211 protein-coding genes, 4 tRNA genes, 8 pseudogenes, 1 CRISPR repeat array, 1 riboswitch and 1 other annotated feature (1 of these 226 running past the window's edge) are annotated in these 230,686 nt (G+C 36.8%); of the genes and pseudogenes, 165 read left to right on the top strand and 58 right to left on the bottom strand.

All coding sequences use genetic code 11. The features are described from left to right. Positions 1 to 279: 279 nt before the first annotated feature. A pseudogene (locus PCY10_RS09675) lies at positions 280 to 387 on the bottom strand (Rgg/GadR/MutR family transcriptional regulator); the annotation flags it as partial. A gap of 25 nt (positions 388 to 412) precedes the next feature. Here PCY10_RS09675 and PCY10_RS03605 point away from each other — a divergent pair. From PCY10_RS03605 to PCY10_RS03490, 24 genes are all read left to right on the top strand, one after another. Further along, positions 413 to 676 carry a hypothetical protein gene (locus tag PCY10_RS03605; protein ID WP_301558851.1) on the top strand — a complete coding sequence of 88 codons (264 nt, stop codon included), beginning with the start codon at positions 413 to 415 and terminating at the stop codon, positions 674 to 676. 465 nt (positions 677 to 1,141) lie between these two features. Continuing rightward, the gene (locus PCY10_RS03600) at positions 1,142 to 1,837 is read left to right on the top strand and encodes a glycosyltransferase family 2 protein (RefSeq protein WP_301558850.1); all 696 of its coding nucleotides are present in this window, start codon (positions 1,142 to 1,144) and stop codon (positions 1,835 to 1,837) included. A gap of 7 nt (positions 1,838 to 1,844) precedes the next feature. Then, positions 1,845 to 2,186, top strand: a complete 342-nt coding sequence (locus PCY10_RS03595; protein WP_003073017.1) for a DUF2304 domain-containing protein — start codon at positions 1,845 to 1,847, stop codon at positions 2,184 to 2,186. Then, entirely contained in the window at positions 2,170 to 3,453 is a 1,284-nt protein-coding gene (locus PCY10_RS03590) for a lipopolysaccharide biosynthesis protein (RefSeq protein ID WP_301558849.1), read from the top strand. The genes PCY10_RS03595 and PCY10_RS03590 overlap by 17 nt, the downstream gene beginning before the upstream one ends. After that, positions 3,443 to 4,438 carry a glycosyltransferase family 2 protein gene (locus PCY10_RS03585; RefSeq protein WP_301558848.1) on the top strand — a complete coding sequence of 332 codons (996 nt, stop codon included), beginning with the start codon at positions 3,443 to 3,445 and terminating at the stop codon, positions 4,436 to 4,438. The genes PCY10_RS03590 and PCY10_RS03585 overlap by 11 nt, the downstream gene beginning before the upstream one ends. A gap of 46 nt (positions 4,439 to 4,484) precedes the next feature. Further along, entirely contained in the window at positions 4,485 to 6,026 is a 1,542-nt protein-coding gene (locus PCY10_RS03580) for a DUF2142 domain-containing protein (protein WP_301558847.1), read from the top strand. A gap of 115 nt (positions 6,027 to 6,141) precedes the next feature. After that, entirely contained in the window at positions 6,142 to 6,702 is a 561-nt protein-coding gene (locus PCY10_RS03575; RefSeq protein ID WP_301558846.1) for an excalibur calcium-binding domain-containing protein, read from the top strand. 102 nt (positions 6,703 to 6,804) lie between these two features. Then, the gene (locus tag PCY10_RS03570) at positions 6,805 to 7,731 is read left to right on the top strand and encodes a glycosyltransferase family 2 protein (RefSeq protein ID WP_301558845.1); all 927 of its coding nucleotides are present in this window, start codon (positions 6,805 to 6,807) and stop codon (positions 7,729 to 7,731) included. Positions 7,732 to 7,804: 73 nt separating this feature from the next. Beyond that, positions 7,805 to 8,656, top strand: coding sequence for a dTDP-4-dehydrorhamnose reductase (gene rfbD / locus PCY10_RS03565; protein ID WP_301558844.1), 852 nt, complete (start codon positions 7,805 to 7,807; stop codon positions 8,654 to 8,656). A gap of 102 nt (positions 8,657 to 8,758) precedes the next feature. After that, positions 8,759 to 9,907: a beta 1-4 rhamnosyltransferase Cps2T gene (gene cps2T, locus PCY10_RS03560; protein WP_117282951.1), complete on the top strand. Its 1,149-nt coding sequence runs from the start codon at positions 8,759 to 8,761 to the stop codon at positions 9,905 to 9,907. Beyond that, positions 9,904 to 10,839 (top strand): glycosyltransferase family 2 protein, encoded by a 936-nt coding sequence (locus PCY10_RS03555; RefSeq protein ID WP_301558843.1) that lies wholly within the window; start codon positions 9,904 to 9,906, stop codon positions 10,837 to 10,839. Before cps2T ends, PCY10_RS03555 begins: the two co-directional genes overlap by 4 nt. A 2-nt stretch (positions 10,840 to 10,841) precedes the next feature. Next, entirely contained in the window at positions 10,842 to 11,648 is an 807-nt protein-coding gene (locus PCY10_RS03550) for an ABC transporter permease (protein ID WP_003073002.1), read from the top strand. Continuing rightward, the gene (locus tag PCY10_RS03545) at positions 11,648 to 12,868 is read left to right on the top strand and encodes an ABC transporter ATP-binding protein (protein WP_301558842.1); all 1,221 of its coding nucleotides are present in this window, start codon (positions 11,648 to 11,650) and stop codon (positions 12,866 to 12,868) included. Before PCY10_RS03550 ends, PCY10_RS03545 begins: the two co-directional genes overlap by 1 nt. Positions 12,869 to 12,893: 25 nt before the next feature. Then, positions 12,894 to 14,645: a glycosyltransferase family 4 protein gene (locus PCY10_RS03540; RefSeq protein ID WP_301558841.1), complete on the top strand. Its 1,752-nt coding sequence runs from the start codon at positions 12,894 to 12,896 to the stop codon at positions 14,643 to 14,645. Then, a complete protein-coding gene (locus PCY10_RS03535; protein ID WP_247937682.1) occupies positions 14,642 to 16,402 on the top strand; it encodes a rhamnan synthesis F family protein in 1,761 nt (586 codons plus the stop codon). The genes PCY10_RS03540 and PCY10_RS03535 overlap by 4 nt, the downstream gene beginning before the upstream one ends. Positions 16,403 to 16,515: 113 nt before the next feature. Next, positions 16,516 to 18,975, top strand: a complete 2,460-nt coding sequence (locus PCY10_RS03530; RefSeq protein WP_301558840.1) for an LTA synthase family protein — start codon at positions 16,516 to 16,518, stop codon at positions 18,973 to 18,975. A 180-nt stretch (positions 18,976 to 19,155) separates the two neighbouring features. Continuing rightward, positions 19,156 to 19,845 (top strand): tRNA (adenine(22)-N(1))-methyltransferase TrmK, encoded by a 690-nt coding sequence (locus PCY10_RS03525; RefSeq protein ID WP_009568484.1) that lies wholly within the window; start codon positions 19,156 to 19,158, stop codon positions 19,843 to 19,845. Then, a complete protein-coding gene (locus PCY10_RS03520; protein ID WP_301558839.1) occupies positions 19,832 to 20,629 on the top strand; it encodes a Nif3-like dinuclear metal center hexameric protein in 798 nt (265 codons plus the stop codon). The genes PCY10_RS03525 and PCY10_RS03520 overlap by 14 nt, the downstream gene beginning before the upstream one ends. 85 nt (positions 20,630 to 20,714) lie before the next feature. Next, positions 20,715 to 21,185: an 8-oxo-dGTP diphosphatase gene (locus tag PCY10_RS03515; RefSeq protein WP_102573699.1), complete on the top strand. Its 471-nt coding sequence runs from the start codon at positions 20,715 to 20,717 to the stop codon at positions 21,183 to 21,185. Positions 21,186 to 21,325: 140 nt separating this feature from the next. Next, positions 21,326 to 22,195 carry a glucose-1-phosphate thymidylyltransferase RfbA gene (gene rfbA, locus PCY10_RS03510; protein ID WP_003072993.1) on the top strand — a complete coding sequence of 290 codons (870 nt, stop codon included), beginning with the start codon at positions 21,326 to 21,328 and terminating at the stop codon, positions 22,193 to 22,195. Positions 22,196 to 22,198: 3 nt separating this feature from the next. Further along, entirely contained in the window at positions 22,199 to 22,792 is a 594-nt protein-coding gene (locus tag PCY10_RS03505) for a dTDP-4-dehydrorhamnose 3,5-epimerase family protein (RefSeq protein ID WP_301558838.1), read from the top strand. A gap of 33 nt (positions 22,793 to 22,825) precedes the next feature. Beyond that, positions 22,826 to 23,872, top strand: a complete 1,047-nt coding sequence (gene rfbB / locus PCY10_RS03500; protein ID WP_021002814.1) for a dTDP-glucose 4,6-dehydratase — start codon at positions 22,826 to 22,828, stop codon at positions 23,870 to 23,872. A 34-nt stretch (positions 23,873 to 23,906) separates the two neighbouring features. Beyond that, positions 23,907 to 24,926: a UDP-glucose 4-epimerase GalE gene (galE, locus tag PCY10_RS03495; RefSeq protein WP_301558837.1), complete on the top strand. Its 1,020-nt coding sequence runs from the start codon at positions 23,907 to 23,909 to the stop codon at positions 24,924 to 24,926. 318 nt (positions 24,927 to 25,244) lie between these two features. Next, positions 25,245 to 25,826, top strand: a complete 582-nt coding sequence (locus tag PCY10_RS03490; protein WP_009568490.1) for a class I SAM-dependent methyltransferase — start codon at positions 25,245 to 25,247, stop codon at positions 25,824 to 25,826. 266 nt (positions 25,827 to 26,092) lie between these two features. On the opposite strand, the gene PCY10_RS03485 is transcribed toward PCY10_RS03490, so the two are convergent. Further along, the gene (locus PCY10_RS03485) at positions 26,093 to 27,175 is read right to left on the bottom strand and encodes a Xaa-Pro peptidase family protein (protein ID WP_301558836.1); all 1,083 of its coding nucleotides are present in this window, start codon (positions 27,173 to 27,175) and stop codon (positions 26,093 to 26,095) included. 261 nt (positions 27,176 to 27,436) lie between these two features. Here PCY10_RS03485 and ccpA point away from each other — a divergent pair, with 261 nt between their 5' ends. The 13 genes from ccpA to ftsY all read left to right on the top strand — a co-directional run bounded on the left by ccpA (position 27,437) and on the right by ftsY (position 42,449). Continuing rightward, positions 27,437 to 28,441, top strand: coding sequence for a catabolite control protein A (ccpA, locus tag PCY10_RS03480; protein ID WP_020998737.1), 1,005 nt, complete (start codon positions 27,437 to 27,439; stop codon positions 28,439 to 28,441). A gap of 92 nt (positions 28,442 to 28,533) precedes the next feature. Beyond that, positions 28,534 to 29,532 (top strand): glycosyltransferase family 4 protein, encoded by a 999-nt coding sequence (locus PCY10_RS03475; RefSeq protein ID WP_003072984.1) that lies wholly within the window; start codon positions 28,534 to 28,536, stop codon positions 29,530 to 29,532. A 1-nt stretch (position 29,533) separates the two neighbouring features. Next, positions 29,534 to 30,847, top strand: coding sequence for a glycosyltransferase family 4 protein (locus PCY10_RS03470; protein ID WP_301558835.1), 1,314 nt, complete (start codon positions 29,534 to 29,536; stop codon positions 30,845 to 30,847). Between the two features lie 26 nt (positions 30,848 to 30,873). After that, positions 30,874 to 31,215, top strand: coding sequence for a hypothetical protein (locus tag PCY10_RS03465; RefSeq protein WP_020998735.1), 342 nt, complete (start codon positions 30,874 to 30,876; stop codon positions 31,213 to 31,215). A gap of 297 nt (positions 31,216 to 31,512) precedes the next feature. Next, on the top strand, positions 31,513 to 32,214 hold the full coding sequence (yycF, locus tag PCY10_RS03460) for a response regulator YycF (protein WP_003072980.1): 702 nt from the start codon (positions 31,513 to 31,515) through the stop codon (positions 32,212 to 32,214). Next, positions 32,207 to 33,559, top strand: a complete 1,353-nt coding sequence (vicK, locus tag PCY10_RS03455) for a cell wall metabolism sensor histidine kinase VicK (protein ID WP_247953863.1) — start codon at positions 32,207 to 32,209, stop codon at positions 33,557 to 33,559. Before yycF ends, vicK begins: the two co-directional genes overlap by 8 nt. 1 nt (position 33,560) lies before the next feature. Beyond that, positions 33,561 to 34,364 (top strand): MBL fold metallo-hydrolase, encoded by an 804-nt coding sequence (locus PCY10_RS03450; RefSeq protein ID WP_102568206.1) that lies wholly within the window; start codon positions 33,561 to 33,563, stop codon positions 34,362 to 34,364. An 8-nt stretch (positions 34,365 to 34,372) separates the two neighbouring features. Then, a complete protein-coding gene (locus tag PCY10_RS03445; RefSeq protein ID WP_003072977.1) occupies positions 34,373 to 34,732 on the top strand; it encodes a YbaN family protein in 360 nt (119 codons plus the stop codon). A gap of 389 nt (positions 34,733 to 35,121) precedes the next feature. Further along, positions 35,122 to 35,820 carry a ribonuclease III gene (gene rnc / locus PCY10_RS03440; protein WP_003072976.1) on the top strand — a complete coding sequence of 233 codons (699 nt, stop codon included), beginning with the start codon at positions 35,122 to 35,124 and terminating at the stop codon, positions 35,818 to 35,820. Beyond that, a complete protein-coding gene (gene smc, locus PCY10_RS03435; protein WP_301558834.1) occupies positions 35,811 to 39,344 on the top strand; it encodes a chromosome segregation protein SMC in 3,534 nt (1,177 codons plus the stop codon). Before rnc ends, smc begins: the two co-directional genes overlap by 10 nt. 1 nt (position 39,345) lies before the next feature. Further along, positions 39,346 to 40,140 (top strand): Cof-type HAD-IIB family hydrolase, encoded by a 795-nt coding sequence (locus PCY10_RS03430; RefSeq protein ID WP_301558833.1) that lies wholly within the window; start codon positions 39,346 to 39,348, stop codon positions 40,138 to 40,140. Continuing rightward, positions 40,140 to 40,952, top strand: coding sequence for a Cof-type HAD-IIB family hydrolase (locus tag PCY10_RS03425; RefSeq protein ID WP_020998732.1), 813 nt, complete (start codon positions 40,140 to 40,142; stop codon positions 40,950 to 40,952). Before PCY10_RS03430 ends, PCY10_RS03425 begins: the two co-directional genes overlap by 1 nt. A 12-nt stretch (positions 40,953 to 40,964) precedes the next feature. Then, on the top strand, positions 40,965 to 42,449 hold the full coding sequence (ftsY, locus tag PCY10_RS03420; RefSeq protein WP_301558832.1) for a signal recognition particle-docking protein FtsY: 1,485 nt from the start codon (positions 40,965 to 40,967) through the stop codon (positions 42,447 to 42,449). A 68-nt stretch (positions 42,450 to 42,517) separates the two neighbouring features. Here ftsY and PCY10_RS03415 read toward each other — a convergent pair whose 3' ends face one another. Both PCY10_RS03415 and ppdK read right to left on the bottom strand, forming a co-directional pair. After that, positions 42,518 to 42,949: a DUF6556 family protein gene (locus PCY10_RS03415; protein ID WP_301558831.1), complete on the bottom strand. Its 432-nt coding sequence runs from the start codon at positions 42,947 to 42,949 to the stop codon at positions 42,518 to 42,520. A 201-nt stretch (positions 42,950 to 43,150) separates the two neighbouring features. Next, positions 43,151 to 45,760: a pyruvate, phosphate dikinase gene (ppdK, locus tag PCY10_RS03410; protein WP_301558830.1), complete on the bottom strand. Its 2,610-nt coding sequence runs from the start codon at positions 45,758 to 45,760 to the stop codon at positions 43,151 to 43,153. A 180-nt stretch (positions 45,761 to 45,940) separates the two neighbouring features. Here ppdK and PCY10_RS03405 point away from each other — a divergent pair, with 180 nt between their 5' ends. The 12 genes and pseudogenes from PCY10_RS03405 to PCY10_RS03350 all read left to right on the top strand — a co-directional run bounded on the left by PCY10_RS03405 (position 45,941) and on the right by PCY10_RS03350 (position 56,058). Next, a complete protein-coding gene (locus PCY10_RS03405) occupies positions 45,941 to 46,570 on the top strand; it encodes a CBS domain-containing protein (RefSeq protein WP_020998728.1) in 630 nt (209 codons plus the stop codon). A 12-nt stretch (positions 46,571 to 46,582) separates the two neighbouring features. Next, positions 46,583 to 47,407 carry a pyruvate, water dikinase regulatory protein gene (locus PCY10_RS03400; RefSeq protein WP_003072965.1) on the top strand — a complete coding sequence of 275 codons (825 nt, stop codon included), beginning with the start codon at positions 46,583 to 46,585 and terminating at the stop codon, positions 47,405 to 47,407. A 35-nt stretch (positions 47,408 to 47,442) separates the two neighbouring features. Next, positions 47,443 to 49,365, top strand: coding sequence for a fructose-1,6-bisphosphatase (locus PCY10_RS03395; protein ID WP_301558829.1), 1,923 nt, complete (start codon positions 47,443 to 47,445; stop codon positions 49,363 to 49,365). 123 nt (positions 49,366 to 49,488) lie between these two features. Beyond that, positions 49,489 to 50,631: a cysteine desulfurase family protein gene (locus tag PCY10_RS03390; RefSeq protein ID WP_125395743.1), complete on the top strand. Its 1,143-nt coding sequence runs from the start codon at positions 49,489 to 49,491 to the stop codon at positions 50,629 to 50,631. 3 nt (positions 50,632 to 50,634) lie between these two features. Further along, a complete protein-coding gene (gene thiI, locus PCY10_RS03385) occupies positions 50,635 to 51,849 on the top strand; it encodes a tRNA uracil 4-sulfurtransferase ThiI (protein ID WP_301558828.1) in 1,215 nt (404 codons plus the stop codon). A gap of 21 nt (positions 51,850 to 51,870) precedes the next feature. Further along, positions 51,871 to 52,391 (top strand): annotated as a pseudogene (locus tag PCY10_RS03380) (isoprenylcysteine carboxylmethyltransferase family protein). A 94-nt stretch (positions 52,392 to 52,485) separates the two neighbouring features. After that, positions 52,486 to 52,575: a sequence feature (ribosomal protein L21 leader region), on the top strand. A 34-nt stretch (positions 52,576 to 52,609) separates the two neighbouring features. Then, complete coding sequence (rplU, locus tag PCY10_RS03375) at positions 52,610 to 52,924, top strand: 50S ribosomal protein L21 (RefSeq protein WP_003024987.1); 315 nt, start codon at positions 52,610 to 52,612, stop codon at positions 52,922 to 52,924. Positions 52,925 to 52,940: 16 nt separating this feature from the next. Next, on the top strand, positions 52,941 to 53,285 hold the full coding sequence (locus PCY10_RS03370; RefSeq protein ID WP_003072954.1) for a ribosomal-processing cysteine protease Prp: 345 nt from the start codon (positions 52,941 to 52,943) through the stop codon (positions 53,283 to 53,285). Positions 53,286 to 53,302: 17 nt separating this feature from the next. Continuing rightward, a complete protein-coding gene (gene rpmA / locus PCY10_RS03365) occupies positions 53,303 to 53,596 on the top strand; it encodes a 50S ribosomal protein L27 (RefSeq protein ID WP_003032879.1) in 294 nt (97 codons plus the stop codon). 270 nt (positions 53,597 to 53,866) lie between these two features. After that, positions 53,867 to 54,072, top strand: a pseudogene (locus tag PCY10_RS03360) (rhodanese-like domain-containing protein). Positions 54,073 to 54,112: 40 nt separating this feature from the next. Beyond that, a complete protein-coding gene (locus PCY10_RS03355) occupies positions 54,113 to 55,768 on the top strand; it encodes an FAD-dependent oxidoreductase (protein ID WP_301558827.1) in 1,656 nt (551 codons plus the stop codon). A gap of 11 nt (positions 55,769 to 55,779) precedes the next feature. Continuing rightward, positions 55,780 to 56,058, top strand: coding sequence for a rhodanese-like domain-containing protein (locus PCY10_RS03350; RefSeq protein WP_301558893.1), 279 nt, complete (start codon positions 55,780 to 55,782; stop codon positions 56,056 to 56,058). A 134-nt stretch (positions 56,059 to 56,192) separates the two neighbouring features. Here the strand turns inward: PCY10_RS03350 and PCY10_RS03345 are convergent, their stop codons facing one another. Together PCY10_RS03345 and PCY10_RS03340 are read right to left on the bottom strand one after the other, a co-directional pair. Continuing rightward, entirely contained in the window at positions 56,193 to 56,681 is a 489-nt protein-coding gene (locus tag PCY10_RS03345) for a prolyl-tRNA synthetase associated domain-containing protein (protein ID WP_301558826.1), read from the bottom strand. Positions 56,682 to 56,922: 241 nt separating this feature from the next. Further along, positions 56,923 to 57,141, bottom strand: a pseudogene (locus PCY10_RS03340) (metal-sensing transcriptional repressor). Between the two features lie 106 nt (positions 57,142 to 57,247). On the opposite strand from PCY10_RS03340, the gene PCY10_RS03335 reads away from it, so the two are divergent. The 20 genes from PCY10_RS03335 to PCY10_RS03240 all read left to right on the top strand — a co-directional run bounded on the left by PCY10_RS03335 (position 57,248) and on the right by PCY10_RS03240 (position 74,919). Then, the gene (locus PCY10_RS03335) at positions 57,248 to 58,171 is read left to right on the top strand and encodes a GNAT family N-acetyltransferase (protein ID WP_301558825.1); all 924 of its coding nucleotides are present in this window, start codon (positions 57,248 to 57,250) and stop codon (positions 58,169 to 58,171) included. Between the two features lie 67 nt (positions 58,172 to 58,238). Beyond that, positions 58,239 to 59,147, top strand: a complete 909-nt coding sequence (locus tag PCY10_RS03330; protein WP_301558824.1) for a LysR family transcriptional regulator — start codon at positions 58,239 to 58,241, stop codon at positions 59,145 to 59,147. Further along, on the top strand, positions 59,144 to 59,617 hold the full coding sequence (gene lspA / locus PCY10_RS03325) for a signal peptidase II (protein WP_301558823.1): 474 nt from the start codon (positions 59,144 to 59,146) through the stop codon (positions 59,615 to 59,617). Before PCY10_RS03330 ends, lspA begins: the two co-directional genes overlap by 4 nt. Further along, entirely contained in the window at positions 59,595 to 60,491 is an 897-nt protein-coding gene (locus PCY10_RS03320) for an RluA family pseudouridine synthase (protein ID WP_301558822.1), read from the top strand. The genes lspA and PCY10_RS03320 overlap by 23 nt, the downstream gene beginning before the upstream one ends. Before the next feature lie 147 nt (positions 60,492 to 60,638). Continuing rightward, entirely contained in the window at positions 60,639 to 60,980 is a 342-nt protein-coding gene (locus tag PCY10_RS03315; protein ID WP_125395756.1) for a glutamate 5-kinase, read from the top strand. Between the two features lie 44 nt (positions 60,981 to 61,024). Then, positions 61,025 to 61,993, top strand: coding sequence for an aminoglycoside phosphotransferase family protein (locus tag PCY10_RS03310; protein WP_021002796.1), 969 nt, complete (start codon positions 61,025 to 61,027; stop codon positions 61,991 to 61,993). Between the two features lie 84 nt (positions 61,994 to 62,077). Next, complete coding sequence (locus PCY10_RS03305) at positions 62,078 to 62,419, top strand: zinc ribbon domain-containing protein YjdM (protein WP_003035020.1); 342 nt, start codon at positions 62,078 to 62,080, stop codon at positions 62,417 to 62,419. A gap of 7 nt (positions 62,420 to 62,426) precedes the next feature. Then, on the top strand, positions 62,427 to 63,062 hold the full coding sequence (locus PCY10_RS03300; protein ID WP_009568529.1) for a Pr6Pr family membrane protein: 636 nt from the start codon (positions 62,427 to 62,429) through the stop codon (positions 63,060 to 63,062). Between the two features lie 197 nt (positions 63,063 to 63,259). Next, the gene (locus PCY10_RS03295) at positions 63,260 to 64,102 is read left to right on the top strand and encodes a hypothetical protein (protein ID WP_021002795.1); all 843 of its coding nucleotides are present in this window, start codon (positions 63,260 to 63,262) and stop codon (positions 64,100 to 64,102) included. A gap of 38 nt (positions 64,103 to 64,140) precedes the next feature. Then, positions 64,141 to 64,404 (top strand): chorismate mutase, encoded by a 264-nt coding sequence (locus PCY10_RS03290; protein WP_096362783.1) that lies wholly within the window; start codon positions 64,141 to 64,143, stop codon positions 64,402 to 64,404. A gap of 15 nt (positions 64,405 to 64,419) precedes the next feature. After that, positions 64,420 to 65,637, top strand: a complete 1,218-nt coding sequence (locus tag PCY10_RS03285) for a chloride channel protein (protein WP_020998713.1) — start codon at positions 64,420 to 64,422, stop codon at positions 65,635 to 65,637. Between the two features lie 92 nt (positions 65,638 to 65,729). Then, a complete protein-coding gene (locus PCY10_RS03280; RefSeq protein ID WP_125364070.1) occupies positions 65,730 to 66,569 on the top strand; it encodes a thymidylate synthase in 840 nt (279 codons plus the stop codon). Between the two features lie 285 nt (positions 66,570 to 66,854). Continuing rightward, positions 66,855 to 67,367, top strand: coding sequence for a dihydrofolate reductase (locus PCY10_RS03275; RefSeq protein WP_020998712.1), 513 nt, complete (start codon positions 66,855 to 66,857; stop codon positions 67,365 to 67,367). After that, positions 67,367 to 67,540, top strand: a complete 174-nt coding sequence (locus PCY10_RS03270; RefSeq protein WP_003024903.1) for a hypothetical protein — start codon at positions 67,367 to 67,369, stop codon at positions 67,538 to 67,540. Before PCY10_RS03275 ends, PCY10_RS03270 begins: the two co-directional genes overlap by 1 nt. Before the next feature lie 53 nt (positions 67,541 to 67,593). Next, positions 67,594 to 68,826, top strand: a complete 1,233-nt coding sequence (clpX, locus tag PCY10_RS03265) for an ATP-dependent Clp protease ATP-binding subunit ClpX (RefSeq protein WP_003072918.1) — start codon at positions 67,594 to 67,596, stop codon at positions 68,824 to 68,826. A 12-nt stretch (positions 68,827 to 68,838) separates the two neighbouring features. Further along, positions 68,839 to 69,426 (top strand): ribosome biogenesis GTP-binding protein YihA/YsxC, encoded by a 588-nt coding sequence (gene yihA, locus PCY10_RS03260; RefSeq protein ID WP_003068868.1) that lies wholly within the window; start codon positions 68,839 to 68,841, stop codon positions 69,424 to 69,426. A gap of 122 nt (positions 69,427 to 69,548) precedes the next feature. Continuing rightward, positions 69,549 to 70,256, top strand: coding sequence for a glucosaminidase domain-containing protein (locus PCY10_RS03255; protein ID WP_003077899.1), 708 nt, complete (start codon positions 69,549 to 69,551; stop codon positions 70,254 to 70,256). A 174-nt stretch (positions 70,257 to 70,430) separates the two neighbouring features. Further along, entirely contained in the window at positions 70,431 to 71,228 is a 798-nt protein-coding gene (locus PCY10_RS03250) for a formate/nitrite transporter family protein (protein WP_301558821.1), read from the top strand. A 216-nt stretch (positions 71,229 to 71,444) separates the two neighbouring features. Then, positions 71,445 to 73,181 (top strand): ABC transporter ATP-binding protein, encoded by a 1,737-nt coding sequence (locus PCY10_RS03245; RefSeq protein ID WP_125383993.1) that lies wholly within the window; start codon positions 71,445 to 71,447, stop codon positions 73,179 to 73,181. Further along, positions 73,171 to 74,919, top strand: coding sequence for an ABC transporter ATP-binding protein (locus tag PCY10_RS03240; RefSeq protein ID WP_021002790.1), 1,749 nt, complete (start codon positions 73,171 to 73,173; stop codon positions 74,917 to 74,919). The genes PCY10_RS03245 and PCY10_RS03240 overlap by 11 nt, the downstream gene beginning before the upstream one ends. Before the next feature lie 117 nt (positions 74,920 to 75,036). On the opposite strand, the gene PCY10_RS03235 is transcribed toward PCY10_RS03240, so the two are convergent. The 3 genes from PCY10_RS03235 to PCY10_RS03225 form a co-directional block, all read right to left on the bottom strand. Continuing rightward, positions 75,037 to 76,572 (bottom strand): ATP-binding cassette domain-containing protein, encoded by a 1,536-nt coding sequence (locus PCY10_RS03235; protein WP_117282930.1) that lies wholly within the window; start codon positions 76,570 to 76,572, stop codon positions 75,037 to 75,039. Between the two features lie 374 nt (positions 76,573 to 76,946). Beyond that, positions 76,947 to 77,687, bottom strand: a complete 741-nt coding sequence (locus PCY10_RS03230) for an amino acid ABC transporter ATP-binding protein (protein WP_003072905.1) — start codon at positions 77,685 to 77,687, stop codon at positions 76,947 to 76,949. Continuing rightward, on the bottom strand, positions 77,687 to 79,864 hold the full coding sequence (locus PCY10_RS03225; RefSeq protein ID WP_102568054.1) for an ABC transporter substrate-binding protein/permease: 2,178 nt from the start codon (positions 79,862 to 79,864) through the stop codon (positions 77,687 to 77,689). Before PCY10_RS03225 ends, PCY10_RS03230 begins: the two co-directional genes overlap by 1 nt. A 615-nt stretch (positions 79,865 to 80,479) precedes the next feature. Between PCY10_RS03225 and uvrB the strand changes: the two genes are divergently transcribed. The 27 genes and pseudogenes from uvrB (at position 80,480) to PCY10_RS03090 (ending at position 108,781) form a co-directional block, all read left to right on the top strand. Beyond that, positions 80,480 to 82,468, top strand: a complete 1,989-nt coding sequence (gene uvrB, locus PCY10_RS03220) for an excinuclease ABC subunit UvrB (protein WP_003077907.1) — start codon at positions 80,480 to 80,482, stop codon at positions 82,466 to 82,468. A gap of 106 nt (positions 82,469 to 82,574) precedes the next feature. Further along, positions 82,575 to 83,351 carry a hypothetical protein gene (locus tag PCY10_RS03215; protein WP_301558820.1) on the top strand — a complete coding sequence of 259 codons (777 nt, stop codon included), beginning with the start codon at positions 82,575 to 82,577 and terminating at the stop codon, positions 83,349 to 83,351. Between the two features lie 31 nt (positions 83,352 to 83,382). Further along, positions 83,383 to 83,879: pseudogene (locus PCY10_RS03210) on the top strand (N-acetyltransferase family protein). Positions 83,880 to 83,914: 35 nt separating this feature from the next. After that, on the top strand, positions 83,915 to 84,469 hold the full coding sequence (locus tag PCY10_RS03205) for a DUF1697 domain-containing protein (protein ID WP_301558819.1): 555 nt from the start codon (positions 83,915 to 83,917) through the stop codon (positions 84,467 to 84,469). A gap of 202 nt (positions 84,470 to 84,671) precedes the next feature. Then, the gene (hemW, locus tag PCY10_RS03200; RefSeq protein WP_082311566.1) at positions 84,672 to 85,802 is read left to right on the top strand and encodes a radical SAM family heme chaperone HemW; all 1,131 of its coding nucleotides are present in this window, start codon (positions 84,672 to 84,674) and stop codon (positions 85,800 to 85,802) included. Between the two features lie 3 nt (positions 85,803 to 85,805). Next, entirely contained in the window at positions 85,806 to 86,546 is a 741-nt protein-coding gene (locus tag PCY10_RS03195) for an acyl-[acyl-carrier-protein] thioesterase (RefSeq protein ID WP_117276137.1), read from the top strand. Beyond that, positions 86,533 to 87,159 (top strand): NUDIX hydrolase, encoded by a 627-nt coding sequence (locus PCY10_RS03190; RefSeq protein ID WP_096362797.1) that lies wholly within the window; start codon positions 86,533 to 86,535, stop codon positions 87,157 to 87,159. The genes PCY10_RS03195 and PCY10_RS03190 overlap by 14 nt, the downstream gene beginning before the upstream one ends. A gap of 82 nt (positions 87,160 to 87,241) precedes the next feature. Further along, on the top strand, positions 87,242 to 88,015 hold the full coding sequence (locus PCY10_RS03185; protein WP_117276138.1) for a TIGR01457 family HAD-type hydrolase: 774 nt from the start codon (positions 87,242 to 87,244) through the stop codon (positions 88,013 to 88,015). After that, positions 88,005 to 88,625 (top strand): TIGR01906 family membrane protein, encoded by a 621-nt coding sequence (locus PCY10_RS03180; protein WP_117281145.1) that lies wholly within the window; start codon positions 88,005 to 88,007, stop codon positions 88,623 to 88,625. The genes PCY10_RS03185 and PCY10_RS03180 overlap by 11 nt, the downstream gene beginning before the upstream one ends. A gap of 17 nt (positions 88,626 to 88,642) precedes the next feature. Beyond that, a complete protein-coding gene (locus tag PCY10_RS03175) occupies positions 88,643 to 89,593 on the top strand; it encodes a CPBP family intramembrane glutamic endopeptidase (RefSeq protein ID WP_301558818.1) in 951 nt (316 codons plus the stop codon). A 77-nt stretch (positions 89,594 to 89,670) separates the two neighbouring features. Further along, a complete protein-coding gene (gene ndk, locus PCY10_RS03170; protein WP_009568553.1) occupies positions 89,671 to 90,090 on the top strand; it encodes a nucleoside-diphosphate kinase in 420 nt (139 codons plus the stop codon). Positions 90,091 to 90,242: 152 nt separating this feature from the next. After that, positions 90,243 to 91,133: an RNase adapter RapZ gene (gene rapZ / locus PCY10_RS03165; protein WP_301558817.1), complete on the top strand. Its 891-nt coding sequence runs from the start codon at positions 90,243 to 90,245 to the stop codon at positions 91,131 to 91,133. After that, a complete protein-coding gene (locus PCY10_RS03160) occupies positions 91,130 to 92,110 on the top strand; it encodes a YvcK family protein (RefSeq protein WP_003072880.1) in 981 nt (326 codons plus the stop codon). Before rapZ ends, PCY10_RS03160 begins: the two co-directional genes overlap by 4 nt. Beyond that, the gene (gene whiA, locus PCY10_RS03155) at positions 92,107 to 93,018 is read left to right on the top strand and encodes a DNA-binding protein WhiA (protein WP_048786683.1); all 912 of its coding nucleotides are present in this window, start codon (positions 92,107 to 92,109) and stop codon (positions 93,016 to 93,018) included. Before PCY10_RS03160 ends, whiA begins: the two co-directional genes overlap by 4 nt. A gap of 216 nt (positions 93,019 to 93,234) precedes the next feature. Then, entirely contained in the window at positions 93,235 to 95,730 is a 2,496-nt protein-coding gene (locus tag PCY10_RS03150; RefSeq protein ID WP_301558816.1) for a pneumococcal-type histidine triad protein, read from the top strand. Between the two features lie 232 nt (positions 95,731 to 95,962). Beyond that, a complete protein-coding gene (gene pyrR / locus PCY10_RS03145; protein ID WP_003072874.1) occupies positions 95,963 to 96,484 on the top strand; it encodes a bifunctional pyr operon transcriptional regulator/uracil phosphoribosyltransferase PyrR in 522 nt (173 codons plus the stop codon). Between the two features lie 4 nt (positions 96,485 to 96,488). After that, positions 96,489 to 97,757 (top strand): solute carrier family 23 protein, encoded by a 1,269-nt coding sequence (locus tag PCY10_RS03140; protein WP_301558815.1) that lies wholly within the window; start codon positions 96,489 to 96,491, stop codon positions 97,755 to 97,757. A gap of 61 nt (positions 97,758 to 97,818) precedes the next feature. Continuing rightward, on the top strand, positions 97,819 to 98,739 hold the full coding sequence (locus PCY10_RS03135; protein ID WP_247953887.1) for an aspartate carbamoyltransferase catalytic subunit: 921 nt from the start codon (positions 97,819 to 97,821) through the stop codon (positions 98,737 to 98,739). 42 nt (positions 98,740 to 98,781) lie between these two features. Continuing rightward, complete coding sequence (locus PCY10_RS03130) at positions 98,782 to 99,870, top strand: carbamoyl phosphate synthase small subunit (RefSeq protein ID WP_003076288.1); 1,089 nt, start codon at positions 98,782 to 98,784, stop codon at positions 99,868 to 99,870. A gap of 179 nt (positions 99,871 to 100,049) precedes the next feature. Further along, complete coding sequence (gene carB / locus PCY10_RS03125; protein ID WP_301558814.1) at positions 100,050 to 103,229, top strand: carbamoyl-phosphate synthase large subunit; 3,180 nt, start codon at positions 100,050 to 100,052, stop codon at positions 103,227 to 103,229. 95 nt (positions 103,230 to 103,324) lie between these two features. Continuing rightward, entirely contained in the window at positions 103,325 to 104,284 is a 960-nt protein-coding gene (locus PCY10_RS03120) for an ROK family glucokinase (protein WP_117276144.1), read from the top strand. A 149-nt stretch (positions 104,285 to 104,433) separates the two neighbouring features. After that, positions 104,434 to 104,781, top strand: a complete 348-nt coding sequence (gene rplS / locus PCY10_RS03115; protein ID WP_003024326.1) for a 50S ribosomal protein L19 — start codon at positions 104,434 to 104,436, stop codon at positions 104,779 to 104,781. 39 nt (positions 104,782 to 104,820) lie between these two features. Further along, a tRNA-Arg gene (locus PCY10_RS03110) sits at positions 104,821 to 104,892 on the top strand. Between the two features lie 133 nt (positions 104,893 to 105,025). Further along, positions 105,026 to 105,766: an alpha/beta hydrolase gene (locus tag PCY10_RS03105; protein ID WP_021002773.1), complete on the top strand. Its 741-nt coding sequence runs from the start codon at positions 105,026 to 105,028 to the stop codon at positions 105,764 to 105,766. 299 nt (positions 105,767 to 106,065) lie between these two features. Continuing rightward, entirely contained in the window at positions 106,066 to 106,509 is a 444-nt protein-coding gene (locus PCY10_RS03100) for a hypothetical protein (RefSeq protein ID WP_020998689.1), read from the top strand. Between the two features lie 261 nt (positions 106,510 to 106,770). After that, positions 106,771 to 107,445: a response regulator transcription factor gene (locus tag PCY10_RS03095; RefSeq protein ID WP_003036714.1), complete on the top strand. Its 675-nt coding sequence runs from the start codon at positions 106,771 to 106,773 to the stop codon at positions 107,443 to 107,445. Then, positions 107,435 to 108,781 (top strand): cell wall metabolism sensor histidine kinase WalK, encoded by a 1,347-nt coding sequence (locus PCY10_RS03090; protein WP_003072859.1) that lies wholly within the window; start codon positions 107,435 to 107,437, stop codon positions 108,779 to 108,781. Before PCY10_RS03095 ends, PCY10_RS03090 begins: the two co-directional genes overlap by 11 nt. Before the next feature lie 275 nt (positions 108,782 to 109,056). Here the strand turns inward: PCY10_RS03090 and PCY10_RS03085 are convergent, their stop codons facing one another. The 4 genes from PCY10_RS03085 to coaA all read right to left on the bottom strand — a co-directional run bounded on the left by PCY10_RS03085 (position 109,057) and on the right by coaA (position 112,674). Further along, positions 109,057 to 110,505 carry an alpha-amylase gene (locus PCY10_RS03085; RefSeq protein ID WP_301558813.1) on the bottom strand — a complete coding sequence of 483 codons (1,449 nt, stop codon included), beginning with the start codon at positions 110,503 to 110,505 and terminating at the stop codon, positions 109,057 to 109,059. A 369-nt stretch (positions 110,506 to 110,874) separates the two neighbouring features. Beyond that, a complete protein-coding gene (locus PCY10_RS03080) occupies positions 110,875 to 111,384 on the bottom strand; it encodes a DNA topology modulation protein (protein ID WP_125441950.1) in 510 nt (169 codons plus the stop codon). A 64-nt stretch (positions 111,385 to 111,448) separates the two neighbouring features. After that, the gene (gene rpsT, locus PCY10_RS03075; RefSeq protein WP_003072853.1) at positions 111,449 to 111,685 is read right to left on the bottom strand and encodes a 30S ribosomal protein S20; all 237 of its coding nucleotides are present in this window, start codon (positions 111,683 to 111,685) and stop codon (positions 111,449 to 111,451) included. Between the two features lie 68 nt (positions 111,686 to 111,753). Then, on the bottom strand, positions 111,754 to 112,674 hold the full coding sequence (coaA, locus tag PCY10_RS03070) for a type I pantothenate kinase (protein WP_003072849.1): 921 nt from the start codon (positions 112,672 to 112,674) through the stop codon (positions 111,754 to 111,756). A 92-nt stretch (positions 112,675 to 112,766) separates the two neighbouring features. Between coaA and PCY10_RS03065 the strand changes: the two genes are divergently transcribed. The 8 genes from PCY10_RS03065 to PCY10_RS03030 all read left to right on the top strand — a co-directional run bounded on the left by PCY10_RS03065 (position 112,767) and on the right by PCY10_RS03030 (position 120,498). After that, a complete protein-coding gene (locus PCY10_RS03065; protein WP_102573759.1) occupies positions 112,767 to 113,360 on the top strand; it encodes a class I SAM-dependent methyltransferase in 594 nt (197 codons plus the stop codon). After that, positions 113,357 to 114,634: a pyrimidine-nucleoside phosphorylase gene (locus tag PCY10_RS03060; protein WP_301558812.1), complete on the top strand. Its 1,278-nt coding sequence runs from the start codon at positions 113,357 to 113,359 to the stop codon at positions 114,632 to 114,634. Before PCY10_RS03065 ends, PCY10_RS03060 begins: the two co-directional genes overlap by 4 nt. 18 nt (positions 114,635 to 114,652) lie before the next feature. Then, positions 114,653 to 115,315 carry a deoxyribose-phosphate aldolase gene (gene deoC / locus PCY10_RS03055; RefSeq protein ID WP_102570120.1) on the top strand — a complete coding sequence of 221 codons (663 nt, stop codon included), beginning with the start codon at positions 114,653 to 114,655 and terminating at the stop codon, positions 115,313 to 115,315. Continuing rightward, entirely contained in the window at positions 115,302 to 115,691 is a 390-nt protein-coding gene (locus PCY10_RS03050) for a cytidine deaminase (protein ID WP_003072837.1), read from the top strand. The genes deoC and PCY10_RS03050 overlap by 14 nt, the downstream gene beginning before the upstream one ends. Before the next feature lie 71 nt (positions 115,692 to 115,762). Then, a complete protein-coding gene (locus tag PCY10_RS03045) occupies positions 115,763 to 116,818 on the top strand; it encodes a BMP family protein (RefSeq protein ID WP_125455319.1) in 1,056 nt (351 codons plus the stop codon). A gap of 129 nt (positions 116,819 to 116,947) precedes the next feature. Continuing rightward, the gene (locus tag PCY10_RS03040; protein WP_117276146.1) at positions 116,948 to 118,483 is read left to right on the top strand and encodes an ABC transporter ATP-binding protein; all 1,536 of its coding nucleotides are present in this window, start codon (positions 116,948 to 116,950) and stop codon (positions 118,481 to 118,483) included. Then, a complete protein-coding gene (locus PCY10_RS03035) occupies positions 118,476 to 119,540 on the top strand; it encodes an ABC transporter permease (RefSeq protein ID WP_003076479.1) in 1,065 nt (354 codons plus the stop codon). Before PCY10_RS03040 ends, PCY10_RS03035 begins: the two co-directional genes overlap by 8 nt. 1 nt (position 119,541) lies before the next feature. Then, entirely contained in the window at positions 119,542 to 120,498 is a 957-nt protein-coding gene (locus tag PCY10_RS03030) for an ABC transporter permease (RefSeq protein WP_003072825.1), read from the top strand. Positions 120,499 to 120,611: 113 nt separating this feature from the next. Here PCY10_RS03030 and PCY10_RS03025 read toward each other — a convergent pair whose 3' ends face one another. Together PCY10_RS03025 and PCY10_RS03020 are read right to left on the bottom strand one after the other, a co-directional pair. Continuing rightward, positions 120,612 to 121,259 (bottom strand): hemolysin III family protein, encoded by a 648-nt coding sequence (locus PCY10_RS03025; protein WP_003077006.1) that lies wholly within the window; start codon positions 121,257 to 121,259, stop codon positions 120,612 to 120,614. After that, complete coding sequence (locus tag PCY10_RS03020) at positions 121,243 to 121,701, bottom strand: DUF1836 domain-containing protein (protein ID WP_003072823.1); 459 nt, start codon at positions 121,699 to 121,701, stop codon at positions 121,243 to 121,245. Before PCY10_RS03020 ends, PCY10_RS03025 begins: the two co-directional genes overlap by 17 nt. Positions 121,702 to 121,814: 113 nt before the next feature. On the opposite strand from PCY10_RS03020, the gene yaaA reads away from it, so the two are divergent. Further along, positions 121,815 to 122,540: a peroxide stress protein YaaA gene (gene yaaA / locus PCY10_RS03015; protein ID WP_301558811.1), complete on the top strand. Its 726-nt coding sequence runs from the start codon at positions 121,815 to 121,817 to the stop codon at positions 122,538 to 122,540. Between the two features lie 49 nt (positions 122,541 to 122,589). On the opposite strand, the gene PCY10_RS03010 is transcribed toward yaaA, so the two are convergent. After that, entirely contained in the window at positions 122,590 to 123,141 is a 552-nt protein-coding gene (locus PCY10_RS03010) for an NADPH-dependent FMN reductase (protein ID WP_048786661.1), read from the bottom strand. 66 nt (positions 123,142 to 123,207) lie between these two features. After that, positions 123,208 to 123,654 carry a MarR family winged helix-turn-helix transcriptional regulator gene (locus PCY10_RS03005; protein ID WP_003076805.1) on the bottom strand — a complete coding sequence of 149 codons (447 nt, stop codon included), beginning with the start codon at positions 123,652 to 123,654 and terminating at the stop codon, positions 123,208 to 123,210. Between the two features lie 84 nt (positions 123,655 to 123,738). On the opposite strand from PCY10_RS03005, the gene PCY10_RS03000 reads away from it, so the two are divergent. The 7 genes and pseudogenes from PCY10_RS03000 to PCY10_RS02970 all read left to right on the top strand — a co-directional run bounded on the left by PCY10_RS03000 (position 123,739) and on the right by PCY10_RS02970 (position 132,228). Then, on the top strand, positions 123,739 to 124,227 hold the full coding sequence (locus tag PCY10_RS03000; RefSeq protein WP_037582711.1) for a DUF5590 domain-containing protein: 489 nt from the start codon (positions 123,739 to 123,741) through the stop codon (positions 124,225 to 124,227). Beyond that, positions 124,224 to 125,402, top strand: coding sequence for a pyridoxal phosphate-dependent aminotransferase (locus PCY10_RS02995; RefSeq protein WP_301558810.1), 1,179 nt, complete (start codon positions 124,224 to 124,226; stop codon positions 125,400 to 125,402). Before PCY10_RS03000 ends, PCY10_RS02995 begins: the two co-directional genes overlap by 4 nt. Before the next feature lie 3 nt (positions 125,403 to 125,405). Then, entirely contained in the window at positions 125,406 to 125,774 is a 369-nt protein-coding gene (locus PCY10_RS02990) for a VOC family protein (protein ID WP_301558809.1), read from the top strand. Between the two features lie 19 nt (positions 125,775 to 125,793). Continuing rightward, a complete protein-coding gene (gene asnS / locus PCY10_RS02985; protein WP_301558808.1) occupies positions 125,794 to 127,140 on the top strand; it encodes an asparagine--tRNA ligase in 1,347 nt (448 codons plus the stop codon). Positions 127,141 to 127,249: 109 nt separating this feature from the next. Then, positions 127,250 to 128,449, top strand: a complete 1,200-nt coding sequence (locus PCY10_RS02980; RefSeq protein ID WP_301558807.1) for an MFS transporter — start codon at positions 127,250 to 127,252, stop codon at positions 128,447 to 128,449. A gap of 212 nt (positions 128,450 to 128,661) precedes the next feature. Then, entirely contained in the window at positions 128,662 to 130,704 is a 2,043-nt protein-coding gene (locus PCY10_RS02975; RefSeq protein WP_125455313.1) for a hypothetical protein, read from the top strand. A 795-nt stretch (positions 130,705 to 131,499) separates the two neighbouring features. Continuing rightward, a pseudogene (locus PCY10_RS02970) lies at positions 131,500 to 132,228 on the top strand (hypothetical protein). 55 nt (positions 132,229 to 132,283) lie between these two features. On the opposite strand, the gene PCY10_RS02965 reads toward PCY10_RS02970, so the two are convergent. The 3 genes from PCY10_RS02965 to PCY10_RS02955 all read right to left on the bottom strand — a co-directional run bounded on the left by PCY10_RS02965 (position 132,284) and on the right by PCY10_RS02955 (position 133,716). Then, positions 132,284 to 132,607 carry a nuclear transport factor 2 family protein gene (locus PCY10_RS02965; protein WP_125455311.1) on the bottom strand — a complete coding sequence of 108 codons (324 nt, stop codon included), beginning with the start codon at positions 132,605 to 132,607 and terminating at the stop codon, positions 132,284 to 132,286. Positions 132,608 to 132,618: 11 nt separating this feature from the next. Then, positions 132,619 to 133,071 (bottom strand): DUF1694 domain-containing protein, encoded by a 453-nt coding sequence (locus PCY10_RS02960; RefSeq protein ID WP_125455310.1) that lies wholly within the window; start codon positions 133,069 to 133,071, stop codon positions 132,619 to 132,621. 102 nt (positions 133,072 to 133,173) lie between these two features. After that, a complete protein-coding gene (locus PCY10_RS02955; RefSeq protein WP_003076714.1) occupies positions 133,174 to 133,716 on the bottom strand; it encodes a lipoprotein in 543 nt (180 codons plus the stop codon). Between the two features lie 366 nt (positions 133,717 to 134,082). On the opposite strand from PCY10_RS02955, the gene eno reads away from it, so the two are divergent. The 4 genes from eno (at position 134,083) to PCY10_RS02935 (ending at position 137,762) form a co-directional block, all read left to right on the top strand. After that, on the top strand, positions 134,083 to 135,387 hold the full coding sequence (gene eno / locus PCY10_RS02950; RefSeq protein WP_003068974.1) for a surface-displayed alpha-enolase: 1,305 nt from the start codon (positions 134,083 to 134,085) through the stop codon (positions 135,385 to 135,387). 77 nt (positions 135,388 to 135,464) lie between these two features. Beyond that, a complete protein-coding gene (locus PCY10_RS02945; protein ID WP_125455309.1) occupies positions 135,465 to 136,208 on the top strand; it encodes an NAD-dependent protein deacylase in 744 nt (247 codons plus the stop codon). Between the two features lie 152 nt (positions 136,209 to 136,360). Further along, a complete protein-coding gene (locus tag PCY10_RS02940; RefSeq protein WP_301558806.1) occupies positions 136,361 to 137,038 on the top strand; it encodes a SatD family protein in 678 nt (225 codons plus the stop codon). Continuing rightward, positions 137,031 to 137,762 carry a DUF3307 domain-containing protein gene (locus PCY10_RS02935; RefSeq protein ID WP_003072796.1) on the top strand — a complete coding sequence of 244 codons (732 nt, stop codon included), beginning with the start codon at positions 137,031 to 137,033 and terminating at the stop codon, positions 137,760 to 137,762. Before PCY10_RS02940 ends, PCY10_RS02935 begins: the two co-directional genes overlap by 8 nt. 256 nt (positions 137,763 to 138,018) lie before the next feature. Here PCY10_RS02935 and PCY10_RS02930 read toward each other — a convergent pair whose 3' ends face one another. Beyond that, a complete protein-coding gene (locus tag PCY10_RS02930; RefSeq protein ID WP_301558805.1) occupies positions 138,019 to 138,864 on the bottom strand; it encodes a DegV family protein in 846 nt (281 codons plus the stop codon). 132 nt (positions 138,865 to 138,996) lie between these two features. Here PCY10_RS02930 and PCY10_RS02925 point away from each other — a divergent pair, with 132 nt between their 5' ends. The 3 genes from PCY10_RS02925 to PCY10_RS02915 are packed head-to-tail and all read left to right on the top strand — an operon-like array spanning position 138,997 to position 140,730. Further along, complete coding sequence (locus PCY10_RS02925; RefSeq protein WP_301558804.1) at positions 138,997 to 139,581, top strand: TetR/AcrR family transcriptional regulator; 585 nt, start codon at positions 138,997 to 138,999, stop codon at positions 139,579 to 139,581. A 16-nt stretch (positions 139,582 to 139,597) separates the two neighbouring features. After that, the gene (locus PCY10_RS02920; RefSeq protein WP_301558803.1) at positions 139,598 to 140,065 is read left to right on the top strand and encodes a cytidine/deoxycytidylate deaminase family protein; all 468 of its coding nucleotides are present in this window, start codon (positions 139,598 to 139,600) and stop codon (positions 140,063 to 140,065) included. Positions 140,066 to 140,112: 47 nt separating this feature from the next. Continuing rightward, a complete protein-coding gene (locus PCY10_RS02915; protein WP_021002751.1) occupies positions 140,113 to 140,730 on the top strand; it encodes a hypothetical protein in 618 nt (205 codons plus the stop codon). A gap of 423 nt (positions 140,731 to 141,153) precedes the next feature. Here the strand turns inward: PCY10_RS02915 and plsY are convergent, their stop codons facing one another. Then, on the bottom strand, positions 141,154 to 141,801 hold the full coding sequence (plsY, locus tag PCY10_RS02910; protein WP_301558802.1) for a glycerol-3-phosphate 1-O-acyltransferase PlsY: 648 nt from the start codon (positions 141,799 to 141,801) through the stop codon (positions 141,154 to 141,156). Between the two features lie 172 nt (positions 141,802 to 141,973). Here plsY and parE point away from each other — a divergent pair, with 172 nt between their 5' ends. The 12 genes and pseudogenes from parE to PCY10_RS02850 all read left to right on the top strand — a co-directional run bounded on the left by parE (position 141,974) and on the right by PCY10_RS02850 (position 153,051). Further along, entirely contained in the window at positions 141,974 to 143,917 is a 1,944-nt protein-coding gene (gene parE / locus PCY10_RS02905; RefSeq protein ID WP_301558801.1) for a DNA topoisomerase IV subunit B, read from the top strand. 18 nt (positions 143,918 to 143,935) lie between these two features. Then, a complete protein-coding gene (locus PCY10_RS02900; protein ID WP_096362823.1) occupies positions 143,936 to 144,763 on the top strand; it encodes a hypothetical protein in 828 nt (275 codons plus the stop codon). Between the two features lie 196 nt (positions 144,764 to 144,959). Beyond that, positions 144,960 to 145,700: a DUF6261 family protein gene (locus tag PCY10_RS02895; protein WP_301558800.1), complete on the top strand. Its 741-nt coding sequence runs from the start codon at positions 144,960 to 144,962 to the stop codon at positions 145,698 to 145,700. Between the two features lie 22 nt (positions 145,701 to 145,722). Further along, positions 145,723 to 146,544, top strand: coding sequence for an aminoglycoside 6-adenylyltransferase (locus PCY10_RS02890; protein ID WP_301558799.1), 822 nt, complete (start codon positions 145,723 to 145,725; stop codon positions 146,542 to 146,544). Positions 146,545 to 146,855: 311 nt separating this feature from the next. Then, positions 146,856 to 149,312, top strand: a complete 2,457-nt coding sequence (gene parC, locus PCY10_RS02885; RefSeq protein ID WP_301558798.1) for a DNA topoisomerase IV subunit A — start codon at positions 146,856 to 146,858, stop codon at positions 149,310 to 149,312. Positions 149,313 to 149,442: 130 nt separating this feature from the next. Next, a pseudogene (locus tag PCY10_RS02880) lies at positions 149,443 to 150,474 on the top strand (branched-chain amino acid aminotransferase); the annotation flags it as partial. Positions 150,475 to 150,577: 103 nt separating this feature from the next. Further along, positions 150,578 to 150,808, top strand: a complete 231-nt coding sequence (locus PCY10_RS02875) for a DUF2969 domain-containing protein (protein WP_003072769.1) — start codon at positions 150,578 to 150,580, stop codon at positions 150,806 to 150,808. A 52-nt stretch (positions 150,809 to 150,860) separates the two neighbouring features. Then, positions 150,861 to 150,941, top strand: a tRNA-Tyr gene (locus PCY10_RS02870). Between the two features lie 42 nt (positions 150,942 to 150,983). Continuing rightward, positions 150,984 to 151,055, top strand: a tRNA-Gln gene (locus PCY10_RS02865). Positions 151,056 to 151,216: 161 nt separating this feature from the next. Then, the gene (gene rpsA / locus PCY10_RS02860; RefSeq protein WP_003072767.1) at positions 151,217 to 152,416 is read left to right on the top strand and encodes a 30S ribosomal protein S1; all 1,200 of its coding nucleotides are present in this window, start codon (positions 151,217 to 151,219) and stop codon (positions 152,414 to 152,416) included. Between the two features lie 82 nt (positions 152,417 to 152,498). After that, positions 152,499 to 152,570: transfer RNA gene (locus PCY10_RS02855), tRNA-Arg, on the top strand. A 76-nt stretch (positions 152,571 to 152,646) separates the two neighbouring features. After that, positions 152,647 to 153,051, top strand: a complete 405-nt coding sequence (locus tag PCY10_RS02850) for an NUDIX hydrolase (RefSeq protein ID WP_003072765.1) — start codon at positions 152,647 to 152,649, stop codon at positions 153,049 to 153,051. A 132-nt stretch (positions 153,052 to 153,183) separates the two neighbouring features. Here PCY10_RS02850 and PCY10_RS02845 read toward each other — a convergent pair whose 3' ends face one another. Continuing rightward, positions 153,184 to 154,167, bottom strand: coding sequence for an L-lactate dehydrogenase (locus PCY10_RS02845; protein ID WP_003030242.1), 984 nt, complete (start codon positions 154,165 to 154,167; stop codon positions 153,184 to 153,186). Positions 154,168 to 154,365: 198 nt separating this feature from the next. Between PCY10_RS02845 and gyrA the strand changes: the two genes are divergently transcribed. Together gyrA and PCY10_RS02835 are read left to right on the top strand one after the other, a co-directional pair. Further along, positions 154,366 to 156,813 (top strand): DNA gyrase subunit A, encoded by a 2,448-nt coding sequence (gene gyrA / locus PCY10_RS02840; RefSeq protein WP_301558797.1) that lies wholly within the window; start codon positions 154,366 to 154,368, stop codon positions 156,811 to 156,813. 20 nt (positions 156,814 to 156,833) lie between these two features. Beyond that, positions 156,834 to 157,577 carry a class A sortase gene (locus tag PCY10_RS02835; protein ID WP_020998659.1) on the top strand — a complete coding sequence of 248 codons (744 nt, stop codon included), beginning with the start codon at positions 156,834 to 156,836 and terminating at the stop codon, positions 157,575 to 157,577. 59 nt (positions 157,578 to 157,636) lie between these two features. Here PCY10_RS02835 and PCY10_RS02830 read toward each other — a convergent pair whose 3' ends face one another. Together PCY10_RS02830 and mscL are read right to left on the bottom strand one after the other, a co-directional pair. After that, complete coding sequence (locus PCY10_RS02830; RefSeq protein WP_301558796.1) at positions 157,637 to 158,953, bottom strand: FAD-containing oxidoreductase; 1,317 nt, start codon at positions 158,951 to 158,953, stop codon at positions 157,637 to 157,639. Between the two features lie 243 nt (positions 158,954 to 159,196). After that, positions 159,197 to 159,574, bottom strand: coding sequence for a large conductance mechanosensitive channel protein MscL (gene mscL, locus PCY10_RS02825; RefSeq protein WP_003077044.1), 378 nt, complete (start codon positions 159,572 to 159,574; stop codon positions 159,197 to 159,199). 160 nt (positions 159,575 to 159,734) lie between these two features. On the opposite strand from mscL, the gene dnaG reads away from it, so the two are divergent. The 9 genes from dnaG to PCY10_RS02780 all read left to right on the top strand — a co-directional run bounded on the left by dnaG (position 159,735) and on the right by PCY10_RS02780 (position 169,523). Further along, a complete protein-coding gene (dnaG, locus tag PCY10_RS02820; protein ID WP_301558795.1) occupies positions 159,735 to 161,510 on the top strand; it encodes a DNA primase in 1,776 nt (591 codons plus the stop codon). Between the two features lie 2 nt (positions 161,511 to 161,512). Next, a complete protein-coding gene (gene rpoD, locus PCY10_RS02815; protein ID WP_003072747.1) occupies positions 161,513 to 162,625 on the top strand; it encodes an RNA polymerase sigma factor RpoD in 1,113 nt (370 codons plus the stop codon). A gap of 17 nt (positions 162,626 to 162,642) precedes the next feature. Further along, positions 162,643 to 162,972: a metal-sulfur cluster assembly factor gene (locus PCY10_RS02810; protein WP_003072745.1), complete on the top strand. Its 330-nt coding sequence runs from the start codon at positions 162,643 to 162,645 to the stop codon at positions 162,970 to 162,972. A gap of 150 nt (positions 162,973 to 163,122) precedes the next feature. Next, positions 163,123 to 164,451: a branched-chain amino acid transport system II carrier protein gene (brnQ, locus tag PCY10_RS02805; RefSeq protein WP_301558794.1), complete on the top strand. Its 1,329-nt coding sequence runs from the start codon at positions 163,123 to 163,125 to the stop codon at positions 164,449 to 164,451. 140 nt (positions 164,452 to 164,591) lie between these two features. After that, entirely contained in the window at positions 164,592 to 165,302 is a 711-nt protein-coding gene (ccdA2, locus tag PCY10_RS02800; RefSeq protein WP_003069152.1) for a thiol-disulfide oxidoreductase-associated membrane protein CcdA2, read from the top strand. Between the two features lie 16 nt (positions 165,303 to 165,318). Next, positions 165,319 to 165,903 (top strand): redoxin family protein, encoded by a 585-nt coding sequence (locus tag PCY10_RS02795; RefSeq protein ID WP_301558793.1) that lies wholly within the window; start codon positions 165,319 to 165,321, stop codon positions 165,901 to 165,903. 12 nt (positions 165,904 to 165,915) lie between these two features. Further along, positions 165,916 to 167,025, top strand: a complete 1,110-nt coding sequence (gene msrB, locus PCY10_RS02790) for a peptide-methionine (R)-S-oxide reductase MsrB (RefSeq protein ID WP_301558792.1) — start codon at positions 165,916 to 165,918, stop codon at positions 167,023 to 167,025. A gap of 57 nt (positions 167,026 to 167,082) precedes the next feature. Next, a complete protein-coding gene (locus tag PCY10_RS02785) occupies positions 167,083 to 167,817 on the top strand; it encodes a response regulator (protein WP_003076277.1) in 735 nt (244 codons plus the stop codon). Beyond that, a complete protein-coding gene (locus tag PCY10_RS02780) occupies positions 167,814 to 169,523 on the top strand; it encodes a sensor histidine kinase (protein ID WP_301558791.1) in 1,710 nt (569 codons plus the stop codon). The genes PCY10_RS02785 and PCY10_RS02780 overlap by 4 nt, the downstream gene beginning before the upstream one ends. Positions 169,524 to 169,550: 27 nt before the next feature. Here PCY10_RS02780 and PCY10_RS02775 read toward each other — a convergent pair whose 3' ends face one another. From PCY10_RS02775 to PCY10_RS02750, 6 genes are all read right to left on the bottom strand, one after another. Further along, positions 169,551 to 170,330 carry an ABC transporter permease gene (locus PCY10_RS02775; RefSeq protein ID WP_125383965.1) on the bottom strand — a complete coding sequence of 260 codons (780 nt, stop codon included), beginning with the start codon at positions 170,328 to 170,330 and terminating at the stop codon, positions 169,551 to 169,553. Between the two features lie 2 nt (positions 170,331 to 170,332). After that, on the bottom strand, positions 170,333 to 171,112 hold the full coding sequence (locus tag PCY10_RS02770; protein ID WP_048786609.1) for an ABC-2 family transporter protein: 780 nt from the start codon (positions 171,110 to 171,112) through the stop codon (positions 170,333 to 170,335). Continuing rightward, positions 171,105 to 172,088: an ATP-binding cassette domain-containing protein gene (locus tag PCY10_RS02765; RefSeq protein ID WP_102568014.1), complete on the bottom strand. Its 984-nt coding sequence runs from the start codon at positions 172,086 to 172,088 to the stop codon at positions 171,105 to 171,107. Before PCY10_RS02765 ends, PCY10_RS02770 begins: the two co-directional genes overlap by 8 nt. 148 nt (positions 172,089 to 172,236) lie before the next feature. Beyond that, positions 172,237 to 173,481: an NAD(P)H-dependent oxidoreductase gene (locus tag PCY10_RS02760; RefSeq protein WP_125455301.1), complete on the bottom strand. Its 1,245-nt coding sequence runs from the start codon at positions 173,479 to 173,481 to the stop codon at positions 172,237 to 172,239. Positions 173,482 to 173,496: 15 nt separating this feature from the next. Then, on the bottom strand, positions 173,497 to 174,105 hold the full coding sequence (locus PCY10_RS02755) for an NADPH-dependent FMN reductase (RefSeq protein WP_117276169.1): 609 nt from the start codon (positions 174,103 to 174,105) through the stop codon (positions 173,497 to 173,499). Positions 174,106 to 174,124: 19 nt separating this feature from the next. After that, on the bottom strand, positions 174,125 to 175,054 hold the full coding sequence (locus tag PCY10_RS02750) for an FAD:protein FMN transferase (RefSeq protein ID WP_117276170.1): 930 nt from the start codon (positions 175,052 to 175,054) through the stop codon (positions 174,125 to 174,127). Positions 175,055 to 175,351: 297 nt separating this feature from the next. Between PCY10_RS02750 and nox the strand changes: the two genes are divergently transcribed. The 8 genes from nox to PCY10_RS02710 all read left to right on the top strand — a co-directional run bounded on the left by nox (position 175,352) and on the right by PCY10_RS02710 (position 185,334). Beyond that, positions 175,352 to 176,725, top strand: a complete 1,374-nt coding sequence (gene nox, locus PCY10_RS02745; protein ID WP_117282892.1) for a H2O-forming NADH oxidase — start codon at positions 175,352 to 175,354, stop codon at positions 176,723 to 176,725. A gap of 140 nt (positions 176,726 to 176,865) precedes the next feature. Next, positions 176,866 to 178,425, top strand: coding sequence for a ClC family H(+)/Cl(-) exchange transporter (locus tag PCY10_RS02740; protein ID WP_301558790.1), 1,560 nt, complete (start codon positions 176,866 to 176,868; stop codon positions 178,423 to 178,425). Between the two features lie 113 nt (positions 178,426 to 178,538). Further along, the gene (locus tag PCY10_RS02735) at positions 178,539 to 179,315 is read left to right on the top strand and encodes a hypothetical protein (RefSeq protein WP_247953914.1); all 777 of its coding nucleotides are present in this window, start codon (positions 178,539 to 178,541) and stop codon (positions 179,313 to 179,315) included. Then, a complete protein-coding gene (locus PCY10_RS02730; RefSeq protein WP_301558789.1) occupies positions 179,315 to 180,499 on the top strand; it encodes a DUF1266 domain-containing protein in 1,185 nt (394 codons plus the stop codon). Before PCY10_RS02735 ends, PCY10_RS02730 begins: the two co-directional genes overlap by 1 nt. 382 nt (positions 180,500 to 180,881) lie before the next feature. Next, a complete protein-coding gene (gene guaC, locus PCY10_RS02725; protein ID WP_301558788.1) occupies positions 180,882 to 181,865 on the top strand; it encodes a GMP reductase in 984 nt (327 codons plus the stop codon). Beyond that, a riboswitch (purine riboswitch) is annotated at positions 181,861 to 181,956 on the top strand. It overlaps the preceding gene by 5 nt. Positions 181,957 to 182,052: 96 nt before the next feature. Next, a complete protein-coding gene (locus tag PCY10_RS02720; RefSeq protein WP_021002728.1) occupies positions 182,053 to 182,634 on the top strand; it encodes a xanthine phosphoribosyltransferase in 582 nt (193 codons plus the stop codon). Next, complete coding sequence (locus tag PCY10_RS02715; protein WP_301558787.1) at positions 182,634 to 183,899, top strand: nucleobase:cation symporter-2 family protein; 1,266 nt, start codon at positions 182,634 to 182,636, stop codon at positions 183,897 to 183,899. Before PCY10_RS02720 ends, PCY10_RS02715 begins: the two co-directional genes overlap by 1 nt. Positions 183,900 to 183,996: 97 nt before the next feature. Then, positions 183,997 to 185,334, top strand: coding sequence for an MATE family efflux transporter (locus PCY10_RS02710; protein ID WP_301558786.1), 1,338 nt, complete (start codon positions 183,997 to 183,999; stop codon positions 185,332 to 185,334). A 76-nt stretch (positions 185,335 to 185,410) separates the two neighbouring features. On the opposite strand, the gene PCY10_RS02705 is transcribed toward PCY10_RS02710, so the two are convergent. Continuing rightward, positions 185,411 to 185,611 (bottom strand): 4-oxalocrotonate tautomerase, encoded by a 201-nt coding sequence (locus PCY10_RS02705; protein ID WP_225791044.1) that lies wholly within the window; start codon positions 185,609 to 185,611, stop codon positions 185,411 to 185,413. 104 nt (positions 185,612 to 185,715) lie between these two features. On the opposite strand from PCY10_RS02705, the gene PCY10_RS02700 reads away from it, so the two are divergent. The 8 genes from PCY10_RS02700 to PCY10_RS02665 all read left to right on the top strand — a co-directional run bounded on the left by PCY10_RS02700 (position 185,716) and on the right by PCY10_RS02665 (position 192,657). Further along, positions 185,716 to 186,321: a thymidine kinase gene (locus PCY10_RS02700; protein ID WP_301558785.1), complete on the top strand. Its 606-nt coding sequence runs from the start codon at positions 185,716 to 185,718 to the stop codon at positions 186,319 to 186,321. After that, positions 186,318 to 187,397: a peptide chain release factor 1 gene (prfA, locus tag PCY10_RS02695; protein ID WP_301558784.1), complete on the top strand. Its 1,080-nt coding sequence runs from the start codon at positions 186,318 to 186,320 to the stop codon at positions 187,395 to 187,397. The genes PCY10_RS02700 and prfA overlap by 4 nt, the downstream gene beginning before the upstream one ends. Continuing rightward, complete coding sequence (gene prmC / locus PCY10_RS02690; RefSeq protein ID WP_301558783.1) at positions 187,397 to 188,227, top strand: peptide chain release factor N(5)-glutamine methyltransferase; 831 nt, start codon at positions 187,397 to 187,399, stop codon at positions 188,225 to 188,227. The genes prfA and prmC overlap by 1 nt, the downstream gene beginning before the upstream one ends. Beyond that, a complete protein-coding gene (locus PCY10_RS02685) occupies positions 188,220 to 188,822 on the top strand; it encodes an L-threonylcarbamoyladenylate synthase (RefSeq protein ID WP_301558782.1) in 603 nt (200 codons plus the stop codon). The genes prmC and PCY10_RS02685 overlap by 8 nt, the downstream gene beginning before the upstream one ends. Positions 188,823 to 188,858: 36 nt before the next feature. Beyond that, a complete protein-coding gene (glyA, locus tag PCY10_RS02680) occupies positions 188,859 to 190,115 on the top strand; it encodes a serine hydroxymethyltransferase (RefSeq protein ID WP_125455293.1) in 1,257 nt (418 codons plus the stop codon). 1 nt (position 190,116) lies between these two features. Beyond that, the gene (locus PCY10_RS02675) at positions 190,117 to 191,091 is read left to right on the top strand and encodes a nucleoid-associated protein (RefSeq protein ID WP_021002721.1); all 975 of its coding nucleotides are present in this window, start codon (positions 190,117 to 190,119) and stop codon (positions 191,089 to 191,091) included. A 3-nt stretch (positions 191,092 to 191,094) separates the two neighbouring features. Further along, positions 191,095 to 191,697: a lysozyme family protein gene (locus PCY10_RS02670; protein ID WP_020998639.1), complete on the top strand. Its 603-nt coding sequence runs from the start codon at positions 191,095 to 191,097 to the stop codon at positions 191,695 to 191,697. A gap of 111 nt (positions 191,698 to 191,808) precedes the next feature. Further along, positions 191,809 to 192,657: an alpha/beta hydrolase gene (locus tag PCY10_RS02665; protein ID WP_020998637.1), complete on the top strand. Its 849-nt coding sequence runs from the start codon at positions 191,809 to 191,811 to the stop codon at positions 192,655 to 192,657. 328 nt (positions 192,658 to 192,985) lie between these two features. Here the strand turns inward: PCY10_RS02665 and guaA are convergent, their stop codons facing one another. Beyond that, positions 192,986 to 194,545 (bottom strand): glutamine-hydrolyzing GMP synthase, encoded by a 1,560-nt coding sequence (gene guaA / locus PCY10_RS02660; RefSeq protein WP_048786581.1) that lies wholly within the window; start codon positions 194,543 to 194,545, stop codon positions 192,986 to 192,988. 141 nt (positions 194,546 to 194,686) lie between these two features. Between guaA and PCY10_RS02655 the strand changes: the two genes are divergently transcribed. The 4 genes from PCY10_RS02655 (at position 194,687) to xerS (ending at position 198,735) form a co-directional block, all read left to right on the top strand. Further along, a complete protein-coding gene (locus PCY10_RS02655; RefSeq protein WP_021002719.1) occupies positions 194,687 to 195,385 on the top strand; it encodes a GntR family transcriptional regulator in 699 nt (232 codons plus the stop codon). A 115-nt stretch (positions 195,386 to 195,500) separates the two neighbouring features. Next, positions 195,501 to 195,833, top strand: a complete 333-nt coding sequence (locus PCY10_RS02650) for a putative DNA-binding protein (RefSeq protein WP_003077007.1) — start codon at positions 195,501 to 195,503, stop codon at positions 195,831 to 195,833. Positions 195,834 to 195,893: 60 nt separating this feature from the next. Continuing rightward, positions 195,894 to 197,468: a signal recognition particle protein gene (ffh, locus tag PCY10_RS02645; protein WP_301558781.1), complete on the top strand. Its 1,575-nt coding sequence runs from the start codon at positions 195,894 to 195,896 to the stop codon at positions 197,466 to 197,468. 196 nt (positions 197,469 to 197,664) lie between these two features. Beyond that, positions 197,665 to 198,735 (top strand): tyrosine recombinase XerS, encoded by a 1,071-nt coding sequence (xerS, locus tag PCY10_RS02640; RefSeq protein WP_021002717.1) that lies wholly within the window; start codon positions 197,665 to 197,667, stop codon positions 198,733 to 198,735. A gap of 471 nt (positions 198,736 to 199,206) precedes the next feature. Here the strand turns inward: xerS and PCY10_RS02635 are convergent, their stop codons facing one another. From PCY10_RS02635 to cas9, 17 genes and pseudogenes are all read right to left on the bottom strand, one after another. Next, positions 199,207 to 200,367 (bottom strand): acetyl-CoA carboxylase biotin carboxylase subunit family protein, encoded by a 1,161-nt coding sequence (locus tag PCY10_RS02635; RefSeq protein ID WP_021002716.1) that lies wholly within the window; start codon positions 200,365 to 200,367, stop codon positions 199,207 to 199,209. A gap of 27 nt (positions 200,368 to 200,394) precedes the next feature. Then, positions 200,395 to 201,135, bottom strand: coding sequence for an alpha/beta hydrolase-fold protein (locus tag PCY10_RS02630; protein WP_021002715.1), 741 nt, complete (start codon positions 201,133 to 201,135; stop codon positions 200,395 to 200,397). 18 nt (positions 201,136 to 201,153) lie between these two features. Continuing rightward, positions 201,154 to 201,978 carry an alpha/beta hydrolase gene (locus PCY10_RS02625; RefSeq protein ID WP_021002714.1) on the bottom strand — a complete coding sequence of 275 codons (825 nt, stop codon included), beginning with the start codon at positions 201,976 to 201,978 and terminating at the stop codon, positions 201,154 to 201,156. Between the two features lie 106 nt (positions 201,979 to 202,084). Further along, positions 202,085 to 203,419 carry a methylenetetrahydrofolate--tRNA-(uracil(54)-C(5))-methyltransferase (FADH(2)-oxidizing) TrmFO gene (gene trmFO / locus PCY10_RS02620; protein WP_021002713.1) on the bottom strand — a complete coding sequence of 445 codons (1,335 nt, stop codon included), beginning with the start codon at positions 203,417 to 203,419 and terminating at the stop codon, positions 202,085 to 202,087. 93 nt (positions 203,420 to 203,512) lie between these two features. Beyond that, entirely contained in the window at positions 203,513 to 204,007 is a 495-nt protein-coding gene (locus PCY10_RS02615) for a hypothetical protein (protein WP_021002712.1), read from the bottom strand. A gap of 55 nt (positions 204,008 to 204,062) precedes the next feature. Then, complete coding sequence (topA, locus tag PCY10_RS02610) at positions 204,063 to 206,156, bottom strand: type I DNA topoisomerase (RefSeq protein WP_112384696.1); 2,094 nt, start codon at positions 206,154 to 206,156, stop codon at positions 204,063 to 204,065. 85 nt (positions 206,157 to 206,241) lie between these two features. Next, positions 206,242 to 207,084, bottom strand: coding sequence for a DNA-processing protein DprA (dprA, locus tag PCY10_RS02605; RefSeq protein WP_020998618.1), 843 nt, complete (start codon positions 207,082 to 207,084; stop codon positions 206,242 to 206,244). A gap of 82 nt (positions 207,085 to 207,166) precedes the next feature. Continuing rightward, the gene (locus tag PCY10_RS02600) at positions 207,167 to 207,724 is read right to left on the bottom strand and encodes a sugar O-acetyltransferase (RefSeq protein ID WP_021002710.1); all 558 of its coding nucleotides are present in this window, start codon (positions 207,722 to 207,724) and stop codon (positions 207,167 to 207,169) included. 88 nt (positions 207,725 to 207,812) lie between these two features. After that, positions 207,813 to 208,589 carry a ribonuclease HII gene (locus tag PCY10_RS02595; RefSeq protein WP_021002709.1) on the bottom strand — a complete coding sequence of 259 codons (777 nt, stop codon included), beginning with the start codon at positions 208,587 to 208,589 and terminating at the stop codon, positions 207,813 to 207,815. Then, positions 208,576 to 209,427 (bottom strand): ribosome biogenesis GTPase YlqF, encoded by an 852-nt coding sequence (gene ylqF, locus PCY10_RS02590; protein WP_021002708.1) that lies wholly within the window; start codon positions 209,425 to 209,427, stop codon positions 208,576 to 208,578. Before ylqF ends, PCY10_RS02595 begins: the two co-directional genes overlap by 14 nt. A 404-nt stretch (positions 209,428 to 209,831) precedes the next feature. Continuing rightward, on the bottom strand, positions 209,832 to 210,008 hold the full coding sequence (gene rpsU / locus PCY10_RS02585) for a 30S ribosomal protein S21 (protein WP_000048054.1): 177 nt from the start codon (positions 210,006 to 210,008) through the stop codon (positions 209,832 to 209,834). A gap of 148 nt (positions 210,009 to 210,156) precedes the next feature. Then, entirely contained in the window at positions 210,157 to 210,495 is a 339-nt protein-coding gene (locus tag PCY10_RS02580) for an ATP cone domain-containing protein (RefSeq protein ID WP_003072637.1), read from the bottom strand. A gap of 248 nt (positions 210,496 to 210,743) precedes the next feature. Continuing rightward, positions 210,744 to 213,032 carry a CAP domain-containing protein gene (locus PCY10_RS02575; RefSeq protein WP_301558780.1) on the bottom strand — a complete coding sequence of 763 codons (2,289 nt, stop codon included), beginning with the start codon at positions 213,030 to 213,032 and terminating at the stop codon, positions 210,744 to 210,746. A gap of 149 nt (positions 213,033 to 213,181) precedes the next feature. Beyond that, positions 213,182 to 214,009: direct repeats of the CRISPR family, unit length 36 nt; unit sequence GTTTTGCAGTTACTTAAATCTTGAGAGTACAAAAAC. Positions 214,010 to 214,081: 72 nt separating this feature from the next. Then, positions 214,082 to 215,125 carry a CRISPR-associated protein Csn2-St gene (csn2-St, locus tag PCY10_RS02570; protein WP_021002706.1) on the bottom strand — a complete coding sequence of 348 codons (1,044 nt, stop codon included), beginning with the start codon at positions 215,123 to 215,125 and terminating at the stop codon, positions 214,082 to 214,084. Beyond that, positions 215,122 to 215,445 (bottom strand): CRISPR-associated endonuclease Cas2, encoded by a 324-nt coding sequence (gene cas2 / locus PCY10_RS02565; protein WP_037590192.1) that lies wholly within the window; start codon positions 215,443 to 215,445, stop codon positions 215,122 to 215,124. The genes csn2-St and cas2 overlap by 4 nt, the downstream gene beginning before the upstream one ends. Further along, entirely contained in the window at positions 215,445 to 216,356 is a 912-nt protein-coding gene (cas1, locus tag PCY10_RS02560) for a type II CRISPR-associated endonuclease Cas1 (RefSeq protein ID WP_021002705.1), read from the bottom strand. The genes cas2 and cas1 overlap by 1 nt, the downstream gene beginning before the upstream one ends. Before the next feature lie 160 nt (positions 216,357 to 216,516). Next, a pseudogene (gene cas9, locus PCY10_RS02555) lies at positions 216,517 to 219,893 on the bottom strand (type II CRISPR RNA-guided endonuclease Cas9). 211 nt (positions 219,894 to 220,104) lie between these two features. On the opposite strand from cas9, the gene PCY10_RS02550 reads away from it, so the two are divergent. Then, entirely contained in the window at positions 220,105 to 221,376 is a 1,272-nt protein-coding gene (locus PCY10_RS02550) for a PLP-dependent aminotransferase family protein (protein WP_021002703.1), read from the top strand. A 30-nt stretch (positions 221,377 to 221,406) separates the two neighbouring features. Here PCY10_RS02550 and PCY10_RS02545 read toward each other — a convergent pair whose 3' ends face one another. The 5 genes from PCY10_RS02545 to PCY10_RS02525 all read right to left on the bottom strand — a co-directional run bounded on the left by PCY10_RS02545 (position 221,407) and on the right by PCY10_RS02525 (position 227,222). Continuing rightward, complete coding sequence (locus tag PCY10_RS02545; protein WP_021002702.1) at positions 221,407 to 223,149, bottom strand: ABC transporter ATP-binding protein; 1,743 nt, start codon at positions 223,147 to 223,149, stop codon at positions 221,407 to 221,409. Beyond that, positions 223,149 to 224,891, bottom strand: a complete 1,743-nt coding sequence (locus PCY10_RS02540; protein ID WP_021002701.1) for an ABC transporter transmembrane domain-containing protein — start codon at positions 224,889 to 224,891, stop codon at positions 223,149 to 223,151. The genes PCY10_RS02545 and PCY10_RS02540 overlap by 1 nt, the downstream gene beginning before the upstream one ends. 95 nt (positions 224,892 to 224,986) lie before the next feature. Then, a complete protein-coding gene (locus tag PCY10_RS02535; RefSeq protein WP_021002700.1) occupies positions 224,987 to 225,658 on the bottom strand; it encodes an MmcQ/YjbR family DNA-binding protein in 672 nt (223 codons plus the stop codon). A 12-nt stretch (positions 225,659 to 225,670) separates the two neighbouring features. Further along, the gene (locus tag PCY10_RS02530) at positions 225,671 to 226,303 is read right to left on the bottom strand and encodes a copper homeostasis protein CutC (RefSeq protein WP_021002699.1); all 633 of its coding nucleotides are present in this window, start codon (positions 226,301 to 226,303) and stop codon (positions 225,671 to 225,673) included. A 55-nt stretch (positions 226,304 to 226,358) separates the two neighbouring features. Then, positions 226,359 to 227,222, bottom strand: coding sequence for a GNAT family N-acetyltransferase (locus tag PCY10_RS02525; protein ID WP_021002698.1), 864 nt, complete (start codon positions 227,220 to 227,222; stop codon positions 226,359 to 226,361). 143 nt (positions 227,223 to 227,365) lie between these two features. Between PCY10_RS02525 and PCY10_RS02520 the strand changes: the two genes are divergently transcribed. Together PCY10_RS02520 and PCY10_RS02515 are read left to right on the top strand one after the other, a co-directional pair. Continuing rightward, a complete protein-coding gene (locus PCY10_RS02520; protein ID WP_021002697.1) occupies positions 227,366 to 227,890 on the top strand; it encodes an ECF transporter S component in 525 nt (174 codons plus the stop codon). A gap of 38 nt (positions 227,891 to 227,928) precedes the next feature. Further along, on the top strand, positions 227,929 to 228,438 hold the full coding sequence (locus tag PCY10_RS02515; protein WP_003072627.1) for a transcription repressor NadR: 510 nt from the start codon (positions 227,929 to 227,931) through the stop codon (positions 228,436 to 228,438). A gap of 59 nt (positions 228,439 to 228,497) precedes the next feature. Here PCY10_RS02515 and kphA read toward each other — a convergent pair whose 3' ends face one another. The 3 genes from kphA to pulA all read right to left on the bottom strand — a co-directional run. Continuing rightward, the gene (gene kphA, locus PCY10_RS02510) at positions 228,498 to 228,737 is read right to left on the bottom strand and encodes an RNA-binding protein KphA (protein WP_003072626.1); all 240 of its coding nucleotides are present in this window, start codon (positions 228,735 to 228,737) and stop codon (positions 228,498 to 228,500) included. 19 nt (positions 228,738 to 228,756) lie between these two features. Continuing rightward, positions 228,757 to 229,029, bottom strand: a complete 273-nt coding sequence (rpsP, locus tag PCY10_RS02505; RefSeq protein WP_003076473.1) for a 30S ribosomal protein S16 — start codon at positions 229,027 to 229,029, stop codon at positions 228,757 to 228,759. A gap of 116 nt (positions 229,030 to 229,145) precedes the next feature. Next, on the bottom strand, positions 229,146 to 230,686 hold the 3' portion of the coding sequence (pulA, locus tag PCY10_RS02500; protein ID WP_021002696.1) for a type I pullulanase. 760 nt of this gene lie beyond the right edge of the window; 1,541 of the gene's 2,301 nt are visible here — the last part of the coding sequence; its start codon lies off the right edge, out of view; the stop codon is at positions 229,146 to 229,148.

Here is a 230,686-nt window from a genome sequence, read left to right as displayed (position 1 = left end):
TTGCTCTGCTCGTGAGAGCTTAGAAAACCCCTTTAGCGAAAGACTTTTCAAGTCACTGGAAACAGTGGCTTTTTACTTTTAGTGGGAATGTATTAAAGTAACTGCTTAAGTTAAAATAGTTGAAGTGATATTGATTGATTCGAGTAAGTTGAAGTTCTTTATTTCTATAGACGAGTGATAGGGATATAAATACCAATCAATTTTTGAGATATTTCTAACTAATTTTCAATAAGACTACAAAGATTTTGGTATGTTTTAAAACTCATTGTAAGAAAGGATTTAAATTTTCTTCACATTTTTAGAATAATGTTCAGTATATTGAGCTTTTAGATTATTCTCTCCTAAAATTTCAAATACTTGGATAGCATTTTTCATTTTTTCTATACCTAAGTTTGAAAATATGATTTCATTCATGCTAAAGCAAGAGCGTTTTTCAGCACTTCAAATTGTAAATAGAGAAGAAGCAGAGAAATTGTACCAGCTAACTGTTGCTCAAGCTAGAAAAAGATTTTTAAACTACGCCAAACTTTCGGGGGATTATGATAGCTTTTTAGATAAAGAGAGTAAGAATAAAAAGTTTTATAAAGATACAGAGATAATACAAAGTGAGCCAGTCTCTAAAATGAATCCAAAGAAAGATGATATTGCTGAAATTCTGAAAAAACTGGACATTTGACAGCCTTTGACAAGTGAGGTTGCTGAATATATAAATCGGAAACTACTGAAACATAATCTATGGTTAGCTTCCTCATCTATTTTGCTATAGTCTCCAGAAATTATAGCGTCTTAAATACTCACAGTTTTAGGCTTTTGTATTAGAATTTAATAACCTTACGTTTAATGATTCTCTAAATGAGAATCATTAAACGTTTCATAGCATAGGAAAATACCTCCAAGTACGTGAAGTGCATTGGTAAATATCATCGTTAAATAAAATAAGGCTGTGAAAAATGTGTTAAAATATTCAACTAAAATTTAGTGATTATAACATTCTTTCTCCAATACTGAATCATTGGTATAAAATAAAAGTATTTAAATCTATCCCATTGAGGATTTTTTGCTTCTTTTATGGAAATAGTAGAAAATGGAGCGTAGATGTAGTATAATATGGTTATATAATTTTGAAGGAGAATGAGATTAAGTGAAATCTTCGGATTTATTGATTATTATCCCTGCCTACAATGAAGAAGGCACTATTGAAAATGTTGTAAAAAATATTATCACGAATTATTCGCAATATGATTATGTGATTATCAACGATGGATCAAAGGATAAAACATCAGCTATTTGCCATAATAATGGTTATAATATTGTTGATTTACCAGTTAATTTAGGTTTGGCAGGAGCTTTTCAGACAGGACTTAGATACGCTCATGAGCAAGGGTATAAAAAAGCAGTACAGTTTGATGCGGATGGTCAACATTTGCCTGAATACATCTCAGGTTTGGAAGAAAAAATGGACGAAGGTTATGAAGTGGTTATCGGATCTCGTTTTGTGACGAAAAAGCGAGAAACGTCTCTGCGGATGATGGGAAATATTCTCATTAGTGCAGCTATTAAATTAACTACAGGAAAAACAATCAACGATCCTACTTCTGGTATGCGGATGTTTTCTGAAGGACTTATCAAAGAATTTGCACTCAATATCAATTATAGACCAGAACCCGATACAGTTTCATACCTAATTCGTCATGGTGTAAAAGTAGCAGAAGCTCAAGTTCAAATGGAAGAACGACAAGCTGGTGAAAGTTATTTGACGCTTTCTCGTTCTATTCAATATATGACGCATATGTTTGTGTCTATCTTGATTATTCAAAATTTCAGAAAGAGAGGGTAAACATTAAATGACTATTTGGTTTCAGATTGTATTAATTTTTGTCTCCATTATGACTTGTGTCTTTATTTTACGTAGTATTCGCAAATCACAAGTTCAAATCAATGATGCTATTTTTTGGGTATTCTTCTCTTTAATTTTATTGGTATTTAGTATTTTTCCGAGTTTAGCAGAAGCAATTGCAAGTGCATTAGGAATTGTATCAGCAGTCAATTTTATCTTTTTATTTGTCATTTTTTTATTGCTCATCAATCAATTTCAACTTACTCTTAAATTATCAAAACTAGATACGAAATTTAAAAACTTAGTCCAAACAATAGCATTGAGGGATAAAGATGAAAATAAAAACTAATCCTTCTGCTAAAGAGATTTATTTTTGGAACTTATTAGGAAATTTAGCAGCGTCAGGAGTTTCAGTTCTTTATCTACTGATTGTAACAAGATTAACTTCTGCGAAAGTAGCTGATCAGTTTAGTTTGGCTAACTCTATTGGTACTCTTTGGATTGTTATTGGATTGTTTCAAGTAAGAAATTATCAAGGGACGGATGTGAATCAAAAGTATTCTTTTATAGGATATTTTCAAACTAGGATGGTAACAATTCTAGTAATGTTAATCACGTTATACCCTTATTTATATATTGTAAGTGAAGGTCATTATTCTTTTGAAACGATTTTCTTGACATTTTTAATGGTTCTTTATCGTATGTGGGATGCAGTATCTGATTTGTTTCAAGGTTTATTTCAGCAAAGAGAGCGTATGGATATTGCTGGAAAAACAATGTTTTACCGCTATTCCACTAGTGTAATTATTTTATTTCTTAGCCTTTTGGCATCCAAATCTGTGATTGTAGGTTTATTTTCTCTCGTTTTTTGGAATGGTTTGGTTATTGTTTTTTATGAAATTAGTTTTCTTAAGTATTTTGAAACGATTCATTGGAGAGAGATCTTCTCTTGTAATTACAAAAAAGATATAAAAGATATTTTTTTGGCTTGTTGGCCATTATTTGTAAATGGTTTTATTTTATTGTATATTTTTAATGAACCTAAAATCATTATTGAAAAAGGGTTAAATCAAGAAGTTTTGTCGACAGGGATGCAACGTGATTTTAATATTCTTTTTATGCCTGTTTTTTTTATGAGTCTCATTATTTTAATGGTGAGACCCTTAATAACCCAAATGGCTATTTTGTGGAATCGAGAAAAATATAAGGAATTTTCTCTAATTGTGAAAAGACTTTTATTCTATTTACTTATAGGGGGGGTAACTGTTACGATAGTGGCTTATTTCATAGGTACTCCAATTCTTAGTTTGGTATTTGGAATTACATTATCACAATACACCCTTCCTTTTACAATTTTAATCTTTGCAGGAGTTTTATATGCTTTAGCCATTATTTTTGAAAATATTCTAACCATTATTCGAAAACAACACTTATTAGTAGGCTTATATATTGTTTTATTAGTTATCACTAAATTCATAACAGAACCATTTATTTATCGTTATCATATGTTAGGTGCAGCACTCAGTTTTTTGATTGTTATGATTGCTTATTTAGCTGGTATTTTTGCTATTTATATGGTAGTTGGGAGAAGAAAAGGAAAAAAGAATGAAGTATGATTTAACTGTCATTATTCCTGTTTATAATACAGAAAAATATTTAAGAAGATGCTTAGATAGTATTGTTCATCAAGATAATTTAAAAGATTGCTCTTTACGCGTTATTTGTGTCAATGATGGGAGTACTGATTGTTCGGAAGAAATTATTAAGGAGTATGCTGCAAAATATCCATTTATCGAATTGTTTTCAAAGGAAAATGGAGGACTTGCAGATGTTCGTAATTTTGGTCTTGCTCACATTGAAGATAGTTTGTATACTGTTTCACTCGATTCAGATGATTTTTGGGAAGAATCATTTATTACAGAATTTTTAAAGGTTAAAGAACAAGGGGCGGATATAATATTTTTTGATATTAATTTAGTAGATTTTCAAGGAAAATTTATCAATGTTTTAAAAGTTCATCCTTACTCTGAGAAATATAGAAAAAAAGAGGATTACATGGTCGTAAAGCATGCTGCTTGGTCTAAAATTTGTAAAACAAGCTTGTATAATGGGATACAGTTTCCGAAAGGAAAATTATATGAAGATTTGGCAGTAATGCCATACTTAACGTCAAAATCAACTGATATTGCATATATAAAAAAACCACTAATTAATTATGTCATTAATACTCCAGGCTCAATCATGAATTCAAGCAAGTCAAATATTTTTGATATCTATGATGCGTTGAAATATTTATTTACTTTATTTGGTGATGATTTTGATAAATATAAAAAAGAATTGCAATATTTAGCCTTGGAGCATCTATGCATTGGTCATACCTACAGATTATTAAAATATCCGGCAGTGAAAAAGCAAGATTTCAAAGATATTATTCTCTTTATGGAAAAGTATTTTGGAAAAAACTGGGAGAAGAATAAATATATAAAACAAGGTGTACAAAAAGTGAACATTCACTCTAAATTAGCCTACATTGTCCCACTGTTTTTAAAAGTGTTGAAGAATGAATGGTTTCGATTGTTATTGCTAGTTAGGAAAAACTAATACTCTATATAAAAACAAAAGAAGATTGGAGAAATAAGTCATTGTGATGGAGAAGTCTATTAATTGGTCATTTATATTCAATGCAAAAGACTGGTTTTATTCTTTTGCATTGAATATAACAAAACGATGGAAATATTTAGTTGGATTATGGGTGTTGTTATTACTTACTTATTTCTATTTAGGTGGCTCAACGACTACCGTTCCAAGAACTTTATTGCTTATAACCGGCTTAGTTTTTAGTATAACTATTTGTTTACCTGGAAAATTATATAATAAGGTATTTTTGAGCATTCTTTTTTCAGGAAGTCTTTTTGTTATTTTAACTCCTGTTTTAGATGCCCCCGATGAAACAGCCCATTATTCAAGAGCTTTATATATATCAGAGGCACATCTCTACCTACCCCAAAAAGCTTCAGAGTTTAGAGTTTCTAAGGATGTCATAGAAGCTGAAAAAGTATTTAAAAAACCATTGATACATTCAGATTTAGATAAGGTTAAAACTTCTTCAAAGACTGCACGTTATCCTAAATTTTTAGCAACGAATGCTTCATCGTTTATCCCTTATCTACCTCAAGTATTGGGTTTGATAATTTCTAAGACTTTAGGATTGAGTGTTCTATCCTCAATTATTTTAGGTCGTTTATGTAATCTTCTTGTTTATGCATTTTTAATTAAGGTGGCTATAAAAAAAGCTAAGGGGAAAGAATTATTGTTCGCAAGTCTAGGGATGTTGCCAATGAGTGTATATTTAGCATCTTCTTTTAGCACAGATGGCATGGTGAATGGGCTTCTCTTTCTAATTATTGCTTTATTTTGTGAGTATATTCAAAAAGATAAGGTTTCCTTATCAAATATCCTTTTATTTGCAATATTGTGTTTAATAATGGCTACCATGAAATTGCCTTATGTATTATTGGTAGGACTGTTATTATTTATACCAAAAAAGAAATTACCAGATAAGTATGCTTATATATTTATTATTGGATTAATCTTGTTAGTAGGAATTTTAAGTTTCTTTTGGTTACGTTTATCTAGTAATATTAATATGAATCAGGTAACTTCTAATGTAAATCCAGTTGAAAAGATTAAATACACATTAGAGCATATGAGTGAATTTACAAGAATGATTGTGCAAGAGTGGGTGAATTTAATTCCAAATAAAATTCCCTCCCTATTTACATTTGGTTGGTTAACCTATGGTTTAGGAAATTTACTATGGTTCTATTTAATATTTATCAGTTGTGTCATATTTATGATACCTCAATATAATCCTTTGCCTAAAATTAGTAAATATGGAACTTTTTTAGTCGGTATTGGAGTTACGTTTGGCATTTTAATGACAGCTTATTTAATGTGGGGAAAAGTTAATGAAATTGCTATTCAAGGTGTTCAAGGTAGATATTTTACTGGGGTTATTTTACTTTTAGGTTTAACATTTAATAGTATTAAACTATTTGTACCAGTATATCCGACACTCTCTTCAGAAGAAGAGGAAAAAAGAGATACCTTTATTTTATTTATTGCCTTGGTCTTTATAATGATGTCTGTCGTATTAACAGTACTTCAATATTATGGTTTTAAAATTTAATAGTTAAAGATAGGAATGATTTTAAATGAAAAAAGCACTAAGCAGTTTTGTTTTCTTAACATTAATAATGTTGTTGGGAATTGAAAAGGCAAAGGCTGATAATGAGGGTTTCGAAATGTACCGTTTGTATAATCCAAATAGTGGCGAACATTTTTATACAGCGAATTGGAATGAAAAAGAAATGCTTTCAAGAGTTGGCTGGCGTTATGAGGGGAGAGGCTGGATTGCTTCCTTAAAAGGACAGGATGTATATAGAATGTACAACCCTAATGCTGGCGATCATCATTATACTTTGAATGCTAATGAAAGAGATTTCCTTATTAAGTCTGGCTGGAGATATGAAGGAGTGGCTTGGAAATCCTCTGGTCAGTATCCATTGTATAGACTTTATAATCCAAATGCTAGAGCAGGTAGTCATCATTACACATTATCTGAAGTAGAAAAAGTGCATTTAACTCACGTTGGTTGGCGTTATGAAGGCATTAGTTGGTATGCTGTTGGGTTAGGGGCTCCAATTTCTCATCGATCGTCTTCTAATTCAGGAAATATAGTGAATCCGGAAATATATCCAAATTGTGAAGCTGCCCGAAGAGCCGGTGTAACTCCTATTTATCGTGGACAGCCTGGTTATAGTAGTAAATTGGATAGAGACGGAGATGGGGTTGCTTGTGAATAGTTAGCAAATCATTTATTTTAAATATCCCTTGTAAAGTTGGGCCTTGTTCCTAACTTTTTTATTTTTATGTTAGAATATATTTAACGACATAAGGAGGCTAAAATGACAATCTCAATCATCATTCCTTGTTTTAACGAGGAAGAGTCGCTTCCATTATTTTATACAGAAATGGAAAAAATAAAACAGCAGATAAAGGAAGGGTTTGAATATATCTTTGTGAATGATGGTTCAAAAGATAGGACGTTGCAAGTTCTACGTGATTTGAATCAAACAGATAGAAATGTTCATTATCTCTCTTTTTCGCGAAATTTTGGGAAAGAAGCAGCTCTTTATGCTGGTTTGCAGCATGCAACGGGTGACTATGTAACTGTTATGGATGCGGATTTGCAAGATCCACCTGCATTATTGATTCAAATGAAAAATATGCTAGATGAAAATGCTGAATTGGATTGCGTAGGAACGCGTCGTACAACACGCGAGGGAGAACCTCTGATTCGTAGTTTTTTTGCGAAGATGTTTTATAAATTGATTAATAAAATTAGCCAGGTTGAGATGGTAGATGGAGCGCGTGATTTTCGTCTTATGCGCAGACAGATGGTGGATGCCGTTTTAGAGGTTTCTGAGTATAATCGTTTTTCAAAAGGGATTTTTGCTTGGGTTGGTTTTAAGACAGAATATTTAGAATACAAAAACGTGGAGCGCGTAGCAGGTCAGACGAGCTGGAATTTTTGGCAGTTGTTTAATTATTCCTTAGAAGGAATTATCAATTTTTCAGATGCTCCATTGACAATAGCTTTTGTGGGAGGAGTTGTTGCCTGCTTATTGGCATTTTTCCTTATCATTATTGTCATTATTCGTACCTTGATTTTTGGGGATCCTACATCTGGCTGGCCTTCGATGATTTCAATTATTCTCTTTCTAGGCGGTTTCCAATTATTGACGATTGGCATTTTAGGGAAATATATGGGTAAAATATTCATGGAAACCAAAAAAAGGCCAGTTTATATCATTAAAGAGAAGAGTGAGTAGAAACCAGATTTTTTCTACTTTTTTTGGTATAATTAAGTTCATTGAATGTTTATTATTCAGAAAGGAATGTCAAATGATTTTAATTACAGGTGCTAATGGACAACTTGGGACAGAACTTCGTTATCTTTTAGATGAACGCAACGAAGAGTATGTGGCAGTTGACGTGGCAGAAATGGATATTACCAATGCCGAAATGGTTGAGAAGGTCTTTTCCGAAGTGAAGCCAAGTCTAGTCTATCACTGTGCTGCCTATACAGCAGTTGATGCGGCGGAAGATGAAGGAAAAGAATTGGACTATGCAATCAATGTTACAGGAACTGAGAATGTTGCTAAAGCAGCAGAAAAGTATGGTGCAACACTTGTTTATATATCTACTGACTATGTTTTTGCTGGAGATAGGCCAGTTGGTCAGGAGTGGGAGGTAGATGATCAACCAGACCCTCAGACAGAATATGGTCGCACGAAGCGTATGGGAGAAGAACTTGTTGAGAAATATTCTAGTCGTTTCTATATTATTCGCACTGCTTGGGTCTTTGGAAATTATGGAAAGAACTTCGTTTTTACCATGCAGAATTTAGCCAAAACACATAAAACCCTAACAGTTGTTAATGATCAGCATGGTCGTCCAACTTGGACACGTACGTTAGCCGAATTCATGACTTACTTAGCAGAAAATCAAAAAGAATTTGGTTATTATCATCTGTCAAATGATGCTACAGAGGATACGACTTGGTATGATTTTGCAGTAGAAATCTTAAAGAATACAGATGTCGAAGTTTTGCCAGTAGACTCTAGTAAGTTTCCAGCGAAAGCGAAACGTCCATTGAATTCGACCATGAGTTTAGCTAAAGCTAAGGCAACCGGCTTTGTCATTCCAACGTGGCAAGATGCTTTGCAAGAATTTTATAGGCAAGGAAAGAAATAAGGTATAAGCAGCCGAAAGGTTGCTTTTCTCTTTTATGTTACACAAACTGTTCATAAAGTGGTATAATAGTATGGATTGTAAAATCTTGAAGTGAGGAAAATCATGCAGCATGTATTCATTATTGGAAGTCGTGGTCTTCCTGCAAAATATGGTGGATTTGAAACTTTTGTAGAAAATTTGGTTGGACACCAGGTTTCACCACAGATTCAGTATCATGTGGCTTGCTTGTCAGATAAAGAAGCCTATCATCATTTTGACTACAAAGGCGTAGATTGTTTTACGATTCAAGCACCAAAATTTGGTCCAGCTCGTGTTATTGCCTATGATATGATGGCAATCAACTACGCTTTGAAGTTAGTGAAAGAGCAAGAAATAGTTCAACCAGTTTTTTATATTTTAGGAAATACAATCGGAGCTTTTATTGCACCTTTTGCTCGAAAAATTCACCATGCCGGTGGTATATTTTACATCAATCCTGATGGTCTGGAATGGAAGCGTGCAAAGTGGGCAAAACCAGTTCAAGCTTATCTCAAGTATTCTGAAAAGTTGATGACTAAACATGCAGATTTGGTAATTTCAGATAATCAAGGAATTGAAATGTACATCAACAAGATCTATCCTTGGTCTAAAACGACTTTTATCGCTTATGGAACAGATTTAAATTTATCTTCTTTGACAGATCAGACTACGAAAGTGCGTGATTTTTTTAACCAATGGCAGAGTAAAGAAAAAAATTATTATTTGATTGTTGGACGTTTTGTTCCAGAAAATAACTATGAAAGTATCATTCGTGAGTTTATGAAGTCGCAGACGCAACGAGATTTACTGATTGTCTGCAATTATCAAGGGAATGTTTATTTTGACGAGTTGCGAAATAAAACAGGTTTTGACCAAGATAAGCGGATTAAGTTTGTTGGAACGGTTTATGATCAGGAATTATTGAAGTACATTCGTAATCAAGCCTTTGCTTATATTCATGGTCACGAAGTCGGTGGAACCAATCCTGGCTTGCTGGAGGCGTTGGCGCAAACGGATTTGAACTTGGTTTTAGATGTCGATTTTAATCATCAAGTTGCAAAGGAAACTGCTTTCTACTGGCAGAAAGCAGATGCATCTTTAGTAGCATTGATTGACCAAGTAGATATGAAAGCTGATTTCTCCCAATTAGGGCAAGCTGCCAAAGAAAATATGAAAGAAAACTACACCTGGGAAAAAATTGTGGGTGAATACGAGGAATTATTTTTATCATGAAAGTGACGATTCTCATGTCCACCTACAATGGTGAGCGATTTTTAGCAGAACAAATTGAGAGCATTAGGCAGCAGACCTATACAGACTGGCAGCTGTTAATTCGAGATGACGGATCTAAAGACAGGACGCGTGAGATTATTCAAGATTTTTGTCAAAAAGATAATCGCATTCGTTTTGTGAATCCTGATAGTGTCGAGAATGTTGGGGTTATTAAAAGTTTCTTTCATCTTTTGAAATATCAAACGTCAGATTTCTATCTATTTAGCGATCAGGATGACGTTTGGCTGCCTGAAAAAATAGAGCTGCAGCTGAAAGAAGCAGAAAAATATGATAATACGCTACCTTTACTTGTTTATATGGATTTAAAAGTAGTAGATCAGGAACTCAATGTTGTTCATGAAAGTATGATTCAAACACAATCGGATCATGCCAATACAGAATTGCTCCAAGAATTAACAGAAAATACTGTGACTGGTGGCGTTTCGATGATTAATCAAGCTCTGGCTGACTTATGGACTGGGCAGGAGGAGTATGACTTACTCATGCACGACTGGTATCTAGCTCTATTAGCTACAGCTTTTGGCAAGCTGGTTTATATTGATAAGCAGGGAGAATTGTATCGGCAACATTCGAATAATGTTTTAGGTGCAAGAACATTCAGAAAAAGAATGCAAAATTGGATTCGCCCGCATATTCTCTTTGCAAAATATTGGAATCTCATCCAAGCGAGTCAAAAACAAGCAAAGAATTTATTAGCTTTGCCTCTGACTACTCAAAATAAAGAAATGATTGAAAATTTTGTGACAATCATGGAAGTACCTTTGACAGAACGATATAAGCGTCTACGGAAATATGGTTTCCGAAAAAATCGCACCTTCCATACTTTGGTCTTTACCACTCTAATTCTTACAAAATTTGCTTATAAGGAGTAATGATGGACTTATTTAGTCGAAAAAATATGATTCTCTTACGCGAGATGATTAAAACGGATTTTAAATTACGGTATCAAGGAAGTTTAATTGGCCATCTATGGTCCATTTTGAAACCTTTACTTTTGTTTACGATTATGTATTTAGTTTTTGTGCGATTTTTAAGATTCGATGATGGAACACCACACTATGCTATTGGTCTTTTAGTTGGTATGGTAACTTGGAATTTCTTTTCAGAAGCTACAAATATGGGGATGATGTCTATTGTTGCTCGTGGTGATTTGCTTCGAAAACTTAACTTTTCCAAAGAGATCATTGTTATTTCTTCAGTTGTTGGTGCAGCAATTAACTACTCTATTAATTTATTGGTTGTTTTCATCTTTGCTATAGTTAATGGAGTAGCAGTATCCATGGGCTGGTTTACAGTTATTCCGTTATTTGTTGAATTGATTTTATTTTCAACAGGAATTGCTTTTATATTAGCGACGTTATTTGTTAAATATAGAGATATTGGTCCGATTTGGGAAGTAGTGATGCAAGCAGGAATGTATGCGACACCTATTATCTACTCTCTTACCTTTATTTTGCAACGTGGTCAAGTGACAATTGCAAAACTCATGATGTTAAATCCTTTGGCACAGATCATTCAAGATTTGCGGCACTATATTGTTTTTTCAGGAAGCATGCGTGGCTGGGATTTAATTGGTCATAAAGGTGTTGCTATAGTGCCCTACATTCTTCCTTTCTTCATCTTTGGAATTGGGTATTATATTTTCCATAAAAATGCTAAGAGATTCGCGGAGATTTTATAATGTCAGATAAAAAAATTGCAGTAAAAGTTGATCATGTCAGTAAGTATTTTAAACTTCCTACTGAAGCAACGCAAAGTTTACGTACCAATTTAGTCAATTATTTTAAGGGGATTAAAGGCTATACGGAACAAGATGTTTTAAAAGATATTAACTTTGAGGTTGAGGAAGGTGATTTCTTTGGGATTGTGGGCCGTAATGGTTCAGGAAAGTCTACTCTTTTAAAAATCATTTCGCAAATTTATGTTCCTGAGAAAGGGAAAGTCACAGTCAATGGGAAAATGGTTTCCTTTATTGAACTTGGTGTTGGTTTTAACCCAGAATTGACTGGACGTGAAAATGTCTATATGAATGGTGCTATGCTTGGTTTTACAACAGAAGAAATTGATGCCATGTACAATGACATTGTTGATTTTGCCGAATTACATGAATTCATGAATCAAAAATTGAAGAATTATTCAAGCGGAATGCAGGTTCGTTTGGCATTTTCGGTCGCGATTAAAGCACAAGGTGATGTTCTCATTCTTGATGAAGTTCTTGCAGTCGGTGATGAAGCTTTCCAGAGAAAATGTAACGATTATTTTTTAGAACGAAAAAAATCTGGGAAAACAACTATTCTTGTTACGCACGATATGGGTGCTGTTAAAAAATATTGCAATAAAGCTGTTTTGATTGAGGATGGGTTGATTAAGGCGATTGGAAATCCTGATGATGTTGCGAATCAGTATAGCTTTGATAATGCTATTCAACCAACGCAAGAGAAAGATACTTCTTCAGAGAATAAAATGAAACAAGTTGCATTAGTTGAGAACTTTGAAGTAAAATTGTTATCTCCAAATCAAGTCACGCCAGATGATGAGTTGAAATTTGAATTTACCTTTAAACAACTCCAAAACATTGAAACCCATATTGCTATGTCATTTGTTGATATTAACACTAATTATGGGTATTATAATGATAATTCTATGGATTTAAAAATCGGTGGTACAGGCGAAAAGAAAGTCACTTATACATGTAAGCTTCCTTATTTAAACCGTGCTCGTTTAAGATTAGAAGCAACAGTTCGTGATACTGACAAGCGTGTTTTAGCTTTTGCAGTATCTTCAAAAGCTCCAATCGTCTTTATTGAACGGAATGATATTCCAGAGGATGATAAATCTGCATTAGATTCTGCAACGGGCTTACTTGTTAGAAATGGAAGTTGGCAAGAATCGGACATATAAAACTTTACAAAACGAGGGCTGAATTATGGTAAAGCGTATTTTATTTATCTCTCCAACTGGGACATTAGACAATGGAGCTGAAAAATCAATAACGAATTTAATGGTTTATTTATCTAAAATCGGCTATGATATTTACAACGTCTATCCTGAAAATGGGCACCCGACTCATACAAGTTATAAAAGCAAGCTGTCTAATGCCAATGTTCACTTGTTTCCACTATCTACGATAAAATGGTGGTGGGAAGAAGCACCTGGTGAATTACTATTTTCTAGAGAAGAACGTATTGCTTTTTATCAAAAGAATATTAAAGAAATACGAGATATTATTATTGAGCAAGATATTGATTTAGTTATTTCTAACACGGCAAATGTTTTTCAAGGAGCTGTAGCAGCAGCTTGTGAGAATATCCCACATTTTTGGCTTATCCATGAATTTCCAGAGAGAGAATTTGAATATTATGCCAAAAAAATGAAGTTTATTTTTGATAGTTCGGATAAAGTTTTTTCTGTACGGGGAAATCTAGCCCAAAAATTGGCTGAGTTAAATAATAATCCTGTTAATTTAGAAACATTTATTCCTTATACACAATTTACAACTGAAGCTTTGGCAGAGTCCAATCAAAGAAGAATCGTTTCAATTGGTGTAATAAATGAAAATAAAAATCAAATTGAGCTTCTTAAAGCATATAAAAAACTTGGGAGCAATGATATTCCCTTAATTTTCATTGGTGGCTGGCAAAAAGAGGCGAAAGAGGAGTGCGATGCTTTTATTGAGAAATATGAATTAACTAACGTCCAATTTTGGGGTTATAATGACCAACCGTGGAAAAAAGTGACAGATTCAGATATTTGTATATACACTTCTAAATCCGAAGCCTTTCCTCTCGTTTTTATTGAATCTATTTTGAGGGGAGTTCCTACAATAGTTTCGAATAATAATGGCTATAAATCAGTGAAAGAGTATTTTGGTGTGGGTACGACATATCAGTTGGGAAATATTGACTCATTGGTTGATAAGATGGCAGATTTTCTTGAAAATTTCGATATATATAAGAATAATGCAGTTCTTGCAAGAGATAGAGCTAAACAGCTTTATACACTTGATAAGTGTTATGATAGTTTACTTGCAAATATAGCATCCCTTTCAACAAGAACAGAGAAAACCCTACAAGCTCTTAGCCCCTTGTTAGGAGAAATATTGCCAAATCATTCCATATTGAATATAAAGAAGCAGCTTATTACGATTTTTTACGCACGAGCAGATGAAGAATTTTCGGAAACAAATAGTCTGAAATTTCCATTACAGTATGCAGATGAACTTTATTTTAAGATTCCATATGAAGCGGCTAGGTTGAGAATTGATTTATCTGAGGTTCCTAATTATTATAAAAATGTTAGCCTAAAAACTTACCATAAGCAGACAGAAGTGGAAGTTACTTTTACAAATGGACTTTTGCTTTCTAATGAATTACTTTTCGGGAAAAATGATCCTCAGCTTCACTATCAGATTGATACTGTTGGTGATTCAGAATTTCTTTTTTCGTATGAAATGAAAGATATTTTTGACCCTATGAAAGAAGGTTCGGTTTTGACTGAATTATCAGAGGCGAATGGACTTAACCAGAAATTGTTGGGGAACATTACGGATTTAGAAGGACAGATTCAACAGTTAGAATGTGACTATCAAAAATTAGTTCATGAACACAATGCGGTTATAGGAAGCAGACGCTGGATCATTCCAACTAAAATTATTAACTTCTTTAGGAGAAGACAATGAAACGATTATTAATTTATGTTCATTTTAATAAATACGATCATATCAGTCGACATGTATTTTACCAAATTGAACATATGCGGCCTTTATTTGAAAAACTTGTTTTTATTTCAAATAGCAAGTTAAGTCTATCTGAAGTAGAAAAACTTCGTGAAAAAAAGTTAATTGACGAATTTATTCAACGTGAAAATACTGGTTATGATTTTGGAGCATGGCATGATGGTATGGCTTTAGTTGGTTTTGACAAGTTGAAAGAATACGATTCAATTACTGTGATGAACGATACTTGTTTTGGTCCACTTTGGGATATGAAACCTATTTATCAAAAATATGAGTCTAATTCAGAAGTAGACTTTTGGGGAATGACGAATCATCAGGAAGTTAAACAAAGAAATCTGTTCATTAATGAACATCTTCAATCTTATTTTATTTCTTTTAAAAATAGACTAGTTCAGTCAACCGTATTTCAAAATTTCTGGCAATCAGTTGAAAATTATATAGATGTACAAAAGGTTATTGATAATTATGAGACCCAGTACACCAAGAAATTTGTAGATGCAGGTTTTAAATATCAGACAATTTTGAATACGATTCCTTTAAAAGATGACTTTTTCCATAGTAACTTCACAATTCATTATCCGCATGTTTTATTGGAAAATCATGTTCCTTTTATTAAGATAAAAACATTTGATTTGACTCAACATTTATCTCCTTACTTACTGAAGGCAATTGAACAGGAATCAGATTATCCGACAGAATTTATTTTATCTCATATGTCTGATATGAGTTTACCAACACCTCCATATTTGCTTGATAGAAAAGTATTAAAAGATAATCAATTTCAGTATTCAAATCAAAAGAAAGTTGCGGTGCATCTCCATACTTATTATGTGGATCTTTTGGAAGAATTTTTAATAGCTTTTGAAGGTTTTCATTTTAATTACGATTTATTTTTGACAACAGATTCTGAGAAAAAGAAAGCGGAAATTGAAAAGATTTTAACAAAATATGGTAAGGTAGGTAAAGTTTATATTACTGGAAATCGGGGTCGTGATGTTATTCCGATGTTGAAACTTAAAAAAGAACTGTCAAAATATGATTATATCGGTCATTTTCATACGAAAAAATCTCCAGAGTATCCGCATTGGGTAGGAGATTCATGGAGAAATGAACTTTTTGATATGTTAATCAAACCGGCAGATAAAGTTATAGCTAGTTTGGAAAATGATGAACGGTTAGGTTTAGTTATTGCTGATATTCCATCTTTTTTCCGTTATACAAAGATTGTTGATCCGTGGAATGAAAATAAATTCGCAGATGATATGAACCTGCTCTGGGAACGAATGAATATTAAACGGTCTATAGATTTCAATCAATTAAATACATTTGTCATGAGTTATGGAACCTTTATTTGGTTTAAATATGCTGCCCTGAAACCGTTATTTGATTTGAATCTGCAAGATGAAGATATTCCATCAGAACCACTACCACAGCATACCATTTTACATTCTATTGAACGAATTTTGGTTTATTTAGCATGGTCTCAACGTTATGACTACGCAATCTCTAAAAATGAGATTTATATTACTCCTTTTGTGGATAATATCGTTTTAAATATTCGTCCAGATACCTTACCAAACACCTATATAAATTTCGATAATATTGGTGGTATTAAAGGTGCTCTGAAATATATTTATCGTGGACCAGGGAGTGCAATTAAGTATTTGCTGAAAAGATTAAAACGAAAATTTACTTCGTGAAGTTTTTAAAATTCATTTTATCTTATTAATGAGCATTGATTAATCTTTCTATCAAAGATTATCAAGGCTTGTTTTTTAGTAATTTAAACAATGAATTTTATTGGATGATAATTATGAAAATATTAAATAAATATTATAGACAATTTAGTATATTGTTAATCAGCTTTTTATTTTTTAATGTAATAGGAGTTTGTTTAAAATTTATAGAAGAAAATGAAAGCAAAACAATCACTTCCTATATGCTATTTGGTTTACTATGTGTATTGTTAATTGCAGTATGTTTAGGGTATGTTATATCAAAGGTTTTAAATAAAAGATTCTATTTTTATACATTATTAATTTATATGGAATATTTATTTTTCTCTTATTTGCTAGAAATGTCTATACATTTAACTGTACCTTCTTATGATTTGTGGGATTTTAAAGCTAACCATTTATTTCAGCTAAACTCTTTGATTTTTATTATTCCAACATTATTGTTAGCAATTGTTTTTAAATATACTCCCAAATTAAATAATATAAAGTTTTTAGATAGTTTGATAATCAATGAAGAAAATTGTGATATTTTAAAAACATTCTTTTTATCACAGGTATTATTAAATTTTATATTATTGGATAGTAAGACTTTAGAGTTTCTCAAGCAAACCAGTTTTTTAAAAAAATTTATCGTTAATAATAAATTTCAAATAACTGATTACTTCGCCTTCTCTTTAATAGGTTTGCTTGTTTATTTAACTATTTTACTTGCCACTCCTAGTTTTTTCTCGGTAAAAGCAATAAAAGATATTTGTAAGAATAAGGCTAGTTTTTCAGTTGCTAGTTTGTTTAGTTTATTATTTGCTATTATTTTTAATTTTACGATACAAAATAGTATAAGAGGAGATACCGAATTTCGTCTTTCAACAGGAGCAACCTCGTTTCAAATTATTATTTTCTTTGCTATTTTTTTGGTTATGTATCTCATATTTAATCGTTTTTTAATTTCTACTATATTTATTTCACTAATTATTAGTGGGGTAACTATAGCGAGTAGCCTTAAATTTCAATTCCGTCAAGAACCGATATTACCTAGTGATATTGTTTGGTTAAAGGAGCCTAAATTATTATTAGAATTCGTGAATGGATTTGCATGTATAGTATATATTTTATTGGGGCTTTTTATTATAGTAAGTTTGTATATTTTTTTCAGAAAAAAAATATTGGCAAATAAGATTATACCAAATTATAAATATCGCTTATCTATTTTGATACTAACTGCAGTATTGTTAATGTCAATTGTGGGAATATTTACAAATAAAAAAGATGGTAAAATCCAAGAGAATATACCTATAATTTCTGTTCTTAATAATTATGAAGATTTGAATTGGTATGGAAACACGATAAATGCTCGCTCACGTTCACTTGTATTTGTATGGTTATCACAGCTGTCAGATAGTACAATGTATAAACCTCAGAAGTATAGTGCCGAAAAAATTAAAGCAATTGAGCAAAAATATCAAAAAGCTTCTCAAATTTTAAATAAAGAACGAACAAATAAAATAGAAGAACAAACGGTTATTTACATATTAAGTGAAAGTTTTTCTGATCCTACTCGTGTTGAAGGGGTTAAGCTTTCTAAAAATCCTATTTCAAATATTCAAACAATTAAGGAGCAGAATACGAGTGGTTTAATGAAATCGGATGGCTATGGTGGTGGGACAGCCAACATGGAGTTTCAATCTTTAACCGGTCTACCATTCTATAATTTATCACCCAGTATTTCTGTTGCTTATACAGAAGTTGTTCCTAAAATGAATAAATTTCCTGTCATTAGTAACCAGTTTGAAGCCAAGAATCGGGTTGCTGTTCATTTAGCTGCGCCAACAAATTACTCTAGAAATGTTATTTATAAATCTTTAGGTTATTCTAAATTTATTAGTTTATTAACAAAAGGACTGGATGTTCATTATCAGGGAGTAAATTATAGTGATAGTTCCACTTATCAATTAATTATTGATAACATGAAAGATAATCAGAATTATTTTTTCTCTGTTATGACGATGCAAAATCATTCTCCTTGGAAAGAAGAAGAACCAAACAATATTGAAGCTTCTAATTCAAATTTTTCTAGTGATGTAAATGAACAATTGACCAACTACACGCGCCTATTGCACCACACAGATATCGCCACAAAAGATTTTCTTGATCGGCTTTCGAAAATCAATAAGAAAGTTACGGTTGTTTTCTATGGAGATCATTTACCAGGATTATATCCTCAATCGGCTTTTAAGAATAATCCAGAGAGTCAATATTTAACAGATTATTTTGTGTGGAGTAATTATGAAACCCCGAAATTGAACTATCCAATTGTAAATTCAAGTGATTTCACAGCTTTATTATTAGAACAGACCAATTCAAAAGTGTCCCCTTATTATGCTTTATTAACAGAAGTTTTACATAAGGCAAGTGTTGGTAAAAAAAATTTGGATGCAGAAGGAAGGCAAATTGCAGAAGATCTGAAGCTAATCCAGTATGATATAGTGGCTGGGAAAGGCTATTTGACAAAAGATTTTTTCAAAGTACAGAGTGAATAAAAAATTGTAATGTACATGTCCATAACTTCCATATTTAGTATGATATAGATATAATCGTAATATTTTCCCCTGCTTAGCTTGACAAGTGGGGGTTATTTATTTCTCTGGGAGTAGGCTCTTTTTTAAGTTCTTTAAAAATGATATACTAAAATAAAACGATTATTTTAGAAATGAGTTATTATGCAAGTAAAGAATATCTCAAAACGATTGGAGAAAGTGGCTAGTTTTGTTCCACAGGGGGATAAAATCTTGGATGTGGGGAGTGATCACGCCTATTTACCCATTTATTTAATACAGCAAGGGCGTATTGTGTCGGCTGTTGCTGGAGAAGTTGTTGAAGGACCATATCAGTCTGCGGTTGCGAATGTGAGGGATAATGGTTTATCTGATAAAATTTCTGTTCGTTTAGCAAATGGTTTGGCAGCTTTTGATGTGGGAGATCAGATTGATGATATCGTTATTGCAGGGATGGGAGGAAGGCTAATTGCAGATATTTTAGAACGTGGTAGTACTAAATTGGCATCTGTTAGGCGTTTGATTCTTCAGCCCAACAATCGAGAAGATGAACTTCGCAGGTGGTTGTGTGGTCATGATTTTCAAATTATTAAGGAAGCTCTTGTGGAAGAAAATGGGAAATTCTACGAGATTATAATAGCTGAGCAGGGGAAGCAAGTGTTGAATGCTGATCAAGAACGCTTTGGACCTTATCTGATGAGAGAACAATCGACAATTTTTCGAGATAGATGGCGCTGGGAAGCAGATAAGTTGGAAAAAGCACTGGCTAAAATTCCAGAGAAAAATCTAGCGGAACGCTCAGCTATGTCCCAAAAAATCAAGCAAATCAAGGAGGTACTCCATGCTAGCGAGTGATTTTATTAATCGTTATGAAGCGTACTGCCCTCAGGACTTATCCGAGGAGGGAGATGTTCGAGGACTGCAAATTGGAACTCTAAATAAGGAAGTTAAGCGTGTGCTGGTGGCTTTGGATATCCGCGAGCAGACAGTTGCAGAGGCGATTGAAAAGGGAGTGGATTTGATTTTGGTTAAGCATGCTCCAATTTTTCGTCCTATTAAAGATTTGGTGGCGGAGCGATTTCAGAATCAAATTTACATCGATCTAATTAAGCATGATATTGCAGTTTATGTCAGCCATACCAATATTGATATTGTAGATGATGGTCTTAATGACTGGTTCTGTGATCTACTGGAAATCACCGATACGGATTATCTTAGCGAAACGGCTCCCGGGTACGGTATTGGGCGTATTGGCAAGATCGTGCCTCAGACTTTTGGAGAATTTGCAATCAAGGTTAAGGAAAAATTTGGTCTGGATAGTCTGCGTTTGGTGAGTTATATGGCTACGGATCTGGAGCGAATGGTTGAGAAAGTAGCGATTTGTGGTGGCAGTGGTCAATCCTTGTACAAAGAGGCGCTTGCTAAGGGAGCACAAGTTTATATTACGGGCGATATTTACTACCATACAGCACAAGATATGCTAAGTGAGGGTCTTCTAGCTTTGGATCCGGGTCATCATATAGAAGTGCTTTTTGTAGAAAAATTAGTTGAAAAGTTTCAAGACTGGAAAGTAGAAGAGGGCTGGGAAGTTAAATTTTTAGCCAGTCAGGTTTCTACAAATCCGTTTAAATATAAATAAATAGCCATTATTGGGGCAGAAAATAAGCGGTAGCTGAAGTCTAGTTGCTTATTCTTCTAAAAGATCGATTAAGAAAGAGAAGTAGATGACAGAGAATATTTTAAATTGGGTTAATATTTGTGTAAAAAAGGGGAATCAGATTCTCTTACTCAATCGGCAACACGATGATTTTAAAGGCTGGATTCAACCAGGTGGGAAAGTTGAGTTTCCAGAATCTTTTTTTGAAGCAGCTGTGCGAGAGTTGAAAGAGGAAACAGGATTGACAGCTCTTAATTTAGTTTTAAAGGGAATTTCTGGTTTTACAAATCCTGACAAACAGGAGCGTTATGTTTACTATGATTTTCTCTGTACTGAGTTTACAGGTCAAGTTCATGGAACTAGTCGGGAAGGGGAACCCAAATGGTGGAAGATTTCAGAGCTTGAGCAATTGGATATGCAGGATGACATTAGGACTAGGCTTCCTTTATATTGGCGACGAGGTTCTTTTGAGCGCATTCACTATTGGGATGAAGAGCATCATTGTGTCAAAGAAACCAAGACGATTTTATATGATTGAGTCAACAATGATTTCTGGTTGAATAGAAATATCAAAACAGTTACAGGAGTTTGCTTTAAATTTTGGTTGTTAAGTAATAAGTGACATCCGCTTTCAAAAATGGTAAAATGAAGAGAATACATTAAGAGAGGAAACTCATTATGAAAGGTATTATCCTTGCAGGTGGCTCGGGTACACGTTTATATCCTTTAACTAGAGCCGCGTCTAAACAACTCATGCCGGTTTATGATAAACCCATGATTTATTATCCGTTATCAACCCTTATGTTGGCTGGTATCAAAGATATCTTGATTATTTCAACTCCGACAGATCTCCCTCGTTTTGAGGATTTGTTGGGTGATGGCTCAGAATTTGGTATTAAACTTTCTTATGCGGAGCAACCAAGTCCAGATGGTTTGGCTCAAGCCTTTATTATTGGTGCCGACTTTATCGGCGATGATCATGTGGCTTTGATTTTAGGTGATAATATTTATCATGGACCAGGCCTTAGCAAAATGCTTCAAAAAGCTGCTTCGAAGGAAAAAGGAGCGACTGTTTTTGGTTACCAAGTGAAAGATCCAGAACGTTTTGGTGTGGTTGAATTTGATGACAATATGAATGCAATCTCTATTGAAGAAAAACCAGAACAACCACGTTCTAATTATGCAGTTACAGGACTTTATTTCTATGATAACGATGTTGTAGAAATTGCTAAGAAGATCAAGCCAAGTGCACGTGGAGAGTTAGAAATTACTGATGTCAACAAGGCATACTTAGAACGTGGTGATTTGTCTGTTGAGCTGATGGGACGTGGTTTTGCTTGGTTGGATACAGGCACTCACGAAAGCTTATTGGAAGCAGCTCAATATATCGAAACAGTTCAGCGTATGCAGAATGTTCAAGTGGCAAATCTGGAAGAAATTGCTTATCGTATGGGTTATATTACCAAAGAGCAGGTTCATGATTTGGCTCAATCTTTAAAGAAAAATGAATATGGTCACTATTTACTACGTTTGATTGGAGAAGAATAAGACATGTCGGAACAATTTTTTGAAAAAAAATTAGCAGCCCGCAAGATTGAGACTATTCCCGGTATGTTGGAATTTGATATCCCAGTTCATGGAGACAATCGTGGCTGGTTCAAGGAAAACTTTCAAAAAGAAAAAATGCTTCCACTAGGTTTCCCAGAGAGTTTTTTTGTTGAAGGTAAGCTCCAAAACAATGTCAGCTTTTCCCGTAAAAATGTACTTCGTGGTCTTCATGCAGAGCCTTGGGATAAATACATATCTGTCGCAGATGGTGGGAAAGTTCTCGGATCTTGGGTTGACTTGCGTGAAGGGGAAACATTCGGAAATACCTACCAAACGGTTATTGATGCCAGCAAGGGAATTTTCGTTCCTCGCGGTGTAGCAAATGGCTTTCAAGTATTGTCAGATACGGTTTCTTATAGTTATTTGGTCAATGATTACTGGGCCTTGGAATTAAAACCTAAGTATGCCTTTGTCAACTATGCAGACCCAGCTCTAGGCATCAAGTGGGAAAATCTTGACCAGGCAGAAGTTTCTGAAGCGGATAAGCATCATCCTTTCCTCAAAGATGTTAAGCCTTTGACAAAAGATATGTTATAAGACATCAAGACAAGAATAGGAGAAAATCTTTTCATGACTGAATATAAAAATATTGTAGTAACAGGTGGAGCAGGATTTATCGGTTCTAACTTTGTTCATTATGTGTACAATAACTTCCCAGATGTGCACATCACGGTTCTGGATAAGCTAACTTATGCTGGTAATCGAGCTAACATTGAAGAAATTCTAGGCGATCGAGTGGAGTTAGTTGTAGGAGACATTGCAGATGCAGAGATTGTTGACCAAGTAGCTAAGAATGCGGATGCTATTGTTCACTATGCAGCAGAAAGTCATAATGACAATTCGCTAAATGATCCTCGTCCATTTATCGATACGAACTTTGTTGGAACTTATACGCTTCTTGAAGCAGCTCGTAAATACAACATTCGTTTCCACCATGTGTCGACTGACGAAGTTTACGGAGATCTTCCTCTTCGTGAAGATCTTCCAGGGCACGGTGAAGGACCGGGTGAAAAATTCACCCCAGAAACGAAATACAATCCTAGTTCGCCTTATTCATCTACCAAGGCAGCTTCAGACTTGATTGTTAAAGCTTGGGTGCGGTCATTTGGCGTGAAAGCGACTATTTCTAACTGTTCAAACAACTATGGTCCTTACCAGCATATCGAGAAGTTCATTCCACGTCAAATTACTAATATTCTGAGTGGTATCAAGCCAAAACTCTACGGTGAAGGAAAGAATGTTCGTGACTGGATTCATACAAATGATCATTCATCAGGTGTTTGGACGATTCTGACCAAGGGACAAATCGGTGAAACTTACTTGATTGGTGCTGACGGTGAGAAGAACAATAAGGAAGTACTGGAGCTCATTCTCAAAGAAATGGGACAGCCTGCTGATGCTTATGATCATGTGACAGATCGTGCTGGTCACGACCTTCGCTATGCGATTGATGCTAGCAAGTTGCGAGATGAACTGGGCTGGAAACCAGAATTCACTAACTTTGAAGCTGGATTGAAAGAAACAATCAAGTGGTACACAGATCACCAGAATTGGTGGAAAGCTGAAAAAGAAGCTGTCGAAGCCAATTATGCTAAGACTCAAAAAGTGTTGAAATAAACTATTATTGAAGCTTTGTCTTTAAAGGAGAATCATGAAACATAAAATTTTAGTAACAGGTGGGGCTGGCTTTATCGGAACTCATACTGTTATTGAGTTAATCAGCGCCGGACATGAAGTTGTTATTGTTGATAATTTAGTGAATAGCAGTAAAAAAAGTATAGAAGTTGTGGAACGAATTGTTGATCAAAAAATTCCATTTTACCAAGTAGACATTCGTGACAAGAAGGCTTTACTTGAAATTTTTAAAGACGAACAACCGACAGGCGTTATTCATTTTGCGGCGTTAAAAGCAGTCGGTGAATCAACTCAGATTCCACTAACATATTACGAAAATAATATTACAGGGACCTTGACATTGTTGCGTGTCATGGAAGAAGTCAATTGTAAAAATATCATTTTTAGCTCTTCTGCAACTGTCTATGGTGACCCTCAGACTGTTCCAATTTTAGAGGATTTTCCTCTCTCAGCCACCAATCCTTACGGGCGCACCAAGTTAATGATTGAAGAAGTGCTGGCAGATATCCATAAAGCGGATTCAGATTGGAATGTTGTTTTGCTTCGCTACTTTAATCCAATCGGTGCTCATGAAAGTGGTGATTTGGGTGAAAACCCAAATGGTATTCCAAATAATCTCTTGCCATATGTGACACAGGTTGCTGTTGGGAAATTAAAAGAGGTTCAAGTATTTGGTAATGACTATCCAACAGTTGATGGAACAGGTATTCGCGATTATATTCACGTTGTTGATTTAGCAAAAGGACATGTCGCAGCTCTTTCAAAGTTTGAAGGAGATGCAGGATTGAATATCTACAATCTCGGTACTGGCAAAGGATATTCTGTATTGGAAATCATTCAAAATATGGAAAAAGCAGCGGGCAAACCAATTCCTTACAAAATTGTTGACCGCCGTCCTGGTGATATTGCCATTTGCTATGCTGATTCTACAAAAGCAAAAGAAGAATTAGGCTGGGAAGCACAGTTTGATATTACACGTATGTGCCAAGATGCTTGGCATTGGCAAAGTAAGCACCCAAATGGATTTGCGGAGTAAATGAGGGGATATATTAAAAGTAGATGAGGCTGAGATACTATTATCTTAGCCTTATTTTTAATAAAATAATCTGATACAGTAACTGATTATTCAAAATATTATATTGAGATTGTGGCAGCTCTTGCGAGGTAAATTTGTCTACTTTCAAATCTGGAAGAATGCTCTACTCAAACTTGTGGAATTGGAGGGGCTTAGTTACTCTGAGGATTCTTGTATCGATGATAACCTGCTGGCAATTTCTAAGTGGGGTTATTGAAAATTAGAAAACCAGTTAAGTTTTTTCTGGAAAAATAACTTACTTTTTGTTAAACTTAAAGCATGGAACATCATTTTAATCATAAGGCAGAATCATTTGATTCTCCCAAGAATAAATTTCTTGCCGATCTCATTCGTCAAGAAGTCAAAAATCAAGTTGTAGACTTTTCTGATAAGCATATCTTAGATTTCGGGGGCGGTACAGGCTTAGTGTCATTACCATTAGCAAAACAGTCAGGCTCAGTAACACTAGTAGATATTTCTGAAAAAATGCTTGAACAGGCTCATTTGAAAGTGGAGAAGCAAGGCATTGAGAATGTTCAGTTATTGGAACGGGATTTGTTACTGAATCCTTTAAATCAATTATTTGATATCATCGTGGTTAGCCGCGTTCTTCATCATGTACCAAATGTTGAGGAGACTTTAGCCATGTTTAGAAATCATCTTGTTGAGGATGGCCGACTTTTTATCGCTGATTTTGTTAAAACAGATATAAATCAGCATGGTTTTAAGCTTGATGATTTGGAAGAGAAATTATTTCAAACTGGATTCTTATCAGTCAAATCTCGAGTTATTTATAGTGCAGAGGAACTCTTTTTAGGAAATCATGCAGAATTATTCTTGTCTTCAGCACAAAAAACGTAAAGAGTGAACAAAAATCTATCTCTGAAAATGTTGATTTTTTCATTTGCCGAGTTCAGTATAAAAAATACTCTGAGATTTTATAATAGTAACTTAACTGACGCTATAAACTGAGTAAAATAAAGTGCGCTCCCATAATTTGAGAGCGCATTTTATCTATATTTCTAAAATTGAATCTGATAACTGTTAGATGAAAGCTTTGTCAAATATTTTCTTGACAGCCTATATTCTCGCTTCCACTTTCTGATAGTAAGTCTAATTTCAGTCTTTTAATCAAAATAGAGCAAATCTTTGCTTGTACTTGTAAAGATTTCAAAGCCATCTTTGGTGACGTGGCCGCAATCTTCGATACGAACACCAACTTTTCCTGGAATATAAATTCCAGGTTCGACAGAGAAGCACATGCCTTCTTCGATAACCATGTCGTTACCTTCCATGATAGATGGAAATTCGTGAACACTCATACCAATACCATGTCCTAAGCGATGATTGAAATATTCTCCATAACCGGCTTTTTCAATGACCGTGCGAGCAGCACGATCGACTTCATGAGCGGTTACACCTGGTTTGATAAAGTCTAGAGCAGCCCGTTGAGCTTCCAAGGTCAGATTGTAAATGTCTTTTTTAAATTGATCTGGTTTCCCAACTGCAACTGTCCGTGTCATATCACTAGCATAACCATTTACCATGCAGCCAAGATCAAATAGAAGCAAGGCATTGTTTTCAATTCTGTTGGCGCCTGGGATACCATGTGGATTAGCAGCATTATCACCTGTCAAAACCATCGTTTCAAAACTCATCTCAAAGCCAAGTTGTTTGATACCGAAATCAATTTGAGCAATGATATCTGTTTCTGTCTTATCGAGAGAAATAGTATCAAAACCAATGCTGACAGCTTTATCCGCGTATTCTCCTGCGACAAACATTTTCTTAATTTCATCGGCTGATTTGATGAGACGCATACGATTGATGTAAGGCGTTAAATTGGTAAATTCAGCTTGTTCAAAAACAGTGCGTAAACCATTGTATTTGGTCAAAATCAAATTATCAAACTCAACTGTAATTTTACGGAAACTGCCAGCAGGTAAGTTTTCTTTGATTTTTTTCCAAGGATTTTCAGAGTCAACATAACCCACAACTCTGAAATCAACAATCGCACTAGCTCTCTCTCCTTCAAGAGCTGGAACAAAGAGCAGTGGTTCATGGTTTGTGAAAATAAAAAGAAACATCTGACGTTCATGAGGATCACTATAAAATCCTGTTAAGTAATTGATCGTGATAGGATCAGAAATCACAGCAACGTCTGTTTTTTCTGTTTCTAGATAAGAAATAATTTGATTTATTTTTGTCATTCTATTACCTTCTTTCTATGCTCTATTTTTGCAAAAAAACGAGTAAAAATCAAGGAAACGATAAAATTTTTTTTGACTTCAGAAATTACAACAACTAGATAAATTTTTCTTGTAAAGTAATTGATAAAATTGTTAATATGTTGCTTAAAAAACAATATTTTTCAAAAAGTTATCAAAATGCTTGAAAGTGTTTCCAATAAGTGATAAAATGATTTTGGTAGGAATGTGAAAACGATATTTTCAATATAGAAAGGATTATTTATGAACACAGACGATACTGTAACAATTTATGATGTCGCCCGTGAAGCGGGAGTTTCAATGGCGACCGTTAGCCGTGTAGTAAACGGTAATAAAAATGTAAAGGAAAACACAAGAAAAAAAGTCTTAGAAGTCATTGACCGCCTTGACTATCGACCAAATGCGGTAGCACGTGGACTTGCCAGCAAGAAAACGACTACAGTAGGAGTTGTCATTCCAAACATCACTAGCAGTTATTTTGCAACACTTGCGAAAGGAATTGATGATATTGCAGAGATGTATAAGTATAATATTGTCCTAGCTAATAGTGATGAAGATGATGACAAGGAAGTCTCTGTTGTTAATACGCTGTTTTCAAAGCAAGTAGATGGTATTATCTTTATGGGTTATCATCTGACAGAAAAAATTCGTTCTGAGTTTTCTCGTTCAAGGACGCCAGTTGTGCTTGCAGGAACAGTTGACGTTGAACATCAATTGCCAAGTGTTAATATTGATTACAAACAAGCAACTATGGATGCGGTAGAATGTCTTGCAAAAGGCAACCGAAAAATTGCTTTTGTAAGTGGACCTTTGGTAGATGATATTAATGGTAAGATTCGCTTGGCTGGCTACAAAGAAGCTTTGAAAAAAGCAAAATGTTCTTATAGCGAAGGGTTAGTCTTTGAGTCTAAATATAGTTATGATGATGGTTATCAATTAGCAGAACGCGTTATTGCTTCTAAAGCAACAGCAGCTTTTGTGACTGGTGATGAGCTGGCAGCTGGACTGTTGAATGGCTTATCAGATAAAGGTGTGAATGTACCAGAAGATTTTGAAATCATTACCAGTGATGATTCTCAGGTAGCACGTTTTACTCGCCCAAATTTGACAACTATTGGTCAGCCTTTGTATGACCTTGGTGCAATTAGTATGCGTATGTTGACAAAGATTATGCACAAAGAAGAATTAGAAGAACGCGAAGTGGTATTGGCACATGGTCTGATTGAGCGTTGTTCAACAAGGAAATAAAGAAGAGGCCGTCAGGCCTTTTTTCTTTTGCTTTTACAATGGGATACCCTTCTTGGTTTTAATTTTTCCATCTTTTGGGTATAATAGAAGACATGAAAGTATTACTTTATTTAGAGGGCAAAGCAGTTTTGGAAAAGTCAGGTATCGGACGCGCCTTGCAACATCAAATGAAAGCTCTAGATTTGGCTGGAATTCCATACACAACAGACCCTTCAGGAGATTATGATGTAGTGCACATCAATACCTATGGACCTAGGAGTTTGCGCCTTTTGCATAAAGCTAAAAAGCAAGGGAAAAAGGTGATTATGCATGGGCACTCGACTAAGGAAGATTTTCGTAATTCTTTTATTGGGTCAAATCTTTTTGCCTCTGCTTTTGGTAAGTATCTAGCTCATATGTATCAAATGGCAGATTTTATCATTACACCATCTGAGTATTCCAAAAAATTGATTCAGGGTTATGGTGTGACAACACCAATTGTGGCTGTTTCTAATGGAATTGACCTTCAGAAATATAAAAAGAATCCACATAAAGAAGAAGTGTTTAGGAATCATTTTCATATTCAAGAAGGAGATAAGGTAGTTGTTTGTGCAGGACTTTATTTCAGGCGCAAGGGCATTGAAGATTTTGTAGAAGTGGCACGCAGAATGCCAGATGTTCGCTTTATTTGGCTGGGTAGTATTAATAAATGGATTATTCCACGGAAAATTAGAAATCTTGTCCTTTTTAATCATCCTAAAAATGTTGAATTTCCGGGTTATTTCAAAGGTGCTGTTTTTGAAGGAGCTATGAGTGGTAGCAGTCTTTTCTTTTTCCCAAGCTATGAAGAAACGGAAGGGATTGTTGTGTTAGAAGCTTTAGCTAGTTGTCAACATGTAGTTTTGCGAGATATTCCTGTATATGAAGGCTGGATTGATGAGCAATCAGCTGAATTGGGACACAATGTAGATGAATTTGTAGACTCTATCCAAAAGATTTTGGATGGAAAGGTGGATAAGAGAGAAGCTGGCTATAAAGTGGCTCAGAGTCGTTCCATTGATGACGTTGCTTATAAGCTAGTGGAAGCCTATCAAAAAGTATTGGAGATGTAGCATGCGAATTGGTCTTTTTACGGATACCTATTTTCCTCAGGTTTCAGGAGTGGCAACCAGTATCCGGACATTAAAAACAGAATTAGAAAAGCTTGGTCATACTGTTTTTATTTTTACAACAACAGACAAGGATGTCAATCGTTATGAAGATTGGCAAATTATTCGAATTCCAAGTGTACCGTTCTTTGCTTTTAAAGATCGACGAATTGCTTATCGAGGTTTTTCAACAGCTTTAGAAATTGCACGTCAATATCAATTAGATATTATCCATACTCAAACCGAATTTTCTTTGGGTTTATTAGGGGTTTGGATTGCTAAGGAGTTGCGAATCCCTGTTGTTCATACCTATCATACGCAATATGAAGACTATGTACGGTATATTGCTAAAGGTATGGTCATTCGCCCTAGTATGGTCAAATATATTGTTCGCGGATTCATGAGTGATTTGGATGGTGTGATTTGCCCAAGTGAGATTGTCTATGACCTACTCATGAAATACAAGGTGAAAGTAGAAAAGCGCGTTATTCCGACTGGAATTGAACTGGCCAAGTTTGAACGCCCAGAACTTACTAAAGAGAATGTTGCTGATTTGCGTGAAAAATTAGGTATTTCGAACCAAGAAACCATGCTGCTGAGTTTGTCACGTGTTTCATATGAAAAAAACATTCAAGCGGTTTTAGCTGCTCTGCCGAAGGTTTTAGAAGAAAATCCAAATGTGAAGCTGGTAGTAGCAGGAGATGGACCTTATTTGTCGGACTTAAAGGCACAAGCCAAACGGTTGAACGTCACAGATATGGTTATTTTTACAGGCATGATTGCGCCGAGTGAAACTGCTTTGTATTATAAAGCTGCTGATTTCTTTATTTCAGCTTCAACCAGTGAAACGCAGGGATTGACATATTTAGAAAGTCTAGCTAGTGGTACTCCGATAATTGCGCATGGAAATCCTTATTTAGACAATGTTATCAATGATAAAATGTTTGGAACACTTTATTATGAAGAACGTGACTTGGCGGGAGCGATTTTGGAAGCTGTTATTGCAACACCAGATTTGGATGAAAAGAGTCTCGCTACAAAATTATACGAAATCTCTGCTGAAAACTTTGGGCGTCGTGTATATGAATTCTACTTGGATTTGATTATTTCAAAAGATTTTGCCAATGATTTGCATCCGGAGGAAACTGTTAGTAAGCGATTAGCGAAATCGGTTATCTATCTTCCTAAAAAAGCGATTGCTCTCCCTGTAAATGGTTCGGCACGAATGTTTAAAGCTTCAAAACGACAAATCAAAAATATACAGAAATACCTGAAATAGAAGTCCTAAATAAGTGAGGTAAGAAAATGAAACGTACTCTTCCTTTTTTAGCTGTACTATTCTTTTTCTATTTATTATTTTATGAAATTGTCCAAGTGATACCGATGAAGGAATTGTTACGAAAGGGGTTGATGATTCAAAATATTTTTGTTTATTCACCCCTCATAACAGTCCTTGTGGCAGCTATCTATACGGGTTTGTACGGTTTTTCTCATCGTTTCTTGCTTCTAGTGACACTCATGTTTTTTGTGACCATTCTGACCTTTGGCGAATGGATTTTACTATATCATGCGATTTATTTTATATGTGTATTAGTAGGTACAGGTTTAGGTTATAGAGTGTTTCGTTGGAGAAGGGGAACTCAATAAAAATCCAGTAGTTCAGATGTTTGCTGTATTAGGGGCATCCTAAAGTAGCAGTAAAAAAACTAGAACAATTGTAGTGCGTTTTGGAATGTTTTTCGAAACAGTTTATGAATGGGGGATGACTGTTGTCTCAACCCTTTTTTAATACTCATGGAAGAAATACCTTCACAAAGACGAAGTGTTACCTATTTAACATATTTGTTCTAAAATTGTAAAGTAAAGAAATACTGTTTTATGAGTTGAATTGGTGAATTTTAAGGAAATTTTGGTATAATAAAAAGATAGAAAAAGGTGAATAAGATGAAAAAAATATTAGTTGTAGATGATGAAAAACCAATCTCAGATATCATAAAATTTAACATGGTAAAAGAAGGTTATGAGGTAGTGACAGCCTTCGATGGTCGTGAAGCGTTAGAGCTGTTTGAAGCAGAACGTCCAGATATTTTGATTTTGGATTTGATGTTGCCTGAAATAGATGGCTTAGAGGTAGCGCGAACGATTCGGAAAACGAGCAATGTACCAATCATCGTTCTGTCTGCTAAAGATAGCGAATTTGATAAAGTCATTGGTCTCGAAATCGGCGCAGATGACTATATGACAAAGCCGTTTTCTAATCGTGAATTACAGGCGCGTGTCAAAGCTATTTTACGTCGTACAGATTTGACAATTGAAAATCAAGAAGCAGAAGCTGCTCCAACAGAAATTGTGATTGGAGATTTGCAGATTTTGACGGATGCTTTTGTTGTGAAAAAGCATGGTGAAGAATTGGATTTAACACACCGTGAATTTGAATTACTACACCACCTAGCTACACATATTGGTCAAGTGATGACGCGTGAACACCTACTAGAAACAGTATGGGGTTATGATTATTTTGGAGATGTGCGGACTGTTGATGTAACGATTCGCCGTTTGAGGGAAAAAATTGAAGATATTCCTAGCCGCCCAGAGTATATTTTAACACGGCGTGGTGTTGGATATTATATGAGAAACAATGATTGATAATATAAGACAATTTGTTGTATCAAAAGATTTTGTATTTGTCCTACTCATTTTAGGATTTATTTTGGTCATTACGTTGCTGTCCTTGGAAAATCGACGTGATAATGTTCGTATTCGCCAATTGAATCAAAAAGTGAAAGACTTAATTGCGGGAGATTATTCAGAAGTTTTAGATATGCAAGGTGGTCCAGAAATCACTGACATTACCAATAGTATCAATGATTTATCTGAAGTGATTCGCTTAACGCATGAAAATTTAGAACAAGAAACTAAGAGGTTATCAAGTATCTTGTCCTACATGACGGACGGTGTCCTTGCGACCAATCGTCGTGGGCAAATTATCATGATCAATGATATGGCGACCAAGCAGTTGGGAGTCAAGGAATCTGATGCACGAAAGATGAATATCTTAAAACTGTTGGGGATTGAAGATGAATATGATTTACGGGACTTGATTACGAAAGTTCCAGAGCTGACCATTGATTCACAGGATGAAAATGGGGAATTTTTAAGCCTGCGTGTTCGCTTTGCCTTGATTCGTCGAGAGTCAGGCTTTATTTCTGGGTTGGTTGCGGTGCTGCATGATACAACGGAGCAGGAAAAAGAGGAACGTGAGCGGAGACTATTTGTTTCTAATGTCAGTCATGAATTGCGTACTCCCTTGACCAGTGTCAAGTCTTATCTAGAAGCATTAGATGAAGGCGCTTTGTCTGAGCCAGTTGCGCCAGATTTTATCAAGGTTTCGTTAGATGAAACCAATCGGATGATGCGAATGGTTTCGGACTTACTGAGTTTGTCGCGGATTGATAATGCGACTAGCCATTTGGATATTGAACTGACAAATTTTACAGCTTTCATCACATTTATTTTGAATCGTTTTGACAAGATTAGAAGTCAGAACGATGATAAAAAGTACGAAATTATCCGAGATTATCCAATTAATTCTACTTGGGTCGAAATTGATACAGATAAAATGACACAAGTTATTGATAATATTATCAATAATGCCATTAAATATTCTCCTGATGGTGGTAAGATTACGGTGAGTATGAAAACAACTGAGACTCAAATGATTTTATCTATATCAGATGAAGGTTTAGGAATTCCCAAAAAAGATTTACCAAAAATTTTTGATCGATTTTATCGTGTAGACAAAGCGAGAAGTCGTGCACAAGGTGGATCGGGACTGGGCTTGGCCATTGCTAAAGAAATTATCAAGCAGCATAACGGTTTTATCTGGGCGAAGAGTGAATATGGTAAAGGATCGATATTTACAATCGTTCTGCCTTATGACAAAGAAGCCGTCAAAGATGATGATTGGGAAGAAGATGGATTAGAAGGATAGCATGAACGAGAAAGGATTTAAGTACAGTATTTTAGCGTCGGGTTCTACTGGTAATTGTTTCTATTTAGAAACCCCGAAGAGAAAATTGTTGATTGATGCAGGTTTATCCGGAAAGAAAATTACTAGTTTGTTGAGCGAAATTGATCGTAAGCCAGAGGATTTGGATGCTATTTTGGTGACGCATGAACATAAAGACCATATTCATGGTGTGGGTGTTTTAGCACGGAAATATCATTTAGATATTTATGCTAATCAAGATACTTGGAATGCCATGGAATCAGCACTTGGAAAGATTGATGTCAGTCAGAAGCATATTTTTGAAATGGGAAAAACGAAAACATTTGGTGATATTGATATTGAAAGTTTTGGGGTCAGTCATGATGCGGTTGCACCACAATTCTATCGATTGATGAAAGATGACAAAAGTTTTGTTTTGCTGACGGACACTGGTTATGTCAGCGATCGGATGGCAGGAATCATTGAAAATGCAGATGGCTATTTGATTGAATCAAATCATGATATTGAAATCCTGCGCAGTGGTGCTTATCCTTGGAGTTTAAAGCAGCGAATTTTGTCTGATCAAGGGCATTTGTCGAATGATGATGGTGCTGAAACTATGATTCGCACTCTTGGGATTCGGACAAAGAAAATCTATCTAGGACATCTCAGCAAGGAAAATAATACTAAAGAATTGGCTCATATTACAATGGTCAATCAATTGGCACAAGCTGACTTGGCAGTGGAGCATGATTTTCATGTGTATGATACCTCACCAGATACGGCGACACCTTTAACTAATATTTAGGAGAAGTTATGCGAATTTTTTATTTGATGATTGGTTTTACTTCATTAGGATTAGCACTTTTAGGTGTTGTTTTACCATTGTTGCCAACGACTCCCTTTTTATTGTTGGCTATTGCTTGTTTTTCACGCAGTTCTAAGCGGTTTGAACAATGGTTATACCACACTAAGTTGTATCAAATCTATGTAGCAGACTTTCGCGAAACAGGTACTATTACTCGTGAACGTAAAAGAAAAATTCTTGTTTCCATTTATATTCTAATGGGAATTTCAATCTTCTTTGCACCAATTATTTGGATCAAACTTTCTTTGGTGGGACTCACTCTTTTTATAACTTACTATTTATTCAAAGTTATTCCAGATAAGGAATGAAAATTCATTTCGGTTCTAGTGAACTTTTGCTATCAAATTCTTGGTATCGTTGGAGTATCAAGGATTTTTTTGATATAATGATAGAGTGTTTGTTTACACCTATACCTTGTGGGAATTTCTTTAAACTTCGTCAGATCTCAATTCTGTGAACCACAAGATAAAGAAAATAATTTTTGTCAAATTTTCCGTTCTCTTTATTATTGACTTCATCAGTTTTGTTTGCAACTCCAAAGATTTATCCGTTTTTTGGCCTTACCAGTGAATTTTATTCTTAGATTCAACTATCTCCTAGATAACTGGGGGTGGTGGATAAAGTTCACAAAGTGAACAGCATTAAGTTGGTAATTTTCATTGAATAGTAAAAAACTTTCTTTTTGAAAGGAGAAAAAATGAGAGATTTACATAAAGTTTTAAATCAGCAATTCGGAATTGCCTTCCAAGATGAGCAATTGCTGGAAACAGCTTTTACGCATACTAGCTATGCTAACGAGCACCGCCTCTTAAACATTTCACATAATGAGCGCTTGGAATTTTTAGGAGACGCTGTTCTACAATTATTGATTTCAGAATATCTGTATAAAAAATATCCGAAGAAACCAGAAGGAGACTTATCAAAACTTCGATCGACAATTGTACGTGAAGAAAGTTTAGCTGGTTTTAGTCGAGATTGTCAGTTTGATCAATTTATCAAATTGGGTCGTGGCGAAGAAAAATCAGGTGGTCGAAATCGTGATACCATTCTCGGCGATTTATTTGAGGCCTTTTTAGGAGCACTTTTGTTAGATAAAGATGTGGAAGCTGTTCGGACTTTCCTTTATCAGATTATGATTCCAAAGGTGGAGGCTGGGGACTTTGAGCAAGTGATTGATTACAAGACAAAGCTACAAGAATTGCTCCAAGTAAATGGTGATGTCGAGATTCTCTATCAGGTCGTTTCAGAGACTGGTCCGGCACATGCCAAAGAATTTGCTGTATCTGTCTCAGTAGACGGTAGAGTGGTTGGTGACGGGAAAGGTCGTTCTAAGAAACTAGCGGAGCAGGAAGCCGCAAAAAATGCATATGAAAAGGAAAATCATTCATGTATTTAAAAGAAATTGAAATTCAAGGTTTCAAATCTTTTGCAGACAAAACTAAGATTGTTTTTGACCGAGGAGTGACTGCTGTTGTTGGTCCAAACGGATCAGGAAAATCGAATATTACAGAAAGCTTGCGCTGGGCGTTAGGAGAATCCAGTGTAAAAAGCCTTCGCAGTGGTAAAATGCCGGATGTCATTTTTGCTGGTACAGAAAGTAGAAAGCCATTAAATTATGCTTCTGTTGTTGTTGTCTTGGACAATAAAGATCGTTTCATCCAACAAGCAGCAGATGAAATTCGTGTAGAACGTCATATTTATCGCAGCGGAGACAGCGAGTATAAAATTGATGGCAAAAAAGTGCGCTTACGAGACGTTCATGACTTATTTATGGATACTGGACTGGGACGAGATAGTTTTTCTATTATTTCTCAAGGTAAAGTGGAAGAGATTTTTAATAGTAAGCCAGAGGAGCGCCGTGCCATTTTTGAAGAAGCTGCAGGTGTATTAAAATACAAGACACGGCGCAAGGAAACTGAAAGTAAATTAGCTCAAACGCAGGATAATTTAGATCGTTTAGAAGACATCATTTATGAGCTAGATAGTCAAGTGAAGCCTCTTGAAAAACAAGCTACAACAGCTAAGCAGTTTTTGAAATTAGATGAGGAGCGTCGTTCCCTCTACCTAGATGTGTTGATTGCACAAATTACAGAAAATAAAACACAATTAAATACGACGAATGAACAATTAGCAGGCATTCAACAAGATTTATCTGATTATTACAATAAACGGGATCAGTTGGAGCAAGAAAATGTTCTTCTAAAAGAAAAACGACATGTTTTGCAAAAACAAATGGCAGATGATCAAGCAAGTCTATTGGAATTAACACGTTTAATTAGTGATTTAAAACGTCAAATTGAAGTTTCAAAATTGGAGTCTAGCCAAGCTGCCAGCAGTCGGAAAGAAAATGAAGAACGTTTACAGGGACTAGAAGAAAAACGAGCTGTGGCTCAAAAAGAATGGCAGGAAAAAAATGAGCAACTGATTGGTTTTTCGAAAGAGTTAGAACAAAATCAACAGGCTATTCATAAATTGGAAGCTGAAATTGAGACTTTTTCGGATAATCCCGACCAGATGATTGAAAAATTACGCGGTAAATTTGTTCAATTGATGCAAGAAGAAGCAGATTTGTCAAATGATCTAACTGCTTTGGAAAGCCGTTTAGCCAATGAATTACAATTATCTGAAAGTAAGCAAGCAGAGTTTGCTAAGCTACAAGAGAATTTAAAAAATATACAAGCAAACGAGCAGAGTCAACTAGAAGATTTGGAAACAGCTCGACAGTTGGTTCAGCAGTTGTTAGTAGATTATCAGGAGCAGCTTAAGCGAGTTCAAAGTGTGAAAGAAGACTATCAGCAAAGTCAAGCAGCAATGTTTGATATGATGGATGATGTAAAGAATAAAAAGGCACGCATTGGTAGTTTAGAAGCTATTCTGAAAAATCATAGTCATTTCTATGCTGGAGTAAAGAGTGTTCTGCAAGAAGCAGACCGATTAGGTGGTATTATTGGTGCTGTTAGTGAGAAGTTGAATTTTGATTCGCATTATCAAACCGCACTAGAAATTGCACTTGGCGGAAGTAGCCAGCATATTATCGTTGAAGATGAGCAGTCTGCGACACAGGCAATTGAATTCTTGAAACGCAATCGAACAGGACGGGCGACTTTTTTACCGTTGACAACGATTAAAGCACGGTACCTAGCAGATTATCATCGAGCAAGTATTGAAAAAAGCACGGGTTTTCTTGGTTTGGCTTCGTCTTTGGTGCATTATGATAAGAGTTTAGAGAATATTTTCCAAAATTTACTGGGAACAACCGCTATTTTTGATACAGTAGAAAATGCGCGAGTAGCTGCTCACAAGGTTCGGTATCAAGTACGAATTGTCACACTGGATGGAACAGAATTGCGGACAGGTGGTTCTTATGCAGGCGGTACTCATCGGAATAACAGTACGATTTTCATCAAACCGGAGCTTGATGCTTTGCAAAAAGAACTTTCTGAGAAGAATGTGATTTTAGCAGAACAAGAGAAGAGAGTGGAAGATTTGCACACGCTGTCAATTCAATCCACGAATCTTTTAGAAGAAATAAAAACAGATGGCGAGGAAGCACGGTTAGCCGAACAAAAGGCTCAATTAGCTTATGAGCAAACGCACAAACAAGTTGAAGATTTATCTGAGCTTCTGACTTTGCAAGAACGCGAACTATCTCGCGAAGTGCTTCCTGACATGGCAGAACAAAAAGAAACACTAATCAGGCGCCTTGCAGAGATTGAGCAGGAAAAAACCGAAACTGAAACAGAAATCGAGCAAATTAAATCAGATAAAAATGCTATTCAAGCACGTTTAGATAAGTTAACATCACGCTTATCTGAGCTTCGTTTGACTCGTACGGAAGTGACAGGTCATCAGCGTTATGTTCAGGCAGATCTCACCCGTTTATCTAATGAACAAGCTGAATTGGATAAAGAGATTTCAACTTTGCAATTCTTGATGGAACAAAAGGAAGAAAACGTTTCGAAAGTAGATGTTTCTGTTTTAGAAGAGCAGTTAGCAAAGGCAGAACAAGAAAAAACTGATTTGAACCAAACAACTATTCGTCGGCAGTTTGAATTGGATGATTTGGAAGGTCAGACGGAAGATCTAACGAATCATCTGGAACAAGCTCGCCGACAAAATGAGGATTTGATTCGCAAACAAGCCAAAACAGAAGCTGAAAAAGATAAGATTGCAGATGTCCTTCGTCGTCTTTTGACAAATTTGACAGATGATTATCAGATGTCCTTTGATGAAGCTAGTAAACAAGCACATGCGCTAGAAAATCTGGCAATTTCTGAAGGCAAAGTTAAGGATTTGGAGAAAGCCATTCGAGCGTTGGGACCAGTCAATCTTGAGGCTGTGGATCAGTTTGAAGAAGTTAGTCAACGTCTCCATTTCCTCAATACCCAGAGAGATGATGTACTCTCTGCCAAAAATCTGCTTTTGGATACAATTGAAGAAATGAACGATGAAGTAAAAGAGCGCTTCAAATCAACTTTTGAAGCGATTCGCGAAAGCTTTAAAGTGACTTTCAAACAGATGTTTGGCGGTGGTTCAGCAGATTTGATTCTGACCGAAGGTGACCTTTTGACTGCAGGGGTTGAAATTTCTGTTCAACCACCTGGCAAGAAAATCCAATCACTCAATCTGATGAGTGGTGGCGAGAAAGCTCTGTCAGCTCTGGCTTTACTCTTCTCCATTATTCGCGTTAAGACGATTCCATTTGTCATTTTGGATGAAGTGGAAGCTGCCCTTGATGAAGCTAATGTCAAACGTTTTGGAGACTATCTCAATCGTTTTGACAAAGACAGTCAGTTTATCGTAGTGACACATCGTAAAGGCACGATGTCTGCATCAGATTCCATTTATGGAGTGACGATGCAAGAATCTGGTGTGTCAAAGATTGTCTCCGTTAAATTAAAAGATTTAGAAAGTATGTAAAATGAATATAAAATTAGTTGCAACAGATATGGACGGCACTTTTTTAGATGACAAAGGTCAGTTTGATATGGTTCGACTCAAGAACTTATTGCTTCGTTTTAAAGAAAAAGGTATCTATTTTGCAGTGGCTAGTGGACGTGGTTTGCTGTCATTAGAAAAGCTATTTGATGATGTGCGAGATGAGATTATCTTCATTGCAGAGAATGGCAGTTTAGTAGAATTCCGTGGAGAAGCTCTTTATGAGGCAACTATGTCCAAGGACTTTTACTTATCAGCTTTTGAAAAATTAAAAACATCTCCTTATGTCAACACTAATGAATTGCTTCTAACAGGAAAAAAAGGTTGTTATGTTCTAGAAACAGTTGATCCAACTTATTTAGCGTTTAGTGCTCATTATAATGAAAATATTCAAAAAGTTGCTTGTTTAGAGGATATTACAGATGAAATTTTCAAATTTACAACTAATTTTTCTGAAGAAACTCTATCTGCTGGTGAGGCTTGGGTCAATGAACATGTTCCTGGTGTTAAAGCTATGACGACGGGTTATAAGTCCATTGATATTGTCTTGGGCTATGTGGATAAAGGAGTTGCTATTGTTGAATTGGCAAGGAAGCTCAATCTTGAAATGGATCAAGTCATGGTTTTTGGAGATAATTTGAATGATCTGCATATGATGCAAGTAGCAGGTTATCCCATTGCTCCTGAAAATGCTCGTCCAGAGATTTTGGAAGTAGCCAAAGAAGTTATTGGCCACCATGCAGCACATTCAGTGATGACTTATATGGAGGGGTTATAATGGCAGATATAAAATTGATTGCTCTAGACTTAGATGGAACATTGCTAAATTCTGACAAAAAAATTTCTGATCGAAATTTAGCAACCCTCAAGCTGGCTCAAGAACAAGGAACTAAGATTGTTTTGACGACGGGGCGGCCTCTTAAAGCAATGGAATTTTTTTTAAATGAACTCGGTCTTGCGAATCAAGCGGATGAATATACTATTACTTTTAATGGTGGTTTGGTTCAACGTAACACAGGTGAAATTCTTGATAAAACAGTCTTTTCCTATGATGATGTGGCACGTATTTTTGAGGCAACAGAAAAGTTGGGCTTGCCATTGGATGCAATCTGTGACGGAACTGTTTACCAAATTCAATCGGATCATAAATCGCTTTATCAAACTTGCAATCCTGCTTTAACATTTGAATCGGTTTCCTTTGCAGATTTATCTAGCCAACAAACTTATAATAAATGTGTAACAGCATATGCACCAGATTCACTTGATCGCGGAATTGCTCAGCTCTCAGATGACTTATTTGATAAATATGAGATTTTTAAGTCACGTGATATGTTATTAGAATGGTCACCGAAGAATGTTCATAAGGCAAACGGCTTAGAAAAATTGATTGCCCACTTAGGTATTGAACAAAGCCAAGTTATGACTTGTGGAGATGAAGCTAACGATTTATCTATGATAAAATGGGCAGGCCTTGGTGTAGCAATGCAAAATGCAGTAGCAGCAGTCAAAGAGGTTGCCAATGTGGTGACACCAATGACAAATGATGAAGATGCTGTAGCTTGGGCTATAGAAAAATATGTACTGAAATAAAGGAGGAATCTGATGGGGTTATTTAATCGCCTTTTTGGTCGCCAAAAAGAAGAAAAACCAGTTGAAAATGTTCCTGAAGAACCTGTAGAAGTCGTATCGGAGGATAACCAAAGAAAGAACCTAGAAGCAGAAAAGGCTTCTATAGGGAATGTCCAATCTGAGAATCTAGATGAACAAAAGCTCCAGACAGAACTCAAAGAACGGCTTGCTGAGGATAAAACGCGTCTTGAAACCATTCAAGAAAAAGTAGGAGAAATAGATTCGGAAACAGCCGAGACAGAAGCAAGGATAGAGTCAGATGAAAGTGATTCACAAGTTCCAGAAAGCAATGCATTGCAAAGTGAAATGGCAGATTCACAACCCGTAAACAAGGAAAACGCTGTTTCTCAGACTCCAACCCAGCAAGCAGGTGCTGTTACAGTTTTACAGGAACATCCATCGGATGCTAGGCGCCTACAAACAGAACAAGAAAAACTGGGACAAATGGCCGTAGTATCCAGTTCAAAAGCATCTACTACGGTGGAGAAAGTTGGGAGTGAACCAATTGAAGGGGGAGCATCGATTCAGGAAGAAACTGTTCAGGAGAAGTATGACCGCAGTCTCAAAAAGACACGGACAGGATTTGGAGCTCGCCTTAATGCTTTCTTTGCAGCTTTCCGTTCTGTAGATGAGGAATTTTTTGAAGAGTTAGAAGAACTCTTGATTACTAGTGACGTCGGAGTGCAAGTTGCTTCCAATCTGGCTGAGGAATTACGCCAAGAAGCTCGCCTTGAAAATGCTAAAAAGCCAGACATTCTTCGTCGAGTCATCATTGAAAAGTTAGTAGACATTTATGAGAAAGATGGTCAATTTAACGAAAAAATCAATTTACAAGACGGTCTGACAGTTATGCTTTTTGTGGGTGTGAATGGAGTTGGAAAGACCACTTCCATTGGGAAATTGGCTTATAAATATAAACAAGCTGGTAAGAAAGTCATGTTGGTTGCAGCAGATACTTTCCGAGCTGGAGCTGTTGCTCAACTGGTAGAATGGGGGCGTCGAGTAGATGTTCCTGTTGTGACAGGTCCAGAAAAGAGTGATCCAGCCAGCGTTGTTTATGATGGCATGGAGCAAGCAAAGGCTGAAAATGTAGATATTCTCATGATTGATACAGCTGGACGTTTGCAAAACAAAGATAATCTCATGGCAGAGTTGGAAAAAATTGGACGAATTATTAAACGGGTGGATCCCGCTGCACCACATGAAACTTTCTTAGCTCTGGACGCTTCGACGGGACAAAATGCCCTCGTTCAGGCGAAGGAATTTTCAAAGATTACGCCAGTAACGGGGATTGTCTTGACAAAAATTGATGGAACTGCACGTGGTGGTGTCGTTCTTGCGATTCGCCAAGAACTTGATATTCCAGTTAAACTGATTGGATTCGGAGAAAAAATTGACGATATTGGAGCATTTAACTCTGAAAACTTTATGAAAGGGCTTTTGGAGGGCCTAATCTAAGAAAAAACGGAAGCTTGAACAACTTCTCGACATTGGTCTGATGGTTGTTGTTACGCTTCCGTTTTTTTTTAATTGCTAGAACTTGATGATGTTGTTGTATCCTTGCCATTACTATTATTACTTGTACTAGTTTGGCTAGAACTAGTATTACTTGATGTATTGCTGGATTGTTTAGTGTCAGAACTAGCACTACTTGTTTCTGTTTGACCTTGACTAGTCGTATTCGTGTCGTTAGCCTTCGATTTTTCGACTGTTGTCTTCTTTTGAATTTCTTTGATAATGGTTGTTTGTGTCGTCTGACTACTCTTTGGTTTATTACTAGATTTATTATTATTCATGAAAGTCATGATTGTGATTGTAGCAGTGATAATTCCAAGAATACTCCCAATTGTAGCAAGGGTCTTCTGAAAAGCAGAGAGTCCCTTTTTGATATGGTGGCGGGTAGGTGTTTTTTCTTCTTTAGTAGTCGAAATTTTATTTTTTCGAGAATAATTTTCCATGGTAAATTGATAATCTCCTTTCTCATTTTCATTATACCTTCTTTATTTAAAATTGTCTTAAAAAAATTTGAAAGGTTGAAAATTATGTGTAAAGCGTTTGAAAGCAAATGTAATTTTCTACTAGAAGGATAAAAAAATCAGCTCAATCTTTATCTGTCCTTGTTGTCAGATGAAAAGAGCTGATGTAATTATAAAGAAGGACTAGGAAATAGTTGCTTGTGCAACGGCTAATCGTGCGGCAGGTACACGATAAGGCGAACAAGAAACATAAGTAATGCCAATATTTTGGAAGAATGGAATAGAAGCAGGATCTCCTCCGACTTCACCACAAACTCCAATTGGGAGATTTGGATTCACTTGATGGGCTTTCGAAATGGCTATTTTCATGAGTTCCCCAACTCCAGTCTGGTCAATAGTTTGGAAAGGATCAAACAACATAATTTCTTTCTGTTTATAATGCTGAATAAATTTGCCAATGTCATCACGAGAAAAACCATAGGTCATCTGCGTCAAATCATTGGTACCAAAGCTAAAGAAGTCTGCTTCCTTGGCTAGCTGATCCGCTATGAAACAAGCACGTGGTAATTCAATCATTGTACCAATTTCATAAGGAAATGGCTGCATATGATGTTTCTTGAAAATACTATCAATATGTTGGCAAAGAAAGGCTTTAATTAACAGCAACTCTGACTTTTCTGCGATTAAAGGAATCATAATTTCTGGCTTAATAACCATGCCTTCTTTTACTAACTGAATGGCACTATTGAAAATAGCCTCTACTTGCATTTTATAAATTTCAGGTTGTGTAATTCCCAAACGACAGCCACGATGTCCTAACATTGGATTTGTTTCTTGCAGAGAGGCAATTTTCTGTGTTAATGTCTCAGCAGAGATTTGTAGTTTTTCAGCTAATTGCTCAATTTCCGATTTATTCTTTGGTAGAAATTCATGCATAGGAGGATCTAACAAACGGATAATCATAGCTTTATTCTGGATTGTTTGAAACATTTGATAGAAATCCTCTTCTTGGAAAGCCAAGAGTTTCTTTAAAGCGGAGTTTGTTTCTGCTTCGTCGTTTGATAAAATCAATCTGCGCATTTCTAAAATTCGTTTTTCACCAAAGAACATGTGCTCTGTGCGAGCAAGACCAATTCCTTTGGCACCAAATTGTATAGCTGTTTTTAAATCTTGAATCGTTTCTGCATTTGCTCGAACGCTCAGTTGAGCAATTTCGTCTGCCCAGGAAAGAAACAACTGTAATTCGTCATTGTTGTCAATCATAGTAGTTGAAATACTGTCCGTGTAGAGTTTGCCGGAAGTACCATCTACAGAAATGATATCCCCTTCTTTTAGGATTGTATTGGCGCATACAATTGTTTTATCGTATTCATTGATAGATAATTCACCACATCCTACGACACAACAAGTCCCCATACCACGAGCTACAACGGCAGCATGAGAAGTCATTCCGCCGTGACTAGTCACAATTGCTTGACTGACCACCATTCCTTCAATATCCTCGGGAGAAGTTTCTTGGCGAACCAAAATAACCTTTTTCCCTAGTGCATGAAGTTCTTTAGCCCGCTCGGCGGTAAAGACAATTTCTCCTGTTGCTGCGCCAGGACTAGCAGGAAGTCCTTGAGTCAAACAATGAGCTGATTTCAAAGCAGATTCTTCAAAAACAGGGTGGATTAGTTGGTTAATAGCAGAAGGACTGACTCGTAGGAGAGCTTCTTCTTTTGAAATCATTTTTTCATCGACTAAATCCAAAGCGATTTTTAAGCTTGCTTTAGCAGTACGCTTCCCATTTCGAGTCTGCAGGATGTACAGTTTCTCTTTTTCAATGGTAAATTCAATATCTTGCATATCTTTGTAATGTTGTTCAAGAACCTTGGCATAATTACAAAAGTTATCATAGGCTTGTGGTAGTATTCGCTTAAGAGCATCAATGGGTTCTGGGGTACGAATACCAGCGACGACATCTTCTCCTTGAGCATTAATCAGAAATTCACCAAATAAGTGATGCTCACCAGTGGCAGGATTTCTTGTGAAAACGACACCCGTTCCACTGTTCTGGTCGCTGTTTCCAAAAACCATACTCTGCACGTTGACTGCAGTACCTAAATCGTGTGGAATGTGGTTTAGTTCACGGTAAACTTTAGCACGTGGATTATTCCATGATTTAAACACAGCTTTAATAGCAGCATAGAGCTGTTCTTTAGGGTTTTGTGGAAAATTTTGATAGTGTTCTTGATAGACTTCTTTATACTGTTGAATCAGTGTTTGATGCTCTTCTTTTGAGAAGTTGTTGACTGTTTTATTCAATTGTTTTTCGGTCTTTGCTAAGCAGCGGTCAAATTCTTCTTTTGGAATACCATAGACGACATCTGCAAACATCTGCAATAAACGTCTATAACAATTGTAAGCGAAATTGGCATTTGTTGTGTCTGCTAAAGTCTGAACACGCAAGTCATTTAGACCAAGATTGAGAATCGTATCCATCATACCAGGCATAGAAATTTTTGCACCGCTACGAACAGAGACCAGTAGAAGTGAAGATTCATTTCCCATAAAAAATTTATTAGTTTGGGATTCCAAAGTAGTAATCGCTTTCAAAATTTCCTTTTTTAAAATAGATTCAAAAAAGGAAGGAGTTTCTAAATAGCGTAGACAACTTTGAGTTGTAATTGTAAAGCCTTCTGGCACAGGGAGTCCTAAATGAGTCATTTCTGCCAAATTAGCCCCTTTACCACCAAGCAATGCTTTGTCGCCAGCGCGTTCTTCGTTAAAGGAATAAATCCATTTATCCATTTTTGCCTCCAATTTGTTAAATATGCGTCATAATAAACGACAAATACATTTTAATATACAGCATATATGTTTGTCAACAGAAAACAATAGATAAAAAATATTGACATTTTGGATTTATTTGTTATAATATGACACATAATGTTGATTATTAAAGCTTAGAGTTTTGAAAAGGAGTAACAATTGAAATTATCGCAGCGACAAAAAGAGATTGTAGAAATTGTAAAAAAGAATCAACCAGTCAGCGGAGAAAAAATATCAGAGCTGTTAGATGTATCTAGGGCAACTTTGCGGTCTGATTTATCTTTTTTAACTTTAGTAGGAATTTTAAAAGCAACCCCGAAAGTTGGCTATACATATTCTGGTTCTGATTTGGAAACGCTCTTTTTCTTTGATACGTTTCAGAAGAAAATAGAGGATGTAATGACCTCTCCTGTATTGGTTTCACATGATTCGTTTATTCAAGATGCCATCATTACATTATTTATGTATGATGCGGATGTTCTCTATGTGATAGATGAAGAAAAGAAATTACTAGGTATTTTATCGCGAAAAGATTTATTAAGAGCTGCACTAAATGCTAATATAAACGTGACACCAGTAGCCGTTTGTATGACGAGAATGCCACATATTAAAACCTGTCATAAGGATTTGAATATTCTTGAAGCTGCAGCGCTTTTACAGGATTTCGCCATTGATTCACTACCTGTTGTGGATGACCGAAATGAAGGACACATAATTGGAACAATTACCAAGTCGACTTTATTGAACTTTATTATTCAAGAAGCAAGAAATGCAGAAGTAAACCGATAAAAAGGAGTTTTCATGAAAAAAGAGATTACTATTTACACTATTTCTGATTCTTTGGGAGGAACGTCCCAAAAGTTAGTATCAGCCGTCATGGCTCAATACCCAGATTTGGTTTTCAATAATAGTTATCGATTCCCATTTATTAATAAGGAATCTGAATTGTTAGATATTTTGCAGGATGCTATCAAAGATGATGCAATTGTAATCAGTACCTTGGTAGATAGTCATTTAGCAGCCACTGCGAGGGAATTTAGCAGAGTCAATCAGTTGTCTTACCTAGATTTGATGAATCCATTCTTTGAGGTTATCAAGAAAAAAACAGGCACTCAACCGATTGAGGTTCCTGGAGTTCTCCACCGTTTGGATAAGGAGTATTTCAACAAAATATCTGCTATTGAATTTGCTGTTAAATATGATGATGGTAAGAATCCACAAGGTTTTTTGGAGTCAGACCTTGTAATTCTAGGAGTTTCTCGAACATCGAAGACACCGCTTAGTATTTATTTAGCGAATAAAGGTTACAAAGTATCAAATCTTCCTTTGATTCCTGAAGTTCCGCTGCCACAAATTTTAGATAAGGTAGATAAAAGAAGGATGATTGGACTAGTTTGCGATCCAGATAAATTATCCAAAATAAGAAGCAATCGTTTGGATGCTCTCGGTTTGACACAAGCTACAAGCTATACAGATGTAGAAAAAATTTATGAAGAATTGGACTACTCTAAGAAGGTTTTCCAAAAATATCAGAGCTACATTATCAATATTACCGATAAATCCATTGAAGAGACAGCGTGTATTATTGAAGAACATTTGAAGTCTCTGGCTTCAACGAAGGATTAAAGAGTTGATGTGGTGTATGTAAACGAGGTGAACGAATGGAGCAATACAAACGAATATTATTAAAAGAGTTTGATTCCAAGCAAAAAGTTATCACAGAGTTAATCAATCTGGAAGCTATTTTGAATTTACCCAAAGGAACAGAACTTTACCTTAGCGATATTCATGGTGAGTTTGAAGCTTTTGATTATATCCTAAGAACCTGTGCAGGAAATTTGAACGAAAAAATCAACGACTGCTTTGGAGAAGGATTAGCAAAAGCGGAAAAAGATAAGCTGACCTTGCTGATTGCATATCCTCAGGAAGTTTTGAATGATGACTTCCTTTATCCGTTGAAAGATAAAAACTGGTATGGAAGAATCATTCAAAATTTATTTACTTTGCTCGCGTTTGTAGCAGCCAAGTACACACGCTCTAAAGTAAGGAAAGCTTTGCCACCACAATATACTTACATTATGGAGGAATTGCTTTATACTGATCGAAATCTGCCAGATAACAATATTTATTTTGAAACAATTCAAAACTATTTGATAGACTTGGGTGAGGCAAATGCATTTATCTTGGCTCTCTCAAAGGTAATTCGGCAGTTAATTATTGATCATCTTCATATAGTTGGTGATATTTTTGACCGTGGAGCGGCAGCGGATAAAGTGATGAATGAACTCATGGCTTATCATTCTGTTGATCTCCAATGGGGAAACCACGACATCATCTGGATGGGAGCTTTTTTTGGATCGAAAGAATGTTTGCTTACTCTTTTGCGAATAGCTGCTAGATATGGGTATCTTTACGATATTGAACGAGCTTATGGTCTTAATCTAAGATCGCTCGTTCTCTTTGCAGAAAAGACTTATTCTGAAAATGCAAAGTTTAAACCTAACTTAGGCAAAAGAAGCGATAGTTATGCTCCGAAAGAAATTCTCCAGTTGGAAAAAATCCACCAAGCATTAGCGATCATCCAGTTTAAATTGGAAAGCCAGCTTATTCAAAGGCGACCAGAGTTTGATATGGCTCAAAATGTGACGCTTGATAAGATTGATTATTGGGAAGAGAGTATTTTAGTTGGAGGAAAGAAGCATTTCTTAGCTAATACTTGTTTTCAAACGATTAATCCCCAAAAGCCAGAGGAATTAACGGATGAGGAAGAAGAAGTGGTTGCTACTTTGCTGGATTCTTTCCAACATTCTCTTCAACTCAAGAGTCACATTTCTTTTTTGATGAAAAAGGGTTCTATGTATAAGATTTATAATAATCATCTTCTCTTTCATGGTTGCATTCCTTTGGGAGAATCCGGAGACTTTGAACCTTTGCAGATCAATGAAATTCGCTATACTGGTAAAGAATTACTCGAGTTTTTTGAATACCACATCCGAGAAAGTTCTAAAAATCCAGACATCCAAGATGACTTTTCAACCGACCTTATCTGGTATTGTTGGAATGGCAAATTATCTCCTTTGTTTGGCAAGGACAAGATGACCACCTTGGAGCGTTACTTTATCGAGGATAAGGAAACGCATATTGAAAAGGAAAATCCTTATTTTTCCTATCGAAATTCTGCTAAGATTTGCAAGTTGATTTTAGAAGAATTCGGTCTCGTTTCTGAAGATTCTAGGATTGTAAATGGGCATACACCTGTGAAAACGCTGAAGGGAGAATCACCGATTCGAGGTGAAGGAATGCTGTTCGTTATTGATGGTGGTTTGTGCGAAGCCTATCAAAAGAAAACAGGAATTGCTGGCTATTCCTTGCTTAATAATTCTTATGGTTTCCAGATTGTGACACATCAACCTTTTCAAAATGTCCAAAAAATGATTGAGGAAGCTTTAGATTTATCTTCCTTGAAGAGAGTAATTGAGCACGTTCGCGAGCGAACCTTGATAAAATCAACGACAATCGGACAAAGCCTTATTGAACAACAACAGGAATTATCTGTTCTTTTACATGAATTTTATGACTACTAAGAAAATAATATAATTGTTATCTCTCTAAGTTTTCCGCTTAGAGAGCTTTTATTTACGACTTTCTCTGTTGTCCCTATTTCTATTTCATGTTACAATAAGGGTATTGAAATATAGAGGTTTAAGATGATTTATTTAGATAATTCGGCAACTACAAAGCCTTACCCAGAGGCTTTGGCTACTTATACGGAAGTTGCTTCAAAAATCTGGGGGAACCCTTCCAGCCTTCATAGTTTGGGTAGTCAAGCAACGCGCTTGTTAGATGCATCACGCAAGCAGATTGCAGGTCTTTTAGGTAAATCTTCTCAGGAGATTTTTTTTACGTCTGGAGGGACAGAAGGAGATAATTGGGTTATCAAGGGTGTGGCTTTTGAAAAAGCACGCTATGGCAAGCATGTCATTGTATCTGATATTGAGCATCCAGCAGTGAAAGAATCTGCACTCTGGCTGAAAAAGCAAGGCTTTGAAGTAGACTTTGCACCTGTTGATAACAAAGGTTTTGTAGAGGTTGAAAAATTAGCAAAACTAATCAGACCGGATACGACTTTAGTTTCTGTGATGGCTATCAACAATGAAATCGGTTCTATTCAGCCGATTAAAGCTATTTCAAAGCTTTTAGCGGACAGGCCAACAGTTTCTTTTCATGTGGATGCGGTTCAAGCAATAGCAAAGATTCCGACAGAAGATTATGTGACAGAGCGAGTGGACTTTGCGACGTTTTCTAGTCATAAATTTCATGGTTTACGTGGTGTTGGATTTGTCTATATCAAATCTGGCAAGAAAATTTGTCCGCTATTGAATGGTGGTGGTCAAGAATCAGATAAGCGTTCTACGACTGAAAATCTGGCTGGTATTGCAGCAATGGCAAAAGCTTTGCGTTTATCTATAGAAAATCTGGGATCCTTCACTACACAGACAGCCAAGATGAAAGGGATTATCCTAGAAGAGCTAGCTAAATACCCTGATGTAACAATTTTTTCAGGAATAGAAAATTTTGCACCCCATATTTTGACTTTCGGAATTAAAGGCGTACGAGGTGAAGTGGTAGTTCATGCTTTTGAAGAGTATGACATTTATATCTCTACTACGAGTGCTTGTTCCTCTAAAGCGGGCAAACCAGCTGGAACTTTGATAGCCATGGGTGTTGAAAAATCCCTAGCTCAGACGGCTATTCGTATCAGTCTGGATGCAGAGAATGATATGAGTCAGATGGAGCAATTTCTAACAACGTTCAAAATCATTTATGAAAAAACTAGAAAAGTAAGGTAAACAATGGAATATTCAGAAATTATGATTCGCTATGGCGAGCTTTCAACTAAAGGAAAAAATCGAATGCGCTTCATTAACAAATTGAAACGCAATATGCAAGCAGTCCTGTCTATTTATCCAGAGGTTCATGTGAAAGCAGATCGAGATCGCGCACATGTCTATCTTCATGGAACGGCTTATCAACCAGTCGCAGAATCCCTCAAACAAATTTTTGGGATTCAAAATTTTTCTCCGTCTTATAAAGTTGAGAAGTCAGTTCCTGCTTTGGTTGAAGCAGTACAGACAATTATGAAAGAAATTTATAAAGAGGGAATGACGTTTAAGATTGCCAGCAAACGTAGCGACCACAATTTTGAATTGGATAGTCGTGAGCTAAATCAAACTCTTGGAAATGCCGTGTTTGATGCCATCTCACATGTTCAAGTCAAGATGAAAGCGCCAGATATTACTCTACAAGTGGAAATACGTGAGGAAGCAGCTTATTTGTCTTATGAAACAATCCGTGGAGCAGGCGGGCTTCCTGTCGGGACATCCGGAAAAGGCATGCTGATGTTGTCAGGCGGGATTGACTCACCGGTTGCGGGCTATCTAGCACTTAAACGTGGAGTGGATATTGAAGCGGTTCACTTTGCGAGCCCGCCTTATACAAGTCCAGGTGCTCTCAAAAAAGCGCAGGATTTGACACGCAAATTAACTAAATTTGGTGGAAATATTCAATTTATCGAAGTACCATTTACGGAAATTCAAGAAGAAATCAAAGCGAAAGCGCCAGAAGCTTATCTTATGACCTTAACTCGTCGTTTTATGATGCGGATCACGGATCGCATTCGTGAAGAACGCGGTGGGCTTGTTATCATCAACGGAGAAAGTCTTGGTCAAGTTGCCAGCCAAACGCTAGAGAGTATGCAAGCAATCAATGCTGTGACAAACACTCCGATTATTCGTCCAGTTGTAACTATGGATAAGTTAGAAATTATTGATATTGCTGAAAAAATTGATACTTTTGAAGTTTCTATCCAGCCTTTTGAGGATTGTTGTACCATCTTTGCGCCAGACAGGCCTAAAACCAATCCGAAAATCAAGAATGCCGAGCAGTACGAGACTCGCTTAGATGTTGAAGGTTTGGTAGAACGCGCCGTTGCAGGCATCATGATTACAGAAATCAGACCACAAGCAGAGACTGATGAAGTTGACGAGCTGATTGAGGAGCTGTTGTAAAAGCGAGAGAAGGTGACGTTTATGTTTGCGGTTTTTTTCTTAATTCCTTTTTTGCTGATTCGTTTTCCTTTATTGAGTCATTTCGGCAAAAGCGCTTTGTCACGCGCAGCTTATTTTGCACCGGTACAAGGAAAAGAAAAGGTAGCTTATGTGATTTATCAATTGAGCAATCTACCTTATTCATAACTTCTTTTTTGCTTGAAATCAAGTTTGATTTTTCTGTTTTCTTTTATGCTGGATTGGCTATCTACCTCCTTGGCTTGACTTTGTGTGCTATCAGTATGAGGGGTTTCGCTAGACCAGATGCAAACGGCATGAATACAAAGGGTCTTTATCGCTATTCCCGTAATCCCATGTATGTAGCTTACTTTGTTTGCTTTTTGGGAATGGCTTTGTTGACTAAGTCGCTCACTTTCTTTATCATTCTTATCATTTTCCAACTGTCAGGGCACTGGATTATCCGTTCTGAAGAGAGGTGGTGTTTGACTCAGTTTGATCAAGCATATCGAGATTATATGAGGAAGGTTAGACGGTACCTATAAAATGCTTGAAATCTAATAAAAATTCGTTTTCATTGGGTAAAAAGGCTTGTCAAAAGAGAAGAGAAGTGCTATACTTATAGAGTTGACTATGCACATTCCTGTGCAACCGCACGAACATCGTAGTGCTCACTTAGTGAGAGAGAAGTGGTTCGTCCCACGATGCTAGGCGAGTCTTCACAAAAATTCGGGGAAACCCTAAAAATTATAGGAGGTGCATAATGAGCACATACGCAATCATTAAAACTGGCGGCAAACAAGTTAAAGTTGAAGTTGGTCAAGCAGTTTACGTTGAAAAATTGGACGTTGAAGCTGGTCAAGATGTAACATTTGACGAAGTTGTTCTTGTTGGTGGTGAGAACACTGTTGTCGGAACCCCACTTGTTTCTGGAGCTACTGTTGTTGGAACTGTTGAAAAACAAGGAAAGCAAAAGAAGGTTGTTACTTACAAGTACAAACCTAAAAAAGGTAGCCATCGTAAACAAGGTCACCGTCAACCATATACTAAGGTTGTCATCAATGCAATCAATGCTTAATTTTTAAGGAGAGCACATGATACAAGCAGTCTTTGAACGAGCCGAAGATGGTGAGCTGAGGAGTGCAGAAATTACTGGACACGCCGAAAGTGGCGAATACGGCTTTGATGTCGTGTGTGCATCGGTTTCTACGCTTGCCATAAATTTTATCAATTCGATTGAAAAATTCGCAGGCTATGAACCAATCTTAGAATTAAACGAAGAAGAAGGTGGATTTTTACGAGTAGAAATTCCTACAGATATTCCATCTCACCAAAGAGAAATGACTCAACTTTTCTTTGAATCATTCTTCTTAGGAGTGGCAAACTTATCGGAGAACTCAGCTGAGTTCGTCCAGACAAGAGTTATCACAGAAAACTAACACGGAGGAAAAACATTATGTTGAAAATGAATCTTGCTAATTTGCAACTTTTCGCCCACAAAAAAGGTGGAGGTTCTACGTCTAACGGACGTGATTCACAAGCAAAACGTCTTGGTGCTAAAGCAGCTGACGGTCAAACTGTTACAGGTGGCTCAATCCTTTACCGTCAACGCGGAACTCACATCTACCCAGGTGTAAACGTTGGTCGCGGTGGAGATGACACTTTGTTTGCGAAAGTAGAAGGCGTTGTACGCTTTGAACGCAAAGGTCGCGATAAAAAACAAGTTTCTGTTTATCCGATTGCGAAATAAAGATTTTAGATCCCTTACCTAGTGGTGGGGGATTTTCTTTTAAATAAAATGTTGTAAAAATCCAAAAATGTTTCATTCAGTAGAAAGAAAAAGCTTCACAATTAACATAGAGTGCCTATTTTCTAAGGCTTCTTTTTTTATACAAAGATTGAAACACTATTCTTGACAAAAAAGTAGTTTATAGTTTACTATACCCTCGTAAGGGTATAATTAAAGTTTCTGTTATTTCACTTATTTACAAGAGAATTAGATAAAAAATAAAAAGAGAAGATTCAATTAGTAGATGTACGAATGCCATTTGAAGATTGGAATGGTTATATAAAGAACGAAAAGAATGCTCTGCACAATGAAATCACGAGGTGTGTATAGAAAATAAATGAGACAATATATGTCATTTGTCACTCAAAGCGGCAGCAAAAAAGTTAAAGAAAAAAGGTTACGATGTCGTCAATGTTCAAGGCGGTATGAGTGCTTAGATTGGAAAAATTGTTTAAAAGCTATAAAGGAGGAAGTTGAATGAAAATTATCATTGTTGGTGGTGTTGCGGGTGGAATGTCTGCGGCGACGCGTTTAAGACGGCTAATGGAAGACGCTGAAATTATTATTTTTGAAAAGGGACCATTCGTTTCCTTTGCGAACTGTGGTCTGCCTTACTATGTTTCTGGGGAAATTGCTGAGCGGAAAGATTTGTTAGTACAAACGCCTGAAAGTTTAAAGGCGCGGTTTCGTTTAGATGTGCGACCTTTTCATGAAGTGACGGCTATTTCACCAGATCAACATATGGTGACGGTTCGGCATAACGGAAAGGAATTTACAGAGAGTTACGATAAGTTGATTTTATCTCCGGGGGCAAAGCCATTTATACCTCCGATTGAAGGTTTGGAAACAGCTGAAAATATCTATACTTTACGCAATGTTCCTGATCTAGATAAGATTATGTTGGCTTTGGAAAAACAACCAAAAGAAGCTGTGGTGATTGGTGCTGGATTCATTGGGCTTGAAATGGCAGAAAATCTTCGTAAGCGTGGTTTGAATGTGACGATTGTGGAGAAAGCACCGCATGTTTTGCCATCGCTTGATGAAGAAATGACTGCTTTTGTTCAAACTGAATTGTTAAAAAACGGCATTCAAGTAGTTACTTCTCAGTCTGCTACGCGGTTTGAGAACAAGGGAAAGGTCATTGTGCTGGAGAATGGGCAAAAAATTGCTTCTGATGTGACCATTTTATCTGTCGGGGTGCAACCAGAGAATGCTTTAGCACAGACAGCAGGTATTGAGTTGGGATTGCGTGGCGGTATCTTAGTCAATAAGCGTTATGAAACCAGTCAACCTGATATTTATGCGGTCGGCGATGCGATTGTTGTCAAGCAAGAAGTTACAGGAGAAGATGCACTGATTTCATTGGCTTCGCCTGCCAATCGTCAAGGTCGCCAAGTTGCGGATGTGATTGCTGGAGTAGCTCGCAAGAATAAAGGCAGCATTGGTACAGCTATCGTTCGGGTATTTGACATGACGGCAGCTTCAACAGGGCTGAGCGAGCGCATTCTTCGTATGAATGGCCTGCCTTATCAAGTTATTCATGTCAGTGGTAAGGATCATGCTGGCTACTATCCGGGTGCAACTGATGTGACCTTGAAACTCCTCTTTGAGCCAATAAGTGGCAAAATTTATGGTGCACAAGGTGTTGGGAAAAAAGGCGTTGATAAGAGGATTGATATTTTGGCAACGGCCATCAAAGGTAATCTAACCATTTTTGATTTGCCAGAGTTGGAATTTACCTATGCGCCACCGTTTGGCTCTGCTAAAGATCCGGTCAATATGCTGGGATATGCAGCCTTAAACTTAGTAGAAGGTTTGAGTGACAATATCCAGTGGTATGAATTGGAAGATGAACTAGCTGCTGGTAAGAAGTTCCTAGATGTGCGGATGGCCAGTGAGCTTCAACAAGGTCGTTTGAAAGTGGATACGGTTCACATTCCTTTAAATGAATTGCGTGAGCGTTTAGGAGAGTTAGACAAGCCGCAGGATTATATCGTGAGCTGTCATAGCGGACTTCGTAGCTATATTGCCGAGCGCATTCTCAAACAAGCAGGATTTTCTGTTCAAAATCTAGACGGTGCCTTTGCCTTGTACAAAATGGTAAAACCAGAGGGAGTAGAATATGGAAACTAGCATCAGCATGCCTGCTTGAATTTTATAAAAAATATCAGACAGAAAACTTATCCATTCTTAATGTGCGAGAAGGTTATGAGTTTCAAATGGGACACGTGCTGACGGCAAAAAATCTGCCATTAAGCACTTTTGAGACGAGCTACAAACAACTCAGCCAGCAGGAGAAATACTATGTCATCTGCCAATCTGGCGCACGTTCTGCGGCTGCGTGTCAGTTTTTAAGTGCGCAAGAATTTGATGTAACCAATGTAGCTGGGGGCATGAATTTCTGGCATGGCGAGGTGGAATAAGAAAAGAAAAAAGAAACTGAATAAAAACCTTCCAAAAATAGTAAAAAGCTTAAAATCAAGTTATCAAAAACGGTGATTTTAAGCTTTTTTTGTTTATTGCTTCATTTTGACTAGAAATTGAGTTTTTGCCCAACCTATAACTCAATAATATGTGGCTCATAATCAATAGCTTCTAGGAATTTGAGTAGGTCCGTTGTGTCTAAAAAGAGTGTTTTTTCATTGGTATTGGGGTGAAAACTCATTCGTTTTTCCGACATGATTTCTTTGTCAAAATAGACTTGAATATCTTTGTCTACATTGTTTAACAATCCAAAAGGAGAAACAACACCTGCTGGCAACATCATTTTTTCAAACAGACTATCAGATGATGCCATGCGGATTTTATTGGCCCCGACCAGTTCTTTAAACAAGTCCATGTCCAAGCGTTTTTTGTCGTCCATAATGAGTAAATAGTAGTCAGTCTTCTTTTTATTAGTAAGAAACATGGTTTTGGTGCGGACACCCTCGATACCTTCGATGAAGCTGTCGGCTTGCTCGGTTGTAAGCGCTGGTTCGTGCTCTACGATTTCAAATGGAATGTTTAGCTTGTTTAGGGTTTCTTCCACTTTTTTGTATAAGTCCATTTTTTACTTGCCTCCTTTAGTCTTATTATACCATATCGAGATGCTCTTTTCTACCAACGTAGCTGTAAACAAGTTCGCTCTTTCCCCGAAGCTGATACTTCTTTAAGAGTTTCTTTTATCTATTGAGTGTGTTCCATTGTCTAAAGAGAAACGATAGTTTAAATCGTATTTTATACCTTAAACAGATAAACCTCAGTAGACAACCAAGCTATTGAGATTATTTTGTCTGATAAGGTTTTCCTCACCGCTCTTTTTGAACTTCAAGGTCGTCCAAAGGATGGTTGAGGCATTCGGTGAGATTTTTGGTAATCATCAACTCAATGACACGCTCGACACTAGAGTGAACAGCGACTAATTAGGTGAATATCCATACAGTCGCGCTCTTCCTCTATCATTTTTTGAATGCAATGCCATTGTTCTTTGAACATTTTAGTCGTGTAATAAGTGTTGCATTTGCTATGTTCCTGTCCCTCTGTTTCATTTTTACATACTATCTTGAATGGTCTTCTTTATCAAAGTTTTCGCCTTGTCTTTATGGTATAATGAAAGAGTTAAGGAGAGAATTGATGAATATTATAAAAAGAACTAATGTAACAGAAAAAGAACGCCAACAACTGTTAGCAATTACGAGAGATTGTCATCAGCTAGATGGAAGCTATCGTACCCCCTATCTTGATACGACTTACAACGTAGATAAAGATATGCCTGCTTTTTTCTTAGCCTATGAAGCAACTGAGTTGGTAGGTTATTTATCTGTCTATGCTGATGAACCGAAAACAGCGGACGTTTCACTCTATGTGTTACCGGCCTATCGGCGCAAAGGAATTGCTCGTGCTTTGCTAAGCGAATTTGCAAATGTAGCGACACAATACAATTTATCCGAAGTTGACTATGTGACAGAAACAGCTTTTTTGACCAAACACCTGAATTTTTTAGAGCATTTTCAATTTCACATAACAGATGTTGAGTTGTGGCTGGAGCAGCCACGCAGGCAATTTGCTTTAGAAAAGAGAGCGGGTTTAGAAGTTGTTTTGGCAGATTTGGACTTGGTCGAAGAGATTGCAACTTTCCAAGCAGAAGCGTTTGGAAATCCTTTAGAAAGTAGCCGCACTTATGCACGTGAAGCTATTTTAGATGATAATACTCTTTTGTTTGTATTGAAAAAAGATGGGCAAATCGTTGCATCTTGCTCTGTTGATATGAGCACAGATTTCAATTTTTTCTTTGGTCTAGCAGTGAAAAAAGAGCTACAGAGACAAGGACTAGGCTCTTATCTTATGTCGGCAATAATGAATGACGTGTATGAGCGGAATGATTTGAAATTCCAAATTGTAGTAGACAAGGAAAATACAGGTGCTTACAAACTTTACCAACGATTAGGGTTTCAAGTGATGACAGAAGTCGCCTATGTTAGCAAGCAAGAGGTGATAAAGATGTGTCAAGAATGTTATACTAGGGAAAATAGGAGAATGCCTTTATTGAATCCTTAGTGTATGACAGTTTAGTTATGCCTTGATTTATGGTATAATGATAAAACGCTTGAAAGAGGATAAAAGAATGAATATTCAACAACTGCGTTATGTTGTAGCGATTGCCAACAGTGGCACCTTTCGTGAAGCGGCTGAGAAAATGTACGTTAGTCAGCCGAGTTTGTCCATTGCAGTTCGAGATTTAGAAAAAGAGTTGGGCTTTAAAATATTTCATAGAACGAGCAGTGGCACATTTCTGACACGTCGAGGGATGGAATTTTACGAAAAAGCCCAAGAATTGGTCAAGGGATTTGATGTATTTCAAAATCAATACGTCAATCCAGAGGAAGAAAAAGCAGAATTTTCCATTGCTAGCCAGCACTATGATTTCTTACCGCCTCTGATAACGGAATTTGCTAAACGCTATCCAAAAGATAAGAATTTCCGAATTTTTGAATCCATAACAGTGCAGATTTTAGATGAAGTGGCGCAGGGGCATAGTGAGATTGGCATTATCTATCTGAACAATCAAAATACTAAAGGAATGATGCAGCGGATTGATAAATTGGGACTAGAAGTGATAGATTTGATTCCTTTTCAGACGCATATCTATCTACGGGCAGATCACCCCTTAGCTGGGAAAGAGGAGCTTACTATGGAAGATTTGACAGATCTACCGACAGTTCGTTTTACGCAGGAAAAGGATGAATATCTCTATTATTCAGAGAATTTTGTGGATACTAGTGCCAGTTCTCAGATGTTTAATGTAACTGATCGTGCCACTTTGAATGGCATTTTAGAGCGGACGGATGCTTATGCAACAGGATCTGGATTTTTGGATAGTAATAGCGTAAACGGCATTACGGTGATTCGATTACAAGACAACTTGGAAAATCGCATGGTTTATGTTAAACGTGAAGAAGTAGAGCTTTCACCAATTGGTGCAGCTTTTGTTGCTGTTATGGAAAAATATTTTGCAAAAAGAGGTAAAAAATGAAACGAAAAGTGATGGTGCCAATTGTGATTGTAGCCTTAATTGCTTTGGATCAATGGGTAAAATTTGAAATTGTCAAAAACATTCAATTAGGTGAAGTAAAGTCCTTCATTCCAAAAATTTTGAGTTTGACTTATTTGCGAAATACAGGTGCGGCATTTTCAATTTTAGAAAACCAGCAGTGGTTGTTTGCGGTGATTACTTTAGTGGTGATTGGTGCAGCTATTTGGTATTTGTGCAAGCATATCAAAAGCTCTTTCTGGCTGCTGTCTGGCTTGAGCTTGATTATTGCAGGTGGGATTGGAAATTTTATTGACCGCATGCGCCAAGGCTTTGTCGTGGATATGTTTCAGCTGGATTTTATAAATTTTGCAATCTTTAATGTAGCGGATTGTTATCTGACGATTGGTGTGATGGTGTTAGTAGTGATGATGTTAAAGGAAGAAGACAATGCAAGTAAAGGTAGAAATTAGTGGTATAAGGTTGGACAAGGCGCTTGCTAATCTGACACCATTATCCCGCAGCCTTGCTAATGAACAAATCAAAAGTGGGCAAATCTTAGTCAATGGACAAGTGAAGAAAGCAAAATATGCTGTTAAGGCGGGTGACGTAATTACTTACGAATTGCCCGAACCTGAAGCGATGGAATACGTTGCAGAAGATCTGCCACTGGATATTGTTTATCAAGATGAAGATGTTGCAGTCGTAAATAAGGCTCAAGGGATGGTGGTACATCCAAGCGCTGGACATACGAGCGGTACGCTGGTCAATGCCCTCCTGTATCATATCAAGGATTTATCTGGCATCAATGGTGTTTTGCGACCTGGAATAGTCCATCGGATTGATAAGGATACATCAGGCTTGCTTATGATTGCTAAGAATGATGATGCCCATATCAAGCTGGCTGATGAATTAAAAGCTAAAAAATCTCTACGGAAGTATTGGGCTATTGTGCATGGCAATTTGCCAAATGATAGAGGTGTTATTGAAGCACCAATTGGGCGAAGTGAAAAAGATCGCAAGAAGCAAGCTGTTACAGCTAAAGGTAAACCAGCAATCACTCGTTTTCACGTTTTAGAGCGCTTTGGGAATTATACTTTAGTAGAATTGCAATTAGAAACAGGTCGTACCCACCAAATCCGTGTGCACATGGCTTATATTGGTCATCCGGTAGCAGGGGATGGCGTGTATGGACCACGAAAAACCTTGAAGGGGAATGGGCAATTTTTGCATGCCAGAACGCTTGGATTTACTCATCCTAAGACGGGAAAAATCATGGAATTTACAGCAGAAGTGCCGATCGTTTTCCAAGAAACGCTAGAACAATTGCGAAAAGGAAAGAAGTGAAACATAAAGGAATTGTATTTCATTTCTTTTTATTTTGCTTAAAATTTTGGTGTAATAACGCAGTATATTAGGCTTGATAGAGAATAAAAATGATTCTATGGATAAGTGACACTATAAAAATGCATACCCAAGTAATTAATCTTTATCTTGTTTAATCGGAGAGATGTTCCCCTCATCAATAAAAATGATATAGTTTTTGTTGTTGAGTTAAAAGTTAGTAATAATGATGATACATTGAGCACGCAGATTGCATTCATGGTGCAGGCAGAGTTGTTGATTCTATTGATTGATGTTGATAGTTTTTATACGGCAAATCCTATTCATTATCCAGCTGCAAAGGGCTTGAATTTAATAGAAAAGGTTATATCAGATTCGCTTGAGATGGTAGAGGCGGCTAGCCTTGAAGCGGATGTTTTCAGAGGCAAAATTATCAAAGTCGTTGCTGTGTTTTATAAGCGTACTCAAGAACTCGAGGAAACTGAACCATAGAACTTTGTGGTATACTTTAGTGTGAAAGTTTGGAGGAGTGTGAAATGTTTTTTCAACCATTTCAAAATGAAATATTAATTAAAAACTTACTTCGAGATTTATATGGTGAAGATATATCATTGCGTCCATTATCAGGCGGGACTGAAAATTTAAATTATGTAATGAATGAACGAGTTGTCGTGCGTATTCTTTATCTTCCCCAGACTTCCCCACTTTTTTATGAGGCAAAATCTTATTTGAAAAGAGAAATTCAATTTGTAAATGCGTTGTATGAGGAAGAACTAAATGATTTTGCTTACCTTCCTTTTCAGGACGGAGAGTGGATCTTCTCATTAAATGTTAATAAAGGTATTCTATATGTGATGCAATCTGTCTATTTAAAAGGAAAAACCATTTCCTTTGAGAAGAATATAATTCCTCAGATAGCCCAAAAGATCGTCCATTTTCATGATTTCTCAAAGGAAAGTTGTATAGAATATCAGAGAATTCCAGTTTATGATGATTTGGTTTCTAGTTTGCATATCAGGTTATTCTCTTACGAAAAGGAATTAGAAAAGGATATTTCAAATTATAAAAATTATTGGGAATTATTTCAAATAAACACAAGTATTTTGGAGAAAGCAAAACAAGCACATCCTGCCCTTTTTATTCATAACGATTTGCACGCTGACAATATTCTTTTTCACAAGGATAAATTAACTATTCTAGACTTTGGTGATGCACGTTATTCCCTTCCAGAGGAAGATATTGGAACATTTTTATGGGGATTATCTTTGAAAACTGATGTTTCGTCATTTCCTGAATTGGCTAACTTATTTTTTTCAAATTATACTAGGGATATTAATCCAGAGCTTTGTTATCGTTTTGCTTTGCAACGTTTTTTAGAGGTTCATTTATTTTACTTGGTAGAAAATCAAAAGAATAGTGCCTTAATGAAGTATCAAAAGGTAAAATTTACAAAAGAAAAAGTAATGATAGATTATTTAAACCATCATATTTCTTTTAAAAATTAGTCAATTTCTCTCATTTGTCAAATTTTTTATTTTATAGTAAAATGGGAAGGCATCATAAATTCTAAGTATTAGCAAGGAGAGAAGATGAATCAATTACCAAATTGTCCAAAATGCCAGTCAGAATATGTTTACGAAGATGGGTTACTATTCGTTTGCCCTGAGTGTGCTTATGAGTGGAATCCGGCTGAAGTCAATGAAGAAGATGATGATGGTATCAAAGCGATTGATGCAAATGGCAATCAACTTGTGGATGGCGATACTGTTACTCTAATTAAGGATTTAAAAGTGAAGGGTGCTCCAAAAGATTTAAAACAAGGGACGCGTGTTAAAAATATTCGGATTGTAGAAGGCGACCATAATATTGATTGCAAGATTGATGGTTTTGGTGCGATGAAACTTAAGTCAGAATTTGTTAAGAAAATCTGAGGTCAAAATGAAGCGAAATGTAATTTTTTATAGCCGTATGGTGCTCTTTCTCTTAGGGTTTGTGGGAGTTTATCTTGAAATTACAAAGCATGGTGGTTTTGGCATGCTCATGTATTATACCGTTTTGTCTAACATTATCGTAACAGCTTTCACAGCATATTTATTATACTTAATGGCGCGTTCTGAAAATCATTGGCAAACAAAATCACTCTTTCGGATAAAGGGTGGTGTGACCATGTGTATCATGATTACTTGTGTCATTTATCATTTTATGCTTGCTCCTTTAGCAACTGATTTTTATCGCTTGGAAAATTTTCTATGCCATTACATTGTCCCATTGTGGTTTTTAGCAGATACCTTGCTTTTTGATAAACGTTTACAATATCGATGGTATGACCCTATTGCTTGGACGAGTGTTCCCTTACTTTACATGGTTTTTGCTCTGTTTAATGGCTTGGTTATCAAGTGGCCTATTCCAGGTGCTAAGGACAGTCCTTTTGCTTACTTTTTTTTAAATATTCCAAAATATGGTTGGCCTTATGTTTTACAGTGGTCACTTAAAATCTTTATCGGCTATCTATTGGCGAGCTTTTTGCTTTTTGGATTCATGTCTGTTTTCTCACGTAGAAAATCATTATCCTAATACACAAAAAGCAGATTGTGTCTGAAGAAACACTTTTTAGTTATTTTCTTCAGGCTTTTTTGTTGAAAAATAAAATTGTTTGAAGCTAGTCAAAACTTCTATCATTATCTATAATTATAGAACCATTTATGACTGATAGGTGTATAATTAATAGAATAAGCATAAATGTGAAAAATGATGAAAAAGGTATTATATGTATGAAAGTAAAAATTTGTAAAAATGATTTTAGCCTTCAATGGCAGGGGATTTACCATTTAGCCTTAGTAGATTATCCTGAAATTAACAAATGGGAATTGGAAAAAATTGCCAAGTTCGTGGCATATGAAAAAATGTATGGTAGAACGACCAAAATCGAGTGTGAAAATATTGCTTTGCAACACCAAGTGTACTCTTATATAGAGAATAGCAAGGAAAAGTTTCCATTTATTCCGAGGGATAAACGAGAAGCAGGCACTTTTAATGTAGACGGTAAATGTGTAACTTCCAACCATCTCAGCCATACTTGTACTGTAGAAACTGCTAAAAAGATATTAAAAACTGGGAAATTACTGTCTGCTACAAAAGTTTTTGGATTGACTGGTGAACAATTAGTACAAGATAAACGAAATGCAGCAGGTGATCCAGCGGATTATTTTGACTATGTCATGTTTGGGTGGTCTAATACGACATCTGGTTATAGGTTAGCAATGGAACGATTGCTAGAAAGAAATCCCACAAAAGTCGATCTGGAAGAAGCTTTCATACCTGGTGTTAGCTTTCATTTTCGGTATGAAACTATTGTGAATCAAAAGGGCTATGTATTTGATGGTTATCATGCAGCAAAAGTGAAAGATGAGGTATTGTTAGATCTCAGTCTTTGTGTCTGCATTATTCCAAGTCAAAATAAAAAGGAATTTGAAGGTATTATTCCAAATTATTTAAAAAACAGGATTCATTATTTAGATTATCAAAACGATGGACTGGTAAAATGGAATGATAAGGTATATGAAAAAGTGCTAGAGCTCGATGGTAGAGATAGGACGACCACTAGCATATTGTAAAAGATTTTGATAAGATAGAAAGTAATTAGGAGGCAGCTATGGATTTAGCAGAAATTAGAAAAGAAATTGATCAAATAGATATAGACTTGATTACCTTGTTAGAGAAAAGAATGGCGTTAGTGAGCCAAGTAGCTCTCTACAAACGTCAGACTGGGAAAGCAGTATTGGATACTCAGCGTGAGCAAATTATTTTAGAGAAAGTTGCAAATAGTGTGCAGGAAAAACAGTATGAAGACACCCTTGTGCAGACTTTTTCAGATCTTTTAAAACATTCACGTGCTTATCAAGATCGGCATATCTAATATAGGAATGATAAAATGAAAAAAATTCATAGGTTAAAGTGGGTCAATATCGGAAATCAAGTGATAGCTATTACGGTATTGTCCATTCTTATGGGGCTAGTAATTGGAACTATTGATACGATATTTGGGCGAACGCTTATATTTTTAAGTGAAGTCCGCACTTTGCATTCCCTTTATTTGATTCCTTTTTTAGCTTTTGCAGGATTAGTGATTGTATTTCTCTATCAGAAATATGGTGGGAAAAGTAGCAAAGGAATGACCTTGATTTTTGAAGTTGGGCATGGTGTAGAAAATCACATTCCCAAGCGCTTAATCCCTCTTGTTATAGTGACGACTTGGTTGACGCATCTTTTTGGTGGATCGGCCGGTCGAGAAGGAGTAGCAGTACAATTGGGTGCCACAGTCTCTCACTGGTTTTGCAAGAACTTTTCTATTCCTAATACTTCAAAAGTATTTTTAGTTACAGGAATGGCTGCTGGTTTTGCTGGACTATTTCAAACGCCACTGGCTGCAGTTTTGTTTGCGATGGAAGTCTTGGTTGTAGGAAACTTGCAGTTGACTGCTTTGTATCCTGCCATGATAGCCTCTCTCGTTTCTGCTTGGACATCACATGCGTTAGGTCTTGAAAAATTTATGCAACCAATTTCTGCTCATTTGGGACTATCTCCAATACTTGTTATTAAATTAGTGCTCCTTGGAGTTTTATTTGGACTTTGTGGCAATGTATTTGCTTATGCCCTCTTGTGGAGTAAAAAGAAAGCGGCAACTATTTTTCCAAATCCCTACAAACGAATTGTGGTGATGGGAATTGTCTTAAGTATCGTCTTTTTATTGTTGGATAAAGGTCGATACTCAGGACTTGGAACAAATTTAATTACGGCTAGTTTTGCTGGACAATCTATTTATTTATATGATTGGTTCTTTAAATTACTTCTAACAGTTTTGACTTTATCAGCAGGTTTTCAAGGTGGAGAAGTGACACCGCTTTTTGCCATTGGGGCAAGTCTAGGCGTTCTACTGGCAGGTTTATTTGGTCTTCCAGTTAGCTTGGTTGCGGCGCTAGGATATGCTGCAGTTTTCGGAAGTGCTACCTCCACTTTCTTGGGACCGATTCTGATTGGTTGTGAGGTGTTTGGTTTTAGCAATTTTCCATATTTTTTCATAGTCTGTGTCGTGGCATTTAGTCTTCACCGACAACATTCGATTTATGGAGCCCAAAAAATTCGATATTGAAAAATAATCTTCTATGAGGTTTTAGGTTTTAACTTGTAGGAGATTTTTATTTTGTGTTATACTAGAAAAAGCAAGATTAGAAAAGGAAAGTCATGACAAAAGCAGATTCCATTTTTAAAGAAAATATTCGAAAAATTTTACATGAAGGTGTTTTTTCTGAAAATGCACGCCCGCGCTATAAAAACGGGAAAGTTGCTAATTCTAAGTATATCACTGGTTCTTTTGCTGAGTACGATCTGAGCAAGGGAGAATTCCCTATCACAACGCTTCGTCCGATTGCTATCAAATCAGCGATTAAAGAAGTCCTCTGGATTTATCAAGATCAATCCAATAGCTTAGAAGTTTTAGAAAACAAATACAATGTTCATTATTGGAATGATTGGGAAGTAGGAACTACTCGCACTATTGGTGAGCGATACGGTGCTGTTGTTAAAAAACATGATATTATCAATAAAATCTTAAAACAGCTGGAGACGAATCCTTGGAATCGTCGAAATATTATCTCACTTTGGGACTATGAAGCTTTTGAAGAAACAGAAGGATTATTTCCTTGTGCTTTTCAGACCATGTTTGATGTCCGACGTGTAGATGGTGAAATCTACCTAGATGCAACTCTGACACAGCGTTCAAATGATATGTTGGTAGCTCACCATATCAATGCCATGCAGTATGTCGCATTGCAAATGATGATTGCTAAGCATTTTGGGTGGAAAGTTGGCAAATTCTTTTATTTTGTCAATAATTTACATATTTATGATAATCAATTCGAGCAAGCAGAAGAATTACTCCGGCGTGAACCAACGGACTGTGCACCTCGCTTGATATTGAATGTTCCAGATGGAACCAACTTTTTTGATATTAAAGCAGACGATTTTGAATTGATCAATTATGACCCTGTTAAGCCACAGTTGAAATTTGATTTAGCAATTTGATAATGAAACAAAATTTCTCTGAATGTAAAAAAGTTTATTATTTTGATACAAATTGGTTTTGCTTCCTATGCAATTCCAGTTGCCTACCAGAATGTAAATAAAAAGAATTCACAGAAAGCTGAGTTTCGCCAGGCTTATTATGTTTTTTCAAAAACTAATAAACGAAGAGGCTTATTTAACTATTTTCCAAAGGCAAATATAAATTGTCTGGTAATTTGATAGTTAAAATCAGCCTTTTTTACTGAAATTTGATAAAATAGAACTATCAATTCAAAGGATGAGGGAATGACGAAGAAAATTGTAGCTATTTGGGCACAAGATGAGGATGGCTTGATTGGGCGAGACAATAGATTGCCTTGGCATTTACCAGCCGACCTTAAGCATTTTAAAGAAACAACAACTGGACAGGTTATTTTAATGGGGCGGGTGACATTTGACGGGATGAACCGTAGAGTGTTGCCTAATCGTACTACGATTATTTTGACAAGAGATAAGTCGTATCAAGTAGAAAATGAACATGTATTGATCTTTCACGATGTCACTTCTGTTCTAAAATGGTATGAGATGCAGGAAAAAGAGCTTTATATTATTGGTGGTGGTCAAATTTTTTCTGCATTTGGGCCTTTCGTTGATGAGGTAGTTATGACACGTATTCATGCTAGTTTACAAGGAGATACCTATTTCCCGAAAGAGTTTGATATGACAAAATTTCAGGAGTGTTCTCGTCAATTTTATGCCAAAGACGAAAAGAATGAGTATGATTTTACTGTAACAACCTTCCAGAGAAAGGAGTCGTAATGGAACGTAGTATTTTCGGATTTTTTACGGCTCTTTTGTGTGTCGTTTGTGTCATGGCGGCTACACAGGCTTTTCGTAAAAAGCGGTATGGATTATCAGTTCTCTTTTGGCTGAATGCTTTTACAAATTTGGTGAATAGTATTCATGCTTTTTATATGACCTTATTTAAATAATAAACAACTAAACGAACGAAAAAGAAATTGTAATGAATAGATTGGAGTGAAAGATGCCTACAAATCGTACGAGCGAAATGATGGTTTATTGTTCTTTTTGTGGTAAAAGTCAAGAAGAAGTTCAAAAAATTATTGCAGGAAATAATGCATTTATTTGTAACGAATGTGTGGAATTAGCACAAGAAATTATTAGAGAAGAATTAGCAGAAGAAGTCTTGGCAGACTTGTCGGAAGTACCAAAACCACAAGAATTGCTTAACATTTTAAATCACTATGTAATAGGGCAAGATCGTGCAAAGCGAGCGCTGGCTGTTGCTGTATACAATCACTATAAACGTATCAATTTTCACGATAATCGTGAAGAAGAGGATGATGTCGAATTACAAAAATCCAATATCCTTATGATTGGTCCAACCGGTTCTGGTAAGACTTTTCTTGCTCAAACTTTAGCGAAAAGTCTAAATGTTCCCTTTGCGATTGCAGATGCAACGGCTTTGACAGAAGCTGGATATGTCGGAGAAGATGTTGAAAACATTCTCTTAAAACTCTTGCAAGCTGCAGATTTTAATATTGAGCGTGCAGAACGTGGCATTATCTATGTAGATGAGATTGACAAAATTGCAAAGAAAAGCGAAAATGTCTCTATTACTCGTGATGTGTCTGGTGAAGGCGTTCAGCAAGCTTTGCTTAAAATCATTGAAGGGACTGTAGCTAGTGTACCTCCTCAAGGCGGTCGCAAACATCCACAGCAAGAAATGATTCAAGTGGATACCAAGAATATTCTTTTTATCGTTGGCGGTGCTTTTGACGGAATTGAAGAAATTGTCAAACAACGTCTAGGTGAAAAGATTATTGGTTTTGGTCAAAATAACAAAGCTATTGATGAAAATAGTTCTTATATGCAAGAAATTATTTCCGAAGATATTCAAAAATTTGGACTTATCCCTGAATTGATTGGTCGTTTACCAGTGTTTGCTGCGCTTGAGCCTTTGACAGTTGAGGATTTGGTACGAATTCTTCGTGAGCCAAAGAACGCCCTAGTAAAACAATATCAAACTCTCCTTTCTTATGATGATGTTACATTAGAGTTTGATGATGATGCCCTCCAAGAAATTGCCAATAAGGCCATTGAACGTAAGACAGGTGCTCGTGGATTGCGTTCAATTATCGAAGAAACTATGATGGATATCATGTTTGAAGTTCCAAGTCAAGAAAATGTGAAATTAGTGCGGATTACCAAGGAAGCAGTTGATGGAACAGATAAACCGATTTTAGAAACAGCTTAAGCGAGGTGTTGTATGGAAATTAATACGCACAATGCGGAAATTTTGTTGAGTGCAGCCAACAAATCTCATTATCCTCAGGATGAGATTCCTGAAATTGCTCTTGCTGGGCGATCCAATGTTGGAAAATCTTCTTTTATCAATACATTGTTAAATCGAAAAAACTTAGCGCGAACTTCTGGTAAGCCAGGGAAAACGCAGCTGCTGAATTTCTTCAATATTGACAATCAACTTCGATTTGTGGATGTCCCAGGCTATGGCTATGCCAAAGTTTCTAAGACAGAGCGAGCTAAGTGGGGTAGAATGATTGAGGAGTATCTGACGACTAGGGAAAATCTCAGAGCAGTTGTAAGTTTAGTGGATTTTCGGCATGAGCCAAGTGCAGATGATGTGCAAATGTATGAATTTCTAAAATACTATGAGATACCCGTCATCGTTGTAGCTACAAAAGCAGACAAAATTCCACGCAGTAAATGGAACAAGCACGAATCGGTCATTAAAAAAAGGTTAGATTTTGATAAAAATGATGATTTTCTTATTTTTTCATCTGTAAACAAAGATGGTTTAGATGCGGCTTGGGATGCGATTTTGGAAAAAATTTAGGAATTGAAGAAAAATCGGGAAGACTTTCTCGGTTTTTTATAATGAATCTGTCACTAAATTGTAACTAAGTAATGAATATTTTATGCTATAATATAAAATATATTACACTGGAGAAATGAACTATGAGAAAGAAAAAATTGAAAAAAAGAGTTTTTATTGTTTTGACTTTAGCGGTTACCGCTTTATTAGTTAGTGTAGTTTTGTCCAAGCAAGCTCGCCCAGCTAGTGCCAACGATGAAGCTTACCAACGTCCATTGACTCAAACAGAAGTATTTATTTCACAAATTGGTGAAACTGCTCGTCAATTGGGGCAAGCGAATAATTTGTACGCTTCGGTTATGATTGCACAGGCAATTCTGGAAAGTAATTCTGGCCGGTCTGTCTTGTCAGCTGCTCCTCATCATAATTTATTTGGTATCAAAGGCCGATATGCTGGGCAGTCAGCAACAATGGCTACACTAGAAGATGATGGGAAAGGAAATACTTATAAGATCAATGCAGAGTTTAGATCTTATCCAAGTTATTTTGCATCTTTGCAAGACTATGTAGCAATTTTAAAGCATAGTCGCTACACGTACGCTTGGAAGAGCAACACAAAGAGCTATATGAATGCAACTGCTGCTTTAACGGGTGTCTATGCGACGGATACAAGCTATAACGTCAAGCTAAATAATTTGATTCAACAGTATAATTTGACCCGATACGATGTACCAAATGTGCAAACAACTAGCGCTACAGCATCTAACAAGGTCTACAATCCTTATCGTCAACAATATACAACACAAGAAGTGTTAAATTTGGATGTTGCGTGGGCGAATCGTCGTCGATAATATTTGTAATTAGATGAGAGATTGGGATTTTTATCCCAATCTTTTTTGTTCGGCAATGAAATTAGTGTATTCGCCTATTTTTTATGGCTCTATAAAGAAAACGCTTCCTATAACTAAAAGTTTGTGATATAATGAACATATCGTTTTTATGACAAAAAACAAGGGGAGATGAGAATGTCAGAATCGTTATTTATTGCAAAAATTGAATATTCATGTCACAAAAAAGAAGAGTTATTTAACAAAAGCAAAACGAAGTATGCAATTCGTTCGATGTTTGCAGGGGCATTTTTAACATTGAGTACAGCGGCGGGAGTGATCGCAGCAGATGTTATGAATGGGCTTGTTCCAGGGACTGGTCGCTTTGTTTTTCCATTTATATTTGCTTGGGGTTTGATTTATATTCTTTTTTTAAACGCTGAATTAACTACGTCCAATATGATGTATTTAACAGCGGGAACATTTTTGAAGAAGATAAATTGGAAAAAGGCTTTGCTCATTTTATTGTATTGTACTTTTTTTAATTTGGTGGGTGCTCTTTTTATTGCTTTCCTCTTTAATCAAACCAGTGCTTTTTCTCATCTTACGTCGAATGGTTTTCTTGCTGGAATTGCAGAGCATAAATTATCTCGTCCTAGTCAGTTTGTTATTTTTGAAGGAATTATCGCAAATATTTTTGTGAATATTGCGATTTTGTCCTATTTACTTTTGAAAAATTCGACTGCAAAAATTTGGATTGTTATTTCTGCTATTTACATGTTTGTTTTTCTGACCAATGAGCATTTAGCTGCTAATTTTGCATCATTTTCTTTAGTAGCTTTTAATAAAATTGCTACACAAATCGAGGTTTTCAATCTTTCAAATATCTTAAGGCATTTTAGTATCACATTTTTAGCCAATTGGATTGGTGGAGGACTGTTGATTGGTTTGTCCTATGCGTTTCTGAATAGAGATGAAGATACCTATACAGATTAGACTGCTTGCGTGTATATGTTCAGGATAAAAGTAAGAGAAGGGAAATTTCTCTTCTTTTTATTTGCTTTCAAAAAATGAGAGGATAACATTTGTCAACATGATAACATAAAAAGTAGTAGTTTTGGAATTATAAATTTAACTATATCCGCTAACAAACCGTAGAGAATACTAGATTATGATACAATAAAACTAGTTTTGTATAAGAAAAGAGATTGTATGAAAGATTTATTGAAATATTTTAAAGGTTATATCAAAGAATCCTTATTCGGACCGCTTTTTAAATTGTTAGAAGCAAGTTTTGAGCTATTAGTGCCGATGTTGATTGCAGGAATTGTCGACCAAGCAATTCCTAAAAAAGATAACACGCATCTTTATACGATGGTCTTTTTGTTGGTTACCTTGGCATTACTTGGTGTTATAGTAGCAGTCGTAGCTCAATATTATTCCTCAAGAGCAGCAGTAGGATTTACGCGTCAATTGACAAAAGATTTATATCAAAAAATCATGCGTCTGCCAAAAGCTCAGCGAGATAACTTGACAGCATCTAGTTTGGTTACTCGTTTGACAAGTGATACTTATCAAATTCAAACTGGTATTAATCAATTTCTTCGTCTGTTTTTACGTGCGCCGATTATTGTTTTTGGTTCCATGATTATGTCATTTTTGATCAGCCCAAGTATTACATTCTGGTTTTTACTTATGGTTGTAATCTTAACTAGTATTATTTATATCATGTCACGTTTCGTCAACCCACTTTATGCTAATATTCGTCGGATTACAGATAATATTGTCAGTATGACACGTCAACAATTACAAGGTGTGCGTGTTATCCGTGCTTTTGGACAAACAACTAAAGAAATTCATGAATTTCAAAATATCAATGAAAACTATAAGACTTGGCAGATAAAAACAGGAATATTGTCTAGCTTGATTAGTCCGTTGACCTTTTTAGTAGTGAATAGCACGCTACTCATAGTTATTTGGCATGGAAATCTAGCGATTGGACATGGTTTACTAACGCAAGGGAAATTAGTTGCTTTGGTCAATTACCTTTTGCAAATTTTGATAGAACTATTGAAATTAGCGATGCTTGTCACCTCTTTGAATCAAAGTTATATTAGCGCTGGACGAATTCAAGAAGTTTTCGAACAGGAGGGAGAAGATGTTCTGGCAGAGTTACCGATTGTTTACTCTGTGGGTGATCACTCTATTTCTGCTCAAAATGTTACGTTTACCTATCCACAAGCCGCTCGTCCAGCATTAGAAAATATTTCGTTTGATTTATCATCTGGTCAGACTTTGGGAGTGATTGGAGGAACAGGAGCAGGGAAATCAACTTTAGTGCAGCTGTTGGCACATTTGTATGAGGCAGATGCAGGCCAGTTGGCTATTTTTAAAAATAATCGAAGTCCTCGAAATCTTAAAGAATGGCGTTCTTGGATAAGTTTAGTACCACAAAAGGCAGAATTATTTCGAGGAACCATTCGCTCAAATTTATCTTTGGGATTAAATGATAATGTGAGTGATAACCATCTCTGGTGGGCTCTTGACATTGCGCAAGCTAGTGATTTTGTACGAGAAAAAGAAGGTCAACTAGATGCTGTAGTAGAAGCATTTGGTCGAAATTTTTCTGGTGGTCAACGTCAACGGCTGACGATTGCGCGAGCTCTAATACAAAAGGCCCCTCTTCTTGTATTAGATGATTCCACTTCAGCACTTGATTATTTGACAGAGTCTAAGCTATTGCAGGCTATCAAAGAGCAATTAAAGGATACGAGTTTGGTTTTAATTTCTCAACGAACTAATAGTCTGCGTACAGCTGACCAGATACTTGTCTTGGATAAGGGACATCAGATGGCTCTGGGTGCACATGAGGAGCTGATCCAAACGAGCGATATTTATCGAGAAATTCATCTCTCACAACATAGCAGGGAGGAAAAGCATGAAAACTAGATATTCTACAAGTAGGTTGAAGCGTCTAGCGAATGATTTATTACAACAACGTTGGCTTTTTCTGTTAGCCACGGTTGGAACGATTGTTCAAGTTGTTTTGACAATTTATTTGCCGATTTTGATTGGCGAGGCTATTGATAGTGTTTTATTTCCTGATGCTGGTCGATATTTGCTTCCAATTCTTTCAAAAATGGGGATTGTAATTGTTGCCAATGCAGTAGTTCAATGGCTCAATCCTTTAATCTATAATCAGTTGATTTATAGTTATAGTCAGCAACTTCGTAATGCTGTCATTCAAAAAATTCATCATCTTTCCTTGGCTTATCTTGATCGTCAAGGAAGTGGTGATTTAGTGAGTCGCTTAACAACGGATGTGGAGCAGTTAAATAATGGGTTGCTCATGGTTTTTAATCAATTTTTTGTAGGTGTACTGACTATTCTTGTAACAATTGTGACAATGGCAAAGATTGACTTTTTCATGATGGCATTGGTCTTGCTATTAACTCCCTTATCTATGCTGATTGCGGATTTTATCGCTCGTAAAAGCTACAAGTTGTTTCAAAAACAGACAACAGCTCGGGGGCTTCAGACACAATTTATCGAAGAAAGTCTCTCTCAGGAAAGTTTGATTCAAAGTTTTAATGCTCAAGAGCAGTTCATTGCGAGCTTTACAAAGGGGAATGAAAGCTATGCGAACTATTCTCAGGAAGCGATTTTCTATTCCTCGACTGTCAACCCAGCAACGCGTTTTGTAAATGCTCTTATCTATGCGATGATTGTAGGATTTGGTGCAGCTCGTATCATCAATGGTTCCAGTTTTACAGTTGGACAATTAGTAACTTTCTTAAATTATGTGAACCAATATACTAAACCATTTAACGATATTTCGTCTGTCATGGCCGAATTACAAAGCGCCCTTGCTTGTGCAGAACGCTTGTACACGATTTTAGATGAAAAGGAACTTGTAGAAATTGGAAAAGAAGAACTTACGAGTGAGACTGTCTTTGGAGCTATTCATTTTGAACATATATGTTTTGGTTATGAAAAAAACAAGCCCTTGATTCATGATTTAAATATGACCATTCCTGCGGGAAGCAAAGTTGCTATTGTTGGGCCAACTGGCGCAGGAAAGTCTACCTTGATCAATCTTCTGATGCGCTTTTATAATGTGGATGCGGGCAAGATAAAGCTAGACGATCGAGATATTACAAATTATACTCGAATGTCCTTCCGCCAGCAGTTTGGCATGGTGTTACAAGAAACGTGGCTGAAAAAGACTACAATTCATAATAATATTGCTTTTGGGCGACCAGAAGCGAGTCGAGAAGAAGTGATAGCAGCTGCTAAAGCAGCGAATGCACATTTTTTTATTCAGCAATTACCGAATGGTTATGACACTTATCTAGCGGACGCAGGTGACTCTTTATCACAAGGACAACGGCAGTTATTGACGATTGCGCGTGTTTTTCTAGCTGTACCTAAAATATTAATTTTAGACGAAGCAACTTCATCCATTGATACACGAACCGAAGTGCTTATTCAAAAAGCTTTTAATAAGCTAATGGTAGGAAGAACCAGTTTTATCATTGCTCATCGTCTGTCTACTATTCAAAATGCAGATATCATCTTGGTTTTGGTTGATGGTGATATTGTCGAACATGGCAGTCATCAGGAATTGATGCAAGCGAAAGGTATGTATTATCAAATGCAGACAGCGCAGGGAAGTTTGGCTATTTAAAATTAACAAATGGAAAAACTTAGGGAATGATATACTATTTGAGACAAATTCAAAGGATTGTTATCATATTTTCCCACATCTTGTTTTTAGTGTAAACTGTCATATAGTTTTCAAAACTTATAATTGTTCTTTCCTTACTTGCTCTAGTCCAGTTTCAGTCAGGCAGTAGATTTTCTGACAGACTTCTTTTAGAAAAGTACGATCATGGGACACAGTAATAAAAGCTCCAGTATAGCTTGTAAAAAGTTTTCGAATTTGTGGCTGCGAAGTAGGAGAAAAGTTACGTGTTGGTTCATCTAATAACAAGACATTTGCCTGATCTAATACCATTTTTAGCAGCAGCAATTTGGCCTTTTGTCCACCAGACAGTTGAGAAATGGGATGATGTACTTCGTTGCGCGTGAATTGCAGACTGGCTAGGTGTGTGAGGATTTTTTCTCGCTCAATAGCCTCTCCTGTGGATGTTAGAAAATCTATTGGAGAATCGACTTCGTTTAAAATATCATGATAGTTTTGAGGCATATATCCTAGTGTAATGCCTCTCTTTTCTTTCAGTAGATGTCGCAGTTCTTTGAGAAAAGTAGATTTACCGACACCATTTTTACCAATAATCCCAATCTTCTCCTGTCCCAAAAGTTCAAAGTTAATATTTCGTACTAAGATATGTTCTTCTATCTTTAAACACATTTGTTGGATAGTAAGTACTCTTTTTGTCGATGGAAGAGGGGAAATGGCAGGAAATTCCAGAATGATAGCATCTGCTTGTGTTGGTAACTCTGTCATTTTAGTGGCTTCTCGATTAAAACGTTTTTCTTGCGAGAGAATATTTTTCATTTTTTTGGCTAGTAATCTACCAGCTGTGCTGTCATGAGTATGACGCAAGACATGCTCCACACTTTGTTTGACTCGCTGGTGTTTTGCCATTGCTTTTTGATATTCTTCTCGTTCTTTTTTTGCATCCTTTGTTTGCTTTTTAAATGTCTCCTGTCTCTCTTGGCTATAATTCTCATAATCAAGATTTCGAACAGTCGTTCGAGCTTCCTGTTTTTTCTTAATCAATTCCAAATGAATGATTTTTGTCGCTACATGGCTCAAAAGACTTTCATCATGTGAAACAAAGATAACTGTTCGAGGTGTATTTTGGAGAAAATTTTCTAGCCATATTAGAGTATCTAGATCTAAATCATTAGAAGGTTCATCTAAAAAGAGAAGGTCCCAATCAGTAGAGAGGATTTTTAAAAGTTGAATTTTTAATAGTTCGCCACCAGATAAAGAGGCTATTGTTTGCTGGCTAGTAAAACGTTCACTCTCAAAATGGAATTCTTGTGCAAAGCGGTAAAGTTTGTTGTAATCTAACTCTACTTCCACATCTCCAAAAAAATAGTCGTTAAGGGAGAGTTTTCTTTCATTTTTAGGTAAACTTTGCGGCAAATAAGCATAACGATTATAGCTTTTTTGAATCTCTCCCGTATAACTAACATAGTCCGAAACAAGTGCGTCATTCATGAGCAATTTGAGAAGAGTAGATTTTCCATTTCCTTCTTCTCCGATAATGGCAATTTTATCACCTGTATTAACAGTAAGTGACAAATCACTAACCATGTTTTTGAAGTCTTTTAAATGTGTAATGGTTAAATGTCGAATTTGTAGCATATATGTCTCCTTATGATGTTCATTGTCATTTTAGAGCTAAGAAAAACAGCCCTATTTACCTAGTAGAGCTGTTTTTGCTTTTGGGTTGCTAACAAATATTGCAAAGCAAGTAGTTTGCGATGGATATATTTAGCCTTGAGAAGTAAAAATATCTTCTTTGAAAATGAGCAAGAGCACAACAAAAAATCTACTAGATAAAGTTTCCTTTAAGCAATAGATTTTTTGTACATAAGCTCCTTACCTCCGAATTTTATTGATTTTAATATAACAAAAAAGTGATTTAATGTCAAAAGAGACCTGAGTTAAGTTTTCAATCGGGAATAAATTAATAGGAATATAAAAAATCCCGAAACAATTTTCGGGATGGAGTGTTACTACACATTCAAGACTTTATCTAAGAAGTCCTTTAGACGTGGGTGCTGTGGATTATCAAAAATTTGATCGGGTTTGCCATCTTCTAAAAACTCTCCATCAGCTGTAAAGATGACACGATTGGCTACTTGGCGAGCGAACCCCATTTCATGAGTTACGATAATCATAGTCATGCCTTGCTTGGCCAATTCTTTCATAACATTGAGAACATCTCCAACCATTTCAGGATCAAGAGCAGAAGTAGGTTCGTCAAAGAGCATAATATCAGGATTCATAGCAAGTCCCCGTGCAATTGCGACACGTTGTTTTTGTCCACCTGAGAGGCTATCTGGCATGGCATCAGCTTTATCAGAGAGACCGACTTTTTCTAATAATTCCATACCAAGTTTATCTGCTTCAGCTTGTGTCATTCGTTTATGCTCAACAGGTGCAAAAGTGATATTGCCCAAAACTGTCATGTGAGGAAAGAGATTGAAGTGTTGGAAAACCATACCAATATTTTCACGAACGAGGTCAACATCTGTGTTTTTGTCGGTGAGATTGAAACCATCTACGGTAATCGATCCACTTGTAACTTCTTCCAATAGGTTCAAGCTACGTAGAAAAGTTGATTTTCCTGAACCTGAAGGCCCGATGATACAAACGACATCCCCTTCATAGAATTTGGTTGTGATTCCTTTTAGGACTTCGTTTTCCCCATAGTATTTATGTAAATCGTTGACATCAATTTTTAACTTAGCCATTATTTAATCCTCTTTTCTAAGCGTTTTGCAAGTCTAGTCAAAAGAGTAATGATAATCAGATAAAAAATTGCTAGGATAGCATACATTTTGAAACTTTGGTAGTTACGAGCAATGATGATTTTACCTGTTTGGAAAAGTTCGACAAGACCAATGGCGGAAACAATTGTTGTATCTTTCAAAGCAATCACAAATTGATTGACGAAATTTGGCAACATGATTTTTGTTGCTTGTGGCAGAATAATCTTTCTCATTGTCTTGGAATAAGAAATACCAAGACTGCGACTGGCTTCCATTTGTCCAGCTGGAACAGCTTGAATCCCACCACGAACGATTTCTGCAATGTAAGCTCCAGCATTGAGTGAAAGAGCGATCGTGCCAGCTACAAAATCATTAATTGGATTTTGATGACCTGTCATTGATTCAATAAGGTTTGGGATGCCCCAGAAGATAAAGGCAGCTAGAATCATAAGTGGGATCCCACGAATAACGTCTACGAAGACTTCTGAGATAATGCGGAGGGCTTTAACAGGACTTACGCTAAACATCCCAAAGATGATGCCGATGATCATAGCGATTGCAAATGACAGAAGTGCGAGTGCTAAAGTAATTCCAAGACCACTTAACAATTGCTTATAGTTATTTTGAAGGAGCCCCCAAATAGTTGTTTCATCAACTGTACTGCCTGAAGAGCTAGTATTTGAGCTCGATTTTTTTAGATATTTATCAAGAATTTTTTGATATTGCCCATTTTTCTTGATATTTGCTAAACCATTATTAAACATTTGGATCAATTCAGGATTACTACCCTTTTTTACGGCAAAAGCAGTATCTCCAATAGGAGTTCCTTTGATTGGTGTTTTCAGTTTTTGGCCTTGGCTAATGGAGTATTTAACAACAGGTTCGTCATCCATAACGGCATCCACAGAACCAGAGTTTAAACTGTCATACATAGAAGAAGCATCAGCGAATGTTTTAATTTTGTAATCATATTTACTTTGACTTTTTGTTAAGAAAGTTTGTGAAGCAGTTCCGTTTTTAACACCGACTGTTTTGCCTTTCAAGTCTTTATAGGAAGTAATCGTGCTTGTTTCTTTGATTGCAAGGATAGCGTTTGCAGTATAATATGGTTCTGAGAAATCAAAGGTCTCTTTACGAGCATCTGTCACAGACATCCCTGCAATCATTCCATCGGCTTGTCCGGATTGTACAGCATTTAAAGCAGCATCAAAACCAGGATTTGTGATTTCGATCGTGAAACCTTGGTCTTTGGCGATAGCTTTTATCAAATCCATGTCAATCCCAGTATATTTGTTATTACTATCTTGGAAAACGAATGGTGCAAAGGAAGAATCGCTAGCAATGGTATATTTTGCTTTGACAGGAGTTGCTTTTTGGCCAGCAGGAGTAGTAGTTTCTGGAGTGGAACTAGTTGCCTTTGTAGCTCCTGTCCATTTTGAGATGATTTTATCAAGAGAACCATCTTTTTTCATTTGAGCAAGTGCTTCATTGAATTCTGTTACTAGATACTCATACTTGCTTCCTTTTTTGACACCAAATGCAAAGCTACCAACAGCTTCCCCTTTCATAGAAATTTTTAAGTTTTGGCCTTGCTTGATAGCATATTCAATAACGGGCTGATCATCCATCATAGCATCAATTGAACCAGAGTTCAAACTATTATAAGTCAAATCAGTTGTATCAAAAGTTTTGATAGTAAATTTATATTTGTCTTTGATTTTTTCTAGAAAACGTTGGGCAGCAGTTCCGTTTTTAACCCCAACAGTTTTTCCTTTTAGTTGTGAATAACTTTTAATTGCATGTGTTTTAGTCGTTGCGATGACGACTTTTGTATCATAATAAGTATCAGACATGGTGAAGACTTTTTCGCGGTCTTTGGTTTTTGTCATTCCAGCCATAATAGCATCTGCCTGACCAGATTGAACAGCATTGACCGCTGCATCAAATCCAGGGAAAGTCATATTGATGTTCCAACTTTTTAGTTCAGCGACTTTATTGATAATATCTACGTCGATACCTTTGTAAGTTTGATCGGAATCTTTAAACTCAAAAGGTGCATAGGCTGTATCAGATACTACTTTGATTGCATCCGCATGGATATTAATTGTAGCAAATAGTGGTAGTAAAGCTAACAAAAAAGCTATGATTTTTTTCTTCATGAGTCTCTCCTTTAAATAATATTTTTAAATTATACCAGAAATATCTATAGAAGGCAAATTATTTGTATTTCTATGTTACATTTTATAACATAGAAATACAAATAATTGTACTTTAGTAAAATCAAGATAGTGTTATAAAAGATAATTTTCTGTTTAAATTTCGTATTCTAGATAGTGATTTTCAGTTGCATCACATTCTGCATGTTTTGTTAGTGGTATACGTTTGTTTGCGTTAGTTTGTGAAAGCAAGATTGTAAGGAATTAAATTTCGATATTTATAGGACTTGTGTTAGCATTGTTCAGTTTAAGGAGATGGTACAGGAATGGATGCTGCATTTAAATGATAGTCTATGTATTGGATACTTAGAAAGAAGCTAATTTACAGCAGTATTGAAATTTAGAAAGCCCAGAAGCTGAGATAAAAGAAGTCAGATTCTTGATTCATATATTTATAACTACAAGACCAATTTGTTGCATGGACTCTAAGATAGTAATAAATCAATTTTTATAGTCTTACTCAAGTTTGTTACCCTGCTCTGTCTGCATATCCTAAGTCGGTGATATTGCAAGAATTGTGATAAAATATATAGAAGATAATGTTAAAGGAAAAGAATAATGATAAATAGAATTACGGACAATGAATTTAAGTTGGTTTCCAAGTATGAGCCGTCAGGAGATCAACCACAGGCAATTGAGGAATTAGTTGACAATATTGAGGGTGGAGAGAAGGCCCAGATTCTCATGGGGGCGACAGGTACTGGTAAGACCTATACCATGAGTCAAGTTATTGCTCGAGTTAATAAACCGACTCTGGTTATCGCCCATAATAAAACGCTGGCTGGTCAGCTTTATGGTGAGTTCAAGGAGTTCTTTCCAAATAATGCAGTAGAATATTTTGTTTCCTACTATGATTATTACCAGCCGGAAGCCTATGTACCCTCTAGTGATACCTATATTGAAAAGGACAGCTCGGTCAATGACGAGATTGACAAGCTCCGTCACTCAGCGACATCAGCCCTCTTGGAGCGTAACGATGTGATTGTCGTGGCTTCGGTCTCATGTATCTATGGTCTAGGTTCGCCTAAGGAATACTCTGATAGCGTGGTTAGCCTACGTCCGGGTCTAGAAATTTCCCGAGATAAGCTACTCAATGATCTGGTAGATATCCAGTTTGAGCGTAATGACATTGACTTTCAGCGGGGGAAATTCCGGGTTCGAGGCGATGTGGTGGAGATATTCCCAGCTTCTCGGGATGAGCATGCCTTTCGGGTAGAGTTTTTTGGTGATGAGATTGACCGCATTCGAGAAGTAGAAGCGTTGACGGGACAAGTTTTGGGTGAAGTGGATCATTTAGCAATTTTCCCTGCTACTCACTTTATGACAAATGACGAAAATATGGAGATTGCTATTGCTAAAATTCAGGCGGAGCTGGAGCAGCAACTTGCTATCTTTGAGAAGGAAGGCAAGCTTTTGGAAGCTCAGCGCTTGAAGCAACGCACGGAGTATGACATCGAAATGCTTCGTGAAATGGGCTATACAAATGGCGTTGAGAACTATTCTCGCCACATGGATGGTCGAAGCGAAGGAGAGCCTCCTTATACCCTTCTGGACTTTTTCCCAGACGATTTCTTGATTATGATTGACGAGAGTCACATGACCATGGGACAGATTCGCGGTATGTACAATGGTGACCGCTCTCGTAAGGAGATGCTGGTTAATTATGGCTTCCGCCTGCCGTCTGCCTTGGACAACCGTCCGCTGCGCCGGGAGGAGTTTGAGAGTCATGTTCACCAGATTGTCTATGTATCGGCTACGCCGGGCGACTATGAAAATGAACAGACGGATACTGTTATTGAGCAGATAATCCGGCCTACAGGGCTTCTGGATCCAGAGGTGGAAGTCCGCCCAACTATGGGGCAGATTGATGACCTTTTGGGAGAAATTAATGCCCGTGTCGAAAAGAATGAGCGAACCTTTATTACGACTTTAACCAAAAAAATGGCAGAAGACTTAACTGACTATTTCAAGGAAATGGGTGTCAAGGTCAAGTACATGCACTCAGATATCAAGACCTTGGAGCGTACCGAGATTATCCGAGACCTGCGCTTGGGTGTTTTTGACGTTCTGGTTGGGATTAACCTGCTACGCGAGGGAATTGACGTGCCGGAGGTTAGTCTGGTGGCAATTCTCGATGCAGACAAGGAAGGTTTTCTCCGCAATGAACGTGGCCTGATCCAGACTATTGGACGGGCAGCCCGCAACAGCGAAGGTCATGTGATTATGTATGCCGACACCATGACCCAGTCCATGCAGCGCGCTATTGATGAAACTGCCCGCCGTCGAGCAATCCAGATGGCTTATAATGAAGAGCACGGCATTGTACCGCAGACAATCAAGAAAGAAATCCGCGACCTAATTAGTGTGACCAAGGCTGCCTTGCCAGACAAGGAAGAAACCGTCGAAATCGAAAGCCTTAATAAGCAGGAGCGCAAGGACATGATCAAGAAACTGGAAGGACAGATGCAAGAAGCTGCCGGACTTCTGGACTTTGAACTGGCCGCTCAGATTCGTGATATGATATTGGAAATCAAGGCGATGGATTAAAAAATATAGTTAGAACCAAAGTTGCAAACTAAGCTCTTAATTACTTCTCTAGTCAATAAGTCACTATGTGAAAAAAAGTTAGAGAAGTTTAAGCGGAGGAATTGAAGTGAAAAAGGAACTAATTAAACTAATATTTATTTTCTTTATTTCAATTTTTGTGATAGGCATGATACCGATAGTTCAATTTATTTGGGCATTTTTGCCGACAAAACTTGTTACGAAAGAGGAAAAGCAGCATATTGAATATGTTGTGAACACAGCTTTTGAAGATAATTTAGGAGTGAAGGTTAAGAAAATAGAAATTCCAACTTTGGTTAGTCGTGTTACTTATCAATACGAAGTAAAAGTTCAATTAACTGAAGGTGCAAACAAAATTTTAACAGATAAGTTAGAAGAAGGGATTTTTTCCTATTACGCTAATAGCGACGATGAACCATCTTCGATACTAACAGATCTTACCTTTTCTTCTGTCTTAGATACAAATTCTCACCCTATGCTGAATGCCTTATACTTTGACAAAGAGTCTGTTCTAAAGTCAGTGAAGTTTAAGAAGCTAGATGCAGATTTAGATTACGATGTAACAGACGCTAAAAAGGGCTTTTACCGAGATTTGGTTCAAATCAAAAAAGAACTAAAATATAATCCCAAGACAGAAAAGTATGACGCATCAGCAGGTGAAATAAAGAAATTGAGGAAAGATATGATTCAATTGTCAGAAAAGTATGTGGCTCAATTGAATTTGTATCTCAATCTGGAAGGTCGAATTCCTGATGGTGCGACTCTAACTGATTATGTTGATTTTGCTACCTTACCTAAAAATGTTCATGTAGTTGTTAGGGGAGAGAATGGTGAATTAGATAGCAATGGTTTTCAGGCGAAATAATCTAGATAGATTTATTCAAGGAGGAAAGCAAATGGTCATCACTATCAAAGCAATGGAAACAGCTGAGGAGATAGAAGGGAAATCCCGAGTTCATTGGCAGACATGGCGTGAAGCTTATGATGAGATTTTGCCTGCGGAATTTCAAGAGCAGATGACTTTAGACAAGTGCCGGTTTTATAGTCAAAAGTATCCTGAGAATACCTTGATTGCCTTGGATGATGCTAAAGTGGTTGGCTTTGTTAGCTACGGTGATTTTCGAGATCCAGCTACTATAGCAGGTGAAATTTTCGCCTTATACGTCTTAAAAGATTATTATGGCAAGGGTAAGGACAGCAGTTAATGCAGGCTGCTTTTGCTGCTTTGGATGGTTATCAAGAGATTATATTATGGGTTTTAGAAGATAACAAATGTGCCGTCGCCTTTTATGAAAAAATGGGTTTTGCTTTTGACGATGAGGAAAAGGTCATTGACTTAGGAAAATCCGTGAAAGAAAAACGAATGATTTACATTAGAAACACTAACAGTTAGTTTGAAAATAATAGATATATTTTTAAGGAGCACACATGCGTTATGCACTTTTACTCCGTGGCATCAATGTCGGCGGGAAAAACAAGGTCCTTATGGCTGATTTGAAGAAAGATTTGGCTGGGTTGGGTTTTGAAAATCCAGTTTCCTACATCAACAGCGGCAATCTTTTCTTTGATAGCGAGGAGCAGGAGGAGAGGATTCAGGAGATATTGTCGGCTTATTTTAGACAGTCTTATGATTTTCCTCTGCCTTTCGTCCTTGTCAGCTCTGCCATGCTTCAAAAAGAAACAGCAAATCTTCCTGCTTGGTGGCAGGATGAAACTGCCTTTCGGCGAGATGTTCTCTTTTATCTGTCCGAGACCGACAAGGAGAGCGTTCAAGAGCTGGCAGGCAGTTGGGCAAATGACAAGGAGCAGCTGTATTTCGGGCAGACAGCTTTCTTTTATAGCAATGCTGACCAAGCGGACTATCTCAAGTCCAACTACCATAAGAAACTGCTCAAATCATCTAGTTTTTACAAGCAACTAACCATCCGAAACGGCAAGACTTTCCAGAAGATAGTGGAGTTAGTAGGTACAATTCAAAAATGAATAATTGATAGATTTTGGTCTCCTTTTTGCTAACAAATTTATTATTTGAAAAAGATTCAAGTTAAAGTAGCGAATTAAGTTGAACGTTTTTAACACTTATGGTATTTTCGTTGTTGAGCAAGAATATATTGATAAGAGACCTATGTATTTTAGTGTGAACTTTGAAACATCTATATACTAAAATTATGCTATAATAAATGCTATGTATACCAAACCAACTTCTGCCTATGTACACATTCCGTTTTGTACTCAAATTTGTTATTATTGTGACTTTTCTAAGGTTTTTATCAAAAATCAGCCAGTTGACGCCTACTTAGAGCACTTGCTTCAAGAATATACTTCTTATGATATAAAGCATTTACAGACGCTTTATATCGGTGGTGGGACACCGACAGCTCTTTCAGCGCAGCAGCTGGAGTTTTTATTGGCAGAGCTGACGAAAAAGCTGGATTTGTCACTGTTAGAAGAACTGACTATTGAAGCCAATCCAGGGGATTTGGATCCGGATAAGATTGCTGTTTTAAAGGTTTCGCCTGTGAACAGGGTATCTTTAGGTGTTCAGACTTTTGACGATCGCATGCTCAAGCAAATTGGCCGAAGTCATTTAGAAAAAGATATCTATGAAAACATCGCCAATCTGAAGCTGGCTGGATTTGACAATATCTCGATTGATTTAATCTATGCGCTGCCCAAGCAAACTATGGATAATGTGCGAGAAAATGTAGCCAAGGCTGTTGCGCTAGATATTCCTCACATGAGTCTTTACAGCTTAATTTTAGAAAATCACACGGTTTTTATGAATCGGATGCGACGGGGAAAACTCCCTCTGCCTAAAGAAGATTTGGAAGCAGAGATGTTTGAATACATCATTGAGGAGTTAAAAAAAGCTGGTTTTGAGCACTATGAGATTTCCAATTTTTCTAAACCAGGTTTTGAGAGTCGACATAATCTTATGTACTGGGACAATGCGGAATATTTTGGTATCGGAGCTGGGGCTTCTGGCTATGTCAATGGGGTTCGCTACAAGAATCATGGTCCTATCCGTCATTACTTAGAGGCGGTCGAAAAAGGTAATGCCCGTGTGAGTGAGGAACATCTTAGCAAGCAAGAGATGATGGAAGAAGAAATGTTTTTGGGATTGCGCAAGAAGTCGGGTATTTCTAAACAACGCTTTGAGGAAAAATTTGGTATTCCTTTTGATCGGCAGTACGGTCAAGTTGTAACAGAACTGACAGAGCAAGGGCTCTTAGTACCTGACAAAGACATTGTCCGTATGACTAAAAAAGGTCTTTTTTGGGGCGATACGGTTGCAGAAAAATTTATATTGGAGTAGATTATGGGTTTAACTTATCAAATGAAAATGAAAATTCCTTTTGATATGGCAGATATGAATGGTCATATCAAACTACCTGATGTTATTTTGCTATCATTACAGGTATCAGGGCTGCAGTCCATTGATTTGGGGATTAGTGACAAATCTATGCTGGAAAAATATAATCTAGTCTGGATTATCACGGATTATGATATTGATGTAGTACAGCTGCCTAAATTTGGGGAAGAAATGACGATTGAAACAGAAGCTTTGTCATATAATCGTTTATTCTGTTATCGTCGGTTTACTATTTATGATGAAGCAGGAAATGCTATTATTAATATGTTGGCTACTTTTGTCCTTATGGATAGAGATAGTAGAAAAGTGCATGCAGTAGAGCCAAAGATTGTTGCACCTTATGAAGCAGAGTTTTCTAAAAAATTGATTCGTGGTCCGAAGTATCCAGATTTGAAAGAACCAATTAGCAAAGATTACCATGTCCGCTTTTACGATTTAGATATGAACGGCCATGTTAATAACAGTAAGTATTTGGACTGGATTTTTGAGGTTATGGGTGCAGATTTTCTCATGAAACATATTCCTAGAAAAATTCATCTTAAGTATGTCAAGGAGGTCCGACCTGGCGGACAAATTACCTCTAGCTATGATTTGGAGGGCTTGGAGAGTAATCATCAGATTTCTAGCGATGGTGATATCAATGCCCAGGCAAGTATAATATGGAGAAGTTGTGATGACAGAAGATAGTAAATGGTTAGAATGGGCAACTCGTCTACAAACTTTAGCACAAAATGGATTAGCCTATAGCAAGGATGAATTTGATATTGAGCGATTTCAGGAGATTCGTCAGATTGCAGCTGAAATGCTAGTCACTCCTTCTGGTATGCCACTTGAAAAAGTAAAAGATCTGTTTTGTAATGAAACGGGTTATCAAACACCGAAATTGGATACACGTGCAGCAATTTTTAAAGACAATATGATTTTGCTTGTTCAAGAAAAAAACGGACTATGGGCTTTGCCGGGCGGATGGTGTGATGTGGATCAGTCTGTAAAGGACAATACAATAAAAGAAGTAAGAGAAGAGGCAGGCTTAGAAGTTCAGGCAGACAAACTGATTGCCGTTTTAGATAAACATAAAAATAATCCAGGAAACTCTACCTCAGTACATCACGTTACCAAAATATTTGTTTTGTGCACGAGCTTAGGTGGGGAGTTTAGAGCAAATGCTGAGACGATAGCCTGTGGTTATTTTGCTTTAGATGCATTGCCGGCATTATCTGAATCTAAAACGACTACTCAACAAATTGCAATGTGTTTTGAGGCGCAGGCATCTAATAACTGGGAAACCCGATTTGATTAATAACGTACAGATTTAAAAGTTGAAATAGAAAACTATTTTCAATTTATATAGATTAGAGGTTTTAAATTAGAGGAGAAAATGAGTGACTTATAAAGGCTATTTAATTGATTTAGACGGAACAATTTATAAAGGAAAAGAACGTATTCCTGCGGGTGAAGCTTTTGTACATGAGTTGCAATGGCGCAACATTCCATATTTATTTGTGACGAATAATACAACACGTACACCTGAGACCGTTCAGGCTATGTTGGTGGAACAATTCAATGTTAAAACACCTATTGAAACGATTTATACAGCAACTTTGGCAACGATTGATTATTTAAATGATAAAAATCTAGGAAAGAAAGTCTATGTTATCGGCGAGGCTGGACTTAAAAATGCTATTTCAGAAGCTGGTTATATCGAAGACACCGACAATCCGGATTATGTAGTTGTTGGTTTGGATTGGGAAGTAGATTATGAAAAATTATCGATTGCTACTTTAGCTATCCAAAAGGGAGCCCATTTTGTAGGAACCAACCCTGACCTTAATATTCCGACAGAACGTGGTCTTATGCCCGGAGCGGGATCTATTGTTACTTTAATTGAGGTCGCAACTCGTGTAGAACCTGTTTATATAGGTAAGCCCAATGCCATCATCATGGAAAAAGCTGTTGAACACCTTGGGTTGCCACGTGAAGAGGTAATTATGGTTGGTGATAACTATCTTACGGATATTCGAGCTGGGATTGATAATGGCATCCCTACACTTTTGGTGACAACTGGATTTACTCGTCCAGAAGAAGTAGCGAGCTTACCAATCCAACCGGATTATGTGCTTTCTAGTTTAGCGGAGTGGGATTTTGATGCACACTAAACTAATATTTTGGCTGAGTATGTTTTGTTTCTTGGCAACCGCAATTTTGTTGACAATTTATCTCACTTGGCTGTTTTATCCTTTGGAAATTTCTTGGTTACACTTAGAAAATAAAGTGTATCTCAAATCTACAACGATTCAGTACAATTTTAATATTTTGATGAATTACCTAACCAATCCATTCCAGCAAAAACTCTCAATGCCCGATTTTCACTCATCAGCAGCAGGATTGCATCATTTCCAAACTGTGAAATATCTTTTTCATCTGGTTCAGCTTGTTTTCCTAGCAACCTTACCAGTAGTTTATTTGTTTGTAAAACATATAATTAAAAAAGGTTATTTATCTGTTTTTTCAAAGGCCATTTTGAGTATTGTTTGGTTGCCAATTATTGTTGGAGCTATCGCATTTGGGATCGGATTTGATGCGTTTTTTACTCTCTTTCATAAGATTTTATTTATTGGAGATAATACTTGGCTATTTGATCCTAGGAAAGATCCGATTATTTGGATTTTACCAGAAGAATTTTTCCTCCATACTTTTCTGCTATTTTTTGCCATTTATGAAAGTTTTGGCCTGTTGCTCTATAGTCAAAGTAAAAAAAGTTGTTAGAAGAAGGAAGGAAACTGATGCAAACAAATCAGCAAGTAAGAAAAGATATTGGTTTATTCTCTGCTTTATGTTTACTATATGTGATTGTAATGGCAATGGTTGGCCTGATTTATCAAACGATTGTAACCTTATTTCAAGCTAGTCGTTATTTTGGCAATCTTGAAAAGATTCAAAAAGCAACTGAGAACTTTATGGCACGAGATGGTAGTTATTATTTGATTGCTGTCTGTGTAGGAGTTTTTATCTTTTGGGTGTATCGAGACGGAAAATTATTTAAGTCTGATTTACGAATGCAGAAAAGAGCTATGACTTCAAAAACGTTTGGGATAGTCTTATCTTTCTTGCTTCTGGGTCAATTAGGATTCGTCTTATTTAATCAGATTTTTGAAACAATCTTTAATTTATTTGGTTTTACTATGCTTAAAGCTGTCGAATCAGCTTCGGCAGGTTCAGATAGTGTTTCTATGTTTTTGTATGCAAGCTTTTTTGGACCTGTTTCAGAAGAATTGATTTTCCGTGGGGCAGGTTTAAGAACGTTTGAAAAATATGGAAGAATCTTTGCAATTCTGATGTCTTCGCTTTTGTTCGGTCTGTTTCATGGAAATTTCCCACAGTTCTTTTTTGCAACTTTTGTGGGAATTATCTTCTCATACGTGACCTTAGAGTATTCAATCCTCTGGGCAATGGCTTTTCATATTTTTAATAACTTAGTCATTGGAGATGGGTTAACTTATGTCTATTCTTTCTTGCCAGATAATGCAGCTAGTCTCTTGCATTTGATTATCCTTTTGATCGGGGCAAGCATCGCAGCCATTTTCCTGTTTAAAAATAAAACAGATATAAAAAGGTATGTACGAGAAAATTGTGCATATCCAGGAGCATATCGGCAAGCTTTCCGCTCCGTCTGGTTTTGGCTTTTCGCATGTTTGATGTGTCTAACGTCGTTGACATTGATAAGGCATTTATAAAAGAGAGTTTTGAAAGGACTTTCAACTTTCTTTCATTTATGATAAAATAAAGGTAATAAAAGAGGAGTGTGTCAATCATGGAACAAACATTTTTTATTATAAAGCCAGATGGTATAAAACGTGGTTTGGTTGGAGAAGTACTGAAGCGCGTGGAACGACGTGGTTATAAAATTGAACGATTAGAAATGAGAACGAATGTTCCAAACCATATAATTGATCAGCATTATGAAGCTCTATTATCAAAGGCTTTTTATCCCGCAATTCGTGAGTATATGACAAGTGGGCCTTTGATTATTGGTGTGCTATCGGGTAACCAAGTGATTTCAGGTTGGCGTTACATGATGGGTGCTACTCGTCCAGAAGAAGCTCTACCAGGGACGATTCGTGGGGATTTTGCGCAAGCAGCTGAGGATGGTGCAACGATTCAAAATGTTGTCCATGGTTCAGATTCTGAAGCATCAGCCAAACGTGAAATTGCTCTTTGGTTTGGAAAGTGAACAAGAAATATGAATGTGAAACTGAGAGATAAGAACGCCTACCGCTCTTCTCTCTCTTTTTTACTGTGAGAATCATGTCTGGTGTGTTATAATAAAAAAGAATTGATGATGTTTTAAGATATTGAAATTAATTGTTTTATCAAGGAGGAGATATGTCAGATAAAAAGATTCATTTGGTCATTATAACGGGAATGAGTGGCGCTGGAAAGACTGTAGCAATCCAATCTTTTGAAGATTTGGGCTTTTTTACAATTGATAATATGCCTCCAACGCTTCTTCCTAAATTTTTGCAACTGATTGAAACCACACAAGATAATGATAAGATTGCAATGGTTGTAGACATGCGTAGTCGATCCTTCTTTTCTGAAATTCAGAAAGTTTTAGATGAAATCGAAAATAATGATGGACTTGATTTTAAAATTTTGTTTTTAGATGCTGCAGATACAGAATTGGTTGCTCGTTACAAGGAAACACGACGAAGTCATCCGTTAGCAGCAGATGGTCGTGTTTTAGACGGAATTAAGTTGGAGCGGGCATTACTTGCACCACTGAAAAATATGAGTCAAAACGTGGTAGACACGACGAAATTAACACCGCGTGAGTTGCGTAAAACCATTTCTGAGCATTTTCTAGATCCAGCGAAACTCCAATCGTTTCGTATAGAGGTGGTAAGTTTTGGTTTTAAATATGGTATTCCTTTGGATGCAGATCTTGTTTTTGATGTTCGTTTTTTGCCAAATCCTTATTATCAACCAGAACTTCGTCATCAGACAGGGCTTGACAAACCAGTTTATGATTATGTGATGAATCATACAGAGTCAGAAGAATTTTATCAACACTTAGTAGATCTTATAAAGCCTATTTTACCAGGCTACCAAAAAGAAGGAAAATCAGTTTTAACAATTGCTGTAGGTTGTACAGGTGGTCAGCATAGAAGTGTAGCTTTTGCTCAACGTTTAGCCGATGATTTGACGAATGATTGGACTGTTCATTCGTCACATCGAGATAAAGATCGCAGAAAGGAAACGGTAAATCGTTCATGAGAAAACCAAAGATTACTGTTATTGGTGGTGGAACAGGAATTTCTGTAATTTTAGATAGTTTACGTAAGAAAGATGTGGATATTGCTGCTATTGTGACAGTTGCTGATGATGGCGGAAGTTCAGGTGAATTACGAAAAAATATCCAACAATTAACACCACCAGGTGATTTACGAAATGTTTTAGTCGCGTTGTCCGATATGCCTCGTTTTTATGAAAAAGTTTTTCAATATCGCTTTGCAGAAGAAGATGGCGCTCTGGCAGGACACCCACTTGGAAATTTGATTATTGCTGGAATTTCAGAAATGCAGGGTTCTACTTATAATGCCATGCAACTGTTGACCAAATTTTTTCACACAACTGGGAAGATTTATCCGTCCTGTGACACGCCTTTGACGCTTCATGCAGTATTTACGGATGGAAGTGAGGTGGCTGGAGAAAGTCATCTGGCAGAACATCAAGGGATGATAGAAAGGGTTTATGTTACTAATACTTACAATGACCAAAAACCAGCTGCTAGCCGCAAAGTAGTGCAGACGATTTTAGAAAGCGATATGGTTGTTTTGGGACCTGGGTCATTATTTACTTCTATTTTGCCTAATTTAGTAATAGAAGAGATTGGGCAAGCTCTTTTGGAAACCAAAGCAGAAGTCGCTTACGTTTGCAATATTATGACGCAGCGTGGAGAAACCGAGCACTTTACTGATAGTGATCACGTAGCTGTTTTGCATCGTCACCTAGGAAAACCATTTATTGACACTGTTTTAGTGAACATAGAACAAGTTCCTCAAGAGTATATGAATTCTAATAAGTTTGATGAATATTTAGTACAAGTTGAACATGATTTTCAAGGGTTAAAAAAGCAAGTTCCTCGTGTGATTTCTTCTAATTTTCTTCGTTTGGAGAATGGCGGAGCTTTTCATGATGGGAAGTCTGTGGTGGATGAGCTGATGCAAATTATACAGGTGCGTCGCAAATGAGTTTTACTATTAAAGTGAAAGAAGAGTTGATTGGTCTTGGCAAGGAAGAGAAAACAGAATTATCTGCTATCATTAAGATGTCAGGGAGTTTAGGAATTTCTAGTCAGGGTTTGACGTTATCTGTTATAACGGAAAATGCAAAAATTGCTCGCCATATTTATGAATTATTAGCAACTTTTTATCAGGTTAAGTCCGATATTCGCCATCATCAAAAAACAAATCTTCGGAAAAATCGTGTTTATACTGTTTTTTTAGATACAAATGTAGAGCAAATTTTAGCTGATTTGCACTTGGCAGACTCTTTTTTTGGAATTGAAGCTGGTATTGATCAAGTTATTTTATCAGATGATGAAGCTAGCCGAGCTTATTTGCGAGGGGCTTTTCTGTCAAGTGGTAGTATGCGCGATCCAGAATCAGGAAAATATCAGTTGGAGATTTTGTCGGTTTATTCTGACCATGCTGAGGATCTAGCGGCCTTGATGCGAAAATTTTTGTTGGATGCGAAAACAATTGAACGTAAAAAAGGTTCGGTGACCTATCTGCAGCGGGCTGAGGACATCATGGACTTTTTAATTGTGATTGGTGCTATGAAAGCAATGACAGAATTTGAATCATTCAAACTTGTGCGGGAGGCTAGGAATGACTTAAATCGAACAAATAATGTGGAAACGGCCAATATTGCTCGTACAGTAACGGCTAGCATGAAAACCATTCACAATATTAGCAAGATTATTGATACAATTGGTTTAGAGGGTTTGCCTGTTGATTTACAGGAAGTCGCTTATCTGCGTGTCAACCACCCCGATTATTCTATTCAGCAATTGGCAGATAGTCTTAGTAAGCCTCTGACGAAAAGTGGTGTCAATCATCGTTTGAGAAAAATCAATAAAATTGCAAATGAACTGTGAAAATCAGTATCAATAATCTATATATTATAGATTAAAAAAATATAAAAATGTTGTAAAAAAGTATTTGATTAGTAATAGCAAGTCTGATGTTATCGTTTTTCTAGTCAAATGATTCTAACTTTTTTACTTTTTTTATGTTTCCTCTTGCCAACATCCTATTTGTGTGTTATATTTAACTAGTTAAATATAAACCAGTTAAATAAATAGGAGACTAATATGAAATACAATAAAAAGCTTTTAACATTAGCGGGAATTATTTTAGCTTGTAATCTTTGCTTGACTGCTTGTCATTCGCGTTCGTCTAATCACTCAAATAGTAAGGATAAATTAAAGACTAAACAAAGTGTAAAAAAGAAGAACAAAAGCAGTAAAAAAGGACAAGTTCCTGGTGTAGATAAACCAACTGATGACGGTTTTCTTTTTACTAGTGAATCTCAAATTAAAGCTAGAACAAGCGATGGTTTGATTTTAGATCATGATGGGCATACACATTTTATTTTTTATTCTGATTTAAAAAATAGCAAATGGGCTTATCTGATTCCAAAAGACGGGCAAGCACCTGCTACCTCTCCTCAATTGACAAATCAAACAGGAACTGTGGATGATGGCTATATTTTTAATCCTAAAGATATCGTTTCAGAGGATCAGTATGGTTATGTTGTCCGCCATGGAGACCATTATCATTACATTTGGAAACATTCTTTGGGAAATGGTTATCAAGGACAACACTATAGCCCGAATCCATCTGGAAATGGTGCAGGACAGATTTCTCAGCCAAATTATACACCGACACCATCTACCCCTCAACATCAGGGGACAGATAAACGTCAGTTTGCGGGGATTGATTTTCCAACGAGTGATGGATTTTTGTTTAACGGCAAGGGAATAACAGGAAAGACACCTACTGGTTTGTTAGTAGATCATAATGGGCATACACATTTTATTCCTTATGAACAGCTGATTCGCTCACCATGGGAATCTTTGATTCCAGCAGAATACAAAAAGGATGCTGAAGATGCGTATTACGGTAGAAAAAGACAGACACCACCATCTCCAGCACCTTCTAAAGAAGATGAAGAAATTGCAAAGAAAAAGGCTTATTTGGCTCAGCAATTAGGAATAGATGAAAACTTAATTGAAGTGATTGATACGGAAAAAGGAAAGGCATTCCTCTATCCACATGGCGATCACAAACATTCGACATTGATTAGTGAAATTGATACTAGCAAGCCGTTTGATCCTCACGGTAATCCACATGCTCATGATAAAGTTGGTATGGCAACTTTAAAAGCATTAGGATTTGATGATGAAATCATTGAAGATATTTTACATGCCACTGCCGACACACCATTTCCTTCAAATGAAACAGATTTGGAAAAAATGAAAGCATGGTTAGCGACTGTCAAATACTTAAATATTGGTCAGCGAAAAGATCCTCTTGAACGCAAAGGTTTACATCTCATGCCAAATCTTGAAGTTCTTGGTATTGGTTTTACACCTATTAAAAACATTAGACCTGTTTTGCAATTTAAGCACCTAAAGCAACTTTGGATGACAAAAACAGGGGTTACTAACTACGATTTCTTAAAAGAAATGCCAACTTTAGAAGGATTGGATATTTCACAGAATGGTATCTCCGATTTATCTTTCTTGAAGGATTATCCAAATCTTAAAACGGTCGCAGCAGCAGGAAATAACATCAGTAATATTGCACCTTTGGCTCAGCTAAAGAATCTAGAATCATTGAATCTTGATTATAATAACATCTCCGATATTGTTGCGTTGACACATCTATCAAGATTAAAAGCAGTCAGTTTAGAGTATAATCAACTGCAGGATGTATCTGCTTTGAGTCAAAAAGCAGAATTAACCAAGCTATTCTTATCACATAATCCTAACTTGGATATCAATACACTGAAAGCTTCGCACCTTGAAGAATTAACCGTTGACAATTCAAATGTTCGAAGCTTGGACTTTTTGAAGTCAAATCCAAATTTAACCACTCTTAGTATGAATGGTAATCGCTTGACTTCGCTTACAGGTATTGAAGTTGCGAAGAACTTAGTGACATTCTCTGCTAATCAAAACAATATCAATTCTTTAACGATTCAAGGTACTCAAACTTCCTTAAAGAATTTGAGTTTAGGTGAGAACGAACTAAAAAATTTGGAAGGTGTAAATCAATTTACAGCTTTAGAAAATTTGAATGTTACTAAAAATAAAATCACAACATTATCACTTCAAAAACCAAATACCACAGTTACTTATATCGATGTTAGTTATAATCATATTTCAAAAGAAGAACTTGAATTGAATGAAAAACGAATTCCAAAGGCTTTGGCGAAATATTTCACAGCTGTTCAAGGCGGTAGTATTAACAATAATACCTCTGATACAAAAGATGAAAAAAATAAGGAAGCTCAAAAGGATAAGCAGGCTAAGGAAGCGGTTGATAAAGAGAAAGAACATTCGGATAAACCAGCTCCTTCTGTAGAAACTAGCAGTAAATCAGACAAAAGAGAAGCTGATAAGCCGGCTGCATCTTCTGAGGAAGCTTCTAGCAAGCAGAAGGCAGAGTCAAAAGATACGACTAAGCCATCATCGGAAACATCTAAAACTTCCGAAAAAGATAATTCAAAAAATGAGCAAACAAAACTAGCAGAAAAAGAAAGACAAAATGGTTCAACAGCGAATAAAGTAGCTGAGAAATAATCTTTATTAACTCCATAAATAAAAAATGCAATTTTTTCTTGAAATAGTTTTGAATTTGTGATATAGTTATAAAAATTAAATAATCCTTTAAATCTGTCCCGTGAGGCAGACAAGGAGTCAAAGTATAAGATGGTGTCGCACAGTGAGGCTGTTAGTAGTTTCTCTGTGCTTGCCTAGATTTTCTGAAGTCTCCTTGTGAAGGAGACTTTTTCTATTTTTAAGGAGGCTTTCTATGAAAACGAAAGAAGTTGTTGATGGTTTGACAATGAAACGTGCTATTACACGCATTACTTATGAAATCATCGAACGCAACAAAGAGCTAGACAAGATTGTCTTGATTGGTATTAAGACCAGGGGTGTTTACATTGCCCAACGGATTCAGGAACGGTTGGCACAGCTTGAAAAGGTCAATGTACCTATCGGTGAGTTGGATACTAAACCATTCCGTGATGACTTTAAGGTGGAAGAAGATACGACACACGTTCCGGTTGATATTACAGATCATGAAGTTATCTTGGTGGATGATGTGCTCTATACAGGACGCACCATTCGTGCCGCTATTGATAATTTAGTTAGTTTGGGACGTCCGTCACGCGTTAGCTTGGCTGTTTTAGTAGACCGCGGACACCGTGAATTGCCGATTCGAGCAGATTATGTGGGTAAAAACATTCCAACTAGTCGAACAGAAGAAATTATTGTGGAAATGATAGAACAGGATGGTCAAGACCGTGTCTTGATTGCGGAGGGATTATAAGAAAATGAGTCAAGATGTAAAATACGATGTTCATGATATGCCAAAGCCGGGTCTGCTTGTAGGATTGTCATTTCAGCATTTGTTTGCGATGTTTGGAGCGACGGTTTTGGTTCCAATTCTTGTTGGAATTGACCCAGCAGTTGCCTTGTTTTCAAGTGGTCTTGGAACATTAGCGCATTTAACAGTTACTAAATACAAAGTACCAGCTTATATGGGTTCTAGCTTTGCTTATATTGCAGCCATGCAAATGTTGATGAAAACAGACGGTATCGCTGCTGTCGCTCAAGGAGCTATTACTGGCGGTCTGGTTTATTTCATCGTAGCACTTGTTGTGAAGTTTGCAGGGAATGCTTGGATTGATAAGATTTTACCGCCAGTTGTGGTAGGACCAATCATTATGGTTATTGGACTAAGTCTGGCCAGCACAGCGGTAAACGATGTCATGTTAAAAGATGGTAAATACAATTTAACTTATTTCATTATTGGGATCGTCACTCTCTTTTCAGTCATTCTTTTCAATATTTATGGTAAAAAGATTGCGGGAATTATTCCAGTACTGTTAGGCTTGATTGTAGGGTATGTCTTTGCGCTCGTTCTTGGAGCAGTAACAGGCGAAGACATCATTTCCTTTACAAAAGTGTCTCAAGCTTCATGGTTTCATGTCCCACCTATGCATCTTCCCTTCTTAGACTATAGTGTGAAATTCTACCCAAGTGCAATTTTAACAATGGCGCCAATTGCATTCGTGACTATGACAGAGCATTTTGGTCATGTCATGGTACTGAATAGTTTGACCGAAAAAGATTTCTTTAAAGACCCGGGATTGGATAAAACTCTTGCCGGAGATGGTCTTGCACAAGTGATAGCTGGGATTTTTGGTGCACCACCAGTGACTAGTTATGGTGAAAATATTGGTGTGATGGCTTTAAATAAAATCTATAGCGTTTATGTTATTGCAGGTGCAGCAGTACTTGCGATTGTGATGAGTTTTGTCGGAAAAGTATCGGCACTCTTACAATCCATTCCAACTCCAGTTCTAGGCGGTATTTCTATTGCGCTCTTTGGAGTCATCGCTTCTAGTGGTTTGAAAATTTTAATTGAAAAACAAACAGACTTTGATAATAAGAAAAATCTGTTAATTGCCAGTGTAATTTTAGTTGCAGGGATTGGCGGCTTAACCTTGCAACTTTCAGGTCTACAAATTTCGGGAGTTGCTTTATCAACAGTTCTTGGAATTGTGCTCTATCTTATTCTGCCGGAACCTAAAAATTAGTTTGGACACTTAGCTTCATTAAAAGAAATACCTCGTATCTAATAAAAGGAGAAATCACATCATGTCATCTAATCAAATCGCTCTTAAAAATGTTGTCTCTATGGAAACTCTTACAAATGCTGAAGTCTTAAGTTTGATCAAGCGCGGCATTGAATTTAAAAATGGAGCGAAAGCTCATTATGATGAACAACACATTATCGCTAACCTCTTCTTTGAACCTTCCACTCGTACGCACAAAGCGTTTGAAGTAGCAGAATTAAAACTGGGTTGTGATTTATTGGATTTTGATTCAAAAACGAGCTCCATTAATAAAGGTGAGACTTTGTATGATACAATTTTAACGATGTCAGCACTTGGAGTGGATGTCTGTGTCATTCGTCATCCAGAGGTTGACTATTACAAAAAATTAGTAGAAAGTCCAACTATTACAACTTCAATTGTAAATGGAGGGGACGGTTCTGGACAACATCCAAGTCAAAGTTTGTTGGATTTGATGACCATCTATCAAGAATTTGGACATTTTGATGGACTAAAAATTGCGATTGCAGGGGATCTAGATCACTCACGAGTTGCAAAATCAAATATGCAAATTTTAAAACGGCTTGGAGCAGAACTCTATTTTGCAGGTCCAGATATATGGAGAAGTGAAGAGTTTGCTGATTATGGACAATTTGTCACACTTGATGAAGTCGTTGACCAAGTGGATGTTTTGATGCTTCTGCGCGTCCAACACGAGCGTCATGATGACGATTCGCTCTTTTCAAAAGAAAATTACCATAAAATGCATGGTCTAACACAGGAACGATATGATAGGCTGAAAGATACAGCAATCATCATGCATCCGGCTCCGGTAAATCGTGATGTGGAAATTGCAGACCACTTAGTGGAAGCTCCAAAATCTCGTATTGTAGAGCAAATGACAAATGGTGTATTTGTTCGGATGGCAATTATCGAGTCTGTCCTAAATGGACGAAAAAAATAATAAGCATTAATACGTTGTTGCAATAACAAACGGAGGGGAAAGATGGAAAAGCGCTTGTTAATTCTGGAAGACGGGACAGTATTTGAGGGAGAGGCGTTCGGTGCTGATATTGATGTGACTGGAGAAATCGTGTTTAATACAGGTATGACCGGCTATCAAGAATCTCTTACAGATCAATCTTATAATGGACAAATCTTAACCTTTACTTATCCGTTAATTGGAAATTATGGAATTAATCGTGATGATTATGAATCAATTAATCCCACTTGCAAGGGAATTGTCGTTTATGAGTGGGCACGCCGAGCTAGCAATTGGCGTAATCAGATGACATTAGACGAGTTTTTAAAGGCCAAGAAAATTCCAGGAATTGCTGGTATTGATACACGTGCATTGACTAAAATCATTCGGCAGCACGGGACGATGAAAGCGACATTAGCTAATGTGGGCGATCAAATGGTCCATCTACAAGATCAGTTGAAAGCGACAGTTCTGCCAACTGACAATATCAAACAAGTTTCAACAAAAACACCTTATCCAGCACCGGGAGCGGGTCGTAATATTGTGTTAGTTGATTTTGGATTGAAACATTCAATTCTTCGTGAGTTAGCAGCACGCAATTGTAATGTGACAGTTGTTCCTTATGATACAAGTGCAGCAGATATTCTGCACCTACATCCTGACGGTGTCATGCTATCCAATGGGCCAGGTAATCCAGATGATGTACCGCAAGTGCTAGAAATGATTCGAGGGATTCAAGGGAAAATTCCTCTTTTTGGTATCTGTATGGGACATCAACTCTTTAGTAAAGCAAATGGCGCTCAAACCTATAAAATGAAATTCGGTCATCGTGGTTTTAATCATGCGGTGCGTGAAATTGCAACAGGGCGGATTGATTTTACTAGCCAAAATCATGGTTATGCTGTTAGTAGGGAGAATTTTCCAAACGAGTTGATGGTTACGCATGAGGAGATTAATGACAAGTCTATTGAAGGGGTACGGCATCGCTTTTTCCCTGCTTTTTCAGTACAATTTCACCCTGATGCTGCACCAGGTCCACATGATGCTAGTTATCTTTTTGATGAGTTTATGGAAATGATTGATGCTTTTCAATTAGAAAAAGCTAGCAAGTAATATTTAATGTCGTCCAGAGAGGCGACGAATGAAGAAAGGAGAAGGGCAAGTTCTCGTATTTGCTTAACTGAATACGGGCTGCGGACTTTGCAAAAAAGATAAGTACATCCTAGACGCGAGTGTCGTTGGCTGCTTTTCTATTTTTGCTATATCCGCTTAACGCCCTTAATATCTTATAAATGCCTAAACGTACAGATATTAAAAAAATTATGGTAATTGGTTCTGGTCCAATTATCATTGGACAGGCTGCTGAATTTGATTATGCAGGAACCCAAGCCTGTCTTGCTTTAAAAGAAGAAGGCTATAGTGTCGTTCTGGTCAATTCAAACCCAGCGACAATCATGACAGATAAAGAAATTGCTGATAAGGTCTATATTGAACCGATTACTATTGAATTTGTAACTCGAATTTTAAGAAAAGAACGTCCCGATGCAATACTGCCAACTCTTGGTGGACAGACAGGTCTTAATATGGCGATGGAATTATCAAGAGCTGGGATTCTTGATGAGTTGGGTGTTGAACTTTTAGGAACCAAGCTGTCTGCTATTGATCAGGCTGAAGATCGCGATCTTTTCAAACAATTGATGGAAGATTTAGAACAGCCTATTCCAGAATCTGATATTGTTAATAGCGTTGACGAAGCTGTTGCATTTGCTGCTAAGATTGGCTATCCAGTCATTGTTCGTCCGGCATTTACTCTTGGCGGCACAGGCGGCGGTATGTGTGCAGATGAGAAAGAACTTCGTGAAATTGCTGAAAATGGTCTCAAACTGTCACCTGTAACGCAATGTCTGATTGAGCGTTCTATTGCTGGCTTTAAGGAAATCGAATATGAAGTTATGAGAGATAGTGCAGATAATTCTCTAGTTGTCTGTAACATGGAAAATTTTGATCCAGTTGGTATTCATACAGGGGATTCTATCGTTTTTGCGCCAACGCAGACACTTTCAGATATCGAAAATCAAATGCTGCGTGATGCTAGTTTAAAAATTATTCGTGCCCTTAAGATTGAAGGTGGTTGTAATGTACAGCTGGCTCTGGATCCGCATAGCTTTAAATACTATGTCATTGAGGTTAATCCACGTGTCTCACGTTCATCAGCTCTAGCTTCTAAAGCAACTGGCTACCCTATCGCTAAATTAGCTGCCAAAATCGCTGTTGGTTTAACTCTGGATGAGATGATTAATCCAGTTACGGGGACAACTTATGCCATGTTTGAACCAGCTTTGGACTATGTAGTGGCTAAGATTCCGCGTTTTCCATTTGATAAATTTGAACATGGTGAACGTCGTCTTGGAACACAGATGAAGGCGACTGGTGAAGTCATGGCTATTGGGCGTAATATTGAAGAAAGTCTTCTCAAAGCTTGCCGTTCCCTTGAAATCGGTGTTTACCATAATGAGATGCCAGAACTTACTAATGTTAGTGACGACGCTTTGGTAGCCAAAATTGTTAAAGCTCAAGATGATCGTCTTTTCTATCTTTCTGAAGCTATTCGTCGTGGATATTCCATTGAGGAACTGTCGGATTTAACAAAAATTGATCTTTTCTTTCTTGATAAGCTCTTGCATATCTTTGAAATTGAAACAGAATTAGCAGCCAAGGTTGGTGATATTGCTATTCTCAAAGAAGCTAAGCACAATGGTTTTGCTGATCGAAAAATTGCTGATATCTGGCAGATGGGAGCAGACGCTGTTCGCAAGCTTCGTCTTAACAACAAGATAATTCCTGTTTATAAGATGGTTGATACTTGTGCGGCTGAATTTGAATCTGCAACACCGTATTTCTACTCGACTTACGAATGGGAAAATGAGTCCATCAAATCAGAAAAAGAATCCGTCATTGTTTTGGGTTCAGGTCCGATTCGTATCGGACAGGGAGTTGAATTTGATTATGCGACAGTTCATTCTGTAAAAGCCATTCAAAACGCAGGTTATGAAGCTATTATTATGAATTCCAATCCTGAGACTGTTTCAACAGATTTTTCAGTTTCTGATAAACTTTATTTTGAACCGCTAACTTTTGAAGATGTTATGAATGTAATTGAGTTGGAGCAACCTAAAGGTGTCATTGTTCAGTTTGGCGGACAAACAGCTATCAACTTGGCAGAACCATTATCGCATGCTGGTGTGACAATTCTGGGTACGCAAGTAGCTGATCTTGACCGTGCAGAAGACCGTGATCTTTTCGAGCAGGCTTTAAAAGATTTAAATATTCCTCAGCCGCCGGGACAAACAGCAACAAATGAAGAAGAAGCGGTCGCTTCGGCTCGTAAAATTGGTTTTCCAGTGCTTGTTCGCCCGTCTTACGTTCTTGGGGGACGTGCTATGGAAATTGTTGAAAATGAAAACGATTTACGCTCTTACATGCGAACAGCTGTAAAGGCCAGTCCTGATCATCCTGTCTTGGTTGATTCTTATTTAGTCGGTAGTGAATGTGAGGTAGATGCCATTTCTGACGGTAAGGACGTTCTTATTCCCGGCATTATGGAACATATTGAGCGTGCCGGTGTCCACTCAGGAGATTCTATGGCTGTCTATCCACCACAAACTCTTTCAAAAGAAGTTCAGGCAACCATTGCAGATTATACAAAACGCTTGGCTATCGGACTAAACTGTATCGGGATGATGAATATTCAGTTTGTTATCAAAGACGAAACCGTTTATGTTATTGAAGTTAATCCGCGTGCCAGTCGAACAGTACCGTTTTTATCTAAAGTGACAGATATACCAATGGCACAAATTGCTACTAAATTGATTTTAGGAAGCAGTCTGACTGAACTTGGCTATAAGGATGGCCTTTATCCAGAAAGTCAAACTGTTCATGTTAAAGCTCCAGTCTTTTCCTTCACCAAGTTAGCTAAGGTTGACAGTCTTTTAGGACCTGAGATGAAATCTACAGGCGAGGTCATGGGGACTGATTCAACTCTTGAAAAAGCGCTTTATAAAGCTTTTGAAGCATCTTATTTCCACCTTCCTGCTTTCGGTAATGTCATTTTTACCATTGCTGATGATACTAAAGAAGAAGCATTGGCCTTAGCACGTCGCTTCTCAAATATTGGTTACAGTATTTTAGCCACGGAAGGTACCGCTAAATTCTTTAAAGAAAATGGTATTCAAGCGCAATTAGTTGAAAAAATTGGTACAGATGATTATAATGATATTCCAGCCTTTATTCGTAAAGGCAAGGTTCAGGCAATTATCAATACGGTCGGAACAAAGCGAACGGCAGATGAACATGGCCAGGCTATTCGTCATTCTGCCATTGAACATGGAATCCCACTTTTTACTGCGCTTGATACAGCCAATGCCATGCTTCAAGTTTTAGAAAGCCGTAGCTTCATGACAGAAGCGATTTAGACTAGGTTAAGATATATTAAGTTTTATGCAAACCTTTTCAATTCTTGAAAAATCTGTTATAATGAAAATGAAAATAGTTATTAGAGGAGAGTAGTATGTCTAAAAAAATCATTGGGATTGACCTAGGTGGCACATCGGTTAAGTTTGCGATTCTAACCCGAGAGGGAGAAGTTCAAGAAAAATGGTCTATTAAGACAAATATTTTAGATGAAGGCAGTCATATTGTTGATGATATGATTGAATCTATCAATCATCGCTTGCGACTATTGGGACTTGGGGCAGAAGATTTCATTGGAATTGGCATGGGTTCACCTGGTGTTGTAGATCGTGAAAAAGGGACGGTTATTGGGGCTTATAATCTCAATTGGAAAACTTTACAACCTGTAAAAGAAAAAATTGAGAAAGCAACTGGTATTCCTTTCTTTATTGATAATGACGCAAATGTAGCTGCCCTTGGCGAACGTTGGAAAGGTGCTGGTGAAAATCAGCCCGATGTTGTATTTATGACTCTAGGAACAGGAGTCGGTGGTGGTATTGTCGCGGAAGGTAAACTGCTGCATGGTGTAGCTGGAGCAGGAGGAGAATTGGGGCATATTACAGTTGATTTTGATCAACCAATCCTTTGTACTTGTGGCAAGAAAGGTTGTTTAGAAACAGTAGCTTCTGCAACAGGTATTGTTAATTTAACGCGTCGCTATGCTGATGAATATGCTGGAGATGCAGATTTGAAACAATTGATTGATAACGGCGAAGATGTTAATGCAAAAATAGTCTTTGACTTAGCTAAATCTGGAGACGAACTAGCTCTCATTGTTTATCGGAATTTTTCTCGTTACCTTGGTATTGCCTGTGCGAACATTGGATCAATCTTAAATCCATCAACGATTGTTATTGGTGGTGGTGTCTCTGCTGCAGGAGAATTTTTACTAGACGGTGTTCGTAAGGTTTATGAAGAAAATTCTTTCCCACAAGTGCGTACTTCGACAAAACTGGCACTTGCAACGCTTGGAAATGATGCAGGTGTCATTGGAGCGGCTTCTTTAGTTCTTCAATAACCCTTCCAAAAAGAAAAATAATTCAAATAAGGCATTTACAATTTTTATAAAATTTGTTATGATATTAGTTAGTGCGTAATGGAAGCACTAGAAAACGACTAATCCGCTGTGGTCTTGAATCGTAAGATTAGTAAGATAGGAGAAGAAAAATGAATCCATTAATCCAAAGTTTGACTGAAGGTCAACTTCGTACTGATATTCCTGCGTTCCGTCCTGGTGATACTGTTCGTGTTCATGCGAAAGTTGTCGAAGGAAACCGCGAACGTATCCAAATTTTCGAGGGTGTGGTTATCGCTCGTAAGGGTGCAGGTATTTCAGAAAACTATACTGTTCGTAAAATTTCTAACGGTGTAGGTGTTGAACGTATCTTCCCACTTCACACACCCCGTGTTGAAAAGATTGAAGTAGTACGTTACGGTAAAGTACGTCGTGCGAAATTGTATTACCTTCGTGCATTACAAGGTAAAGCTGCGCGTATTAAAGAAATTCGCCGTTAATGTAGAAATAACTCTGTCTGTTGGCAGAGTTTTTCTCTAGTCCCCTTAGTTCAATGGATATAACAACTCCCTCCTAAGGAGTAGTTGCTGGTTCGATTCCGGCAGGGGACATCGTAATATACTGAAAGCTCTTGTTACTAAAGAGCTTTTGTTATGTTTGGCCAGATTTGTATATTTTGAAAGCGAAACAAATAAAAACTAAGGTGAGTTTTGTTTCTATAGTAGTGAGAGAAAGGAGGAAAATGTGAAAGCTTATTTTATTGGTGGTTTAGGATGCAATCGTTTCTATCCTCAAGACTTTTTCGACTCTTTGCATTTTCCAGTTGTTTATCTGGATATGTATGATTCTAAGTTGGAAGAACGATTAACTTCATTACAGGCTTTGAAAGACTGGTTTGTAGCACAAGTTGATATAGATGATGATATTCTGTTAATTGCCCACTCTTTGGGAGCAGATTTAGCAGTTTATCTAACAAGTGTTTATGATAATATTATGCATCTCGTCTTACTAGATGGTGGATATATTGATATGGAGCAGATTTGCCCTTTAAATGTAGAAATAGAAGATGCTTTGAATTATCTTCAAACGAATACTTATAGAAATTTAGAAGAAGCTATTATGGCAGAAAAGCAAAATGCCACTGTGTGGTCTGAAAATATAGAGAGAGCAGTTAAAAAAAGTTTTGTATTTGACGAAGTCCAAAGGTATTGGCATTTGAACTTCTCTGAAATACTGCTCACTCGTTTGTTAACTATTAGACGCCAAACTACAGGGAAACTATCTCTTTTACAGAATAGAAATGTGATATTGTTTATCCCAAGAGTAAATCAAAGTACGCCTATCTGGAAACAGAATGCTTTGAAAAATATTCCGGATTTTATAGACATTCTAGAAGTGCCTGGTTGTGGTCATTCCTTATATACAGAAAAACCAAAAGAAATAGCAGCATTACTCAAAGATAAAATAGATACTAAGATTCAATAAAATCGTTTCTAAACTAATTCGTATTTATCGGATTTAGTTTTTTTTATTTCTATTATTTCTGTATTGTTTCACTATTTTCTTTCTTTAGTTTTAGGTTTATTTAAGAAAAAATTCAGTCACTTTTAAGAAAAAGTGGATATGATAGGTACATTCAAAAGAAAGAGCATGAGGAGATAAAAATTTAAAGTTAAGTATATTGATTTGATACGCTTTATCATAAAGAAGAGCTGAATCATTGCAATGTTCTTTGTAACACAGTCTCTGAGTGCTTAAAAATAGAAAGAAGGAATTTGACAAAAATGAAACAAGAGAATACAAATAGAAAAGAGAAGATGATCATAGTGGAAAAAAGTACGAAATGGTGGATGACTGTTGTAGCAAGCGGATCACTTGCTGTCGGTCTTCTTGGCGGACTAGGTATTGGCTCATTGGCGACAAATGCGCTTAATCAGCAAACTAAAGTACAGACAAGTACGACAACTCAAACGCAAAAAAACCAACAAGGAAACCAAGGTGGCCCGGGAATACCTCCGGGTGGACAAAGTGGAAATAACCAAGGTGGTCCCAATGGAAGACCTTCCCAACAAAACGGTGACCAAAATGATAATGGTAATAGTCAAAGTGGATCAGGAAAGAGTAATAACTCACAGAAAAAAGCTCCATCAAATGCTGACGGGTCGACTAAATCAGACAAAAATAGTAGTACGACAGAAAATAATGACTCAAATACAACAAATTCTTAATATTTTAGAGAAAGTCATGCTATAATAGAATCAGAATAGCAGAAAGTCGGTAGATTGAGTTTTAACACGAAAATGTGAAATGGTACTTGATTCATGATTAAGAATGAGGAAGAAGTGAAATTTTAAAATTTTTAGCTCTTATCTTATTCTGAAAAAATCAGAATGCTGCTTAAATGCTCGGCTATTGCGCCGTTTAGTGCACAACGAATTTTTGATTGAGGGATATTTGTCCTAAACTCATATTTTTAGAAGGAAAAGCGTATGATTAAGATTCTATTAGTAGAAGATGACCTCGGTTTATCTAACTCAGTATTTGATTTTTTAGATGACTTTGCAGATGTCATGCAAGTTTTTGATGGTGAGGAAGGATTGTACGAAGCTGAAAGTGGTGTGTATGATCTTATCTTACTTGATTTGATGTTACCGGAAAAAGATGGTTTTCAAGTATTGAAGGAATTACGTGAAAAAGGTGTTACAACACCGGTATTGATTATGACAGCTAAAGAGAGTTTGAATGATAAAGGACATGGCTTTGAGCTGGGAGCTGACGATTATTTGACCAAACCATTTTATTTGGAAGAGTTAAAAATGCGGATTCAAGCTCTTTTGAAACGATCGGGCAAGTTTAATGAAAATACTCTTTCTTATGGTGATGTAACCATTAATTTGTCAACGAACACTACACTTGTAGATGGAAATGAAGTAGAGTTACTCGGAAAAGAATTTGATTTATTAGTATATTTCTTGCAGAATCAAAATGTTATTCTACCGAAGACGCAGATTTTCGATCGATTATGGGGGTTTGATAGTGATACAACCATTTCAGTTGTAGAAGTTTATGTCTCAAAAATTCGGAAAAAATTGAAAGGGACGACCTTTGCGAACAACCTTCAAACGCTTCGCAGCGTCGGATATATTTTAAAAGATGCTGAATAAACTAAAAAAAGCATGGTATGCGGATGATTTTTCTTATTTCATTCGCAATTTTGGTATTTTTACTCTCATTTTCTCAGCTATGACTTTGATTATCATTCAAGTTATGCGCTCAAGCCTTTATACAACGGTAGATAATAATTTAAAAAGCTTGAGTCAAGATTCGGCTTCTGTGATTAATTTAGCGCTTGCTCGAAAAGTAGGGCTAGAGCAAAAGTCAGAAAATGGAGAGCCTAAAAGTGGAACAGCTGATAAAGAGCTAACAGATAAACCAAATGTTAGTGCCAATACAGAAGTTATTTTATTTGATAAGAATTATAAATCAATTATTACAAGCAATAATTTTTTAGGGTTTAATAAACTTTCCTTTAATAGCAAGCAATTAGATCGTATTCGTCAAATTCAAGTAAAAAGCAATTACGGCCGAGAAGAAACCTATCGGATGGTTTTGTTTCAAGTGAAATTGCCTAATTTAGAAACCAATGTCAAATACGCAGCAGTTTTTATCAATATTAGCCAATTGGAACAAACTAGTCAAAACCATGAACAGTTGATTGTAGTTGTGATGATTAGTTTCTGGGGAATTTCCTTGATTGCTAGTGTCTATCTTGCACGAGTAAGTGTCAAACCGCTTTTGGAAAGTATTCAAAAACAAAAGAGTTTTGTCGAAAATGCTAGTCATGAATTACGCACACCTTTAGCCGTTTTGCAAAATCGTTTGGAGACTTTGTTTAGAAAACCAGAAGCTACCATTATGGAATCGAGTGAAAGCATCGCTTCTAGTTTAGATGAAGTGCGAAACATGAAAATGTTGACAACGAACTTACTTAATTTAGCACGTCGTGATGATGGGATTAAACCAGAGATTGGTGATATTGAACCCAATTTCTTTAATACGACCTTTACGAACTATGAAATGGTTGCCACAGAAAATGGAAAAGTTTTTCGATTTGACAATAGGATTCACCGTGTGATAAAAACGGATAAAACCTTACTGAAGCAATTGATGACTATCTTGTTTGATAATGCCCTGAAATATACAGACGAAGATGGTGTGATTGAATTGACAATCTCTGCAAATGATCGAAATTTGTTTTTGAAGGTTTCGGATAATGGTCCAGGGATTAGTACAGCAGATAAGAAAAAGATTTTTGATCGTTTTTATCGTGTTGATAAAGCACGGACTCGACAGACAGGTGGTTTTGGTTTAGGATTGTCGCTTGCAAAGCAAATCACAGAAGCTCTTAAAGGAACTATTACAGTGAAAGATAATAAACCGAAAGGGACTGTTTTTGAAGTAAAGATTGCGATTCGAACGGATAATAAAAAGAAAAAATAGATTTAGGATACTTTCAGTGTACCTGTAAAGAAAGTTATTCCGAAAGATGATAATAAAACACGACCAAGTTAAGACGAGTTGTTAGCTAATCTTGATTTGGTCGTGGTTTTTTCTTTCAAAATGATGTAACTAAATGAATTAAGTTGGGAGATTGAAAACTATTTTGTGTTTATACTGTCAGTTGGATAGAAGTATCGTCTGACTTTTACTTTGTTTGATTGCCTCGGGTAATAGAGAATATGAAATTCAGTTCGAATTTCACTGTGCTTCTTATTTTATTTCGCAGACCAGACGCTAACTGATTTTTCTACAACTGGGAAATTTGCCCAGCCGTCTTCCTCGATTATCACAGTTGAAGGGTTGTTTCCTAAGTAGTCTTTGAATTCTTTGCCGGCCCAGTTTTCACCGACATACATGCGTTTTGAATTTGCTTGATCATTTGTCAAAATAACAGCAATTGGCTGTCCATTGTCTTTGCCTGAACGAGTCCAAGCAATACAATGCTCGTCGTCAAAATAATCTTTCTGTTCACCATAAGCTAGGTTGAGACGAATATCTAATAATTTATCAAGAACTGTCTGGAAGCTGTCTTGAGCAAATTCCCCATTGACGCCATAGTAGTCTCCGTAGAAAACGCAAGGAAGGCCTGCTTCGCGTAATAAAATAAGAGCATAAGCAGCAGGTTTAAACCACTCTTCAATAGTTGATTCCAGCGCTTGACCGCGTTGTGTATCATGGTTATCAACAAAAGTAACTGCAGATTCAGGGTGGTTTTTGACGAGAGTTTGTTCAAAAATATTTCTTAAATCATAGCCAGATCCAGCACGGCTAGCATCAAACAAATTATGATGTAGTTTGACATCTACTAAATCAAAACGATAGTCAATGCTTCCTAAATAATCGTTGTTTGCTGTTTCATCACTATTCCAAAACTCTCCAAAGACATAGAAATCGTCCCCGTATTTAGCCGAGATGTCGCGGATAAAATTTCCCATAAAGAAAGAGTCGATATGTTTAATTGCGTCTAGCCGGAAGCCATGAATGCCTGTTGTTTTGATGAACCAATCCGCCCAATCATAAAGGTTTTGAATTACTTCTGGATGTTTAAAGTCAAGGTCAGCGTACATGAGATAGTCGAAATTTCCATTTTCATTGTCCACTAAATCATCGTCAGCCCACCCTTTGTTGTCCCCTTGAATGAGGTAAATCCCTGATTTATTTCGCTTAGCATCATAATCAGTCCCAGTAAAGTGATACCAATGCCACTCAAAATCATTATATTTTTTGTGGCGACCGGAGAATGTGAACTTGGTCCAGCCTTTTATTTCAAAAGGCTCAGAGAGGGCGACTGTACGATCATTTGGGTCAACTTCAATAACAGTAAATCGCTCTTTGTAATCTGCTGCTGCCTTGTGATTTAAAACGACATCTGCAATAGGCTCGATCCCATTTTTTTTGAGCGACTTAATAGCTTCCAAATATTCTTCTTTTAAGCCGTACTTCGTCCGAACGGTGCCTTTTTGGTTAAATTCCCCTAAGTCGAATAGATCATAAATACCGTAGCCGACATCATTGGAGCTAGTTGCTTTGAAAGCAGGCGGCATCCAAACCTTTCGAATTCCTTTAGAAGCTAGATGTGGGGCCTCTTTTGCTAAGCGATTCCAATGTTGTCCATCATTTGGTAGATACCATTCAAAATATTGCATCAATGTTTGATTTTCCATACGAGATACTTCTTTCTTAATTCTTAACTAACGGCTATTATTTTATCAAAATAATTCCGACAACGCAAACGTTTGCGTAATTTTAAAAAAGCGGGGGTGGTAAAATGGATTTAAACTATATAATAAGTCTATATTGACAAGTTCTTCAATAGGCTACGATGCACTAGAAGAGCTCGCTTCTAACAAAAGTGATAGGAAAAATTGATTTTAATTCTCTCTTGTCGGATTCATTTCATGATGATTAGACTTATTAATTTAATAAACCAAGATTTTTGTAAATTTGATAACGATATTTTGTATTTGGATAAACTTTAGCTCTGAAAATAAAAGCTATATTCAGTTTAGTTGGGAATATAGTTTTCTTATATTTTATGGAAGTTGCGCTAGGAAGTCATTCAACTCCTTTTGGTTGTGAAGGATTATCAATTTATTGGGATACATTGTTTGAAGCTTTTTATATTCTTTGCGAATGGCAAGAGTTCGTCCATCGTGTAAAATCCAGCGGATAAATTCCCAATCGAACTTTTCAGGGCAGCCTTCTGCCATACTGTCTCTTACCTTACCTTTGTTTTTTGAATAGCGCTTTGCAGCCCGAAAGAGACAATTCCAACGCGAAAAATTTAAAAAAATAATTTGGTTTGTTTGTTCCATCCTTTCTTCATAGTAGCAGGAGCTATAGTTTCCGTCTATCACCCAGTTTTCTTTTGATTCTAAAAAATTGTTGACTTGTGTTTGCATCCAGTTTCGCTCACTCATTTTCCAATTAGGGAGAAATTGTAGTGTATCTAAATGCAATTTAGGAATAGAGTAATATTGGGCTAAGGTAGTTGCTAAGGTAGATTTTCCTGCTCCGGAATAACCAACAACTGCAATTTTCATATGTGACCTTTCTATTTACAGCAACAAAAAAAGCTCCGTCGAGCTCTTTTTATATGATGCAAGATTATTTTGCAAGTTTTGTAGCAAGACGTGCTTTGTCGCGACTTGCCTTATTTTTATGAATCAAACCTTTAGTTTCTGCTTTATCGATAGCTGAACTTGCAGCACGGAAAAGTTCTTCAGAAGGATTTGCTTCAAATGCTTTAATTGCAGAACGCATCGCTGATTTTTGAGCTGAGTTTTTTTCGTTTTGTTTAACGTTTAATCCAGCGCGTTTAATAGCTGATTTAATATTTGCCAATGTTTTCACCTCCAATGATATACTAACTATCTAATTATATATGAAAAGTTAAGATTTGACAAGCTTTTTTATTTTTTTAAGTAAATTTCATCAATCATATGATTTTCCGTTTTATGAAGAATGATTTCAGCTCGGTTACGTGTTGGTTCAATATAATCTTGTAAATTGACAAGGTTGATTGATTTCCAGACATTTTGAGCAAATTTCATGACTTCGTTTTCTGGTTGAGAAGTAAAAGGGTGATAATAGTTGGTTGGATCTTCTTTAGCTAAAGTGAGTAATTTTTTAAAGCGATCTAGATACCATGTTTCGATATTTTTAACTTCTGCATCCACGTATATTGAAAAATCAAAGAAATCCGTCATATAGAGACGCTCATTTTGCGGATTTTGAAAAACATTGATACCTTCAACGATGACAAAATCTGCAGCTGTCACAGACTGTTTTTCATCAGGAACAATATCATAAATTTCGTGAGAGTAAACAGGAATTTGGAAATTCTGTCCGTTTTTGATATTGTCAAGAAAGTCAAGTAGCAGTTCCATGTTATAACTTTCTGGAAAACCCTTACGTTTTAGAAGATTTTGTTTCTGTAAGTAAGCATTTGGATAGAGAAATCCGTCTGTTGTTACCAGTTCGACAGTAGCATTTGAAAATGTACGAGATAAAAGGATTTGCAAGAGCCGGCTGGTAGTAGATTTTCCAACAGCGACACTTCCAGAGACACCTATGATAAATGGTTGTCGTTTACTTGCTTTCTGTAAAAAAATTCCTTTTGAGAACGCCAAATCTTCTTTTGAGCGTTTGTAAATTTGGATAAGATTGGTTAAAGGTAGATAAACATCTGTCACATCTTGAAGACTAATCTTATCATTGAAACTTTTGATGGAATTTAGCTCTTTTTGGGATAAAGGCGGGGTTGTTTTGCGATGTAAGTTTTGCCATGTTTTTCGATTAATTTTTTCAAAATGGATAAATTCGTTCGTCATATTCACTCCTATAATTGACAAATAGTATAACATATTTTCGATAAAATTGTAAACGGTTTACAAACAAAAGGTCTTTATGTTAAAATAACTTTATGACTAAAATGTATTTCGCAGAAAATCCAGATGTAGAACATGATATCCACAAATTAAAAGTTCAGCTTCTGGGGCAAAATATGACTTTCTTGACTGACGCAGGCGTCTTTAGTAAGAAAATGATTGATTATGGAAGCCAAGCTCTGTTAAAGTGTCTTCATTTTCATAAGGAGGAAAGCGTATTAGATGTTGGTTGTGGCTACGGGACATTAGGGCTTACTTTAGCCAAGGCCAATGAAGTCAAAGTCACCCTTGTTGATATCAATCAGCGTGCTCTTGATTTAGCTCGCCAAAATGCTGAGCGTAATCAGGTTATAGCTACAATTTTTCAATCTAATGTTTATCAAAATGTAGAAGGGAAATTTCATCATATTATCAGCAATCCACCAATTCGAGCTGGGAAACAGGTTGTTCATGAGGTGATTGCAGGAGGCTATACGCGTTTACTAGATGATGGAGACTTGACAATTGTTATTCAAAAAAAGCAAGGAGCTCCAAGTGCAAAAGCTAAGATGGAAGAGGTATTCGGAAACTGCGAAATTCTAAAAAAGGATAAGGGATATTATATTCTTAGAAGTAGGAAGGAAATATGAGAACAGTTGATGTGATTCAGAAAAAGCGGGATGGTCTAGAATTAACCAGTGATGAAATCAAGTGGTTAATTGAGGGGTATGTTGCTGGAACTGTACCAGATTATCAAATGGCAGCTTTTGCAATGGCGGTATATTTTAAAGGCATGAGCACTCGCGAGATTTCTGATTTGACGATGACTATGGTAGGGACAGGCCTGCAAATTGATTTGTCAGCTATTTCTGGAGTCAAGGTTGATAAACATTCAACCGGAGGCGTGGGTGATAAAGTGACACTTGTCTTAGTGCCCTTAGTAGCCAGTTTTGGAGTGCCTGTTGCTAAAATGAGCGGTCGTGGACTTGGTCATACAGGAGGCACGCTTGATAAATTAGAATCCATTAAAGGATTTCAGATTGAGCGTAGTCAAGAAGAATTTATTGAGCAAGTGCAAGATATCGGACTGTCTGTTATTGGTCAGTCGGATCAGTTGGTGAAAGCTGATAAATTACTTTATGCTTTGCGTGATGTGACGGCGACCGTCGATACGATCCCTCTAATTGCAAGTTCTGTTATGAGTAAGAAGATCGCGGCTGGGGCAGATAGTATCTTGCTAGATGTGACAGTTGGCGAGGGTGCATTTATGAAAAATCTGGAAGATGCGCGTGCTCTAGCACGGACTATGGTTGATTTAGGAAAGGCAGTTGGGCGTAGGACGACAGCAGTTATTACTGATATGAGCCAACCTCTGGGAACTAGCATTGGTAATCGTTTGGAAATCCTTGAAGCTTTGGATATCTTGCAAGGAAAAGGACGAGAAGATGTAACAGAATTTATTTGTGAATTAGGCCAAATTATGCTCGGCTTAGCAAATGTTGAAAAAACTGTAAAAGAAGTGCGAGAACATCTATTTGATGGATCAGCACTGCAAAAATTTGAAGCCATGGTTGTTGCACAAGGTGGTGATTTAGAAGATTTGTATCGTTCTTCATCAGCAAAATACGTTGTAGAAGTAACTGCAGATGAAGTAGGTTATATTTCTGAATTGCCAGCTATGGAATTTGGTTTATTCGCTATGCGGCTAGGTGCGGGTCGAGCTGTGAAAACGGATGTATTAGACTTTGAAACAGGAATTGTTTTTGAAAAGAAAGTTGGAGAACCAGTCAAAATCGGTGAAATTGTCGCAAAAATTTATGCAAATGAAAAAATTTCACAAGAATTAGTTACAGAATTCAAAAAAAATGTTAAAATAAGTAATGAGCCGAAAAAAGTACGAGAGATTATCGAAGTAATCGCTTAACTTACAGGAGAACCGAAAATGAAGTTAAATAAATACATAGATCATACGCTTTTAAAACCAGATGCTCAACAAGAGCAAATTGAAAAATTGATTGAAGAAGCAAAAGAATATGATTTTGCCAGTGTATGCGTTAACCCTACATGGGTAAGTTTTGCAGCAGAAGGTTTACGTGACACAACTGTTAAGGTCTGTACCGTTATTGGTTTTCCTTTAGGAGCAAATACACCAGCTGTGAAAGCTTTTGAAGTGAAAGATGCTATCAAAAATGGTGCAGATGAAGTGGATATGGTCATCAATATTGGTGCTTTGAAATCTCAAAATCTGGTTTTGGTAGAAGAGGATATTGCAGCAGTTGTAGAAGCAAGCGGTGATAGACTTGTCAAAGTGATTATTGAAACCTGTTTGTTGACAGATGAAGAAAAAGTTGTGGCATGTCAATTGGCTAAAAAAGCTGGTGCAGACTTTGTGAAAACTTCAACGGGATTTTCAACGGGTGGAGCTACTGTCCATGACGTAGCATTGATGAGAAAAATCGTTGGTTCAGAGATGGGGGTCAAAGCTTCAGGAGGAGCACGTTCGTATGAAGACGCAATTGCATTTGTTGACGCAGGTGCAACGCGTATCGGTACCTCTTCTGGTGTAGCCATCATGAAGGGAGAACAGGCTAGTGGCGACTACTGAGTTGATTAATCTAGCCATTGAGACAAGTAAAAAGGCTTATGTTCCTTATTCTCATTTTCCAATTGGAGCTGTATTAGTAGCTAAAAATGGTCAAATTTTTACAGGTGTAAATATTGAAAATGCTAGTTTTGGTTTGACAAATTGCGGAGAACGAACAGCTATTTTTAAAGCGGTTTCTGAAGGTGTTACAGATTTTAAGGAGTTAATCGTTTACGGTGAAACCAAACACCCCATCTCTCCGTGTGGTGCTTGTCGTCAAGTAATGGCAGAATTTTTTTCAAAAGATTTAAAGGTGACACTTGTTGCCAAAGATAGATCGACGGTCGTGATGACGGTCAAGGAATTACTTCCATATTCTTTTACTGGCTTGGATTAGTTGGTAAAATGGTCGTTTGACCAAAGTTAATCTTGCAACATTGTTGCACATCTTATTTAGGAGGTTCAGAGATGAACAAGAAACAATGGCTAGGCCTTGGTCTAGTAGCTGTCGCAGCAATAGGACTTGCTGCATGTGGTAATCGTGCATCTAAATCAGGTAATAAAGGTGCAAAGACAAATTTAAAAGCTGCAATCGTTACAGATACAGGCGGTGTAGATGATAAGTCATTTAACCAATCAGCTTGGGAAGGTTTGCAAGCTTGGGGTAAAGAAAATGGATTGAAGAAAGACCATGGTTTTACTTATTTCCAATCTACTAACGAATCTGAATATGCTACTAACCTTGAGCAAGCTGCTTCTAGTAACTATAAATTAGTATTTGGTATCGGATTTGCACTTCGTAATGCAGTAGAAGCTGCTGCAAAAGATCACTCTGATATTAACTATGTCATCATTGATGATGAAATTAAAGGCCAAAAGAATGTAGCTTCTGCACTCTTTGCAGATAACGAAGCTGCTTACCTTGCTGGTGTAGCTGCAGCTAAAACAACTAAAACGAAGCTGATTGGTTTTGTTGGTGGTATTAAAGGGGCTGTTCTTACTCGCTTTGAAAAAGGTTTTGCAGCAGGTGTAAAATCTGTTGATCCTTCTATCAAGATTGATGTGAAATACGCTGAAAGTTTTGGAGATGCTTCAAAAGGGAAGACAATTGCAGCCGCTCAATACGCAGCTGGTGCTGACATTGTTTATCAAGTAGCTGGTGGTACTGGTGCTGGTGTATTTAACGAAGCAAAATCTATCAATGAAACTAGAAATGAATCTGAAAAAGTTTGGGTTCTCGGTGTTGACCGTGACCAAAATGCTGAAGGCAAATACAAATCTAAAGATGGTAAAGAATCTAACTTTGTTTTAGCGTCTACTTTGAAAAAAGTTGGCGGTACGGTGAAAGATATTGCCAACAAAGCAGCAAAAGATAAATTCCCAGGAGGAAAAACTACAACTTACGGTCTGAAAGATGGTGGTGTAGATTTGACAACTAAGAATCTATCTGCTGAAGCTAAAAAAGCAGTAGAAGATGCAAAAGCAAAAATCCTTGACGGAAGCATTAAAGTTCCTACAGAATAATAACCTAACACTCAAGAAGCGACCTTCGTGGGTCGCTTTTTGAGATTGAGACATCTTTTGTCTCAGTAAAGCTGACTAAATTTAGTGAGTTTTACTGAAATAAAATAATTTCTGAAAGGAATCAATCATATGGCACACGAAAATGTCATTGAAATGCATGAGATAACCAAGATTTTTGGTGAATTTGTCGCAAATGATAAAATTAATCTTAATCTAAGGCGTGGTGAAATTCATGCACTTTTAGGAGAAAACGGAGCGGGTAAGTCCACTCTGATGAATATGTTGGCAGGCTTGCTTGAACCAACAAGTGGTGAGATTACTGTGAATGGGAAGTCAGTGACGATTGATTCTCCTTCAAAATCAGCATCTTTAGGAATAGGGATGGTTCACCAGCATTTCATGTTGGTAGAAGCTTTTACGGTTGCTGAAAACATTATTCTAGGTAGTGAAACAACAAGAAATGGTGTTTTGGACATTCGAGCAGCAATTAAAGACATCAAGGAACTATCTGAAAAATATGGTCTTGCTGTGGATCCAACTGCAAAGGTTGAGGATATTTCAGTTGGTGCACAACAGCGCGTTGAAATTTTAAAAACATTATATCGGGGCGCTGACATCCTGATTTTTGATGAACCAACAGCAGTATTAACCCCTTCAGAAATTGAAGAACTAGAACATATTATGAAAAATCTAGTTAAAGAAGGAAAATCCATCATTTTGATTACGCATAAATTGGATGAAATCCGTGCGGTCTCAGATCGTGTTACCGTTATTCGTCGTGGTAAGAGTATTCAAACTGTTGAGATTGGCGGTGCAACAAATAAAGATCTTGCTGAAATGATGGTTGGTCGTTCAGTATCCTTTACAACAGAAAAAGAAGCTTCTAACCCTAAAGAAGTTATTCTTTCCATTAAAGATTTGGTTGTTAATGAAAATCGAGGTATACCTGCTGTTAAGGATTTATCTTTGGATGTGCAAGCTGGTGAAATTGTCGGAATTGCTGGGATTGATGGAAATGGGCAAAGTGAGCTAATTCAAGCAATCACAGGCCTTCGGAAAGTAAAATCAGGAAGTATTACTATAAAAGGCGAAGAAGTCGTTGGTCTCTCTCCACGGAAGATTACTGAGATGCAAGTTAGTCATGTACCAGAAGATCGTCATCGTGATGGTTTGGTCTTGGATATGATGCTTTCTGAAAATATGGCATTGCAAACTTATTACAAGGAACCATTAAGCAAAAATGGCATCTTGAATTATAACAATATCACATCTTATGCACGAAAATTAATGGAAGAATTTGATGTTCGTGCTGCAAATGAAACTGTCCCAGCATCTGCTCTTTCAGGAGGGAATCAACAAAAGGCGATTATTGCTCGTGAAATAGATCGAAATCCCGACCTTTTAATTGTTAGTCAACCCACTCGTGGATTGGATGTTGGAGCAATTGAATATATTCATAAACGTTTGATTGAAGAGCGCGACAAGGGGAAAGCAGTACTGGTTGTCAGCTTTGAATTAGATGAAATTCTGAACGTTTCAGACCGTATCGCTGTTATCCATGATGGTAAGATTCAAGGTATTGTCACTCCAGCTGAAACGAACAAACAAGAGTTGGGTATCTTGATGGCTGGTGGTGAAATTAAGAAGGGAGATTCAAATGACTAAGAGAACACAGCAAATTGCGGTGCCTTTGATTTCCGTTATTCTTGGAATTTTACTCGGTGCCATTGTTATGTGGATTTTTGGCTATGATGCCATCTGGGGCTATGAAGAACTATTTAAAGCCGCTTTTGGTACTATTCGAAGTATTGGTGAAATTTTCCGAGCAATGGGACCACTTATTTTAATTGCGCTTGGGTTTGCAGTAGCAAGCCGAGCTGGTTTCTTTAATGTCGGTTTACCAGGACAAGCCTTAGCAGGTTGGATTTTAAGTGGGTGGTTTGCACTTTCGTTTCCGAACCTTCCGCGTCCTATTATGATTCTTGCGACAGTTGTTATTGCAGCAGTAGCCGGTGGGATTATTGGTGCTATTCCTGGGATTCTTCGTGCCTATTTGGGAACAAGTGAAGTTATCGTAACTATTATGATGAACTACATCGTTCTTTATGTTGGAAATGCAGTGATTCATAGTTTCCCAAAGAGTGTTATGCAAAGTATTGACTCAAGCGTTAAAGTTGGAGCTAATGCAACTTATCAAACAGAATGGTTGCGAGCATTAACCAATAATTCACGGATGAATATTGGAATCTTCTTTGCAGTTATTGCAGTTGTCCTTATCTGGTTCATGCTGAAAAAAACAACACTTGGTTTTGAAATCCGCTCTGTCGGACTAAATCCAAATGCGAGTGAATATGCAGGGATGTCTGCTAAAAGAACCATTATTCTTTCAATGATTATTTCAGGTGCACTTGCTGGTGTCGGAGGGGTTGTTGAAGGCCTTGGAACTTTCCAAAATGTTTATGTACAAGGTAGTTCTCTTGCTGTCGGATTTAATGGTATGGCTGTCAGCCTTCTTGCAAATAATTCACCAATTGGTATTCTTTTTGCAGCTTTCTTATTTGCTGTACTTCAAGTTGGAGCTCCAGGTATGAATGCTGCAACGATTCCAGCCGAATTGGTAAATATTGTAACAGCATCTATTATTTTCTTTGTAAGTATTCATTACATTATTGAACACTTTATCAAACCAAGAAAACAAGTAAAAGTAAAGGGAGGAAAATAAGATGAATTTTGTAACAATGTTAAGTCTGTTAGTTTCCTCTATGCTCATTTATGCAGCACCTTTAATCTTTACCAGTATTGGTGGTGCATTCTCAGAACATGCTGGGATTGTCAATGTCGGACTTGAAGGAATTATGGTTATGGGCGCATTCTCAGGAGTTGTCTTCAACCTTACCTTTGTCAATACTTTTGGAAATTTGACTCCTTGGTTGTCGCTTTTAGTTGGTGGTATTGTGGGGTTAATCTTCTCACTGATTCATGCTGTGGCGACCATTAATTTCCGTGCAGATCACGTTGTCAGTGGTACCGTTCTGAACTTGATGGCACCTGCATTAGCAATTTTCTTGGTAAAAGCTTTCTATAACAAAGGACAAACGGATAATATCCAAGTATCATTTGGTAAATTTAACTTTCCGCTATTGTCGGATATTCCTGTCATTGGTGATATCTTCTTTAAACATACCAGTTTAATGGGTTATATTGCAGTAATATTTGCGTTTCTAACTTGGTTCATTATGTTTAAGACGAAGTTTGGACTTCGTTTACGTTCAGTAGGGGAGCACCCACAAGCAGCTGATACATTGGGAATCAATGTTTATCTCATGCGTTATTACGGTGTGATGATTTCAGGTTTCCTTGGTGGCATCGGCGGTGCAATTTATGCTCAATCTATCTCAGTAAATTTTGCAGCAACAACAATTATCGGACCAGGTTTTATTTCACTGGCTGCTATGATTTTTGGTAAATGGAATCCAATCGGCGCCATGCTTTCTAGTCTTTTCTTTGGATTATCTCAAAGTTTGGCTGTTATTGGAAGTCAATTACCATTCTTATCACACGTGCCAGCAGTTTACTTACAGATTGCGCCATATGTACTAACTATTGTCGTATTAGCGGCTTTCTTCGGAAAAGCTGTTGCACCAAAAGCAGATGGTGTCAATTATATTAAGTCTAAATAATAATCTATTTCAAAAAGCCAAGTTACTTTTCAAAGTAGCTTGGCTTTTGTTATAAAAACAATTCTTCTGTTGAGAAGAACTATTTCAGAAAAATAAATTGCTTTTAGAGTCATTTACATGAAATAAACAATTGCAAGATACTGAAGAGCAGATGCTGCTAGGATGAAGAGATGCCAAATCATGTGGAAATAAGGCTTTTTCTTGGCATAAAATCCTGCGCCGACAGTATAACAGAGTCCTCCGGCTAACATCATTCCCCAAAAAATAGGTCCTGTTTGCCCAATTATTTGGGGGATGATAAGAATCACTAACCATCCCATAATAAGATACAATGCCAAACTGAATTTTTCATTAACTTTTTTAGCAAATATTTTATATAAAATACCAAAAATGGTGGTTCCCCATTGAATGCTAATGATAAGGTAACCTAACCAGTTATTCATAAGAGACAATACAACGGGGGTATAGCTTCCAGCGATAGCGATATAAATCATCGAGTGATCAATGATTCGCAAGATATACTTATGTGTAGAGCCATAGCTCATAGAATGGTAAATTGTTGAAGAAAGAAACATCAGAAATAAGCTGATGACAAAAATTGAGACGCCTACAGCAGAAAGAATACCATGTTCTTCATAGCTGTAAATAGCAGAAATCGGAAGTAAAATTAGCATGATGACAGCACCAATAGCATGAGTGACGGCATTGGCAATTTCTTCACCAAAACTCAACTGCTTGCTAAGTTTAAGGGTTTGGTTCATCTTTTGTCCTCCTTTCTAAGGATAAAGCAAGTTCTTTCGTTTGATGAAATAATTTCACAGTTTGACAAGCCACTTCAATAGCCGGTGCAGTATTATCTATTTTTTCCTCTCGCATACAATAGACAAATTCATTGTAAAGAGTAGGAGAATCCTTTTCGTTTACCAGAAGCTGAATTGTCTTAATAATATCTGGAATAGGAAAGACCGGCTTTAAAGTCGTCAATACAATCAAACGAGCAATTTGGATACGATTGTATTTCTTTTTGATTGGTTTTGGAATGTGAGCGTGTTTTACATAGTTGTTTACCATAGCAGCAGTTAGAGATTTGTCTGTGCTATGAAATGCTTGTTCGTTTACACCATTCACATAAAGAAGAACCTGGTCAAGATAGAGATCTAACTCAGGTAATTCTTCCCATGTCGGAAATTTTGGAATTTCCAAAATATTCACCTCTTCCTCATCTAGTCTCTATAACTAGATTATATAATACTAAACATTGGATGTCAAGAGAGAAATTAATTGTTCTGCTAGATAAGTTTTGATACAATAAGAATATGAAAATTTTAATTCCAACTGCAAAGGAAATGAATCTTAGCCTTAAACCGCATGGCAAGTGTTTTCTTTCAGAGCAAACAAAAACAATTGTAGCTAGCCTGTCACAGTATTCTATTGAAGAGTTAGCGAAGCTTTATCATGTTAATCTGGAGCGGGCAGAAGAGGAGTATCTTCATCTGCAACAATTAAAAAATGAGCAAGCTCTTACTTACCCAGCTTTACATTTATTTTATGGTCTCATGTATCGAAATATCAAAAGAAGTGATTTAATGGAGAAAGAGTTGAGGTATATAGACAATCATTTGCTCATTACCTCTAGTCTATATGGTATTATGCCGGCTATGGCGTTGATTTCACCTCATCGATTGGATTTTTTAGTGAAATGTACCATTTTTGGCAAAAGCTTGAAAAATTATTGGCGCAATGATTATGATGCAGCCATTGCAGATGAGGAACTGATTTTATCGCTGTTATCAAGCGAGTTTGAGACAGTATTTTCCAAATCTATACGAGATAAGATGATTCGGTTTAAATTTTTAGAAGATAGAGAAGGAAGGTTAAAAGTTCACTCTACTATTTCTAAAAAAGCTCGGGGGCAATTTTTAACTGCTTTGATTGAAAATCAGATAACAACTAAAGAAGAAATCAAACAATTGCAGTTTGCGGGTTTTGCTTTTCGAGAAGATTTATCTACGCTAATGAATTACGTTTTTGTAAAGAAATAAAAGAAAAAACGGAATGACTTTCTTAAAATCGTTCCGTTTTTAAATTATTTTACTTGATAGCTGCTAATAAGGCTTTGGATTGAGCTGCAAGTTCAGCTTGTTTTTCTTCAGAAATGGTCAGCTGACCTGTTTGCCAGGCTTCAGAGTTTACAGGGACACCGGTAAACGGTTCAATGACATTCATCCGGATAAATGGAAGAAGGCTCCTATAATGTTTGAAAACTTCATTTGGAGAAGTTCCATTTGCTACAGAGGAAACTGTTACAAGTTTTTCGTTGAGAGCAGAAGGGCCGGTAGGATCGGAAAGATCAAGCGCACGTGATAGCCAATCTAAAAGGTTTTTTAAGACTCCTGGAATTGACCAGTTATAGGTCGGGGAAAAGAGCCAGATAGCGTCAGCGGAAAGAATTTCTTCACGAGCTTTGGCAACAGCGGCAGGAGCTGGGCTTTCAATATCTTGGTTGAAAAATGGAATATCTCTGAAATCAAGATAAGAAACATCTGCTTGACCGGCAATAATGTGTTCAGCTTGAGTAGCTAATTGATGGTTAAACGAGTCTTGACGAAGAGACCCGACAATAAATAGTACTTTTTTAGACATATAAATGACTCTCCTTTTATGTTGTACCCGTTAATATTACAACAAATATCACTAGTTAGCAATAAGTTAGCTCAAATTTTTGAATTTTTTTAAAATCTGAATTAAGTCTTCTTTTTCTTCTCCTGTTAAAATGCTGAGTCCTTGCTGGACATTTTGAATATGCTCTGGAAGTACCGCTTCAATTTTGCTTCGTCCTTTTGGAGTTAATCCGATGAAAAAAGAACGTCGATCAGATGGATCACAGATACGAAAAATCCAACCATCACGTGTCATATTTTTAATTACAACGGTCATATTTCCTGAAGTTGCAAGCATTTTATCAATCAAATCTTGAATGCGTAAGTTTCCTTTACTATAAAGGGTCTCTAATACTGAAAATTGAGTCGGAGTGAGTCTGTGTTGTTTTGCTGCTTGGTTTTCAAAATGTCGAATTGTACGAATTGCTTTATTTAAAACAATCATCGTTTTTAAATCGGTCTGATTTTCCTGTAAAAGTTTTGTTAGTTTATTCATAATTGTATTTTATCAATAAGTAGTAATAAAATCAAATTTTAGAAAAAGATAGAAAAAAATCCTTATTTATAGTATAATGGACGAGTGAAAAATAGAAGAAAGAATGATAGAAATTTTATTGTTTGGCAATACATTATCGGAAGTGCGATGGTTTTGACTGTTCTCACTTTCTCTTTTCTTTACATTTTAAATCTATCGATGAATCCTTATCAATCTGCTAAGGAAACAGCTAGTAAAGTTGCTCGTCAATATACAGATTTGGATGAGGTAGATCGCTTTACTATCTATAATGGTAAAAAGAGTTATTATAGTCTTTTGGGGAAAAATCGCAAAAAGACACAGCTTGCTGTTTTGATAGAAGCTGATAGTGATAAAATCTATACTTATGAGTTGTCTAAAGGAATTAGTCAAGAGAAAGCAGAAAAAATCGCTAAAGATAATGGGGCAAAACAAATTGATAAAGTAACATTTGGCTATATAGACGGCCAACCAATCTGGGAAGTCAAATCTGAAACAACCTATTACAATGTTGATTTTGAAACAGGGACTATACTCAGGAAGGAGGGATTATGATATTATCCAATCGTGTTTTAAATATGGATGAGAGCGTAACTTTAGCAGCGGCAGCGCGTGCTAAAGCCTTAAAAGAAAAAGGGGATGATATCCTTTCGTTGACATTGGGAGAGCCAGATTTTCCAACTCCGAAGAATATTCAAAATGCAGCTATCTCTTCTATAAAAACTGGTAAAGCCAGCTTTTATACGGTTACTAGTGGTCTACCTGAATTGAAAGAAGCAATTGCGGGGTATTTTGCAAAATACTATGGTTATACGATTAAACAAAATCAAGTGACTGTTGCGACAGGGGCAAAATTCTCCCTTTATACGTTTTTTATGAGTGTCATCAATCCAGGAGATGAGGCAATTATTCCGACACCGTGTTGGGTTAGTTATGGTGATCAGATTAAGATGGCAGAAGGAGTACCAGTTTTTGTTCAAACGACAGAAGCAAATCATTTTAAAGTGACTGTCGAGCAATTAGATGCTGTACGGTCAGAGAAAACGAAAGTTTTGGTGCTCAATTCTCCTTCCAATCCAACGGGGATGATTTATACAGCTAAGGAGTTGTTGACGATAGGTAATTGGGCTGTAGAGCACGATATTCTTATTTTGGCGGATGATATTTATGGTCGTTTGGTTTACAATGGAAATGAATTCACACCAATTTCGAGTCTATCTGAAGCGATCCGCAAGCAAACAATTGTAATTAATGGTGTGTCTAAGTCGTATTCAATGACAGGCTGGCGGCTTGGTTATGCTGTTGGAGATCCTGAGATTATTGCAGCCATGAGCAAGATTGCTGGACAGACAACTTCCAATCCAACTGCAGCTTCGCAATATGCAGCAATTGAAGCTCTAAAGGGTCCTCAAGATACTGTTGAAATCATGCGTCAGGCTTTTGAAGAACGTCTCAATACCATTTATCCTTTGCTTGCAGAAGTTACTGGCTTTGAAGTGGTGAAACCACAAGGAGCGTTTTACCTCTTTCCAAATGTTAAAAAAGCAATGGAGCTGAAAGGCTATTCAGATGTGACAGAGTTTACAACAGCAATCCTAGAAGAAGTAGGTGTCGCTCTTGTAACGGGTGCTGGCTTCGGTGCGCCAGAGAATGTTCGCCTGAGCTATGCGACGGATATGGGTACCTTGAAAGAGGCCGTTCATCGTATCAAGGCGTTTATGGAGGGTTAAAAAATGATCGATCATTTTACCCTTAAGGTAAAGAATTTAGAAGTTTCTAAAGCTTTCTATCAAGCCACTTTAACTCCTTTAAATTATCACCTTCAATTTGATACGGGGCAGGTCGTTAGTTTCACAGAACCGCGAGATGTGGATCCAGGTGGTGATTTTTGGTTAAATGTTGGTCAACAAGAGCCGATGCATTTTGCCTTTAGTGCTCAAACTTGTCAAGAAGTAGATGCTTTCTATCAAGCAGCTTTGGCTGCTGGAGGAAAGGATAATGGTGCACCTGATGAACGTAAAAATTACCATGTGGGATACTATGCGGCCTTTGTGATAGACCCAGACGGGAACAACATTGAGGCTGTTTATCATAAAAAATAAAATAGAAAAGAGAAAAAACGTGTCAAATAAATATGTATCAATTATTGATGTTAAACATCATGTCGGAGAAGAAGTAACAATTGGCGCTTGGGTTGCCAATAAATCAGGCAAAGGGAAGATTGCCTTCCTTCAGTTGCGCGATGGAACAGCCTTTTTTCAAGGAGTTGCCTTCAAACCAAACTTTATTGAAAAATTCGGTGAAGAAGTGGGACTAGAGAAGTTTGATACGATTAAACATCTAAGTCAGGAAACAGCTGTCTATGCGACAGGGATTGTAAAAGAAGATGAGCGTTCTAAGTTTGGTTATGAGCTAGATATCACAGACATTGAAGTCATCGGTGAATCTCAAGACTACCCAATCACACCAAAAGAGCATGGAACTGATTTTTTGATGGATCACCGTCATTTATGGCTTCGTTCACGTAAGCAAATGGCAATTATGCAAATCCGTAATGCAATTATCTATGCTTCTTATGAATTTTTTGATCAAAATGGTTTTATCAAATTTGATAGTCCGATTTTGTCGGGAAATGCTGCAGAAGATTCAACAGAGCTTTTTGAAACGGATTATTTTGGAACTCCGGCCTTTCTAAGTCAATCTGGCCAGCTTTACTTAGAGGCGGGTGCCATGGCACTTGGTCGTGTATTTGATTTTGGCCCTGTTTTTCGTGCTGAAAAATCTAAAACACGTCGCCATTTGACAGAATTCTGGATGATGGATGCAGAATATCCATTTGTTACACATGAAGAATCACTTGATCTTCAAGAGGCTTATGTCAAAGCTTTAATTCAAGGTGTTCTGGATCGTGCACTACATGCGCTTGAAGTGTTGGAACGTGATACTGATCTTCTTAAAAAATACGTGGCAGAACCATTCAAACGTATTTCTTACGATAAAGTTATTGATCTCTTACAAGATCATGAAAACGATGAAGATGCAGAGTATGAACATATCGAACGAGGTGATGATTTCGGCTCACCTCACGAAACTTGGATTTCAAACTATTTTGGTCTACCAACTTTCGTCGTGAACTACCCTGCCAGTTTCAAGGCTTTCTACATGAAACCTGTTCCCGGAAACGAAGAACGTGTGCTTTGTGCAGATCTTTTGGCGCCAGAAGGCTATGGAGAAATCATTGGTGGTTCAGCTCGTGAAGAAAACTATGAAAAATTGTTGAGGAAGATTGAAGAAAATGGTTTGAATCCTAAAGATTATGCTTTTTATCTTGATCTTCGTAAATATGGTTCGGTTCCTCATGCTGGATTTGGACTTGGCTTGGAGAGAATGGTGACATTTGTCGCAGGAACGAAACACATTCGTGAAGCCATTCCGTTTCCACGTATGCTTCACAGAATTGAACCTTAAGAAATGTAAAAACGCCTGTTGGCGTTTTTTTAGAAATAAAATATATGGAAAATGACTAAGTAAGAAAATGAGACGAAATGTTCAGTTTCTGCTTACTCAAGGAAAAAATATGATTATATTTAGGAGAAGTTACAAAAGAAATATCCCTCTCATGGCTGGAGTGGAGTTTTTAGGATTTTTTGGCATTACGAGTTTTTGGATCTTATTTCTCAACCAAAATGGAATGTCTTTATTACAAATTGGACTTTTAGAGAGTATTTTTCATACAACTGGGATCATTTTTGAAATTCCGTCAGGTATGTTAGCAGACAGGTTTTCTTATAAGGCTAATCTGTATATCAGCCGTTTAACAAGTATTTTGTCATCTGTTTTGATGTTGACAGGACAGGGAAATTTTTGGATATATGCAATTGCAATGATAATCAATGCGTTATCCTATAATTTTGACTCAGGAACGAGCTCTGCACTTTTATATGACTCTGCTGTAGAAGCTGACTTAAAAGATTATTATTTGAAAATATCAAGCTTGATGTCAGGTGTCTCAGAAGCAGCAATTTCTTTAGGAACAGTATTAGCTGGATTGTTTGTGCATGGATATTTGTATGTCACTTATTATATTATGATTGCAGTTTCGATTCTTGTTTTAATCTTGATTTGGTTAATAAAGGAACCAGATATGAAAAGGCAAACTGATGAAGTGGTCACGATAAAGAAAATCATTCTGATAGTCAAAAAAGAAATAAAAAGCAATCCCAGTCTTTTTATGTGGATGATGACATTTCAATTTGTTGGAACAATGATGTGCATGTTTTATTTTTATTATCAAAAACAATTACCAGATTTAGTTGGATGGCAAATTTCAACAGTCATGTTGATTGGTAGCGTCTTAAATATTTTAGCGGTTTCTATCGCCAGTAAGATTGGGGAAATGTGGCATTCTTTTCGGCTCTTTCCAATAGTTGTCAGTTTAACAGGAGTAGCTTATGTACTGTCAGCTTTAGGAACGTCATTCATGTACATTCTTATTTATCTTACAATCAATGCCTTGTATGCTATGTATCAACCGATTTTTTATAATGATTTGCAACAATATTTACCAAGTTCAGCCAGAGCGACTATGTTAAGTGTTGCTTCAATGATGTTCAGTTTAAGCATGATTATCATTTTTCCGATTGTTGGTTGGCTGATTGACAGTTTTGGCTTTGATCAGACTTTTATTGGATTAGGGCTAGTTCTTATCTTACTAACGCCGCTTTTAGTGATTGCTTTTCAAGTGATTCGTAAAAGATTAAATATAATCAAGATTTAGTTTTTCTACGAGCGGTATTTTTCAGTCTTATATAAATTATAGTATTTCACATCAACTGCTCCAAACTTTTGACATATTCCCGATAACGTTGCTCCTGCAGCTGGTAAATGTGCTAGGAGAAAAACACTTATCAAGTAATGGTAAAAAGCTGATGAGGCTCTTTCCTTATTTTTCTTTCAATTTATGCTACAATGAGATGAAGGAGTTTCAAAATGAAAAAAGTTTTAAGTGCTCTCGCTAAGCTAATCCCCTACATTCCCTTGATTATTTTTCTTATGACCATTTTCTACGGACTTTTACATATAGATTTTGGTGATAGCCCTGATTCAGCACATTCAAGCTATGGTTGGTTCTTTCTGTTTTGGTTTTATTTACCAACACTTGCTATTTATATTTTCAGTTTATTGGCCAATTTGATTCGAGGGGTTCAATACCTACTGAAAGGCGGTAGCAAGGTCAAAATAAGTCTGTCTATAGCCTATATGGCGACGATTGTACTGATTGGTTGGGCACTCTTTGCTTCTCAAACGGTACTGATTTTTGGATTTTATGTTGTGCAGAGAGTTGCTGGCTGGAGCTTTATCTTCCTCTTATTGTTGCTTCCTTTCTTTGACAGACTTTACCAAAAGGATGGTTTGTCAAAGAAAAGTAATCAGTTAATTTTGGTATGTCTTTTAATAGGAACTATCCTTCCTATGGTTTATTCAAAAGTTCAGACAAAGCTATCCGACAATGTTTATACAAAACAATTGGAGCAATTTTACCGCTCTAAAGGCTTGAAATATGATGTCACTATGAAAGAACATTGGTTTGAGTCTGATAGGGCCTTTTTCAAGGTAACAGATGAGGGAGTAGATTTACTGGTGACCGCTGAGTATTCTGGTAAAAAGCTTGAAAAAGTTGACTTTGTTAATGAATCTTACGGTTTAAATATTCTGCTGGGAATCAGTGCAGGAAGTCAGGATGGGCAGGCTATTCTGAAAGAATTCAAGTCTGCTGTAGAAAAAGCAGTTAAAAAGTCTGGTGGGAACGCCAAGGTCAGATACGATAAAGAGTTATCTTATAATCGCCCACAATTTAGTATGTCAACGAATTATCAACTAACCTCGGTCTTGCAAGAAAAAGCTGCTCAAAATAGAAAATCTAAGAACAGCAAGAAACGAGCTTTCAATGGCTATGCGGCTATTTCTATTAAGGATTATATAAAAGAAGGAGCCTTGATGCCAGAGTTGGAATTGGAAGATGGAGCACATATGAACTGGGAAGAAGAGGCTGATTTTTCGAAGCTGCCAGATGGAACTTACATCGTTGATGCCCAACCTTATGTTGTCTCCAAGGGAAAAATCATAAGCCGACCAATAAAAATTTCTCGTCAATCGATAACTGCTGCCACAGAGAAGGAAGCTTCTTCGTCCTCTAGTGATTATTATGATATTAAGGACATTAAGCTTAAAACGGGCAGGGAGAAATCATCACCCTCAATTCAGGCCCTCCAAGCTATTCAGAATTATTTGAAAGCAGATGGGCAAGACTTGGCTGTTAAGATCATTAGTCCAGTCACTGCAGAAGGGGAGCAGATTGCTGTGTTGAAGCAAGGAAACCTGCAAGTGCCGGCTAAATTTAAGATTGAGAATGGCAAGGTTACATCGTCTACCTTTAGCAATTTTAGCAAACCTTATGATCATGCTCTGCTAATGAGGTCAGTTGTTGAAACTAAGGAAGCAAAAGATTTTCTGAACCAATACTGGAAAGTTTTTGCTAACGCAGCTTCACAAACCAAGTACAGCAAAAAAATCAAACAACTGCCGCAGAAAATCTCGCTGACCTATACTGGCTATGGCTTCCTCAATATGACGGACACTGCTCTCCAGAAAGCGCAAGCTTTTAAAAATTCTCCCGATAAGAAACAGTCGGCTTTTAATGGCTTAGGTGGTTTGACTATCAAAGATTTGGTGGCAGCAGAAGTTTTGGTTCCTATGGCTTATCTGGATATACCTAATGAGCTTCTGGGTGATAATTATGAAAATTATCAGCTTATTCGTAACGAGGTATCGTCCAAGATAGACGGCAGTCAGCTGCCGGATGGTATTTATGCTGTTGATATCAACATGATTCGCGTCAAAGACGGCAAAGTTACCCTTTTGACAGTTGAAGAAGTTCCACATAGTGAACTAATTGAATTGCCAAGCAGTCAGGATTTTGATGATTTATCTCAAGAAGAATGGAAGGAAAATCACACTCTTAAATCAAATTAGACTTATTTGTCGCCCTTTTGATAATCATTTTTATCCATTTTCAACTGTAGTTATTTAGTTTGTTATGACTTAACATCGTGAGAAGATGATTTTTAGCTTGCTAAAAAGCCATCATATGATGGCTTTTTTGATATACTAGGAATAAATACCCATACTGACAAAATATATCCAAGGCAGCTTTTACGAAGAGAAACTGAAACACCGCGCTCTTTGGGATGATGACTAGAACGGGAAATCATGTTCTGTAAGAAATAGCGTAAGAGACGTAGGAATGTAGAATCTTGATAAATGCGGTGAAAGCAGACTAGCGGATTGAGTTGGGTAAAGACTTCTAAATAAATGGTACATTTACTCACCTGTAGCCAAAACAAATCTTGAAATTCTTCTTTCAATTCGGCTAGATGTTGATAGATAGTCTTCTCGCTTAAACTGGTGATTGTGCGAGCTGTTTGATGTCTAATGTCTGAAACTCCAGCAGAATTTGCAACATTTCCGCTTTGTTTAAAATTGTTTCTTCCAAATAGTGATCTAACATAAATTTCCCCCTATTCTCAAAATTACCATAAAGGAAAAGAAATTGTCAACTAGAATTTGAAAGCAAGCAGAGGCGACAGATGGTTTGAGAAACGGGTGAGGACTGAAAAGACGAGCTTTGACTGCGATTGTCTCAATTTAGGTTTCATTTTTGTGCTTTTTTTGAGACGAGTGGTTGAATGAAAAAGTGATGGTGAAACTAAAAACGACATTTTTTAAAGTTTCTGGTATAATTTTATGGAATGATAGGAGGAAAATATTGTGCGCGATAATCATCTTCATACTTAATTTTCTTACAATTCAGATGCTGATTTTAGAGATGACTTAGAACATGATGATGGAGAAATTGTGACGGCTGAACATCTGGATTTCTCTAATCTCATCCGTATGATGGGGGTCTTCTCACGATGATATTCCTGATTATGGGGCTTAGACTAGAAAAATAGCTTCTTTTAATCAGAAATACGGAAATCTGCTCTTATGGATCGTGTAAGAAAAATATTTTTGCTTTTTTAGAAGTAACAGATTATGATTTGAAACTTTTATTTATTCATCACACTGGGAAATTTAATTATTTAGAAGATCCTGTTTTGCAATGTGACAAAATGAAAGTTATTCCAATTTACTTTAAAGAATTAGAAGAAGCTATTGAAAATATTCCAGCGCATATTTTGGCTCATTTTGACTATGGTTTTCGCAAGTTTGATGTGACGGTCGAAGAACTGAAAGACTTTGAACCTCAACGTCCTGCCCGCCCTCTTTCGCAAAATGATAGAGTACAACTTGACTTTTAAACTGAATTGCAAGTCTATGTATTTCTATTATTATGAAGATATTTATATCTATGCTCTATCTTTGGTGAAAGAATTGGGAGGAACAAAGTGTTCTGTTAGCTTAGATGCCTATAAGTTAGAACATTTTCATTTGAATTTTGACCGCATCAACCAAATCCTAACGGCATTTGTCATAGGCGAAGGAGAGCTGTTATAAAAAATAAGGCTAGGATATTATTTCCTAGCCTTATACGTTTGTTTCTCAAAAATTATCATAGTAAATATTCATATTCTCTGATAATTAAATCATTTTCAAATTCAAAAATATCACAGGATAGTTGACCAAAATCATTTTTGAGAATAGTAACAATCCGATTTTCGTCTGTTGAAAAGGTATGTAAACAGGAAAATTGAATGGTGTTATGATGATAGGCTTGTTGAATCTTAGAAAGGTAATCTTCTATTCCACGAATAACAGAAACCTTTTGCTCATGCAATTCCCAGATGATTTTAGGATGTAAAAATTTTTGGTAAGTTTTCCAATCTCTTTGATTTTCCGCTCGAAAGAACAAGGTTAATGTTTCTAAATTTGTCATTAGTGACCTCCTTAATGAAACAATCTTTTCCAAAAAGAAGGTTTCTTTTCTGCTTGTTGGGGTAAATCTGATTGGAAAAGTTCAGAAAATTGGATAAGAATTTCTTTTTCGGTAATCTCTACTGGATGATCGCTGTGAATGACCAAACCAAATGGAGAATTCTGGCAGTTACTAGACACGATTGTTGCTTTGCAACCGAGATCTTTTGCTATTTTTAAGTAAAAAATTTGATATTGGCTGGTGACTGCAGGAGATATTTTCACAGTTACAGGCTGATAGTCCGAGCTAATTTTTTGCAAAATTTCTTTAAAGTGGCTGTGGATAAGGGTACTATTAGCTTCATCAATGCTACATTCTGCAATGACCCGTTCCTCAAATGTTTCTAAAAATTTTCTTTGCTCATCAGGTTTTAATGTTAAGCCCCCTTGAGATTTTTCTATTAGTGCTTTATTTATATCTGTCATAAGAAAATTGTATCATAAAAGAAATGTTTCTCAAAGGATGATATTTACATCTGGGATTAAAAACTCCCGTTTCTAAAAGAAACGAGAAGATAAGACTCTAAATTATTTATTTTTTTTGATAAATTCTAAAATATCACTGATTTTTTTATCATAGTCTGAAATAGTTGAAAGTCCTTTTTCAGATAGATACTTATTTAGCTCATCTGCTCCATTTCCTGTTTTAATAGAACCACTTGCTGTTGTTACGACATACGTTCCGTTAGATTTAAATGCAATGTTGTCACCTGAAGCAAGAACAATGGCATATGAACCATCACCATTCTTTGTGATTGTTGAGCCGTTAGCTTCATGGATTGCATATGACTTCTTATCATCATTATAGGTAATGGTCATTCCATTGCTGTTAGTCAGCTTGAAGTCTTTACCATTAACAGTAATTTTGCTACCATCAGAGTAAGTAAGGAAGCCGGTATTTTCTTTTGAAGAAGATTCAGTTGTTTTTTCTTCTGTAGAAGAAGATTTACTTGAAGAAGTTGTCTTCTCTGTTGTAGAAGAAGACTGACTTGTTGAATTGTTTTTTTGACCACAAGCAGTCAATAGAAGGGCAGATGTAAGTATAGCAGTAAGTAAGAATTTCTTTTTCATTCTTAACCTCCTAAAATTTTCTTATTTTTAAACATAGTAACAAAAAAGAATAAAAAATTAAAGAAAAAACTGGAGTTGACACAAAAAAAGTAAAATATATTACCAAAACATTATAAAATCGATAAACCGGTTGTACATTTGAAGCCTAAAACGAAAGCTAGGAAATGCTCAGTGACATTTCGTGAAGAGATAGTTTTTGCTATTTTCAGTATAATGATTACTAAAGTAAATTACATACTAAAATTGTAATCGTTTTCTTTAAATATCTTGATTTATTTTTACTAGAATGTCTATTTTTCCTTGAAAAAACCTGATTTTTAAGGTATCATAGGAATGTAAATAAAATAACTCAAAGGAGAGTAAAAAATGTCAATTATTACTGATGTTTACGCTCGCGAAGTCCTAGACTCACGCGGTAACCCAACACTTGAAGTAGAAGTTTATACTGAATCAGGTGCTTTCGGACGTGGTATGGTTCCATCTGGAGCTTCTACTGGTGAACACGAAGCAGTTGAGCTTCGTGATGGTGACAAATCTCGTTACGGTGGTCTTGGTACACAAAAAGCTGTTGACAACGTAAACAATATCATTGCTGAAGCAGTTATTGGTTATGACGTTCGCGATCAACAAGCTATTGACCGTGCAATGATTGCACTTGATGGTACTCCAAATAAAGGTAAATTGGGTGCAAATGCAATCCTTGGTGTATCTATTGCTGTGGCACGTGCTGCTGCTGATTACCTTGAAATTCCACTTTATAGCTACCTTGGCGGATTCAATACTAAAGTTCTTCCAACTCCTATGATGAATATCATTAATGGTGGTTCTCACTCAGATGCTCCAATTGCTTTCCAAGAATTTATGATTGTACCTGCTGGTGCACCTACATTCAAAGAAGCTCTTCGTTGGGGTGCTGAAATTTTCCATGCTCTTAAGAAAATCCTTAAATCTCGTGGCCTTGAAACAGCTGTTGGTGACGAAGGAGGATTTGCTCCTCGTTTTGATGGGACTGAAGATGGTGTAGAAACAATTCTTGCTGCTATTGAAGCTGCTGGTTATGTTCCTGGTAAAGATGTATTCCTTGGATTCGACTGTGCATCATCAGAATTCTACGACAAAGAACGTAAAGTTTATGATTACACTAAATTTGAAGGTGAAGGAGCTGCAGTTCGCACAGCTGATGAACAAATTGACTATCTTGAAGAATTGGTAAACAAATATCCAATTATCACTATTGAAGATGGTATGGATGAAAATGACTGGGATGGTTGGAAGAAGCTTACTGAACGTCTTGGTAAAAAAGTACAACTTGTTGGTGATGACTTCTTCGTAACAAATACTTCATATCTTGAAAAAGGTATCAATGAAGCTTGTGCTAACTCAATCCTTATCAAAGTGAACCAAATTGGTACCCTTACTGAAACATTCGACGCTATTGAAATGGCGAAAGAAGCTGGTTATACTGCCGTTGTATCACACCGTTCAGGTGAAACTGAAGATTCAACAATCGCTGACATCGCAGTTGCAACTAACGCAGGACAAATCAAGACTGGTTCACTTTCACGTACAGACCGTATCGCTAAATACAACCAATTGCTTCGTATCGAAGACCAACTTGGTGAAGTAGCTGAATATCGTGGTTTGAAATCTTTCTATAACTTGTCAAAATAATTCAGTTATAATACGAATCGGCTAGTGAAACTAGTCGATTTTTTCTTTATTGTATCGATAAATTTTAGGAGGATAATATGGATAAAATTGAAGAACTTGCTCGTATTATTCGAAATAGCCAAAATATAGTATTTTTTGGTGGTGCAGGTGTTTCAACCGAATCTGCCATTCCAGATTTTCGTAGTTCTAATGGTATTTACAATATTGAATTAAATCAACACTTCACAGCAGAACAACTAGTTTCCTATACAATGTTTGAACATTATCCAAAGCAGTTTTTTGATTTTTACAAGAAATATCTCATTTATCCTGATGCTAAACCAAATGTAGCACATATCTATTTAGCTCATTTAGAGAATGTAGGAAAACTCAAAGCGATTATCACACAAAATATTGATAGTTTACACGAGATGGCAGGAAGTAAAAATGTATTGAAACTACATGGTAGTGTAGACCGTAATTATTGTACCAATTGTCATCGTTTTTATGATTTAAAGGATTTTTTGAAATTGTTTGGAAGTATTCCTTATTGTGAGACTTGTGGCCACATCGTTAAGCCAGATGTGACTCTTTATGAGGAATCTCTGGATATGACCGTTTTTAATCAGGCAATTCAGGCTATTAGTCGAGCAGATCTGCTCATTATTGGTGGAACTTCGTTAGTTGTTTATCCTGCGGCTAGTTTGGTTCAGTATTTTCAAGGAAGACAGCTAGTCGTTATCAATAAAAGTAAAGTGGTACATGATAATCAAGCTAGCTTAATCATCGAGGGTAAGATTGGCGAGGTGTTCAGTAAAGTATGGAAATTAATGGATAATTGATTCGAAAATCAGCAAATGTATGGCATTTAACTGTATTTTTTAAAAAAGGTAAAATTTTAAAAATGTCCTTTATAATGGAAATTTCTGAAAATGTCCTTTATAATGGAAATTTTTTAAAATTTCCATTATAATAGACAAAAAGGAGTGAAAAGATGATGTATATTGCTCTTATTGGAGATATTATTGAATCAAAAAAAATACAGGATCGAGCACAGGTACAACAGCAGTTATTACGATTGATGAAAGAGCTGAATTGGCAATATCAGGACTATTTAATTTCCCCTTTTACAGTCACAACTGGAGATGAATTTCAAGCCTTGTTCTCACCGAATTCCTATATGTTTCAAATCATAGATCAGCTTTCTGTTGCATTTTCTCCTTATGAAATTCGATTCGGTATTGGTGTTGGAGAAATGGTTACAGAAATCAATAAAGAACAAAGTATAGGTTCTGATGGTCCTGCATATTGGTTGGCGAGAGAAGCCATTAATCATATCCACGACAAGAATGATTATGGCATTAATCACATTTCAGTTTTTTTGGCAGATGAAGAAGTCACCTGGACTGTCAATGCTATGTTAGCTGCGTGTTCTTTTATTCAGTCCAAGTGGACAGAAGTTCAATATGATGTACTCAAACAATTACTGACTGAAAATATATATGATGAAACATTTTCGCATAAAGAAATGGCAAGATCGCTCGGTATTACTCCAAGTGCTTTTAATAAACGTATCAAAGCAAGTGGTCTAAAAATTTATCTCAGAAATAAACGAGTTGCTATGAATCAGATATTAAAAGAGATAGCAAAGGAGGAGAGTAGGCATGTCTAAGTTGTGGGGGTTTTCAGATTTCTTCTTGCAAAATCCAATCTTACTATTAACGTTGATAGCTCATGTTTTAGCTGATTTTCAATGGCAGAGTCAAAAAATAGCCGACTTAAAAAGTCGGAAATTACCATATTTAATGTTACATCTAATCATTGTTTTTCTTCCATTGCTAATGTTGAGTGTTCTTTTTCCAAAAAACAGTTTGTATTTTGTTACTGTTTGGATTAGTCATGCAGTGATTGATTTCTTGAAATACAAGTTCAATACTTTCATAGAAATAAAAAGATTTACTAAACAAGTTTTTATTGTTGACCAATTACTGCATCTAATTTGTATTTTTCTTTTTTACGTTTTATTAGCAAGCAAAATAAATCCACTCTGGCTAAAAAATAGTGCTGCAGTAGTTCAGACGCTTTTATTTTTAGCAGTAGTTGGAAAACCGATTAATATTTTATTTAAACTTTTCTTCAGTAGGTATCAGTCAAAAGGAAATAATCAAGAGACTATAGCAGGTGCGGGAGCAATGATTGGGATTTTAGAGCGTTATATTATGGCTCTATCTCTCATATTTGGACAGTTCGCTTCAGTTGGCTTAGTTTTTACTGCTAAGTCAATTGCACGTTATAATAAAATTTCTGAAAGTCAATCCTTTGCAGAATACTATCTTATCGGCTCGCTTTTTAGCATGATTAGTGTGCTAATTGTTTTTGGCTTGCTCTATTTGTAAATAGTACAAGCCAAAAGTTTCCAATTTTAAGGTAGAAGGTGTAAGAAATTGAAGACGAAGCGATTGACTGAGTAATCTATCATGCAGAGATTGCAGACAAGAATTGCGAAGCAGATTGTTTTTTTCAATCTTAGACAAGTCGACAGTCCAGTCTCCCAAATAGTCTTGCTCCTGATATCAATTTGGCTCAGCTGATATTTGTTTGTAGATGATTAGGTTAGTGGCAAGGTTATCTGTATGAATCGTTTTTGTTATCTTATTGAATTTCATAGCCCAAGAGAAGACCATTTTCCTCAGCGTAAAAACTGCACAGGCCAGAAGTTGGAATAACTTCAATAACAGCTTGAGGAAATTTTTCTCGCACCATTTCGGAAAATTGCTGACAAAACTTAGGGTTATTTCGATGAGCAATAATGATTTGGCCACCTGCATAGCCCGCTTTTATGAGTTCATCAAAAGCTGCAATGAGTGATTTTTTTGCACCACGCGCCTTTTGAAGTAACTCTAGCTTCCCGCCTTGGCTAGCTTCGCCGACCATACGGATGTTAAGTAATCCTACAACAGCTCCGACTAATTTGCTTAGTCGCCCATTTTTGACTAAGTTGTCAACTTTTGTAAGAACAAAAAGTAACTTTGTTTTTGTTTGATAGGTTGTAATTTCTGTCACGACTTCTTCATAACTCAAACCTTGATCAATAAGAAAATTCAGTTTTTTGATGATCAAGTCATTCTCGCCGCCTGCAGAAAGAGTATCAATAATATGAATATTCACATTAGGATGTTCTTCTAGATAAAGTTTTTTAGCCACTTGTGCGCTATTATGACTTCCTGATAAGGTTCCTGTAATAGTGACCACAAAAATATTTGAAGCGCCATCAAAAGCCTTCATGTAGTCATCTGGACTAGGGCAGGCTGATTTTGAAGCAGAAGAAGTGGCATACATTTTTTCCATCATATCATCAATATTGAGCTGAGCATTATCTATAAAGATTTCATCATTTACTTGAATGGTCAAAGGAACATTTTCAAATAAGGTGTCAACAGCAATATTTTCGATAGTTCTATAATCACAACCTGAATCAGCTACAATTTTCCAAGTCATTAAATTCTCCTTTATTGGGCAGTAAATTAGTTAGACATTGACAAAAGTTTTGTCTTTTTTTACAATTATATCATGAAATCTGTGCCTTAGAAAGCCTTTACAGTCTGTTGTTACACGTAGAAAGAAAATGTTATGTCGGAACGTAAAATATCGAAAAAATCCTTAGAAAATTTAAAAATATCAAATCAGGAATCGAATCGAATTACCAAAGAATCATTGGAGATTTCTTTATTGCAATTATTGAAAAAGAAAGAGTTGACCAAAATTACTATTTCTGAATTAGTAGAGAGGGCAGGCGTTTCACGTGCAGCTTTTTATCGAAATTATGATTCAAAAGAAGAGATTTTACAAGAAATTTTTCAACGAACAGTGCAAAAGATTACCGATAAATTGGAACAATTTAATATGAGAACAGAACTTTATCAAGTATGGCTATTCTTGTTTAAAGAAGTCAAAAAAGAAGCTCGAATTGTTAGTCTAGCGATAGACTACAATTTAGAAAAACTGTTGACAAGTGCTGTGTTTGATATGTTAGAGCAACAAAATTATTCTAGAAAAGAGGCTTCAACGTACATGAATTCTTTTTGGAGTTCGGCAGTGGTTTCTGTTTTGATTAAATGGATCAAAGACGGTATGAGGGTTCCGGCAGAGAAGATTGCATCGCTCGGACTTCCGCTTTTTCCACATCGAAAGAATGGTAAATTGAGTGATGAATAAGACAATGAGGTGTAATATGGTTACAAAAAGATTGGCTTGGGATGAATATTTTGCAGCGCAAGCTCTCTTGATTGCTAATCGTTCAACCTGCAAGCGAGCGAGTGTAGGAGCGGTTATTGTAAAGGATAACAAAGTTATTTCAACAGGATATAATGGTTCTGTTTCAGGAACGGAGCACTGTATTGATCATGAATGTTTGATGGTTGATGGGCATTGTGTGAGAACCTTACATGCAGAAGTGAATGCGATTTTACAAGGTGCAGAGCGTGGAATCCCGAAAGGTTTTACTGTTTATGTCACGCATTTCCCTTGCCTCAATTGTACTAAGCAGCTTTTACAAGTTGGTTGCAAGCGAGTGGTGTATATCAATCAATACCGTATGGATGATTATGCGCGTTATTTATATAGCGAAAAGAAAGTCGAGCTAGTACATTTGCCAATTGAAAAAGTAAAAGAAATAATTTCGGAGATTGATTTAATATAACTTTTAGAGTGTAACGTTTATTTTCTATGAATACAAGGAAAGAAAATATGACAGAAGAACAACTTCAAAAAGCCTGGCAAGCATTGTTTGATGGGCAATATCATCTTGCGAAGCAATTAGTTTATCAAATAGAGCAAGACAATTATAGTACACTGAATTTAAAAGCATATATTGCTTTAGAAGAAAAAGATTTTGCGTTAGCCCGTCAATTCTTAAAAGACTATTATGCTCAAGCTGTGTCTGAAAAGAACCTAGAAGAACAGCATATAGCCTTGCATCAATTGGCTATGGTCGAGCGAGAAGAAGAACATTTTCAAAAGGCTTATGATTTGATAATGACAGAAGCTGCAATTATTACAGAGCATTTCCCTGATGATCTACTAAAGAAATCAGTCAATTTGTATGAACAAGGATATTTACAGTTCAAACTTGGAAATATTTGTCTTGCAGAAGAACTTTTACAAACAACACTAAATTTAGCATTGCAGACGGATGAGTTAATCAATCATGCTTGTGCTTATCGCGCCTTGGCCGAGGTAATGTTAGCGCAGAAAGATATAAACATGGCTAAGTCTTATGTTCAACAAGCATTAACATGTTTTGAAGAAGCGGGTGATAGGGTTGGAGCGACAGATTTAAAAGATTTGATTGCACAGATAGAGTAGCAAAATAAAAATTTTATAATGTTTGCGAGATAAGATATTCTAATGTAAAAGTTAGAGTATTTTTCTTTAGAACCGCCTATTGAACAGCAACTCCTGTTGTACAAGTAGATCCCTCTCGACTGCACAACACAAAAAACTTCAAAACCAGACTTCTAAGCAAGTGAAGTCGAATAGAATTGAACCAAAAGAACTTGCTAGAAATGGTTAGCACAGAGGTTTTCTTCATTGATTTGCTTGGTTTTGTTGTTGAAATTTTAGAATTGCCTTGTTTTAAAAAAATTCACAAAGCATAAATAAAAATGGAAGAATGTTGCTTCTTCCATTTTTATTTTGACATCATACACTTTTTACATTAGCGTAAAGTGTTGTTAGCAAATCTACAAAAATCTAATGTAGTAGGGCTGGACTCCTATGTGAATCGTTTTATTTGTTTTTAGGTTGTTGTTTTGTGATATTTAATCCGAAAGGAATGAGGTTTTCTTGTCTTATCCGAATACGCCGAATATTATCTTTGTGCCTAATGATTATGATGAGCGCTAGTACAAGCACAATCACAGTAAAGAGCGTGTCATAATGTGGTAACAGAAAGCTGAAGAGTGGAAAAATGGTAACTCCAACAATAGCTGAAATAGCAGCCGTCACACTAGAAAAAGAAATCATACTGGTCAGATACAAGCAGCTGAAGAAAATGATTGCTAAATAAGTGAAAAAGGTTGGTGAGAAGCCAAGAATAACACCTGCGCTGGTTGCAACGGCTTTGCCACCTTTAAATTCTGCGAAAATAGGGAAAGTATGCCCAAGTACGGCTAACAGGCCAAAAATAAGTGGAGAAATTCCATTTATATGAAGAAAAAGAGGGAGTAGAGTCGCAAATGTCCCTTTAAAAAAATCAAAAGCGAAGGTGATAATTCCTGCTTTTTTTCCAAGTACACGAAAGGTATTGGTTGTCCCTGTATTTCCACTTCCATATTCACGGAGATTTTTTTTGTAAAATACTTGTCCAATCCAAAGTCCGGCAGGGATTGAACCAATCAAATAAGCTACTATCAATGTAAAAACAATCTTCATCATGTTTTTATTATACCATGAATTTTAATTTTGATTGGGGAATGGTGAAGAATATTTTACAAAATTTGTCTAGGCTGAAAAATTGCTGATTTTCATACGATAATTTCTAAAAATCTTTGCAAAATTCACTAAAAACTTGTAAGATAGAAAGGATGAATGATTCAGGAGGTTCCTTGTGGTAAAAAAGGAAATCAATATTAACAATTATAATGACGATGCCATTCAAGTATTAGAAGGATTGGATGCAGTTCGTAAGCGTCCGGGTATGTATATCGGGTCAACGGATGCTACTGGGCTTCACCATTTAGTTTGGGAAATTGTTGACAATGCCGTTGATGAAGCTCTGTCTGGATTTGGTGATAAGATTGATGTAACAATTAACAAAGACGGAAGTTTAACTGTCAGTGATCACGGTCGAGGAATGCCAGTTGGTATGCACGCTATGGGAATTCCGACAGTGGAAGTTATCTTTACAGTGCTCCATGCTGGGGGCAAGTTCGGTCAGGGTGGTTACAAGACGTCCGGAGGACTCCATGGGGTCGGCTCATCTGTTGTCAATGCGCTGTCTAGTTGGTTAGAAGTTGAAATCACACGTGACGGTACAATTTATAAACAACGTTTTGAAAATGGTGGAAAGCCGGTAACGACTTTAAAGAAAATTGGTCAAACACCTAAATCAAAAACAGGCACCAAAGTGACCTTTATGCCAGACGACACAATTTTCTCAACGACAGATTTTAAATACAATACTATTTCAGAACGGCTCAATGAATCAGCCTTTCTATTGAAAAATGTTCATCTTTCTCTGACAGACGAGCGAACAGGTGAAACGGTTGATTTTCATTATGAAAATGGAGTACAAGATTTTGTTAGCTATCTAAACGAAGATAAGGAAACATTGACACCAGTTCTGTATTTCGAAGGGGAAGACGCCGGTTTTCAAGTGGAGGTTGCTCTCCAATATAACGACGGTTATTCAGATAATATCCTTTCTTTTGTTAATAACGTCCGTACTAAGGATGGTGGAACACATGAGACGGGACTTAAGTCCGCCATTACCAAGGTCATGAATGAATATGCGAGAAAGACTGGATTGCTGAAAGAAAAGGATAAAAATCTGGAAGGCTCTGACTATCGTGAGGGTCTAGCAGCTGTCCTTTCGATCTTAGTGCCGGAAGAGCATTTGCAGTTTGAGGGACAGACTAAGGACAAGTTAGGAAGCCCACTGGCTCGACCTGCAGTGGATTCGATTGTATCAGATAAGTTGACCTTCTTCTTGATGGAAAATGGTGAATTGGCTTCTAATTTGATCCGCAAAGCAATCAAAGCTCGTGATGCGAGAGAAGCTGCTCGTAAAGCTCGTGATGAAAGCAGAAATGGCAAGAAAAGCAAGAAAGATAAGGGATTACTTTCTGGCAAATTGACCCCAGCTCAGTCTAAAAATCCAGCAAAGAATGAGCTCTATCTGGTCGAAGGAGATTCTGCAGGCGGATCTGCCAAGCAGGGCCGTGACCGCAAGTTTCAGGCAATTCTGCCTCTGCGCGGCAAGGTCATCAATACCGCAAAAGCCAAAATGGCAGATATTCTCAAAAACGAAGAAATTAACACCATGATTTACACTATTGGTGCGGGTGTTGGATCAGAATTTACGCTCGAGGATGCAAACTATGACAAGATTATCATCATGACCGATGCGGATACGGACGGTGCTCATATCCAAACGCTCTTGCTGACCTTCTTTTACCGCTATATGCGTCCGCTGGTTGAAGCAGGTCATATCTATATCGCTCTGCCACCGCTTTATAAGATGTCTAAAGGCAAAGGCAAAAATGAAGTTGTCGAATATGCTTGGACAGACGGTGAGTTAGAAGATCTGCGTAAGAAATTTGGCAAAGGCGCCATGCTGCAGCGCTACAAAGGGCTTGGAGAAATGAATGCTGATCAGCTCTGGGAAACCACGATGAATCCTGAAAACAGAACCCTCATTCGCGTCACCATTGACGACTTAGCCCGTGCTGAGCGCCGCGTCAATGTCCTCATGGGAGACAAAGTCCCGCCTCGCCGTAAATGGATTGAAGATAATGTCAAGTTTACGCTGGAAGAAGCGACAGTATTCTAATATAGTATAGGAAATATTATGGCGAGACAGAATTATTTTGATATTTTGAACCGGATGGAGTTTGACCCACAGAGAGAATTGAATAATTTGATAGATTTACTGAAAATGGAGAGAAATTTCAAGAGAGGATATTATGAAACAAGTTTAAATAGTGCCATTTCTGATAATTTCTTAGATTATCCTAATCGATCAACGTTTACCAGTTATTCACAAATGATAGAAGTTATTATTTCAAACATCTATGATACAGCTGAACAACTATTTGTTTTCTCTGAGTTATTAGTTGATATATTTAATAACCTTGAGGGAAAATTTACAGAAAAAGAATGTCAGTTTATTCAAGTTGTATTTGATAACATTACAAGATTTCTAGAATTATCAAATCATGAACTGATCACTTTAGAAAATGGTGATAAGATCATCGTTGAAAAGAATGTTTATGCGTCCGAAGTTTCTCAGATTGTATCTGAATCCAATATTGAAGATGCGATAAAAGTTTTAGAATATAATCATTTTTCAAATAAAGGAGATATCCAACGCAAAAAAGAAATACTCATTTCTTTGGCAAATTACTTGGAACCGTTGAGAGATGAATTGAATGCTTTTGAAGAATTAAAAGAAGTAATGAAAGTCAATAGTAAAAAAATTATTGCAGTTGAACAACTATTTGGAATGTATAATAATTTGGGATTGAGACATAACAACGATAAGCAATATCATCTCAATATGAATGATGAGGAATTGGAACAATGGTATGATGATATTTATACTTCAACCTTGTTTGTTATTCTGAGTTTGGATGAAGCTAGGATTTTGTCAAAATTGAAAACTTTAAGAGAAGGATAATTTATCCCACACGAAGAATCACCTTCTTCACCCCTGAAACAGCAAATCACACATGAAGAATTTCTTGTTTTAGGGCAAAAAATGCAAATTACACATGTGTAATTTGCATTTTCAGAGCAAAGGACGAACGTTTACATGTGTTCTGAGTCGTTTCAGCAGCAAAAAACTAAAAAGCACATGAAGAGAAAGGAATTTTATGAAAAAAGAATATGGAATTATTAGTTTAACTGTGCGCAATTTGGAAAACAATGAATTTTCACAGCTCATGACCGAGTCGAAAGAGGCGATTGCTGCTTTTAACAAGGCGCATAAGGTGGAAAGTATTTATACGAGTAAGCTGGAAGAGATGAGCCAGCACTTGGCTAAGTTTCAGGAGGGGCTGCATCGGGCGAAAGCGAGCAGTTTGGTGACAAGTTTAGACCAAGCCGACCGCGAGCGAGACGATGCCTTGGCTACGCTGACTGCTTTGGTACGGGCATTTTCACGGGTCAAGGAGACTGCGACGAAAGAAGCCTACGACACCTTGGCGGGCTTGCTGAAAAATTATGCAGGAATTGCGGTTGCCAACTATGAAAAGGAGACCGAGGGCATTAACCACCTGCTCCAAGAGTTGAAGAAATCAAGCTATCAAACGGCATTGGCAAAACTGCACTTGGAAGAGCATGTGGAGAGTTTGGTAAATGCGCAAAAGCAATTTGAAGAAGCATACAAGGAGCGCTTGACCGAATTGAAAGGCAAAGTGCCTAGTCAAAGCAAACAACTCCGCATGCAGCTACAAGAAATCTACGATTTCCTGCTGGATTTCACCGCTATCATGACCTATGCCTACCCAGAAAGAAGCCACTATGCAGATCTTCGCGACCAACTCAATACCATTCGTAGTCGCTACAAAAAACGCAAAGCGGTGAAGGAAATGAAAGAGGCGAAGGAATTCTAGCAAAAAAGGCAGGTACTTTTCGATGAGAACAGAAACTGAAATGTTAGATTTAATTTTGAAAACCGCAGAAGCTCTACAGGTCGACGCTGTCGCCATGTCTGGCTCACGGACAAATCCAAATGCCCCTAAGGACGAGTTTCAAGACTATGATGTGGTCTACATTGTGGATAATGATAATTTAGATGATCTTGTGACTGACCTTGTTTGGTTGGACCAATTTGACAAACGCATTATCGAGCAGCATAACGTACTTGATCATCGTCGCCTCTATCTCATGCTCTTTGAAGATGGCAATCGGATAGATTTGACCCTCTGTCCCAAGGAGCACATAAAAGAATGGGTGGATAGCGAAGCGGATTTTACGGTGATACATGACCCGCAGGGGCTCTTTCAACCTTATGTACCGACGCCCAAGCGCTATTGGACGGCTCCAGCTAGTGCGACTGACTTTGACAAGTCCTGCAATGAATTTTGGTGGGTGTCAGCCTATGTGGTCAAGGGTATTCATCGAAACCACCTTGTCTATGCGATGGATCATCTGTATGGAATCTGCCAGCAAGAATTGCTCAAGCTTTTAGCTTGGCAGGTAGCAGCAGATAAGGGGACGCTTGATATTGGCAAGAACTACAAGTACCTCTTCCGGTATTTGCCAGCTGAGAAAGAGAAAGAATTTGCAGCCTTGCTTGACTTTTCTGATCAGAAAAAACTCGCCCAGTCTCTCTTGGCTACATTGAACTTCTTCCACAAAGAATCACAAAGCTTCTCGCTTAAAACTGGCTTCCCTTATGACAAAGAAACCGCAGAGAAAATGATTCAGTATGCTGAAGAGAGGCTTAGTTTCTAAAAAACGTAGCTTTTACAGTTTAGATTTACTAGTCTACCAGGCTGCCACAGACAATGTATTATCAAAAAACCTTCTTTGAAAGGAATTGAACACGCCCTAAATGCTGCGTGAAAACTCCTTATTACTAATTAAAATATATGTTTTAAATACTTTAAACTACAGAAAGGATAGTTTAGCTACTTATTAGTAACTGAACACGGGATTAATTTCTTAGGAAAAAAGATAAATCGTCTAGAACTCATCAAATCCTGTATCGATTTCCTATTTTTCTATAGAAATTTTCGGTAAACCGAAACGTCCCTTTGTATCTTATGAGTAACATTCAAAACATGTCCCTTGAGGACATCATGGGAGAGCGCTTTGGTCGCTACTCCAAATACATCATTCAAGAGCGAGCTTTACCGGATATTCGTGATGGCTTGAAACCTGTGCAGCGCCGTATTCTCTATTCAATGAATAAGGACGGCAACACCTTTGATAAGGGCTACCGCAAGTCAGCCAAGTCGGTCGGGAACATCATGGGGAATTTCCATCCACACGGTGATAGCTCGATCTACGATGCTATGGTCCGCATGTCTCAGGATTGGAAAAATCGTGAGATTCTTGTCGAAATGCATGGAAATAACGGTTCTATGGATGGGGATCCGCCAGCGGCTATGCGTTATACTGAGGCGCGCTTGGCTGAGATTGCTGGCTATCTTCTGCAAGACATCGAAAAGGATACCGTACCTTTTGCTTGGAATTTTGACGATACAGAGAAAGAACCAACTGTATTGCCTGCTGCTTTTCCAAATCTTTTGGTTAATGGTGCGACGGGAATTTCTGCTGGTTATGCGACAGACATTCCGCCTCACAATCTGGCTGAAGTCATCGATGCAGTGGTCTACATGATTGATCATCCCAAAGCTAAGGTGGACAAACTCATGGAGTTTCTGCCGGGTCCAGACTTCCCAACAGGAGCCATCGTCCAAGGTCGAGACGAAATCAAAAAAGCCTACGAGACTGGTAAAGGTCGAGTTGTGGTGCGCTCAAGAACTGAGATTGAAAAGCTGAAAGGCGGTAAAGAGCAAATTGTTGTTACCGAGATTCCTTATGAGATTAATAAGGCGGTCTTGGTCAAGAAGATTGACGATGTGCGGGTCAATAACAAGGTGGCCGGCATTGCTGAGGTACGGGACGAGTCCGACCGAGACGGTCTTCGCATTGCTATCGAGCTTAAGAAAGATGCTAATACTGAGCTGATTCTCAACTATCTTTTCAAGTACACTGATTTGCAAGTTAATTACAATTTCAACATGGTAGCTATCGACAATTTTACGCCTCGTTTGGTGGGGCTTGTACCAATCTTGACCAGTTACATTGCCCACCGCAAGGATATTATTCTAGCTCGTAGCCGTTTTGACAAGGCCAAGGCTGAGAAGCGGCTCCATATTGTGGAAGGGTTAATTCGAGTTATTTCGATTTTAGATGAAGTGATTGCGCTCATTCGTGCTTCAGAAAATAAAGCAGATGCCAAGGAAAATCTCAAAGTCAGCTATGATTTTACCGAAGAGCAAGCAGAAGCCATTGTCACGCTTCAACTTTATCGTTTGACCAATACGGACGTAGTAGTTCTGGAGGAGGAAGAAGCAGATCTGCGCGAGAAAATTGCAATGCTGGCTGCCATTATAGGCGATGAGCAAACGATGTACAATTTGATGAAACGTGAACTTCGTGAGGTCAAAAAGAAATTTGGTAATCCTCGTCTTAGTGAATTGCAAGATACGGCAAATGCCATTGAGATTGATACAGCAAGTCTGATTGTGGAAGAAGAAACATTTGTTAGTGTCACTCGTAGTGGTTACCTTAAACGCACTAGTCCGCGCTCTTTCAATTCATCAACGCTTAATGAGGTCGGTAAGCGGGATGATGACCATCTTATTTTCGTCCATTTAGCAAAGACTACTCAACATCTTTTGATTTTTACCAATCTTGGCAACGTCATCTATCGGCCGGTTCATGAATTGGCAGATATTCGTTGGAAAGAAATCGGAGAACATATCAGTCAGACGATTACCAATTTTGAGACGAACGAAGAAGTCATTTATGCAGAAGTGGTTGATGATTTTGACGAAGAAACTTATTTTACAGTAACAAAACTAGGACAAATCAAGCGCGTGGAGCGAAAAGAATTTAGCCCTTGGCGAACCTATAAATCCAAGTCGGTCAAGTTCGCCAAATTAAAAAATGAGGATGATCTAATTATCGGTATTTCTCCAATTAAGCTAGATGATGTCATGCTAGTGACGAAGAATGGCTACGCCTTGCGATTTAATATTGCAGAGGTACCGGTTGTGGGTGCCAAAGCAGCAGGTGTTAAGGCTATTAACCTTAAAAAGGACGATGTACTAGTGGCAGCCTTTATCGCCAACACTGCCTCGTTTTATCTCTTGACCCAGCGCGGTTCCCTCAAACGAATGGCAATTACAGGCATTCCTGTTACTAGCCGAGCAAATCGAGGACTTCAAGTATTGAGAGAGCTCAAGACTAAACCGCATCGTGTTTTTGCAGCTGGGCCTGTTTTTGGAGAACAACCTGTAGAACTCGATCTCTTTAGTTCAGAAACTCCAACAGTAGAAGAAGAGCAAATTTTGTCCATAGTTTCTAACAAAGGAACTACTTACGAAGTGAACCTAGCTGATCTTAGCTTGTCTGAAAGAACTAGTAATGGTAGCTTCATCTCAGATACGATTTCTGATGAAGAAGTGTTTTCTGCAAATCTTAAATAATTGAAAATCAGCCACTAGAGCTGATTTTTTGTGGTGTTCTTATAAACTGAAATTAAAAAATTTTCAGAATTTTACAAAAAACTATTGAAAATATTTAAAATTAGTGTAGAATAAAAAACATAAATTCAAAAAGGAGAATGTTATGTCAGTAAATCTTGATTGGGAAAATCTTGGTTTTTCCTATATGAAATTGCCGTATCGCTATCTTGCCTATTATAAAAATGGGCAGTGGGAAAAAGGGGGATTGACTGAAGAAGCAACCTTACATATGTCCGAATCATCTCCTTGCCTTCATTATGGACAACAAGCCTTTGAAGGAATGAAAGCCTATCGTACAAAAGATGGTAGTGTGCAGTTGTTTCGCCCAGATCAAAATGCAAAACGCCTACAACGTACATCAGATCGCCTTTTAATGCCACAAGTTCCGACAGATATGTTTGTAAATGCTGTGAAACAAGTGGTTCGTGCCAATGAAGAATATGTTCCGCCGTATGGAACAGGAGGAACTCTTTATATTCGTCCATTATTGTTGGGAGTTGGCGACATCATTGGTGTTAAACCAGCAGATGAATACATTTTTACAGTGTTTGCAATGCCTGTAGGAAATTACTTTAAAGGTGGCTTGACTCCAACAAACTTTATTGTTTCTGATAAGTATGATCGTGCAGCCCCTTATGGTACAGGAGCAGCTAAAGTCGGTGGAAACTATGCAGCAAGCTTACTTCCAGGACAAATGGCGCACGAAAATAAATTCTCAGATGTTATTTATTTAGATCCAGCTACTCATACGAAGATAGAAGAAGTAGGTTCTGCAAATTTCTTCGGGATTACCAAAGATAATGAATTTGTGACACCATATAGTCCATCCATTCTGCCTTCTATCACAAAATATTCTCTCCTATACTTAGCAGAACATCGTTTAGGTTTGAAAGCGATCGAAGGAGATGTTCCGATTGATAATTTAGATCGTTTTGCTGAAGCAGGGGCTTGCGGTACAGCAGCAGTTATATCTCCAATTGGTGGTATTCAGCATGGCGAGGATTTTCATGTCTTTTATAGCGAGACTGAGGTAGGCCCGATCACTCGAAAACTTTATGATGAACTAACTGGTATTCAATTTGGCGATGTTGAAGCACCAGAAGGATGGGTTGTAAAAGTTTAAAAATTTTTGGAACTGTCTCTTCATTGAGATAGTTTTTATTTTCACGTATTGCTTGCTAGTTTTCTTATTTTTTTGTAAAATAGAGATTTGAAAGAGGTATTTGATGAGTAAAAAAGATAAAAAGATTGAAATCCAATTAGCAGATAGCCAAGTAAAAGTAGGAAATGAACAATATGAAGGTTATATTTTGTCAATTGGTAAAAAGGTCATTGGGCAAATTGCTGAGTTTGATGGACAATTTGCTATCATAAAAAATGAAAATGTTGATAGTTTTTATAAAAAACTTGAAAATGCAGTGGAAAAATTGATTGAAACATATAATTTGAGTAAATAAATGCTTGTATTTTCTTTTCATCAATGGTATAATGAATACTGTTGATTGTGCAGGAGAGGTAGCGAAGAGGCTAAACGCGGCGGACTGTAAATCCGCTCCTTCGGGTTCGGGGGTTCGAATCCCTCCCTCTCCATGAGCGTACTTAGTCTTTAAAAAGTATGTCTACATTCTTTTTTGGGGTATAGCCAAGCGGTAAGGCAAGGGACTTTGACTCCCTCATGCGTTGGTTCGAATCCAGCTACCCCAGTTCTTAGGTAATATATCAGATAAATGGTAAAATATCTTAGGGTATTTTATTTCTTTATAGGGTGAGAAACGTTAAAGATAGTTCAATGTCATTGCGGTGCTTAGGAAAAATATTATAAGTATGTCAAGCAAGAAAAGCTTGATTGTTGGAGGATTTTTTAGATGAATGAATTTGAAGATTTGCTAAATAGTGTTAGCCAAGTTGAGCCAGGTGATGTCGTTACTGCTGAAGTATTGACTGTTGATGCAAGCCAAGCTAATGTTGCAATCGCTGGAACTGGTGTTGAAGGTGTGTTAACCCTTCGCGAATTGACAAATGATCGTGATGCTGATATTAACGACCTAGTAAAACCAGGTGAAACACTTGAATTGCTTGTTCTTCGTCAAGTAGTTGGTAAAGATACTGATACAGTTACTTACCTTGTATCTAAAAAACGTTTAGAAGCTCGCAAAGCATGGGACAAGTTAGTCGGACGTGAAGAAGAAGTTGTCACTGTAAAAGGAACTCGTGCAGTTAAGGGTGGACTTTCAGTAGAGTTTGAAGGACTTCGTGGTTTTATTCCAGCTTCAATGTTAGATACTCGTTTTGTTCGTAATACGGAACGTTTTGTTGGCCAAGAGTTTGAAGCAAAAATTAAAGAAGTTGATCCAAAAGAAAACCGTTTCATCCTTTCACGTCGTGAAGTAGTGGAAGAAAAAGCGGCAGCAGCACGTGCCGAAGTATTTAGCAAATTAGCTGTTGGTGATATCGTAACTGGTAAAGTTGCACGTATTACAAGTTTTGGTGCTTTTATCGACCTTGGTGGTGTTGACGGTCTTGTTCACTTGACGGAATTATCACATGAACGCAACGTTTCACCTAAATCAGTTGTGTCAGTTGGTGATGAAATCGAAGTAAAAGTGCTTGATTTAAATGAAGAGGAAGGTCGTGTATCACTTTCTCTTAAAGCTACAACCCCTGGGCCATGGGATGGTGTTGAACAAAAACTTGCTGCCGGTGATGTTATCGAAGGTACGGTTAAACGTTTAACAGATTTTGGTGCATTTGTTGAAGTGTTGCCAGGCATTGATGGACTGGTTCATATCTCCCAAATTTCACATAAACGTGTTGAAAATCCAAAAGATGTGCTTAAAGTCGGTCAAGAGGTAACTGTCAAAGTTCTTGATGTTAATGCTGATGCAGAACGTGTATCACTTTCTATCAAAGCTCTTGAAGAACGTCCAGTTCAAGAAGATGAACAAAAAGAAAAACGTCAATCACGTCCTCGTCGTCCAAAACGTCAAGAAAAACGTGACTTTGAACTCCCAGAAACTCAAACTGGATTCTCAATGGCTGACTTGTTTGGCGATATTGAATTATAATAAAATAAAAGGATTGGAATCTATCATTTCAATCCTTTTTTACTTGTTATTTTCATAAATTTTTTGTATAATAAAATGGTTGCCACCCTTAGTGTAATGGATATCACGTAAGATTCCGGTTCTTGAGATGGGAGTTCGATTCTCTCAGGGTGGATTGTTTGTTAACTATTTAAAAATTCTTGTCTAAAACAAGAATTTTGTTTTTTTTATAAAGGAGAAGGGGATTTCGAATGCCTGTAAAATTGATTGCTCATGCTTTAATTGAAAAGGACGGAAGCTATTTGCTCATTAAACGAAGTGAGGTAAAACGTGGTTTACCAAATATGTACCCAGAATATTGGGACATTCCAGGAGGAGGTGTGGAAGAAAATGAATTACCACGAGACGGAGCTATGCGTGAAGTGATGGAAGAAGTTAACCAAAAGGTACAATTAAGTTCGATTCTTCATGAAGATAGCTGCTACGATAAGGCAAAGGGTGTCGTTTTTACGCGTTTAGTTTATCAAGCAGAATTACTTGAACATAGAAAAATTCAACTTGATGCAGAAGAACATACAGCATTTCGCTGGATTCGGACTCTATCAGATATGAAAGGCGAAAAAGTCGTTCCTTATTTAAAGGATATATTGGAATAAATTGATAAAATGTAAATTGGAGAAGAGAAATAAGTACTATAAAGTTATGATGCTATACAAATCAATTTTATAGTACTTATTTTTTAGATACAAAAAACTCCTTGATTTACCAAGGAGTGAGATAAAATCTCATTAGTTTTTAGCTGCTGAGGCAAATTCTTCTTTAGAGAAAGCATCGTTAATGATGTCTTTTAATTGTTTAGCAGAAGCTTGCATTTTTTGTTTTTCAGCATCATTCAATGGGATGTTGACTGGACGGACAATACCATGTGCGCCAACAATAGCTGGTTGACCAATATAGCAATCAGTAACACCAGGATATTGACCTTCTTGGAAGACCGAAAGTGGAAGAACTGAATTTTCATCATCAAGGATAGCTTTTGTAATACGAGCTAAAGCAACTGCGATACCATAGAAAGTTGCACCTTTTTTATTGATAATTGAATATGCAGCATCACGAACGCCTTCAAATAAGTCAACCAATTCAGCAGCATTGAAGTTTTCTACATCTTGAAGATAGTTTTCAAGGTTAACACCTGCAACGTTAGCATGTGACCAAACAGCGAATTCTGAGTCACCATGTTCACCCATAATGTAAGCATGGACAGAACGAGCATCTACATCTAATTTTTCAGCTAGTGCTTGACGGAAACGTGCTGAGTCAAGAGAAGTACCTGAACCAATAACACGTTCTTTAGGGAAACCAGAGAATTTCCATGTTGAGTAAGTCAAGATGTCAACTGGGTTAGCAGCTACAAGGAAAATACCATTAAATCCTGACTCAACAATCTTGGTAACAACATCTTTGTTGATGCGAAGGTTTTTCTCAACCAATTGAAGACGAGTTTCACCTGGTTTTTGGGGTGCACCAGCAGTCAAAACGACAAGATCTGCATCGTGCGCATCAGCATATTCTGCTGAATAGATTTTCTTAGGTGAAGTGAAGGCAAGGGCGTGGCTAAGGTCTTCAGCATCCCCTTCAGTCTTTTCCTTGAAAATATCAACGATACCAAGTTCTTGAGCGATACCTTGGTTGACAAGAGCAAATGCGTAAGAAGAACCTACAGCACCGTCACCAACAAGGATGACTTTTTTATGTTGTTTAGTAAGAGTCATTTTGCTAAACATCTCCTTTAATTTATTGGGGAACATGTCCCTTTACAACTTCATTCTATCACTTTTGTAGTAATTTGTCACGGATATAATACATATTATCTTATGTAAACGTTTTTATATTCAAGGGTGTTTACTGAAAAAAATCCGAATTTATGTTATAATGATAAGGTCATATAAATTGAAGAGAGGCATTTTTTAATGCAGGATAATAATTTAGTCAATGTGAACTTAACGAGCGAAATGAAGACGAGTTTTATCGATTACGCCATGAGTGTCATTGTGGCTCGTGCCCTTCCTGATGTTCGAGATGGTTTAAAGCCTGTTCATCGAAGAATATTGTATGGAATGAATGAACTAGGTGTAACCCCTGATAAACCACATAAGAAATCTGCTCGTATCACGGGTGATGTTATGGGTAAATATCACCCACATGGAGATTCCTCCATTTATGAAGCTATGGTGCGGATGGCACAATGGTGGTCTTATCGTCACATGTTAGTAGATGGTCACGGGAACTTTGGTTCTATGGATGGCGATGGTCCTGCCGCGCAACGGTACACAGAAGCTCGTATGAGTAAAATTTCCCTTGAAATGTTGCGCGACATTAATAAAAATACAGTTGATTTTGCAGATAACTATGATAGTAGTGAGCGTGAACCATTAGTCTTACCGTCGCGTTTTCCTAATTTGCTGGTCAATGGAGCAACTGGTATTGCTGTGGGGATGGCTACCAATATTCCTCCTCACAATCTTGGTGAAACCATTGATGCCGTTAAATTGATCATGGACAATCCAGATGTAACAACGCGCGATCTTATGGAAGTATTACCTGGACCAGATTTTCCAACAGGTGCTTTAGTAATGGGAAGGTCAGGTATTCATCGTGCTTATGAAACCGGTAAGGGGTCCATTGTTTTACGTGCTCGAACAGAAATCGAAGAAACTAAATCTGGACGTGAACGAATTGTTATCACTGAATTTCCGTATATGGTCAACAAGACAAAAGTCCATGAACATATTGTCCGGCTGGTTCAAGAAAAACGGATCGATGGAATTACGGCAGTCCGTGATGAATCTAATCGAGAAGGAGTGCGTTTCATCATTGAAGTAAAGCGTGATGCAAGTGCGCATGTGATCTTGAACAACTTGTTCAAATTAACGCAAATGCAAACAAATTTCAGTTTCAATATGTTAGCAATTCAAAACGGAGTGCCTAAAATTTTGTCTCTTCGTGAAATTTTACTAGCTTATATTGAACATCAAAAAGAAGTGGTAACACGTCGGACGGTTTTTGATAAGGAAAAGGCCGAAGCTCGTGCTCATATTTTAGCAGGTTTGTTGATTGCGCTTGATCATATTGATGAAGTCATTCGCATTATTCGAAATAGTGAAACCGATGCTGAAGCACAAGCAGAATTAATGTCACGTTATGAGTTATCTGAACGTCAAAGTCAAGCAATTCTGGATATGCGTCTTCGTCGTTTGACAGGATTGGAGCGCGATAAGATCCAGTCTGAATATGATGACTTAATGAAATTAATTGCAGATTTGATGGATATTTTGTCAAAACCGGAACGAATAGCTACCATTATCAAGGAAGAATTAGAAGAGATTAAACGTAAGTTCTCTGACGAACGCCGCACGGAATTAATGGTTGGTGAAGTATTATCTCTAGAAGACGAAGATCTCATCGAAGAAACCAATGTTTTAATCACTCTTTCCAATAAAGGTTATATTAAACGATTGAATCAGGATGAATTTACTGCACAAAGACGTGGGGGCCGTGGTATTCAAGGAACGGGTGTGAAAGATGATGATTTTATTCGTGAATTAGTCTCTACCAGCACACACGATCGCTTACTCTTCTTTACGAATAAAGGGCGTGTTTATCGTTTGAAAGGTTATGAAATTCCTGAATATGGTCGTACAGCTAAAGGATTGCCAATTGTCAATTTATTGAAATTGGACGAAGGTGAAACGATTCAGACAATCATCAATGTTCAAGCTGAACACAATGATCATTCTTATCTTTTCTTCACTACACGCCATGGTGTGGTAAAACGAACTAGCGTAACAGAATTTGCTAATATTCGTCAAAATGGGCTAAAAGCTCTGAATTTAAAAGAAGAAGATGAGTTGATTAACGTCTTTTTGACAAATGGACAAGCGGATATCATTATCGGAACAAAAATGGGCTACGCTGTACGTTTTAACGAAAACCAAGTTCGGAATATGGGACGTAGTGCGACTGGTGTGCGAGGAGTAAATTTGCGTACGGATGACCATGTTGTAGGCGCTAGTGTCATTTCAGATAATCAAGAAGTATTAGTTATTACTGAAAAAGGTTATGGTAAGCGAACTTTAGCCAGTGAGTATGCTACAAAAGGTCGTGGCGGAAAAGGAATGAAAACAGCTAACATTGCTGAGAAAAATGGTCCATTAGCAGGCTTGATGGCCGTGAATGGTGATGAAGATTTGATGGTTATCACGAATACAGGGGTCATCATTCGAACGAATGTTGCTAATATTTCTCAGACAGGCCGTGCAACATTAGGTGTTAAAGTAATGCGACTCGATAAAGGAGCACAGATTGTTACCTTTACAAGCGTTACAGCGGATAATGAAAAAGAAGAGGATGAAGATTAAACTGGATAAAAGGAAATGTTATGTCATCAAGAAGAAAAAAGCGTAATAAAAGAAAAAATATTCTAATTAACATCATTGCTACATTGTTAATTATTGTTGCACTTGCACTTATTTTTAACTCTTCTATTCGTAATATGATTATGGTTTGGCATACCAATAGGTATCAAGTTAGCAATGTTTCAAAAGATAAGATTAATAAAAACAAAAAAGCCAAAACTAGCTTTAATTTTGACAAAGTAAAATCATTATCAACAGAAGATGTGATTAATGCTCAATGGCGAGCTCAGCAATTACCAGTTATTGGAGGAATTGCTATCCCAGAACTTTCAATGAATCTACCAATCTTTAAAGGCTTGGATAATGTAGGGCTTTATTATGGTGCAGGTACTATGAAAGAAACGCAACAAATGGGAAAAGGGAACTATGCCTTGGCTAGTCATCATGTATTTGGGATTACAGGTGCAAGTAATATGCTATTTTCTCCTTTAGATCGTGCCAAAAGTGGAATGAAAATTTACCTGACAGATAAAGAAAAAATTTATACCTACTCTATTACATCCGTTGAGAATGTGGCCCCTGATAGAGTAGATGTGATCAATGACCGCGAAGGTGTGAATGAAGTGACCTTAGTAACATGTGAAGATGCAGCAGCAACATCTCGCACGATTGTCAAAGGAACACTAGATGGAGAAACGCCTTATAAGGGGGCGCCAAAAGAAATTTTAAAGGCATTTAGCAAAACATATAATCAAATGCAATTATAATATAAAATGAGCTAATTTTTCATTAGCTCATTTTATATTGAAAAGTATAGTAGTGATGACTACATCATAAATAAGTCATTAAGATTTTCAGCTAAAGTTGGATGAGTAAAAATTTGTTTTGTGAAATAAGTATATGGAATCTTATTGTCCATAGCTACAGTTATTATGTTGATAATTTCTTGAGCACCTTGCGAGAAGATAGTTGCACCAAGGATTTCCTTTGTTTCTATATTGACAACAGCTTTAAATGCTCCTCTGAGATCAGCATTAACATGTCCGCGCGGCATAGCTGAAACTGGAATTTCTTTGCTTGCATAAGGTAACCCTTGTTCTTTCGCTTGCGCTTCAGTTAGGCCAATTTGAGCTAGCGAAGGGGTGATAAACATAGTAGTCGGTACATTTTTACGATCGTCAAGTGTATAAGAACCATCGCCTGTCAGATAATTGTAGACAATACGAAAATCGTCTAATGAGACATAGGTAAATTGTAATCCACCATTGACATCTCCAACAGCAAAGACGCCAGGAACATTGGTTTGACAATGTTTATCAACTTGGATAGCCCCACGATCTGTTACTTGAATGTCTGTATTTTCTAGCTTTAATGGTTCAATATTTGGCTTGCGACCAGTAGCACAAAGCAAAGCATCGAAGTGAAAAGTTCTATTTTTAGTAACAACAATCACCTCGTCACCATCATTTTTGACTTCTTGAGTAAAGATATTTTGAAAAATTTTGATACCATCTTCTTCCATATATGTTTTAGCCATAGTCGCAATAGAGGGTTCTACACGTGGTAGAAAGGTATCGGCAGCATCTAGAACAGTTACCTTGCTCCCTAATGTATTGAAGAGACCGGCAAATTCAAGACCGATATTCCCACCGCCAAGAATTCCAAGACGTTTAGGTAGCCTATCAAGGTTTTGAATACCTGTAGAGTCATAAATATTTTTTGTTGTAGTAAGTCCTGGAATTGGTAAAACGTTAGAGATAGCACCTGTATTGATGACAATATTTTCAGCTGTTAATTCTTGTCTTTTGTCACCTGCTACAATTTCAACGACTTTGTTCGATAAAAAATGAGCTTCTGCATCAATAATGTCGACTCCAGCACCACTAATAGTTGTATAATTTTTTTTATTCAGTCGATTGGTAACTGCATTTTTTTCATCGATTACTTCTTCAAAAGGTAATCCTTTTTCTGCAGCTACTAGTAATGTTTTGGTCGGGATACAAGCAATATTGATACAAGTTCCGCCGTACATAGATTTATTACGTTCAATTAAAGCAACTTTTTTTCTTTGTGTTGCCATTTTTGCTGCTAATGTTTTTCCGGCTTTACCAAAACCAATAACAATCAAATCGTATATTAACATGATTTTTTCCTCCATTTTTATAAGCATTGTAACACATCTATTTAAAAAATGCCTGTATTTTGCTTTGTAAAATTGAACTAGCTGATACAGATGGCAATAAACTATTAGATTTTTATAGCAAAAAAAGAGCCTGGAGTATACAAATATTCCAAACTCTTACAATAAATTATGTTTCCAACGAATATAGCTTTTTTGAGAGAAGGCTTTTGACCTTAGCTAATTAGAATTCTTGCTACTAAACGTTTATTTCTTCTCAAGTAGCGCTTTAATTTCTTGAAGGACTTCTAATTCAGTTGGACCTGCTGGTTCTTCAACAGTATCGTCCTTTTTAGTAAGGCTTTGTGCTTTTTCAGCAGACTTGACGATGAAGAAGAGAACAGTTCCGATGACGAGGAAATTGATAACAGCACTTAAGAAGCTGCCATACGCAATTCCATTCCATTTTAAACCAGCAATTTGATTTACGCCAGCAGCTTTTAACGCTGGATTGAGAAAGAGTGGTGTGATAACATCACCAATCAACGATTTAACAATCGCTCCAAAAGCATTGGCGATAATGACACCGACTGCTAAATCAATTACATTACCGCGAAGTAAAAATTCTTTAAGATCCTTTAACATTTTCTTTTTCCTTTCAAAATACAATACTAAGTTACATTATATCTTAAATAAACAAAAAGTTCAATAAAATATCTAAAAAATATAGTGAATATTTTACTTTTTGGTAAATTTATTATAAAATGTAAGTTGTTATTCTATGATAAGTTGGGGGTATTGTCTATTGATTGATAAAGAAATCATTTCTGATATTAAAAATAGTGTCAATATCGTCGAGATTGTAGGAGAAGTCGTTGCTCTAACAAAGGCTGGAAGGAACTATTTGGGACTTTGCCCCTTTCATGGGGAAAAAACTCCGTCATTCAATGTAGTAGAAGAGAAGCAATTTTATCATTGTTTTGGTTGTGGAAAATCTGGTGATGTCTTTAAATTTATTGAAGATTATCGTGGTGTTTCTTTTATGGATGCTGTCCAAATCATTGCTGATCGTGCAGGGATTCCATTAGAAGTAGAAAATGGTAGAAAAGAACAGACAAACCAAACACACCCTTATCAAGCACTTTATGATATTCATGCAGAAGCTGCAAAGTTTTACCATGCAGTGTTGATGACTACGAAAATAGGTGAGAAAGCACGTTCTTATCTTTATGAACGTGGCTTGACAGATGAGGTAATCAAACATTTTCAAATTGGCTTATCTCCAAATGAAAGCAACTATCTTTATAAAAGTGTTAGCGAGAAGTTTGATGAACAAGTCATTATGAATTCAGGCCTATTCAATTTAGCTGATAATAGTCTAATTTATGACGCCTTTCAAAATCGGATTATGTTTCCATTGACAAATGATAAAGGACAAGTCATTGCTTTTTCGGGTCGCATTTGGCAAGTTAGTGAGAGAGAGCAAAAAGTTGCTAAATATAAAAATAGTCGTAGTACTCCAATTTTCAATAAGAGCTATGAGTTGTATCATTTAGACAAGGCAAAAGCAACTATCAAAAAACACCATGAAGTTTATTTAATGGAAGGTTTTATGGATGTCATTGCAGCCTATCGTGCAGGGATTGAAAATGCTGTAGCGTCTATGGGGACGGCTTTGACACATGAACATGTAGAGCAACTCCGTAGGTTTACAAAGAAAGTTATTCTAACGTACGATGGTGATAAAGCCGGACAAGCGGCTACGGCAAAAGCATTGGATGAATTACACGATTTATCAGTTCAAATTGTCAAAATTCCTGATGGTATGGATCCAGATGAATTTATTGAAAAAAATTCCCCTGAGGATTTGCAGATTTTATTAACTAAAACGCGAATTAGCGATATAGAATTTCTTTTGAACTATCTGAAGCCGGATAATATTGAAAATTTACAAGCCCAAATTGAATTTGTTGAGCGAATGTCTCCGCTGATTGCACAGGTACAATCTATTACTGCACAGAATTCATATATTTATATGTTGGCTGAATTGTTACCTAATTTTGATTACCAACAAGTGGAGCAAGCTGTTAATAATCATCGTTTAGTGAATCGAAGAGAGCAGAAACAGCAAGCCCAACATCAGGTGATAAACCCTGATATTCCGATAACGCAGCGAGTATCACGGCTAATTAAGGCTGAGAGTCATCTCTTGCAACGAATGGTTGATAATCCTATGATTTTAAATGATTATCGCTTGCGAAAAGATTTTCGTTTCACAACAGCCGAGCTGCAGATTTTGTATGAGATTTTAAAGGCAAATGGCGAGGTCTCGCCACAAGATTTATCTGAGCAAAATGATTCGGTACAAGAGGCGTGGTATCGGGTTTTAAATGAAAATCTACCCGAAGAAGTGTCTGATCAGGAGTTGGCTGAAGTGGAGCAAACACGAGACAAAGAATTGCTTCGTAAAGAAAATCAATTAATTGGTAAAAAAGTTCGTGAAGCATCTCATGAGGGTGATGCAGATACGGCATTAGAAGAGTTAGAGCGATTTATTGCTCAAAAAAGGAGAATGGAGTAGGGATGGCTACAAAACAAAAAGAAGTAACAACTTTTGATGTTCAAGTTGCAGAATTTATTCGCAACCATAAAAAAACTGGTACAGCAACCGATGATGAAATCAATGATCAGCTAGTCATTCCATTTACTTTAAATGCTGATGGTATTGAGGATCTTCTTCAACGGATTCAAGATGCAGGGATTGCTATTACAGATAAAGAAGGAAATCCAAGTGAACGAGTTTTAAATACAGAGGAAGAAGAAGTTGAATTAACAGATGAGGAATTACTTGGCAGTAATTCTGCTAAAGTGAATGATCCTGTCCGTATGTATTTAAAAGAAATTGGCGTTGTTCCACTATTGACCAATGAAGAAGAGCAAGAATTAGCTGTTCTTGTGGAGCAAGGCGATTTGGAAGCGAAACAGCGTTTAGCGGAAGCTAATTTGCGATTGGTTGTTTCCATTGCAAAACGCTATGTTGGGCGCGGTATGCAGTTTCTTGACTTGATCCAAGAAGGAAACATGGGATTGATGAAAGCAGTTGATAAATTTGACTATACCAAAGGTTTTAAATTTTCAACCTATGCTACTTGGTGGATTCGTCAAGCGATTACTCGTGCAATTGCCGATCAAGCTCGTACAATTCGAATTCCGGTTCATATGGTGGAAACAATCAATAAATTAGTACGGGAACAACGCAATCTTTTGCAGGAATTGGGGCAAGATCCCACACCGGAGCAAATTGCTGAACGCATGGATATGACACCGGATAAAGTCCGCGAAATCTTGAAAATTGCACAGGAACCAGTATCTCTTGAAACGCCTATTGGAGAAGAAGATGACAGTCATTTAGGCGATTTTATCGAAGACGAGGTCATTGAAAACCCAGTTGATTATACAACACGTATCGTCCTGCGTGAGCAATTAGATGAGGTTCTCGATACATTAACAGACCGTGAAGAAAATGTATTACGTTTGCGTTTCGGTTTAGATGATGGAAAGATGCGTACACTCGAAGATGTTGGAAAAGTCTTTAACGTAACTCGTGAACGAATTCGACAAATCGAGGCAAAAGCTCTGCGTAAATTACGTCATCCTAGTCGTAGCAAACCGTTGCGTGATTTTATTGAGGATTAATAGAAATAGGAGGCACCATGACATACACAAATGAACAAATTGAAGATATTAAAAATCGTATCTTAGAAAGTTTAGAACAAGTCATTGACCCTGAATTAGGAATTGATATTGTAAATCTTGGCTTGGTTTATGAAATTCATTTCAATGACGAAAATGGTGAGACGCAGATTGATATGACATTAACCACCATGGGTTGTCCGTTGGCAGACTTATTAACTGATCAGATTCATGATGCGATGTCAGATGTACCTGAAGTGAGCAAAGTGGAAGTGAGATTAGTATGGTATCCAGCATGGACAGTTGATAAAATGAGTCGTTATGCGCGTATTGCTTTAGGAATTAAATAAGATAAAGAGCAGCATGATTGTGCTGTTTTTTATTTTGCTAAAACATTCAGAATTTATAAAATATTTTAACTTTATCCTCTATATTACTTGAAGTATTGTTAGAATCTGTTATAATGATTAAATGTACTTAATTTAAAAAGGGAGAGCAATATGTTAAAAAAAGGGGCGCTAACAGGATTACTCTTGTTTGGAATATTTTTCGGCGCAGGTAATTTAATTTTTCCGCCGACTTTAGGAGCCATGTCAGGTAAGAATTTTTGGCCAGCAATTTCTGGATTTGTGCTTTCGGGAGTTGGAATTGCCATTTTGACATTGATTATTGGTGCATTAAATCCAAAAGGTTATGTTTATGAGATTTCTAAAAAGATTTCTCCGTGGTTTGCAACGAGTTACTTAGTGGCTCTTTATTTGGCAATTGGTCCTTTTTTTGCCATACCACGGACAGCGACTACCTCCTATGAAGTTGGAATTGCACCATTGCTTCCGAGTAATATGACTGGTTTGGGACTCATTATTTTTACAGTTTTATATTTTGTATCTGCTTATCTGATTTCATTAAATCCTTCTAAAATTTTGGATCGGATTGGTCGCATTTTGACCCCCGTCTTTGCCATCTTGATTATCATTCTAATCATTCTAGGAGTCATTAAATATGGGGCTACCGTACCACAAACAGCTAGTACAGAATACGCAAAGGCAGCTTTTGGAGCCGGCTTTCTTGAAGGGTATAATACGCTTGACGCACTTGCTTCTGTTGCCTTTAGTGTTATTGCTGTCCAAACATTGAACCAACTTGGTTTTGCCAATAAAAAAGAATATATTTCAACTATTTGGATTGTTGGAGTGGTGGTGGCACTTGGGTTTAGTGCGTTGTATATTGGATTGGCTTTCTTAGGGAATCATTTCCCAATTCCTGCTGACGTAATGGCGTCTGATGCCAATAAAGGGGTTTATGTCTTGTCCCGAGCTACACAGGCTATTTTTGGACCAACAGCACAAATCTTCCTTGCTGTAATGGTGATAGTGACTTGTTTTACCACAACGGTTGGTTTGATTGTCTCAACATCTGAATTTTTCAACAAAACGTTTCCTGCGATTGCTTATAAAACTTATGCGACAGTCTTTACATTGATTGGATTTGCAATTGCAAATCTTGGCTTGGAAACAATTATTCAGTATTCTGTGCCAGTTTTACAAATTCTCTATCCAATTATCATTGCAATCGTAATGATTGTGATAGTCAATAAATTTGTTGCCTTATCTAAAATAGGAATGCAATTGACAGTAGCCGTTGTGACAGCTATTGCCTTTACAAGTATTATTGGACAACAATTTAAATTAACTGCTCTTATAAATATAATCAACACCCTACCACTTGCCCAAGCATCTATTCCTTGGCTAATACCAACAGTTATTGGAATTATAGTCTCTTTGTTTTTACCAAACAAGCAAAAAAGCGATACTTTTGAAATGGAATAATCTCAAGAAATCTATCACGAAAGTGGTAGATTTTTTTATGACCATATTAAATTCAAGTTTTTTCAAATCGTCACCTCTATTTTTTTTTGCTCATCAAATATATACTAGCTATATAAAGAAAATTAGTAAGGAGAAAAGGTATGGCATCAACCGTATTTTCAATTTCTGTATTTTTGGCCGGTATCTTATCTTTCTTCTCGCCGTGTATTTTACCTCTCTTACCGGTGTATGTTGGAATTTTGTTAGATACAGATGAGCCGAGGACAGTGACTGTTTTGGGAAAGAAAATCTCTTGGTATGGCATTGTAAAAACACTATTTTTCATTGCTGGTTTATCAGTTGTATTTCTAATTCTTGGATATGGAGCAGGATTTTTAGGAAAAATATTGAACGCTGATTGGTTTCGTTATGTACTGGGGGCTATTGTCATCCTACTTGGTATTCATCAAATGGAGTTGATAAATTTCAAGGTATTACAACGACAAAAAAGTCTCCAATTAAAGCAAAATAAGAATAGGAATGATTTTTACAATGCTTTCTTATTAGGTGTAACTTTTAGTTTTGGTTGGACACCTTGTGTTGGCCCAGTCCTTAGTTCAGTATTAGCTATTGCTGCTTCTGGTGGAAATGGAGCTTGGCAAGGTGGATTGCTCATGTTGGTTTATACCCTAGGATTAGCTATCCCATTTCTTATTTTAGCTTTTGCTTCTTCAATTGTATTGCGCCATTTTGGGAAAATTAAACCTTATATGAGCACATTGAAGAAGATTGGAGGGGCTCTCATTATTTTAATGGGAATCTTACTCATGCTAGGAAATTTCAACGTTCTGGCTTCAATATTTGGTGGATAAAAAAGGAGGAAATCCCATGAGAAAATCAATATTAGTCGTTACGAGTTTGTTATGTGCTACTTTTTTAGGTGCATGTGCAAATCAAAAAACAAATTCTTCAGCAAATGATACAAATAAAACTGAACAAGGACAAGTAGCTAACAAGAACAATGAGGTTACTGCTACAAAAGCAAATCAAGGAGAAGCTGTTCCTGATTTTAATCTAAAAGGAGTTGATGGCAAGACTTATAAACTATCAGATTTTAAAGGAAAGAAAGTTTATTTGAAATTCTGGGCATCATGGTGCTCAATCTGTCTATCCACGCTGAAACACACGGATGAATTGGCGAAAGAAAATGGCAAAGACTACGTTATTTTATCAGTCGTTTCTCCAGGTCATAAGGGTGAAAAATCAGAAACAGATTTCAAAAAGTGGTATTCAAAACTAGATTATAAAAACTTACCTGTTTTGATTGATTCAAGTGGAAAATTACTAGAGCAATATGGAGTTCGCTCTTATCCAACAGCCGCATTTATTGATAGTAACGGAAAATTAGTTAAAACTCGTCCAGGTTTTATCAAAAAGTCTGAAATTGAATCAACTCTGAAAAGTATCAAATAGGAGGTAATGACGATGGATCACAAAATGAAATTGCTTTTACTCTTCGGATCCATTTTACTTATCCTTGGTACAATTGTTTTGGGGGGACGTTTTATGACAACGAAGTCATCTATCGATCAAATCAAAGAAGCCTCTGTTAGCCAAACGACACCCGTCAACAACAAGAAACCTGATTTGAAAAATGCTAATTTAAAACATATTTATCTTGCAGGTGGCTGTTTCTGGGGGGTAGAAGAATATTTTTCTCGTGTTAATGGTGTAATAGATGCAGTCTCTGGCTATGCGAACGGAAATAGCGAGATAACGAACTATGAACTAATCTCACAAACTAAACATGCTGAAACGGTTCATGTGACTTATGATGCCAATAAAATTTCTTTAAGAGAGATTTTGCTACATTATTTTAGAATTATTGACCCAACTAGCAAAAATAAACAAGGAAATGATCGTGGTCCTCAATACCGCACAGGTGTCTATTATCAAGACCAAGCCGATATCACGACTATCAACCAAGTTTTTGAAGAACAAAGCAAAAAATTTAAAACAGCTTTGGCAGTTGAAAAAGAGCCGCTCAAACATTTTATCAAGGCTGAAGAGTACCATCAAGATTATTTGAAGAAAAATCCAAATGGATATTGCCATATAAATGTAAAACAGGCAACTTATCCAGTGATTGACGCAGCTAAATACAAAAAACCATCAGATGACGAAATTAAGAAAAAATTGACAGAGGAAGAATATGCGGTAACTCAAAAAGATGAGACCGAACGTGCTTTTTCAAATCGTTATTGGGATAAGTTTGATGCAGGAATTTATGTCGATGTTGTAACAGGTGAGCCACTATTTTCATCAAAGGATAAATTTGAATCAGGTTGTGGTTGGCCAAGTTTTACGCGCCCGATTAGCCCGGATGTCGCAAACTATAAAGAAGACCATAGCTTTAATATGACTCGAACAGAAGTACGAAGTCGGGTTGGTAATTCCCATCTGGGGCATGTTTTTACAGATGGTCCTAAAGATAAAGGTGGACTTCGTTATTGTATTAATAGCTTGTCTATCAAGTTTATTCCTAAAGACCAAATGGAAAGCAAAGGTTATGGATATTTATTGAACTATGTCTAACAGCATTTTAAGAAAAAATTTGCTATAATGAGTTTAGTAAATAGTAGGAGTGCGCTCGTGTATTCAATTATGATTGTAGAAGATGAATACCTTGTTCGACAAGGTATTTCGTCTTTAGTAGACTTTAAAAAATTTAACATGCAAGTGATAGGTGAGGCTGAAAATGGTTTAGAGGCTTGGGAAAAGATTCAAGCAGAATGCCCAGATATTATCCTGACTGATATTAATATGCCTCAGATGAATGGTATTAAATTAGCCCAATTAGCAAGAGAACAGTATCCGCAATTACATATTATTTTTTTAACAGGGTACGATGATTTTGAATATGCCCTTTCAGCTGTTAAATTAGGTGCGGATGATTATTTACTAAAGCCGTTTTCACGAGAAGATGTTGAAACCATGTTGATAAAAGTGAAAGTAAAATTGGATAAGGAAAAGAAGGAGCACCAGGTGCATGAGCTAGTAGAGCAGGCAGAATTTTCGGCCTTAGAACAAGCTATCCATGACCGATTAGCCGATACAGAATTATCCTTAAAATCTTTAGCCTTTCAATTAGGCTTTAGTCCATCTTATTTGAGTGTATTGCTTAAAAAGGAACTAGGTTTGCCATTTCAAGATTATTTAATTCAAGAGCGAATGAAAAAAGCAAAATTGCTATTGCTAACGACGGATTTAAAAGTATACGAAGTAGCAGAGCAAGTCGGCTTTGAGGATATGAATTACTTTTCTCAACGCTTTAAGCAAATCGTTGGAGTGACACCTCGGCAATTTAAAAAAGGAGACACTCAATGAAACGTTATTCACTTTTGATTCAGCTGGTGATTTATGTTTTTGTTATTATTTTGGTTCTTCTGGGAATGGTCGGAGGACTTTATTATCAAACTAGCTCGGCGGCTATTCGACAAACAACAGAACAAACAACACGCAATACGATTCAGCAAAGTGGGCAGTTTATTACTTCTTACTTGCAAAAATTAAAGGAAACTACTAGTAGTTTAGCTGAAAGCGAGACAGTAAAAACTTATGCACAGAAACCTGATGAAAGGTATGCTGGACAACTCCGTCAATTGCTGGGAATGATTTTAAAGACAGATTCAGATTTGGTATCCGCTGTTTTGGTAACAAAAAATGGCAATCTCATCTCAACTGATCCCAATTTAACAGTGAAAACATCTAGTGATATGATGAAAGAAAATTGGTATCAGGATGCTATTCATAAGGGCGCTATGCCCGTACTGACACCAGCGCGTAAAACTGTTGATAAGGAAACGGATGAAAAATGGGTTGTGTCCATTACACAAGAGGTAGTGGATAAAGATGGGAAAAATCTAGGAGTTGTTCGACTTGATATTGGTTACAAGACGTTGGAAGCCTATCTAGATCGCCTGCAACTGGGGAAAGACGGTTTTACTTTCATTGTGAATGACAAACATGATTTTGTCTATCACCCAAAGAAAACAGTTTATTCATCCGCTACTGAAATGCGTGCGATGGCGCCCTATATTGCTGCAAAAAATGGTTATGTAAAATCAAAGCAGGCCTACGTATCTCAGTACCAAATTCCACATAGTGACTGGACCTTGATTGGTGTGTCTTCTATGGAGCAACTGCATGCTGTGCAAAAACAAATTCTTTGGTCTTTTATCGGAACAGGATTATTAGCTTTAGGTATTTGTCTTATTGGCATTTGGTTTATCTTGCGTTTATGGATTAAGCCCTTGCATGAGTTGCAAGAGACCATTTTAGCTATCGGATCTGGGAATGCGCACTTGCGAGCTGTTGAAAAAGGATCCCCCGAATTGATTGATTTAGCCAAGCAGTTTAATACAATGCTCAATCAGATTGACAAATTGATGATGGCTGTCAAAGAAGAAGAGCAAAATGTCAGAAAATATGAATTACAGGCGCTTTCCAGTCAAATTAACCCTCATTTTTTGTACAATACATTAGATACCATTGTTTGGATGGCAGAATTTAACGATAGCAAACGTGTTGTAGAAGTCACAAAATCACTGGCTAAGTATTTCCGTTTGGCACTTAATCAAGGTCATGAACAAATTTCTCTCAAGGATGAAATTGATCATGTTCGGCAATATTTGTTCATTCAAAAACAGCGGTATGGAGAGAAATTACAGTATGAAATTGAAGAGTTAAGTGCTTATGATAATTATCAGATTCCAAAATTAATTTTGCAGCCTTTGGTTGAAAATGCGATTTATCATGGTATCAAGGAAATGAATCGTCAAGGGATGATTCGAGTTAGTGTTTATGAAAATAGTCATCAACTAATTCTTTCCATTTACGATAATGGTCGAGGATTTGTCGCTCATGATACAGCTGATACCCTCTTGATGCACCTAGGTGGTGTCGGTTTGAAGAATGTTAATCAGCGTTTGCAATTACAATTTGGTAAATCCTATCACATGGAAATTAAATCTGAAGAAAATACTTATACGGAGATTCGTCTCTATTTTCCAAAGGCAAATAAAACCAACTGATGAAAGATTTCAGTTGGTTTTTAATATTTAATTCCCAACACTGGAGAATTTTTTCATGCCGTATTTGAATAGAGCGTAGTTGATAGTAAAAATAACAAGTAGGACTAAAGGAAGTAGCAAACCAACCCAGCCTAGATTTAAAAAATAAAGAGCTGGAAAAAAAGAAGTAAAAGCATAAGGAAATACAAAAATTAGGATCAATTGGATAAAGGTTGGGTAAATTTTGATAGGGTATTGTGCCATTTGATTGAGGGAGAAAATCCCCATTGTGATAGGGAAAGATTCGACAATCCAAAAAGCAAGAGCAGTAGGTCCTAATTGAATAGCAGCATAGAGTAAACCAATACAAATACAGATAAAGACAAAGAGAAGTAGATGAAAAATGTTCCAATGCAGTCCGAGTAAATGATAGGATTGATAAGTTGCAATAGCTCCCATCAGTGTTGTGCCAAACCCTTGTAGCTGCACGCGTTCACAAATTAGCTGAAAAAGAGGATTGATGGGCATGATAAGTAGCCGTTCAAACTCACCTTTGCGAATATAGCGGCTTCCAAACATCCAAAGATTGTCAAAGAAAATCAGGTGAACTGAACGTCCGATAGTTGCCATTCCATAAATAAATAGCATTTGTCCATAGTTGAATCCGGCAATTTCCTTGATATTTGCAAATAATACATTTAAAAAGATTAAATAAACAATCTGTTCAATCAAAGAAGAAATAAGTCCAATAAAGAAGTCCATCCTATAAGACATACTAGCAATCAAGTAAGCTTTGAGGTTATAAAAATAAATGCTGATGTATTTCATCTTCAACCTCCTAAAATGACTAAACGACGTTTAGCTTGGTACCAAAGTAGAGCAATAAAAGCTGAAAGTATCGGAATCCAAGCCAACTGAATCCAGAAGAGCTCAAAATTAACCTGTCTTCTCAAAAGGATATTGACCGGAAAATTAACAGCAAAGCTGTAAGGTAATAGTTTCAAAATGTTTGCAATATTTTCTGGATAAAAACTTAGTGGCAAAAGCGCTCCAGAAGCGAGTGAAAAAAGGCCATTTCTGAGAATCAATATTCCCCATGTATTTGCCGTGAAAAAGGCGGTTAAACTAAATCCTAAATCTAGTAAGAGGATAATAAACATTCCTAATAAACTAGAAAATAAGAAAAGCAATCCTGTCTGCCAATTTGGAAGATAAAACTGTCCTTGAAGCAAAGGGATAATTAATAAAATTGGAATGAATTTAACAATTTCAACAATTTTGACAGCAAAGTCTTGGAAAAAGAGCGAAGTAATTAAAGAGTAAGGATAAAGTAGCTCGCCAGTAATATTCCCATCTACAATCATCAGAGATAGATCCCGTCCAATACTAAAACTATTTAGATTTCCTAGTAGATTTGCGAAGATAATATAGGTTGTGAACGTTTCTAAAGTATAACCATTGACTTGAGATTGGGTGAAAAAAATGGTTTTCCAAACGAAAATAGAGACAAGAACTTGTATGAAAGTACGAATCAGGGTCGCGACAAAGAAAGATTTATATTGAAGTTGCGTAATAAGAGCTAATCGTGTGATATGAATATATTTACTCATCAAGCCCCTCCTCATAAATTTGTTTGACGATATTTTCAATTGTCAATTCTTTGATAGCTAGGTCTTCGATTGAATAATAATCAAAAATCTGATTAATAACTTGGGCATTAGTATAAATATCTGTCTGATAATGAATATTGAAATGATAAGAGTCAATTTTCTCAAAACGAAACCCATTCATTTGGAATAGCTCTTCTATTGGCGCTTGCGTTTTGAAAGAAATGGTTTTAACTGTTGAAAACTTTTCTCTTAATTTCGTCAGACTTCCATCATAAACCTTTTTGCCCTTATCAATGATAAAAATTCGTCCACAGAGTGATTCAATATCTTGCATATCATGGGACGTAATGAGAAAAGTTGTCTGATGTTCCATATTCATAAAACGAATAAAAGAACGGATTGTTTCTTTTACACTGGCATCAAGGCCGATTGTAGGTTCATCCAAGAAAACAACGGCAGGTTGATGAATGAATATAGCAGCAAATTCGCAGCGAACTCGTTGCCCGAGCGAAAGATTACGAACAGGCTGGTGAATAAAATCTCCTAGCTGCAACAGGTCAATTAATTGCTCCAAGCGTTCCTCAAAAACTTTATCAGGAACGTCATAGATTTTCGCATGCAAAATAAAAGATTCCAGCACAGGAATATCCCAACGTAAATGTGATTTTTGTCCAAACAAAACGCCAATTTGCTTATTGACTGCTGTACGATGTTTCTGTGGGGTAAGTCCATTAATTTTAACACTACCTCGATCTGGATAAAGAACACCTGTTAGCATTTTTATAGTCGTGGACTTTCCGCTTCCATTCGAACCAATATAACCAACAATTTCACCTTTTTGAACCGTTAATGAAATATTCTGTACAGCATGAATTTGTTTTTTCTTAGGGTGAAAAAAAGCTTTGATAGAACCTTTAAGGCCTAATTCTTTCTCGACAATACTATATGTCTTATATAATTGATTTGCTTCAATCATCATTATCTCCTTGTGGCAGAAAACGTTTGCGTATATTCATTATTATAGCAAGTTCACAAAATCTGCGCAAGTGAATCTTATGGAATGATCTTTTGCACAGAAAAAAGGATGAGACAAAATTGCTCAACCTTTTTTTGATTTCTTTAGATCAATGACTGGAAGCAGCAGAAGTAGCATCTGCTTCACCCGTACTGTCGCTGTGACTACCTGCATCCGAAGCACCAGAAGTAGTGTCTGCACTCACATTTTCTCCTGTAGGAGCAAATGGTCCGTTTCCACCAACTAAACGTTGACCAGTCGTTTCTAAGTACCATTCTAACCACGGTCTAAAATTGAAGACAATTTCATTAATACCTGCGTAAGAACCATCTGGATAATACATAGCCTGATAGTTATGTGTATTTAAAACCGTTGAGCTTGGATTTGGAATTAAAGTGCGAACATACTCTTGGTTTCCATTACGCAACGTACCCACAACCCATTCAACGTTTTTCATTCTACTAGCTGGGAGTGAATTGTGAACAGTAGATAAGCGATTTCCGGATTGTGATGGTACACGTTTTGCCAGCATCGTATCAGGATCTTGATGCGCATTGTTATAATAGAGGAATTGATTATTATCATCGGCATAAGTCAGTTCAAACGGCATGGACTTCAAAAACATATTGATTTGATCGACTGTCAAAATACCATGATCCAGTTTTACATAAGTATCTCCTGACACAGCGCCAACCATAGCAGCAGCTTTTTCAACCCATTCAGGATCGTCTGGATCAATACCTTGAATTGTTGTCGCAATAGGATTAGTAACATCCAAGTCTTCTGGTTCAATTGGTTTTGGTTTTTTCAATTTTGAAACGACCTCTACATATTTCATAAAATTATCTAAGCAGATTTCAAGAAATGCAACAGTTCCTTCGTTGCTGATGTTTCCCTCTTCATCAAAGGCCTCTTTGGCTTTTCCAAGCAAAAATTCATTCCCCGGAAGAGTATAAGCATTAACACCTGGGGCATCAAGTATTTTTCGTAAATGTACTTGTGCACGCGAAGTTCCTTGGTCATAGTAAGAAGCTCCTACAATCATAACCGGTTTATTTTCAAATGGATGAACTTCAAATGACAGCCATTCAAGTACACTTTTAAGAGCAGCAGTAATTGTATGATTATGTTCAGGAGTAGCGATAATGACCCCATCCGCACGAGTGATTTTATTGTACAGGAGACGTAGTTGGAAAGATTCATCCCACTTTTCGTCTTGGTTAAACATTGGAACTTCATCAATTTCCAAGACTTCCAATTCAAATTTTAATTTAAAATGTTTTCTGATAAATTCTAATAATTTACGATTATATGATTGTCCTGCATTTGAGCCTACAATTCCTACAAATTTCATTACGTCATTCTCCTTTTACAAGTTTTCCCAGTCAAAGTTTTCAGCTTCTTTGTGCAATAATTCCTGAGCACTGGACAATTTTTCGGTAATTTTCACAAAAAGCCGGAAATCATTAAAGAGTGCATCCAATTTCTGAATGGTGTCTAGGTCAATGAGGTTACCTTCTTTATCGAATGCCTGCAGAGAATGTGACAACAAAAATTCAGAGCCAGGCATAACGGAAGCTTTTAACTCAGGGGCATCCAAAATCTGACGAAGTTGTAATTGTGCACGAGACGACCCCAAAGTTCCGTAGGAAGCGCCTGTAATCATTACAGGTTTATTAATCATGGGATAAATGCCATAAGATAACCAAGCCAGAGCGCTCATGAGCGAAGCTGGGATGGAGTGGTCATATTCGGGCGTTCCAATAATCACACCATCAGCGGCTTTTATTTTTTCAGCAATTTCCATTACAATAGTTGGAAGTTTTTTATCTGCAGGCTTATTGAATAGAGGGAAATCCTTGATTTCCACTAGTTCAATTGCTGCTTTATCCGCAAAATGTTTTTGCATATATTGTAGTAGCTGGCGATTAGTTGAGCGTTTTGAATTGGTGCCAACTAAACCGATGAGTTTTAACATAATCATTTCCTTTCCAACATTAAAAGAGAAGCTCTGGCTTCAAACCAGAAGTGTAAAATAATTGATCATCTTTTGTGATTCCTAGCGCTTCAATCTCTTCTTCTTTTTCAACTTGTTCTAAAATAGAAGTTTGAGTTTCACCAAATAACCGTGTTGTCCAAATTTCTCCATCGACAGATCGATTAGATACTATCGTTAAACTAGCAACATCTGTGTCAACAGGATAGCCAGTTTTGCTATCAAGAATATGGTGATACGATTGTCCCTGTTTTTCAAGGGTTCGTTCATAAATTCCTGAAGTTACAACGGATTGATTCACTATAGGAAGAATAGCCACGTTATGTCCTCGCCTTAATTTAGGATGTTGGATTCCAATCCTCCAAGATCGCTTAGAAACTTGATTGCCTCCGAGAGTCAGCACATTTCCTCCTAAGTTGATAAGCGCTGAAGTGACTCCTTCATTTCTCACAAATTCAATCACCTTATCAGCAATATAACCTTTTGCAACTGCGCCAAGGTCAATCTTCATTCCTTTTTCTGCCAAAAAAACACTAGAAGAAGCAGCATCTAACTTAATAGAAGTAGGGTCTATTAAAGAAAGACAGTGTTTAATTTCTTCTGTACTAGGAATTTTTGCATCCGGAAAGCCAATACGCCATGTTTGAACGAGTGGACCGATAGTAATGTTTAAATGACTCTTTCGAGCTAAACTGTGTTTCTTTCCCAACTCAATTAATTCAAATAATTCTGGATGCACCTGAACCCAATTTTTTCCAGCTTGATGATTGATTTTCATCAACTCAGAAGCGTCATCGTTTGCACTAAAGCGCTTTTCATAAAGGAAAAGAAGATGAACAACTTTATCAAGTAACAAGTCGGCTTGATGATGAAGAATTGAAATCGAAATCGTTGTCCCCATTAGGTGAACGGAGCGAGAGGTGAAATCCACTACATCACCTTCCTTCTGTAAATTTGAAATACAAATCTATTATAACACGAAGAGAACGTTTTCACAAACTATTTGTAGAAAATTTTCTGATAATTTCAATAAAATTAGTTGTCTGCCGCCCCAGATAAACTTCTAAATTTTAAAAAATTGAGATTTATAATGAAATCATTCATGAAAAGTTCTATTTTAGTGATAATAAATGTAATATTTTTCAGTTTTATGAGCAAATACATTGTAAACGCTAACATGTTCTGTTATAATGTTTGAGAAAATTAAAATTAAGGTAGGAATTGCTCTATGAGTAAAATTGTCGTTATCGGTGCCAATCATGCCGGCACAGCTTGTATCAATACGATGCTTGACAACTTTGGAAATGAAAATGAAATTGTTGTGTTTGATCAAAATTCCAATATTTCCTTTTTAGGATGTGGAATGGCGCTTTGGATTGGAAAACAAATTGACGGTCCAGAAGGTTTGTTCTATTCAGATAAAGAAAAGCTTGAAGCAAAGGGTGCAAAAGTTTATATGGAAACTCCTGTTTTGTCTGTTGATTACGACAAAAAAGAAGTGACTGCACTTGTAAATGGGCAAAAGCATGTAGAGTCTTATGAAAAATTGATTTTTGCGACAGGTTCACAACCAATTATTCCACCAATCAAAGGGATTGAAATTGTCGAAGGCAATCGTGAATTTAAAGCAACTATGGAAAATGTTCAATTTGTAAAATTGTATCAAAATTCTGCTGAAGTGATTGAAAAATTGAGAAACAACGAAGGCATCAAGCGCGTTGCCGTTGTCGGAGCTGGATACATTGGTGTAGAACTGGCAGAAGCTTTCGAACGCCTCGGAAAAGAAGTAACCTTAATTGATGTAGCAGATACTTGTCTTGCTGGCTACTACGATCGTGAATTATCTGATTTGATGAGTAAAAACTTAGCAGATCATGGCATTAAATTGGCTTATGGACAAACCGTGCAAGCAGTTGAAGGTTCTGACAAAGTTGAGCGTATTGTAACGGATAAAGAAACATTTGACATAGATATGGTCATTATGGCTGTTGGTTTCCGACCAAACACAGATCTTGGCGCTGGTAAAATTGAACTTTTCCACAACGGCGCATTCCTTGTTGATAAAAAACAAGAAACAAGTCTTTCAGGAGTTTATGCAATTGGTGACTGTGCGACAATTTATGACAATGCTCTAGATGATATGAGTTACATTGCACTTGCTTCTAATGCAGTACGATCAGGTATTGTCGGAGCCTACAACGCGACAGGGCATGAGTTAGAAGGAATTGGTGTGCAAGGTTCAAACGGTATTAATATCTACGATCTTAAAATGGTTTCAACTGGTTTGACCTTGGAAAAAGCAAAAGCTGCTGGCTACAATGCAGTCGAAACTGGCTTTAACGACCTTCAAAAGCCAGAATTTATCAAACACGATAACCATGAAGTAGCTATTCGCATTGTATTCGATAAAGATACACGTGTAATCCTTGGTGCACAAATAGCATCACACGAAGATATTTCAATGGGCATCCATCTCTTCTCACTTGCTATTCAAGAGAAAGTGACGATTGATAAATTGGCTTTGACCGATATTTTCTTCCTGCCTCATTTTAACAAACCTTATAATTATATTACGATGGCAGCACTGACGGCTGAAAAATAGAGATAAAATATTAAACTTACAAACCAGCTTTCGAACGAAACTGGTTTGATTTTTATTTAGAAATTCATTCTCTAAAACAACCTCCATCAATAAGAAAAATTTATGCTAAAATAGAAAGAGAACATATTTGGGAGGCTACGATGTCTATTCAGACACAAGAAGAAGTATCAAATACAAAGAAAGAATTCGCATTTACATCTAGTTCAATCATTCTGCAAGTCTCAAGAGGGATTTTAGTTGGGATTTTCGTGAGTGCAATTGTTGGTTCTTTTCGTTTTTTAATTGAAAAAGGGTTTCATATTATTCAATATTTCTATCAGCAAGGACTTGAACGGATTAGTTTATTTCCTTTTATTCTTCTGCTATTTTACGCTTGCGTGATTTGGATAAGCGCAAAATTAACAAAATCAGAAAGGGATATTAAAGGTTCTGGAATTCCGCAAGTTGAAGCAGAGCTAAAAGGGCTAATAAGCTTGTCTTGGTGGAGTGTCCTTTGGAAAAAGTACATTCTTGGCATTTTAGCTATTGCAAGTGGCTTGATGTTAGGGCGTGAAGGCCCCAGTATTCAGCTTGGAGCAATGGGAGGGAAAGGAATTGCCAGACATCTTCACTTAAGTCCTGTCGAAGAACGATCTCTGATTGCAAGCGGAGCAGCAGCAGGACTAGCGGCAGCTTTTAATGCCCCGATTGCAGGATTATTGTTTGTCATTGAAGAAGTCTATCATCATTTTTCTCGTTTCTTTTGGGTATCGTCTTTAGCGGCCAGTCTGACAGCGAATTTTGTTTCGCTCATAATCTTTGGATTAACTCCTGTATTAAATATGCCAGATGATATTCCGCTGATGGGTTTAGGGCAGTATTGGCTTTATTTGTTGTTGGGAATTTTTCTTGGTTTTTCTGGCTTTTTATATGAAAAAGTTGTTTTAGCTATGCCTCGGATTTACGATGTAATTGGGAGATATCTGAATCTTTCTCCACAATATTATCCCATTATAGCCTTCGTTTTCATCCTTCCAATAGGATATTTTCTTCCACAGCTTTTAGGCGGTGGCAATCAACTCGTTCTTTCTTTGACTAATCAACATTACTGGCTGATGCCATTAGTGATGTTTTTCATTATTCGCTTTATCTGGAGTATGATTAGCTATGGTAGTGGTCTTCCTGGTGGTATTTTTCTTCCTATTTTAACCTTAGGCTCTCTTTTAGGAGCAATTGCTGGTATTCTTTGTGTGAACTTAGGTTTCGTAACACAAGAGCAATTTCCAATTTTTATCATTTTAGGAATGAGTGGTTACTTTGGTGCCATTTCGAAGGCTCCGTTAACTGCTATCATTTTGGTGACTGAGATGGTTGGTGATATACGAAATCTTATGCCCCTCGGATTGGTCACTCTAGTGGCATATGTTGTAATGGATTTACTGGGTGGAGCACCTGTGTATGAAGCTATGCTAGAGAGAATGCTTCCAGATAGTCTATCAGATAATAGTGAGACGACACTTATTGAAATCCCTGTTTCTGAAAAAATAGCTGGTAAGCAAGTTCATGAGTTGGAGTTACCAAGAGGTATCTTGATTACAATGCAACAGCACAATGGGAAAAATCAGACAGTGAATGGTAGCACGCGCCTTTATCTGGGAGATATGATTTATGTAGTTGTAAAAAAATCAGACATCGGTCGAATTAAGGACATATTACTATAGAGTATTGTATTAAATAAAAGATGATAATGAATAAGGTGGCGATTTATTTTATTTTTTGCTAATAAACAAGCAAAATGTTATATTAAAAACATAAAAAACTTTAGGAGGACAATATGTCAACTTCAACACCAAAAGGCACTGCCAAGCGCAGTTTCTATTTTACTTTTATGGCTTTTGCAGATATGTTCCTATTTACTTTTTTTGCTTTTATGATTACTAAATCACTTTTAGGAACCCTGGGAAATGGACGAGGTGCTTCTGACAGTGTCAAGATGATGCTTATCATCACTGTCTTTCTTGTCTGTATGTTGTTCGCTTCGGTTGGTCTCTATATCTTAAAAATATCACCCACTATCTATTATTATGAAGATGGATTTACCGTTGGAAAAAATGGCGAGAAGATTCTCTATCAAGGTCTTCAATATCATATTATTCCAGGTACAACACCAAATAAAATGCTTGGAATCCTCTACAAATCTGCTGGTAAAATGATTCGATTGAATGCGCATTTATATGCTTCAAGAAGTCTTGATATGCTTCAAGATGATGTGGTTGCTGCCAATCTACCACAAGATATGCAGAAAATTGAAAATGGTCAAACTATTGAATTCCGTGCTCTAAATCCAAATCGTGCTGGTGGACTGAAAACTATCAAAACCCTCGATAAAAAAATTGAGAACGGCATCAAAGTAAAAATCAATAAAGACAGCATTATATTTGATGATGAAGTGTATAAATGGGCAGAGTATACAGTTGTTTCAGATTATGCAGGGTTGATTGTTATTCTTGATGCTACAACAGATCGTAAAGTTTTAACTTTCGCAAATCACTATATGATTGAACAACCAAACGTCGTAACGAATATTATTAATATCCTTGGAGGTCGTTAATGCTCAGTTTCAAACAATGGAAGGAGCAATTTTACTGGAAAAGTCGCAAAGTAAATAAAATGTTAACTCTCCTTGGAGGCTTATTGGGACTGGCTGCAGCGACAGCTATACTGTATTCCTTTGCAGTTTCCAATGAAGTACATCCCCACTTGATTATTTTTGCCCTTCTTCCATGGCTAGGCATTATTTGGTTTTCCATTTTTGATAAGGGAGAAGCAAACAACTCTTCAGAAACTTATTGGAACGTTGGTAAGGAGGAAAGAAAATCAAAGTTTGACAAACCTATGCCTAGTTTGGATGGATTTGGCTTTGTGGTAGGACTTGTTTTTTCTTACTTTTCTATTTACTTGTCTGAGGTCCTTGCTTTGGCCTATACTCAGCAACAGACAGATTCAAAAGCAGATTTATTCTCTCTATTTATCGATAGTTTCGTCAATCTTTTAAAAGTGGATCGAGCTAATTATTACGTGTGGTATTACTGGATAGGTTTAACAATTGTTCTCTTTATTGCACTTGGTGGAACTGCACTTGTCACTTATATTTACAGTAAAACACATCTAACACCTGGTCGTAAGCTAACAGACACAGAAAAAGCAAAATTGGCTTATGGAGCTGTCCTGTTTACTAGAAACGGCCTATCTTATGATTACCTATTGGGCTATCTACCAACTGGACGAATTTCCGTTAAAGATGCAAAACAGATGCTGGCAGTAGATTGGGATATCTATAATAAACAGGATGTTTTACAAACTGTGACAGATTTACTGGCAGACAATTTCATCAACGGTTTAGATCAATTGTTGAAGGATATTCGTTCTGGTGAAGCCAATATAGACGACCAAGCTGTGTACGATGATATTGTCAATAACCTCATTGCTCATTATCAATATACCGATGTAGACTTAGGAAAGATTCAAACTTTAAAAGCATGGAACTATGACCGTTTGGTCAATTTGCTGCGTTATGCCTACGTAGCGAAATACATTTCTGAACAAGAAATGTGGACTGCCATCGATCAAGCTATCGTCGGTGCAAAGCGACATTATCACAATTGGAGGCAATATTTTGCTGCAGTATTACTCGGCAGAAGTCTTGGATGGGGCGGCGATTTCGAGAGCAATCGGATCGTTGCTATGAAATTATTAAACAATCCAAACAGTATTTATAAACAATATCCATTTTAAAACTCCAGCGATAGAAATTCTTACTATCGCTGGAGTTTTAATTTTCGACTACAATTCAGATTAGTGACTCTTGTGATATACATAGGTTGTAATGGATTTATCTCTCAGACAGTTAATGACAACACACGTTTTTGTCTGAGAGATATGATTTATAATAGTCGTAAAACAATCAGATATTGGATGCACTGAAAATTTATTGTTATAAAAAGAGAATAGTTGCTTTTTAATGTTTTTCAGAAATACCGAACGATAAAATAGTTTTTGCTGTATTTTATTGTAATATATGTATATTGTGTTATAATGTCAAAGGAAACGTCAGGAAAGACGTAGCGATGCGAAAGCATAGGTAGGTCATTTTTGCATACAACTTAAGGAGAGTGACATGCTGAACGAATTTCCTATTTTTGATTATGAAGACATTCAATTGATTCCTAATAAATGTATCCTCAAAAGTCGGTCAGAAGCTGACACAACCGTTACTTTTGGAGATCACACCTTTAAACTTCCTGTTGTTCCGGCTAATATGCAAACAATTCTGGATGAAGATACTGCAGAAAAGCTAGCTAAATGTGGTTATTTTTATATTATGCATCGTTTCGACGAAGCTAGTCGTCTTCCATTCGTTAAACGTATGCATGAGCAAGGTTTGATTGCCTCTATTTCGGTTGGCGTGAAAGATTATGAATATGATTTCATTAGTCAATTGAAAACAGACGCTCCAGAATATATCACGATTGATATTGCTCATGGGCATTCAGACAGTGTCATTGAAATGATTCAACACATAAAAAAAGAATTACCTAATACCTTTGTGATCGCAGGGAATGTTGGGACACCAGAAGCTGTTCGTGAACTGGAAAATGCTGGAGCAGATGCCACAAAAGTTGGGATTGGACCTGGGAAAGTTTGCATCACAAAAGTGAAGACCGGATTTGGGACAGGTGGTTGGCAGCTAGCGGCTCTTCGCTGGTGCGCAAAAGCTGCTCGCAAGCCGATTATTGCAGACGGTGGTATTCGCACACATGGCGATATTGCTAAATCTATTCGCTTTGGTGCTACCATGGTAATGATTGGTTCTCTCTTTGCAGGTCATATTGAAAGTCCAGGTCAAACAGTTGAAGTAAATGGTGAACAGTTTAAAGAATATTATGGTTCTGCTTCTGAATACCAAAAAGGCGCTTATAAAAATGTGGAAGGAAAGAAAATCGTTTTACCTGTTAAAGGACATCTTTCGGATACGTTAATTGAAATGGAGCAAGATTTACAAAGTGCTATTTCCTATGCTGGTGGAAAAGATTTAGCTGGTCTGAGGCACGTGGACTATGTCATTGTGAAAAATTCCATTTGGAATGGTGATATACATTAATAATAGAATCATTACTTATTTATATTATGAATTTGGCATAATGTTTCTACAAGGTACCTAATACCTAACAATAAGTAAGTCTTCAAATTTCTTGCTAAATTAGAGCAAGGAATTTTACATTCAATTGCTTAACCAATTGTTTTAGGCTTGCTTTCGGCAAGCTTTTTATTTTTTAAAGGGAGATTTTATGAAATTATTAGAAGAACGTATTCTAAAAGATGGGCATGTTTTAGGAGAAAATATTTTAAAAGTGGATTCATTTCTTACTCATCAAGTTGATGCAAACTTAATGAGAGAAATTGGAAAAGCATTCGCTACCTATTTCAAATCTACCGGCATTACAAAAGTTGTGACAATTGAAGCATCTGGTATAGCACCTGCCATTTATACAGCTGAAGCACTGGGTGTTCCGATGATTTTTGCGAAAAAGTCAAAAAATATCACTATGACGGAGGGGATTTTAACGGCAGAAGTTTATTCTTTTACCAAGCAAGTAACGAGCACCATCTCGATTGCGGGGAAATTCTTAAATCGCCAGGACAAAGTTCTTATTATCGATGATTTCTTAGCGAATGGACAGGCTGCTAAGGGCCTTATCGAGATTATTGAGCAATCAGGTGCCTCTGTAGAAGCGATTGGTATTGTCATTGAAAAATCATTCCAAGAAGGTAGAAAGTTACTAGAAGAAGATAAGCGAAAAGTCGTTTCTTTAGCTCGTATTCAAAAATTTGAAAATAGAAAAATTGTATTTATGGAGGCCGATGCATAATGAATTATAAAGAAAAAAAGCACTCACAAGCGGCTATCTTAGGTTTGCAACACTTATTAGCGATGTATTCAGGGTCAATCCTTGTCCCTATCATGATTGCTAGTGCATTAGGCTATTCGAGTCAACAGCTGACCTACCTTATTTCTACAGATATTTTCATGTGTGGTGTGGCAACATTTTTACAATTACAACTCAATAAATATTTTGGCATCGGCTTGCCAGTCGTACTTGGGGTCGCTTTCCAATCGGTTGCCCCTTTGATCATGATTGGTCAAAAACATGGAAGTGGAGCTATGTTTGGAGCACTCATCGTCTCTGGTGTTTACGTTCTTTTGATTGCAGGATTTTGTTCTAAAATTGCTAATTTTTTTCCAGCAATTGTGACAGGATCAGTAATTACAACCATCGGATTGACACTCATTCCAGTTGCCATTGGTAATATGGGAAATAACAGTGAAAAACCAACTGCCCAAAGCTTATTGTTAGCTGCTGTTACAATTTTAATAATACTTCTGGTAAATATCTTCGCAAAAGGCTTTCTCAAGTCCATTGCCATTTTGATTGGTTTAATGGTCGGAACAATTGTTGCTAGCTGTATGGGCTTAGTAGATTTTACTCCAGTAACTCAAGCACCTCTTATGCACGTTCCAACACCGTTTTATTTTGGGATTCCCAAGTTTGAGTTTTCATCAATCATCATGATGTGTATCATCGCAACCGTTTCTCTGGTTGAATCAACAGGCGTTTATTTTGCGCTTTCAGATATTTCAAAGGAAACACTAGACAGCACTCGCCTGCGAAATGGTTATCGAGCAGAAGGAATTGCTGTACTGTTGGGCGGTATTTTCAACACGTTCCCATATACAGGATTTTCACAAAATGTTGGTTTAGTCAAACTTTCTGGAATTAAAACACGTCTTCCAATCTATTATGCAGCAAGCTTTCTTATCTTGTTAGGATTACTACCAAAATTCGGAGCTTTAGCACAAATTATTCCAAGCTCTGTACTTGGTGGCGCTATGCTTATCATGTTTGGTTTTGTTTCAGTTCAGGGAATGCAAATACTAGCACGAGTTGATTTTGAACACAATGAGCATGATTTCTTGATTGCTGCTGTATCTATTTCTGCTGGAGTCGGCTTAAATGGAAGTAATCTTTTTAACAGCCTACCAACTGGCTTGCAAATGTTTTTCTCAAACGGAATTGTCATGGCAAGTGTAATTGCAATTGTCTTAAACCTTATTTTAAATCATAAGAAGAAATAAAGTTCGACAAGACTAGGAAGATTTTCTCCTAGCCTTTTTGACTATTCCAATTGCTTATAGTATAGTTAAGAGAGAAAGAACTGTTTGAGGAGATTTTATGTACCAAACTCGCAATTTAAAAGAACGAATGATATTATTCGTCTCAATTTTTTTGCCAATTTTGATTTATCAACTTGCCAATTTTTCAGCCTCTTTTGTAGACACAACAATGACAGGACATTACAATACTTTGCATCTAGCTGGAGTTTCAATGGCGACTAGTTTATGGAGTCCTTTCTTTACTTTTCTAACTGGCATTGTCTCAGCTTTGGTTCCGATTATTGGGCATCATTTAGGACAAAAACGAGAAGAAAAAGTCGCTTCTGATTTTTATCAGTTTATTTATTTGTCTCTTGGCTTATCTCTTCTCTTGTTCGGACTCGTATTTTTAGGTGGGCCGCTGGTTCTGTCCAATATGAGTTTAGAACCTTTAGTAGCAAAAGTTGCTATACATTATCTCTGGTATTTAGCGTTTGGAATTATCCCACTAGTTTTATTTAGTGTTGTTCGCTCTATATTAGATGCTTTAGGTTTGACGAGACTATCTATGTATCTAATGTTACTTCTGTTGCCATTGAATGCTAGCTTTAACTATATTCTAATTTATGGTACTTTTGGATTTCCAGAAATGGGTGGAGCAGGAGCAGGGTTAGGCACTTCATTGGCCTACTGGGTACTGCTAATTCTTTCAATAGTCGTTGCAAAAAGACACTCTAAAATCAAAAAATATCAATTATGGAAAATTCGTCCTTTGGACAAAAAAGGGTTGCTGGAAGGCATGCGCCTAGGTTTTCCTATTGGAGGGACCGTTTTTGCAGAAGTTGTGATATTTTCAGTTGTCGGTTTACTCATGGCAAAATTTTCTTCATTAGTCATTGCCAGTCACCAATCTGCTATTAATTTTTCAAATCTTATGTATGCTTTTCCCATGAGCATTTCTAATGCAATGGCGATTATCGTATCTTACGAAATTGGTGCTCAACGACTGGATGTTGTGAGAAAATATTGTACTCTTGGGAGAGTGACCGCACTGGGATTTGCTATGTTCACACTGACATTTTTATATCTTTTTCGTCATCAAGTCGCTTCATTGTATGGAACGAACAAAGAATTCATTCGTCTGACATCTGTTTTCTTAACTTATAGTTTGTTTTTTCAATTAGCAGATACTTTTGCAGCGCCTCTACAAGGAATTTTACGCGGTTATAAGGATACAAAAGTGCCATTTCATTTGGGATTGATTGGTTATTGGGGGGTGGCATTGCCGATTGGATTACTATTAGATCACATCACAAATTTAGGTCCCTTTGCTTATTGGTTTGGCTTAATTGTCAGTCTGGTTGTTAGTGGCATTTTATATCAACTCCGACTTAATCATATTCAAAAAAGAAATTAGGTTATCTACCGCACATGCATTCTTACTATTTTGAAACAAAAAAGAATCTCAGATTTTTATCCAAGATTCTTTTTTGTTATTTTGTACGCATTTCTCCTTGGGGGAAATAACTTCCTTCCGGCATATCATTAATAATGACATGAACAGCAGATTGTGGTGCGCCAGTATTTTTCACGACAGCAGCAGTGATTTCTTTTGCAAGAGCTTTCTTTTGCTCTAAAGTGCGTCCTTCAAATAAATCAATTCTGACAAATGGCATTTCAGTTCTCCTTTTTATTTTTGATATTTTTATTTTATCACAAATTAGGTTTTAAAGAGTGTCAGAATATGGTAAAATAAGAAGTATTAAAAATTGGAGAAATTTGAAACGAATCAAGAAAAATGGCTCAATTATATTATAAATATGGCACGATGAATTCGGGCAAAACCATTGAAATTTTAAAAGTGGCACACAATTACGAAGAACAGGGCAAAGGTGTTGTTATCATGACGAGTGCACTTGATACACGTGATGGTTTCGGCATTGTTTCTAGTCGTATCGGCATGAAACGAAAAGCAATGGCAATAGCAGAAGATACTGATATTTTCCACTTCATTCAAGAAATTCCTGAAAAACCTTATTGTGTATTGATTGATGAAGCACAATTTCTATCTCGTCATCATGTCTATGACTTGGCGAAAGTGGTTGATGAATTAAATGTACCAGTTATGGCTTTTGGTTTAAAAAATGATTTCCAAAATGAGTTATTTGAAGGTTCTAAGTATCTCCTACTTTTAGCAGATAAGATTGATGAAATTAAAACGATTTGTCAATTTTGTTCTAAAAAGGCAACTATGGTATTAAGAACAACAAATGGTCAGCCGGTCTATGAGGGAGAACAGATTCAAATCGGTGGGAACGAAACCTATATCCCAGTCTGTCGGAAGCACTATTTCCGTCCAGAAATCGAGGAAATAAAGAATGAAAGAGAGAATAGCAAGCAATGAATATTTATGAACAGCTACAAGCCGTTGAAGATCGTTATGAAGAATTGGGAGAGCTTCTGAGTGATCCTGATATTGTCAGTAATACTAAGCGTTTCATGGAATTATCCAAAGAAGAGGCAAGCACGCGCGATACGGTAGCAGCTTATCGTGAATATAAAAGGGTTCTTCAAAATATTACAGATGCGGAAGAAATGATTAAAGATGCTACTGGCGACGCTGATTTGGAAGAAATGGCAAAGCAAGAACTCAAAGATGCGAAAATTGAAAAGGAAGAATATGAGGAAAAATTGAAAATTCTTCTTCTTCCAAAAGATCCAAACGATGATAAAAATATTATCTTAGAAATCCGTGGTGCAGCGGGAGGTGACGAAGCCTCACTTTTTGCTGGTGACCTCCTAACAATGTATCAAAAATACGCTGAATCACAAGGCTGGAAATTTGAAATCATGGAAGCCTCCATGAATGGAGTTGGGGGCTTCAAAGAAGTAGTAGCTATGGTTTCTGGGCAATCTGTATATTCCAAATTAAAATACGAATCAGGTGCCCACCGTGTACAGCGTGTCCCAGTGACAGAAAGCCAAGGACGAGTTCATACTTCAACAGCGACCGTCTTAGTTATGCCCGAAATCGAAGAAATAGAATACGATATTGATCCAAAAGATCTTCGAATTGATATTTATCATGCTTCTGGTGCTGGTGGTCAGAATGTCAATAAAGTTGCAACGGCCGTTCGGATCGTTCACTTGCCAACAAATATCAAAGTTGAAATGCAAGAAGAAAGAACGCAACAGAAGAATCGTGACAAAGCTATGAGGATTATCCGTGCACGCGTAGCTGACCATTTTGCGCAAATCGCACAAGACGAGCAAGATGCCGAGCGAAAATCGACCATCGGGACTGGGGATCGCTCAGAACGGATTCGTACCTATAATTTCCCACAAAATCGTGTGACAGACCATCGTATTGGTTTGACACTGCAAAAATTAGATACGATTTTAGCTGGAAAATTAGATGAAATCGTAGATGCTTTGGTATTGTATGATCAAACACAAAAATTAGAAGAACTGAATAAATAATGAAATTAGCTCAAATTCTTGCTGAAATGGAAATCGAGCTTGAAGCAGTTGGGGAAGAAGCAGAAAGCTTATCCTTTGCTTTTCGAGCCTTAAAAGACTTATCTTTCACCGAATTTGTGATGAAAATGCACACAGAAGCAGCAGTAGACGATGTAAAGTTACTAAAAGAAATTCAAACTCAATTATTAGCTCATAAACCTGCTCAATATATTATTGGTCATGCAGAATTTTTGGGCCGCTCCTTTAAAGTAGATGAACGTGTGCTGATTCCACGACCGGAAACTGAAGAATTAGTCACCCTCATTTTGGCTGAAAATCCTAATATCAATATTAAAATTTTAGATATTGGAACTGGAAGTGGAGTAATTGCTTTATCTTTAGCTGCTGAGCGTGATAATTGGCAGATTACAGCTTCTGATATTTCCCAAGATGCTCTGGATTTAGCGCAAGACAATGCAAAATCTATCAATGTAATGGTAGATTTTATTCAGTCTAATTGTTTTCAGAAGATTACGGGAAAGTATGATATTATTGTATCTAATCCACCTTATATTTCAGAGATAGATATAGAGGAAGTAGCGACAAACGTCCTTGCCTCAGAGCCACATCTTGCTCTTTTTGCCGAAGAAGATGGATATGCCGTTTATCGAAAAATTGCTGAAAGTGCCCCAAATCATTTAACAGAAAAAGGAAAGATTTATCTCGAAATTGGCTACAAACAAGGGGAAAAGGTCAAAAAAATCTTTGAGTCCACACTTCCCAAAATGAGAATTCGCATCTTACAAGATCAATTCGGAAAAGATAGAATGGTAGTGATAGATAATGGATAAAATTGAGGAAATACTGAGTGACGGAGGAGCAGTCGTGTTACCAACCGAAACGGTATATGGTTTATTTTGCAAAGCTCTAGATAAACAGGCTGTCAAACATGTTTATAACTTAAAAGGAAGACCTCGCAACAAAGCTTTGAACCTAAACGTTTCAAGTTTAGAAGATATTTATCAATTTTCTAAATATCAGCCTCAGTATCTAGAAAAGCTTTACCGAACTTTTCTACCGGGTCCTTTAACGATTATTTTACAAGCTAATGAACAAGTTCCGACTTGGGTAAATTCAGGTATGAAAACAGTTGGTTTTCGTGTTCCTAGCCATCCCAAAACTTTGGACTTGATTAGAAAATTTGGACCTCTCATTGGTCCGTCTGCAAATTTATCTGGAAAGAGTAGTGGAGTAAACTTTCAGCAAATTATGATAGAGTTCAACCATAAAGTTCTTGGTATAGAAGATGATATCTTTCTAACAGGTCAGGATTCAACTATTTTGGATTTATCTGGAGAAACCGCACATATTCTACGTCAAGGGGCTGTTACTCATGCAGAAATCCTTGCTAAAATTCCAGAAATCGGTTTTCAAAAAATCAACTAGTAGGTTTTGAACCATTTTGACAGAAGGGAGACTCTTATGATTTTTGACCATAAAGACTATAAAGAATATGATGGTGAGCTCTGGGAAGCTATTACTGCAGAAGAAAAACGTCAGCAAAACAATATTGAATTAATAGCTTCAGAAAATGTTGTTTCAAAAGCGGTTATGGCAGCACAAGGCTCTATTTTAACCAACAAATATGCAGAAGGTTATCCAGGTCATCGTTATTATGGTGGTACAAATGTTGTAGATGTGATTGAAACGTTAGCGATTGAACGTGCCAAGAAAATATTTGGAGCACAATTCGCTAATGTCCAACCTCACTCAGGTAGTCAAGCAAATTGTGCAGCTTATATGGCCTTAATCGAGCCAGGCGACACAGTAATGGGAATGGATCTTGCGGCAGGTGGACATTTGACACACGGTGCTGCTGTTAGCTTCTCTGGAAAAACCTACAACTTTGTACCTTACACTGTTGATTCTGAAACTGAATTATTAGATTTTGAGGCTATTTTGGCACAAGCTAAAGAAGTCAGACCCAAATTGATTGTTGCAGGAGCTTCTGCCTATTCACATATTATTGATTTTGCAAAATTTCGTGAAATTGCAGATACTGTCGGAGCAAAACTGATGGTAGATATGGCTCATATTGCTGGTTTAGTTGCTGCTGGTTTGCATCCAAGCCCAGTACCTTATGCACATATTACAACAACCACCACTCATAAAACTCTTAGAGGTCCTCGCGGAGGTCTCATTTTAACCAATGATGAAGAGTTAGCAAAAAAGATTAATTCTGCAATCTTCCCAGGAATTCAAGGGGGACCATTGGAGCACGTAGTAGCTGCTAAAGCAGCTGCTTTCAAAGAAGTATTAGATCCAGCTTTCAAAGTTTATGCTCAGCAGATTTTGGATAATGCTAAGGCAATGGTTCAAGTATTCCAGCAACATGCTAATTTCCGTGTCATTTCAGGTGGTACGGAGAATCATCTTTTTCTTGTGGATGTGACCAAAGTGGTTGAAAATGGAAAAATTGCTCAAGATTTATTGGATGATGTACACATTACCCTCAACAAAAACTCTATTCCTTATGAAACTTTATCGCCATTTAAAACAAGTGGAATTCGGATTGGAACTGCAGCTATTACTGCTCGTGGTTTTGGCGAAACAGAAAGTATTAAAGTAGCAGAATTGATTATTAAAACTTTAGAAAACGCTGATAATGAAACTATTTTAGAGCAAGTTCGTGCAGAAGTCAAAGGATTGACAGATACCTTTCCGCTATACGAGGTTTGAAATGGACATTTACATAAAAAAAGCTATTATTCATCAATTTAGTCCATCAGATACCGATCTTCTTTTAGCAGATAAATATCTCAATATTACTCCTAAAATTGAGGAATATCTCCGTAAGAAGATTGAACATGTCTATTCGGATGAAGCCAAAACGGGTATTTTTACCGAAGATAGTGTCTTTTTATCACATATTACAAAAGACCTTTTAGAAACATCCATCACAGTTGCCAATCTCTGGAAAGAAGAGTTTTCAGTGAGTGAAAATCAGAAAACCAACGATTTGATGTTTGTTCAATTTGACAAAGAAGGCGTTGAGCATTTTGCTTTTTTGCGCATTGCTTTGAGAGAAACATTCACTCACTTGGGTGGACAAGTGGACAATCCTATCAAGATTACCCAGAATAACTTGCCTGGATTTGGTACAGGTGCTGATGAGGCCTTGGTTATTAACCTTCAATCTCGTAAATACCATTTGATTGAAAAACGGATTAAATACAATGGGACTTTTTTCAATTATTTTTCTGATAGCCTGTTACAAGTCAAGCCTAAAACTTCACCTAAAAAATCTATTAAAGCCTTAGAAAAAACGGCTCAAAAAGTCGCAGAAAGTTTTAATCAGGATGATTTCCAATTTCAATCCAAGGTTAAATCGTCTATTTTCAAAAACTTAGAAGAAAACGATGAATTGTCGCCAGAAAAACTAGCTGATGAATTATTTGATAACAATCTTACAGCTCGCTTGACTTTTATAGATCGGGTAAAGGAAGTTATTCCAGAAACTGTTAAATTCGATGAAGTTGATAGTAGCCGTCAGAAGAAAAAATTTGAAAATCAAAAACTCTCCCTTTCAAATGGAATTGAACTCATTGTCCCCAATAACATCTATCAAGATGCAGAATCTGTAGAATTTATACAAAACGATAATGGAACTTATTCCATTCTCATCAAAAACATAGAAGATATTCAAAGTAAATAAATAATGTTCAAAATTCTTAGAAAACTGATTTTTCTTATCCTTTTAATCCTTGTCTGTTATAAGTTTATCCAAGTTCATCATGATGTTAAGCAGGTGATGAACTACCGTACCTTAGTGCGAGAAGTGCTAGATGAGCAGGATACTGTAGCCAATGAAGAACTTGTCCTTGCTATGATTTATACCGAAACAAAAGGTAAAGTTTCTGATGTTATGCAATCTAGTGAGAGTATGACAGGACAGAAAAATTCTATTTTAAATAATAAAGAAAGTATTCGACAAGGAGTTCAGACTTTATCCACTAATTTAAATCTAGCGCAAAAAAAGAGAGTAGATGTTTGGACCGCTGTACAAGCTTATAACTTTGGTCGCTCCTATATTGACTACATTGCAAAACACGGTGGAGAAAACACCATTGATTTAGCAAAAAAATACTCTAAAGATGTTGTCGCACCAAGTTTAGGAAACGTAACTGGGAAAACATATGCTTATTATCATCCCATTGCACTTTTACATGGTTCTAAACTCTATATCAATGGAGGAAATTTCTATTACTCTCGTCAAGTTCGGATGAATATGTATATCATGAAAGTGATGAATTGGTTTTAATAATCAAATCCCTAGTAGCTTCTCTGCTAGGGATTTTCAAACAAATCAATTGTCATTTATATTCTTACATGTTATACTTGAAAATATATCTCACAAAAGGAAATGCTAAATATGATGAAAAAAATAGCCTTAATTACGGGAATTTTAACAATTTTGCTTTCTATTTCTGTGTTTTTATTTTATCGTACTAAAGCAGAAGGTAAGTTAGATAAAAATAATAATTATGTTCAATCAACTACTCCAACGCTCTTCTTTCATGGTTATGGGAGTAGTGCTAATGCTGAACGACATATGACAGATGCAGCAAAAAAAGCAGGAGTAACAAAAACTGTTATTCGAGCAAATGTTGATAGGAATGGTCAGGTAACCTTGAAGGGAAACATCTCCAAAGGCGCTGTCAACCCAATCGTAGAAGTGAATTACGAAGATAATCGCAATCCTATTGATGTTGGTCGATATGCAAAAGCCGTGGTCAGCAAGCTACAAGAAAAGTATGGTTTTACAAAGATGAATATGGTGGGGCATTCTTTAGGAAATATGTCTATTTTGTATTATCTTCTAGATCATGGACAAGATGAGAAATTACCACAATTACAAAAGCAAGTCAATATTGCTAATTTTGCTGCCGGTTTAGAAGCTATGGGTTTATCTTCTGATGTAAAAGTTAATGAAGCAACAGGTCAGCCAAACCAAGTCACACAGATTTTTCAAAGATTATTACCATTACGTGAAGTTTTCCCGCAAAATCAAGTTGACGTGTTAAATATCTATGGAGATTACAAAAATGGATCAGATGGTTCTGTTTTAAACGCTTCATCTCGTAGCCTGAAGTACTTGGTTTCTGATAATGCAAAATCTTACCAAGAAAAGAAAATCACAGGTAAACTAGCGCAACATAGCCAACTACACGAAAATCCAGAAGTAGATAAGTTACTCATTCAATTTTTGTGGGGAAAATAAATTGATAAATTAAAAACCAAGTTTACTGTTTTGGATGTATTATAAGAACCAACTCTTGGGATGAATGACCTTGTAATGCAAAATTGCTTAGGACGACACCTGAACCGATACAGACATTATATACCAGTAGACACATGCTTGCATTTTTGTCCAAATGCTATGGCTACTATAAAAGACATAAGAAATCATATGTTGGAACAAATGATATTAACTAATAATAAAGTTAAGCAGATTATAAACTATCAAGAGAAAACATGACAGTTAATTTTTGTTGCTAACGACAAGAGAAAACCGCTGAAGACTTTACTTCATGCGGTTTTTATATTTATCATTCCCACTCAACCGTTGCTGGTGGCTTGCTAGTAATATCGTAGACAATACGATTAACATGAGCTACTTCATTGACGATACGAACAGAGATTTTTTGCAATACTTCCCAAGGAATTTTAGCAAAATCTGCAGTCATTCCATCAATAGAAGTAATAGCACGAATTGCAATAGTATAGTCATAAGTTCGACCATCTCCCATGACACCTACCGAACGAACACCAGTATTCACAGTGAAGTATTGCCAAATATCACGATCGAGTCCAGCTTTCACGATTTCTTCGCGAAGAATGGCATCAGATTCACGAACAGTTGTGAGTTTTTCTTCAGTAATCTCGCCCATAATACGAATGGCAAGTCCTGGGCCTGGGAATGGCTGACGCCAAACAATTTCATCTGGCATACCAAGTTCTGTACCAAGCGCACGAACTTCGTCTTTATAAAGTGTATTGAGAGGCTCAATCAGCTCAAACTGCATGTCTTCTGGCAGACCACCAACATTATGGTGAGACTTGATAGTTTGAGCAGTATCTGTACCAGATTCGATAACGTCAGTATAGAGCGTTCCTTGTGCGAGAAATTTTACATCTTTTAACTTGCTAGCTTCATCGTCAAAAACATAAACAAACTCATTACCAATGATTTTACGCTTTTGTTCTGGATCAGATACACCAGCTAATTTACCAAGGAAACGCTTGGCAGCATCTGCTTTAATAATATTAAGACCAAATTTCCCGCCAAGAGAATCCATAACTTGCTCCGCCTCTCCCTTACGAAGTAAGCCATGATCTACAAAAATACAGATAAGCTGGTCTCCAATAGCTTTTTGAAGGAGAACACCAACAACTGATGAATCGACACCACCCGATAGACCCAGAAGAACGCGTTTATCTCCAACAGTTTCTCGAATTTGCTTAATTTGCATATCAATAAAATTATCCATTGACCAAGCGCCTTTGGCTCCACAAATATTCAAAGCAAAGTTGCGAAGAATATCGTAGCCAAATTCTGAATGACGAACCTCAGGGTGGAACTGAATGCCGTAGATTTTCTTGGAGGTATTTTCAATAGCTGCAAATGGACAGTCGGCAGAAGTGCCGGTTCGTACAAACCCTTGAGGAATTTCTGTAACAGCGTCTCCATGACTCATAAGAACAATTTGTTGTTCAGGAGTGCTTGCAAACAGTTGTGAATCCGTATGAATGAGTTCTGACTGACCGTACTCACGATTTCCAGCGTTTCCTGCGGGTACAACTTTTCCACCTAATTTGTGAGTTAAAAGCTGCATGCCATAACAAATCCCTAAAATTGGAATGCCCAATTCCAAAATTTCAGGGTCAAGATCAAATGAACCTTCTTCATAAACAGAATTTGGTCCACCAGACAGGATAATTCCGACTGGATTTATTTCACGAACTTCAGCAGCTGTAATTTTATTACTTTTTAGTTCAGAAAAAACACCAATCTCGCGTATACGGCGTGAGATGAGTTGATTATATTGACTGCCATAATCCAATACAATGATTCTTTCAACATCTTGCAATTCAGTTGTAATTGTCATTTCTTCCCTTTCTCAAATGAAATTTCTTTGTTTATTCTAACACAAAATAGAGACTTTTTCCAATCCCATTGAGTGAGCATTGACTTTTATTTCAATTGATAATACAATAAAAAGAGGAAATTTGTCTTGAAAGAGGTTACTATGCTTCCAGCTTATATGAAAATTCACGATCAAATAAAAAAAGAAATCGACGAAGAAATTTGGAAAATCGGACAACGCTTACCAAGTGAGCGTGATTTAGCCGAACAATTTGAGGTTAGCCGCATGACACTTCGTCAAGCCATCACTCTTTTAGTAGAAGAAGGAGTACTGGAACGTCGTATGGGAAGTGGTACATTTGTAGCTAGTACACGGGTTCAGGAAAAGATGCGTGGCACAACTAGCTTTACTGAAATTATCAAAGCCCAAGGAAAGACGCCTTCGAGTCAGCTTATTTCTTATCGTCGAACATTACCAAGTAAAGAAGAAGTCGAAAAATTAGAAATCGAAAAGACTGAAAACGTCATTCGTATGGAACGAGTACGATATGCTAATCATATTCCTGTAGTTTATGAAGTCGCTTCAATTCCAGAAAAATTCATCAAAAATTTTAACAAAGAAGAAATTACGAAGCATTTTTTTCAAACCTTGCAAGAACATGGCTATAAAATTGGAAAATCCCAACAAACTATTTATGCACGTCTTGCCAAAGAAAGGATTGCGCATTACCTGGAAATTCCTAAAGGTCATGCGATTCTTGGTTTGACACAGATTTCTTATTTTGACAATGGAACGGCTTTTGAATATGTCAAAAGTCAATATGTCGGCGAACGATTTGAATTTTATTTAGAAAACAATTAATTTATATTACCTAATTTAAGATATGTAAACACTGTCGCTGATGTGGGAGTGTTTTTAGTTAGGTAAATCTCTTCACTAGTAGAGTTTTACTGTATTTTTTGGTATAATAAATCTTATGGAAATTGAAAAAACCAATCGAATGAATGCTCTATTTGAATTTTATGCAGCACTTCTAACAGATAAACAAATGAATTATATTGAACTTTATTATGCAGATGATTATAGTCTCGCTGAGATTGCTGAAGAGTTTCAAGTTAGCCGTCAAGCTGTTTATGATAACATCAAACGGACTGAGAAGATTTTAGAAGACTACGAAATGAAACTTCACATGTATTCAGATTATATCGTTAGAAGCCAAATTTTCGATCAAATAATAGAGAAATATGCTGACGATATCTATTTGCAAAAGCAAATTGCAACCTTATCTAGTATTGACAATCGAGAATAGTGGATTGTCAGTAAAAAAATACGCACAAATCAATATCATTAATCAGGAGAAATACATTTTATGGCATTTGAAAGTTTAACCGAACGTTTACAAAACGTCTTTAAAAATCTACGAAGAAAAGGAAAAATTTCAGAGAGTGATGTCCAAGAAGCGACCAAAGAAATTCGTATGGCACTCTTGGAAGCCGATGTAGCTTTACCAGTTGTCAAAGACTTTATCAAAAAAGTTCGCGAGCGTGCTGTCGGACACGAAGTTATTGATACATTAAATCCTGCTCAACAAATTATCAAGATTGTTGACGAAGAATTGACCACTGTATTGGGTTCTGATACAGCAGAAATTATCAAATCTCCTAAAATTCCGACCATTATCATGATGGTCGGTCTCCAAGGGGCTGGTAAAACTACATTTGCAGGAAAATTAGCCAATAAACTTAAGAAAGAAGAAGCTGCTCGACCTTTGATGATTGCTGCTGATATTTATCGTCCGGCAGCTATTGATCAGCTCAAAACTCTTGGTCAACAAATTGATGTACCAGTATTTTCGTTAGGAACAGAAGTACCAGCAGTTGAGATTGTTCGTCAAGGTCTGGAGCAAGCCAAGGCTAATCACAATGACTATGTGCTGATTGATACAGCTGGGCGTCTGCAAATCGATGAGAAGCTCATGAATGAGCTGCGTGATGTCAAAGTACTTGCTCAGCCAAATGAAATCCTCTTGGTTGTCGATGCCATGATTGGGCAAGAAGCTGCCAATGTAGCTCGTGAATTTAATGATCAGTTAGAAGTAACTGGGGTTATTCTGACTAAGATTGATGGCGATACACGTGGCGGTGCCGCTTTATCCGTACGCCAAATTACTGGTAAACCGATTAAATTTACTGGTACTGGGGAAAAAATTACAGACATTGAAACTTTCCACCCAGATCGAATGTCTAGTCGGATTTTAGGCATGGGAGACATGCTGACCCTGATTGAAAAAGCCTCTCAAGAATACGATGAGCAAAAATCACTTGAGATGGCTGAAAAAATGCGAGAAAATACCTTTGATTTTAATGATTTCATTGACCAACTAGATCAGGTTCAAAATATGGGCCCAATGGAAGATCTACTAAAGATGATTCCTGGTATGGCCAATAATCCTGCCATGAAGAATTTTAAGGTAGATGAAAATGAAATTGCTCGCAAACGTGCCATTGTATCATCCATGACACCAGCTGAGCGAGAAAATCCCAATCTTCTCAACCCAAGTCGCCGCCGTCGGATTGCTGCAGGTTCTGGTAATAGCTTTGTCGAAGTTAATAAGTTTATTAAGGACTTTAATCAAGCCAAATCTGTCATGCAGGGTGTCATGTCTGGTGATATGAATAAGATGATGAAGCAAATGGGACTAAACCCCAACAATATGCCTAAGAACATGCCTGGCGGAGGAGGAATACCAGATATAACAGCTCTAGAAGGTATGATGGGGCAAGGTGGTATGCCAGATATGTCAAGTTTAGGAGGCACTGGCATGCCGGATATGAGCCAAATGTTTGGTGGTGGACTTAAGGGAAAAATTGGTGAATTTGCGACTAAACAAGCTATGAAACGCATGGCAAATAAAATGAAAAAGGCAAAGAAAAAGCGGAAATAATCAAATATAAAAAATAAGTCGTTCAAAAATAGCGCATCGGCTTATTTTTTTTATATATTCTAGCAACATAACATCTTTGGGATAATTGTTTTATAGGTAATCCCTCTAATATCTTTCCGAAAAACTATAATTTTCTTGAAAAAAATATAGAGCTATGCTATACTTCTTATAGAGAATAAAATAATGGAGATCCTTTATGAAGCGTGAACTACTTTTAGAAAGAATTGAAAAACTAAAGACTATTCTACCCTGGTATGTTTTGGAATATTATCAATCTAAATTAACTGTTCCATACAGTTTTACAACCTTATATGAATATCTTAAAGAATACAATCGTTTTTTTCAGTGGATTTTAGACTCTGGAATTGCTGATGGCTCACAAATTGCAGAAATTCCTTTATCGGTGTTGGAAAATATGACTAAAAAAGATATGGAATCATTTATCCTTTACCTACGAGAACGACCACTGCTTAATGCTAATACCACACAAAACGGAGTATCTCAAACAACTATTAACCGCACTCTTTCAGCTCTCTCTAGCCTTTATAAATATTTAACTGAAGAGGTGGAAAATGAGAATGGGGAGCCTTACTTTTACCGTAATGTTATGAAAAAAGTGTCCACTAAGAAAAAGAAAGAAACTTTAGCTGCACGAGCTGAAAATATTAAACAAAAACTCTTTTTAGGCGCGGAAACTGAACAATTTTTGAATTATATTGATGAAGAATATCCTAAAAGTTTATCTAACCGTGCCCTCTCCTCTTTCAACAAAAATAAAGAGAGAGATTTGGCGATGATAGCACTACTTCTTGCATCTGGTATTCGTCTATCCGAGGCAGTAAATCTTGATTTGAAAGACCTCAATCTAAAAATAATGGTCATTGAAGTTACTCGTAAGGGTGGGAAAAGAGATTCTGTTAATATTGCATCTTTCGCTAAACCTTATTTAGAAAGGTATTTGGAGATTCGATCCAAACGCTATAAAGCTGAAAAATCCGATACTGCCTTCTTTTTGACAGAATATAGAGGAGGTCCCAATCGCATTGATGCATCTAGTGTAGAAAAAATGGTTGCCAAGTATTCTGAAAATTTTAAAGTTCGAGTGACTCCTCACAAACTCCGCCACACTCTAGCTACTAGGCTTTATGATGCGACCAAGTCCCAGGTCCTGGTCAGCCATCAGCTAGGACATGCCAGCACTCAGGTCACTGACCTCTATACCCATATCGTTAATGATGAACAAAAGAATGCATTAGATAAATTATAAATATTACATAACTAATATTATGTAATATTTTACGGAGTAAAATAATTACAAAAATTAGCTCTTACATTAAAAGTTAGAGCTAATTTTTAGGTTCTCACACAATAACAACAGCATTGTTTTAAAATTTTCAAAATATCTTCATATTTGTATTTTTAATATCATGTAGCACGTCTTCTACTGCTGCTACGTCTACGTTCTTGATACCCCTGAAATCTCCATAAATCAGGCAGTTCTTCAACAATATTAAAGTTTGAGGCGCAGACCTCAAATAGATCGGTATCTTCTGTGTATAAAACAACACATTTCCGCAAAAAATCCCTTACCAGTAATTTCTTAGTTATTACATCCTAGATTCTGCTTTTATACATAATAGTCCCAATGCTTTGACGAATGAGAAGATCTTAAATTGGCTTGGCCTCGGGAGTGTAATTCTAAAATTTCATTCCATTCAAACTAAAACATATTGTTTTTCTACTTTTTTCCAAAATCCTCTATCATTTGATCGACTTCAGATCGATTTGGTGTCGTCAGAATATAATGAATATCTCCTTGTAAGTCAGCAAAAGCCTGTGGCATAATTTTTACTGCTTTTAATTTATCACCGTATTTTTCACGCAACTCTTCTTCTGAATATACATAATTTGAGGTTGAACGACGAGCGGTCACCAAGCCATATTGTGTTTCTACTTGAGACTGTGGGAAAGGTTCACCGTTTACAATAGCTGCATATCCACGATAAAGATCAATCGAATGCGCAAAGTTATATAAATCAATAGTAAAAGCACCTGCGGGACGGTTATTGTATTCAATAGCAATATAATCATTTCCATTACGGAAAAATTCAATATGAAAGAACCGTTCTTTCATGCCGAACACTTTAACAATAGCTTCACCATATTGGCGTAATTTAGGCTCCATGTCTTTTATAATATAATACGAATTTTCATAATGATTTAATACTAAATCTAAAGGAGTATAAGCATAATCAAAAGTTGTTGAAAATACAATGTTGCCTTTGGAATCTAGTAACCCGTCAAACGTGCAAATTTGTCCAGAGTCAACGAATTTTTCAAAGAAATAAACGGTTTGCTTATCCCACTCTTGTTTAAATTGTTCAACATCTTCAGTGGTTTCCAATTTATAAGTTCCGGCTGCGCCAACTCCATTGTCTGGCTTCGCAATCATCGGAAGTCCAATTTTACTGATAGCCATGTCAACTGCCTGCAAGGTTTTTACAATCTGCCCTGGAACGACTGGCACGCCTGCCCTTTTGAAGAGTTTCTTCATTTCAGACTTAAATTTCGTCTTTTTTAAGTCTTTTGGTTTTGGTCCAGTAACATTGAACTGTTCACGTAGTTGAGCATCTTGATTCAACCAATATTCATTATGCGACTCAATACGGTCAATTGGCCCATGCTTGTAAAAAAGGAATGCTACAGCGCGTTTAACTTCGTCGAGATTTTCAAGATTTTCCACCCGAAAATATTCTGTTAGAGCATTTTTCAAAGGTTGATCTAGTTGATCATAAGGTTCCTGCCCAATGCCCAAAACAGTAATTCCTTTGTTTGCAAGCTCAACAGTAAATTGTTGAAAATTTTGCGGATAATAAGGTGAAATAACAATATAATTCATGATAAAATTTCCTCTCTACTTGATATCTTAAAGATTTAACTGGCTCAAGAAATACGGCATTTGCTGACGCCACCATATCCAATCATGCCCCACATCATGCCCCCACTCAGAGAACCAAGCTGGAATATTTTTGTGCTCAAAAGCCTCTTTGAGAGTATAGAAAGATGGAAGCCCGTCTTGTTCCCAGCTGCCTAGGCCGGTACAAATAATGATATCTGCTTGACGGTAACGGTCCATAAACCAACCATCATTTTGGTTCCAGATATAGTCAGCTGGCGAGTTCTGATAAATTGCTTCATCATTCAGATTGTCACCGACAAAAAAGCGAGCATCATAGACTCCACTAAGGGCAATCACTTTATTGAAAACATCTGGATGTTGGAGGAAGAAATTAACGGCGTGATAAGCTCCCATAGAGCAACCGGTCGTCATCATCGGATCAAACCATCCAGTCTTGTATTTGATAAAAGGAATAGCTTCTTCGATGACATATCGCTCATAAGCACGATGCATTTCTGCTCGATCGTGAGGATGCTTCCAGTCAGCTAGCCAGCTTTCACTATCTACGCTACTTAAAGTAAAGAATTGTATCTTCCCCGTCTCGATAAACCATGAGCAGGCCTCAATCATTCCGAAATCAGCATATTCATTGTGACTGCCACCCGATGAAGCAAAGACCACTACTGGAATACCAGCATGGCCATAGCGATTTATATACATTTCTCGCCCCAGATTGCCGCTCCAATGACTTAAAAATTCTACATACATGCGCTTTCTCCTTTTATCTTACCACTTCTCACTGATGAAACGGAGACAATCAGGCAAATTCTTTGCCCAATCTATCTCATTGTGAATGGCTCCTGACTGGATTTTGATTTGCAGATTGTCAAGTTTAACACCAGCAGCAATCAACTGGCGGTAATAAGTGAGCGAGGAGTCGATATAGGCTTGCTTGATATTACCTGCCATAAGTGTCTTATCTGTATCATCCGCTTCTTCTGTTCCAACATAAATGAAAACCCGCTGGTCAGATTGTAACTTCTGACGCTCTATATAGCGGTCAAAAGCTTCTTGATGGAGCCAGTTAGCCGATGAAAAAACACCCAGACAACCGACTCGTTCCTGATACTCAAGGCCTATAAACTGGGTAATATTGCCTCCCAATGAAGACCCAATCATAGCTGTATGCTGACGGTCAGCCTTAGTTTGATAGTTTTCGTCAATAAAAGGTTTGACGACATCCATAACAAACTCTGCATACTCCGTGCCCTTGCCACCAAACTGAACACCAGGAATATTGGACTCCTCAAATTTCCAAGCAGAATATTCATCCATCCGCCGTGGTCCATCATTGTCAATGGCCACAACAATCATTTTCTCAATATCTGGATTGCGCTTAATCGTTGGAATTACTTTCCAGGAATGACCGCTGTAAGACTCCTTACTGTAAAGGATATTTTGCCCATCGTGAAAATAGACTACTGGATAAGTCTTTTTAGTATCTTTGGCATAGTTTTTAGGAAGTAGAACACGTACACGTCGCTTTTGCTTGGTGTATGGAACTATCAATTCATGTGTTTTCATATCGAGGTAGAAATAGGATTTATTCATTTTCAGAAAACTTTCTATTTTCAAAAATTTTATTTATTATATCATAAATTAAGCAAAAAAGTTAGGGATTTCCTAACTTTTTTGAGATTTTCAGTAAAATGCTGGTCTATTTATCTAAATAGGTCTCTAAATCTGCCAACGCTCGTTCAGCAATCTTCTCATAGCGCTCTTTCTTGTCACGAATCCGAGGGCCGTCCAGCTCTTTGATAATGCCAAAATTGACATTCATAGGTTGGAAATGCTTGCTGTCAGCATGGGTAACATAATGTGGCAAGCTGCCAATAGCTGTTGTTTCTGGAAAAACAAGCGCTTCTTCACCCTTGAAGAGTCGAGCGGCATTGATACCAGCAACCAGACCAGAAGCCGCTGATTCGACATAGCCTTCAACTCCAGTCATTTGACCTGCAAAGAAAATATTTGGCTGTTTCTTAGATCGGAAAGTCTGTTCCAGCAAATTTGGAGAGTCCATATAGGAGTTTCGATGCATAACACCATAGCGGACAAATTCTGCATTCTCAAGACCAGGAATCATTTGAAAGACCCGCTTTTGCTCGCCCCACTTGAGATGAGTTTGGAAGCCGACGATGTTGTAAAGACTGCCTGCTGCATTATCCTGACGGAGCTGCACCACAGCGTATGGCGTCTTATATTCACCATCTCGAGGCCCTTGGTAGTCATCTGGATACTCTAAACCAACCGGCTTCATCGGACCATAAAGCATGGTTTTAGTGCCTCGCTTGGCCATAATTTCAATAGGCATACAGCCTTCAAAGTATTTTTCTTTTTCAAAGGAATTGAGCGGTGCTTCTTCGGCATTGACCAAAGCATCATGGAAATCCATAAATTCTTGCTTGGTCATCGGCGCGTTGAGATAGGCCGCTTCGCCCTTATCATAACGAGATTTGAGATAGACCTTGGTCATATCGATGGTATTGACATCAATGATTGGCGCTGCTGCGTCATAGAAATAAAAACCATCGCCTCCATTGAGCGCATGGATTTTTTCTGCCAAAGCATCGCTGGTCAACGGTCCTGTCGCAATGACTGTGATGGCATCCTCCGGAATTTCAGTGATTTCCTCACGAGTAACTTCAATCAATGGATGATTGGTCACTTGCTCCGTTACTAGCTGCGAGAAGCCTTCTCTATCAACCGCTAGAGCACCACCTGCTGGCACCCGAGTCGTTTCTGCTGACTTTAAGATGACTGAATCCAACCGTCGCATTTCTTCTTTTAGTAGGCCAACTGCATTGGTCAGCGCATCGCCTCGCAGAGAGTTGGAGCAGACCAGTTCTGCAAAGTCCTCAGTCTTGTGTTGAGGCGTCGACTTAACACCCCGCATTTCATAGAGTTTGACTGGGATGCCACGCTTGGCAATCTGGTAAGCTGCTTCACTGCCAGCCAGACCAGCACCGATAACATTGATATAGGATGATGACATGATACTCTCCCTTGGATATTTCTAGATTTTCACTCTGACCATTATAACAAAAACAAAGTAAAAAAGACAGACAGGAGGATTCCCGTCTGTCCATTATTTTGCTATTTTTTTCAAGTAAGCAATCTTAGCAAAATCCTTATGATTGTTATTTTCATTTCGATAAGAATCTTTGGAAGAAGCACGGTAGATAGCTAAAAACTGCTCCGCAGTCGGCAGTAGAAATTCAACACCTTCAACTTCTTTTCGAGTCAGCTTCTCTAACGGCACACCTGAAAATGCCTCTAAGGTTTCCATGACCCCAAATTCAATAGATAAGCTTTCTTTTTGAAATTCATGCTCGTGCAGATCGACTAAGCGATAGCCCAAGCGCTCCATCGTAGGCTCAATCTTGTCCATATCATAAATACGTTCTTCATCTGGTGCTTCCCAGCCACGCTCATCACCATGAACATGAATATCAATATCACGCGCTTGCCAATCTTGTCCAGTAACCTGTTCCAGCCCCAAGGAGCCCATCAGAAGTGGAATAATTCCCATCTTGTTCAGTTGAGACGCGATTTTTAGAAATTCTGCAAATTTATCTGTCATAAAGCTGTACCTCTTCTTCAGAAGATTGTTTTACGTAATATAAATTATGTAAAAACTATTTTACTTTTTCTTCTTCGTAATCCCCGTTGCTGCAGACAACTTGCTTGCCTCCACCACGAACTTTCTTTTCGACAAGGTATTGACCACATTTTGGACAAGAGCGGCCAACTGGTTTATCCCAGGACGTGAAATCACAATCTGGATAACGATTGCAGCCATAGAAAAGGCGGTTTCGTTTGGTTTTACGCTCAATAATTTGTCCTTGATGACATTTAGGACACTCTACGCCTATTTCTTTGACAATAGCTTTAGTATGGTGACAATCAGGGAAATTGCTACAAGCATAGAATTTACCATAACGCCCCAACTTGATAACCATAGGACTTCCACAAACTTCACAATCAAAACCAGCTGGCTCATCCTTGATTTGGATTTTCTCCATTTCAGTCTCAGCCTTAGCTACTTCCTTTTCAAAAGGCTGGTAAAACTCGTCAATAACCTTTTGCCATTGTTCTTTTCCGACTTCTACATCATCCAATTTGGCTTCCATATCAGCGGTAAACTTCACATTGACAATATCTGGGAAGAATTCAATAATCAATGAATTCACAATTTCTCCCAATTCGGTTGGTTCAAAGCGTTTGGAAACTAGTTTTACATAGTAACGTTTTTGAATAGTTTCAATCGTTGGTGCATAAGTTGATGGACGCCCAACGCCATTCTCCTCCAAGGTCTTAATTAAAGTTGCTTCTGAATAACGTGCTGGTGGTTGAGTAAAATGCTGTTCAGGATTGGTGTTAACTCGCTTCACTATGTCACCTTTTTCCATCTCAGGTAACATTTTATTCTTATCAGAATCGTTGTAAATAACTAGATAACCGTCAAATTTAACTTGACTACCACTTGCAGCAAACTGAACACTATTTTGCTCTAATTTCACACTCATAGTGTCAAATACCGCTGCTGTCATTTGACTAGCCACAAACCGATTCCAAATCAATGTATACAATTTTAATTGATCTTTATCTAGATATTTAGCAATATTTTCGGGAGTATTGAACACACTCGATGGACGAATCGCTTCATGAGCATCTTGTGCACCAGAAGAATTTTTAATTCTACTACCATGTTTAGAATATTTTTCGCCAAAACGCTCTGTAATAAAAGCCGCAGCTTCATTTTGAGCCACTGGGCTAATACGAGTAGAATCTGTACGCATATAAGTAATCAAACCTTGCACACCCGAACCAATATTGATTCCTTCGTAGAGCTGTTGAGCGACCATCATAGTTTTCCGAGTTCGGAAATTGATTTTATTAGCAGCGTCTTGCTGCATAGATGATGTAGTATAAGGTAGTGGAGCATGACGCTTGCGTTCCTTTTTCTCAACACTTTCTACGGTAAATTCATTACTCTTGATTTGAGAAAGCACATTTTTGACATCATCGTTGGTAGCAAGTTTCATTTTCTTGCCATTTATACTATAAAAGCTTGCTTGAAATTGCCGAGCACCTTTCTTGAACGTTCCATCAATCGTCCAATATTCTTCTGGCTTAAAAGCATTAATTTCGTTTTCACGATCAATGATGAGCTTCAAAGCAACAGATTGTACACGTCCAGCCGATAACCCCTTCTTGACTTTTTTCCAGAGAATCGGAGAAATAGAATACCCTACAATACGGTCAAGTACACGACGAGCTTGTTGAGCATCTACCAAATCCATATCAATTTGACGTGGTTCTTTAAAAGCATTTTTAACTGCATCTTTCGTAATTTCGTTGAAAACAACGCGATTTTTATCATGTTCATCCAAATTTAGAATATGAGCCAAATGCCAAGAAATAGCTTCTCCTTCTCGATCTGGGTCGCTCGCAAGATAGACTTGTTTAGCCTTTTTAGCTTCTTTTTTCAAATCATTGATAAGAGGACCCTTTCCACGAATATTGATATATTCTGGCTCATAATTATTTTCAAAATCAACGGACATCGTAGATTTTTTCAAATCTCGAATATGACCTACGCTAGCTAAAACCTTGTAGTTCCGTCCTAAATATTTTTCAATTGTTTTTGCCTTAGCTGGCGACTCTACAATCACCAGATTTTTTTTAGCTGTTATTTTTTTCTTTGTTTTTGTTGCCAATCTAAACACCTTCTAAAAGTAATAAACCTCATAGAGTTTAAACTATTTTTTTCAAGATGTCAACTAGTAGCATTCTCTTATAGGAGAACTTGTTTTAAAACTGGAATTCAGAAAGTACGTCAGACCCTGATGTAATGCATTTTGCTCCCTCCTGAATCAAATGATGACAGCCATCACTTCTTCCATCTAAAATTGACCCTGGAATAGCAAATACATCTCGCCCTTCTTCCATTGCTCGCTCACAAGTAATAAGGCTGCCTGAGCGCATTTTAGCTTCAGCGACAATAACCCCTCTACACAATCCTGCTATAATCCGATTACGCTCTGGAAAATGAAATTTTAATGGCTCTGCTTCAGGACCATACTCACTAAGCACTAGATGATGTTCTCCCAAATACGATTGGAGTTTCTTATTCGCCCTTGGGTAAAACACATCTAGGCCCGTTCCGATAACTGCAATTGTTCGACCACCATTTTGCAACGCTGCCATGTGAGCCGAGGTATCAATTCCGCGTGCTAAACCACTCACAATAACCAATTCATTGTTTAGCTCTTTAATAATCTTTTGAACAGATTGACTGCCTACTCGGCTACTATTCCGACTTCCTACAACAGCCACTTTAGGTAATTTTAGCAAATCCAAATTACCTTTATAAAAAAGAAGAACGGGTGGATTATAAATTTCACTCAAATCCCAAGGATATACATCGTCCAAGATAGAAAAGGATGGGAATTTCTCAAATTCTTGACGTAATAAATCATCATCTAACTGCAAATATTTTTCAATAAAAAGAGCAGGATTACGGCATTCGGAAACAACTGCCATGCCTTTGGCAGACAAATCTTTTTCATGTATTTCAGCATATTCTAATACATTGATAACTTGTTGGTTTGTCAAGCCGGCTTCTTTTAATTTATAAATATCAAAATTATTCATTTTTTCATTCCTTTTACTTTCATTAATATCTTTCAAAGATACTATTCGTAAAAGAAATGAAAAAACGAGAATTTCTCGTTTTTTACATTTTATCTAATTCTTTAATAATTCGAGCTGGATTTCCTGCTAAAACAACATTATCACCATAAGATTTAGTTACAATTGATCCCGCCCCGATAACGACATTATCACCTAGTGTCACCCCTGGCAAAATCGTTACACCCCCACCAGCCCAGCAATTAGCACCAATAGTAATCGGTGCACCGTACTCTACCCCAGATAGGCGGTCTTGTGCATTCAAAGGATGGAGAGGTGTCAAAAGCTGACAATTTGGTCCAAACATTGCATTTTTTCCAATTGTAATCGGACAGACATCAAGCATAGTTATGTTCCAATTAGAGTAGAAATTCTCACCTAAATGTATATTGAGACCATAATCGCAAACAAAATTTGGTTTCATAGAAATACTTTCACCAGTAGAACCAAGCCATTCTTTTACTAAAGCACTTCTTCTTTTGCCATCTCGTTCTGCGTTAAATGTGTATTGAAATTTGCGAGAACGAGATACAAGCCTGCGTAATTCTGGATCTTGAGGATTATATAATTGTCCCGCTATCATTTTTTCATATTCAGTTGCCATTGATTTTCCTTTTCATTCTTGATAAATAATTGGTGATTTTCTTCAGAAATGACTACATTGTCGTTTAAAAGTTTACTAATAATCATCTTCAGTTTTCTATCTTTTTAATCATTGATTTAATTGGTTCAAAAGTTTTGCGATGAATAGGAGTAATTCCTCTACGTTTCAATCCTTCTAAATGATGCTGAGTTCCATAACCAACATTGTGTGCAAAGTCATAACCTGGATAAGTTAAGTCATAATCTGTCATCATGCGATCCCTAGTCACTTTTGCTACGATTGAAGCAGCCGCAATGGAGAGTGAATTAGCATCTCCTTTGATGATAGATGTCTGTGGTATTTGAAGATCTAGCTTCATGGCATCAATCAGAAGATGTTGTGGAGTAATTTTAAGATTTCCAACTGCTTCTATCATAGCCAACTTCGTTGCTTCATAGATATTCACTTCATCAATAACTTGATTATCTTTGATACCAATGCCAATTGCAATCGCTTGCTTTAGCACTTCTTGATAGATTGTTTCATGTTTTTTCTTAGAAATTTTCTTGCTATCGTTGAGACCTTTTATTTTAGAGTTTTTAGGTAAAATAACTGCTGCAGCCACAACAGGACCGGCCAAAGGACCACGACCAACTTCATCAATGCCGGCAATCCATTCTATACCCTGTGCATACAAATCTTTTTCATAGCATAGCATTTTTTCCAACCGAGCCTCTTCTTCATACTCGTCTTGAATTGCTTTGCGACGCTTAACAACCAATTTCTTTACCCCAGTCCGCTCATCATGAGCCAGCTCTTTAAAAAATGGGTCATCCAAACCAGTAACTTGTTCCAACTGTTTCTGAATTTCTTTAATCGTTGCCATTCAAATCTCCCAGCATATCCAATGTATATCGCCCTACTTTTCCGTCACGAATCTCTTTGATAAAAAGCTGATAAAACCGGTCATAATTATCGCGAAACCCTAATTTTTGTGTCATATCCATAATAATTTCAGGAGCTTCATCTTTTAAATTCATTGCCTTGAAGCGTTCTTGAAGCTCAATAGGATAATGTTCTTTAAAATAATTGATTCCGAAAATAGCAACTTCATCCATTGAGAGCAAATCGTCTTTAATCGCACCTGTCAAAGCAAGTTTTAAAGCGATATCTGCCTCTTCAAACTTAGGCCAGAGAATACCTGGTGTATCTAGAATTTCCAAGTCCTTATTAGACTTGAGCCACTGCTGACCTTTGGTAACACCTGGTTTATTTCCAGTCACAGCGATTTTTTTCCCAGCTAAACGGTTCATCAGGGTTGATTTACCAGCGTTCGGGATACCGATAATCATAGTCCGCAATGTTTCAATTTGGATCCCACGTTCTTTTTGCCGAGCAATTTTTTCTTTCATCAAAGATTTTGCTGCTTCTGTGACCTTTTTTACGGTTGATTGTTCTTTAGAATTGATAGCCAATGTTTTGATGCCCTGATTTTCAAAATATCTTCGCCATTCTTTCGTTAAATGGGCATCAGCTAAATCTGCTTTATTCAAAACAAGGAGTTTAGGCTTATCCCCCACGATTTTTGTCAACATAGGATTTTGACTAGAGAATGGCAAACGCGCATCTACTAAAATCGTCACAAAGTCAACAAATTTGATATTTTCTTGAACTTGTCTCCGAGCCTTTGACATATGACCTGGAAACCATTGAATAGTAGCCATGAAAACCTCTTTCTTACAGTATTCTAACATCTTCATTATATCAGAATTTTAAATAATCCGCAGCGATAAATAGAGGCTTCAAAAAAACCTTTCAAATTTAAAAGGCAATTTTCAACTTGAATGATACAAAACAGCTTTTTTATCCTGTTTATCGGTAAATGAAAGTATTAGTTCACGAATTCGTGTTACATAATCAACAATTTCTTTCCTCTTGTTGTCAAACTCTACAACAACAAAAAATAGATCATGGTCAAAAAATTATAACCATTTTCAAAAACCTCCTTCATCCGAGTATTAAAAAGGAGGAAACTAAAGTTGATAAAACTCTTTTTTCCTCTTGTAAAGCGATGCACAACATGAAAAGACACAAAAAAACAGGAATCCAATCCTGCTTTTTCTATTTATTAGAATTTTTTACGTTTACGAGCTGCTTCTGATTTGCGTTTGCGTTTTACAGAAGGTTTTTCATAGAATTCACGTTTGCGTGTTTCTTGAAGAGTACCAGCTTTAGTAACCGCACGTTTGAAACGACGAAGAGCATCGTCAAGGGATTCATTCTTACGTACTACTGTTTTTGACATTATTTTCACTCCCTTCAAGTTTAAAATCCTTTAAATTCTATCATATTAAGATACACTTGTCAAGTCTTAGAAATTGCTCGAATGTGTCTGTTTTTGGGAGAAAATAAAAAAATCGATAGCTACTTCGTCTTATAAGCTAAACCAAAATTTATCGGATTTGTTCAAAATGCAAATGGACTGCGATCTGATCGCCATAGCCATTACGCTCTAAATCTCGTTGCAAGCGGTAGGAAATATAATGCTCTGCAATCGTAATATAACCAGCACCTAGTAAGCGATTTTCTACCATTGATTGAATCATACTAATAGTAGCTCGTTCTACACCAGCTTCCTCTAAATCCAATACTACTTTTTTAGTAACAAGCGCTAAATTTTGACGTAAATCATCGGTCAAAACATAAACTGTTTGTGCCGCTTTCAAAATAGCTTGATAAATTTTATCTGGATTAAAATCAGTAATTTCGCCATTACGTTTGATGACTTGCATGAAAAACTCCTTTAAACTTAGTTAAGTCTGTGTACATAGTACAATAAAGACATTATACTATTTTTTCGGCAATTCTCAAAATAATAGATACTTTGAAAAAGTTATTAGATAAAACTATAGTTTATCCAATCTTTACTTTATTTCTTCAACAGTGATTTGAATATCTTAATTTTAAAAAAAGACAAACACTCAAAAATCAAAGTGTATGTCTTTAGAATGGATGAGTAAATTTTTTAATCTTGAACTAATTAATCTTCATTATCTCTTTTACGACGGCGAACACTAGTTAAACTTCCCAACCCAAGTAACAATCCCAATGCAGCAACTTGATTTGTTTTAGTACCAGTAGCAGGTAGAGCTTTTTGATTGCTATTTTGTTGTCTAACTAACAATGGCTTGGGTTGATAAGTTCTAGATAAATGCAATTTTTGTACTTCTACACCTGTTGTCTGTTGAGATTTTGGTGGGAGTTGACTTTGTAATTTTTCATAGTTTTCTTGTAACTTGGTATAAATGGAACGCACAATATCCAGTTTTGCTTCTTCTTCTTTTAACATGTTAACCTTCGCAGCATAGTCAGCCTGTGTAGCTTGAAGAGCTTTTCTAGCTGCTTCAAGCGCTTGAGGTGCATTTTGTAATTTTTCCAAGTTATTTTGAGCTTCTTTTAGCTTGATTTGACTAGTTTGTAGGGCATCTTTTGCCTTAGCAAGGTTTAACTCTTCTATAATTAAGGCTTTCTTTAGTTCTACTAATTTATTTTTAGCAGTTTCTAGCAAATTTTGTTCTTTTGCTAATGCTGCTTGTTTAGGCGCTAACTGTGATGCAATCATTGCAGTTGCACGTTTCAAAGCTGCTTCTTTCGTTGCAATATTTTGCTTCGCTTTTGTCAAAGCCGCTTCTGCTGTAATCAACTCAGCGTTTGCAGTAGCAAGGGCTCCTGAACGATTCGCAGCCAATTTTTGAAGGTCTGCTAATTTTGCCTTTTGGATATTTAAAGTAGATACATAGCCTGTTCTTTGAGCTCGCAACATAGCTAATTGATTCTTAGCTACTGTTGCTTGTTCATCTGCAGCTTTTGCAGCACCAGCAAAATTACGGATTGCTTGCTCATAAGCATCTGCGCTAAGAAGTGTACCGTTATTGAAACGTTCATTAGATGCTGTGTGGAAACCAACTTCATATAAATTATTATATGGATTTGGATTACTATAATATGCTGCTGAAATCGAATTAAAGTTTTTATCCATCATTTGGACATAGTGACCGATTCGTGCAAAAACATCAGCACCCACTTTCATATAAATAGCATTAGCATCAATTTTTGTTTCGTCTATTGGAAGTCCATATTGTGCAGCGATTTGCTGATACAGAGCTTTTTCGCTATACCAGTAGTCAACAGCTCCTCTTACAGAGCTATTAATGGCTACGTTTTCATTGCCAAAATATTTGCCCATATGCCAATTTGCTCTTCTAAAATAAAGAGTTTGAACTTGACTGGCTGGATTTTTGTAAGGATCAATCAACAGTTCCTTTAATCCAGCTTGTCTACGGTAAGCATTGATTGCCCTAACCAATTCAATCGCTTTTAAATTATTTTCCAAAGTTGCTGGGCTTGTTGAATCAGAACCAACTGTAATACCGTCTTCATGTCTAGCTCTTTCATAAGTCGCTAGCGCTTCAGCAGCTGCATTACGAATCGCTTGATTAGCTCCATTTGTTTTAGCATGTTGCAAAAATTCACTATAGGTTGCTTTACTCAAGTCAACATTTCTTCTATTAGCAGCTGATTGTTCAGCGCGGGCTACTTCAGCAGATTTTTGATCAATAGCCGCTTGATTTTCTGCAACTTTTTGCTCACTTTGATTAACTTGTTCAGTAGCTGCATTGATTTCTTTAGGAAGATTAGCGATTTCTTCTTTCGCTTTAGCAAGATTTTTTTGCTTTTCTGCCAAATTCTTTTCCGCTTGTTTTTCTTCTTCTTTTGCGCGGTTAAGATCGTGTTCCTCATTGGCAACTGGAGTTTTAGCTGTGTCTAATTCACGTTGGGCAACATCAACAAGTGATTGCTGCCCTGCTACAATATTTTCTTGATTTTTAACAGCTTCTTTTGCCTTTTCTTCCGAGCACTTTGCTTCTTGAACCTTCTTCTTCTCTGTTGCAACAGTGTTCTCTGCTGTTTTTACTTTTTCTTTTGCAGTTCTAATCACTTCTGAGGTCGCTGCATTTTTTTCTGTTTCTGCATCTGCTACGGCTTTCTTGTTATTTGCTACTGCTTCCTTTGAAGTATTTACATCCTCTTTTACTTGATCTACAACTTTCTGTTGCGTATCTTTCTGAACTTTCGCAGCATTTGCTTCCAATTTTGCTGATTGAACATCTGATTCTGTAACTGGTTTTGTAATTTTTTCAGATGTCTTTGGTTCAGTGGATTTTGGTTTTGCTTCTTCTGCATTTACTGGATGTGATAGACTACCTGAAATGATTGTCGTTGCAGCTAAGCCAGTCGCAACAACTGATTTTTTTATTTTTCTCTCCATTAGAAATCCCCCTAATATTACTTGTTCCTTTTCATTATAAAACATTTCAACCTAAATTACAATTCCACTAATATCTTGCATAGATAACTATTTGATTAAATTTCTTTTACATAAAACAATGTTTAATAAGCTTTGTGGCTTTAATACTACGTTTGACGTTACTTAAATCTCGAGAGTACAAAAACTCGAATTTGAGTTCTTGTCGAACCAGTATTGTTAGACAGTTACTTAAATCTCGAGAGTACAAAAACCAATTCTGCGAATGCCAGTGTAAAAATCATGTTAGACAGTTACTTAAATCTTGAGAGTACAAAAACCTATAGGTCGGCCAAAAACCCAACCGCTGAGTTTTGCAGTTACTTAAATCTTGAGAGTACAAAAACTATTGGAATGAGCATGCTCCGAAATCGCAAGTTTTGCAGTTACTTAAATCTTGAGAGTACAAAAACAACTGGATTGACGTGGGTATTAAAGCCGTCGTTTTGCAGTTACTTAAATCTTGAGAGTACAAAAACGATGGCATTAAACAAGTCCTCCTTTAATTTGTTTTGCAGTTACTTAAATCTTGAGAGTACAAAAACTATTAGAAAAAGTAATCAGTTTACAGATAAGTTTTGCAGTTACTTAAATCTTGAGAGTACAAAAACAATGGTGAATTTGATGAAACAACTTATTGGGTTTTGCAGTTACTTAAATCTTGAGAGTACAAAAACAACCTTTCCCAGTTTTCGTTGTACCACTCAGTTTTGCAGTTACTTAAATCTTGAGAGTACAAAAACTATCATTTACATTGTCATTACGTCTTAGCTGTTTTGCAGTTACTTAAATCTTGAGAGTACAAAAACTTGGACTCAAAACGGTATAGCTTGCGGTGAGTTTTGCAGTTACTTAAATCTTGAGAGTACAAAAACCCACAACTTGCAAAAGTAATCATAGCGACTGTTTTGCAGTTACTTAAATCTTGAGAGTACAAAAACCTCAAATTAAAAAATTTTTTGATTTTTGTACCCTTACATTGATTATAAAGTCCTTTGATGAGCTTGTCAATCTTAATTTTTTAAAAAATTAATTAATAATTGAGTAGGTGGATTATAAGCAAAATGAATTTTCTTGTTGTAATGGTATAAACTGTTCATAATTTTCAAGGTTACCATATCTTGGATAGATAAACTCATATGTGTCACGTCTTTACTAAATAAATATGGTGAAATCTTTTGCAAAGAGACGATGAAATCATCTTCTGTAGGTAAGTCGTTAGTAGGATATTGACCAATAAACCTTTCATACATAAAAGAAAATTCATAAAAATGTTCAACCAAATCAGAAACAATATTGACGTATTCCATATTCTCGCGATTCAAATAAAGATAGCCTTCATTTGACGGGAAAATAATGACACTAAAATTATTGTAATTGTCGGCCATCTCCTCTAGTTGCTCGCAACATTTTACGAATGAGCAATAATTCAAGTAATCGTCCATATTTCTGAGGACGAGCAAGATACGGTTGGTCTGGCCTTGAATCAACTGTTCTAGCATTTGCATAAAAATAATAAATTTCGTTTCATTTTCGACAAATTCAAACGATATATTCTTATCTTTGAACCCAAAATAAGGTAAAAAATTCTTAAGAATCAGCTGCTCAGTTGTAAAATACTGACTTTCTGTATGGTAATGTATACCTTCAATTTGAAAATTCAAACGTTCATTTACAATCATTGAAATTTGATCCAGCTTATCATTGATATAATCTATCTGTTCCATTATTTCAAGATTATCTAGTTTTGACTTCAGAAAATCAAACGCTACAGTCCCTTTTTTATAAGCCATTTGCTCGATTAAATCTTGGATATCTGAAATAGAAATAATCTTGTAATCTGTTCTTTTAAAAATTGTATTCTCTCCGGTAATTTCTGGCTCCGTTTGTTCAAAAAGGTTCAAGTCTTCTACATTATACTTTTTACCGTTGAAATACCAAATTAAGAGCTGCCACATATAGTATTTTAATTGCTGATTATCTCCCACTATTTGAGAAAACGGGCCAAAATTAATAGATAAATTTTCTCTATAAGGATGTGTAAAATTCATTTTCATATAATCACCAACTTATTATCACTTATTACTTCTTCTTGCTTGGTTTTACCTCCGATAATCAAGACCATTTCTGAAAACTGCTTTTCTGTAACAGCTAGCAAACGGACATTGCCACTTGGCAAATTGCTTTGTTTCAGCTTTTTATAAAATTTACTGGCAAAACTTCTGTTTGGACAGGTTCGATAATATACAGAAAACTGCAGCATTTCAAACCCATTGGCAATCAATTCTTTGCGAAAATTACGATAGGTTCGTTTCTCCTGATTGGTTTCCATTGGCAAGTCAAAGAAACATAATAATCTCATCGCTTCATACCTCATTACATACTCCATTCCAAACTAGACACTATTGGGCAGTAAAACTTTGTTGTATCTTTATCAGCAATACATTTGATAAAACCTTTTACATATTTGTCCATTGCAACTGTGACCGAGCAGGTTTCTTTGCCATATTTAATTTTTGCATTCAGTAGATTTGTTAAAGCCAAGCGGAATTCATATTTTAAATATTCTTCATCTATCAAGTGTTCATAGACCCAAACATCAATAATTTGGCGGAAAGGTTCCATTAAATCATCCACCAGATTGAACTGGTTGTATTCATTTTTATGAAAAATTCCAATTAAAGCATTTAATCCATATCCAGCAACGATTCGTGCCATCTGTGCTCGCATAATAGCGTATCCGTAATTCAACCCCGCATTAATGACATCTGATTCTCGCTGAGTTACACGGACAAACTTCTTGCCAAATAATTCATTGAAATAGACCTTAGCGGCATGTCCTTCTCGATTTGTCTTATCTCCTAGTTCAATATGATCCTTATAATCCGCTAACAATTGGATACAATCAAGATTTTTTTCAAACATCGCCAAAACATCCTGCTGATTATTGATTTTAAAATAGGTAACAAGTTGCCAGAGCTTATCTTTTTGTTCCTGAGACCAGAGCAACTGTTCTTGCAGTCGTTTATAGGCCCGAAAATGCCCATTTTGAGAATGATAAATTCCCGTTGGTAAGTGTTCATTGTCACATACAATTAAGGCGATATTATACTTACTTAAAGCACTCAATAATCGAAGGGTAACGACAGTATCACCACCTTCAGCTACTATGATTGAAATATCACTTAAAGGGATTGTATACTCTTCTCCCATTTTCTTTATTAACAAATTGTCTAATTTCAGTCTCATCTTTTCACTTTGACAGATATGTACAATTCTCCACGTCATAAAAACTCCTTTACAACACGAAAACACCCCGTCATAGACAGGGTGTTGATTTCGGCATGAAGCCTTATCTTTGTAGCTTCTGCAAGATTTAAGTAACTGTGTAAGGCGTCCCTTACAGTCACTATTATAATACATTGCAAAAGCGTTTGCAACTCTTTTTTTAAATTTTTTTCTTAAAATTGAGCTGTGGCTGATCACCCTCTTTTTTAATAAAATATTTATTACCAAGAACATCTGTTTTGACTTTATAGATGGAGAGATTAGGCTTGTTTATCCCTTTGAGGCATTGACCACCTTTTGCAACGGTTCCTAACAAATTCATCAGCTGTTGATTTCCTTCAAATTTCGCTTTTTCATAAGGTTTTAACTCAACATAATGTTTTGAGGTATCGTTTCGCGAACCATACCTAAATAATTGCTGCTCTCCAGTTTCGGTGTCTTTTATCAAAATCAAATCGTTCTTATATAAAGTAAATTTAAATTCTGAATCCTCGTCCACTCCTTCTTTTGCTTTGACTTTATTATATTTTTCAGGTGAAATACCGTAGCTTCCACTCCCTTTTTCAAATCTTAAATCTGAATATTTCAATCCCATCAATTCATATTTGGAAGTCTGGGGATTAAAATAAACATCTGTCCGCCAAGGCTTCAAGGACTGCAAAACAACCTGGTTCTGACTGTTTACAGGAGTAATATCAATGTGATTGCCAAGTTTATTATCATAATACTTAAGGCTTTTAATCTCTGGGCCTTTGCCCTTTTTGCTGTATTTTCGAATAGGGCCATTTTCTTGTCTGTACTTTTCAAAAGGATTGCAGGGAATTTCTTTACCCTTTTCGTTTAACTCTTTGTCAGGATAGGTTTTAAGAATTTCTTCAATAACTTTTGCAAAGGTCTGTGGATCTTTGTGATACATCAAGAACTGAGTTGTATCTTTCTTATATCTCTTGATAAAATCTTCATAGCCCTTTTGAGAATAGATATCCTTAATTTTTCCAAGTACATAAGTTTCCTCCTGCTTATCTTTCCCCAACTGAGCTTTTCTAGTTCCATAGATTGTAGCATCTGATATTTTTCGGTTATATTTAGAATCCACTTGATAAGAAAACAAGATACTGTCTTCAAACGATTTGCTCTTCAATGTATCTACAAAATAATCATATGGTGGTCTGAGAACAAGTTCCTTATATTCGTCATCTGTCAGTGAAAGAATCTCTCCCGTTTCAGGATCTACAAGCTGCCCTTCTCTATAAGAAATCAAAGGATTATTCTGCTTTTTCCAGAGTCTCAACTGACTGGAGGCCGCGATGATGAGAGCATCTACTGCGTGGTGGTGATAGGTATCACGACTTTTTTCAATTTTCCACTTTCTTCTCAGTTGTGATGTAAATTGACCACGAACAACCGAAATTTTTGTATCGAAATCATTTGTTTTGTAAAATTCCTGCAACGTATTTAGGACTACCCGTGATGAGTAACGTGTGTCCACGAGATTGCGCTCAATGAATTTTTGTTTTACTTCAATCTTGCTGATATCTTCTTCGGTCAGCAGATAGTCTTTTTTCTTATTACTTAAGCTTTTAGAATTCCGGACATATTGTTTGAACTCTATGTAAGACCACGCATCATCCATACTATCTAAAGCCTGGAATGGTGTTCTCTGTCCCTTTTCCTGATTAGCTGTTGCTAGCACCAGAACCTTATTGGCTAAGCCATCATCAAAAGAAAGTGAAAGCGGCAGAATATGATCAATTTCATACTGGTGTGGATTATGAATTAAATCATGAATAGAGATGTTCTTTCCTGTATAAAGGCAGCGTTCTCCCTGTTGATGCCAAAGGCGAATTTTGGTTGCTAACTCTTTGTGTCCATGAAAAATACTGTCTGGTAACTCTTTTTTACCATTGTATAGATCAGCAGCTTTTTCCATTGCTGCTTTCTTTTCATCTTCATTGGCTTTTTGGACGTTTTGAATTGCTTTTTTCTCATCATCTTCATTGCTTTCACGCGCCATTTCAATGACAATATTATCAAAAATGCCATATTTTTTGGTCGCTAAGTTGATGATTTTAATAGCCTGACGGACAGATTTGGCAACAACAGGGTTATAAATTTCATCTGTTAATTCTTTTTCATCTATGTATTTAGTTCGTTTTGAAATTTCTCTACTTCTTTGTTTACCTAGACGAGTCAAAATAGTCATTTGCTCCTCTGAAGTCTCATAAAGCTCCGGAATCAATTCATTCATTAACTTAAGAGAAAAATTATGCCAACCTTTTCCAAATACCGCACTGTTTTTCTTCCTAAACTGAATTAACTCATCAATCTGCTCTTTGGTAAATGTACCAGGCATTTTACTGTTAAGAGCTTCTAAAATACCTTCACTTTCTGTGTTCAAGGTTAGAATGTACGCTAAATCATCTAAGGTTTCTCTTGATAATATATCTACATCCACCAGTTCTAGTGTTCTCATTTTACGATAGGCGTCAAAAGTATGCATCTCCGGTTTATCAGATTTATCAATCCGATATCCTTTTATGTCATCAATAGAACCATCTACTAACTTAGCAATATATTTCAGTAAAGTTGGAGTTCCTAAAGTTTTTGCAGTTCGAGCATACTCGACAATCTGCCGCTTTTGTTCTGGTCTTAATTTTTTCGTTTCAGTTGGAACTGTTAAATTATTGAGGTCGTTGAGCAAATTAAATTCCTGCGCGGTATATGACGCCTTTGCTGCTCGATATTCATCGGGATAAAAAGTACATTTTCCAATTAAAATACCGAAAATATTATCAAGAGTTGTGCCATCTGTCCGAAATCTTCCATAATCTGTTCTAGATTTTTCATTTCCAGGCCCATGATAATATTTTCTTTTGCCAGTCAAAATAGTTAAATAAGTTCAATGAATTCATCTGAAATCCTCACATTGAATTCTTGTTGCCTTCTAAGAATTCGCTCTGCTTCTTTTTTGTAGGCTGAAGTAGAAAATACATTAATCAAACGATGATTCTCCCCATTTTCAACAACTGTAAAATCCCCACGAACTTGTCCGTATTTTTCAAAACGTTCCAACTGGATTTGTCCAGGCGTTTTGTCTGCAAGTAATTTTCTGTTTTCTTCAACTGCTTTTCCATACTCATTGGAAGCTGTTTCTCCATCTTCACTAGCATCATCCAGATAGCTGATACCACGCCGTTTAATAATGTTTTTAAGCGCAATAAACAACTCTTCATTTGTTAATTCTTCGCTTAATCCCTTCACACGCAGAGCATAAGGATTTAAATTTAAAGGGACAGCAGAAAAATCTGTTATAAAACCGAATTCTTCAAAAAGGTCGTTTAAGCGAGCGCTGCGATGTTTCTTCCTTCGACCAAGTCTTCTTCCTTGTCTAAATCCCCGACGTTCTACATTGCTGTCTGCGGTTGCAGCTGGAAAAATTCTCGAATTAACGTGAATAATTTCACCTGTTTCTTTATTTAAAATTCCCACTCCGACAGAAGCAATACCGATATCCAATCCTAAAACCAAACCGTTCATGATGCTCTCCTTTTTATAAAAATTTTGCTACAAATCACATTTAAGGCGCTATCATACACATTATAACATAATAATAAGTAAAATGTTTTAATATTTAAAAATATCTCAATCTCTACCGTTAATAACAAATACCATACATCATTTCCTGATTGTAAAAGATTTCAAAATACGCTACAATAGAGAAAATTTCTTCTGTACGGGGACAGTTAAGATGCCAAAATCTAAATATCAATGTATCGTAGATCGGATTCGCCAAGATATTCAAAATGGGAAATTGCTCAAGGGGCAGAAGATTCCTTCTATTCGTAAGTTAGCAGATAAGTATCATTGCAGCAAAGATACAGCCCAGAAGGCACTAATGGAATTAAAATATCAAAAATACATCTATGCTGTTCCAAAGAGTGGCTACTATGTCTTAGAAAATAGTCTGGAAGATCAGCAGGATATGGAATTATCTGTCAGGGATGACCGCCACCAAATTTATGAAGATTTTCGAATTTGTCTCAATGAAACGCTCATCGGTCGAGAAAATTATCTTTTTAACTACTATTCACAGCAAGAGGGATTGGAGGAGTTGCGCTACTCGGTTCAACAACTGCTTTTGGATGCGGCTATCTACACCTCTGCTGCCAAAATTGTTCTAACATCTGGTACCCAGCAAGCTCTTTATATTCTGTCGCAAATTGCGTTCCCGAACGGAAAGCAGGAAATTCTAGTTGAGCAACCGACCTATCATCGGATAAACGATTTGCTAACCGTACAGAAACTTCCTTATCAAACGATTGAACGGACTCCAGAAGGAATCAATCTAAAAGAGTTAGAATGGATTTTCCAATCAAGGAATATCAAATTTTTCTACACTATTCCACGATTTCATTATCCCTTAGGACATTCTTACAACCGAAAAGAAAAAGAGGAAATCATTCGTCTTGCTCAGCTTTATGATGTTTATATCGTAGAAGATGATTATTTAGCTGACTTTGACAGCAAGCATGAGTTGACCTTTCATTACTTGGACGACAGCCAACATGTCATTTATATCAAATCTTTTTCTGCCAGTCTTTTTCCCGCCTTACGAATAACAGCTCTACTATTGCCATCGGATATTCAATCAGCTTTCATTGCTTATAAAAAAGCAGTAGACTACGATAGCAATCTCATCATGCAAAAAGCCTTATCTCTTTACATTGATAATCTTATGTTTGAGAAAAATCGTCTAGCACTTCTGTCCCGATTGGAAGCAGAAAAAGATAAGGCTCAAAGCCTCTTAGAAGCTGAGGTTCTAGTGCCTCCCTATCAACTAACAACAGATGGCGTACTTTTTGATTTCCGTTCCCTTGCTTCAACAAGTCCATTGAAACACAGCACTCTATCTTTGGACTTTTTTGAATCAAGTTACATACATGATTGTCCTTATCAATACGCAAAAATTAGATATGAAAATCTAGAAAAAACCTTACACCATTTAAATAAATATTTATAAAAGGAGCCGAAGCTCCTTTTTTCTAAGAAATCACTCCTCTCCCATCATACCTGCTTGAAGTTGGTACATTTTATAATAAGTACCTTTGAGAGCTAAGAGTTCCTCGTGAGTACCAGATTCAATAATTCGGCCTTGCTCCATAACATAAATACAATTGGCATCTTGAATGGTAGATAACCGGTGAGCGATGGCAATGGTCGTTCGTCCTTGACGCATTTTTCTCAAAGAAGATTGAATCAGTTCTTCGGTTTCTGAATCAATATTGGCGGTTGCTTCATCCAAAATTAAGATTTTAGGTTTGCTTGCAATTGTTCTAGCGAAAGCTAGCAATTGTCTTTGACCACTCGAAAAAGTCGCTCCTCTCTCTGTCACTGGGCTATTGTAGTTTGCAGGTAGCCGACTGATAAAGTCATGCGCATCAACAAATTTAGCAGCTTCTACAATCTCTTCTCTCCCTAGATTTTCTTGATACATTTTAATATTAGAAGCAATGGTACCATGATAAAGAAACGGTTCTTGAAGAACTAAGCCAATATTTCGGCGCAATTCAGATTGACTGTAATCTTTAATATTTTTATCATCAATTAAAATTTCACCTCTTTCAAACTCATAAAAACGTAAAAAGAGATTAATGATAGAAGACTTGCCCGACCCAGTCGCACCGACAAAAGCAATTGTCTCCCCCTGTTTGACCGAAAATGAGATATTCCTAAGAATATCATGCTTGCCATCATAAGAAAAAGAAACATGACGAAATTCAATCTTTCCATCTGTAATCTCTAGCGGTAAATTGGTTTGCTTCGGTTCATAATCCTTACGGTCCATGATTTCAAAAACGCGGCCTGCAGCTACCATAGATGTTTGCAAAACAGAATAATTCTGCATCAAATCAATCAAAGGATTAAAAAGCTGATTGACATATTGGATAAAGGCATACATAACTCCGGCTGTTACTCCTGCAATTTTCCAAGTAAAACCAAAATAAGCTAAAATGACCGCATAAGCTAAAATTTTCAACAAAGACATGGCTGGCCGCAGAAAAAGGCTATTAATATTAAGATAGCGAACTGTATAATCCAAATGCTCACCGTTAATAGTTTCAAATTCCTTTATTAAGCGATTTTCTTGACCAAATGCCTGAATAATACGCATTCCCTCAATACTTTCAGAAAGTTTAACATTCAAATCGCTTAGTTTACTTCTGACAAGCTTGAGGAGACGATTAGATAAGCGTTGATAAACCAAAATGGAACCTAACATGACTGGCAAAAAGAGTACAATAAGACCTGTCAATCGCCAATTCAAGCTAAACATCGTCACCAATGTTACAACAAAAATAAAAACAGAGCTTAAAAAACTTGAAAAGATACTACTAAACATATCCGCTACTGCTTGTGTATCATTTGTCAAACGGGAGACAATCGCTCCTGCTGGGGTCTGATCAAAATAGACCATCCCTAAATGCTCAATATTTTCAAAACTTTCTTGACGCAAATCGCGAACAATGCTATGTGCCACACGCGCAAAAGAATATTGTCCCAAGAAAGTAAATAACACTCGCAAAAGAAAAAGAGCATAGTACATAATCAGAACATAAAAACCTGTCATAATCTGATAACGACTAATAAAATGGTCAATAAAATAGCGAGCTAAAAGTGGCAAAGTTGTCGTTACCAAGGTTGTCACAAAGATGAAAACGAGCGCCAAAATGCTAATCCATTTATAACGCCACATATAAGTTAGAAGGCGATAAAAGGTTACTTGTTTTCTCATTATCGATCCTCCTTTAGATTTTCTGCCAATTGTTGTTTATGATAAGTTTGTGCATACCAACCATTTTGAGTTAATAACTCTTGGTGAGTACCCCGTTCTTTAATTCGTCCATTTTCCATCACTAAAATCAAATCTGCATGAACAATTGCTGATAGACGGTGCGCAGTGATAATGGTTGTTTTATCGTCTCTTTCTGTTTTGAGGTTTTCCAAAATCAAATGCTCTGTTTTAGCATCAACAGCAGATAAAGAGTCGTCCAATATTAAAATATCTGGTTTAAGAACAAGTGCTCGACTCATTGCTAAACGTTGCTTTTGACCTCCTGAAAGCGACACCCCACGTTCACCGACAATCGTATGAAAGCCTGCTGGCATGGCAAGAATATCCTCATAAAGACCACAAAGTTTACTAGCTTGAATCACTTCGTCATCTGACAAATCTGGATTTGCAAAACGAATATTGTCCGCAATTGACATTGCAAAAAGAACCTGCTCCTGCGGCACATAGCCAATTAAGCTCCGTAAATCATTTAAAGTATAATCTCGAATGTCATGATTATTCAGACAAATAGCACCTTCCTGAATATCCTGTTCTCTCATAAGCAAGCGCAAAAGCGTCGTCTTGCCAGAACCTGTTTGTCCTACGATTCCTAACGTTTGCCCTTTTTCTAACGAAAAGTGAACATTGGACAAAGTTGCTGTTTCCTCATAAGAAAAACGTTTAATATCATAGACTAAGCGACCGTTTTGGATAGGGGAAACAGAGCTTTTTGTCTCTTTGACATCAGATTTTTCTGCTAACAGTCGCTCAATCCGCTCATAAGAAACTTCCCCCCTCTGGCTAATATTAAAAAGATAACCCATTGCCTGCAAAGGCCACACTAACATATCCAGATAAGTGATAAATGTTACTAATTCTCCAACTGTAAATTGTCCTCTAGAGATGAACAGTCCACCAAAAATCAAGGTTAAAGCATAAGATAAGCCGATGAAAATCAACACCATAGGGTCAAATAGGGAATTGTATTTTGCGGCTAAAATATTTTTCTCATAGACACCCTGATTTATTTTTGCAAAAGATTGACTTTCTGCCGTTTGATAGCCAAATGATTTAGTCACTTTAATCCCCGAAACACTTTCCTGCACCTTATTGTTCAAATCAGAAAAAGCTTCTTGGGCTGCCTTAAAACTCTCATGATTTTTTCGCCCAATTAGACTCGTTCCCCAAGAAAGAAATGGCAATGGTAAGGTGGCAATCAAAGTCAGGCGCCAGTCTAAAACAAAAAACATAGTCAACAGCGTTACCAGAGCTGTGATTGTGGCATCTACTGCCGACATAACGCCTCCACCTGCCACGCTCACAACTGCATTAATATCATTTGTTGCATGCGCCATCAAATCTCCTGTTCGATATTTTTGATAAAAAGACGGAGACATTTTAGTAAAATGTTCAAAGAGACGAGAGCGCAAAATTCGCCCCAAATGATTTGCTGTGCCAAAAATGTAGAGACGCCAAAGATAACGAAGAGTATACATAATAAAAGCCGAAGCAAGCAAAACCGAAAGATTTAAAACTAATTGGTTTGATGTTAGATTTCGACTAGCAATACGGTCAATTACCACACCAATTACTCTAGGGGGGATTAAATTAAAAACACTAACCAAAGATAAGGCTAGAATTCCAATTATATACCGCTTTCTCTCTAGCTTGAAAAACCAACCTAATTTTCTGATAAGATTCATATTCTCTCCTCAATTATTGCTGATTACCATTATACACTATTTTTCATAATTACTAGAAAAAACAAAACACAGTCAGTGCAAGCTAACTGTATTTCTCATTTCTTTTTGGTTAATGTAAAACTTTCGTCCAAAAGAGCAAAAAGTTCTGTATCTCTTAAAGTGTCATCCAAGGGCAGGCTAAGCCAATATTTTTTGTTCATGTGAAAGGCTGGGTAAATTCCCTTACTCTGAATTAGCTCTACCACATGGTCATTCTTAACATTAAGCACCTCAATAGTACCACTTCGATCTACTTCAAACTTAGACCAATCTGTAGTCAGAAAGGCTCCATACCATTTTTTACTGTCCTGATGACGGAAAACTCCAGCTTTGGTAGAACTCTTCCTGGAAGACTTCTCCCAGAGGTATTCTAGCTTTCCATCATAGGTTTTTGCAACATAATCTTGCAAGCGGCCACTCTGTTTATAAAGAAAGCCAACTTCGTCAAAACAGTTAGTTCGAATCATCAGGAAAATCTCTTGACAAGCTTCACGAACCTGTCCAACAAATTCACCCGTCATCTGCTCCATTTTGACTTGTACATATTCATCGCCTGTTTCTTGATCCACTACCTGATAAGTTAACTCTTCACCCTGTAATTGAATTCGCAAACAAAAATCACCATTCATTATTTTTTGAGAATAAACAAACCCTTTTTCCTTTTTTTTAAAACCCAAAATCTGTAATTTTTCTAGATTCGCTTGATATTTCTCAAATATCTCTAACATGTTCTTCACTTTCTAAAATACAATTTTGGTGCCATGAAGTTGGTTCACGCCAAGATTTGCGATAATTTCATCACGATTATTAACCGTAATACCACCTCCCGGTAAGATTTCAATTCGACCAGCTGCATGTTTTATCAAAGTATTTAACCAGAGAAAATGATTGCGGATTGGCTCTGTAGCTACTCCTCCATGAGTTAAAATTCTACTCACACCATGTTCGATTAACCAATCTATTGTACTGAACTGCTGTTCCTTTGGAATAGCATCAAAAGCCATGTGAAAGACGATCTCTAATCCTTGAGCAGCTTCTACCAACTTTTCCATTTTGAGATAATCAATTTTATCAGCAACTGTCAATGCACCAAAAACTACACCATGTGTACCAGCTCTGCGAGCCATTTGAATATCCTCTAACATAATTTTCATTTCTAAATCATTGTATACAAAATCTCCTCCACGTGGACGAATCATCGTCATAACAGTTGCATGGTAAGGACCCACTAACTCTACAGCTGCTTTTATGACACCATAGCTAGGCGTCGTTCCACCCGCCGCTAGATTATCACAAAGCTCAACCCTTCGAGCACCTGTTTGCATGGCTTTTTCCAAATCAGTCACGTTTTCTGCACAAAATTCATAAATCATTTTTGACCTCTTCTATATGAAACTGTTTTCTTGACCATTATAACACAATCTTTATTTATTCCTCAAATTCTTTTGAGACTCGTTGACACCAATCTAACCAATTTTTCTTGTAATCCGACACAGACAAAATCCGATTTTCTAAATCTTTTATTGTAGCAATACCTATTTTGTCACAAACTTGAAGACAATAGGAATAGAACTCCCAATTTAAATCGTCTTTTTCTGCATAAACTGGAATCTCTTCAAAACCAGCTTGATAAGCTATAAATGCTCTACTGTGTCCATCAGTAAAAAAGATTTTTTCTTGGAAGCGCTTAATTGGCAAGGGTTTTAAACTACTTATGTTCTTTGTATCAAACCATGTCTGAACCTGCTTTAGTTTCTCTTCTGAAAGATAAAATTGATTTGGTTGAATAGCTGATAAAGGAAGCAGTAAATCCAAAGCATAGCGATGTCCTTTTTCAGTCTTTTCTATGGGATAAAATCCTACCGATTCAAACATCTTTTTAGAAGCAGTATTGTAATCATAAATTTCTCGAACATACAAACGTTCATAGCCCAGCTGACGTCCACGTTCAATTAATGCTTGAACAATGGTCTTCCCGATTCCCTGACCACGATAATCTGAGTTACCAATAACAATAGGCATATCCTCTTGCCAAAAACTTACATCACCAATTGGCATCCAATTTTCATTTATCAGAATCTCAATAAAATACACTTCTCCATGCTGAGTAAGATAGTCATACATTTTCTTGATTCGCTGAAGTGTATAAGGCTCTCTACTATCATCAATCAAATGGATTACATCAAGGTCTTGATACCAAGAAAAAGCGAGGTGAGCTTGTCCATCATACTTTCGCAAACGTAAGGAAGAATCAATGGAAATATACTCTGGTTGTTTCTTTACATCTATCATAATATTCTCCTCTTACTGACATTCTAACAGAAATTACACAGATTGTTTAGGAATTCTGTCCTATTCTATCAAAATTTTCTCTTGACATTATCTGAAAAAACAGTATACTATACTTGTGTATATACAGTTAAAAGGAGAAAATTATGAAACCTAAAACAAAAAACCAATTTATAACTCTCACAGCTCTTTTAACAGCGCTAGCTATTGTCATTCCGATGGTTATGCCTGCAAAAATTATTATTCCACCCGCTTCTTATACGTTAGCAAGCCATGTCCCTATCTTTTTAGCTATGTTTATCTCACCTTTGATGACTTTAGTCGTTATTTTAGGTTCCACCTTTGGATTCTTAGCAGCTGGTTATCCTATTGTTATTGTTCTTCGCGCCTTATCTCATCTCTTCTTCGGATTGTTAGGTGCTCTTTACCTTAGAAAATATCCTAAAACTTTAGATAAACCAATTCAAACTTGGATACTAAATATTGTTCTTGCTTTCGTTCATGCGATTGCTGAAGTTCTTGCTTGTCTCGTCTTTTACGCCTCTACTTCTTTTCCAGAAAATATGTTTTACCTTCTCTTCATTCTCGTAGGTGTTGGAACAATTATTCATAGCATCGTTGACTTTATCATTGCACAATTTATTTATAAGACTCTACAAAAAATCCGTTAAATCTTGAATAATTAACGGATTTATTCTACAATGAATTTATGATAAAACAAAGAAGAACTAATTTATTACAACTTTTAAAAAATGCAGAAACTCCTTTAAATGGTCAAATTCTAGCAGAAAAATTCAATGTTACGCGCCAAATTATTGTTCAAGATATTGCCGTTCTTCGAGCTGATGGTGCTCCTATTATTAGCACAAATCGAGGCTATATTTACAAAATGAATGATACTGTTAAATATTACCACCAGCTTTTTAAAGTCAAGCACACAATCGAAGATATCGAAACAGAATTGTTGGCAATCGTAGACAATGGCGGACGAGTCCAAAATATTATGGTGGAGCATCCTGTTTATGGGGAAATCCAAACGTATCTGAAATTAACTTGTCGCAGAGATGTCCAACATTTTATCCAACAAATTCATGAAAGTAATTTTCGAGGTTTATCTGAATTGACAGATGGTATTCATTATCATTTGGTTGAAGCCGATTCGCAGCAAGATTTAGATTATATCGAAAAAGCACTAGAAAATTTAGGTTTTCTACTGTAAAATATACACAAGTCATTTTAAGGATAGATTTCAAAAAATAGAGCCACTAAGGCTCTATTTTATTTTTCGTCAATAACAATTCTAACTTTTTTATCTTCGGTTGGAACAGAGTAAACAATCGTTCTTATCGCAGAAATTGTGCGACCTTTACGACCAATTACACGTCCAACATCGCTAGGATCAAGATCTAAATGATATTCCAAGAATTCTGGTGTATCTTCAATCCTAATCGTTAAAGCATCTGGTTGTGAAATCAGCGGTTTCACTATCGCAATAATAAGATTTTCAATCGTGTCCATGGTTAACCTGCACTTCTATTTATTTAGAGTATTTAGAATCGTGAAATTTTTTCATTACGCCAGCTTTTGAAAGAATGTTACGAACTGTATCAGAAGGTTGAGCACCTTTCGACAACCAGTCAAGAACACGATCTTCTTTCAAAGTAACTTGATTTTCAGCAACAAGTGGATTGTAAGTTCCAACTGTTTCGATGAAACGTCCGTCACGAGGTGAACGTGAATCTGCTACGTTAATACGATAGTAAGGTTTTTTCTTAGAACCCATACGAGTTAAACGAATTTTAACTGCCATTTTTAAAATTTCTCTTTTCTCTTTTTATTTTTAGGTATAGCAGAGCTACTACCAACGTACTCTATCATATCACAAGTAAGAATAGGTGTCAAGAAAAAAACTTGACATCTTTAAATTTACCACTCTACAACTTCAAAGACTGTCGCTGTCAAATCTTCAACAAAAGAATCACTAACTTGGCGACTATTACCAGCTACAAGTCTCAAATTGCCAATATCTTCAATGTTGTAACTTTGGCCGCTTGCATTGAAGATAATGAGATAATATTTCTCATCTTTCACCTCAAAAATGACAATCCCACTTCCTGAATGAGCTGAGTGCACAAAGACGTGCTGGTAAATGTCTTCATAATGTTGATAAGAAAATTCTTTTGTCATAGTTTTTAAATGGATAATCTTTTTGATGTAGTCAATACTTTCTTGGTGATCAGCTATCAAATCCCAATTTACCTGATTAACAGTATCAGGAGCATTATAACTATTCATAGCACGTTCATAATCTTCCTGAATAGTTTGACCATTTTCTCCAGTTGCTACTAGCTTGCTACGTGAAAATTCCTGTCCTAGTTCCATAAAACTCATACCTTGCAACAGCAAATTCATCGCAGTCGCCAATTCAATTCGTTTGGTACGAGTCAAGTCATCATCATCTGGATGTAGTTCCACTAACAAGTCATGCAAATTGTAATTATCATGCGCTTCGACATAATTCACAACTTGTTTCGGTTCCAAATAAACTCCCAGTTCATTACTTCCTAAAATTGCTTTAGCAACAATTGATTCTGTTGCCTCTCCACTTACAAAACCAGCTTTTAAGCCCCCATAGACCTCCGCTCCTTTAATAGCATCACGTTCAGTGTCATTGAAAAAACCAATATTTGGTAATTCAAAAGCGTTGTCTTTCTTAGCTTTATCAAGAGGAAGTAACCCGGTTCCCATATCCCAACCTTCACCATAAGTCAGGATTTGGGGATCGATCTCATCCAAAGCTTCTCGAATCTGACGCATGGTTTCAATATCATGAATTCCCATCAAATCAAAACGAAAACCATCTATATTATACTCATTGGCCCAATAAAGAATCGAATCAATCATATATTTTCGGAACATCTCGTGTTCACTAGCTGTTTCATTCCCCACGCCTGTCCCATTTTGGAAAGAGCCATCTGGATTCATCCGATAGTAATAATCTGGCACTGTAGCTTGAAAAGGCGAATCATAAGTAGAGTAACTATGATTGTACACAACATCTATCACCACAGAAACACCTGCATCATGATAAGCTTGAATCATCGTTTTCAAATCCCGCATTCCTTGAGAAGGATTTGTTGGATCTGTTGAAAAACTCGTTTCTGGAGCATTGTAATTCTGAGGGTCATAACCCCAGTTATAAGCCACATTCCCATCTTGATCATAGTCTTTATGTCGATCAGAGATCGGCTGTAATTGTACGACATTGACACCTAAAGATTGGATATAGTCAAATCCTGTCGCCTGCCCCATTCTATTTTTAGTCCCTCTCTGACAGGCACCTAAAAAGGTCCCTCGATATTTTTTAGAAACACCAGAACTACTAGATTTCGTCAGGTCTCGTACATGCATTTCATAAATAACAGCCTGACAAGGATTTTCCAAACGCCAAATTGCTTGTTGTCCTT

The organism is Streptococcus sp. SI1, from assembly GCF_030439945.1.
In the GTDB taxonomy this organism is placed as follows: Bacteria; Bacillota; Bacilli; order Lactobacillales; family Streptococcaceae; genus Streptococcus; species Streptococcus intermedius.
This window is presented reverse-complemented; position numbering and strand designations above follow the sequence as displayed.

Excerpts from the sequence above, each read along its gene's own strand:
- PCY10_RS03605 (WP_301558851.1), top strand. The coding sequence starts at position 413 with ATGCTAAAGCAAGAGCGTTTTTCAGCACTTCAAATTGTAAATAGAGAA.
- PCY10_RS03595 (WP_003073017.1), top strand. The coding sequence starts at position 1,845 with ATGACTATTTGGTTTCAGATTGTATTAATTTTTGTCTCCATTATGACT.
- PCY10_RS03590 (WP_301558849.1), top strand. The coding sequence starts at position 2,170 with ATGAAAATAAAAACTAATCCTTCTGCTAAAGAGATTTATTTTTGGAAC.
- PCY10_RS03585 (WP_301558848.1), top strand. The coding sequence starts at position 3,443 with ATGAAGTATGATTTAACTGTCATTATTCCTGTTTATAATACAGAAAAA.
- PCY10_RS03580 (WP_301558847.1), top strand. The coding sequence starts at position 4,485 with ATGGAGAAGTCTATTAATTGGTCATTTATATTCAATGCAAAAGACTGG.
- PCY10_RS03575 (WP_301558846.1), top strand. The coding sequence starts at position 6,142 with ATGTACCGTTTGTATAATCCAAATAGTGGCGAACATTTTTATACAGCG.
- PCY10_RS03570 (WP_301558845.1), top strand. The coding sequence starts at position 6,805 with ATGACAATCTCAATCATCATTCCTTGTTTTAACGAGGAAGAGTCGCTT.
- rfbD (WP_301558844.1), top strand. The coding sequence starts at position 7,805 with ATGATTTTAATTACAGGTGCTAATGGACAACTTGGGACAGAACTTCGT.
- cps2T (WP_117282951.1), top strand. The coding sequence starts at position 8,759 with ATGCAGCATGTATTCATTATTGGAAGTCGTGGTCTTCCTGCAAAATAT.
- PCY10_RS03555 (WP_301558843.1), top strand. The coding sequence starts at position 9,904 with ATGAAAGTGACGATTCTCATGTCCACCTACAATGGTGAGCGATTTTTA.
- PCY10_RS03550 (WP_003073002.1), top strand. The coding sequence starts at position 10,842 with ATGGACTTATTTAGTCGAAAAAATATGATTCTCTTACGCGAGATGATT.
- PCY10_RS03545 (WP_301558842.1), top strand. The coding sequence starts at position 11,648 with ATGTCAGATAAAAAAATTGCAGTAAAAGTTGATCATGTCAGTAAGTAT.
- PCY10_RS03540 (WP_301558841.1), top strand. The coding sequence starts at position 12,894 with ATGGTAAAGCGTATTTTATTTATCTCTCCAACTGGGACATTAGACAAT.
- PCY10_RS03535 (WP_247937682.1), top strand. The coding sequence starts at position 14,642 with ATGAAACGATTATTAATTTATGTTCATTTTAATAAATACGATCATATC.
- PCY10_RS03530 (WP_301558840.1), top strand. The coding sequence starts at position 16,516 with ATGAAAATATTAAATAAATATTATAGACAATTTAGTATATTGTTAATC.
- PCY10_RS03525 (WP_009568484.1), top strand. The coding sequence starts at position 19,156 with ATGCAAGTAAAGAATATCTCAAAACGATTGGAGAAAGTGGCTAGTTTT.
- PCY10_RS03520 (WP_301558839.1), top strand. The coding sequence starts at position 19,832 with ATGCTAGCGAGTGATTTTATTAATCGTTATGAAGCGTACTGCCCTCAG.
- PCY10_RS03515 (WP_102573699.1), top strand. The coding sequence starts at position 20,715 with ATGACAGAGAATATTTTAAATTGGGTTAATATTTGTGTAAAAAAGGGG.
- rfbA (WP_003072993.1), top strand. The coding sequence starts at position 21,326 with ATGAAAGGTATTATCCTTGCAGGTGGCTCGGGTACACGTTTATATCCT.
- PCY10_RS03505 (WP_301558838.1), top strand. The coding sequence starts at position 22,199 with ATGTCGGAACAATTTTTTGAAAAAAAATTAGCAGCCCGCAAGATTGAG.
- rfbB (WP_021002814.1), top strand. The coding sequence starts at position 22,826 with ATGACTGAATATAAAAATATTGTAGTAACAGGTGGAGCAGGATTTATC.
- galE (WP_301558837.1), top strand. The coding sequence starts at position 23,907 with ATGAAACATAAAATTTTAGTAACAGGTGGGGCTGGCTTTATCGGAACT.
- PCY10_RS03490 (WP_009568490.1), top strand. The coding sequence starts at position 25,245 with ATGGAACATCATTTTAATCATAAGGCAGAATCATTTGATTCTCCCAAG.
- PCY10_RS03485 (WP_301558836.1), bottom strand. The coding sequence starts at position 27,175 with ATGACAAAAATAAATCAAATTATTTCTTATCTAGAAACAGAAAAAACA.
- ccpA (WP_020998737.1), top strand. The coding sequence starts at position 27,437 with ATGAACACAGACGATACTGTAACAATTTATGATGTCGCCCGTGAAGCG.
- PCY10_RS03475 (WP_003072984.1), top strand. The coding sequence starts at position 28,534 with ATGAAAGTATTACTTTATTTAGAGGGCAAAGCAGTTTTGGAAAAGTCA.
- PCY10_RS03470 (WP_301558835.1), top strand. The coding sequence starts at position 29,534 with ATGCGAATTGGTCTTTTTACGGATACCTATTTTCCTCAGGTTTCAGGA.
- PCY10_RS03465 (WP_020998735.1), top strand. The coding sequence starts at position 30,874 with ATGAAACGTACTCTTCCTTTTTTAGCTGTACTATTCTTTTTCTATTTA.
- yycF (WP_003072980.1), top strand. The coding sequence starts at position 31,513 with ATGAAAAAAATATTAGTTGTAGATGATGAAAAACCAATCTCAGATATC.
- vicK (WP_247953863.1), top strand. The coding sequence starts at position 32,207 with ATGATTGATAATATAAGACAATTTGTTGTATCAAAAGATTTTGTATTT.
- PCY10_RS03450 (WP_102568206.1), top strand. The coding sequence starts at position 33,561 with ATGAACGAGAAAGGATTTAAGTACAGTATTTTAGCGTCGGGTTCTACT.
- PCY10_RS03445 (WP_003072977.1), top strand. The coding sequence starts at position 34,373 with ATGCGAATTTTTTATTTGATGATTGGTTTTACTTCATTAGGATTAGCA.
- rnc (WP_003072976.1), top strand. The coding sequence starts at position 35,122 with ATGAGAGATTTACATAAAGTTTTAAATCAGCAATTCGGAATTGCCTTC.
- smc (WP_301558834.1), top strand. The coding sequence starts at position 35,811 with ATGTATTTAAAAGAAATTGAAATTCAAGGTTTCAAATCTTTTGCAGAC.
- PCY10_RS03430 (WP_301558833.1), top strand. The coding sequence starts at position 39,346 with ATGAATATAAAATTAGTTGCAACAGATATGGACGGCACTTTTTTAGAT.
- PCY10_RS03425 (WP_020998732.1), top strand. The coding sequence starts at position 40,140 with ATGGCAGATATAAAATTGATTGCTCTAGACTTAGATGGAACATTGCTA.
- ftsY (WP_301558832.1), top strand. The coding sequence starts at position 40,965 with ATGGGGTTATTTAATCGCCTTTTTGGTCGCCAAAAAGAAGAAAAACCA.
- PCY10_RS03415 (WP_301558831.1), bottom strand. The coding sequence starts at position 42,949 with ATGGAAAATTATTCTCGAAAAAATAAAATTTCGACTACTAAAGAAGAA.
- ppdK (WP_301558830.1), bottom strand. The coding sequence starts at position 45,760 with ATGGATAAATGGATTTATTCCTTTAACGAAGAACGCGCTGGCGACAAA.
- PCY10_RS03400 (WP_003072965.1), top strand. The coding sequence starts at position 46,583 with ATGAAAAAAGAGATTACTATTTACACTATTTCTGATTCTTTGGGAGGA.
- PCY10_RS03395 (WP_301558829.1), top strand. The coding sequence starts at position 47,443 with ATGGAGCAATACAAACGAATATTATTAAAAGAGTTTGATTCCAAGCAA.
- PCY10_RS03390 (WP_125395743.1), top strand. The coding sequence starts at position 49,489 with ATGATTTATTTAGATAATTCGGCAACTACAAAGCCTTACCCAGAGGCT.
- thiI (WP_301558828.1), top strand. The coding sequence starts at position 50,635 with ATGGAATATTCAGAAATTATGATTCGCTATGGCGAGCTTTCAACTAAA.
- rplU (WP_003024987.1), top strand. The coding sequence starts at position 52,610 with ATGAGCACATACGCAATCATTAAAACTGGCGGCAAACAAGTTAAAGTT.
- PCY10_RS03370 (WP_003072954.1), top strand. The coding sequence starts at position 52,941 with ATGATACAAGCAGTCTTTGAACGAGCCGAAGATGGTGAGCTGAGGAGT.
- rpmA (WP_003032879.1), top strand. The coding sequence starts at position 53,303 with ATGTTGAAAATGAATCTTGCTAATTTGCAACTTTTCGCCCACAAAAAA.
- PCY10_RS03355 (WP_301558827.1), top strand. The coding sequence starts at position 54,113 with ATGAAAATTATCATTGTTGGTGGTGTTGCGGGTGGAATGTCTGCGGCG.
- PCY10_RS03345 (WP_301558826.1), bottom strand. The coding sequence starts at position 56,681 with ATGGACTTATACAAAAAAGTGGAAGAAACCCTAAACAAGCTAAACATT.
- PCY10_RS03335 (WP_301558825.1), top strand. The coding sequence starts at position 57,248 with ATGAATATTATAAAAAGAACTAATGTAACAGAAAAAGAACGCCAACAA.
- PCY10_RS03330 (WP_301558824.1), top strand. The coding sequence starts at position 58,239 with ATGAATATTCAACAACTGCGTTATGTTGTAGCGATTGCCAACAGTGGC.
- lspA (WP_301558823.1), top strand. The coding sequence starts at position 59,144 with ATGAAACGAAAAGTGATGGTGCCAATTGTGATTGTAGCCTTAATTGCT.
- PCY10_RS03320 (WP_301558822.1), top strand. The coding sequence starts at position 59,595 with ATGCAAGTAAAGGTAGAAATTAGTGGTATAAGGTTGGACAAGGCGCTT.
- PCY10_RS03310 (WP_021002796.1), top strand. The coding sequence starts at position 61,025 with ATGTTTTTTCAACCATTTCAAAATGAAATATTAATTAAAAACTTACTT.
- PCY10_RS03305 (WP_003035020.1), top strand. The coding sequence starts at position 62,078 with ATGAATCAATTACCAAATTGTCCAAAATGCCAGTCAGAATATGTTTAC.
- PCY10_RS03300 (WP_009568529.1), top strand. The coding sequence starts at position 62,427 with ATGAAGCGAAATGTAATTTTTTATAGCCGTATGGTGCTCTTTCTCTTA.
- PCY10_RS03295 (WP_021002795.1), top strand. The coding sequence starts at position 63,260 with ATGAAAGTAAAAATTTGTAAAAATGATTTTAGCCTTCAATGGCAGGGG.
- PCY10_RS03290 (WP_096362783.1), top strand. The coding sequence starts at position 64,141 with ATGGATTTAGCAGAAATTAGAAAAGAAATTGATCAAATAGATATAGAC.
- PCY10_RS03285 (WP_020998713.1), top strand. The coding sequence starts at position 64,420 with ATGAAAAAAATTCATAGGTTAAAGTGGGTCAATATCGGAAATCAAGTG.
- PCY10_RS03280 (WP_125364070.1), top strand. The coding sequence starts at position 65,730 with ATGACAAAAGCAGATTCCATTTTTAAAGAAAATATTCGAAAAATTTTA.
- PCY10_RS03275 (WP_020998712.1), top strand. The coding sequence starts at position 66,855 with ATGACGAAGAAAATTGTAGCTATTTGGGCACAAGATGAGGATGGCTTG.
- PCY10_RS03270 (WP_003024903.1), top strand. The coding sequence starts at position 67,367 with ATGGAACGTAGTATTTTCGGATTTTTTACGGCTCTTTTGTGTGTCGTT.
- clpX (WP_003072918.1), top strand. The coding sequence starts at position 67,594 with ATGCCTACAAATCGTACGAGCGAAATGATGGTTTATTGTTCTTTTTGT.
- yihA (WP_003068868.1), top strand. The coding sequence starts at position 68,839 with ATGGAAATTAATACGCACAATGCGGAAATTTTGTTGAGTGCAGCCAAC.
- PCY10_RS03255 (WP_003077899.1), top strand. The coding sequence starts at position 69,549 with ATGAGAAAGAAAAAATTGAAAAAAAGAGTTTTTATTGTTTTGACTTTA.
- PCY10_RS03250 (WP_301558821.1), top strand. The coding sequence starts at position 70,431 with ATGTCAGAATCGTTATTTATTGCAAAAATTGAATATTCATGTCACAAA.
- PCY10_RS03245 (WP_125383993.1), top strand. The coding sequence starts at position 71,445 with ATGAAAGATTTATTGAAATATTTTAAAGGTTATATCAAAGAATCCTTA.
- PCY10_RS03240 (WP_021002790.1), top strand. The coding sequence starts at position 73,171 with ATGAAAACTAGATATTCTACAAGTAGGTTGAAGCGTCTAGCGAATGAT.
- PCY10_RS03235 (WP_117282930.1), bottom strand. The coding sequence starts at position 76,572 with ATGCTACAAATTCGACATTTAACCATTACACATTTAAAAGACTTCAAA.
- PCY10_RS03230 (WP_003072905.1), bottom strand. The coding sequence starts at position 77,687 with ATGGCTAAGTTAAAAATTGATGTCAACGATTTACATAAATACTATGGG.
- PCY10_RS03225 (WP_102568054.1), bottom strand. The coding sequence starts at position 79,864 with ATGAAGAAAAAAATCATAGCTTTTTTGTTAGCTTTACTACCACTATTT.
- uvrB (WP_003077907.1), top strand. The coding sequence starts at position 80,480 with ATGATAAATAGAATTACGGACAATGAATTTAAGTTGGTTTCCAAGTAT.
- PCY10_RS03205 (WP_301558819.1), top strand. The coding sequence starts at position 83,915 with ATGCGTTATGCACTTTTACTCCGTGGCATCAATGTCGGCGGGAAAAAC.
- hemW (WP_082311566.1), top strand. The coding sequence starts at position 84,672 with ATGTATACCAAACCAACTTCTGCCTATGTACACATTCCGTTTTGTACT.
- PCY10_RS03195 (WP_117276137.1), top strand. The coding sequence starts at position 85,806 with ATGGGTTTAACTTATCAAATGAAAATGAAAATTCCTTTTGATATGGCA.
- PCY10_RS03190 (WP_096362797.1), top strand. The coding sequence starts at position 86,533 with ATGACAGAAGATAGTAAATGGTTAGAATGGGCAACTCGTCTACAAACT.
- PCY10_RS03180 (WP_117281145.1), top strand. The coding sequence starts at position 88,005 with ATGCACACTAAACTAATATTTTGGCTGAGTATGTTTTGTTTCTTGGCA.
- PCY10_RS03175 (WP_301558818.1), top strand. The coding sequence starts at position 88,643 with ATGCAAACAAATCAGCAAGTAAGAAAAGATATTGGTTTATTCTCTGCT.
- ndk (WP_009568553.1), top strand. The coding sequence starts at position 89,671 with ATGGAACAAACATTTTTTATTATAAAGCCAGATGGTATAAAACGTGGT.
- rapZ (WP_301558817.1), top strand. The coding sequence starts at position 90,243 with ATGTCAGATAAAAAGATTCATTTGGTCATTATAACGGGAATGAGTGGC.
- PCY10_RS03160 (WP_003072880.1), top strand. The coding sequence starts at position 91,130 with ATGAGAAAACCAAAGATTACTGTTATTGGTGGTGGAACAGGAATTTCT.
- whiA (WP_048786683.1), top strand. The coding sequence starts at position 92,107 with ATGAGTTTTACTATTAAAGTGAAAGAAGAGTTGATTGGTCTTGGCAAG.
- PCY10_RS03150 (WP_301558816.1), top strand. The coding sequence starts at position 93,235 with ATGAAATACAATAAAAAGCTTTTAACATTAGCGGGAATTATTTTAGCT.
- pyrR (WP_003072874.1), top strand. The coding sequence starts at position 95,963 with ATGAAAACGAAAGAAGTTGTTGATGGTTTGACAATGAAACGTGCTATT.
- PCY10_RS03140 (WP_301558815.1), top strand. The coding sequence starts at position 96,489 with ATGAGTCAAGATGTAAAATACGATGTTCATGATATGCCAAAGCCGGGT.
- PCY10_RS03135 (WP_247953887.1), top strand. The coding sequence starts at position 97,819 with ATGTCATCTAATCAAATCGCTCTTAAAAATGTTGTCTCTATGGAAACT.
- PCY10_RS03130 (WP_003076288.1), top strand. The coding sequence starts at position 98,782 with ATGGAAAAGCGCTTGTTAATTCTGGAAGACGGGACAGTATTTGAGGGA.
- carB (WP_301558814.1), top strand. The coding sequence starts at position 100,050 with ATGCCTAAACGTACAGATATTAAAAAAATTATGGTAATTGGTTCTGGT.
- PCY10_RS03120 (WP_117276144.1), top strand. The coding sequence starts at position 103,325 with ATGTCTAAAAAAATCATTGGGATTGACCTAGGTGGCACATCGGTTAAG.
- rplS (WP_003024326.1), top strand. The coding sequence starts at position 104,434 with ATGAATCCATTAATCCAAAGTTTGACTGAAGGTCAACTTCGTACTGAT.
- PCY10_RS03100 (WP_020998689.1), top strand. The coding sequence starts at position 106,066 with ATGAAACAAGAGAATACAAATAGAAAAGAGAAGATGATCATAGTGGAA.
- PCY10_RS03095 (WP_003036714.1), top strand. The coding sequence starts at position 106,771 with ATGATTAAGATTCTATTAGTAGAAGATGACCTCGGTTTATCTAACTCA.
- PCY10_RS03090 (WP_003072859.1), top strand. The coding sequence starts at position 107,435 with ATGCTGAATAAACTAAAAAAAGCATGGTATGCGGATGATTTTTCTTAT.
- PCY10_RS03085 (WP_301558813.1), bottom strand. The coding sequence starts at position 110,505 with ATGGAAAATCAAACATTGATGCAATATTTTGAATGGTATCTACCAAAT.
- PCY10_RS03080 (WP_125441950.1), bottom strand. The coding sequence starts at position 111,384 with ATGAAAATTGCAGTTGTTGGTTATTCCGGAGCAGGAAAATCTACCTTA.
- coaA (WP_003072849.1), bottom strand. The coding sequence starts at position 112,674 with ATGACGAACGAATTTATCCATTTTGAAAAAATTAATCGAAAAACATGG.
- PCY10_RS03065 (WP_102573759.1), top strand. The coding sequence starts at position 112,767 with ATGACTAAAATGTATTTCGCAGAAAATCCAGATGTAGAACATGATATC.
- PCY10_RS03060 (WP_301558812.1), top strand. The coding sequence starts at position 113,357 with ATGAGAACAGTTGATGTGATTCAGAAAAAGCGGGATGGTCTAGAATTA.
- deoC (WP_102570120.1), top strand. The coding sequence starts at position 114,653 with ATGAAGTTAAATAAATACATAGATCATACGCTTTTAAAACCAGATGCT.
- PCY10_RS03045 (WP_125455319.1), top strand. The coding sequence starts at position 115,763 with ATGAACAAGAAACAATGGCTAGGCCTTGGTCTAGTAGCTGTCGCAGCA.
- PCY10_RS03040 (WP_117276146.1), top strand. The coding sequence starts at position 116,948 with ATGGCACACGAAAATGTCATTGAAATGCATGAGATAACCAAGATTTTT.
- PCY10_RS03035 (WP_003076479.1), top strand. The coding sequence starts at position 118,476 with ATGACTAAGAGAACACAGCAAATTGCGGTGCCTTTGATTTCCGTTATT.
- PCY10_RS03030 (WP_003072825.1), top strand. The coding sequence starts at position 119,542 with ATGAATTTTGTAACAATGTTAAGTCTGTTAGTTTCCTCTATGCTCATT.
- PCY10_RS03025 (WP_003077006.1), bottom strand. The coding sequence starts at position 121,259 with ATGAACCAAACCCTTAAACTTAGCAAGCAGTTGAGTTTTGGTGAAGAA.
- yaaA (WP_301558811.1), top strand. The coding sequence starts at position 121,815 with ATGAAAATTTTAATTCCAACTGCAAAGGAAATGAATCTTAGCCTTAAA.
- PCY10_RS03010 (WP_048786661.1), bottom strand. The coding sequence starts at position 123,141 with ATGTCTAAAAAAGTACTATTTATTGTCGGGTCTCTTCGTCAAGACTCG.
- PCY10_RS03005 (WP_003076805.1), bottom strand. The coding sequence starts at position 123,654 with ATGAATAAACTAACAAAACTTTTACAGGAAAATCAGACCGATTTAAAA.
- PCY10_RS02995 (WP_301558810.1), top strand. The coding sequence starts at position 124,224 with ATGATATTATCCAATCGTGTTTTAAATATGGATGAGAGCGTAACTTTA.
- PCY10_RS02990 (WP_301558809.1), top strand. The coding sequence starts at position 125,406 with ATGATCGATCATTTTACCCTTAAGGTAAAGAATTTAGAAGTTTCTAAA.
- PCY10_RS02980 (WP_301558807.1), top strand. The coding sequence starts at position 127,250 with ATGATTATATTTAGGAGAAGTTACAAAAGAAATATCCCTCTCATGGCT.
- PCY10_RS02975 (WP_125455313.1), top strand. The coding sequence starts at position 128,662 with ATGAAAAAAGTTTTAAGTGCTCTCGCTAAGCTAATCCCCTACATTCCC.
- PCY10_RS02965 (WP_125455311.1), bottom strand. The coding sequence starts at position 132,607 with ATGACAAATTTAGAAACATTAACCTTGTTCTTTCGAGCGGAAAATCAA.
- PCY10_RS02960 (WP_125455310.1), bottom strand. The coding sequence starts at position 133,071 with ATGACAGATATAAATAAAGCACTAATAGAAAAATCTCAAGGGGGCTTA.
- PCY10_RS02955 (WP_003076714.1), bottom strand. The coding sequence starts at position 133,716 with ATGAAAAAGAAATTCTTACTTACTGCTATACTTACATCTGCCCTTCTA.
- eno (WP_003068974.1), top strand. The coding sequence starts at position 134,083 with ATGTCAATTATTACTGATGTTTACGCTCGCGAAGTCCTAGACTCACGC.
- PCY10_RS02945 (WP_125455309.1), top strand. The coding sequence starts at position 135,465 with ATGGATAAAATTGAAGAACTTGCTCGTATTATTCGAAATAGCCAAAAT.
- PCY10_RS02940 (WP_301558806.1), top strand. The coding sequence starts at position 136,361 with ATGATGTATATTGCTCTTATTGGAGATATTATTGAATCAAAAAAAATA.
- PCY10_RS02935 (WP_003072796.1), top strand. The coding sequence starts at position 137,031 with ATGTCTAAGTTGTGGGGGTTTTCAGATTTCTTCTTGCAAAATCCAATC.
- PCY10_RS02930 (WP_301558805.1), bottom strand. The coding sequence starts at position 138,864 with ATGACTTGGAAAATTGTAGCTGATTCAGGTTGTGATTATAGAACTATC.
- PCY10_RS02925 (WP_301558804.1), top strand. The coding sequence starts at position 138,997 with ATGTCGGAACGTAAAATATCGAAAAAATCCTTAGAAAATTTAAAAATA.
- PCY10_RS02920 (WP_301558803.1), top strand. The coding sequence starts at position 139,598 with ATGGTTACAAAAAGATTGGCTTGGGATGAATATTTTGCAGCGCAAGCT.
- PCY10_RS02915 (WP_021002751.1), top strand. The coding sequence starts at position 140,113 with ATGACAGAAGAACAACTTCAAAAAGCCTGGCAAGCATTGTTTGATGGG.
- plsY (WP_301558802.1), bottom strand. The coding sequence starts at position 141,801 with ATGATGAAGATTGTTTTTACATTGATAGTAGCTTATTTGATTGGTTCA.
- PCY10_RS02900 (WP_096362823.1), top strand. The coding sequence starts at position 143,936 with ATGGCGAGACAGAATTATTTTGATATTTTGAACCGGATGGAGTTTGAC.
- PCY10_RS02895 (WP_301558800.1), top strand. The coding sequence starts at position 144,960 with ATGAAAAAAGAATATGGAATTATTAGTTTAACTGTGCGCAATTTGGAA.
- PCY10_RS02890 (WP_301558799.1), top strand. The coding sequence starts at position 145,723 with ATGAGAACAGAAACTGAAATGTTAGATTTAATTTTGAAAACCGCAGAA.
- parC (WP_301558798.1), top strand. The coding sequence starts at position 146,856 with ATGAGTAACATTCAAAACATGTCCCTTGAGGACATCATGGGAGAGCGC.
- PCY10_RS02875 (WP_003072769.1), top strand. The coding sequence starts at position 150,578 with ATGAGTAAAAAAGATAAAAAGATTGAAATCCAATTAGCAGATAGCCAA.
- rpsA (WP_003072767.1), top strand. The coding sequence starts at position 151,217 with ATGAATGAATTTGAAGATTTGCTAAATAGTGTTAGCCAAGTTGAGCCA.
- PCY10_RS02850 (WP_003072765.1), top strand. The coding sequence starts at position 152,647 with ATGCCTGTAAAATTGATTGCTCATGCTTTAATTGAAAAGGACGGAAGC.
- PCY10_RS02845 (WP_003030242.1), bottom strand. The coding sequence starts at position 154,167 with ATGACTCTTACTAAACAACATAAAAAAGTCATCCTTGTTGGTGACGGT.
- gyrA (WP_301558797.1), top strand. The coding sequence starts at position 154,366 with ATGCAGGATAATAATTTAGTCAATGTGAACTTAACGAGCGAAATGAAG.
- PCY10_RS02835 (WP_020998659.1), top strand. The coding sequence starts at position 156,834 with ATGTCATCAAGAAGAAAAAAGCGTAATAAAAGAAAAAATATTCTAATT.
- PCY10_RS02830 (WP_301558796.1), bottom strand. The coding sequence starts at position 158,953 with ATGTTAATATACGATTTGATTGTTATTGGTTTTGGTAAAGCCGGAAAA.
- mscL (WP_003077044.1), bottom strand. The coding sequence starts at position 159,574 with ATGTTAAAGGATCTTAAAGAATTTTTACTTCGCGGTAATGTAATTGAT.
- rpoD (WP_003072747.1), top strand. The coding sequence starts at position 161,513 with ATGGCTACAAAACAAAAAGAAGTAACAACTTTTGATGTTCAAGTTGCA.
- PCY10_RS02810 (WP_003072745.1), top strand. The coding sequence starts at position 162,643 with ATGACATACACAAATGAACAAATTGAAGATATTAAAAATCGTATCTTA.
- brnQ (WP_301558794.1), top strand. The coding sequence starts at position 163,123 with ATGTTAAAAAAAGGGGCGCTAACAGGATTACTCTTGTTTGGAATATTT.
- ccdA2 (WP_003069152.1), top strand. The coding sequence starts at position 164,592 with ATGGCATCAACCGTATTTTCAATTTCTGTATTTTTGGCCGGTATCTTA.
- PCY10_RS02795 (WP_301558793.1), top strand. The coding sequence starts at position 165,319 with ATGAGAAAATCAATATTAGTCGTTACGAGTTTGTTATGTGCTACTTTT.
- msrB (WP_301558792.1), top strand. The coding sequence starts at position 165,916 with ATGGATCACAAAATGAAATTGCTTTTACTCTTCGGATCCATTTTACTT.
- PCY10_RS02780 (WP_301558791.1), top strand. The coding sequence starts at position 167,814 with ATGAAACGTTATTCACTTTTGATTCAGCTGGTGATTTATGTTTTTGTT.
- PCY10_RS02775 (WP_125383965.1), bottom strand. The coding sequence starts at position 170,330 with ATGAAATACATCAGCATTTATTTTTATAACCTCAAAGCTTACTTGATT.
- PCY10_RS02770 (WP_048786609.1), bottom strand. The coding sequence starts at position 171,112 with ATGAGTAAATATATTCATATCACACGATTAGCTCTTATTACGCAACTT.
- PCY10_RS02765 (WP_102568014.1), bottom strand. The coding sequence starts at position 172,088 with ATGATTGAAGCAAATCAATTATATAAGACATATAGTATTGTCGAGAAA.
- PCY10_RS02760 (WP_125455301.1), bottom strand. The coding sequence starts at position 173,481 with ATGAAATTTGTAGGAATTGTAGGCTCAAATGCAGGACAATCATATAAT.
- PCY10_RS02755 (WP_117276169.1), bottom strand. The coding sequence starts at position 174,105 with ATGTTAAAACTCATCGGTTTAGTTGGCACCAATTCAAAACGCTCAACT.
- nox (WP_117282892.1), top strand. The coding sequence starts at position 175,352 with ATGAGTAAAATTGTCGTTATCGGTGCCAATCATGCCGGCACAGCTTGT.
- PCY10_RS02740 (WP_301558790.1), top strand. The coding sequence starts at position 176,866 with ATGTCTATTCAGACACAAGAAGAAGTATCAAATACAAAGAAAGAATTC.
- PCY10_RS02735 (WP_247953914.1), top strand. The coding sequence starts at position 178,539 with ATGTCAACTTCAACACCAAAAGGCACTGCCAAGCGCAGTTTCTATTTT.
- PCY10_RS02730 (WP_301558789.1), top strand. The coding sequence starts at position 179,315 with ATGCTCAGTTTCAAACAATGGAAGGAGCAATTTTACTGGAAAAGTCGC.
- guaC (WP_301558788.1), top strand. The coding sequence starts at position 180,882 with ATGCTGAACGAATTTCCTATTTTTGATTATGAAGACATTCAATTGATT.
- PCY10_RS02720 (WP_021002728.1), top strand. The coding sequence starts at position 182,053 with ATGAAATTATTAGAAGAACGTATTCTAAAAGATGGGCATGTTTTAGGA.
- PCY10_RS02715 (WP_301558787.1), top strand. The coding sequence starts at position 182,634 with ATGAATTATAAAGAAAAAAAGCACTCACAAGCGGCTATCTTAGGTTTG.
- PCY10_RS02710 (WP_301558786.1), top strand. The coding sequence starts at position 183,997 with ATGTACCAAACTCGCAATTTAAAAGAACGAATGATATTATTCGTCTCA.
- PCY10_RS02700 (WP_301558785.1), top strand. The coding sequence starts at position 185,716 with ATGGCTCAATTATATTATAAATATGGCACGATGAATTCGGGCAAAACC.
- prfA (WP_301558784.1), top strand. The coding sequence starts at position 186,318 with ATGAATATTTATGAACAGCTACAAGCCGTTGAAGATCGTTATGAAGAA.
- prmC (WP_301558783.1), top strand. The coding sequence starts at position 187,397 with ATGAAATTAGCTCAAATTCTTGCTGAAATGGAAATCGAGCTTGAAGCA.
- PCY10_RS02685 (WP_301558782.1), top strand. The coding sequence starts at position 188,220 with ATGGATAAAATTGAGGAAATACTGAGTGACGGAGGAGCAGTCGTGTTA.
- glyA (WP_125455293.1), top strand. The coding sequence starts at position 188,859 with ATGATTTTTGACCATAAAGACTATAAAGAATATGATGGTGAGCTCTGG.
- PCY10_RS02675 (WP_021002721.1), top strand. The coding sequence starts at position 190,117 with ATGGACATTTACATAAAAAAAGCTATTATTCATCAATTTAGTCCATCA.
- PCY10_RS02670 (WP_020998639.1), top strand. The coding sequence starts at position 191,095 with ATGTTCAAAATTCTTAGAAAACTGATTTTTCTTATCCTTTTAATCCTT.
- PCY10_RS02665 (WP_020998637.1), top strand. The coding sequence starts at position 191,809 with ATGATGAAAAAAATAGCCTTAATTACGGGAATTTTAACAATTTTGCTT.
- guaA (WP_048786581.1), bottom strand. The coding sequence starts at position 194,545 with ATGACAATTACAACTGAATTGCAAGATGTTGAAAGAATCATTGTATTG.
- PCY10_RS02655 (WP_021002719.1), top strand. The coding sequence starts at position 194,687 with ATGCTTCCAGCTTATATGAAAATTCACGATCAAATAAAAAAAGAAATC.
- PCY10_RS02650 (WP_003077007.1), top strand. The coding sequence starts at position 195,501 with ATGGAAATTGAAAAAACCAATCGAATGAATGCTCTATTTGAATTTTAT.
- ffh (WP_301558781.1), top strand. The coding sequence starts at position 195,894 with ATGGCATTTGAAAGTTTAACCGAACGTTTACAAAACGTCTTTAAAAAT.
- xerS (WP_021002717.1), top strand. The coding sequence starts at position 197,665 with ATGAAGCGTGAACTACTTTTAGAAAGAATTGAAAAACTAAAGACTATT.
- PCY10_RS02635 (WP_021002716.1), bottom strand. The coding sequence starts at position 200,367 with ATGAATTATATTGTTATTTCACCTTATTATCCGCAAAATTTTCAACAA.
- PCY10_RS02630 (WP_021002715.1), bottom strand. The coding sequence starts at position 201,135 with ATGTATGTAGAATTTTTAAGTCATTGGAGCGGCAATCTGGGGCGAGAA.
- PCY10_RS02625 (WP_021002714.1), bottom strand. The coding sequence starts at position 201,978 with ATGAATAAATCCTATTTCTACCTCGATATGAAAACACATGAATTGATA.
- trmFO (WP_021002713.1), bottom strand. The coding sequence starts at position 203,419 with ATGTCATCATCCTATATCAATGTTATCGGTGCTGGTCTGGCTGGCAGT.
- PCY10_RS02615 (WP_021002712.1), bottom strand. The coding sequence starts at position 204,007 with ATGACAGATAAATTTGCAGAATTTCTAAAAATCGCGTCTCAACTGAAC.
- dprA (WP_020998618.1), bottom strand. The coding sequence starts at position 207,084 with ATGAATAATTTTGATATTTATAAATTAAAAGAAGCCGGCTTGACAAAC.
- PCY10_RS02600 (WP_021002710.1), bottom strand. The coding sequence starts at position 207,724 with ATGGCAACTGAATATGAAAAAATGATAGCGGGACAATTATATAATCCT.
- PCY10_RS02595 (WP_021002709.1), bottom strand. The coding sequence starts at position 208,589 with ATGGCAACGATTAAAGAAATTCAGAAACAGTTGGAACAAGTTACTGGT.
- ylqF (WP_021002708.1), bottom strand. The coding sequence starts at position 209,427 with ATGGCTACTATTCAATGGTTTCCAGGTCATATGTCAAAGGCTCGGAGA.
- rpsU (WP_000048054.1), bottom strand. The coding sequence starts at position 210,008 with ATGTCAAAAACAGTAGTACGTAAGAATGAATCCCTTGACGATGCTCTT.
- PCY10_RS02580 (WP_003072637.1), bottom strand. The coding sequence starts at position 210,495 with ATGCAAGTCATCAAACGTAATGGCGAAATTACTGATTTTAATCCAGAT.
- PCY10_RS02575 (WP_301558780.1), bottom strand. The coding sequence starts at position 213,032 with ATGGAGAGAAAAATAAAAAAATCAGTTGTTGCGACTGGCTTAGCTGCA.
- csn2-St (WP_021002706.1), bottom strand. The coding sequence starts at position 215,125 with ATGAAAATGAATTTTACACATCCTTATAGAGAAAATTTATCTATTAAT.
- cas2 (WP_037590192.1), bottom strand. The coding sequence starts at position 215,445 with ATGAGGTATGAAGCGATGAGATTATTATGTTTCTTTGACTTGCCAATG.
- cas1 (WP_021002705.1), bottom strand. The coding sequence starts at position 216,356 with ATGACGTGGAGAATTGTACATATCTGTCAAAGTGAAAAGATGAGACTG.
- PCY10_RS02550 (WP_021002703.1), top strand. The coding sequence starts at position 220,105 with ATGCCAAAATCTAAATATCAATGTATCGTAGATCGGATTCGCCAAGAT.
- PCY10_RS02545 (WP_021002702.1), bottom strand. The coding sequence starts at position 223,149 with ATGAGAAAACAAGTAACCTTTTATCGCCTTCTAACTTATATGTGGCGT.
- PCY10_RS02540 (WP_021002701.1), bottom strand. The coding sequence starts at position 224,891 with ATGAATCTTATCAGAAAATTAGGTTGGTTTTTCAAGCTAGAGAGAAAG.
- PCY10_RS02535 (WP_021002700.1), bottom strand. The coding sequence starts at position 225,658 with ATGTTAGAGATATTTGAGAAATATCAAGCGAATCTAGAAAAATTACAG.
- PCY10_RS02530 (WP_021002699.1), bottom strand. The coding sequence starts at position 226,303 with ATGATTTATGAATTTTGTGCAGAAAACGTGACTGATTTGGAAAAAGCC.
- PCY10_RS02525 (WP_021002698.1), bottom strand. The coding sequence starts at position 227,222 with ATGATAGATGTAAAGAAACAACCAGAGTATATTTCCATTGATTCTTCC.
- PCY10_RS02520 (WP_021002697.1), top strand. The coding sequence starts at position 227,366 with ATGAAACCTAAAACAAAAAACCAATTTATAACTCTCACAGCTCTTTTA.
- PCY10_RS02515 (WP_003072627.1), top strand. The coding sequence starts at position 227,929 with ATGATAAAACAAAGAAGAACTAATTTATTACAACTTTTAAAAAATGCA.
- kphA (WP_003072626.1), bottom strand. The coding sequence starts at position 228,737 with ATGGACACGATTGAAAATCTTATTATTGCGATAGTGAAACCGCTGATT.
- rpsP (WP_003076473.1), bottom strand. The coding sequence starts at position 229,029 with ATGGCAGTTAAAATTCGTTTAACTCGTATGGGTTCTAAGAAAAAACCT.